Below are 230,686 nucleotides of genomic sequence, written 5' to 3' on the forward strand. Positions count from 1 at the left end.
AACTTCGCTCACGGCGCCTAGCTGGAAACAAAACTGGCTTCCAGCAGGCGCACTTAATTAGCGTGAACAGGCCCTAGTGCGAAGCGCGTGGAATAATGCGGTAACTTTTACCGCCACTGGCCGCAAAGCTAAGGCCGTTGTTGGCACTGGGCTGGGTACGGATGGGATTACCGGTAGCGCCGTCCAACACCTGGTACTGGCGGCCGACCAGCGTCACAGTCTGATCACTATCGGGGGTCAGGGTAGCCTGGGTGAGCTGGCCCTTAGCCCACTGCATAGCCACACCTACATCACCGCGCGCGCGCAACCCGGTAACCGAGCCCGACGGCCAGGCGCTGGGGAGCGCGGGCAGCAGATGCAGGCGCAGATCATGGCTTTGCAGCAGCATTTCGGCGATCCCAGCGGTAGCGCCAAAGTTGCCGTCAATTTGAAAGGGCGGGTGGTTGTCCCACAGATTGGGCAGGGTGCTGCGTTTAAACTGCTCGCCCAGTACCTTGTGGGCGCGTTCGCCGTCGGCCAAACGCGCCCAAAAGTTCACCTTCCAGGCCTGGGACCAGCCGGTGCCGCCATCCCCGCGCGCGTTCAGGCTCACCTTGGCCGCCTCGGCCAGCTTGGGCGTCGCCTCGGGGGTAATCACGCGGCCGGGGTGCAACGCGTACAAATGAGAGACATGGCGATGGTGATTGTCCGGGTCGTCGCGGTCCTCTTTCCACTCCTGCAACTGGCCCCAGCTGCCAATGCGCAGGCCATCGTCCAGCTTGGCCAGCGCCGCTTCCAGCTCGGAGGCAAACGCCGGGTCAGATTTAAGGGTGCGCGCGGCTTCCAAGGTATTGGTGAACAGCTCGGTCACAATTTGCTGGCTCATGGCGGCGGCCACGGTAAAGTCGCCCTGCTCGGGGCTGTAGCTGGGGCTGACCACCAGCTTGCCGTCACGCGGATCGGTCACCAGGGCATCCAGCCAAAACTGCGCGGCCTCTTTCATAATGGGGTAAGCGCGCTGGCGCAAAAAGGCTTCGTCCTGGGTGAACAGATAGTGCTCGTAATAGTGCTGCATCAACCAGGCGGCCGATTCGGGCTGCCAAAACGCCGTGGGCCAGGCGATCACACCGGTAAAGCCGTAAATATTGGTGTTTAAAAACAGCGTCCAGCCGTCGGCGCCCAGCAGCTTTTGCGCCGAGATCCGGCCGGGCTCAACCAAAGATTCCACAAAGTCGTAAAACGGTGTGGTGGTTTCTTCCAGGTTGGTGACCAGCGCGGGCCAGTAGTTCATCTGCAAATTGATGTTGACGTGATAGTCGGCATTCCAGGGTGGGGTATTGGAGTTGTTCCACACCCCCTGCAGGTTGGCCGGTAGCGATCCCGCGCGCGAAGCGCCGATCAGCAGGTAGCGACCGTATTGAAAGTAGAGCGCCTCTAAAGTTCGATCCAGGCTCTTATCGCCTTTGCCGTAGTCGGCCAGCAAATCGGCGGTGGTTTGTGAGTAATCGCTTTGCCCCAATTCCAGAGCTACACGACCAAACAGCGCCTGATGATCAGTTAAGTGACGCTGTTTTAAGGTTTCTATACCGCGTGCCTGGGCCGCTTTTACCCGGGCACTGACCACAGGCTGCGGGTCAGCACCCCGGTAATCGGGGTAAGTGGGGGCATAATTGGTAGCCGCCGAGAAAACCAGCGTCAGAGCATCCGCCCCCTCAACCGCTAACTGGCCCTGTTCCTCGGTAACGCTGGCTGTAACCTCGGCGCCCTCGGCCTGCAATGCCAGCAGACCCTCGTATTTAAGGCCATTGTCGTTAAGTGCTCCGTGCACCCGTAAACGGTTGGCTTCGGCATTATCGCTGCGCGAGCGGTTGGCGGGAATGACAAAACCGGCTTTCACGCTAAGCTGACCGGGTTCGCTGGCACTCCAGTGGCCCACCAATGTCTGGTCGGGGTAGCTGTAAAAGTACTCTCGTTGGTAGTCGATACTATTTTGCGTGTAACTAATCCGTAGGATACCCGTGGCCAAATCCAGCTCGCGCCGATAATCGCTTACCTCGCCTTCAGCGCTTACCTGCAGCTCGATATAGCCAAAATTCTGGTAGTTGCCGTAACCGGGGTTGCCGCGCCCCATCAGCTCGGCAGCGGCCTCGGGGGTCATACTGCCCTTTTCTTGCAGGGTTTTACGAACCTGAGCTAGCGCATCGTGCTGGTTGCCTTCTTCCGGCCAACCGAAGGTATAACCATGGCTGGAGCCGGGGCCGCCCTCCCACAAGGTTTTCTCGTTTAGCTGAATTCGCTCGAGTGCAGGATCGCCGAACACCACCGCCCCCTGGGCGCCATTGCCAATGGGAAATGCCTGTTGCTCCCAGTCAGTGACCGGCTGATCAGCCCACAGAGTAAGAGGGCCAGCGGCAATAGCCGGTAGGGGTAGCGTCAGTAGTAAAGTCAGTCCGGTGCGAAACGAAAAGGTCATAGTGAATGAGGCTCGCCTTGATTTTTTATAGAGATAAATATTTTGGCATATGAAAATACCCTGATTTACCTCCAATTCCAACCAATTCCACTCCCTGGCACCGCTTTTGCGTAGGTCGAGTACACCCTGAATAAAGGAGGTTCGTATGAAAAGCTCTATTCACACTCTGATAGCCGCCGCTATGCTAATGCCAGCCGCTGCCTTTGCCGGCGATTACGAAGTCCCCATGCACAAGGTGACCGAGGACGGCAAGCTTAACGCCATTGGCACCATCAAAGTGGAAGAGACCGAGTATGGCACCGTGTTTACACCTAAGTTGTCGGGTCTGATGCCAGGCGAGCACGGCTTCCATGTCCATCAAAATCCAAGCTGTCAGCCCGCTGATGGCAAGCCCGCCGGGGCAGCTGGCAGTCACTATGATCCGCACGAAGCTGGCAAACACGCCGCGCCCTGGGAAGATGGGCACTTGGGCGACTTACCCACGCTTTCGGTGAATGAAGAAGGCGACGCGACGACTCCGGTACTGGCACCTAAGGTGAAGTTTGAAGACTTGGAGGGGCGCGCCCTGATGATTCACAGTGGCGGGGATAACTACGCCGACGAACCTAAGCCGCTGGGTGGCGGTGGCAGCCGCGTGGCTTGCGGCGTTGTTAAATAGCCCCAATGGCTGCAAAATTTACAGCCCTTTGCACTTTTATCCCAGTTTGCGGGCCTGCTCTGGGGTAAGTGCCGGGCGGTGGTGGTCGATTACCACGCTTGCGGCAATCTTATCCTGAATGGCCTGACGATTGGGGTCCCAGTAAATTTGTAAATATCCCAAAAGCCCGGTGGTAATGCCCGCCGCATAGCCGCCAAAGCGAAAGAAACTGTCCCAGATGGTAAGCGCACTGCCGTCTAGCTTTATCACCCGCGTGCCAAACAACCGCTTGCCTGGGGTACAGCCACCGGCAACGCAGTGAAACAAGGTGAAATAAAACGCCGTCCAGCTCACCCCCAGCCCCATATCCTTGCCCAAAGCCAATAACCAGCCCAACGGCGAAAAATTCGGCGCCGCATTTGCGGGCTCCTGAGCGTCCGGGCGATCGCTCATCTGCGCGCCGTAGTGAGCACTTAAATACTCGCTCAGGCTATTACGCTCTGGCTCGGCAAGGGGTGTCAGCAGGGCAAAACGGCGGTATATCTCGCCCGCACTCGCGCGGGAAATACCCATATCGGGCAGAGCAACCGCCAGGTAGAAAAGCTCATTTTCCCAGCAATCAAGATCTGTGCAATCGGACAGGCGGATGTCTTGCGAAGCGCCGAATAAAAACGCGTTTACCCCCAAGGCCTGCCCGGCAGACACCTCGTTGCTAAGGTCTACCCCGTAAAATACCACGTCGGTGGTCAATTGGCGGACGCGCTCGCCGTATTTGAGCCAGACCACTGCACCCAGTAAGGTCGCCAAAAGCAGCGCAATACCCGCAAGCATTAACACCAGTTTTCCCAGTACACGCATCCGCGCCCTGCCGCTTTGCGGTATAACGGCCAAGTTAATCGAGCGGCGGTTGCGCCACCCCAACACCAGCAACACCAACGCCAGAAATAGAAAGCCTGCTGGTATTACGCTAAGGGCGAGAATAAAGGCCAAATCTACCGCGATGGCTGCCAAGCGTTTCCAGGGGGACGCCAGAGTCAAACCGATAAGCGCGGTATTAATATTAAGCGCGTGGGGAGTAATAAACTCCTGGGTGTCGTCGGGCGGGGCGGATTGGGTCATGACATTTTATTGTTATGGGTATAAAAAAGGCGGGTTACCCCGCCTGATTGTGTTACTGGATTTCGGCGTTGTGATAAACGCGCTGTACATCGTCTACGTCGTTGAGCATATCCAGCAGTTTCTCCAGGGTCTCGGCGTCGTCGCCGGAAACCTCGGTAATGGTTTGGGGTACAAACTGAATTTCGTCCACATCAAAGTCGATGCCGTCGAAGGCGCTGGTTAAGGCGCCGCGCACCTGGGCGTATTCGGTGGTAGGGGCAAACACCGTGACCTTGCCATCTTCGCACTCGATGTCGTTCACATCGGCATCGGCTTCCATCAGCGCTTCCAGCACGGCTTCTTCATCGCTGCCGTCAAAGACAAAAATGGCGCAGTGATCGAACATATGGCTGACGCTGCCTTCCACACCCAGCTTGCTTTTGGTCTTGTTAAAGCAGGTGCGCACATCGCCAATGGTGCGGTTGGGGTTATCAGTTAAGCACTCCACAATCACCATGGCGTTGCCGGGGCCAAAACCCTCGTAGCGCGCGGGGCTGTAGTCTTCGCCGGCACCGCCCTGAGCTTTGTCCAGCGCCTTTTCGATCACGTGGCTGGGCACCTGGTCTTTTTTGGCGCGGTCAATCAGGCTGCGCAGTGACAGGTTACCGGACGGGTCGGTACCGCCCTGCTTGGCGCAAACGTAAATTTCGCGGCCGTATTTGCTGTAAACCTTGGTTTTGGCGGCGGCGGTTTTCGCCATGGATTCTTTACGGTTTTGGAAAGCTCTGCCCATTCTGCCCTGCTCTTACTCTGTTCTGGTTTTAGATGGAGCAGGATTTTACCTGTATTGCGGGTCTTGTGGAACCAGCGGCCGCACCTCGCGCTCAGGTTTGGCGTATTCCAGCCGCTCCAGGGGACACCCCAAGTGGTAGTGGTCCAGCCCCGATACCGCCACGGCGTCCAAAGCGTGAATGGCCACATGACCGTCCTCCGCCACCGCCGTTTCGGGTGCGATCACAGTTTGAATTTCCCCGATCACCAGCTCGGTGTCGTTACACAGGGTTTGTACCTCCACCAGCTGCAGCGCCACTTTTAATAAGCTCTCGCCCACAAAGGGCGCTTTAATGCCGGGCAGGGTTTCGGCCGTTAAGCCGACGGCGGCAAATTCCGAGGTCTCGCGCGGGTAGCGAGCCGAACTTTGATGGGCCTGGCGGTAGATATCGCCACTTACCTGGTTGAGGGTAAAGTGACCGGTAGCGAGCATATTCTCCAGCGAATGGCGCTCGACACTCTGCGGGCGAAAAATCATACCCATCAGCGGCGGGTTGGCCCCCAAGTGGAAAACGGAGCTAACAATCGCCAGGTTGGGGTGGCCGCTGAGGTCCTGAGTCCCGACTAAATTGGCGCTTTTGTATCCCGACAGGGAGTTAAGGGCACCTCTATTAATCCAGAATTGTCTCTGCGCGAGTCCAAAACGTTCACTCCGCACGGCGCTTTTCGCCGCTAATGGCCGTAGCCCTTAGCAAGAAGAGCAACACAGCGGATGGGCGTTTTGGCCGCGCCCTTCGGGGCTTTCAGGGCTTCCCGATCTCTGTGTTGGCTTTACTCGGCGGGCAACCAGCCCGACGTCGCAAAGCCGCCTTGATCTCGGGAAGCCCTGAAAGCCAGAGGCAACTCTGGATTAATAGAGGTGCCCTTAATAAAGTGGGCCCGATAACGCTGGGACATGGCGTTAATGGCGTCGCGATCAAATTGCATGTATTCCTCCTAAATCGTACAGAGGAATACGCCGCCAAGGCTAAAAAGGTAAAATTTCGCTGGGAAAACCCGACTTGCGCCACAACGCCGCCGAATCCATCGCCAGCGCGACGGTCACATGCACCATCACCCCGCCCCAGATAGAGCGCGAGGCCAGCGCTAAAATACCCAAAAACAGACCGAACAAAATCGCCCCGGTCGCTTCCAACCACAGCTTGGGAAAGTGAATCATCAAATAGGGCATGCACATTACCCAGATGGCATTGGCCCCCAAGGCGGGGCGCAGGGCGTTCAGCATAAAACCGCGAAAGAAGAACTCTAAAAAAATAAACTGGCCAATGTACAACCCCCACCAGCCCAGCAAATCAAACCAACTGCGCGAAGCCTGTTGGTAAAACGGATAGTGATTCACAAAATCGTCGCCCAGGCTGACCAGGTAGACAAAAAACAAAATGGGAGTGGTCAGCAGCACATAGCCGCGCCAGTGCCGGGGGGTGTCGTTCCAGCGCCAGCCCATATCTCGCACCCGCTCTTTTAGCACCTTGCGAATCAGCAGCGCGGGAATGAGCACATAGCCCAATAAGTGAATAAAACTCCACCAGGCGTAGGCAATTAAATGCCCGTAGCCTGAACTTTGTACCGGCGCCAGATAGCGCTCGCTGTTGCCGCTCCATTCGCCCGCCCAGCGCAGCAGGTCCCACAAGGTACGCGAGTATTTGCCATAGTGAACCAGCAGCAAACACACGCACACACAAGCCAGCACCGCCATGATTCGGCGCAAGGAAGCTTCGCGCGAGAGCGAATGCGAGGGCGGCTCACGATCCAGGCTATCCAATAAGGTAAGAATCTTTTTGGGGTGCAGGGCGTTAATCACCGGTATTCCTAAAGGGTAAATGCGCTTGGGCGCCTTGTTGATAGGCCGCTACCATAGCAGCTTCTTGCTCTAAAAAATCCACTATCGCCTCGTCGAAGCGTTCATCGGCCAGCCAGTGGTTAGAGTAAGTCAGCACCGGCTCGAACCCACGCGCCAGTTTATGCTCGCCCTGGGCGCCGCCGTCAAAACGTTGTAGCCCCTCGGCAATGGCATAGTCAATGCCCTGGTAATAGCAGGTTTCAAAGTGCAGAAAATCAAATTCTGCCAACGAGCCCCAGTAACGACCATATAAAGTGCGACTATCCCGCAGCAGCAGCGAGGCGGCCACCGGCTGGCTCTCAAGGTAGGCGATAACCATCACGCACTGTTCACTCAAGTGCTGGCCCAGCAAGGCAAAGAACTCTTCATTTAAATAACCGGTATGGCCGCTGCGCTTTAAATAGGTGCGCGCGTACATCTGGTAAAAAAAGGCCCAATCATCCGCGCTAATGCCCGCACCGCTCACCGTGCGAAAGCTAAACCCCTGCTCGCGCACCCGGCGCCGCTCTTTTAATACATTTTTGCGCTTGCGCGAGCTAAACGAGGCGACAAAGTCGTCAAAGCTCTGGTAGTCGCGATTAAACCAGTGAAACTGACAGGCGGTGCGTTGCCCCAAACCCTGCTCGCGCAGTTGCTCGCTTATTTCGCGACTGGGAAACAGGCAGTGCCAGCCGGATAAGTCGCGGCTTTCGCATTCGTTTTTGATGGCCTCCAGCGCATAGGCGTGAACCTCTAGATCATCGCTACCTAAAAAGCGGGGGCCGTAGCAGGGGGTAAAAGGCACGGCACTGATCAGCTTGGGGTAATACTCCAACCCATAGCGCTGGTAGGCATCCGCCCAGGCCCAGTCAAAAACATACTCGCCGTAGGAATGGGCTTTGATAAACGAGGGAATGATCAGCGCAGGTGAGCCGTTTTCTTCCACCAACAAATGGAAGGGCTGCCAGCCGGTGTCGGCAGTGGTGGCCCCCGAGTGCTCCAGCGCCGCAAACCACTGATGGCGATTAAATGGATTGTCACCGACGAGCAGTGAATTCCAGTCGATGTCGGAGCATTGGTCGATAGAGGTAAGAAAACGGTGGGTCAGTTTGGCCATAGGGCTATGATACACCGTAACTAAGTTTCTGTTCTTGGTTGCCTGCACGTTCAATTATGAGTCTGAAGCCGTGGATTCACTTGGGGTTTTCGCCCGTTTACAACTGAGCCGAGCGGAGGCCTATTTTAGGGGGTAAGCAAACAGGATGTTTGCGCAAGTATCGCCAGGCCAGGGAAGGCCTGTCGATACGGCCCGCTAAAATAGGCCGGAGTGAGGGGACCCCGCCGGGGCCAGTTGTTGGGCGAGGTTTTTGGTTACTTTTTGCCGAAAAAAGTAACTCGCCACGCCCGGCGACGCGGGCAAATTAAAAGAGAAATGACAATTTCTGCAATACATATCTTTTCTAACGGCCCTTGCCGTGACACCCCAACGGCGTACCCGCATCAAAGGCAGCCAGCAGCTCTTCGGCGTTGTCAGTCTGGCGGGCATTGTCGATCAAGATAGTCTCGGTGGAATCCTCGCGGGCGCGCAGTATCCCGATTTGGGTAAACATGGCGTCCGTATCGTTCACCCGGGTTTGTAAATGTTCGGCGAAGACTTGTTCGCCGTCGTGCCAGAGGGTGACATGGCCTTTTTGCGGGTCGCTGGAGAAATGGATGTGCATGGCGACATCGTGCCACACGCCAGCACTGGCGCCTTGGGGCGTGCTCCAGTGGGCGCTGTCGGCGCTGGAGGTTTGAAAACTGAGCGCCTCGCCGTGGATATTAAAACGTATTTGCTGCTGCCAGGAGTCGCTGGATTCCCAGTACCCCAGCTCGTGCTTGGCCTGTGACAGTGGCTGGGGTAGATAAAAGCTCCAGCCAAAGTAAACCTCGGCGCCCTCGCGGGTATCGCTCGGTTTAAAGTTCAGCTCGCTGCGGTTAAGCGCCTCGTTGCCGTGCCAAAGAAACTCCGGGTCACCATCGAGTTGAATCTGCCCGGCATAGTCCCCTTGGTACACACATCGCGACTGCACGCTAATCCCCTGGGGATTGGCCAGATAGTGCCACTGGGATAAATTACCGGTTTCAAAATCGCCGCGCCAGATTGACTCCGCTGTGGCGGGCAGACCGCTAAGACCAAGCAGTAAAGCGAGTAAAGGCTTCATAAGACTCCCAAATCAGTTTGGCTTTTTATTGTTGACGTTAACAGCCATATGGTAGCGCTATCATACCTCGGTGTATAACAAAAATGAGACAGGAGCGAACCCAGGGCGCAAAAAAACTGTCACAATGCCCGCGTAGGCTGGCCGGCCTTGGCGCCATTTCGCTTTTATAGGGGGTTGCAGTACAATCGGTCGGCTCAGTGATAGATGAACGATAAAAAAACAGAAAGTCGTCTAAAGACGATTGATGATGTACCCGCGCCAGCCGGGATAAACAAAGACCATTTATGCAAAATCTGACAACGCAAGAACCCGGCAACTCGGGCGCCGATCGCCTGAGCGCTTTTGGCCGCCGTTTTAGCCAGGGCCTGTCACGGGTGCCCACCCGACGCTGGCGGCAGCTGGCACTGCTGATTATTGTGGTGTGGTTGGCGCACACCTTGGCGCAGCTGTTTTGGGCACTGACGCCGGCACCCGAGATTCCCGCCGCGCGCATTTCCGCCAATGCCCTAAGCACCGGCGGCACGCAAACCAATACCCGTGAAGTGGATGTGGATTCACTTAAAGATCTAACCGTATTCGGCGCCAGTAGCGGCGAGGTTGAGCCTCTGCCCGAGCCCGAAGCCGAACCGCTGGAGCCGCAAATTGAAGATCAGGCGGTAGACACCAAGCTGTCACTGGTGCTGCAGGGGGTGATTAACTCCAGCGATACCAAGGCGGCGCGCGCGATTATCGCCGACTCGAAAAGCCAGGCCATTTACGGCCCGGGCGACGAGCTCGAGAATATGAACAACGTCAAAGTCGCCAAGGTACTCAACCTGCGGGTGATTTTGGACAACAAAGGCCAGTACGAATCCCTCTGGCTGTACAAAGACGACCCCAATGCGCCGCGCATCGCTAAGCAGTACTCGACCCCGGTGGACACCCCCAGCCGCAGCTGGGAGGGCGACCCGCAAGAGCTTTCCGAGGGCAGCGACGCCGACGCCCAGGACGATCAACAGGACGCTGACCAGGGCCCGCGCGAGCGCGACGAGCCCCGCGCCGAAGTAGCGCCCGAACAGGCCGTGGAGCAGGCGCGGCGCAATTTATCTGACGTGGTGGCGTTTAATATCCACCGCGAGAACGGCAAAATCAAAGGCTACCAGGTGCGCCCGGGGCGCAACGCCGCCGCCTTTGAAGCCGTGGGCTTACAAAGCGGCGATGTTGTCACCGCCGTTAACGGTACCGCGCTGGATAATCCCGGCCGGATCATGGAAATCTATCGCAATATGAGTCAAGCCACCTCCGCCAGCCTCGAAGTCGAGCGCGATGGCGAAGTCGTGATTATTGACGTCGAGCTGTAGTCAAGAGAGGTCTTTAGTGAGAGCGTGTTACCAACGAATTCGAGCCACCCTTCTGGTGCTTGCCCTGGCGCTGCCGATGATGGCAACGGCCAACGAGCAGACCTGGGTGGTCAACTTTAAAGACTCGGATATTCAGGAAGTCATTAAATTCATCGCCGAAGCCACCGGTAAAACCATTGTTATTGACCCCAAGGTGCGCGGCCAGGTTAAGGTGATTTCGGAAAAACCGGTCAATAGCCAAGAGCTCTACGGCCTGTTTTTATCCATTCTGGATGTGCACGGCTTTACCGCCGTAGAAAACGGCGAGGTGGTACGCATTGTCCCCAACCGCGATGCCCGCTCGCTGCCCATTCCCAGCCTGGAGGGCGGCCAGGCGGACAACGACGGCTATATGACCCAGGTCATTCAGCTCGAGAACATCAGTGCCGCCAAGTTGTTGCCGGTGCTCCGCCCGCTGGTGCCTCAGCACGGTCATATTTCTGCCTACGACCCCAGCAACGCGATTATCGTCACCGACACCCGCGGCAACATTAACCGCTTGCTGGATGTGGTTAAACAAATCGATAAATCGGCGGTCATCAGCACCGAGCTGGTGGAGCTGCGCTACGCCCAGGCCGACGCCATTGTGAAGGTGATTCAACAGCTGGAAAAACCCGATGCCCAGCGCGGCAACGGCAGCCCCCCGGTTACTGTAGTGGCCGATACCCGCATTAACGGCGTACTGATTAACGGCGACGATATGCAGCGCGAGCGCATTAAAATGCTGATTCGCCGCCTGGATCGGCCGCAGATCACCAACTCCAATGTCCGGGTCATTTACCTTAAGTACGCCAAGGCCGATCAGGTGGCCGAGGTACTCAACGGCGTACTGCAGAATATGCAGAAAATCGAGCAGGCCGAAAGCGGTGGCAATAACACCAGCTCGCGCAATCAAATTAAAGCCAGCGTACAGGCCGACGAAGACACCAACGCTATTTTAATCACTGCCGATGGCGATACCCTGCAATCGCTGATGGTGCTGATTGAGAGCCTGGATATTCGCCGCGCTCAAGTCCTGGTTGAGGCGATTATTGTAGAACTCACCGATACCGATGCCGCCGAACTGGGCGTCGAGTGGATGTACCGCGATCAGGATATCGGCTTTGGCAGCTCTACTAACGGTGCCGATGGCACCCTGGGTAGCCTGGCGCAAGGCGCCTTTGAGGACGGAGACAGTGGTTTACTGAGTCTGGCGACGGGTTTATCCGGTATTGCCGGGCAAGTATTTGGCATCGGCCGCCTGGGTGAAACCACCGATATGCTGGCGGTGCTTAAGCTGTTAAAAGCCAATGGTGCCACCAACATTCTCTCCACACCCAGCTTGCTGACCACCGACAACCACGAGGCCGAGATTTCTGTGGGCCAAAACGTGCCCTTCGTAACCGGCTCCTACACGGGCACAGGCACCGGCGCCAGCAACCCCACCAACCCTTTCCAGACGGTTGAGCGTAAAGACGTGGGTATTCTGCTGACCGTTACGCCCCACGTGAACGACGGCGACACGGTCGTCATGGACATCGCCCAGGAAATTTCCAGCGTGGACGATACCGCCGCCACTAACTCAGGCTTAGTAACCAACCAGCGCAAGATTAACACTCAGGTAATGGCCGCCTCGGGTGAGATCATCGTGCTGGGCGGTCTGATTCAGGACGATGTGCGTACCCAAGAGCGCAAAGTACCTCTGCTGGGTGATCTGCCGGTGATCGGTAACCTGTTTAAAAGCCAGAGCAGCAACACCACCAAAACCAACCTGATGGTATTCATCCGCGCCAGCGTGGTACCGGATGATGAAATGCTGATTGGCGCCACCGCCGAGAAATATCGCCATGTACGCGAAAAGCTGCTGGATCAGCGCAATAACGCGACGCTGATCACCAACAAAGACGACGTACCCATGCTGCCCGAATGGGAAGAACAGTTGCGCCGGGTGCAGAGCCGTTACAACTACGGCAATGATGACGAGGCGGCCAACGACGCCGAACAATCTCAGCCAGAACCCGTAAAGGCCGGAGACTAAGCGGTGAATAGCGAAATCTCGGAACCGGCTCAACTGCCCGAAGAGTTCGACGAAACCCTGGGCGCCGAGGAAGAAGAGCACCTGGCCGCCAGCGCTGGCGAAAGCCCGCGCCTGCCGTTTAGCTACGCCTCGGACCACGGCGTCATGCTGGACCCCGAGCGCGACAACACCGTGCTGCACAAACCCGGTTTACGCCTGGAAGTGCTGGCCGAGCTGTCGCGCTACTTTGACGGTGAAATGATGTTGGAAGAGCTGGATGCCGACACCTTCCAGCGCCAGCTGACCCGCGAATACCAAAGCAGCGACGGCGCCGCTCAACGCGCCGCCGAAGATTTGGGCAACGAGTTTGATCTGTCTTCCATGGCGGACGATCTGGCCGATCGCACCGACCTTTTAGCCGGGGATGACGACGCCCCGGTCATTCGTTTGATTAACGCCATTTTGTCCCAGGCGGTGCGCGAGCAGGCCTCGGATATTCACCTGGAGCCCTTTGAGGATCGGGTATCGGTGCGTTTTCGTACCGATGGCGTGCTCAGCGAAATGCTCTCGCCCAAACCCGAGCTGGCGCCCGTGCTGGTGTCACGCTTAAAAGTGATGGCGCGGTTGGATATCGCCGAAAAACGCCTGCCCCAGGATGGCCGGATTACCGTGCGCCTGGCCGGACACGCGGTGGATATTCGCGTCTCCACCATTCCCTCGGCCCACGGCGAGCGTATTGTGCTGCGCCTATTGGATCAGGCCGCCGGCCAGCTGCGCTTAAACGAGCTGCAAATGCCCACTCAGGTGGAAGAGCGCTTTGGCAAAGCCCTGCTGCGCCCCCACGGCATTATTCTGGTCACCGGCCCCACCGGCTCGGGTAAAACCACCACCCTTTATGCAGGCTTAAGCCACATCAATGTGCCCAGCCGCAATATTCTGACCATTGAAGACCCCATCGAATACCTGCTGCCGGGCATTGGCCAGACCCAGGTCAACGCCAAGGTGGACATGACCTTTGCCCGCGGCCTGCGCGCCATTTTGCGCCAGGACCCGGACGTGGTGATGGTAGGTGAGATTCGCGACTCGGAAACCGCCGACATTGCCATTCAGGCCAGTTTGACCGGCCACTTGGTATTGTCCACCCTGCACACCAACACCGCCATTGGCGCCATTATGCGCTTGAAGGATATGGGCGTAGAGCCCTTCCTGCTAGCCTCCAGTGTGGAGGTAGTCATGGCCCAGCGCCTGGTGCGCAAGCTGTGCAACGAGTGTAAAGAGGTGTACGAGCCCACCGAGTCCGAGCGCGAAATGCTGAAAACTCCCCCTGGGCAGACCATTTTCCGCGCAAAAGGCTGCAACAAGTGCAACCAGATGGGCTATCGCGGCCGTAAAGGTATTTACGAGCTGATCGAAATCAACGAAGCCATGCGCCACCTGATTCACGAAGAGGCGGGCGAGCAGGAGTTAATTGCCGAGGCGCGCAAACACTCCGAGTCCATTAGCGACGACGGCCGCCACCAAGTGGTTACCGGGGTAACCAGCCTGGAAGAAGTTCTGCGGGTCACCACAGCGAGCTAACCTATGGGCGCCTACAGTTACCGAGCACTCAACGAATCCGGCAAAACCGTCAAGGGCATCCTTGAGGGGGACTCCGAGCGCCAGGTACGCGCCCAGTTGCGCGCCAAAAAACTTAAGCCATTAGAGGTCGCCGACGCCGGCAACGCCAAGGTTCGCAACACCAGCAAAAGCGGCAGTGGCTTTTCCCTGTTTAGCCCCACCCCCAAACTCAAGGGGCGGGATTTAAGCCTGGTGACTCGCCAGCTGGCCTCGTTGCTAAGCTCGGGCCTGCCCTTGGACGAAGCCCTGCAGGCCACCGCCAAACAGGCGCAAAAGCCCGCGGCAAAGCAGGTGATGCTGCAAATTCGCACCAAGGTGCTGGAGGGGTTTTCGCTGGCCCAGGCACTGGGTGAACACCCCGGCTCGTTCGACGATATGTATCGCGCCATGGTGAAAGCGGGGGAAAGCTCGGGGTATCTAGGGCCAGTGCTGGAGCGCTTATCCGAGCACACGCTTAACTCGCAGCAGCTAAAATCGCGCCTTAAAACCGCCATGATCTATCCCATTGTGCTTTTGGTGATGAGCCTGGCGGTGATTATCGGCTTAATGGCTTTTGTGGTGCCCGACTTGGTCAACCTGTTCGCCCACTCCCAGCGCGAGCTGCCGGGGTTAACCCGCGCCCTGATCGCCACCAGCGACTTTATTGTCGGCTATGGTATCTGGGTACTGGCCGCCGCGGTGGGGGCCGCTTACGGCTTAAAGCAGATGTTAAAAAATCCCGCGCGGCAAAGGCGCTGGCACCAAATTCAATTAAAGCTGCCGGTCATTGGCAATGTGGTAAACCAATCTAACTCGGCGCGCTTTGCCTCGACCCTTAGCCTGTTAATGTCCAGTGGTGTACCCCTGCTGCAAGCGCTAAAAATTGCCGGCCAGGTAATGACCAACCGGGTACTACAAGAAGCCTGCGAAGACATTGCCGCCCAAGTGCACGAGGGTACCGCCCTGCACCGCGCCATGGAAAAAGCCAATTGCTTTCCGCCGCTATTGGTACAAATGGTGGCCAGCGGTGAAACCAACGGCACCCTGCCAGTGCAACTGGAACACGCCGCCAAAGACCAGCAGCGTGAACTGGAAATGGTGCTGTCGGTCTCACTGGGGTTAATGGAGCCGGCCACCATTGTCTTAATGGGCGGCGCGGTGCTGGTGATTGTACTGGCGATTCTGCAGCCGATTTTTGAAATGAATCAGATGGTAGGTTAGGGCCCGCAGGCCCCAAGTCGGAGGTCTGACGCCAGATGCCGGACGCTTTGCATCAGACCTCAGACATCCGACGTCAGACTTGAATTAAAATTTGCCAAGCGTAAAAACGGGCAAAAACACAACGGAGTAACAACCATGCAATACACGTCTCGCCAAACCGGCTTTAGTTTGATTGAAATTATGGTGGTGGTGGTCATTATTGGCCTGCTGGCCAGTATCGTGGCTCCCATGGTGCTGGACCGCGCCGATGAGGCGCGCATTAACAAGGTGCAGGCGGATTTTAAAAACATCCAAACCGCCCTGAACCTGTACCGCATCGATAACTATGTTTACCCCTCCAGCGAGCAGGGGCTAGAGGCGCTGGTGACTAAACCCACCATCAGCCCGGTGCCGCGCAACTATCGCCAGAGCGGCTATTTGGACCAATTGCCCATGGATCCCTGGGGCAGCCCTTATCTGTACATCAGCCCCGGCGAAAGCCGCGAGTATGACATCTACACCCAGGGCGCCGACGGTGTTGCCGGTGGTAGCGGCCAGGCGGCCGATATCAGTGTCTGGGATCAGGACTTGCCGCAGGACTAAATGATTTGTCGCCCGCGCCAGAGGGGTTTTACCCTAATCGAAATTATGATCGTGGTCATGATCATAGGCCTGAGCGCGGGTATGGCGACCATCGCCTTTGCCCCGGACGATACCAGCCGGCTGGAAAAAGCCGCCGATAAATTTATGCTGCAGGCGGAGTTTGTCGCCGAGCAAACCACTTTAACCGGCGAGGTGATCGGCCTGTTTATGCGCCCCAGCCAAAGCCGGGAGGGGGATCAGTGGTGCTACCGTTGGCGCCGCTTTCGCAACAGCAGCTGGCAGCCGGTATCGGACTTTTTAGAAGACGCCTGCTTTGCCCCCGGCATGGCCCTGGAGATGATCGTCGAGGGCGAGACCTACGAGTACGACGAGCGCGAAACCACCCCCCAACCGGTGCTTATCTACTACCCCAGCGGCGAGGCCACCCGCCTGGAGCTGGCGCTGTTCACCCGCTTTGATGACGACGAAGTACAGCGCATTACCGTGGATATGATGGGCGATGTGGTGTGGGAAAACCGCGAGCAGGAACTGGCCGAGCGGGAGAACGACTGGTGAGGCGCGCGCGCGGGTTTACCCTGATTGAAGTGATGGTAGCGCTGGCGATTGTCGCCACCGCGCTGCCCGCGCTGATGATGCTGATTACCAGCCAGCTGCAGGGCGCGGGTTTTAACCGCGAAAAAACCCAGGCCTACTGGATTGCCGAAAACCAGCTCACGCGCATCAAAATGCGCAAACAGCTGGTGGACCAATACAATATTCCCGATACCGAAAGCGGCAATGTCGAGCGCGGCGGCATTCGCTGGTACTGGGAGCTGGAATCCGAGGACACCGAAGTCGAGGGCTTTTTGCGCCTGGATATCCGCGTTGCCCCGGATGCCGATAAAGACAACACGCTGGCGACGCTGTCGGGTTTTATCAATGAGTAGCGCCGCGCACCCACAGCCCCAAGCCGGATTTACCCTGATTGAGGTGGTCATCGCCCTGGCGATTACCGCCGTGATTATGACCTTTACCTACCAGTCGTTCAGCACCGCCTCGCGCAGCGCCGAGGCCAGCGCCCAGACCCTGGCGCGCATTAACGAGCTGGACCGCACCTGGCAGATTCTGAATCAGGACTTGCGCCATATTCTGCAACCGGTAGACGCCAGCAACGACCCCAATGTGCCCGGCGGCCTGCGCCGGCCGTTTCGCGGCGCCAGCCTGTACGGCGATACCAGCGGCGATAAACTGGTGCTGCGCTTTACCCGCGGCGGCTGGCTCAACCCCATGAACCGCCCGCGCAGCGATATGCAGCAGGTTATTTACCGCATTGAAGACGGCACCCTGTGGCGCGACTACCGCCCCGAGCGCAACCTGGTGATCGAAGACTGGCTGTACGCCACCGACCTGATTCGCCAGCCCATGCTAGAGGCCATCGCCGATATCGACGTACGCTTTTTATCTCAGCAAAAGGCGCAGCAGCAGGGCACTGGTGTGCTCAGCGGTGAAGACTACGCCCGCGACTGGGTGCAAACCTGGCCCGACAGCTCGGGCGTGGGGGTCGATACCAGCCTGCCGGTGGCAGTGGTGATTCGCATAGAGCTGGAAGACGGCCTGGTCAGCGAGAGGTTGTATGATCTTGCGCAATAGCCAGTCCTTACACCTGCCCCGACGTCAGCGCGGCACCGTGCTGATTATGGCCATTTTAGTGGTCACTCTGGTGGCAGGTTTTGCCATTAAAGCCTCGCGGGATTACCAACTCAGCATGGCCCGTGCCGAAGCCCGCTGGCACGGCGCCCAGGCACGCGCTTACCTTTCCGGCGCCGAGAGTCTGGCCATTTACTTTCTGGAGCTGGACGACAACCCCGATGTCGACAGCAAGCTCGAACCCTGGGCCATGGAGCTGCCCCCGTTTCCCATTGAGGGCGGGGTTATTCTCGCCGAAATAGAAGATGCCAGCGCCAAGATCAACCTGAACGATTTGTCTGGTAACCTCGATATGGAAGACGGTAATCCATCCGATCCCGACCGATTTAGCTCGGCGCAAAAGCACTTTTTGCGCCTGCTGCAAAGCTTTGAAGAGATTTACCCGCTCTCGCAGGAAGACGCCATTGCCCTGTTGGAAGCGATAAAAGACTGGACCGACAGCGACGATGAAATCACCGGCTTTACCGGCGCCGAGACCGATTACTATCAAAGCCAGGACCCGGCCTACCGCGCCGCCAATGCGCCCTTTACCAGCAAAGATGAGCTGCGCCTGGTACGCGGCTTCACCCCCGAGCTGATGCAACTGATCAAGCCCTATATCACGGTCTACGAAACCGGCGGTAGCGGCGCAGGCCTTAATGTGAATACCATTAACCCGTTTTTACTGCGCACCTTTAACAATAGCGAAGTGCTGCAGCCGCTCTCACCCCAGGTGATGGGCCAGGTGGTTTCGGAAAACGGCGAGTATGCCACCATGCAGGAGTTTACCGAGAACACCGGCTGGGGCAGCGCGGTCTCCGGCGAGCTGGACACCGAGTATGCGCGGGTCACCACCGACCACTTTTTGGTCACCACCCGGGTGCAGCTGGGTGAACAAAGACGCAGTATGCAGAGTGTTTTATCCCGTGCCGACGGCGATTTTAAGGTAGAAAGTCGCCGCGACGTGTACGATTACATCCTTAACCTGGAACGCGCTGGCATGCAGGCCGGCCAAGCGGAAGCAATAAATAACAATGAGTGAATCTCTCACCCTATACATAAGCCACTATGGCAGCGACCTGACCTGGCTGGTGCGGCGCCCGGATTTGCCCGAAGAACTGGGCCGCGGCGATGTTGAAGCCCTGGCCCAGGCCCTGGGCGATGGCAACCACCGGGCCCGTTTAATTGTGGGCGGCTCGCAGGTGGTAGCGCGCAGCCTCAGTTATCAGGAAAAAGAAAAACGCCATCTGCGCAAGCTGATGCCCTTTCAGCTGGAAGAAGAGGTGATTGGCGATATCGACCAATTCCACTTCGCCCTGGGCAAGGCCGAAGGCGGTACCGTGCATCTGCTGTATACCGAGCGCGCGCGCCTGAGCGAGTTGTTTGCGCAACTGGCGGACATTAACGTCGAGATTACCCAAGCCCATCCGGCGGGCCTGCTACCGGAAATCCCCCAGCCCGACAGCGCCGACGACGAACCCGTCGACAGCTGGGCGATTCACTGGCAAGACGGCCAAGTAAGTGTTCACTATGGCGACAGTGCCGGCTTTACCGTAGACGCCAGTAACCTGCCGGCCGCCCTAGAGCTGCTGCTACAGGCGCAAAACCGAGTCGATAACCTGCCCCGACTGAGCCTGAGCGCACCGGATGAAAACCAGCTGGAAGCGCTGGAGCAATCGCTACCCGCCAGCCTGGAAGGTGCGGGTGGCGATACCCGCATCGCTTCGCTGTGGGACTTTACTCCCGCCGCCGATTGCATTGACCTATGCCAGGGCGAGTTCTCGCAGCGGTTGCCCATTGAGCGCTGGTGGAAAGCCTGGCGCACCGTGGCCATGGTGGGTGCGGCGGCGGTGGTTATCTATATCGCCACCTTGCTGCTGTCACTGAACCAGCTGCAAAACCAAAACCTGGACATACGCAAAGACATTGAACAGGTATTTCGCACTGTGGTGCCCAATGGCCCGGCCAATGACCCCGAGCGCCGCCTGCGCATTAAGGCACGCGACCTCGAGCCCCAGGGCGAAAGCACTCAGGTCATTCCGCTGCTGGGTGATGTTCTGCCCAAGGTGCAGGCCCAAGGCGAGATTACCCTTAAGGGCGTTTACTACACCGCCGACAGCGACGAGCTGAGCCTAAACCTGCAGGCCGGTACCTTTAACGCCATTGAATCGCTGCGCGGCGCGATTGAGTCCGCCGGCTTAAGCGCCGAGCTGCTCTCATCCAGCGCCCAGGGCGATAACTTATCGGCGCGGATGAAAGTCAAACGGGAGCTGCCATGAACAAATTATTCGACGCTCTGAGTAAATACAATCGCCGCGAGCAAACCATTTTGCTGGTGGGCGTTCTGGCGGTGGTGCTTTATATTTTGTGGATGGGCGTGCTCTCGCCACTGAAGGAAAAACGCGAGCAGCAGCTGGTGACTAACGCCTCGACCGCCGCCGCGCTTGAGCGCGTCAAGGTACTGGCGGCGCGCATTAACAACGCCGAGTCCGCCGCCAACCAGCAAAGCGCGGCCTCTAGCGGCAATATCAGCCAGCTGATCGACTCCACCCTGCAGGCCAATGGGCTGCGTATGAGCGGTTTTCAGCCCGGCACCCGTGGCGAGGTACGCGTGCGGCTGGATAACGTCAACTACGCCGCCATTACCCAGTGGCTGTACGACCTGGAATACAAGCATGATGTCAGTATTAAAGATTTATCCATGGCATCTACCACCACACCGGGACAGGTCACAGCCAATGTGCGCCTGAGCAAAAACTGATGCGAGCACTAGTGTTTGCCACCATTTTACTGGCCGGTGTTTGCCAGGCGCAGCAGGCGCCTATTCGCGCCGCCGAGGGTCTGTTTGATGCCCAGGCACTGAACCTGGGGCTGGAAATGGCAACCGGCGCCGAAACCTTTACCGTGTTTGCCGCAGGCGGTAACACCTACCAGTACAACCACGGCGCCGTGCCTTTTGCTTTTAAGGGCAAGTTGTATGTGCAGTGGCAGAGCTCGCCTCACGACGAAGACGCCCCCACCACCCAGGTACGCTACGCCATGAGCATAGACGGCAAGCGCTGGAGCGATGCCATAGTGCTGGCCCAGCCGCGCGCCGACGCCACGGTAACCAACGGCGGCTGGTGGGCCTATGGCGATACCCTGGTGGCTTACATTAACGTCTGGCCCCATGACCTAGAGCCGCGCGGCGGCCATGTGGAGTATCGCACCAGTAAAGACGGCATTCACTGGAGCGCTCCTAAGCCGGTACTGGATGATCAGGGCGAGCCCTTGCAAGGCATTCTGGAGCAGGACATCCGCGCCTTAGAAGACGGCCGATTGATTTCGGCCGCACACATGCAGCCGGGCTTAAAAGCCAAGCCAGTCTTTACCGATGATGCCACCGGCCTCGGCGGTTGGCAGACGGGCGATATGACCAACCTGCCCACAAACTCAGACGTAAGCCGCGAAATAGAGCCCAGCTGGTTCACCCGCGATGGCGAAGTGGTGATGACCTTTCGCGATCAGCAGTCCAGCTTTCGAATTTTTGCCGCGCTCAGTAAAGATCGCGGGGAAACCTGGAGCAGACCCGCTAAAACCAATATTCCCGACTCGCGCGCCAAACAGAGCGCAGGCAATTTGCCGGGCGGCGGTGCGTTTATTATTAACAACCCCAGCAACAGCAAAGCGCGCTTCCCGCTGGTCATAAGCACCAGCGCCGATGGCGTGGTATTTGATCGCGCCTACATTCTGCGCGCCGAAGGCGATAAACTGCCCGCGCAAAAATACCCGGGGCGCTATAAACGCGTGGGCTACAGCTACCCCAAATCAATGGTGCACAACGGTTATGTGTACACCGCTTACGGCACGGGCAAAGAAGATATCGACATTACCCGGGTACCGGTCGCCTCACTGCAATACGAATAACGGTTAAGAGTTTATGATTCGCTGGATTTTATTTGGACTTGTTTGCACCCTGGTATTTGCCGTTACGCAAATTCCCGCCACTTGGGGCGCGCACTTTATGACTCAGGGAACGGGTCTGGGACTGTCGGGTATTTCGGGCAGTTTGTGGCGCGGCAAAGCGGGCATGGCCTCGGTGCGTATTGACGGGCGCGACTACTCGCTGGGCGAACTCACCTGGCATTTGCAGCCCATGAGTTTGCTCACCCTCAAACCCTGCGCCGATTTAACCACCAGCCTGGAGCGCCAACAGGTAACAGGCACCGCTTGTGCCAGCACCAGTGGCGCGCTGCAGTTAAGCGATACCAACATCAGCATTCCCGCCAGCTTAATTCAGGACTTGCCCGAACCCACCAAGCTGAACGGGCAGGTGTCGGCGCACATCGACACGCTAAAGCTTGAAGGACAAACCCTGAACGCGCTTAAGGGCAACTTAAGCTGGACCGGCGCACGCCTGCACAACGGCCAAAGCTGGCTGGACTTGGGGGCCTTTGCCGGCGATCTGTCAGCCACCGATGAGGGTCACATCCGCGCCGATATATTCTCGCTGGAAGGGCCGGTGGACTTAAGCGGTAATGTAGTCATGCCCTTAAGCGGCGGCGTCATCATCGACACCACCTTCAAATTTACCGACGACTTCGCCCGCGAAGTTCAGGCGGATCAATGGCTGCCCATGCTGGCCGAACCACTGGATGATGGTCGCAGCCGTTTGCGGATGAGCTTGTAGGCCAAATCAGCTCTCTGGGTCCGCCTACAAAACTTTACCGTTTCCATTTAGCTTGGCCGCGGCCTGTCACCGGGGCGCTGCTCTTGCTGTGCTAAAGTGATTTCCCTTGGTTTAACTCATCCGGTATCACAGGTTTACTTTATGTTGCGTAAATTATCCATTTACCTTTTTACTTTGCTCATTGGAACGCTGTCAGGAGGTTCAGTTATGGCTCAGGGTGCATCCGAGCTGCCTAGGCCCAAGGTTATTATCTTTGACGTTAATGAAACTTTGCTGGATTTGGAGTCTATGCGCGCCTCGGTGGGTAAAGCGTTAAACGGTCAGCAAGCGCTGCTGCCGCTTTGGTTTTCCACCATGTTGCACAACTCGTTGGTCACCACCGTAACCGGCGAATACCACGACTTTGGCAAAATTGGGGTCGCCTCCTTGCTGATGGTAGCCCAGAATAACGACATTGAGCTGAGCGAAGAGCAGGCTAAAGAAGCGATTGTAACCCCCTTGCTCAGTTTGCCCGCGCATCCCGATGTGAAACAGGGGCTGACCCAGATAAGTGAGCAGGGTTTTAAAATTGTCAGCTTGACGAACTCGTCCAATAAAGGCGTGAAAACCCAGTTCGAAAACGCCGGGTTAATGGAGTATTTTGATGCCCGCTATAGCATTGAAGACATTCAAATTTACAAGCCAGATTTACGCGCTTACGACTGGGCATTGCAGCAATTGAATGTAAAACCCGAAGAGGCGCTAATGGTGGCTGCCCATGGTTGGGATGTCGCCGGTGCAAAAGCCGCTGGTTTGCAAACCGCTTTTATCGCTCGCCCCGGTAAAGCACTGTATCCATTGGCAGAAAAGCCCGATTATATTGTCGACTCTGTGACCGAATTGGCGGCTATTTTAAGCGCCAAATAATAATACTGGGCGGCCTCGGCATTGGGGCTGCCTATCGATTCTCTTCGCCATTAACCTCCCTTCACGTTTGCCGATTTTTGTTTTTAACTTTTTATAGACTTGATAGCGCTACTTATCGCTTGGCAAATACACCGCTTTATATAGTCGCAGTTCTGCACATTTTTATCGCCCATACTACAGCCGCGAAGTAGAGGGCAGTATAGAAAGTAAAGGATTGGATACATAGGCTGGGTTATTTGTCCTTATAGCTCAGCCACCACCGGTTTTGCGGCCAGGGCTCACCCAGGGTCATAATCTCGCCCACAATCGGGGTGGTTAAAGTAACGCTTTGTTTATCCGCTTCATCGGCCACTGTGTCTAACGGGTCATACCAAGCGTGAAAGGCCAGATTAAACGTGCCATTGTGAATGGGCATCATTACCTTCCCTTGCAAATCAATGTGTGCCTGAACGCTCTCTGCAGGCCTCATATGAACGCCCGGCCACTGCTCATCGTAAGCACCTGTTTCTATCATGGTTAAATCGAAAGGCCCTAAACGCTCACCAATGGTTTTAAAGCCGGAAAAATAACCCGAATCACCACTGAAATATAAACTGGCCGAGCGGGTTTTGATTATCCACGACCCCCACAGGCTTTCGTTTGAGTCCCCCAGACCACGGCCGGAAAAGTGCTGCGTAGGCGCAAAGGTAACCTCGGTGACTGGCGTGCTAAAAGTGTCCCACCAGTCGAAGGTTTGAATTTTATCCTCGCTCACACCCCAATCACGCAAGCTTTTATCAACCCCTAAGGGCACCGCAAAAACATCCACTTTGGGCGCAAGTACCGCAATAGCTTTCTTATCCAGGTGGTCATAGTGGTTATGAGAAATCAATACCCGATCAATCGCAGGCAGCTCGTTAATAGAAATGGGGGTAGGCTGGAAGCGTTTGGGGCCCAAAAAGCTAAACGGCGATGCTCGCTCGGAAAACACGGGATCAATTAACCAGTAGCTTCCGTGGATTTTAAGCAAGATAGAAGAGTGCCCCAGCTTCACAAGGTGTACTTGATCGTCGCTAAGCGCATCGAGTTGGGAACGGCTAAGGGTTTGCAAAGGCAATTCAGAATCCGGTTCCGCATCGGGGCGCTCCTCGGTCATAAACCGCCAAAAGATCTTCACGGTGCTCCATAAAGAACTAGGCGAAGCCGGTGTTTGATTAACGTACTTACCGTCTTGCCGAGGGGCCGCTGTCGTCGTATTCACTTGTTCTGCCACCGCGCAGCCTCCCAGAAACCACAAAATTAGAAAAGCAAAAATAGGTTGATACCGCTGCATAAAAAGCTCGATGTAAACGCGTTAGTTTATCGGGGACGATCCAGGCAAGTAAACCATTCCCCGCTCACCTGGGGCGCAAACAGTGCACAGGCGAAGTTTCGTGCCCAATAATAAGGACTTTGGGGCGCGCCAACTACCCGCCCATGTATGAATTGCCTTTAAAGTCAATCGCTTAGAAAACACAATAACATTTGGTATAGGCGTTGCTATATAAACTTGAGAAGTATCCGGGACGACCCGGAGCGGTCCGCCGTTTCTTTGTCTGGACGACCAGGCGACGTTTTGAATATGACAACTTATTCAGGAGGTTGCCCCCAGTGTCAGACAAAGCACCATCCACCCACACAGCGTTTACCACGTTGCCCTGTGTTGATATCGCCGGACTTTTTTCCAGCGATGTCGCCGTGCGCTACAAAGTAGCGCAGCAATTAGGTCAGGCCGCACGCGATGTTGGCTTTTTATACATTACTGGCCACGGCGTTTCCCCCGTTCTACGTCAGCGTTTGGTAGAGCGAGCGCAAGAGTATTTTGCCCGCCCGCTGGACGATAAAATGCGTTTTTATATCGGTCAGTCGGAAAACCACAGTGGCTATGTTCCCGAAGGTGAAGAAAAACTGGGCGACGGCGCAGTCGACTGCAAAGAAGCTTACGACGTTAATTACGACTACCGCTCCGATCTCGGTCGCCGCCCCATGTTGGGCCCAACGCAATGGCCCGATGCGCCGGGCTTTCAAGAAGATGTGCATGCCTATTATCAAGCTGCACTCAATGTGGCCAATGCGTTATTTCGCGGTTTTGCACTCGCGCTCGAGCTGAAAGAAGACGCGTTAACCCGTCACGTAAATCACCCGCCTAGTCAACTGCGGATGATTCACTACCCCTATAATTCTAGCGCGCCATCCGATCGACCCGGCATTGGCGCCCACACCGATTACGAATGCTTTACGATTTTGCTACCCACCGCTCCCGGCTTAGAAGTGCTAAACGGCGCAGGTGAATGGATTGATGTACCGCTTAAAGAAGACGCTTTTGTGATTAACATTGGCGACATGCTCGAGGTGTTAAGCAATGGCCAATTTGTCGCGACATCGCACCGGGTGCGTAAAGTAAAAGAAGAGCGTTACTCATTCCCTCTGTTTTGCGCTTGCGATTACGACACCGAGATTGCCCCGCTTGCATCGCTTACTCACAACAAACCCGAGCGTGAGTACATCAGTCTTAAATGCGGCGATCACCTGTACGCTCAAACCATTCAGACGTTTACCTATTTAAAGGAAAGGTTGGCGCGCGGTGAAATCAGTATGCCCGAAAATTCACAGGCTACGGATAGCTTTGGCTATCACGGACGTTAGGAGGGCATATGCATTTACTGGATATTCTGGCAACGCATCCTAAGCCAGCGGACAAAGGTGTACCCGATTGGATGCTGGGTTATTTTAAACGCCGCAGCATTAGTTTTGCCAATGGTGATACCGACACTCAAACCCATGTGTGCTGGCTACAGAGTCGTAACTTCACTATAGATTTGCGCTTGCCCATCGAATCAGAACAAGTGCCTGAAAAAAGGTGGGCCGACTACAGTGCCGCTGAGCTACGAACCTTAGGCAACTATGAGGGCTGGGTAGCCGATAGTGTCTGGAATGGCGAAACCCTAGCATGGAAAAACGAGGTGGCTTTGCAGCTGCACGGCCGCTGGCAAGAGCCCGCCTATTTACACCGCGTGGGAAATTGCATGATGGAGTTTTGCCCCAGTGACGCCTATGCAGAAGACTGGCGGCTACAACCCAGTAAACCCGGACCGCTTGTGGGCTTGCGGCTTACTCGCGAGATTAATAAAACCACAGGACAACAAATCCGTCGCGATGGTGGATTAATAACCTGCGGTGACTATGCCGCTTTGGTTTTGGGTCGGCCGAGCAGTATTGCCAGCAGCGACACAAATGCTTTGCGTGAAATGGCCGAGCAATCAGTCGGCGACCAGAACCGTTTAAGCGCGCTGTTTGAGTTTGAAACCTCGGTGGCAAAAGGCTCTTTGGCGGATGGCTATACCATTCAATTAAGCACTCGGCCCGACAGACAGGGTAAAACTTTAATCTCACTCGATGGATTTCGCCTAGCAGATGACCCCGATTCTTTAACGCAAACCTGTACTTCAGAGAACGGGGAAGTTATCGAGCGCCACTATCGGATTGATACGATTGAAACCGAAATACCCTATGCCCAACACACGTCCACTACGGCCCAGGCCAGGCAGTGGTTTAACGCAGAAAGTGAAACCTTGTGCCGCTACACCCAACCTTGTTACTAATACCGAGAGGTAAATTTAATGTCGACTATTTATACCCGAATCAAAAAAAGCGCCTCACGCATAGTCAGCACGCTTTGTGTCGCTACTTGTGTATTAGGCGTTAACCAGGCTTATGCCCAGGAAAGGGACTCCTTTAAAATCGCCTGGTCAATTTACGCTGGCTGGATGCCCTGGGCCTATGCCGACGATAAAGGCATTATCGACAAGTGGGCCGATAAGTACGGCATTGAAATTGAAGTGGTGCAAATGAACGATTACATCGAATCCATCAACCAGTTTACCGCTGGCGAATTCGATGGCTGCACCATGACCAACATGGACGCGCTGACCATTCCCGCCGCTTACGGCGTTGATACCACCGGATTAATCCTGGGCGACTACTCTAACGGTAACGATGGCTTAGTCCTTAAAAACGCCGACAGTATCGAAGACATTAAAGGCCGCAACGTCAATTTAGTGGAACTGTCGGTATCCCATTATTTTCTCGCCCGTGCCCTGGATATGAACGGCATGTCTGAGCGTGATGTAACCGTGGTGAACACCTCGGATGCCGATGCGGTATCCACCTTTATGACCAACGATGTTACCGCAGCCGCAGTTTGGAACCCGCAGCTGGGTATTATTTTGGAACGCGCCGAAGACGCCACCGAAGTGTTTACCTCAGCAGAAATCCCCGGTGAAATCATCGATATGATGGCGGTAAAAACCGAGGTTCTGGAAGCGAACCCAGCGTTTGGTAAGGCCTTGGTCGGTGCCTGGTTTGAAACTCTCTCACTAATGCAGGGTGATTCAGAAAAAGCAAAAGAGGCCCGCACCTACATGGCCACGCAAGCCGGTACCGACTTGGCGGGCTACGACGCCCAGCTTGACGATACCATGCTGTTCTATACCCCAGACTCCGCCTACGAGTTTGTCAGCAACAAGGATTTGATAGGGTTTATGGACAAGGTTCGTCAGTTTTCTTTCGACAAAGGCCTGCTAGGCGAAGCCAGCCCCAGTCCAGACGTGGTGGGTATGGAATTCGACGATGGCACCGTGTTGGGCGATAAAAGCAACATTAAGCTTCGCTTTGACGGCAGCTACGTCAAAATGGCAGCAGAGGGCGAGCTGTAAAACTTAAAATGCAAAAAAGGCCCCGCCTAGGCGGGGCAAACGCTATGGTTAATCAATAGCCTTCTGGATCATTTTCTGTTCCAGCTGGGCAAAAGCAGCTTCCAATCGATCGCATGTCATGTCATAGCCGTAGAGGTTTATTTCACTATGACTAATCCGGTCGTTCACAATATAGGGCATGCCCGGGCAATACGCTTGTGCCAGGGCAACGGCCTGAGAAAAATCCGTTTTCTCCACTTCAAAATCAAACGCTTCATCGGCCAACATTGGGTCTGATGAGAGACTAAGCCAGGTATTTTCGTCGACAATATTGTAAGTTTCGGGGTTATCTATTAAAAACTGGCGGGCTTTTTGATCATCTGCAAGGCCAATTAAGTAGTCCGCTCGCGAACTCTGATATAGACGAGTGAAAAAATCTCGCAAGCCGCCTTTTAGGCTATCACCAGTGCTAGCGATATGATTTCTAAGTTGATTCTGGATATCCTTATCGGTTAACAGATAAGGTTTAAGATCCTGAGGAACCTGATCGATCTTGTGTGCCAACTCTTCCTTAGAGTATCCCTCAAAGGCGCTCGCGGGCAAATATTCGGAAAGCTGATCACTGCTGACACCACCAGAGGCCTGCATAACAATATCCACTGTACCTGCTTCGCTTGCCTGTATACCGAGGTTGCTATCGCCCAGCGTGTCCATACTATTATCGATAAAATCTTGCGCCAGCGATAAGGTTACGTTTGCCTGATATAAGCCCATTTGATAATGAAAGAAAACACCTTTCGATTTAGTACCAGCGGGATGCAGGCTGGTACTGAAATCGCCAAGGGTATGATTCATGCCTTCCGGTTCTAAACGGAACTTTAAGTGAACTTCATTTGTACTGAAAGTTGACATAGTGACGACTATATCTTCTTGATCAATGCGCATAAACAGGCGATCGGTCAACACCTCTAACTTTCCCGAGGCAATATCGGCAAACATTCGGTCAGGAACGCTAAGCTCGACACGTCCTCTCAGATAGGTTTTTAAAATAATCGGTTGAGAATAGCCGGGCAAGTCAACATTGTAGGTTTCTCTGGAGTTTATGGGACTCTCTAGTAACGCAAAAAACTGTTGATGATGACTATTAAAAATTATATTTTTTACCTTATCCCACTCAGAATCACTTAGATGTTCCCACTGTTCTCCACGGGGCATATCGGACCAACCGTAATTTTGATAAATGTTATCTCGCAAATAGTATGAAAAGTAAAATCTTTCATTTATGTCCAATAGTTTAAACTCGTCCAATAATTCTATGCTCGTAATAATTCGTATCTTATTATTGCCGCTGTACATACCCTCTTTAAATTCATTCATAAGACTTTCAACAGCGGAATCGCTGAGCGTGGTGATTTCAGGGTATTTCTCTCCAGCAAGACTGCTGTGGGTATAGAAGCTCGCGCATAGCAGGACGATAATGCTCAGCAAGCTCGACAAGAAACCTTGAGGTGTGGAAGTAACATGATGTTGGGAATTAAAAATCCGCTTTACTCGAGCCAGTAAATGCTTGGGCTGGTTATTAAAAGCCATGGCTATTTCTCCTTGTAATGACAGTTCCGAAAATTGTTGCAGTGATCTTGCGTAAAGCATGGGGTCACCGCAGCAGGCGACAGCGGCATCGTCGCAGGCGTTTTCTCGCTCAGCGTCAAGCTGCTTGCAAATCCATAGAAAGGGCAGGTTAAAAAAATACAGCGATTTACAGAATTGTTGAATTAATCCAATCAGAAAATCGTGGCGACGAATATGAGCCATTTCGTGCAAAAGAATGGCCTCAATTTGCTCCTCGGGCAGTCGTGTAAGCATGCCAACCGGTAAAAGAATAACGGGCTTTAAGTGTCCGATAACACAGGGAGTGGCTAGATAATGGCTAATTTTAAGTATGACCCGTTGGTTTAGCTTGAGTCGCTCGGCGAGGGTGTTGACCCTTTTTTGCCAAAGGTCGGGGGCGCGATAGCTTAGGTGGTTTTTATGGTGAAAACACTGATAAACATTGACACTGTAGCGAAGTAAAAACACACAGCTACCTACCAGCCACAGCGCTACAACCCAGTTTAAATGCTGGTTTAACGCACTTACCACTGATGGGGTCTCGGGGGCGGCGGTCACTACAGCGCCCCACGGCATTATCCCAATAACACGAGGCGCCTCTTGCGGGCTGGCTCCAGCGTAATAGATAAATGTCGCGATGCTAGACGCCAGGCATACCACCAGCGCCAGTAGTGAAGCGATATAGCGTTTATTCGCCGCCTGGGGGCGGATGAACTTTAACGCAACGGCCAACGCGATCGCGGCGGCGGCGCATTGCCATAAAGAGTGCAGAAGGGTCCAACCCAATGCGTACAGCAGTGGCTCGCCCAGCCATTGGCTGAGAATATTCATTGCTTATCCTCCAGGTCGTCCAGAAACGCCCGAATGTCGTCTATCTCGCGGCGGGAGACCTTTTTATTACCCAGCAGCGACATCACCAAATTCGACGCGGACCCCCCAAAAGTGGACTGCACGACATTGTCCAACAAACTCGATTTTGCGTCAGACTCTTCGATAAGGGGCCGGTAAACGTGGCTGCGACCCACTCGCTCACGCTCCAGCAGGCCTTTTTGATGCATCAGCTGCATTAGCTTTAGCGTGCCGGTATAGCTCACTTGTTTGTGCTGATTAAGCCTATCGTTAACCGTCTGCGCAGTCGCTTCCTTCTCAGCCCACAATATGCTGAGAATTTCCCATTCGGACTGAGTGGGTCGCTTCATGATTTCTCCCGTAAATACGAACATCTTCGTATTTAATTTACGAAACAGTTCGTAATAACGCAAATACGCATTTGGAATAAAAAGAAAGGGCTTTTAGAAGTATTATCCAAAAAAGGGGGGGGATTAGCGCCGGTCGGTCGGCTCGGCCACCAATATTAGTGATGCGGGTTGCTGAGTATCTGGAAAAAACGGTTCTAACAAGTGGTATAGCGCTAAATCACTGCGCGTTAGAAGCGCTATCCAGCTTTCGAGGGTGCGAAAGTACCAGGGCGGAGCGTCGCAGAAGTCACGACTAAATCCTTTCCAGGAACCCTCTCGCCAACCATCTCGGTATGGCGTATCGCCACAGGCATTACGTGGATGAAGGGTTTGAATCACAAGGTGACCGCCGTCGTTTAATATTCGTGGAATAGCCGCTAGCAACACTTCGACCGATTCTTTTCCCAACAGCGAGAAATTACATACCGCCACATCAAATCTTTGGTCGCTTAAGCACTGGCTTATATCCTCATAGCGCGCGGTATAAAATTCACCATCGCCACTTTGGCGGGCCTGATCAATCAGCGCCTCGGTCGCGTCCACTCCCACCAAACGTGAGGCATGGCCTGCTAGCGCCCGAACCAACCAGCCCTCGCCACAACCGATATCCAATACCGACTGGGGCTTTAATGCTAAAACCGCGTCAATAATGGCCCTGTTGGTGACCTCAGCTCGGCTGGCAATGGTTTTATTTCGAACAGCGTCCGTCCAGGCAGTCGCATTTGTACCCCAGCTTTGCAGAATGTGTCTTTCAAATTTGTCAGCGATAACTAAACCTTCTTAAGCTTGCAAAGCGATTAAGGTCAAATCCCACAGCACCAGAATCTAAATGTTATGTATTTTATTGGCGTAATAAAAGCCGACAACCACGAAAGCGATGATCAGACCGGCCACTGGTGCAATTAGCGAAGCGGGTGATGTATCACCTGCGCTAAGACTGGCGCCAATACCAAGCCCCGCTAAAAACGTAGCAACCGGGAATAAAAAAATCACCAGCATTAACTCTAATTTCGTATCGCGTTTTTTAGTCACTGCAAACCTTTTCGAATTTTGGCCTAGGGAGCATTGTATTATAAAGTCGGCATATAGAAACCTATTATCAGGCCTTTCGATGCACCTCTTGCATTAACAACTCCAGCAGGCTGAATAGGAGGTATTGTTAATATCTGCACCCTAAACAGATTGGAGCACGAGAGATTTGGCGATACCCGAGTTTTTATTCTATCGACTTGGCGTTCGCTAATTCCATGACCATGCTTTTCAGTATACCAAGCCCGGTAAAGTAGTTATCGCCCTCTGTCATTTTTAACGGGAGCCAACAATAAATAAAATATCCAGGCAAACCAGGAGATAAAAATCACTGCCAGAATCCAGGCCAATCGCTCATCCCGCGATGCCCGATCGGATGAGGCGATCATAGAAATGGGAATAATCCACAAGATCAGGCTAATAACTACTGTGGTTATTAGGATCGTATATTCCATTGCTTAAATTTCCTTTTGTTTATTATTTTCCAGCCGTCCAATTACCGAAGTATTTCAGATATTTTGTGACGGCCAGGCAGAGTGTTTATCCGCCCATTTCATGGCCGTCCATTGCCACACCGGCAAAAGGAATACCAGCCCCGCCAGGTAATTGCCCGAGACGGCGCTTGCAACGACGATAACAAAGCTAACCATAAGCAGGACAATCAGTTGCTGGATGGCGGCGTCTCGGGAACGAATACCGGTTAAGCCAATGTAAGCCCACCAGGGCATGTCGTTCAATTTTTTCATAAAGCTCCTTTACATCCGTGCAGGTCTACTACCCCACTGATCACCGTAATAGATAGGCTATATCCTTTAATCTTAACGCTCTTTCGCGGTAACGAAGTAACGGAGACTGACAAACGCCGTTCCCCTACACCTTGTTCCGTGTTCCATCATACCAAAACGCTAAGCACCAATACGACCGCAAGGCCCACCAGCCCGAGGATGGTTTCCAGCATCGTCCAGGACGCCAGCGTCTGCTTCTCTGTCAGCCCCATATACTGCTTCACCAGCCAAAAGCCGGAGTCGTTTACGTGGGATAAGACTGTTGCCCCACAGGCAATGGCGATCACCACACAGGCCACCACCGGCTCGGAGTAGCCGCCGGCATCGACTAATGGGGCAATTAAACCGGCAGCGGTTACCATAGAAACGGTTGCCGAGCCTTGGGAAACCCGCACCACTGCAGCCACCAAAAAGGCAAAGAGCACCACCGGCAGGTTAGAGCCACTCATGGCCTCTACCAGCGCGTCGCCAACACCGGCGGTAATCAGTACCTTTCCAAACACGCCACCGGCACCCGTCAGCAGAATAATCATACCCACCGGCTCCATCGAGCGGGTCGCCACGCGCTGAATTTCATCGCGGCTGAATCCAAGCCTTGTACCCAAAAAATAAAACGCCAGCAGGGCAGCGGTCAGCAGTGCGGTAAAGGGGTGGCCCACAAACGCCATGACATTCACCAGAGTATGACCTTCGCCCAACCAGACTTTAGAGACCGTGTTCAGCAATATCATGGCGAGCGGCACCAAAATAATACTCAGCACCAACGCAAACCCCGGCTGAGGCCGGTCGGATTGCGCCTGTGACTCTAGGTGCGCCTGGGCAAAGTCAGGCAAGGGGGCGTGAATACGCCCACCGATAAAACGCCCGAACACAATACCGCCCACAATCGCAGCGGGTATGCCCGCCGTAAGACCAATGAGTATCACCCACCCCAAGTCCGCGCCAATCAGCGAGGCCACCGCCACCGGGCCGGGTGTAGGCGGTATAAACGAGTGCGCCACCGCAATACCCGCCACCAGTGGTAAGCCGTACAGCAACACCGACTTGCCGGTACGCTTGGCCAGACTGTATACCAACGGGATAAACAGAATCAGCGCCACCTCAAAAAACACCGGAATGGCGACAATCAGCCCCAGTGTCATCAAGGCCCAGGGCGCCCGCTCCGTGCCCGCCTTGCGGGTTAAGGTATTGGCAATCTGTTGCGCCCCGCCGGAGACCTGTAAAATCTCCCCAATCATGGTCCCAAGGCCAATCACAATGGCAATATAGCCAAGCGTACTGCCCATACCCGCCTGAATGGTACTAGCCACCTCGGGTAAGGGCACACCACCGGCAATCGCTACCACCATGCTCACCAGCAGTAGGGCAACGAACGCCTGCAGGCGCAGCACCATAATTAAAAACAGCAGTAGGCCAATGCTGGCGACGGTCAGAAAGAGTAAATAGGTGACGGACATGGTTATTGTTATCTCCGATTTTTATTGAGCTTTTAAGTCATATTTTTATGATTTTTTATACACTTTAGCCGCGCGAACTTTGCGGCAATGTTAGGGGCGTAGAATACGCCTGAAAAAGCGTTTCCAAAAGCATATTATGCGCGGCTATTGAACGACCGCCTTAAATGATTCAATTCAGGTGATGCCAGAACCGTTCATGATTTCGTTGCCAAGCTCAAGATCCGAGACGTACATATCTGTCGAGATTAGCTGCTTATCGATCACATACTGCAGCAATTTCAACAAGTTTATATTTGCACTCAGCGAATTTTTCGTAGCTCGGTAAGTGATGTAAGTCCACCGATTTTGGTTTACACCGGAGACATCCTTCCAGTTTCTATTCACCCAAACTTCCCAATCCATACCACCCACCGAAATTTCACCGGTTTTCTTGCCAGCAGGATCGAAATGTCCCGGCGTGGAATAAGTCCAGACCATTACCTCGGCGGCTATCGACGACGGGTTTGGCGCATCGTTATTAATCGGCTCTTTCGTTATCCACATTGAGGCTGCGAGATTATGAACACCATTGGTAGTCGTTTCAGTATCGAAAGCTAGCTTCAGTGTTCGTAAAGATGAGATTCTTGCAGGAAACCTACTATCGGTATTAGGGAACCTCTGATTAAGTCCTCAGCGGCCTCTGCGCGAGTCCAAAACGTTCACTCCTTCGCCGGAAAATGCTCCTGCCTTTCCAGCATTCGGGCAATCCATTGCCCTTGGCGCGCTTCGCAGGTAATGGCCATAGCCCTTGGCAAGAAGTGCAAGCCTTCCGCGTCCTGCTCACGGCCCTTACCTACATCCGTGTAGGCAACACAGTGGAGGGACGTTTTGGCCGCGCCCTTCGGGGCTTGCAGAGCTTTCCGACCTCTGCGTTGGCTCACCTCACCGGGCCGTCAGCACGCCATCGGCTCGCCGCCTTGATCTCGAAAAGCTCTGTAAGCCAGAGGCTGCTGAGGACTTAATCAGAGGTTCCTTACCCAAGGAGAAGCCCCACGCTTAATTTGAGGGTAAGCATAAATGACGCGCTTATCCTGCGGCCAACTCCATGACCACCCGTACTCAACCACTCCATCAACTGTTTTTGATTCCAGGCATTGGACTGAGGCACCGCTCTCGTCGGCGTGTTTGTTCCAGACGTTGTTGTACAACACCCCCGGCCTCACCTCTATAGACTGATAGTCTTCGCACCCCAAGACAGTGGTTTGCGGCTTAATCCATGGCGCTGGCGCTTCGCTTTCGCTGCGGCACGAAACCAGCGCTACCAATGCGATAAGCATCAAGGCTTTCATGTATTTGATTTCCCTGGCTTCGCTGCAAAGCCGGTTAACTGGTTGCCACCGCAATACATTATCCGGCGAAGGCTATAGCGAATTGATGCGTCTTGTTATGTGATTTTCTTTTTCGCCCAAAACAGCCCGATAAGAATACCAACCACTAACCCAATGGCGGACAACAAAGGTAAAATTAAAGCAATTAAACCAGTCGATACGCCCGCAATGACTCCTGCAGTGGTGCCCGATAACAACCCAAAGCAAACGCCAAAAGCAATATACTTGGTCGGTTTTTGTTCTTTACCACTCTCGTAGGTCTCACTCATTCAAGGCTCGTTATTCTATACGCTGTCTTTACGCAGCGAAGGGAAGAAAAGGCCATCCGGTGGAGGCCCTTCAGAGCCGGAACGAACTGAAATGACTGGTTATATTTCCTTTGCACCGACGGAGGCCACATAGTCATGCCACTCGGTAAGAATGCGACTACGGGTATCGAAATCGCTGGCATGCTGCAACGCCCGAAATGTCTCCACGTATTTCTCTCGAACCATCGTGAAGAGTTCACCATCGAATTGTGTTGCAATCCATTTCCTTTCCTGGTTCGTCGGCTCTTCGAGCAATTCCTTAATCTCATAGATGTAGTCTGGCCCCACCCAGTTGGATGAGTGCCACATGTCCTGCCTCGGCATTGGGCGCGAAAACAAATACGGAAGCATATAGATGTTGCTTAACATAGCATCCAGCAGATAACTCCGCGCTTTTCCCACAGAGCCTACGCGGTAGCAGGCCAGTGCGGCATACAGAAGGAATGCAGGCTCGCCAATGTCATCGGCAAACTCCTGCTCAAACCACTCTATAAAATCTGCGGCTTTCTCTGGAGCACCACTCAGCACAAAGTAGACGCACACCCGGTAACGTTTTCCTGAGCCGTCTGAAATCGCGCCAAACTTCTCCTTTTCTTTAAAAAGCTCTCTTCGCGCCCGGTTCGCACGGTCTCGATACTTTTTCTGCTCATCGGTTAGCAAAATTCTACCTCAAGAAAAATAGAGCCCGCATTCAGCGGCTTGTCCGCTGAAATGCTTTGTTAGCAGCCGCGTCTTCTAAACGCTCGGCGAGCCATACTTTTATGATCGACTGCCGAGTGACGCCTAAGCGACTCGCCTCACGGTCGAGCGACTCAATCATCCAAGTAGGAAAGTCTACGTTGACACGCTTCTGCACTTGATTCGGTCGCTTTGCGGTCTTTAAATCAAGGTGTTCTAGCAGGTCTTCTTCGTTATCGTCGAACCTTTTATCTATCTCTTCAGCTTTCATACAGTGCTACCTCTGATTTTCGCGCCCTTCTAACCGAGATGATGCGGATGGCGCCCTCTCGGTAGGTAATTATTGCCGACCACAACTTCGTTCCAATGTAGCCAATAACCAACGTCCGGGGCTCATCGATCGTTTTGGCGTCAATTTCTACAACACCTGAGTCCTGCCAAAGCTCCTGAACATCATCAAAGTCGATGCCGTGCTTCTCTAGATTCGCTTGGCTCTTAGTAGAGTCGTATTCAAATTGGCTCATGGTATATAAATTATACCTTTTCGGGAGGTTTTGCAATTTTGGGAAGGGACTGGAGCGCTGCTAACGCCATTAAGTGAATATTGCATAGCGACGTCTAATTAGGTGCGGCAATGCAATACACAATACTGGGGTGAGAACTAGAAAATAGTGGTTATGAATCACATCGACTAGCTGCAACAAAGGCAAAATATTGACGATTACACCATTTTCTGCCAACTGCGGTATTATTTTAATCACTACCAAAGCAATAGGTAACACCGCTAAAGCTAGCAGTGAGTGGACGACAAATGAGACGCCAACCACTGAAGATAAGTAAAATAGCTTATTCGGAACTCTACGATAAAAACAATAACCTATTGGATAGAGTAAGCTCCCTGCAAATATCACGGCCAATAGCCATTCAAGTATCTCCATAGATCAAATCCTTTATGAAAAGGTAAAGAACGTGACAGGAGATGCTCGATACCAAGAAGGAAACGCCACCCGCTAAACCAAGGTAACCAACTAACTTCGGAGATACACCGTCGTTTCCTGGAGTGGATATTTCCATAAGGTAGCCCAGGACCATGACACTAATGGCCCCGTAGATGAAATATCTCAGATATAAAAGTACTTTCCTAGTCATTTTACTTAACGCCGTGCTTAGGGGCCGTAGTGAAGCGCAGCGGAACGGAGGTCCCAGCGCAGCGACTAGAGCACCTTGTTAGTGGTTAACCTCTTACAATCAGAAGCCTTCTTTTTATTAAGTTCACTATATCCACATGAGTATTTAACGAGAAAGTTTTTCTCTTCGTTACCCATAAAGCCAACTTTTGCATCTACCATATATAAGGTGGGTTCCTCGCACAATGGGCAAAAATAAGTGACAGACATACCAGATAAATGCATATGAATATCTTGCAACCGGTGATAAAACTCTGTTGCTTGAGTTAATTCAGCTTCCTTTTTTGAGATTAACTCTCTGTTGGTTTCTTTGTCTTCATTCAGGCGACCAAGCTCCTCATTGAGGTGGGTTACTCTCTTAGACAGAGCTTCATTCAGTGGATCAAAGCCTTCATTTTCGAGCCGATCTTTAAGAATGGATACCCGCTCTTTTAGGAGCTCAATTGTTGCATCCTTTTGGCTTATCAATATTCGATAGACGCCAAATAGCGCTAATAGAAATACAACGACCGAAACAATCTGTGTATAAAATATTACCGTGTTATCCATATCGGCCCTTAGACCACTAACGCTGCCATAATTTGCAGTTTTGGAGTGGAGACTTTTGTGCTATTTTTAAGCACAAAAGGCGCAACGGAAAAACTGTCAAATTGATGGCCTTTTTAGCTTTCATTATTCTTTGGTGGATATTTCTTTTCATTCCAGAACGATATATTCTTTTTAGCCCTAAAATCCGTTTCCATTTCGACCATCTTCGAATGAAGTTCTTTGCTGACTAAGCCTTTTTCAGCCATTTGACCAAACGCCTCAATAAGCCCGTCATATGCATTCATCATGTAACTTCTTTTTTGGGTAGTTGCCACTAGAGTGAAGTAAGCTATGTCAAAAATGTGCTTAATCTTGTCATTCTCAGCAAATAAGGCTCTGTACTCTTCCGTGACATCTTCCCATTCAGAGTCAGTATCAGCGGCTCTATCAAAATCCGCAGGGGTAATTTTCCCCGTGTTTTTTCCAAAGAGCTCAATATCACATTTGGCGTATACCTTTGCTACAAGTTCAGAGCAGAATGAAGTCTGATCATTACTTTCAAACATGAATTTGTAGTTATACGCTTGTTTTACGAAAAATATGGCGGCCAACTGAAGTTCTTGTGATTTTAAGTCATCTACTCGCTTATTTCGTATAACCCTCCAGCCGTCTTCGATTTCACCTAACAGATGATCATAACGCTCAAAATCTACTCCACTAGAAGTTGTTGCATGAACAAATGCTCCATCACCTACTGAAATTAGTACGTGGCTGGAAGATGCCTTGGGGTAAATAGCTTTCTGTAGGGCAGATAGCCATTTAGAGTGTTTCTCCGTCCCCTTAACAAGAAATACGTCACCAGCATTCATAAAAACTCCGACTCAGATAAGAAGCTAACGCCTAAAACAGCGGTTTATCCGCTGATTTTACTTGTTAAATTCTTGCTGACAGTTCTCGACATTCTCATCGAAATCAATCAGAGCATTAGAATAGTTTTCGGATCGCTTTCGATGTTCATCGAAATACATTGGGGAATCTACAAAGGGAAATGATTCACCTCTATCAAGCCGAAAGTTGTAGGTTTCAATAGAACTCTCAAAGAAATCTCGCCATCGATCATATCCCTCTATATCGCAGTGCTTGGTATAAGTCTCCATAAGTAGGCTTTGATAGACGAGAACCTCTGATATTGAGCTTATATCCAAAGCTGCATGCTCGCGGGCATCCCAATAAGCATTGTATGGGTATGTACAAAATACACCCAATACAAAAAAGAGCGCGTATCCTACAATTCTCTTCATGACTCTCCCTGGCATTTAACGCCGCAATAAAGGGCGCGCGTAAGCGCGTCCAGCCGCAGGCGTCTTTAATTGCCTTGTTAAAACTTTAGAACACAATTTCTAGTGCCTTCCATTCGCGCATATTTCGCTGTGGCGGTGAAACATCATTGCATACCAGTCTAATTCGATACTTTTCAGTTTTTAGTAAGTCCACTGCCTCATCGAGCGTTTCAACCCAAATCTTATTTGTAGAACTCTGGAGCGTCTCGCCAGTGAGCTGCATCTTTTCGTTGCTGTGGAGCTCATAACCTTTGTCAGTTTTATAGGATACGAAATCTAATCCCTTTACTTTTCCGGACTTTCCTTTAGCGATAATTTCTTTGACGGTTGGCACGACACCTCCTGAGTTTTAACGCCGTTATAACCGGCGCAGCTTTGCTGCGTCCGGCGCCATAGGCGCGAAGTTGATAACCTTGTTATATGCTTTCACTGCGCCTCTTTGAGTACCTTAACTATAAATGCCACAGCGTCTTCGTTATAAATACTTGGAATAGCCTTTGGCAAAACACCCGATTCATTATAAGTGTCTTCCTGACGTTTGTTCCTGAAGTTGTAGACGGAATAATCTGGGTTATTCTTCATGTCATTATCAGCTATTGCATCCCATACCTGACCCTGCTTTGCTAAAGGATATGCTTTTTGGACTTCTGCTACTAATTCAAGAGCAGACAGAGGGTATGCTTTAGTTAGATTTTCTTTGACTCGTTTTACAACTTCTACTCTATCCACTGGCACGACATCACCAACCAACTTCAATGTCGCAGCTCCATTCTTCTCTACAAACTGACCTTCTTTGACGAATTTTAATTTACTGGCTAGATCATCATCTAATACAAGAACGCGAGAATCATCTTTCTCTATCAGAGCGCGCTCTGTGTCCAATATGGCTGCATTCTGCGGCCCAGCCCTACCTATCTTTGACATTAAGTCGAGCCATTGCTGATTGTTTTGCTCTACTCGCTTGTTGATTATATTTTCAAGCTCGGCAGCTTGGATTTTCTGAGTCCTTCCTCCGTATCGATAATAAATTTCGCCATTTTTTATTATCTGATCTTTACCCTCGTCTTTCTTGGCTATTACTGGCTTAACGGACGCTTCATATATTTTAAATACCCCAATACTAACTCCGCCTATCTCAAATAATGACTGTTCCCAGCGAATATCTGCCGAAAAAATCTCTAAAAGGTAGCCTGTGATCTTTTCTGGATCTATTTTTTCAAATTGCTCGATTGATTTTTCCGAAAGCCCGGTTCTAGTCCTAGGCGTGTCTTTTATGCCATGTATCAAGTATCCACCACGGTTATTTGAAAATGCGGCGAAGTCCCTGAAATAATCAGCTAGGCCGGCAAGGCTAAATTGTTCTTTGAACTCTAATTCCTGCCCTTCCCGGTGGAAGAGGGTTGTTCCTTTGAGCCGGACTAACTCTTCAATTTCCTTTTGGTCGATCATTATTCTCTCTATGCTTGGTGCATATAACGCCAATGTAAGCGGCAACAAGGCCGACTATAATTTTCTTCAGTTGGCCTTGTTGGCCGTTTAACATTCTTGTTATATTCTGGATTTACAGACCTAAACTTCAGTATCGTTATATATACTCTCAAATACTGACCAGGAATTATACATTAATTGAGTGTGTCTGCTTTTGTCAGAACCATTTTTTGAAACATTTATCGCATGGTTAATAGCTTCGCTAAGTTTATCTTTCGCGTAAGCATTTGCATCCAAATTTGCAGCAAGAAATTTTAATCTTGTAATTTTATCTTTTGCATCACTCATTGAAACTGATCGACAAACACCTTCGATGAGATGTTCAATTTCTTCAATTTTATTATTCATGCAATACCTTTTTGATGAAGAATATAACGCCAGCAATAAACGGCGCCCTGAAAAGGGCGTCCGGTGAAGGCCGCAGGCCGTAACGAATTTAATTGCCTTGTTAGCACTTCACTCGGCTCGTCTCTGCTTCAGAATCTTATTGATCTCATTCACCGCGTTTCGCTCTTCTATCTGAAATGGATTTGGCTCAAAGGTGGCCCGGATAGACTGAAAGCCAATTAGAAAAGAGCCTGCTCCCAGTAGGATAGAAACGAGGTTCGTTTTCCCTTCCCATGCACCCCAAGCTGCGGCTGCCAACAAAAGTATCAGTGCAACTGCATAGAAAGGCTTCAAGCGTTTGACCTTACGACCCTGTTCGATCTTAATGTTCTCTTGCCTGAAAGGGCGCTCCCGCAACAATTCTTCATTGGAGCAGTGGATCAGTAACTTATGCTCATTGTGGGAATTGTCAGTGACATTGAAGTCTCCCTTTACATTGATGCCACCATTGTTGTTGAAATCTCTCAAACTGAATCCCCTTGCTTCAGGCCTTTCTCTTTTTCGGTGCTAACGCCGTGGTTTGGGGCTGACATGGAGCGCCAGCGGAATGGCAGTCCCAGCCGAAGGCGACAACACCACCTTGTTAAGTGATGAAACTTTCATTAGCTGCCAAAACCCTTTAAATATATAAGACCAGCCATAAATAGATTCATTACTCCGATAATTCGTATGAAAATTGGCCTGGCTTTCGTGTCGGATTCAGAAAATCTAGTAAATTGAAGTTTCGCTGTGATTCTCATTAACACCGCAATCATTCTTCCCGCATGGGACGGAAACACCAAACAGTAGAGTCCGAATGGACCTGTAGCAAGCAAAAATATCGATTCACTTGTCATTTCCTTTACTCACTTAACGCCCGCCATAAGCGGCCGAGTGAAACGAGGTCCGGCGCACAAAGTGCGCGAACTTAATGGCTTGGTTATGTGTCTTTATCACGAGCGGCCTCCAGAAGCTGACTGTAGTGGTTGGTTTCATTCTCCAACTCTGCTTCGAGCCGAACACGAAGACGACGTATATCTGCTAACGCTTGGTGGTGCAAAGTGACGTTATTTCCGCCTCCCGCCAATTCGCCAAGCTTGCGTTGCTCTTCCTCTTGACTTTTCAGAGTACGAAGCATGTCAAGGTTGCTATGCAAGCGCTTCATCTCGCTATCAGTGAAAGATAGTACCGTAGGAAACCGCTGTAAAAGCTCGATCTTTTGAGCAGTAACTAGTGCAAGCTTTCCTATAACAGCATTTTGATATTCGATTTCAACTAGTACGTCGGTACGCCTCTCCGCTTTCTGAAGAATCCTTACCCTTCTTTCCGCCTGCACTACTCGCCAGTTCGCCAATGCAGCCAATATAGCTGCAAAAGCGGCAATTAACTCCGCCGCATACTTTTGTAGAAATTCAATCACTGATTAACCACCGAGCACACATAACGCCGGCGTAACGGGCCGATTTGTGGAGCGGCAGCGGAACAAAGCGGTCCCGTTGACGCACTGGTTAACCGGGTTCAACTAAAGACCCCGGCATCTGCTTCCTCCTCCCAAATACGATATCCCTCCAACTCGTCTTCTTCTATAGGAAGGCGCCCTACGTATTTAAGCGTTGATATATCCAGGCTTTCTATTGCAATTGGTAGGTGACCAATCACCCAAGAATCTTTTTTGAACTTGCTTAACTTAGGCTCAAAAAACGTTTTCTTATAGATGCGAATATGAGCGATGCCATCAGAAACCTTGAGAATCCTCATCGACTCCCAGCGGAACCTCGTCGCTTTGTATGTGTAGATTTCTCCTTCCAAAAGCATCTCTATCCCAATCGGTTAACAGCTAATTCAAAAGACAAAGTAAAATTCCCCGCGGCAATATAACTCCCTTAGAAATGGGGTAACAAGGTGGCCGCAACGTTTTGATTTTAATAAAGATAAAGGCGATTTTTGACATTTCCTTGTCCGGGGAAAGAAAGACTGATTCTGTATATTCCTGACTTTATGCCATATCACTATTCAGAACAAGCCTTATCTAAGTTGCTGATTTTTTGGACATTATCTTCGATGATTATGTCGCTTGGCGTGCCGATCCACTTCAGTCCCTATGAAAACGGCTTTGACAATGCCTGTACAGGCTTCTAGCCTGTACATAAACACAGCTTTTGGGGGTTTTTTATGGATGAGCCCACTGATGTACCCGTTTATGTGCCGGCAAAACCTGTGCGCTTTGTCGACCAGCTTCGCGCCTTTATTCGCTTTCGGCAACTTTCATATCAAACTGAAAAAACCTACATCCATTGGATACTCAACTATATCCGCTTTCACCGTCGCGCTCATCCGCTGGATATGAACGAATCTCATGTGGAGGAATGGCTGACCCACTTAGCCAACAGCCGCCACAATTCCGTCGGTACTCAAAAAGTTGCGCTCAATGCTGTGGTATTTTTGTATCGGCAGTTCTTGCGCCGGCCACTGAAGAATCTTGATTTCCAAAACGCCAAAGTCAACCAGAGAATACCCACCGTGTTATCCACTGCTGAGGCAAAGCAGCTGATCGGGGCGTCCAGCCAGCCCTACCGATTGATGTTTGCACTAATGTACGGTTCGGGGCTTCGCCAGGCGGAGTGTTTGTCGCTACGTCTACTGGACATCGATATCGACAATCAAATTCTCACGGTTCGCCACGGAAAAGGGCGCAAAGATCGCACAACCGTGCTTCCAGAGAGCCTGATCCATGACATTCGCCAACAAGCCAAGCTGGTTGCGACCGTTCATGAGCGGGATTTAGATTCGGGGCTGGGCGAGGTATTTTTACCAGACGCCCTCGCAAGAAAGTACCCCAGCGCCGCGTCGCAAACCAAGTGGCAGTATCTGTTCCCGTCTTCAAAGCCCGGGGCCTGCCCACGTACGGGGGTTGTTCGACGACATCATTTACACGCCACCGCCGTTACCAAACACCTCAGAAAGTGTTTGCGAACCACCGGTATTGCCAAACACGTGACCTGCCATACTTTTCGCCACTCTTTCGCGACACGACTGTTGGAACAAGGCTACGATTTACGCACTATTCAAAGCCTGCTGGGCCATACCGACCTTAAAACCACCGAAATTTACACGCACGTGGTGAAAAGCGGAAAGCTGGGCGTGATCAGCCCCTTCGATGCCGTGCGGGAAGACTTCGCTTGCTATGCTTAGGCCATCTTTATAAAAACACCCAACTAACGGCAAAGCCGGCAGTAATATTATGTTCGGTTTCTACCAGGGGGCTGTCGGTAAAATCGGCGCCCTGAATGTTGGAGTAGCGGGCGTAAAAGGCGTACCAGTAATCGGAGAAGCGGCGGCTTAATGAGAACTGACCATTAAAGCCGTTGTAGCCGCTGCTGGCGTTAAATTCGGGGCGTTCGACGGTTACGTATTCCGGGTCTACCGAATAGTAGTAGTCGTGGTATTTGCCGCTGGCGAATACCGGGCCGGCGCGCAGGGTAGACTTCCAACCGCCTTTAAAGCTGCGCCGGTAGATTAAAGACGGCGCACTGACCAGGCCAACATAGTCGGGCGAGCCGTCGCCCAGGGCGATTACCGCGCGTACTGGTAGGGTGACCGAAAGGCCAGTGGAAAAATCGTCGCCGGTTAAGTTCCAGTTAACCGCGGGGCCCAACTCCAGGGTGGAGGTAAGCTCGGGCATGCCCTGGCGCAGGGGGTTTTTGTCGCTGTCGGGGGTCACCGATACCGCACCGCTGGCGGTAAACTCGAAGGCGTTGGTGCGTAAAAAGTCGCCGCGCACGCCATCGCGGTCGGTGCGGATGACCGGGCCGCGATACACCACATAGGGAATGGGCGCTATATAATCGCGATAGGTTTTTGAACCTTTGTAATCGGGCGAGTAAATGCCGCCCACGCCAATGCCCAGCTCCCAGCGTTTTTCCGCTTCGGTCGTTTCTGCCAGGCACGGCTTAATCGCCAGCAGTGCCAGCGCGATAATCCAATACGATTTCATTAGTGCAGGGTACCCGTGCCAAACAGTTCGCGAACATCCTCGGCGTTAAATCGGTATAGCTGATTACAGAACTGGCAATCGATTTCGATGGTGCCTTTTTCTGCTAACAGTTGTTCTACCTCTTCGCGCCCTAACGATTCCAGTGCGGCGGCGCTGCGCTCGCGCGAGCAGCTGCAGTGAAAGTGCAACTGGGTGGGGCTGAATAAGCGCACCGGCATTTCGTTAAACAAGCGGTGCAGTAAATCCGGATGGCTCAGGCCAAGCTGCTCGGCGGGGGTGACGGTTTCGGCCAGCGCGATAGCGGTTTGCCAGTTGTCGCGATTGACCTCGGCGCTGGGGGCAACTTGCAGCGGTAATGCCTGCAGCAGCAACCCGGCGCAGTGTTGTTCGTCGGCGGCGATCCAAAAGCGGGTTTCCAGTTGTTCCGACTGTTTAAAGTAGTGCTCTAAGCAGCCCGCCAGGGTGTCGGCATCCAGGGGCACAATGCCCTGATAGCGCTCGCCAATTTTGGGCTCAAGGGTAATCACCAGCACGCCTTTTTCCAACAGTTGCGCCAGGCTGGGAATGTCCTCAGGTAGGGGCTGGCCGGGGCGTGGACGAATAATACCGCGCACTTGGTTGTCGTGACTGCACTCGGCCATAATCAGTGAAATAGCGCCTTCGCCGCGCGCCTGCAGGCTGATTAAACCATCGAATTTTAAGCTGCTGGACAGCAGGGCTACCGCCGCTAAAAATTCGCCCAGCAAATGCTGTACGGCGGGCGGGTAGTCGTTGCTGTCCAACACCTGGCGATAGCTCTCACCCAGGGTAACTATTTCGCCGCGAATATCACATTCATCAAATATAAAGCGGTGCAGTAAATCGGTTGAGGTGGTCATTCAGGAACAGTGCTCTTTAACGTATTTTTCCATTTCGGCCTGGTGCGCTTTGCGCTCGCGTTCGGAGACGTCCATCATATTGCCGTCTTCGTCGAGAAACTGCACCGGGCCCGTGATGTCTCGTAAATAGCGTTTTGCCTCGCGGCAATGGGCTTCAATTTGCGCCTGGCGCTGCTGCTTTTCAGCGTCGCTGGCATTGTCTTTCGGGGGCGGCCGGTCGGGAAAAACCTGGCGCATTGCCCTGGTAGTGTCGCTACTGGTGTCTATATTAACGGCTTTAAGTTCCTGTTTTTCTACCTCGGGCGCCTCGTCATGGTTGGGCTTGCGGTCACTGTAGTGAACCTTGCCGTCGCTGTCGGTCCAGCGGTATAGCTCGGCCTGTAGCGGCGCGCACAAACCCAGTATTACCAAGGCGATACATCCTTTTCCCATTAGTCCTTTCATGGTCACTCCTTTTGGTAGTGGTTAGTCCTGTTCGTCCATCGTTCGCTTAAAACGGTGTATTTGCCGTCGCTGCTTTTTGTTGGGGCGGTGTTCGCTGGCAATAAACGCCCCCAGGCCCGCTTTGCGCTGTGCAGCCCGCTCTTCGCGCAGCTTGATGCTGGCCTCGGTCTCGGCGTAAAGCCGCTGCGCCTCGGGGGCGCCACGGCGCTTATCCGACAGTGCCAGTACTTCTACGGTTTTGTCGTCCCAACCCTGGCGAATAGTGAGCATAACCCCGCAGCTTATTTCGCGGCTGGCTTTTATACGCTGGCCATCGGCAGTAATTTTACCGCCTTCGATGGCCTGCTTGGCCAGGCTGCGGGTTTTGAAAAATCGCGCCGCCCACAGCCATTTGTCGATGCGCACTTTATCCATGAGCGGTGGCCTTTGCCGGGGGCATGATTTCGCTAAAGTGCTCAATGGCGGGGTACTGATCTATGCGACGCTGTATCTGGCTGTCGGGCTGGTGAATGGCCAGCAGGTGGGCAATGCCGTAATCGCGGGCCGAATCCAACACCCGCAGGGTATCGTCCACAAACAGGGTGCGCGCCGGGTCAAAGGGCTCGCGCGCCGCCAGTTGCTGCCAGAAGGCTTGCGCCTCTTTGGGCTGCTGAAATTCGTGGGACGAGATAATCAAATCCAGGTGCTGATCAATGCGGGTTAGTTCAAACTTTAGCGACATGCTCTGCGGGTGGGCGTTAGTCACCAGCATTGCCTGCTTGCCGTGTTCGCGCAGGCGCCGCAAGAAAAGCTCAACATGAGGGCGAATCTGAATTTTGTGCTGTATTTCCTGCTTGAGCGCAACGATATCCAGATCCAGCGCCTCGGACCAGAACTCCAGGCAGTACCACTGCAGGCTGCCCTCGTGGGAGGCAATTTGCGCCGCTAACTGGTCGCGCACCTCGTCAAAGGGGCGGCCGTGAATTTCGGCGTAGCGCGCGGGCAGGTGCTGGGACCAAAAGTAGTTGTCAAAGTGCAGATCCAACAAGGTACCGTCCATGTCCAACATTACGGTGTCTATGGCCTGCCAATCGATCATGTATTACCTCGTCATTGCGTTTAGCGCGTAATTTTATCATTGTCCCCCAGGCCAGAGACAATCTCAATGTTACTGCAGCCGTAAGAGCATATTGCTACCATAGAGAAAATGACGAGCCGAGTTAATCATCCATGCCTGTAAAACCCGACGTTACCCAGCGCACCACCGTGGCCCAAAGTCGCCTGTTTCGCGCTGAAGAGCTTCATCTGACTTTCTCCAACGGCGAAGAGCGCGTCTACGAAAAGCTGTGCAGCGGCGGTCCCGGCGCCGTCCTTATGGTGCCTATGGTGGACGACCACACGGTGTTAATGGTGCGCGAGTACGCCGGAGGGCTGGAGGACTATCATTTATCATTGCCCAAAGGCGCGATGGACCGGGGCGAGACACCCGAGCAAGCCGCCAACCGCGAACTAAAAGAAGAGGTGGGCTATGGCGCCGATAATATCCATTGGCTGAAAAAGATTCACCTGTCGCCTTCGTATATGGAGCACAAGATAAACGTGCTGATTATGCGTGACCTCTACGCCCAAAAATTGCCCGGCGACGAGCCCGAGCCGCTAGAGGTGGTGCCCTGCAATATCGATGACCTTATGGACTTGGTCATGCGCGACGACGTAATAGAGGGGCGCACCATTGCCGCTTTGTTTATGGCCAAAGCCTGGCTGGAACAGCAGCGATAATGGACATATAACACACTTTGGAAATTGCGCGGCAAGCAAAACACCAATTGATATAACAGCCCCCGCAAAAGCGTGCTAATCTCAATTTTCTAACGGCAGCCTCAACTATTGATGTTGGCCAGACGTGACCAAAAGGACCATTGTTATGTCACACGCTCGCGCACGCACAACCCCAAGCTTTGGGGTGTCTATTAACATTAACCACACGGGTGATTTGCGCCAGAAGTTGATCTCGGAAATTACCGGCCTCGAGCGCCAGGTACACGAGCTGAAACTGGCCGGCCAGGGGGTGGACTTTTCGCTGATGGCCTCTTACAAAGAGTTAATAAGCAGCCGCAAAAAACTACTGAAGCAGCTGCCAAACTCCTGGTGCTGGTAAGCCTACCATTGCATAAAGGGTAAAACGGTAAGCGGCTGGCCCGTTTGAACCGACTCGCCCGCCGGCAAATGCACTAGGCAATTGGCCCAAGCCACCGATGACAGTGCCCCCGAACTCTGCTGCGGATAGATCGTCACTTCGGTATCGGTAAAACGCCCGCGCGCGTATTCATCGCGCCTGCCGCCACCGGCGCGCTCAAAGCCGGCCGGCACTTGCCAGCGCACTAGCTCAGTGGCCGCCTGCCCCGACAGAACTTGCAAAACCGGACGCACCAATAACTGAAAGGTCACCCACGCCGAGACCGGATTACCGGGCAGCCCCAAAAACATTGCCTCACCCACGCGCCCCGACGCCAGGGGTTTACCCGGCTTCATGGCCACCTTCCAGAAGCTCAACTCGCCCAGGGACTCAATCGCTGCCTTAACATGGTCTTCATCACCGACCGACACGCCGCCGCAGGTCAGTACCACATCCGCCTGCTCGGCCGCCAGCGTTAAAGCTTGCCGGGTGGCCTCGGGGGTATCATTTACCTGCTGCGTTAGTACCACCTGGGCGTCCAACTCATTCAACAGCCCCGCAATCATGGGGCGATTGGAGTTGTAGATTTGCCCGGGCCCCAAAGCCTGGCCAGGCTCGACCAGTTCATCCCCGGTAGACAGAACGGCTACTCGCAAGCGGGGCCGCACCGATACCTGAACGCAACCCACCGACGCCAAGAGCCCCATATCCTGCGGGCGCAGGCGGTGCCCGGCGGGTAAAACTCGCTGACCCCGAGGGATATCCTGCCCCTGAGGGCGAATATTATCTCCGCGTGAGGCGTCTTCAAGCAGCCGGATGGTATCACCATCGCGCTCGGTATTTTCCTGAATAATCACCACATCCGCACCGGCGGGTATTTCGGCGCCGGTAAGAATACGCGCGGCCGTGCCGGGCTGCAGCGGTTGGGCCACGCCGCCCGCAGCGATGGCTTGGCTGACACGCAACTCATTGCCCGCTTGCGCGTCCGCCGAGGCGAGGGCATAGCCATCCATCGCGCTGTTGGCGGCGGGGGGCACGTCCATTGAAGCGTGTACATCGACGGCAAGAATGCGGCCCAAAGCCTGATCCAAGGGCACCTCGAGCGTGTCGGTTACACGTCTGCGGTACGCCGCCTCTACCAGGTTCGCGCGCGCTTGGTCGAGGCTTAAAGGCGCATTCATACCAACTGGCCCACAAAATTACAGGGTTTATGCCGGGCATCCAGCTGCGATTCGATAATCCCCCAGCCGGTTTTACAGGCGCCGGTAGAGCCCGGCAGGCAAAACATTAAAGTTCGGTTGGCGAGCCCGGCCGTGGCGCGAGACTGAATGGTGGAGGTGCCAATCTCGTCAAAAGAGACCTGACGAAACAGCTCGCCAAACCCGTCCACGGTTTTATCAAACAGAGGCGTCACCGCCTCGACGGTGGAATCGCGCCCGGCAAAGCCGGTGCCACCGGTGATCAGAATCACCTGAATTTCGGGTTCGGCAATCCAGCGGGAGATGACCGCGCGAATCTGGTAAATGTCATCGGGCACCAGCTCGCGTGCGGCCAGGGTATGGCCCGCTCCGCCCAATAGCTGCACAAGGGCCTCGCCCGAGGTGTCGGTCTCGCGGGTGCGGGTATCGGAAACGGTTAACACCGAGATATCAAGGGGAACAAATGTATCGCTGGCAGACATGGCAAACTCTGTTTTTGGGCAATGAAAAAGAAGATGATGATAACGCGGATACCGTCGCGAGTGGGCCATACGTGAAATTAGGTGACAAAGGAGCACAGCCAAAATGACCAGATCAAGACGGGAAAACGCAGAAATAGTGGGGCTATTTCAAGTTTTTCCAACGCAGAGCTGGGCGTTTTAGCGCAGCGAACTTCTCGGACAGGACACTAGTTTTGCGGATAGCCCACTACTCAGCCGCCGGTGGTATTCATAAAGCGGACAATTTGCGGCTCGTCGGCGTCTAAATCAAAGGTGTGTTCTTTGGGTTTAAGAGCCATGGCATCGATTATGGCGCGCTCTAAAATGGCGTCATCGCCCGGGTTATCGCGCAGCACCGCGCGCAAATCGGCGCTGTGCTCCTGCCCCAAACACAGCAACAGGCGTCCGGTGGCGGTCATACGTACACGGTTGCAACTGGCGCAAAAGTTCTGGCTGTGAGGCGAGATAAAGCCAATGCGCGACTCATAGCCCGGGCTTATCCAATACCGCGCGGGACCACCGGAGTTAGCACTGCTGGGTAAGAGCGCAAAACGCTCGCCGATCATTTCGCGCAGCTCGTCGCTGGAAATAAACTCCGCCGCCCGGCCGTGGCTGTCGATCTTGCCCAGGGGCATCTCTTCAATAAAACTGATGTCTAAGCCTTCGTTTAGGGCGTAGTCCACCAGGGCGACGACTTCGCTGGCATTGCGATTTTTAAGCGCCACGCAATTAATTTTAATGCGTTTAAAGCCCGCACGTTGAGCGGCGCGAATGCCCGCCAAAACCTTCTCAACTTTGCCAAAGCGGGTAAGTGCACGAAATTTTTCCTCGTCCAAAGTATCCAGACTGACATTAATACGGTCGAGACCGGCGGTTTTTAAGTCATCGGCAAATTGCTCCAGGCGCGTGCCGTTGGTGGTCATGCACAGCTCTTGCAAACCCGGCAATTGGCTCATTCGCGCCACTAAATCCACAATGCCCTGACGCACCAGTGGCTCGCCTCCGGTGAGGCGCAGTTTAGTCACGCCCAGGCGAGTGAAGGCGCCGGCCAAGCGCAGCATTTCTTCGTGGCTAAGCACTTCGTGGCGGGGCAGAAAGGTCATGTCTTCGGCCATACAGTACACGCAGCGCAGATCACAGCGGTCGGTAACCGACATGCGCAAGTAACTGACTGTGCGACCAAACTGATCTACCAGAGCGTGCGGAGAAGCCATAACACCTTTCTACCTAGTTTTGCGGTTTGGGAACATCAAATATCCCACGTTTGAAGGCAAGTGCGCTGCAAGTTACAAACCACCATTTGTGATTGTATACCATCAGGCCTTTACTCGCCCTGACGAGAGGGCAACCCGCCCAACTTGGTGCAAGCCAAAAACAATACGCTCAAATAAAGCCTAAAACGCACCAATTTGGACACACCCCAAGACGCCCACTTAAAACCATATCGGTGCACCTGGTGGTGCATAACGCCTCATTCCGGGGCGATTAAAAAATGTCCTTGCCTTGTCAAGGACCGCAAAATAAATCGATAACCCCTTGTTTTCTTTAAGCTAAATAACTTTATCAAAAAAATTCCGGCGTCTGGCACTCTCTTTGCTCAGACCATGGGTAAGTCAACTCAGCGAACGAGCGCTGAATTCAGAATCCAAATGAGATTGCACCATGCACAACCACAGCACACAAAAAGCCGCTTCGATCATTAGCCTGACGAACAAGGCCCCGAATAATCAGGGCAAGGTCTGGCTGGTAGGTGCGGGCCCCGGTGATGCCGACTTGCTGACGGTAAAAGCCGTGCGCGCAATTGAACGCGCGGACGTTATTTTCTTTGACCAGTTGGTTAGCAGCGAAATTCGCGAGCTATTCCCCAAGCACACCCCGGCCATTTATGTGGGCAAGGTGAAAAACTGCCACAGCGTCGCCCAAGGTGATTTAAACCAAATGTTGGTGGAACACGCACAGCGCGGCCTGAACGTGTGCCGTATTAAAGGCGGTGACCCGTTTGTATTCGGCCGCGGCGGTGAAGAGTTGTTAGAACTGCGCCAGGCCGGCTGTGAGGCCGAAGTGATTCCCGGCATTACCGCTGCATCTGGCTGCTCTACCTCGGCGGATATTCCGCTGACCCATCGCGGTGTCTCCCAGGGTTGCACCCTGGTCACCGGCCACGGCGAGAAAGAGCTGAACCTCAACTGGCAGGCCCTGGCGGGGCTAAACCACACCCTGGTGTTTTATATGGGCGTCACCCGCGCCGGTTTAATTGCCGAGCAGTTAACCCGCGCGGGCCTTAGCAGCGACACACCGGCGGCGATTATCGAAAACGGCTGCCGCGACAATCAGCGCGTTATTACCACACCGCTAGGTGAGCTAAGCGATGCTGTTACCGAACACGCCGTGAAGTCTCCGGCCCTGATTATGGTGGGCGAGGTCGTGAACCTGGCTCAGCAACTTAAATCCATCGAATCACAATTAAAAGACGCAGGGCACCATCAGAGCCTAAGCGCCTAAACCGTATTAGCAGAGGAAGAAAGCCATGAGTAAACAACGCGTAATCGTCGTCGGTAATGGCATGGTCGGTCACAAGTTTATCGACAGTGTGATCAACAGTGACAATGCCGAAAACTACGAAATTCTGACCTTCTCGGAAGAGCCGCGCCTGGCCTACGACCGGGTAAAGCTGTCCAGCTATTTTTCCGGCTCGACCGTCGATGACTTAATGCTGACCAGCGAAGAGCACTACCAAAGTGCCGGTGTGATTTACACCCTGAACGACAAGGTCGTGGACATTGATCACGACAATAAAACCGTGAAGCTCGCCTCGGGCAAAGTAGAGCGCTACGACAAGCTGGTGCTGGCCACAGGCTCGTATCCGTTTGTACCCCCCATTCCCGGCAAAGATCAGCCCCACTGCCTGGTCTACCGCACCATTGAAGATTTGGAAGACATCACCGCGTCTGCCCAAGAAAGCAAAGTAGGGGTTGTGGTCGGCGGTGGTCTGCTGGGCCTGGAAGCGGCCAATGCGTTAAAAAACCTAGGCTTGGAAACTCACGTGGTGGAATTTGCCCCGCGTCTGATGGCCGTACAGCTGGACGAGGGCGGCGGTAACCTGCTGCGCCGCAAAGTTGAAGCGCTGGATGTGAATGTTCACACCGAAAAGAACACCAAAAACATCACCGCCGGCGAGAAACATCGCTACCGTATGGAATTTGCCGACGGCAGTTATTTAGAAACCGACATGATTTTGTTCTCGGCCGGTATTCGCCCCCAGGACGAACTGGCGCGCAACTGCGGCATAGATGTGGGCGAGCGCGGCGGTATTGTCATCGATAACTATTGCCGCACCTCGGTCGAAGACATTTACGCCATCGGCGAATGTGCCCTGTGGGACAGCAAAATTTTTGGCCTGGTAGCACCCGGCTACCAAATGGCCAAAGTGGCGCTGTCGCATATCGATGGCGGCAAAGAAGAATTTACCGGCGCCGATATGAGCACCAAGCTGAAACTGCTGGGTGTGGATGTTGCCAGTGTGGGCGATGCCCATGCGCGCACTCCCGGCGCGCAAACCTACACCTACGAAGACGGCGTCAACGAAGTCTACAAACGCTTAATTGTTAGCGAAGATCGCAAAAAATTATTGGGCGCGGTGCTGGTGGGCGATGTAGAAGCCTATGGCACCTTGCAGCAAATGTGCGTTAACAGCATGGATTTACCCGAAGCACCCGAGCAGTTAATTCTGCCCGCCTCGGACGGCAGTGCCGGCGCCGCCATGGGTGTGGACGCCCTGCCCGATACCGCGCAGTTGTGCTCCTGCCTGGATGTCACCAAAGGCGATATCGTCGATGCGGTACAGGGCGGTTGCTGCACCATGGGCGACATTAAAGAAAAAACCGAAGCCTCAACCGGCTGCGGTGGCTGCGCCGCGCTGGTAAAAAGCGTGATGGACAACGAGCTGAAGAACCTGGGTGTGGAAGTGAACAACCACCTCTGCGAGCACTTTAACTACTCGCGCGCCGAGCTGGCCGATATTGTCCGCGTTAAAAAAATCGAGTCATTCGATGAACTGTTAGACAGCCACGGTAATGGCGGCCTGGGTTGTGAAATTTGTAAACCGACTGTGGGTTCTATTCTGGCGTCTTTCTGGAACGACTATGTGTTGGAAGACAAGCACATGGGCTTGCAGGACACCAACGACATTTACCTGGGCAATATGCAAAAAGACGGCACCTACTCTATTGTGCCTCGGGTTGCCGGCGGCGAGATCACCCCCGATAAATTAATCGTTTTGGGTGAGGTTGCTAAAGAGTACGACCTGTACACCAAAATTACCGGTGGCCAGCGCATCGACTTGTTCGGCGCGCAACTGCACGAGCTGCCCGAGATCTGGAAAAAACTGGTAGACGCCGGCTTTGAAACGGGCCACGCCTACGGTAAATCGGTGCGCACGGTTAAATCCTGTGTGGGCAGCACCTGGTGCCGTTACGGCGTGCAGGACAGTGTGGGCATGGCAATCGCCGTGGAGAACCGCTACAAGGGCCTGCGCTCGCCTCACAAACTGAAGTTTGCCGTATCCGGTTGTACCCGCGAATGTGCCGAGGCGCAGTCCAAAGATATTGGCGTGATCGCCACCGAGAACGGTTGGAACCTGTATGTGTGTGGTAACGGCGGTATGCGTCCGCGCCACGCCGATCTGTTTGCCACCGATCTGGACGACGAAACTCTGGTGAAATACATCGACCGGGTACTGATGTTCTACATCCGCACCGCCGATCGTTTGCAGCGCACCTCGGTATGGCTGGAAAACCTGGAAGGCGGTTTGGATTATCTGCGCGAAGTGGTGATCGATGACAAACTGAATATTGCCCAAGAGCTGGAAGACGAAATGACCAGCAACATCGGCAAATACCAGTGCGAGTGGAAAACCACTATCGAGAACCCCGAGAAACTCAAGCGCTTCCGTCATTTCGTTAACAGCGACGAAACCGACAGCAACCTGGCCTATGTGGTCGAGCGCGAACAGCGCCGCCCCGCCAACGAACAAGAGCGCGAGAACCAAATTCCCGCCGTCGAAGTAACGGCTTAAGGAGCAACAGATAATGAGTGCAAATGCAGTAAGTGACGAACAACAAACCCAGTGGATAGAAGTCTGTGACAAAAACGCGCTGGATTCCGATACCGGTGTCTGCGCCCTGATTAACGGCAAACAGATCGCAGTTTTTTACGTCGGCAAGTTGGATGAAGTTTTTGCCATCGACAACTACGACCCCATTGGCAAAGCCAACGTATTGTCGCGCGGCATCATCGGCACCCAGGGCGAGCACATTTGCGTCGCCTCACCGCTGTACAAAGAACATTACGATTTAAGGACCGGTGAGTGCCTGGAGAACTCCGACATCAGGGTCACCGCCTACGCGGTAAAAATTGAAAACGGCAAAGTCCTGATTGCTGTTTAACGCTTCCGGTGAGCCCCTCTAGGCTGATAATGGCAGTATCGCGGCACAGGGATGCGCCGCCACCGGTTCTACTACGGGGCACGGTAGAGGGGAAACGGAGAACGGGTCTGAACGCTGAACAAAATGGTAACAACTTAGAGAGGCGGGTTGCCGAGCAAACAATACGACAACTCGCTTAAACGCTTTCTTCCCCCGATAGCTTCATGATATCGGATTTAAGGGTAGCCTCCCCGGCTACCCATTTTTTTATCTGTTAATCACCCCCGGCGCCGCCATCGCCGCCGGTATGATCGTGGGAGTCCAAGATATCGTAAGCGCTGGGATTGCCACTACCGCCCGAGCGGTGCGCCGCCAGGGCGAAAGCTGCCCAGACCATCAGCGCAATAAAAAACAACACCCCGCACAGGGGCATAAATAAGTTGTAAAAGCCGCTTGGGGAACGAACGTCGGTAAACACCCAACTGACGATTAAGCCGATCACAATCACAGCCAGCGATTTCATACTCCATCTCCATTCAATCTTATCCCCTATTTTGAATTCAGGTACCCCCGTTGTACACCGCCACTCGTCCCCGTAAACATGGCATCCATCCGATTTTGTGGTGAAGCGTCACTGAAACTGCCGCAATCAGCTGCTAATATGGCCATACAAAAACTACTCAGCAAAACGCAAGGATTAAGGACTATGCATCACAACATTTGGAAAAAACTGGGGTTTATACTGCTAGCACTGGTACTTGTACCCGCCTCCTGGGCCGCGCCACGCATTGCAGTGGTTGATTTTGAGAATAAAAGCCAGCACGGCGGCTGGGAGTTGGGCCGGGGTGCGGCCGATATGCTGACGACGTCGCTGGTGAAAGGCACCGAATTCGACATATACGAGCGCGATCAGTTAAACGCCGTATTGGACGAGCAAGACCTGGGGCAATCCGGACGCATGGACGTCAGCACAGCGGCGCAAATCGGCAAGCTTATTGGCGTTGAATACATCGTAACCGGCGCCGTAACCGAATACGGCGACAGCCGATCCGGCGGTGGCGGTGGTGGCGTCCATGTGGGCAAAAAAGGCTACTACGCCACCGTAGATATTCGCCTGGTGGACGTTAATACCGCCCGCATTGTGTTCGCCGATAGCGGAAGTGGTGACAAGGCTTCCATGAATGTGCGGGTGTTCGGCTTTGGCGGCGGTGAAGGCTGGAATGAAAAACACGCCACCGAGGCCATGCGCGGCGCCATCGAGGAACTGACCCGCAAGCTGGCCAACGCCGACTTGGAAGGCGGTGGCATAGGAGGCGCAGCGAACGCCCAGCCGGTGCTCCTGGCCGACGTCGCTGGCAACGATATTATTCTCAACGCCGGTAGCGGTGCGGGCCTTGTCAGTGGCGATACCCTTACTGTTAAGCGCAAAGGCCGCGAAATCAAAGACCCGGCCACCGGGGCGGTACTCAAAGTCACTTACGATACCCTGGGCACCATTGAGCTGACCAATGTCGAAGCCGCCTATGCCGAGGCTAAAGTGGTCAGTGGCAGCGGCTTTAAAGTGGGCGATATGGCCGAGTAAACCCCACTAGTCACACACGCTAAAAGGGTCGCAAAGCGGCCCTTTTTTATGCCCATGATATAATCGACGCCTTTTACACAAGGCTTAAACGATGATCAAAGGCGTTATTTTCGACCACGATGGCACCCTGGTAGATTCCGAACGCAAACACTACGGCCTCTGGGTGGATATTCTCAAGCCCTATGGGATCGACTTTTCCGAGCGCGAGTACAAACAGCATTTAGCCGGCGTGCCGACTCACTTTAACGCCGAGTATCTGGTCGACCACTACCCCATCCCCTTGAGCGCGGATGAATTATTCGCCAAGCGCGAAATAGCCACCCGCGAAAGCTTGGGTAAAGAAGCCTGTCCGCTGATTCCCGGTGCTCGCGAGTGCGTGGAATGGGTCGTGTCGCAGAACCTGCAAACCGCGATAGCCACAGGTGCTGCGTTTGCCGAAGTAAAACCCACCCTCGAACAGCACGGTTTTGAGCGCTACTTCTCCATCGTTGCCTGTCGCGACAATGTCGTGAACGCCAAACCCGCACCGGATGTATACCAACACGCGCTGGATAAAATGGGGCTAATCGCTTCCGACTGCGTCGCCATTGAAGACAGCCCCACCGGGTTGCAGTCGGCCCTCGCCTGCGGCTTGCGCTGTTTAGTGGTTGAAAACGAATACTCCCAAGGGCATGACTTTAGTGGCGCTACCGCGATATTTCAGCACATGGATGACGCCCGTCAGTGGCTGGAAAAAAATATTTTGTAAAACCTCACCCAGCCTTGCAAAGACTGCACTTATTTCGTTAAAAAATCCGTCAAACAGACGGCTTTATCCGCCCCACACACCTATTATTAAACCGGCCCACTCTTTGCTACTACCTTAGTGAACACCACTGAATTTCAGGAGGTAGATATGAGTAATTCGGTAAAAGGTAAACGCGTAGCAATTTTAGCGACCGACGGTTTCGAAGAGTCAGAGCTTTCCTCGCCGCGCGAGGCGCTCAAATCCGCCGGTGTCGAAACCGACATTGTGTCTTTAAAAAGCGGCGAGATTACCGCTTGGGCTAAAACCAATTGGGGTAAAGACTACCCAGTGGATAAAGTACTGGATGACGTATCGAGCGACGACTATGACATGCTGATACTTCCAGGCGGTTTATTTAACCCGGACACCCTGCGCGGAGATAAATCGGCGTTGGAGTTTACCCGCAGCTTCTTTAAGCAACACAAACCTGTCGCGGCGATTTGCCACGGCCCCTGGGTATTGATTAGTGCGGGTGTTGTCGATGGTCGTGATCTGACCTCTTACCCCACCGTGAAAGATGATGTGGTCAATGCCGGTGGCAACTGGCACGACAAATCGGTGGTAGTGGACAAAGGCTTGGTTACCAGTCGTAGTCCTGAGGACTTGGAAGACTTTAACGCGAAGGTGTTAGAAGAGCTTGCGGAAGGTAAACACGACCGTCAGGTCGCTTAATGACAAGCGCCGCCCTATTAACCCGGCAACTATGATTGTCGGGTTAATGGCGGACGGCGCACTCAAAAATGATTAACGTTTAAGGAATTAACTCATGGATATTATTCGGCTCATTCTTTCCATTCTACTGCCGCCGGTGGGCGTTTTTTTGCAGGTGGGTTTTGGTTTACACTTTTGGCTGAACATACTGCTGACGATTTGCGGCTATCTTCCCGGAATTATCCATGCCGTGTGGATTATCGCCCGACGCTAGTTCTCACGTGGCACACGTTATCTAGGCTACAAAAAAACCCGCTTTGCAGCGGGTTTTTAACGTGAGGGCAACTATTTTTTACGTAAGCCCTTACCCGTTGCCGCCCAGTACAAACCGCCGTAAATATGCTCTAGGAACATTTTATCTTCGTAGGTAGAAGGCATATGCCCCAGGCCGGTGTAAAAGGCGCGGCCACCATCGTATTCGTGGTACCAGGCAATGGGATGAAAACCCATGCCTTTACCCGCCACCTGGCCCCAGTCGGCGACCGGGTCGTAGGTGTCTTCGTCCACCGCGAGAATATAATTTAAACTATCAATACGCTCGGCACCAAACTCGTAGTATTCATCGGTCCATAAAAAGCGATCGGGCATGCGCTCAAGTCCGGGAAACTTGCGGTTCAGTACTTCTACCTCGGCGGTTTGAATGGCCGGGTGAATGTGGAAGGTGCGCCCCACCATCTTGGTGTACCAGTCCCAATCGTATTCGGTGTCGGACGCCGAGTGGATACCCACAAAACCTTTGCCCGATTGAATAAACCGCTCCATCGCGGCCTGCTGGTCGTCATTCAGAATATCGGCGGTGGTGTTTAAAAACACGATAGCGTCATAGGCTTTTAACTTGTCGTCGGCAAACACGTTAGACATTTCGTGCCAGTCCAGCTTGAAATGATGGCGCTCGGCCATTTCCTGCATAGCATCCACACCGGCGTTAATCGACTTGTGGTGCCAACCACCGGTTTTGGTAAACAGCAGTACGCTAAACTGTTCGGCAAGGGCGGGTAAAGCAGCGGTGAGTAGGGCGGCGGTTAGGGCCAACCGCGCGGTAAACGATCGCATGGTATTTCTCCGTTATTGTAAGTTATAGCAATGGGTACAGCAGGGGTCTTAACGATAAACTGCGCTCACTAAGGTGACAACCTTGTTAGCAATTATTAACGCTGATCGAGTCCCAGGCTGTCCCAGAGTGCATCCACCCGGTCTTTAACCGCCTGATCCATCACAATAGGTTCACCCCATTCGCGGTCCGTCTCGCCCGGCCATTTATTGGTGGCATCCATCCCCATTTTGGAGCCCAACCCGGACACCGGGGAGGCAAAGTCCAAATAATCGATGGGCGTGTTCTCCACCAAAGTAGTGTCGCGGGCCGGGTCCATTCGGGTGGTGATGGCCCAGATCACATCTTTCCAGTCGCGGGCGTTAACATCGTCGTCGGTAACGATCACAAACTTGGTGTACATAAATTGGCGCAGAAAAGACCAGACGCCCATCATCACCCGCTTGGCGTGACCTGGGTACTGCTTTTTCATGGTCACTACCGCCATCCGGTAGGAGCAGCCTTCCGGCGGTAAATAAAAGTCCACAATTTCCGGAAACTGTTTTTGCAGTAGGGGAATAAATACTTCGTTCAAAGCCAACCCCAGCACGGCGGGTTCATCCGGTGGGCGGCCGGTGTAGGTGCTGTGATAAATCGGATCGCGCCGGTGAGTAATACGCGTAACGGTAAAAACCGGAAACGAGTCAACTTCATTGTAGTAACCGGTATGGTCGCCGTAGGGACCCTCGGGCGCCATGTCGTCCGGAGCAATATGGCCCTCTAGAATAAATTCGGCCGAAGCAGGTACTTGCAGCTCATTGTCGCCCGCTTTAACCACCTCGGTTTTATCGCCGCGCAAAAGCCCGGCAAAGGCGTACTCGCTTAGAGTGTCGGGAACCGGTGTCACCGCCCCTAATATTGTCGCCGGATCGGCGCCCAGGGCCACCGCCACAGGAAAAGGCTCGCCGGGATGCGCCTGCTGCCATTCGCGAAAATCCAAAGCGCCACCACGGTGGCTTAACCAGCGCATAATTAAACGGTTCTTACCGATTTTCTGCATTCGGTAAATACCCAAATTTTGGCGCTCTTTATGGGGCCCACGGGTGACCACCAATGGCCAGGTAACCAGGGGTGCAGCATCACCGGGCCAACAGGTCTGAATCGGAATCTTATCTAAATCCACCTGATCGCCTTCGTGTACAACCTCCTGACAAGGGGCTTTTTTAAGTACCTTGGGCGCCATGTTCAGCACTTGCTTGAAAATGGGCATTTTATTCCAGGCGTCTTTTAAGCCTTTGGGGGGCTCGGGTTCTTTTAAAAACGCCAGTAATTTGCCAATTTCGCGCAGCTCGTGAACCGAGTCTTCGCCCATCCCCAGGGCGACTCGCTCGGGTGTGCCAAACAGATTACCCAGCACCGGAATGTCATAGCCTTTGGGGTTTTCAAATAATATTGCAGGCCCACCGGCGCGCAGAGTGCGATCGCAGATTTCGGTCATTTCCAGATAGGGATCGACTTCGGCGCTGACGCGTACCAATTCGCCGCGCGCCTCAAGCTGGGAAATAAAATCGCGAAGGTCTGTGTATTTCATGGAGTGTCCGGGTTACGGGTTACGGGTTACGGGTTACGGGTTACGGGTTACGGGTTACGGGTTAACGAAAAGTATAACGAAAAACGGGGAACTCTTTACGTTCCCCGTTCACGGTCAACCGTTCACCGATTGATTACTTTCTCTTCATCGAGAGGAAGAACTCATCATTGGTTTTAAAGTCTTTCAGCTTATCCACCAAGAATTCGGTAGCGGCAACGTCTTCCATATCGTTGAGCAGACGACGCAAAATCCATACACGCTGCAACTCGTCTTCTTTCATCAGCAGGTCTTCGCGACGGGTACCTGAGCGACGCACATTAATGGCGGGATAGGTGCGTTTCTCGGCGATTTTACGGTCCAGATGCAGTTCGAGGTTACCCGTGCCTTTAAATTCTTCGTAAATAACTTCGTCCATTTTCGAGCCGGTATCCACCAGGGCGGTGGCGATAATAGACAGGCTACCGCCTTCTTCAATATTACGCGCGGCACCGAAGAAGCGCTTGGGACGCTCCAGGGCGTGGGCATCCACACCACCGGTCAGCACTTTACCGGACGACGGAATAACCGTGTTGTAGGCGCGCGCCAGACGGGTAATAGAGTCCAGCAGAATAATGACGTCTTTTTTGTGCTCAACCAAACGCTTGGCGCGCTCGATCACCATATCGGCCACTTGCACGTGACGGGCCGGCGGCTCGTCAAAGGTAGAGGCAACCACTTCGCCGCGCACCGAGCGCTGCATTTCGGTCACTTCCTCGGGGCGCTCGTCAATCAGCAGGACAATCAGGTGACACTCGGGGTTGTTGCGCGTAATGGCCTGCGCGATGTTCTGCATCATGATGGTTTTACCCGCCTTGGGCGGGGCGACAATCAAACCGCGCTGACCTTTACCAATGGGGCTAATCAAATCGATGATTCGACCGGTTAAGTCTTCGGTAGAACCGTTACCGGCTTCAAGCTTGAGGCGACTGTCGGGGAAGAGCGGGGTGAGGTTTTCAAACAGAATTTTATTGCGGGAGCTTTCGGGCTTGTCAAAGTTAATCTCGTTAACCTTGAGCAGGGCAAAGTAGCGCTCGCCCTCTTTAGGGGGGCGAATCTTCCCCGCAATGGTGTCGCCGGTACGCAGGTTGAAGCGACGGATTTGACTGGGCGACACGTAAATGTCGTCCGGCCCCGCCAGGTATGAACTGTCAGCCGATCGCAAGAAGCCGAAGCCGTCTTGCAGAATTTCCAGCACGCCATCGCCGTAAATATCTTCACCACTTTTGGCGTGACGCTTAAGGATATTAAAGATGATGTCTTGCTTGCGCGAACGGGCGAGGTTTTCCTGACCCATTTCGCGGGCGATATCAATCAGTTCTTCAATGGGTTTCTTTTTTAAATCGGTAAGGTTCATACAGTTGGACTTGGTTAATTGAAAAGTTTATGCAGGAAGCTAATGCCTGAATGGTTTGTCTGTTAAACCGGTCGAAAGCGTTAACAGGTTAGTAAAATGATTGGGCGGCCTTAGGGGCGCCAATTGGGTTTGCGCGTATCTTCTTGTTTTGTGACGCAAACTGCAATTACGTTTTTGTTACAAACTCGCGCTGAATTGGATTACCCACGGAACTGTCTTCCAGAGCCATCTTCCTAAAGGGGTAGGTGTCCTAAAGGTGTGGAAAGTTTCAGGGAATCTGTTTGCCGGCCCAAATCTGGCGGGTGTGTGACGCTGATACTGGGCTGAGCTTTACGAGAGCTGTAACAGGTGCTTGGAGTATAGCGATAAAAATCTGAAAGTGCAAAACTTCACGCAGACGGCGTAATGCCGCCTGCGCAAGAGGACCAAATTACAGCGACGAATCGATAAACTCGACCAGCTGAGCACGGCTTAAGGCGCCAACCTTAGTCGCTTCGGCGTTGCCGCCTTTAAAGATGATCAGCGTGGGAATACCACGAATGCCGAACTTGGCCGGGGTTTCTTTGTTGGCATCTACGTCCATTTTGGCAATTTTCAGCTTGCCAGCGTACTGATCGGCCAACTCATCCAAAACCGGGGCAATCATTTTACAGGGGCCGCACCAGGCCGCCCAGTAATCTACCAGAACAGGCAGATCGGACTGCAATACTTCCGCATCAAATGAATCATCGGTAACGTGAACAATGGCGTCGTTACTCATAGTGAAATCGTCTCCAGGTCCGCAATAGGGTGTATGTAAGTGTGCTTGTTCGGGTATATGGGGGCACACGCGCTTAATACAAGCGTGGTGTCCCGCCCGGGCCGTTGCAGCGCAAACGTCTCTGACGGGGCATTGGCAGCATAATAAGGACTGGACGCAAAGCGATCAAGCGGCCGGGAACTATAAGCGCTATTGCCATCGACTATGTTCGGGGCAGATTTGCCTCACTCAGCCCGTGTCCCAGCTTATCCAAGGCTTCGCTCAGAGTGGGCAGGGTAATGGGCTTGCACAGAAAGTGATCCATTCCCGCGGCAAAAACCGCCTCGCGGTGCTCTTCCAGCGCGTGGGCCGTTAACGCCACAATGGCGGTGGCGGGCAGCTTTTGCTCGCGCTCGTACTGACGAATCGCCCGAGTGGCTTCAAAGCCGTCCATTTCGGGCATTTCGCAATCCATTAAAATCAGATCATAGAGGGTTTGAGCCTCGCGCACGGCCTGCAGGGCCTGCACCCCGTCCTCAGCAATATCCGGGGTAATGCCCAGCTTCCCCAGCAAGCCCTTAATCACCATACGGTTAACATTATTGTCCTCGGCCACCAGGACTTTTAAGTGTGTCAGCCCGGCTTTAGGGCCGGCCTGCTCAGTCGGTGCGGCGGCCTCGTATAGTGCGGATTCCAGCCCCGCTGCCGTGCACAGGGCCGACAGCAGCTGGCTGGGCAGCAGGGGTTTACGCAACACCTTGGCAATACCCAGCCGAGCCTGGGTATCCACGTCCACCGGCGCATCGGAGCCGGTTAAAAGCACCACCGGCAGTTTTGCTGCGCTTGAATGTTCGCGCATCTGCGCTATCCACTCCAGCCCCGACATAACCGGCAACTGCTGACACACTAAGGCCATATCGAACGATTGCTCGCCGATAAGCTCCAGCGCTTTGCTTGAGCCGGGTACGCAGGTGACCTCCAGCTGCCACTGGGCACAGATTTTCTCAATGGCTCGCGCCATGGCCGTGGCAGGTTCAAGCAATAGCAGATGCTGCCCAGCCAACTCGCCAGGCACCACTTGCACCAAAGGTTCCAGCGCCGGTTTAACATGGGCGGTAAACCAAAATTGCGAACCCTCACCCTTGCGGCTACGCACGCCGATATCACCGTCCATTAATTCAGACAAACTTTTACAAATGGCCAGCCCTAAACCCGTACCGCCGTAATTGCGGGTGGTGGCGCTATCGGCCTGGTTAAACGCATCGAAAAGATGTTCCTGCACCTCAGAGCGAATGCCTATGCCAGTGTCGGTTACCTCAAAGTGAAGCTTGGGTTGGCGCTGGGTGGACTTTTCGGCCATACACAACCGCAGGGAAATACAGCCGTGCTGGGTAAACTTAAAGGCATTGCCCATCAGGTTAATAATAATTTGCCGCAGCCGGGTGGGATCGCCCTGAATGCGCCGGGGCACATCGGCGGCAATATAGCAGTAGAGTTCAATACGTTTTTTATTGGCGCCGGGGCCAAACAACTGCACTGTATCTTCGGCCAGCGCGTGCAGGTCAAACTCGACCATCTCGAGCTGCATTTTGCCCGCTTCAATTTTGGAGTAGTCGAGAATGTCGTTGATGATTTCCAGCAAGGTTTCGCCCGAGCGGTGAATCACATCCAAATAGTGCTGCTGGTTGTCGTCCAGGGGCGTGTCGCGCAGCATTTCCAGCATGCCGATCACGCCATTCATGGGGGTTCGGATCTCGTGACTCATGGTCGCTAAAAACTGGCTTTTAGCGCGGCTGTCGTTCTCCGCCGCCAGTTTTTGGCGCCGGGTTTCCAAGCGCTGTTCTTTCTCGGCGATTAGCTCCAACTCCATCGTGCGACGCTTTTCCAGGTCGTCCAGTAAAGTCTCACGCATGTGATTAATCGCATCGGTCACATTGTCCAGCTCATCCAGACGGGCGTCGGTTTTTTCGCGCTTAAGTCTGAGAGGCGTAGCCAGGTTATCCAGATTTAACTGCCGGGCATAGTGGGCGATGGTGTTCATATGCCGGGTTAGCAGGGTGTAAACCAGCCACAAGATTAGAATGGAGACGATCAGGGTTTTAGTACCCTGAATAAGCGCAATAAACAGCGCCCGCTCCCACAAGCGGTCGTAAATACCCGATAGGTTCGCGGTTATGGTCAAGGTGCCCAGGCTTTGCGGCTGGGTGGTTTCATCCTGGTAAATCAAATCGTAAGTTCTGACCAAAAAGCGCGAAGGGTTTTGCGCGACTCGCTGCTCGGTCATATCGGCCTCGGCAGCGGTAATCACCTGGTGCTCGTTATTCCAGTCCAGCCAGTCGACTTTGACCTTAACCACATCGGCGACATCCAGCACACTGTTTACCTGGATTTGCAGCTGCTCTTGATCAAACCCCCAAACACTTTTGGTAATACTGGCAAGGGTACTGGCACGCACCTGATCCAGACGTTTTTCCAATGCCGAGATATCGTCGTTAAAACTGGTGTAAAGCTGCAGCACTATCGCAATCAGGGTGATCAGCGAGCTGCACAGAATAATCAAACCGAGCAGGCGAGCGGCAATGGGGTTGTTGCGGGTATAGCGGGATATGGCCAGCATCGAGTGAAAATAGCGCCTGTCAGTGTCGAAGCCTTAAGTGTAGCAGTGTCGCGCAGGTTTGCTATCTCTCAAGCCGGCAATTGACTTTGCCGGGTTAAAACGCGGTGCACGGACACGCCGGCGCTACGCCGGTCGCGAGCCGTTGTAATACCAGAAAGTCCGCGTACTTGCGCCCGTATTTCAAAGGCGACAATAAAGGTTCCCTAAAGTCGATCAGGATGATCGACTTTATTGCAAGGTTAATAATACCGACCCAAAACCTCGTTTAAAAACCTCAGCCCCAACTCAGTGGTGCCGATGCGCTCGGTTAAGGGTTTGAGCAAACCCTGGGTCTGCAGTGCCTGCCACTGGGGCTGTAAGGTTTTTAGTGCCCGCCCGGTATACCGCGGGTAGAGGGCCGGATCGCAGCCTTCGACCAGGCGCAGAGCATTGAGCAAAAACTCCAGCGGCCGCGCTTCGGGCTCTATCGGTTCACGCCCGGCAATAAAAGGGTTGGCAAAACGCCCCGGGCCTCGCTGAGCTTGCAGGTAATGCTCGGGCTGGCGGGTTTTCCACTGCCGCACAATGGTGTCGCTATCCGGCAGGGTGATTTTGCCGTGGGCGCCCGCGCCAATGCCCAGATAGTCGCCAAACTGCCAGTAGTTAATGTTGTGGCGCGCACGCGGGCCGCGTGCATAGGCGGAGACTTCGTAGCGTTTATACCCGGCCGCTTCCAGTTTTTCGTGCCCCTCGTCCTGAATATCCGCCAGGGTGTCCTCTTCGGGCAGGGTGGGAGGCTGGCTGTAGAACACGGTGTTAGGTTCAATGGTCAGCTGATACCAGCTGATGTGTTCGGGGGCAAAGTCGATGGCGGTGGCCAGATCGGCCATGCCTGCAGCGCGGCTTTGCCCCGGCAGGCCGTGCATTAAGTCCAGATTTAGGTTGTCGAAACCAGCGGCGCGGGCAGTGGCCACGGCTTTGTGCGCCGCCGCGCCGTCGTGAATGCGCCCCAGCGCTTGCAACTGGGCATCGGCGAAGCTCTGAATCCCGATAGAAAGCCGGTTGACTCCGGCGGCGCGAAAACCCGAGAACTTGTCTTGCTCAAAGGTGCCGGGGTTGGCCTCCAGGGTAATTTCGATATCCGGCGCAAAGCCGATGGTGGCCTCGGCGTGATCCAGAATCTGCCCAATCGCCTGGGCGGAAAACAAACTGGGGGTACCGCCGCCAAAAAATATCGTGCTGATTTTACGCCCCTGGGCCAGCTCGGCATCGGCGTCTAAATCGCTCGCCAGAGCGGCGACATAGTCGGATTCGGGCAGAGTTTGATCTGCCTGGTGAGAGTTAAAATCGCAATAGGGACATTTGCGCACACACCAGGGAATGTGGATATACAGAGATAGGGGCGGAAGCGTTAGCACAGTCATACCGGATTAGAATGGCCCGGCATTATGGCACGGCGGACGGGATACGGGGAACGGTCGACGCGCAACTATCCCCGCGCCCGCAGTCAATTAAGGTCGGTGATGCTTTTCCCATGCGGCAAAGGCGTCGAGAATTTTCTGGGGTTTGTCGGTATACCAGGCGTAGCCGTCGCGGCGTTCCTGGGAAATTTCCATCACATCGTAATGCACTGAACCATCGCGATCGCCCACCACCGGTTTGTTGGTGCCAATTTCGCAAAAGCGACCCCACAGCGGCCCGGCGCCTTCTTGTTCAATGAATACGTTGTGGCCGTCGTTATCTTTCTCCCACGAGTAACCGTAAAAACGGTTGGCTTTAAACCAGTCGTGGGCGGCGACTATGGCCTGCTTAAGGGGCTCGCCAGGGTTTTCCAAGCTCATTAATAACTTTACCAGCTCTGCGCTCTCGGCGGTGGCCAATGCCACCGGCTCAAACTTGCGAGCGTTAATAGGCTCGAGGGTTTCATGGTGATGCTGAGCGCCCCAGATGGTCCGCTTGCCGTCGACAATCACCTGGGTATCCAGCACCGCCTGCACCCCTTGGGCAAAGCTGTCCTGGGCACGCTGGGCCAGGGTATCCGAGACAAACTGCAAGGGCTCGCGCTGGTGGGCCGCGGCATCAATTACCTCCAGCAGTTTGCCCATGGCCTCGTCATTGTAGGTAATGTAATCGTGATAGCCGCCGGTTAAGGGAAAGTTCTGCGGCCAGCCGCCGCCGGGGTACTGGGCGAGGATAATAAAATCCACCGCTCGCTCCACGCTCTGGGCAAAACGCGGCTCGCCGGTGGCTTGGTAAAGCCGCGCCAGATACCAAATTTGGGTGGTGGTGGCGCCGTTATCAAAGGTGGGAATATAGTGCTCTTCCACCCCCAGCATCTGGCCGCTCTGGCGCGGCTTAACACTCATATCCGTGCGCTTGGACCAGCCGCCCGAGGGGGTTTGATAGCTGAGAATAATATCGCCGATGCGAAGCGCCTCGGGGGTGCGAAAAAACTCGTCGGGCGCATCCGGGTCAAAGCCGAACCGGTTAGTGTGCGGAGCCGGAAGGGGCTCTTGCAGGCCCGCCTGACGCAACTCTTGAGCAAACGCGGCTTGATCCTGCTGGGCCAAAGATTGGGACAGGGCGCGGTAGTCGGACAGCGCATCCGCCAGTGACCAGGGGGCGAGGATACACAAACTGGCAAACCACACAGGGGCAAAGCGAGAAAACATAGAAACTCCGGGGGTGATCTTATTGTCCCCCCAGTATAATATGGCCTGACCAATTCTCAATAGTGGTCAGGCTAATGTTTGTTAAGTTATTGGGGCTACTCGCCCTCGCCCATGGGAGTAACGCCGACTGTCTGGAGGCAGAGGCTCTCAAAATTCTGGATTACCAATACGAGCAGGCTCTGCGCAAGCCGGACTTGGACTGGATTCGCGAGCGTGTCGCCGAACAGTTTGTCTGGGTTCACAACCATGCGGTACTGGACGAAACCCGCGAGATGCTGCTTGAACGCCTGGGCGATGATTACCAATCCCCTAAATCCCGCGAGCAGACCGACGTAACAGTTATTCGCGAGGGCGACACAGCGGTGATTTACGGGTTATCCACGGTGGACAAGTTTAGCGACGGCCCGCGCCATGCCAATCGCTATCACTATATGCGCACCTGGGTGAACACCGAAAACGGCTGCCGCCTGATTGCCGCCCAGACCATGAAGGTGTGGAGTACCGAGAGCGAACTGTAGGTTGATCCCACTTTGGCCCCTTTTACAATAGGATGACTTGTGGCCTTCACAGCTCAGCGCTATGCCACTTCGGTAGTTCCTGCCTGTGTTAGGCTACTTATTTGCCATAAAAATAAAAGGACAAGGTCAGGATGAACCGCAAATCCCGCTTTCCATTAATGGTCACTGCAGTCGCGCTCGCGGTGGGCGCCGTGGCTTGGTATGTCACCCCCAGCCAGCCCGACCCTTCGCCTGAGGGGACTGCTCGCGGTAGTAAGACAAGTCTCGCGCCCGGCCCGGCGAGCGCCCCCTCGTTGGCGTCAGTACCGGTTTCGTCCCCCGATATAGAACCCCGCTTACCACCGCCCACGCTAAAGGATGAGACAGAATTCGCAAACCAACAGGGTCCCCAGCTGTATAACGAGCGAGGTCTGGACTCGCAGCAACGCGCCATTTATAGCGACTATCCGCTGGAAGCATTACAACAGATGTCAGCTAACAACGACGCCTACGCCACCTTGGCGCTAGCCAACAAGCTTGCGATGCGAGCACCTTTTACCGAAGCCGAACTGCAAGAAATGGATCACAGCCAGGTACACCGCGCTTTTATTAAGCAGGAGCATCAGACTCTGAGCCTCAAAAAGTTTGCCGCTGCGCAGGGCTCTGTTGAGGCCATCAATGAAATTTTTTACCAGATGTACGGCCAGCATTACGCGTTCGGTGAAAGTACCGAGAGCGATAACCCCGAATTATTGCGCGAGCTATACGGTTTGGAAGATCCGGCCATGCCTATCGAATGGGAGCTTCACATGAACGCAGCCGCTTGGGCAGTGGTGCATGGCCGCCGGGGCGATCCGATACGCTCGCTTATCAACTTAGAAATCCTGGATAAACGCTTTGCACTCAATCGGAATAACTGGTCTGAGGTGCTTAACCGCGCGGAGGCGATTTATGCTGCACTTGCCGCGCAGCGCAAAGCACTGGGTTTGGCGCCCTTTAATAATAAGGTCGTGGAAGAGTATGGGGGAGAATACACGGTGCGACAAAATGACTATTACGCTTGGTTGTTGTCCCAAGACACGCTGCCAAGCTCTTTAGACTATTTCAGTGACTCTGTCTCTCACCGTTAGAAAAAAGGGCGCCACATAGGGGCGCCCCAAGCAACAACTTAAAAGCTCACCTGCAAGCTCAGCCAGTAATTGCGACCGGCGTCTTTGATGTTGTAGTCGTCGGTAAAGATCACTTCGCTGACCGCACCGCGACCGGTTTCCAGGGTATAGATACCGTCACCGTCTAAGTCGATAAACTCGGTACTGTAGGAAGTAAAGTCTTCATCCAGCAGGTTATTCACACGACCGTAGAGCGTGATGTTGTCGGTAATTTCCCAGTTCAGACCCAGGTGGTACAGGTCGTAGTTTTGGTAGTAACGGGGCTTATCCAACACACTGTCCCAACTGCGGTAGCGATCCGAACGCAGCTCGGCCTGCAAGGTCATGGTGACGTTGGAGAGGATGCTCCAGTTAAGCGAGGCGTTGGCCATGTGCTCGGCGGTATTGGTCAGTGGCTGACCTTCCTGAGGCCCGCTTTTCTGCTCACTGTCGGTCCAGGTGTAGTTGGCATTGAGCGACCAGGCATCGCTGATTAAGTAGCGTCCCGCCACTTCCACACCCTGAATATCCACTTTATCGATATTGATTTTCTGGCTGTAGGTGTCGTAACCCAAAGCGTCATATTCACCCAGGTTCACACAGGGACGGGCGCCACCGGTGGTTTCACAGCTGTAGACGGTATCGCCACGGGCGATCTTGTCCTCAAACTGGGTATTAAAGTAGGTCACGTTAAAGTTGTGGCCATTCATGCTGGTCCAGTAAAGGGCCACTTCACTGTTCACGCTGGTTTCCGGCTCAAGCTCGGGGTTGCCGGCAAAGGGCGAGGTCCCCTGACCGCCAAAGCCGGTAATGCCGTCGTACAAATCGGTGGTTTGCGGAGTTTTATAACCGGTAGATACACCGCCTTTTAAGGTCCAGCTGTCACTGATGGTGTACACACCGTATAAGCGCGGCGACACTTGGCTGCCAAATACATCGTGCTCATCAAATCGCACCCCACCGGTCAGCGTAAAGGACGTCACCGGGGTCCAATTGTCTTCCACAAACAGCGAATACATTTTTTGCTCTTGCACCGCCCCCGGGTTGTTGCTTTCCATCCCAAAGACGCCGTCTTCCAACTCGCCGTCAATCACCTGGCCGCCGATGACCAAATTATGGCTGCCCATGGCTTGCAGGGGGATATCCAGGCGCGCATCCAAGGTGTACTGGCTGCTGTCCAGCGGGCGATCCGGGCGGGGTAAAAAGGTCTCTTCGGCCAGATTGCGACGATCTTCTTCGCTCATACCGGCGTATTCGCCCACCCCGTCGTACATCTCTTGCAGATGCTGGCGCTCGGCCACGGTCAGCGGCAGGGTGCGGCCGTCATTGTGAGTATCAACGTACGACAGGGATACCGAGCTGGTGCCAAAGCCCCAGCTGCCGTCGTGGCTTAACGACCACCACTCGCGGTTAAACTCCTGGTCGGCGGCATAGCCCGCGCGGGGGTTTACCTGTCCGCCGCGTGCCTGCCACAGAGCCTCAATATTATCCTTGGTGCCCAGCGGATAGGACAGCTCGCCGGTATCCGGGTTGGTAAAAGGGGTGTTGTCATACACCTGTTCGGAGTAGTCGTAGTCAAAGCGAACCGTGTTGTTCTGGTTGGGGGTGTAGGTCAGGCTCATGCCGTATTCCTGGGTTTCGCTGTCTACGGTGCGGCCGCCGCTGCCAAAGCCCAAGCTGCGCACATGCACGGTGCCATTGGGGTCTACCGCCGGCTCAAACTGCGGCGATGAGGCCTCGGATTCGTAGTAACTGCCGCGCACACCCAGAGCCAGAGTATTGGCGATCAGCGGGCCGGTGGCCGAGAAATCCACCTGACCGTCGTTGCCGAAATCCGAATCCTCTTGAATAGTGCCCGACAGGTTCAGGTTACCGTGCCAGCGGTCGGTGACCTTTTTGGTGATGATGTTAATCACACCACCCATGGCGTCGGCGCCGTACAGGGTAGAGGCTGGGCCGCGAATGACCTCGATGCGCTCAATGGCCTCGGCCGGGGGCATATGCCCAAAAGCGTTACCGCCAAAGTTGTTGGGGTAGATATCGCCGTGGTTGTTCTGACGCTTACCGTCAATCAGGTACAGGGTGTATTCACCGGTTAAACCACGCATGCTGACGCTGCCCTGGCCGGTTTTATCGCGGCTGGTGCCAATATCAATACCTTCTTGGTATTTCAGCATATCCAGCAGGTTGACGTGGGGGCGGGTCATGATTTCGGCTTGATCAATTACCGAGATACTGGCCGGAGCATCGGTGATTTTTTGCTCGTATCCCGACGCGGTAATCACGATTTCTTCGGTGACTCTCGGTTCGGTTTTTGGCTGCGCCTGTGCCGACAAGGATGCAAACAAAACGGTTGCGCTGCAGCTTAGCAAACCCGCTAAGCGATATTGATCAATAGCCACATTCAATCCCCAAAATAAATAATATTAATGATGCGGGTGAGAATTATTCACAAATAGATAGGATTTTCAAGAGGAAATGTAAATTTTTACTTATACTAGAGCCAAAAGCCCCGTCAAACCACAACATCTTGTGGATAACTACAGAAGCTCTTGGATAAATACAGAAACTCTGTGGATAAACGAACCGGTGACTCGGAAAAGGGGAAAAATCGGTAAAGCAAGAAAGGGAAGGGAACAAAAGCATCACCGCGATGCGCCAATCCGCTGGATTAGCGCATCGCGGGCAGGTATTCAGGGCGTATCGTCCACCCGCAAGGTCAGCAGGGCAGCCAGCACCCAACAGCCGCCCCCCAGCATCAATGCGTAAATGCTATGACCTCCGAACAGTGTCGCTACCAACAGCCCCAAAATACTGGCGGCGAGAATTTGCGGAATCACAATAAAAAAATTGAAAATTCCCATATACACGCCCATTTTATGGCCGGGCAATACACAAGAGAGCATGGCGTAGGGCATCGAGATAATGGACGCCCAGGCGAAGCCGACCCCCACCATAGACACCAACAGCCAGGCCGGGTCGCGCACCCACCAGAAGGATAGAAAACCCACCGCGCCCAGCAACAAGTTAACGCAGTGAGTGAGCTTGCGTCCCCATTGGCGAGCCATGACGGGAATTAAAAATGCCGCCAGCATGGCGTAGCCGTTGTAGGAGCCCAGCAGCACCCCGGTCCAGTCGGCGCCGCTGTTGTAAAGCTCGCCACTGGCATCCAGGGCGCCGTAGTGATGGCTGGTCACCGCCGGGGTGATATAAATCCACATCGCAAACAGGGCAAACCAACTAAAAAACTGCACCACCGCCAACTGCGCCATAGCGCGCGGCATATGAAATAAATCGTGGGTGATCTGGTAAATGCCGTTAGCAGTGCCACCGCGTTTTTGCAGCGCCCCGGCGCTCAGCTGCAAAAGCGCAAACCCAATGCTGCAGGCCGCCAATATATACAGCTCGGCCTGGAGCGAGAAGGCTGCGATGGCCGCTGTCGCACCAACGCCTATCGCCAACCAGATCAGACCACTTTTTTGATAAAAACCTACAGGTTTAGCGCTCGCCGTGCGCTCGGTATCGACCTGCCCCTCAGCGGCGTTAAACGCAGCCAACTGCTCGGGCGAGTATTCGCGGGTGCGGATAATCGTCCACCCCACCGCCAGCAATACCGCCAAGCCGCCCAGAGTAAAGGACCAGATCACCGAGTCGGGCACCACCCCGGGTGCGGCGGTATTACTGATACCCGCGAGATTAGTCATCAACCAGGGCAGACACGAGGCCACCACCGACCCCACACCGATAAAAAAAGCCTGCATCACAAAGCCCAGGGTGCGCTGCTTTTGCGGCAGCATATCGCCCACAAACGCGCGGAAGGGCTCCATAGAAATATTAATGGAGGCATCCATAATCCACAGCATACCCGCAGCAATCCAAAGCGTGGGCGAGTGCGGCATAAAAAACAAAGAGGCACTGGTGGCCACCGCCCCCACCAAAAAGTAGGGGCGCCGCCGGCCCAGGCGGTTCCAGGTTTTATCGCTAAAGTAGCCCACAATGGGCTGTACCAATAAGCCCGTTAGAGGAGCCGCGACCCAAAGAATGGGCAGGGCGTCGATCTCGGCCCCCAGGGTTTGGAAAATACGACTGACATTGGCATTTTGCAGAGCAAAGCCGAACTGTATGCCGATAAAGCCAAAGCACATGTTCCAGATTTGCCAAAAGCTAAGTTCGGGCCTTTGCGCTTGCGGGTGTGTCATGGTGCCATCTCGTGATTATTGTGATTATCAAAGCCATAAAAGCCGGGCCATCCCGGCTCGCGTTTTAGCCCTACTGCAGCTCACCCACCGGTGGGTAGTAGTCCCATACTTGGCGGTCGGCAAAGGAGCGCAGTAGCTTAATATATTCGGCGTGCGTCCAGGCGAGCGGGGTGGCCGAGTTGGTACCCTCGCCCAAGTCATATTCGTAGGTGGCGTTACCGCCGACACCGTCCCAGACTTGCTCGGGCAGCATCAGCCCCTCGTTGGCAAAGTATTCCATGCTTGCTACATAGCGTTCGGTCAACGCCTGCATATCCACCTCGCCGCGCGCCTGTGCCAGCGCCAACTCATAGTGGCCGCGCTCGCCGGTTAAGAAAGGCCAGACCCGACCGCGCTGCTCTGGATGGTTTTCACCCCCGGCCTGATAACCCGCGCCGTCGGTGATGCGCTCGCCATAGCCGTCGCCGCCGTAGCGACGCCAGCCCAGATAGGTTTGCTCACCCGCAGGAAATTCGTATTTCACCTGCAGGTAATCGGGCAGCTCCAGGTTGTCGACTTCCGCCAGCGAACCGAGTACCTCGGCGTTATCGGCGGGCAGCACACCATAGCGCACCAACTCCAAAAAGCCCGGGTCGACAATCTCGCTCTCGTTCAACTTGCCCTGACCGTTGCGCGGCGTCAGCTTGCCCTGATCATTGGGGTTCTCGTTTTGACTGACCCGCAAGTAGTATTGGCCATCGCCGGGCAAGACACCGTCGGTGGTAAAGGTGCGGTTCGCCAGTTTGGTTTTATAGTCGGCGGCGCGCTCGCGATAGTGACGGGCGCGCTCCGCATCGTCGGCGTGCTCGGCCAGCTCTGCCGCCGTAATCAAGCCGGCTATAACAGCTGCGGTGGTCGAGGGCGAGTGGCCTTCTTGCTCCTCCCAGCGCTCTTGCTGGGTATAGGGGGGAGTGATGTGGGTGTCATTCCAGCCCAGCTTAACCGCCCCGCCATCGGCCAAAAAGTCCGCCGCCGGGCGCAGCATTTTGCGATACCAGGTAGTGGCATCGGCATCACTCAGTACGCCTTTTTGCCACAGCTGCCAACCCAACATAATGGGCATGGCGGTTTGATCCAGCTGTACCGCGTACCACTCAAGGGTTCCATCAACATGGGTTTTTTGCAAAAACCAACCGGGGCTACCGGTGTAGCCCGGCGTCTTGGCACTGGCCTGAACTTTCTCTAGATAACGGAAAGCCACCAGCGGGGTTTCACTATCGCCCATGGCCAAAAACGCCATGGCCACCTGGTAGAAATCCCGGGGCCAGACGGCTTTGTAGCCGGTGGACGACTCGGTCGCAGCGACCACGTCCCCCCAGGGATTGGAGAGCGACGCAATGAGCGCACCCGCGTGGGTTTTATCCTCTTGCGCTTTCAGTACCATGGCGCTGGTGTACGCAAGCTTACCGTTATCGGTCGCAGCTTTTGTCAGGTCGTTAAGAGGGTCCAGCTGAGTCAGATAATCCTCCCAGCCAATGGCCTCGCCCTCGCCATTGTAGTGGGCCAACACCTGATTATAACCGCGCATCAGTGTGGCCTCGGCGCTAGCGCGCGCCGCTTTGGCATCCGCGCCAAAGCCCAGGGCAAAATCCCAGCTTTGGGGCTCCCCCACAGGCAGCGTCATGCTGTGGCTAAGACTGACATTGCCCCCTTGCGAACCAGTGGTCAGGTAGTGCCAATCCTGTGCGCCGTCGCTCAAATCGGTATCAATATCCGAAGCGCCCACAAATCCTACCCCGGCACGGCTGTGCTTTGGCCCTATCAGTGCCAGGGCGGCGTCCCCCTCCTGGGCGTAGGCAATATTGTCTTCGGCCCAGGCCAGGTCATTGGTACCGGTATTGGCCACGTGAGCATTCGTCACCAGGTGCGCGCTGATACCTTCAACCTGAGCGGTAAAAATCACGCGCTGCATCAAGGTCTGCTGGTCCGGATCGGTAAAGACATGCTTTTCAATGCTATAGCGCCCGGCGGGATCGCGATTGGTGATTTTGTAAGCCAGCGACAGAGGACGCCCGGCGTTATCCGTGTGCAGGTATTCAATACTCTGCTCGGTATCGCGGGATTCGTGATGCACAAAGCCCGGGCCGCTCACCACAAACGCCATATCTTTAATTTGCGCTTCGTGAATCAAGCCAAACATGGTTTCGGTTACCACACCCTGGGCAATCGAAAACCACACCTTACTCACCGCGCCAGTCGCGGCAGCATCGGAATAGGCGCCGCGTTGGTACTGCTCGTAGCTGGTGCCAATACCTGTCTTACCCGAGTAGGCCCAGGTAGGAGCGGCGCCCGGTGCGCCAGGGGCGTGGGATTGAGAGTCGAATGATTCAGATTGAATGGGGGTGTCGTTGCAACCGGCAACCACACCCAGTACAGCCAACAATGTGCAAAGCAGGGGACGCTTAACCATAATTATTATCTCTTATACCAACGAATGCTGACACAATAATAGTCTCTATCAGGTGACTCAATCGAATACATACGTATTCAATCCACTTAATGCATGCATACGTATGCAGTCTATTGCGCCCCATTTACCCGCTGCACTAATCTTTTGGTCATACAGAGTTTAAGCACCCCCGGTGCAAACCCGTAGCACCCCATCACAATAACAAGGCCGGGCAGGTACCTGGCGAGGTAGAAGTTTCATGCAGCAACAACCCTGGTGGCGCGGCGCCATCATCTATCAGGTTTACCCCCGCTCGTTAATGGACAGTAATGGCGATGGCGTAGGCGATATTCCCGGCATTATCAGTAAGCTCGATTACATTAAAAGCCTGGGTGTGGATGCCATTTGGGTATCACCTTTTTTTAAATCGCCGATGAAAGACTTTGGTTACGACATCAGCGACTATCGCGATGTCGATCCCCTGTTTGGCTGTTTAGCGGATATCGACCACTTAATTGCCGAGGCTCACCAGCGCGATATTAAAATTATTATCGATCAGGTATTGAGCCACACCTCCGATCAGCACGAATGGTTTACCACCAGCCGCACCGACCACACCAACCCTAAAGCCGATTGGTATGTATGGGCTGACCCGAAAGAAGACGGCACACCCCCCAACAACTGGTTGTCTATTTTTGGCGGCTGCGCCTGGGAATGGGAACCGCGTCGCGGTCAGTATTATTTGCATAACTTTCTTAAAAGCCAGCCCGACCTAAACTTTCATAACCCCCAGGTTCAGGCACAGATACTCCAAGAGGTAGAGTTCTGGCTTAAGCGCGGCATTGATGGTTTGCGCCTGGATGCCATTAACTTCTGTTTTCACGATCAACAGCTACGCGATAACCCGCCTAAACCCCCGGCCGAACGTCAGGGGCGAGGCTTTAGTGAAGACAACCCCTACGCCTTTCAGCGCCACTGGTACAACAACACCCAACCGGAAAACTTAGACTTTTTGCAACGTCTGCGCGAGCTACTTAACCAGTATCCCGGCACGGTGAGCTTGGGCGAAATCTCATCGGAAGATTCATTGCAAACCATGGCGGACTACACCCACGGCGGCGACAAGCTGCATATGACCTACAGCTTTGAGCTGCTCACCGAGGACTTCTCGCCGCAGTATGTGCGCACCACAGTGGAAACACTAGAAGCGGGTATAGGCGAAGGCTGGCCCTGCTGGGCTATTGGCAACCACGACGTTGCCCGGGTGCTGAGTCGCTGGGGCGGTGAGCAAGCGTGCGATGAACTTGCCAAAATGCTCAATGCCATGGTGTTTTCCCTGCGCGGCAGTGTGTGCTCTTACCAGGGCGAAGAGCTGGGGCTGACCGAGGTCGACCTACCGCTAGAGCAACTGCAAGACCCCTATGGCATTACCTTTTGGCCCATGTTTAAAGGTCGCGATGGTTGCCGTACCCCTATGCCCTGGAGCGATGGGGTAAACGGCGGTTTCTCCAGCGCCGCCAAAACCTGGTTACCAGTGGCATCAGAACACAGGGCCATTAATGTAGCCCATCAAGATAACGACCCCGCGTCTGTTCTCAATGCCTACCGGCACTTTTTACGCTGGCGCAAACAACAGCCCGCCCTGTGTTATGGAAGCATCCAATTTTTCGATCTCAACCGCGAGGTTCTAACTTTTACTCGTAAAGCCGAGCAAGAAATCTTGTGTTGTTTTAACTTCTCGGAAAAACCGCAAACCATTGAACTACCCGAAGGTTTTACCCGGCTGTTGGAGCACTCCGGCTTTGCGGCCGACCTGCAGAGCAAGCAGTTACATTTGCCCGAATACGGCGTCGCCTTTGTAGCAGAGACAGCGTTATGAAAATAATCCGCACGCTCTTGCTTGGCGCCGCTATAACCACCTTTGGCACTGCCCAAGGAGCCGAGGTTGAACGCATAGAACCGCCTTTTTGGTGGGCGGGAATGCAAGCGAATACTTTGCAGCTGATGGTATACGGCGACGATATTGGTAGTACCGACTCTGTGGTTATTGACAGCGCCGGAGTTTCGGTAACCCAGCTTCACACCGCCGATAGCCCCAACTATCTGTTTGTGGATTTAAAGCTCGATGATTCGCTTACCGCTAAGCCGGTCACGCTAAAATTTTACGCCGATCAACAACAAGTGGCCGACGCTCAGTATTCTTTTAAAGCCCGGCACGTTAACTCGGCACAACGCAAGGGTTTTTCGGCGCAAGACGTTATTTATTTAATTACGCCCGATCGCTTCGCCAATGGCGATTTAAATAACGACGAAGTAAAGGGATTACGCGAGGGCATTGACCGACAAGCGCCCGGCGGGCGTCACGGAGGCGATATTGCCGGCGTGATTCAACACCTGGACTATCTTGCCGACATGGGCTTTACCCAGCTATGGTTAAACCCGGTGTTAGAAAATGCCCAAGCCGAGTATTCCTACCACGGCTATTCCACCACCGATTTCTACCGGGTGGATCCACGCATGGGGAGTAATAAGCTCTACGTGTCTCTGTCGGACCAAGCCGCCGATAAAGGCATGGGACTCATTAAAGATATTATTCTCAATCACTGTGGTTCCGGCCACTGGTGGATGGACGATTTACCCTTTACCGACTGGATAAACTACAACGCCTCCTTCTCTCCCACCAGCCACCGACGCGAATCCCTGCGCGACCCACATGCAGCCGAAGTAGACAAACAGGAATTTAACGACGGCTGGTTTGTTCCCACCATGCCGGATTTAAATCAGCGCAACCGGTTTATGGCCCGCTACCTGATTCAAAATTCTATTTGGTGGGTAGAGTACGCGGGGCTTTCGGGCATTCGTGTGGACACCTACTCCTACCCGGACAAAACATTTTTAACCGGGTGGAGCCGAGCGGTAATGGCCGAATACCCTAACCTGAATATCGTGGGTGAGGAGTGGTCGGAAAACTCGGCCATAGTTGCCTACTGGCAAGAGGGCAAGAAAACCTTTGACGGTTATCAGTCTTTTACCCCCAGCATGATGGACTTTCCCTGGCAGCGCGCGCTTTTGAATTCGCTGAACAACGAGGAGTCCTGGGGCGAGGGAATGGTGCAGATGTATCAGGCACTGAGTAACGATTTTCTATACGCCGACCCGTATAACCTGGTGATCTTCCCCGACAATCATGACATGAGCCGGATCTATACATCGCTGAATGAAAACTATGAGCATTGGAAAATGGCGATGATTATGACCCTCACTCTGCGCGGCATACCGCAGATATATTATGGCACCGAAATTTTAATGACCAACCCGGGGACCGATGATCACGGAGTAATTCGCACGGATTTTCCCGGCGGCTGGCCCGGCGATAGGGTTAATGCCTTTAACGCCGAGGGGCTAACCGAACAGCAAGCAAAGGCTCAGGAATTTCTCAAATTCTGGCTTAATTGGCGCAAAACCAGTACCGCTGTTACTCAGGGAAAACTGATGCACTATGCGCCTCGCGACAGTGTGTACGTTTATTTTCGCTACACCGATAGCGACACCGTTATGGTGGTGATTAACCACAGCGATTCCCCGCAAAGCGTAGACCCACAAATTTTCGAGCAGCGATTAGCCGGCTTCACCAAAGCGCACCATGTCGAAAGCGAACAGATAACCACACTGTCGCAAGCGCTGCAAAGCCGAGCGCAATCGGTTTCAGTGTATGAACTGCAATGAATACGTATGTAATTCAGCACTGCATAAGAACTGAATACGTATGCAGTGTGTTGTTTGGTCTAAGGGCCAAGCCTAGTATTAACCATAGGTAATGTTGGCTTAATAAGATAATCACCGGCATCCGATTTAGACAAGACAGAACAATAAATTATTATCCTGGCGAGAGGATCCAATCATGATAAAACGTAAGTTCAATCCCGCTCTGGCACTCGTATCGACTGTGGCTATGGCCGCAGGCTCTATCGATGTGTACGCCCAAGACGAACCCATGCTGGAAGAAGTGGTGGTAACCGGCTTTCGCTCGGTTATCGAGCGCTCGCAAGAGATCAAGCGCGAAAGCACTTCGGTAACCGAAGCCTTAACCGCCGAAGATATCGGTAAACTTCCCGACACCAGTATCGCCGAATCGCTGGCACGTCTGCCCGGTTTGGCCGGCGAGCGCCGCGATGGTCGCACCAGTGGCCTGTCCGTGCGCGGTTTTAACGAAAACTATGTAGGCACTACTCTGAATGGCCGTGAACTTCTCGGCATGGGTGATAACCGGGGTGTGGAATACGATCTGTACCCGGCCGAAATTATCAATCAAGTTGTGGTGTATAAAACCCCCGACGCCAGCCTGATGACTCAGGGCGTGGGCGGTACCGTGGATATGCGCACTATTCGCCCGCTGGATAACGACCGTATTCTGGCGTTTAACGCCAGCTACGAACAAAACGGTATGGAATCGGCCAACCCCGACTTTGATGACAAGGGCCACCGTCTGGCTTTTACCTACTCCGACTCTTTTGCCGATAACACTCTGGGTGTATCCCTGTCGCTGGCCTCTATGGAGTCGCCCAGCCAAGAGCAGTACTTTCGCAACTGGGGCTTTGCCAACGTTACTGGCAACGCCACTGTAGCCGATGGCGTCACCTTGGCAGGCGATGAGGTTATCATCGGCGGCCACGACTCATTCGTACGATCAGGCTTAATGGAACGCGACTCGGTGGCGGGCGTAGTACAGTACGAACCCACCGACCGCCTCAGCATTACCGTCGATGCGCTTTACATCGATTTTCGCGAGGACAAAGTATTCCGTGGCCTGGAAGAGGGTGGCGCCGAGTGGGGCACACCCAACTACACGGTTACCGGCGTTGAAGACGGCCTGGTGACCAGCGGTTACTTTGAGGGCTTCCACTCGGTAATGCGCAACGATGCCGAACGCAAAGACGCCGAGTTGACCACCTTTGGCGTGAACGTGGAATACAATATTAGCGATGACTGGTCGGTGGCTTTTGACGCGTCTACTGGCGATGTGGAAAAAACCATCACCAACATTGAAAGCTACTCGGGCGTGGGTCGCGCTCAGTCACCCACTCAGGGCCCTGCCACCGCACGTGCCTGGACCATGACCGATACCGGCGTTATGTACAGCGCCCACCCCAGTATTAACGCCCCCGATTTATCCGACCCCGATCTGGTTCGCCTGGCCGGACCACAAGCCTGGGGTGGCTCGCTGGCACCGGTAGAAGAGTTCCAGGCTAGTGAAGGTCAACCCATGGGTTACGCCACCGCTCAGGATGGATTTGTTAACTCGCCTGACTTTGATGAAACCCTGGACAGCTTCCGCATGACCGTAAACGGCGAGGTTGACTGGGGTCTGATCAGTGGTCTGGAGATGGGTGTGAACTATTCGGATCGCTCTAAGACTAAGCTGAACACCGGGGCCTACCTAACCGCACCTACCTGGCCCAGCGACGGGCCTGTTCCCGAGGAATATTATGTGGGCAGTGCCAACCTGGACTTTATCGGCCTTGGTAACATAGTCGCTTACGACTCCATCGCGCTGTATCAAAGCGGCTTCTACACTGAAACTGCAGCCGAAGATCTGGAAACAGGCCGAAAGGGCGACACTTACACCGTCGATGAAGAGATCACTACTGTCTACGCCATGGCCGATCTGGCTGCCGATTTCGGCGGTGTAGAGATGACCGGTAATGTGGGTGTGCAATACGTGGATACCGATCAGCAGTCTACCGGTTTTGGCTCTTACACCGGCCCAGATTTGTATGTGTTGGCGACGCCTGTCAGTGGCGGTGCCAGCTTTGGTAAGTGGCTGCCCAGCATGAACCTGAACTTTATGTTGGCCGACGATCACACTGTGCGTTTCGCCGCGTCTAAAACCATTAGCCGCCCTCGCATGGACGATATGCGTCCCAATAACACTGTGAATTTTTCATTCAATGATGCGCAAATCCTGGAACCCTCGGACATCAACAACAGCCCCTGGAGCGGTAGCTCGGGCAACCCCGAACTGCGTCCGCTAGAGGCAAATCAGTATGACCTGTCCTACGAGTGGTACTTTGCCGCCGATGGTATGTTAGGCGCTGCCGTGTTCTACAAAGATTTGGTCAATTGGCATCGCGAAGGGGAAACGGTCGCAGATTTTACCCCCTACTACATTCCCGGGTATCACCAAAGTGCTAACACCGGCGAACCCCCAGTGCTGTTTGAAGGCTTGGTCACCAATCGCGAAGATGGTTTGACGGGTGAGGTTAACGGGATTGAATTGCAAGCAAGTTTGCCTTTCCATTTACTCAGCGAATCCTTAGACGGCTTTGGTCTGCTGGCCAGCGCCACCTTTAACGATGGCGAACTGGACGACGACTCGGAAGTGCCCGGCCTGTCGGACGAAATTTATCAGCTGACGGCATACTACGAGCGCGGCGGTTTTGAGTTCCGTATCAGCGGTCGCAAGCGTTCTGAGTATCTGACCGAAACTCGTGGCACCAGCCTGTCACTGGTAGACACCACCAGCCAGGGTTCAGAGCTGTGGGATGCGCAAATTGGCTACGACTTTAGCGAATCGGGCATCGAGTCACTGTACGGCTTAAGTGTTACGCTACAGGCGCAAAACCTGACCGACGAAGACACGGTGCAGTTTAACGAAGGCGATCCTCGCCAGATTACTCAGTACCAAAGCTTTGGCGCCAACTACTTGTTGGGTGTTAACTACAAGTTCTAGTCTGGTTTAAAGTATGTCGCTATAGCCCTGCTACACTTTCCCTGTGTAGCGGGGCTTTTTTTATCGCGGAGCGGTTAACATGAACACAAGAATAAAAAACATCGTCGTGCTAGGCGGGGGCACCGCAGGTTGGATGAGCGCGGCTTTGCTCAAAAAAGTATTGGGCGGCAGCGTCAATATTACTTTGGTAGAGTCCGACGAAATTGCCACCGTGGGCGTGGGCGAGGCCACTATTCCGCCCATTCAGCACGTCAACCGGGTACTGGGTATCAATGAGGCGGAGTTTCTGCGTGAGACTAACGCCACTATGAAGCTCGCCATTAAATTTGAAAACTGGTATCGCCAGGGTCAGGGCTACTTTCATACCTTTTCATCCCCGGGCCAAAGCAGTGCCTTTTGTCAGTTTCATCACTACTGGTTGCGGGCCAAACGCGCAGGTTTAGGAAAAGATTTATGGGATTACGATTTAAACTATTTGGCGTTAAGCGCGGGAAAGTTTGCCAAGCTTGAAACCCGCGATCCGCGTTTGGAGCTTCCCTACGCCTATCATTTTGATGCGGGGCTCTACGGCGCCTACTTGCGTAAAATCAGTCAAGCATTGGGCGTAAAGCGAATAGAGGGCAAGGTTAATCACACCACCATCAACCAAGACACAGGCGCGGTGGAACAATTGCTACTGGCCTCGGGTGTAGCTGTCAGTGGTGATTTATTTATCGACTGCTCCGGTTTTCGCGCTCTGTTATTGCAACAAAAACTCGGGGTTGGCTTTGACGATTGGAGCCATTGGCTGCCCTGTGACCGAGCCGTGGCTGTGCCCTCAGAGCGCCTGGCACAAACTCGTCCTTACACTCGTGCGATCGCGCATCATTCCGGCTGGCAGTGGCAAATTCCGTTGCAACATCGTCAAGGCAATGGCCTGGTCTACAGCAGCCGCTTTAGCAGCGATGAGCAGGCCACGCAAACCCTGTTGCAGAATCTAGAATGCCAACCTGTAGCCGACCCTAGGGTCATTCACTTTCGCACCGGACGGGCGCGGCAACAATGGCATAAAAATGTGATTGGGGTGGGCCTGGCCAGCGGTTTTTTAGAGCCTTTGGAATCCACCAGTATTCATCTGGTGCAATCGGCCATTGTGCGCTTGCTTAAGTATTTTCCTCACACGGGAATTCAGGCCGATGTTGTTAAACAGTACAACCAAGAGTCGCGTATTGAATATGAACAGGTGCGGGACTTTTTAATTCTGCACTATAAGCTTAATCGCCGTGAAGACAGCGAGTTTTGGCAGCAGATGGCGCGCATAAGTATTCCCGAGAGTTTGCAGCATAAAATCGATGTGTTTGCGGCTCAGGGCGTACTGGTACGCGAGCGCAATGATATTTTTGCCGAATCATCCTGGCTGCAATTGCTGCTGGGGCAAGGAGTAGAACCGCGCGACCACCATCCCCTGGCGGGCGCTATGGATGAAGCCCAACTAGCAAACTTTATGCAGCAGACCGAACAGCTAAAACGCGAACCGATCACGGCCATGCACTTTCACGATGATTTCTTACAGCGCTTTGACCAAGCTTGAATACGTATACATGATGAATCAATAATTGAATACGTATGTAGTGGCTTGAGCGATGACGAACCCGGGCGTAGTCTTAACCTGTGAGCTGCGGAGTGAGTGTATGGGCACACGTCAGGGCCACCGGGTTCTGGGCTCCGCACATGCAAGTTAGGCATGACCTCCTTGTTATTTTATGTCTTGCGCGGCTTTGGCCGCGCTTTTTTTATTCCTCTTCTTTTTCATCTTTGCGCTTTTGCGCCCGCGGATGGGCCTGATCGTAAACCTTGGCTAAATGCTGAAAATCCAAATGGGTATAGATTTGCGTCGTGGAAATATTGGCGTGCCCCAGTAGTTCTTGCACCAAACGCAAATCGGAGCTGGACTCCAACATATGACTGGCAAACGAGTGGCGCAACATATGCGGGTGAACTGGCTGACCAGTCCCCTGCTGCAGGCTAAGTTCATGCAAACGCGCCTGCACCGCGCGCCGACTAATACGTGTACCACGGCTACTGACAAACAGCGCCGTTTCCGTCGCGGCGGTTTGCTGAGCGCGCAGAGGTAAGTAGGCGTTAATCGCCTCTAAGGCGCAGCGGCCCACGGGCAGCTGGCGCTGACGATTGCCCTTGCCGGTCACGCGAACCGTTCCCTCCCGTAAGTCCAGATCGATCAGATCAATACCGATAAGCTCGGCAAGGCGCAACCCCGAGGAGTAAAACAACTCGACCATGGCGCCGTCGCGACGACTGATAAAATCCTCGCCCTGGACCTCAACGTATTGCCCGACCTGATCCACATCCAGCGTTTTAGGCAGCTTACGCCCCGCTTTAGGTGCCTGCAGTCCTTCGGCAGGGTTTGCCCCCAGCCAGCCGCGCCGGACTCCGTAGCGAAAAAAGCTGCGCAGCGCCGACAACCAACGCTGCAGAGATTTACTGCTGGCGCCATTGCGGTGTTGTTCGGCCAATAGCAGCCGCAAGTCCTGCGTGTGGATGGCACTAAGTTGAGTTATATCGCGCGCGTAGGAAAATTTTTGCAGCTTAAGCAGATCGCGCTGGTAGGCCTCGAGGGTGCGCTCGGATACCTGCTTTTCGCTTCGCAGATAGCGGCTAAAAGCGTCCAGTTCGGCGGCGAAAGGCAAGTCGGGGACAGAGGCCATGGCGCCGCCGCGTTTACTCGGGCAGGTAGCGGGGCATCAGGCGGTTAAGCACTTCGGCAATATAGCCTAAAAACAAGGTGCCCATGCTGGAGCGGTAGTATTTGGGATCGCGGTTGCCAATAGCCAGCAAACCAAAGGTGCGCCCGTGTACCAGAGGTACAACTGCGGCCGAACCAATCTCGGAGGCGACATCGCCAAAGATGTAACGGCACTCGGCGTCATTTAAGTGGCCGCAAAACGCCCGATTGTCGCGTATCAACGCGCCAATATGTTCGCGCGCCTGGCTCAGGTTAACCACTTTGGCCTGGGAGCCGCCCAGGGTATCGGCCGAGCCAAACAAAATGGTGCGGGTGTAGTGAATATTAAACTCTTTATCAAAGCTGTGGTGCAACGCGTCGATAATATCGCCCAGGTCATCCCCATCCAGTAACTCCAACACCAGGCGTTTGGTTTTATCAAACAGCCGGTCATTGTCGCGGGCGTTGTCTAGCAGCTGGCTGAGGCGATGGCGCATATCCATATTGCGATCGCGCAGCACCGACACCTGACGCTCCACCAGGGACACGGCGCTGCCACTGTCGTGGGGCAGCTCCAGCTCGGCCAACAGCGCCGGGTGTTCGTTAAAAAAGCCCGGATGGGCTGAGAGATAACGCGCTACATCGGTAGCGCTAAGGGCACTGTCCTGTTCGGTGGTGTCGGTCATATTAGCCTAAAGTCTGACTTGTCCGTGAAATACATTGGTGGCGGGGCCTTTCATCAACACCGGCTCGCCCGGTCCGGCCCATTCTATGCTGAGGCGCCCGCCGGGCAGCGCAACTATAACTCGCTCGTCCAGCAAGCCCTGCAATCGCCCCGCAACCACCGCCGCGCAGGCACCAGTGCCGCAGGCGAGGGTTTCTCCGGCGCCGCGCTCGTAGACCCGCAGGCGTATCTCGCCGGGGTTAACCACCTGCATAAAACCGGCATTAACCCGTGCGCTAAAACGCGGGTGCGATTCGATTTGCGGCCCCAGGGTATGCACATCGGCGGTATCGACATTGTCCACCCGGGTCACGGCGTGGGGATTACCCATGGAGACGGCGCCGATTTGAATCGCGCCGCCTGCCAGTTCAAGATCATATTGGACCGCTTGCGCCGGAGCGTCAAAAGGAATAGCGGCGGGCTCTAATACCGGCACCCCCATATCCACGGTCACTTCATCGTCATCGTGCACACTTAGGGTCATCAGGCCGCTGGCGGTTTCAACTCTTATACGGCTTTTGCCGGTCAGACGACGATCGCGCACAAAGCGGGCAAAACAGCGGGCACCATTGCCGCAGTTTTCGACCTCGCCGCCGTCGGCGTTAAAAATACGATAGCGAAAGTCCACATCCGGATCATTGGGCCCTTCCACCAGCAATACCTGGTCGCAGCCAATACCAAAATGGCGGTCCGAGAGCTTGCGCACTTTTTCCGGGGTCAGCTTGATTTTCTGGCTGATGCCGTCAATGACAACAAAATCGTTGCCCAGGCCGTGCATTTTGGTGAAGCGCAATCGCATAGTTTCATCCGGTTAGTGTGCTTTTAGCCAGCGATTAACCCGGCCTTTCACCGGCGGGGTTAATCATGCGGCACATTTTTGGTGCCGCCATCGGCGTTAGCCGATGCGAGCCTATAAAATCCAGTAGGGTCGCGCAACTAGACCAGCGCGCGACTGTGCCAACGGCCGCTACGCCAGATTTTATGGGCGGTATTCAAAACAGATATGGACAACCTTTTTTGAATATATGGCCGACAGTATCCCACTTGTTGCGAGTTCTGTCAGTGCTCAATCACATGCTCGCCGCGAATCAGATCGACGAAATTTTCGCGCTCGCGAATCACATACACCTGGTCCCCATCCACCAGCAGCTCGCAGGCCCGGGGACGGGTATTGTAGTTAGAGGCCATGGTAAAACCGTAGGCCCCGGCGGACATGACGGCCAAATGGTCCCCCGGCTCCAGTGCCAACTCGCGATCCTTACCCAAAAAGTCGCCGGTCTCGCACACAGGGCCCACCAAATCCCAGCGCTTAGTTGCGCCGCGACGCTCTTTCAGCGGGCGTATATCCTGCCACGCCTGATACAGGGCCGGACGGATATTGTCGTTCATGGCGGCATCGATAATGGCGAAGTTGTGCTCCTCGGTGGGCTTTAAATACAGCACCTTGGTGAGCAACACACCGGCGTTCGCCGCGATAGAGCGACCGGGCTCAAACATCAGCGCCAGCTTGCGCTCACCCAGCTTTTGTTTAATGGCGTCCATGTAGTCGGCCACCGCAGGGGGCTGCTCATCGCGATAGGTCACCCCCAAACCGCCACCCAAATCCAAGTGGCTAATATGAATTCCCTCGTCCGCCAGGCCATCTACCAACACCAGCAGGCGATCCAGGGCATCCAAAAACGGTTCCAGCTCAGTCAGCTGCGAGCCGATGTGACAGTCCACACCCTGAACATCGATGTTGGGCAACTCGGCGGCGCGGCGATACACTTCGGGGGCACGGGTAATATCAATGCCAAACTTGTTCTCTTTTAAGCCCGTGGAAATATAGGGGTGGGTTTTGGCATCCACATCCGGGTTGACCCGCAGCGATACCCGCGCGGTCAGCCCCTGCTCGACGGCCACCTGACTGAGCAGCTCCAGCTCGGGCTCAGATTCAACGTTAAAACAGTGAATCCCCATCTGCAGCGCCTTAGCCATTTCCGCTGCGGTTTTACCCACCCCGGAAAACACAATCCGCTTGGGATCGCCACCGGCGGTCAGTACCCGCTCCATTTCACCGCCCGAGACGATATCGAACCCCGCCCCCAGGCGCGCCAACAGATTGAGCAAGGCAATATTGGAATTGGCCTTTACCGCATAGCAAATCATGCCCGGATGCTGGCCCAGCGCTTGGGCGTAAGCCAGATAGTGTTGGGTAAAAGCGGCGCGGCTGTATACGTAGGCCGGCGTACCATACTGCGCGGCAATATCGCTCAGGCGAACGTCTTCAACGTACAGCTCACCACTGCGCTGGGTAAAAAAGGACATACAAATCTCACTATTCGGCAGAATCCGACTCGCTGGAGGCGGGTTCTTCGGCGGGTAAATACAGCGGGCCAGTCTGGCCGCAACCGGCACACAGGCATAAAAGGATTAAGCTGATTGTCAGGGGTAGTCGGCGCATAACTTGGGCTTCGGCAGTATTTAAACAAAGGGCGCAGTATAGCGCTGTGCGGAGTAAGGAACAATTGCGGGGCTTGACGAGGGCTGCGCGCCAAGGGCACAATTGTAACCGGTTTCATTTGGTTGAGTGAGCGACCTACTGAACCCTCTCCGGTAGGCGTGCCTATGCACATCTACCAGGCTGAACTAAGCCGCATGAGAAATGCGTTTACGCATAGTTTTCGGGTGCCTTTGGGCACCCTTTTTTATGTCTGCCGCTAAATTTTAGTGCTGTGCTAATACTTTCTTTGCACTTCCTTTCTTGCTATAACCCGCCCTTGGTCGTTAGATGTATAGTCGACAATAATCTTAAAAACCGTCGGCAAAGGACACCGTGTGACACAAACCATTATCGAACTGGACAACCTGCGCAAGGACTATCGCAGCGGCGACATCACCGTGGCGGCGCTGCAGGGCGTAAGCCAGAGCATTACCGAGAACGAGTTTATCGCCATCATGGGGCCGTCCGGCTCGGGTAAATCCACCCTAATGAATATTTTAGGCTGCTTGGATCAACCCACCGGCGGGCGCTTTTACCTGGGTGGGCGCGAAGTCAGCGCCATGAGTGACGACGAGTTGGCCGCGGTGCGCAACCGCGATATCGGTTTTGTGTTTCAATCTTTCCACCTGCTGCCGCGTTTAAATATTGTGCGCAATGTCATGCTGCCTTTGCGCTACAGTGATATCGACCCCGCCGAGGCCCGCGCGCGCGCCGAACAAATGCTGGCGCGGGTCAACCTCGAACACCGCCTAGAGCATGTGCCCAACGAATTATCCGGCGGCCAGCGTCAACGCGTGGCCATTGCCCGCGCGCTGGTCAACCGCCCCAAAATTATTTTTGCCGACGAGCCCACGGGAAACCTCGACAGTAAAACGTCAGTGGAAATTATGGAGCTGTTTTCCGAATTACACCGCGCCGGACAGACCATTATTCTGGTCACCCACGAGCCGGAAATTGCCGAATACGCGCAAAAAGTGATTCATATGCGCGATGGAAAAATAGAAAAGGTAGAGCACAATGCGTCTGTGGTTCGCTAGCCTCAGTTTACTCTGGTGCGCGAGCGCCTGCGGCGAGAACCTGTTGCTTAGCGGCGAAGTGGCGGCGCGCAACTCGCAAATTTTTGTCGCCCCCGAAGCGGACAGCTGGATGGTACAAGTGGCCTGGATGGTTGAAGAGGGCACCAAGGTCTCTCCCGGCGACCCGGTGGTGCAATACGACACCGCCAATATCGCCGCCAACTTGGAACAGCTAGAGGCCGAGCTGCGGCGGGTTAAGTCCGAAAGCAAACGCAACACTCTGGTGGAAGATTTGGCGCTGCGCGAAGCCCAACACACCTACGAGGTGGCGCAGCTGAATTTGCAAAAAGCCAAACTGGATGCCGGCATTCCCCGCGAGCTGCTCAGCCAATTGCAATACGAACAATATCAGCTGGCGCTTACCCGTGCCCAGGGCGATGCCATTGAGGCGCAAAAAGCACTAGAAGTAAAACGCCAGGATGTAACCGCAGAAAAGAAACGCAACCAGGTGGAAATTGCCGGAGCACAGAACGAGCTGGAGCGCGTACAAGTGATGCTGGACAACATGACCCAGCACACCCAACAGGCCGGCACCGCCATGTACGTCGATCACCCCTGGACCCGCCAGAAAATTCGTGAAGGCGACAGCGTGCAGCGCGGTTTCAGTGTACTGGAAATCCCCTCTACCGATGATCTGCACGTAAAAGCCTGGCTGAACGAAGTGGACATTGCGCGCCTGCAAGAAGGGCAGACCGTGAATATTACCTTTGATGCCATACCCAGCCTGAGCATGAGCGGCCAGGTCGAACGGATCGGCAACCAGGCCGAACCCAAACAGCACTGGGGCGACTCGGGGTATATCAATGTCAGCATTCGTTTTCACAACGAGCCCAACCAACCTCTGTTACCCGGTATGAGTGTGATGGTAGAAGTCGCGGAGGCATCGCCATGAAACAGTTATTGGCCACCGCTATTGTCGCATTGGGCTTGGTCGCTTGCGGCGGCGAAGAGCAAAATCTGCTGACAGTGCAAACCAGCGAGTTGCCCCTGGCGATTCGCACCACCGGCGAGCTGACCAGTGCCCGCACCGTCGAACTGGGGCCGCCTACGGTTAAATACAGCTGGCAACAAAAATTGTCCTGGCTGATCCCCGAGGGTACCTGGGTTGAGCAGGGCCAGAAGGTAATGGCCTTTGATGCCCAGCAACAATACGCCCGCCTGCGCGATTTACAGAATAATCTGGCCACCGAGCGCCAGCGTTTGCAAAGCCAGGCACTGGACACCGAGCAACAAACCGAGCAGTTAGAGCTGGATTTAGCCGAGGCCAAAATGGAGCTGGACAAAGCCACTTTAAAATCCAGCAATGTGGACGACTTAATGGCGCGCCTGGAGGTGGAAAAATTAAAGCTCGACCGTCAGATTGCGGAAAAGAACCACCAGATGGCTCAGGTGCGCAAAACCAGCCAAATTGCGCAGATGCAAGTGGACAGGGAAATTACCCAGGCCGAAGTTGAACGCCTAAGCGCCGAAGTACAAGAACAACAAAACGCCATAGCGGCCATGGAAGTCAAAGCGCCGCGCGCGGGCATTGTCGTGTATGTGCCCAACAACGACGGCAATAAACCCGCCGAGGGCGATCAGTTCTCGCTGATCCAAAAGGTCGTCGAAATACCCGATCTGGACAGCTTGATTATTGAAACCACCGTAGACGAGCAAATCGCCTACAAGGTAAAAGTGGGTGACCGGGTCGAGATTCGCCTGGACGCTATACCCGAGCGCACCTTTAGCGGCCAGGTAGAGTCGATGGGGCGCATCGTGCGTTTAAAATCCCGCCGCGAACCCAGTAAAGTGTTCGATGCGGTGGTCTCCATTACCAACCCCGACCCCGAGCTGATGCGCCCCGGCATGGCCGCGCGCTTGTCGATTATCGAGCGGGTGGCCGATAACGCGGTTGCCATTCCCCAACAGGCCATTTTATACCGCGACAACAAAGCCTATGTGCGCGTAAAAACCCTAACCGGCGAGCGCGAGCGGGAAATTACCATTGCCGCACGCCAGGGCGGCGAGGCCATTGTGACCGAAGGTCTGGAAGACGGCGACGAGGTGATTTTATGATACGCCGCCTAAGTACGGCTCTTATCCTAACCGTGTTGCTGGGCGCCGCTGGCTGCTCCGATCAAACCACCCAGTCTCACCCCACCATGCGTATTGACGCGCGGGATTTTGAATTTTCGGTACCCGCCAAGGGCGAACTAATCTCTGCCGTAGAAACGCCGGTCAACGCCCCCACCGGCAACCGCGGCCGCCTGACCCTCGCCTGGATGGCTGAGGAAAACAGCCAGGTGAAAGCCGGTGAAGTGGTGGCCCGCTTTGACGGCACCGAGCACAAGCTGGAAAAGCAACGCGCCGAACTGCAACTGGAAAAAAATGAAATCAGCGAAAATATTACCTCGCGCGAGCTAACCCAAAGTAAGTTTTCTATTCACCAGCAGGCGGGCGAGGTGAAGCAGGAAAAAGAAATGGTGGAAAAATTCAGCGTGGACGATCTGACAGTTTATTCCAAAAACGAAATCATCGATCAACTGCTGAGCAAAGATTATCTGAGTGCGCAGCAACTGTATTTGGCCTGGCGCGAGGTCAGTCAGCTCACCCAGGGCGAAGCCCAATTAGAGCTGCTGAGCCTGGAAGGCAAAACCTACCGCGATTCGATTAACCTCAACCGCGAAGCGCTGGAGAACCTAGAGGTCACCGCCCCGGTAGACGGGGTATTCGTACACAGCAAAAACTGGCGCGGCGAAAAAGTCCGCGAGGGCCAAAGCCTGTGGCCCGGCTCTAAGCTGGGCTATATTCCCAGCCTCACCGAATTGCAAGCCAAGCTTTATGTGCTGGAATCCGAGGCCGCCGGACTGGAGCTGGGACAAAGTGCGCAGATTCGCCTGGACGCCTACGCCGATCGCCCCATTAAGGGCGAGGTAGTCGGGCTGGCCAATATCGCCGCCCCCCGCGATACCCGCAGCCCCACCAAGTATTTTGAGGTCACTATTGATCTTGAGGTTTCCGACCCCGCGTTTATGCGCCCGGGGCAAAAGCTGGAGGGGGAAATCCGTGTGGCTCATAAACCCCAGGTGATCAGCGTACCCAACCAGGCAGTGTTTAAAGATAAAAGCGTCAGCTGGGTGTATGTTTCCACTGGCAGCGGATTTACCAAACGCGAGGTCAAAACCGGGTTGCGCAGTCTCACCCAAACCGAGATTACCGAGGGGTTAACAAAGGGTGAGCGAGTGGCTCTGCTAGAGCCCACCGGAGAGGTGCAGTAATGCAGATTAAAACCAGTTTACTCGAAGCGCTGGAACAGCTTTGGTACCACCGCCTGCGTACTTTTTTAACCCTGCTGGGGATGATTTTCGGCGTGGGCGCAGTTATCGCTATGGTGAGTGTGGGTGAGGGCGCCGAGAAAGAAGCCCTGGCACTGATTGAATCCATGGGGCTGCGCAATGTATTGGTAGAGGAAAAAGAAGTCTGGGGCGATCGCCTGGAAGAGGTGCGCAAACACTCGGTGGGGCTATCCCTGCACGATGTCGAGGCCAGCATGGAAACCTTACCTTTTGCCACCGCCTACAGCGCCGCCAAAGAAATTGATACCTATGCGCTCTACAGCCGATACGGCACCGGCGACAGCCAAGTGCTGGGCGTGACCCCCAGTTTATTAGAACTGGCCAGCCTAAAGATTGAGCACGGCCGCTGGCTTAACCCGGACGACGACCGCTATTATCATCAAGTCGCGGTGATTGGCTCGGCGGTCGCCAATCAATTGTTCCCGCGCGGCGACGCCGTGGGCCAGCGGATTAAAGTCAACCACCTGTGGCTTGAAGTAGTGGGCGTACTGCAGGGTAAAAACCTGAGCAAAGACAGTTTTCAGGGCGTGCAGCTGGCGGGCGAAAACAACCGCATTTACATGCCGCTGCAAACCGCCCTTAAACGCTTTGAATTTCGCGATATGGCCTCGGAAATCGACCGCTTCCGCTTGCAACTGGAAGACGGCATTGCGCCTCAGGTCGCCGCCGATACTCTGGCCCACCTGCTGGACAGGCGCCACGGCCAGGAAGACGACTACACCATCGTAGTGCCCGCCGAGCTGCTCAACCAACACGAACAAACCCAGCGGATTTTTAATATTATTATGTCCTGCGTCGCCGGTATTTCCCTGCTGGTGGGCGGTATTGGCATTATGAATATTATGTTAGCCACGGTGCTCGAGCGCACCAACGAGATCGGCCTGCTGCGCGCCGTGGGCGCCACGCAAAAGAACGTGCGCGATCAGTTTATTGTCGAAAGTGTCACCATTGCCGGTATCGGTGGCCTGTTGGGTATTGTGTTGGGCTTTACCCTGGCCGCCATTATTTCCGCCTTTGCCGGATGGCCCGTGGCCTGGTCGCTGAATGCGGTGGTGGTGGCGGTCTTTTTCTGTACCGCGACGGGTTTGGTGTTTGGTATCTACCCGGCCATCAAGGCGTCTAAGCTGGACCCGATTACCGCCCTGCAACACGATTGATTGGACGCTGGACAAGATTGTGCAGATTTTCCCAAGTAATAGGGTAGCCTTTACATTTAGCCGACCTTAACGCTCGCCAAACCGGGCGTTTTACGCTGGTGTTGTTTTTGCTTGGTGTTGTTTTCCCATAGGCTTTAAATGCCTACTGACACGAACAAGCACAAGCGAGAAAGGAATATGGAAAGCAGCGCTGGTATTCTCAGCCGATTGGGTAAACGCGAACTGACCGTGTTGGCGGTGATATTTGCCGTTTTAGCCTGTATTTGGGGTTTTGTAGAGTTGGCGGACGAAGTCGTCGAAGGCAGTACCGCCGATTTTGATCAGCGCATTTTACTTTCCATGCGCGTCGCGGGCGATGTCACGGACCCCATTGGCCCCGGCTGGTTTGAAGAGGTTATGCGCGATTTAACCGCTCTGGGGGGCAATGTGGTTCTCTCCCTGGTGACCCTGGCTGTGATCGGTTATCTGTTGTTGGCCCATTATCGCCGTTTGGCTGTAGTGGTTCTGGTGGCATCACTGGGCGGACTGGGCGTAAACACGGTAATGAAAAACAGCTTTGAGCGCGAACGCCCTAATCTGGTCCCCCACGGCTCCCATGTCTATACCGCAAGCTTTCCCAGCGGCCATTCGATGGTGGCCGCCAGTACCTACCTAACCCTGGCCGTGTTGCTGGCGCGGGCCGAGCGCCGTCGCCGTATTAAAGCCTATTGGCTCAGTGTCGCCCTGACACTGACGGCTCTGGTAGGAATAAGCCGGGTGTATCTGGGCGTACACTGGCCCACCGATGTGTTGGCCGGCTGGACCGCAGGGGCGGGGTGGGCCATGCTTTGCGGTTTATTGGCCCTGTGGCTACAACGCCACGGCCAGGTGGAAAAATCCCCCGAACATCAACCCGAGGATCCAGCGTAAATGCGCAACCTGAATGCCGCCCCCCAGGTACGGGCGCTGTTAATTGTGAACCCTAAAGCGCGCAATGGCGCAGAATCCGACCTGGACGCGGGTATAACCACCCTGCGTGAAGCGGGCTTCAACGTCGAGTTTTTCCAATCGCACAGCCCCGAACAAACCCGGCAGGCGATAGTCGAGCGCCACCGCCAGCTGGATTTGGTGATTATCGGTGGTGGCGACGGCACAATCAGCTCGGCCGCCGGGACACTGCACGAATACCAGCTGCCGTTAGCCGTTCTGCCCCTGGGCACAGCCAATGACCTGGCCCGTTCGCTGGCATTACCGCAAAACCTGGAAGAGGTGTTCGCGATCATTGCCGCCGGGCAGCTCACCCCCATTGACCTGGGCTCGGTCAACGGCCGCTATTTTTTTAATGTCGCCAACATGGGACTCGGGGTTAAAGTGACCGAAGAGTTAACCCCCGAGGTCAAAAAGCACTGGGGGGTTTTCAGTTATTTGAAGGCGTTTTTCGCCGCTCTGATGCGGGTCAAGCAATTTAAGCTGCGCCTTAATATCGACGGCCAGGCTTATAAGCTGCGCTCTATTCAACTGGCCGTGGGCAATGGCCGCTACTACGGCGGCGGCAATGTGGTGGATGAACAAACCCGCATCGATGACGGCCAGTTGTCGCTCTACTGCATTAAACCCCAGTCCCTGTGGGATCTGCTGACTCTGGCGCCATTGCTGCGCGACGGCCGTCAGCGCCAGGCCAAACGGGTGTTTCAAGTGCGGGGGAAACAGATACAATTGAGTACCCGGCCCAAAGGAATGGCCATTCACGCCGACGGTGAACCCATTGCCCACACTCCGGCGGAATTTAGTATTGTTCCCGAGGCATTAGAGGTCATTGTGCCCCGTGACCAAACCTGCGGAGAATTATGATGAGTTTACTAAGATCCGATTTACAGGTGGCCCTGCGCGATCTGCACCTGGCTCTGCAAGAGAGCGTCGACCACTACCGGGACGCGGCAGAATTCGTACACCAACAGAGTGCGGCCGCAGCGTTTACCGCCATTGCCCAGCAGCGCGAACAGCTGGCCGACACCTTCGCCCAGGCCATCCGCGCGGCGGATGATTTGCCCTCGGTACCCGACCCCGAGCTGGAAAGCGGCGAACAGTTTATCAACCACCTAACCAACCTGTTTGCCGCCGATGAAATCGATGGCCTGCGCGAGCAGCGCCTGGAGGCCGAACAGCGCCTGGAAGCGTTACTACACTCACCCGACTGCGCAGCCCTGCGCGAGCAGCAGCCGGCATTGCAGGCTAAATGCGAGGCGGACATCAAGCGTGCCCGCGAGCGTTTGCAGGCGCTGTAAAGCCCTGCGAAACCAGCGCTTTTACCAATGCCAGAGCGTGCCATCCTCCAGACGGTTTACCGGCAGGCAGGCGCGCTTGTAGGGGTACTTGGCCGCCAGCTTTTCATCAATATCCACCCCGTGCCCGGGCGCTTCACCGGGTGTGAAATAGCCGCGATCAAACTCGTAGGCTCGGGTAAATACCGACTCCATTAGCTCGCTGTGGGGCATATGCTCCTGAATACCGAAGTTGGGTACCCAGTAATCGAAATGCAAAGCCGCCCCCATACACACAGGAGACAAATCGGTCGCACCGTGAAAGCCGGTACGCACATGATAAAGCCCCGCCAAATCGGCGATGCGACGCAGGTGGGTAATCCCCCCGCCGTGGACAATGGTGGTGCGGATATAGTCGATTAACTGGTTTTCAATCAGCTCGCGGCAATCGTGAATGCTGTTAAACACCTCGCCCACCGCAATCGGAGTGGTAGTGTGCTGACGGATCAGTTTAAAGCCTTCCTGGTTTTCCGCCGGAACCGCATCTTCCATCCAAAATAGATGATAGGGCTCCAGCTCTTTGCCCAGGCGGGCCGCCTCAATGGGGGTTAAGCGATGGTGAACATCGTGCAAAAGGTGGATATCATCGCCGAATTGCTGGCGAACCTCGCGAAAAAGTTTAGGGGCGAAGTTCAGATATTTCTCTGTCGACCAGACCGACTCGCTGGGCAGATCGGTATCGGCCGGCTCGTAAGCCTTACCCTCTTTGGCCACCCCGTAAGTGCTGGCGACGCCCGGGATACCACACTGGATGCGAATCGCCTCGTAGCCCGCTTCGCGGGCGCGGGCCACAGCCTCGAGGGTAGAGGGGATATCCTTACCATTGGCGTGGGTGTAGGTCATGATTTTGTCGCGACTGCGCCCACCCAGCAGTTGATATAAAGGCATATTGGCCAGCTTGGCCTTAATATCCCACAACGCCATATCCACCCCCGCCAGGGCGGTCATGCCCACCGGGCCCCGGCGCCAGTAGGCGCCACGATAAATAAACTGCCAGATATCTTCTATACGCTGGGGGTCGCGGCCAATAAGCGCGGGCAGAATATAATCTTCCAGATAAGAGACTACGGACTTCTCGCGTCCGTTGAGAGTGGCATCGCCGATGCCGTAAACACCCTCATCGGTGATTATTTTAACAGTAACGAAATTTCTGCCCGGACTACAGACAATCACCTTGGCGGCAACAATTTTCACAGGGGCTCCTTGAAATGTAATGCTAAACAGCAAGCCGATAGCGGCCTTATTGTCTTTAAAACCATAAGACTAACGTTGATCCCCCCAAATCGCAAGATTAACCCGCCGAGATCAACGAGTTACGACCGCTTTGTTTGGCGCGGTATAAGCGTGAATCAGCGGTTTTGATCAGTGCCTGAATACTGTCGCGCTGCGCGGGGGTGGCGGTGGCCAGCCCCATACTCAATGTTACCAGCTGGCCCGCGGGGGAATAGGCGTGGGGAATTTGCGCTTTAAAAATCAGTTGCTGACAACGCTCGGCCACCTTGATGGCGGATTCGTTATCGGTTTCGGGCAGCACCAACATAAACTCTTCCCCGCCGTAGCGGGCAAAAAAGTCGCGCGCCCGGGTAGCGCCTTTACTCAGGATTTTCGCCACCTGCTTCAGGCATTCATCGCCCTGCAAATGGCCATAGCCGTCGTTGTACTGCTTAAAATAATCAATATCGAACATAATAATCGATAGCGGCTGACGATTGCGACGCGCATTGCTCCACTCCAGCTCCAGCACCGAATCCAGCATACGCCGGTTACCCACCCCGGTCAGGCCGTCTTTAAACGACAGTTCTTCCAACTCTTTTTGCAGCTCACTTAGTTTCTCATCGACTTTTTTACGCTCGGTAATATCGAACATAAAGCCCACCAGTGACTCTACCTCGCCCTGCTCGTTGCGAATTACATGCACTACATCGCGCACCCACACATACTGACCATCGCGGGTGAGGGCGCGGTAATCGGCTTCGTGGTCAGTACCTGCCTTGGATTGCGAGACGCAGTAATCCACCGCCCAGTCGCGGTCGTCCGGGTGCATACGTTCGGCCCAGTCGTTAACGCTTTTCCAGCTGTCCTGGGGCCAGCCCAACAACGCCTCGATTTGCGGTCCGATGTAGGTAAAAGCCAGCGTCTTCCAATCGATGCACCAGGGGATCGCCCGGGTAGATTCCAGGAGAGTCTGGTAAAACGCCTCCCCCAAACGGGGGGAATGAGGCGGAAAGTCTAAATCAGCCATAGCGGGTTCCGTTAGGCGCCAATATTAACGTCGCAAACGTGACGTTAAACACAGAATAGACTCCCGCGCCGGGCAAGTAAATATTCACCGCTGCCCGTTCTGCCCGCCGAGCTGAGTCAATCCAACCGCTCGCTGTTGCTGACAAAAGCGATGTGCGAGCCGTCGGGAGACCAGCTGTGAACGTTCAAACTGCCCTGACCACCATAGACATAGCCAATGATCTCGGGGCTTCCACCGGCCGCCGGTATTTGACGCAGATAGACCCGTTTGTAAAAGGGGTGATCAGCGGAGTCAACCGGATCGTCGTAGGATAAAAACACCAGGGTTTTGCCATCAGGCGAGACATGGGGAAACCAGTCGTTATATTCATCGAACGTCAACTGGGTTTGCTCGCTGCCATCGGCCCGCATACGCCACAGCTGCATAACGCCGGTGCGATTAGAGTTAAAGTAGATAAACTGGCCGTCTGGGCTAAATTCAGAGCCGTCATCCAAAGTAGTCGTATTGGTCAACTGAGTCTCGGCACCCGAGGCGATATCCACCGAGTATATGTCGTACTGGCCCCCGCGATCGGCGGTAAAGATTAGCGCCTTATCATCGGGTGAAAAGCCGTGCAGATAAGAATGCCCCACCCCCGGCCGGGTAATTTGCGTGGGCCTCACCGAGCCCTCTAGAGGCAGGGTATAGATGGTCGAACGACCCTGCTCCGATTCGGCGTGGTGGCTTATCCCCAAGGTCTGACCATCCCAGGAAAGCACATGGTCGTTGTTATTGGCGTTGGCAAAGCCGGTCTCAATTCGGCTGATTTTCCCGCTTTCCAGCTGGTAACGATAGAGCAAACCATCGTCGGCGTTATAGATCAACGATTTGCCATCGCGAGACCAGTTGGGCGCCTGAATGGAATGATCGACACTGTGTAATACCCGGCGCTTAAAACTTGTCATATCCAGCACTTCAAGCCGGCTGCCAATGTACTCCTGGTAGGGCACCAGAGTATCGGGGGCGGGCTTTATATAGCGCAGGTTGCGCACGCTCACCTTCGCCCCCTCGGGTCCCTCTGGCGCCCAGAGCGCCAACCCCACATACAACTGCGACGGTAAATCTCTATGGGAAACCGACGTTACAACAAAGGGCTGGCCAAATTGCGCCGCCGACATAATAAAACGATTGCCACGCCGCTCTAGCTGCAACACTTGGGGTGAGTCAATCGGCAAGCGATAGGCGTCTGCGCCCGAGCCATCACCAAACTCCAAACGGGCCTCACCTTTGCTATCTCGCAAAGCTTGCACATAGGATGTCTCAGACTCCAAGGTGGCGCGAGCCTGCCAACCAACGAGCGAGACACTTGTATTTACATGCACTTCGGCGCGCACGATAAAATCACCCTGCAACTGGCGCCAGGCCAAACCGGGCTCGCCACTGCCCGTGCCCGGCTCTTGGCCGTCCACCTGCATTTGATAAACCTGGCTACGCGAGTCATAACTTAGCTCAACCTGCGCCGTCCCCAGTTGGCTGAGTTGTTCAAACTGGCCCAGAGCCTCGGTTGCCTTTGCATAAGTTGCCATAAACATTACCGCTATCAGCCCCCAAAGCCCCCGAGGGATAATGCTTGGTAGGGTAAATGGGGGGTTCATCGCGCCTCCTCAATGATTCGCAAAACGACAGACATTTGCCGCAGAATGCCTCAGTAAAATTAACCCTGCGAGTATAGTTTTGTTAGCACCTGTTAAGCTCGAAGCGTATGATATAAATATCATCTAGGTGGCGCCGCGTTGACTATAATGAGCCGGAAGCCAAGATCAGTACCACGTTAGCGTTAACAGCGTTAGAGCGTCACAGGCGAGCACAATAGCGACGCCACAAAAACACAGCGGAGCACTATGGGAAACTCTCTAAAAGTCCTGTTTGTGGAAGACTCGGAATTGGATACCGAACTGACAGTCGCCGAACTTGAGCGCGGTGGCTTTAGCGCAGAACCACACCAGGTACAGACCTACGATGAAATGAATACGGCCCTGCAAAATCAGCAGTGGGACGTGATTATCTGCGATTATCGTATGCCACAGTTTAGCGCCGAAGAAGCGCTCCAGACTCTGCAAGAAAGTGGCCTTGATTTACCCTTCATTATTACCTCAGGTGCGGTGAGCGCCGCCGATGCCGTCACCTTGCTTAAGCAGGGCGCTCACGACTTTATGGACAAAAGCTCGCTGGCGCGACTGGTTCCCGCGATTGAGCGAGAGATTCGAGAAGCTCAAGTACGACGTAAAAAGCGCGAAGTCGAACAGCGGGTGCGAATTCTTTCACTGGCGGTGGAACAGAGCCCGGTGTCGGTGGTGATCACCGATCCCAAGGGCATCATTATTTACGTTAATCCGCGCTTTGAAGACAGCCTGGGCTATTCCAACGAAGAGGCCACCGGCCGCCACCTGGGCTTTACTTTTAAAGACGATGAATCAGTGAGCTCACTGCAATCTCTGTGGCAAAGCCCCGCCACGGTCAGAGAGTGGCGGGGCGAGTTTGCCAGCACCACGAAATCCGGTCAGTCTATTTGGGAATATATTAATGTCTCGCCTCTTACGGATAACAACGGCGAGCTGAGTCACTATATTGTGGTCAAAGAAGATATTACCGTACGCCGCAGTTACGAAGAACAACTGTTACGCCAGGCGCACTACGACGACTTAACCGGTTTGGCCAACCGAGTGCTGCTAATGGACCGCTTAAGCCTGGCCCTGGAAAATGCCAACCGCCACAACACTAAGGTTGCTCTGCTTGGTATTGACCTAGACAATTTTAAGAATGTAAACGACAGTTTAGGTCACAGCATTGGTGACAACCTGTTAAAAGAAGCCGCCGAGCGCTTGTCTCGCTGCGTTCGTGGCGGCGATACGCTGTCGCGTATGGGCGGCGATGAATTTGTGGTAATCATCCCTGAGCTCAATGACCCGCGTGACGCCCAAAAAGTCGCCGAGAAAATTCTGTATCAATTTTCTACTCCCTTTGTGATTTTTGGTCGCGATTATTTTGTTACCACCAGCGTCGGCATTGCGCTATACCCCGACGACGGCACCAACCCGCACCTTTTATTGCGCAACGCCGATTTGGCGATGTACAAAGCTAAAGACCAGGGGCGCAACCGGTATTACTTTTTTACCGAGGATATTAATACGCGCTTACTGGATCGGCTGGAGCTGGAAGCAAACTTGCGCTATATCATCGTTCGCAATCAACTATACCTTCACTACCAGCCGATTTTTGATTTACAAACCAAGCAGTTGGTAGGGCTAGAAGCTTTAGTGCGTTGGCGCCAGCGCGAAGACCATCTACGCATGCCGGGCGAGTTTATTCCCCTGGCCGAAGAGATCGGCATAATCTGCGATATAGACAGCTGGGTATTGGCTACCGCATGCCGCCAGCTACCCGAGATTACCGGAGCCAATGGCCCGCGTCTGCGCTTGGCGTTAAATATATCACCCAAGCAACTGGAAATGCCTAAGTACGCCGACTTTGTTCAAGAGCAACTCGAAATAAACGGCTTACAACCCGATCAGTTGGAGCTGGAAATTACCGAGCGAGTATTGGTTACAGATATCCCCGCCACCGAGGAAAACTTAAAAAAGCTGTGTGCGCTGGGTGTGCATTTATCCATTGACGATTTTGGCACCGGCTATTCATCGCTGGGCTATCTGCAGAAATACCCTTTTAATACCCTAAAGGTAGACCGGAGCTTTGTGAGAAATATCGCCGCCCATGACAATGCCAAGCGCCTGGTAGAAACCATTGTGACAATGGGGCAGGGCTTGGGAATGGACATTGTGGCAGAGGGAATTGAAACCGAAGCCGAGGAAACCTTCCTGCGTGAGATTGGCTGCGAGCGAGCTCAGGGCTATCGTCTGGGCCGACCCGCCCCGATTAATATGATAAAAGGCTTACTGCAAAAAGCCTACCCCGAGACCGAGTAACTCAAATTGAGTTACTCGTAGTTGCTAGGGCCTGTTCACACTAATTAGATGCAGCCTGTTGCGACTAAAAATTCGCCAATTAAGGCGCGAGGAGAGTGGTTTGGTCACTCCAAATGAACGATGAGCAAAGCTTACCGCATCCTGCTCTCGCGCCTCACCTGCGTCCATGCAGGCGACGAAGAGTGGCGGATTTTTAGCCGCAACCCGAATACTTACATGGACGTAAGGTATTAGAGCAATGCAGGAGCAATTGCCGAGGGCTGGAGCCAGTTTTGTCCCCAGCGTTGTTGCCGATCGCTTATTTGGAGTAACCAAACTGCGCTCACGGCGCCTAGCTGGAAACAAAACTGGCTTCCAGCAGGCGCATTTAATTAGTGTGAACAGGCCCTAGCCCCATCATGGTAAATTCAGAATCACGTCTATCAGGTGCTCTGAGAAGAGTACGCCTTCTGCGCGTAGCGCTGTAATATATCTTGGTAGTACTCGATCGGCACATCTAGATATTTGGCTTCAGCTACGGCTTTTTTCTGCCATTTTAAAGCCTCTTTTTGTTTACCTTCAGCAGCACTAACCGTCGCGGCCACTTCATAGTAAGTTAACTCATCCACATAATCGCTATCGACTTCGTCCAGATAAGAGCGCGCCAAAGCAACATCGCGCCTAGCAGGGTCCTCAGCTGTGGCCAGGTATTTAGCATAGCGTAGCTTGGCAGGTACTAGAGTTTCGGCCGCATCCGCCAACCAGAAAGCCCCTTTGGTTTCATCTTTTGTGAAAGACGCTCCCCCCAGATACTCAATCGCCAGGGCGTATTTAGCTTCTGCACTACCGAGCATTGCCGCTCTGTATAGCCACCCGGCACTTTTAAAGCTGTCCTTTTCACAAAACCGACCTTGCAGGGTATTCAGTCCAAGAAAATAGGCCGCCGCTGGGTGATTGTTCTCCGCCGCGCGCTCGTACCAGGCATTGGCATTCTCATCCAGGCCTTTTATCTGAACCTCGTCACCGTCGCGGTTTTTCATCTGCACGGTAAATGATCTGGTCGCCCCCAGGGTATACCCATAGGTAAATTGCTGAGCGGCATCTCCCGACTCGGCTTCTGCTCTCTGGTTGGCAAGCATTCTCTCCACACCCGATTCTTTTACATAACTATCCTTCAGCTGAAAAACGATACGATTGCGTACACCCGGTGTCGCCACGGCCTCACCCTGAATTGTACGGGGTTCATAGAGCCAGCCGCGCACCGCTTGTATCGCCGGCGTGTCAAAGCGCTTGTTGCTACTGTACAAAATCGTGTGATCGCGGGTAGAGCCATCTTCAGCAATCGTGAAAATCACATCGGCCCAGCCGGACACTCCCCGCCTCAGTAGACTTCGGGGATATTCGGGAGCGACCCGACGAACCACTTTATAGGATTCATTAACAACGCTACCCATACTCAACTCTGGTGAGAGAGCGTCCAGCACATTGTTTTGGGAATACTCGGAAAGAAGTTTTTGCTTGTCGGCATCAGCCTGGAGCTTTAACTCGTCGCTCAATTGGCCGTAAAGCTTAGTCGCTACATTCCCGGCATCGGGGTTTCCATTACTGGCCGCTAAAGCAAACCAGGCATAGCTTTGAGTTAAGCTCTTTTCTACATGCTGGCCGCGATAGTACATCGCCGCTAAATTGTATTGTGCATTGGCATCGCCATAGGCGGATGCCAACTTAAATTCTTTATAGGCTTTGTCCATTTCTCCATTTTTATAATACTTCGCACCCAGACGCATATCGGCGTGAGTAGAGAGCGACATCATAGCCCAAGCTATGACGCTAAAAACCTGTAGTTTCATAATGCGCATTTTATCCTCCATGATTATTCATTCACGTTGAAATGAATATGTTCTATTTGGGCTTGGCCCATTATCGTCGCCATTTCGATATGATCAGGCATAGCGTTAATCTGAATGGACTGGTCAAAACTTCCGGCCGAAATACTCAACGTTCTTCCCGCAGACCAAGTGACATTTACCTGAATAGGTTCACCCCAGTTCAGTATCTCCGAACGCCGATAGAGGGTTTCGGCATCATCCGTTTCGTACTTCAGTACCAACTCGTAACCGCCGTTGCACCCTTCCCCAGAAAAAGCCAACTCAGCCAATCGCGTTTTCCAATATTGGTCTGGGTCGCCATTATAGAGACTTAATCGGGTATAGGATTCAAACTCCGGAATAATTTCAAACTGCACACTGCCCGGTTGCGACATGGCATCTGTCTGCCAAGTGGCAGCGTCTGCCGATAAGGTGAGGTTTGCATCGCTTTTGGGTTCGGGGTGAGCACAGCCCAACATCAGAAGGGACAAGGTTAAGGGCACGATTGTTTTTATAAGCATGGTAAAATCCATTTATTAATTGGTATTAGTGAAACATCCCTGTCAGAAAATCCTTGAACTAAACGCGATTACTCGGCCGCGTCAGCTTCATTATTCTCGTTTTTCGCTTCTTCCAGCATTTGCATCAACTCGGCCTGATGCTCTTGGGCGATACGCATACCCACTTGGCTCCCCTCTTGGAATAACTGCGGCATCACCTCAATGGATTTCTTCCCCACAGGGGTTTCGTAAAATTCGATTAACTTGGCGATTTCTTCATCGCTAAAATACTTTTTGTAAATCACCGCCATGTCGTCTTTCATGGCATCCCAGGTAAAGTATTTTTCGGACCACTGGTTAATCACATCCTCGTAGGGTGCAAGCGACGGATTAGCGCTGACCATCATGTTAACCATTTGACCCGACAATTGATTCATCTGATCTTTACTGCCTACCAGATTCATTAAATCGTAAACCGGCTCGGCCTGGGCGCCGCTGCATAGCGCCAAAGTGGCTACTGCGAGTATTTTTTTCATCCTAGTATCCTTAAATTTGATCCAAGCTATGGTTTATAACATAAACTCGCCAGCTTTTGCTGGTAGCGTTAACGCTGACACAAAGTGCAGTACACCGTGGTGCGCTGGCCCAGTTGGATTTCTTTAAGCGGTTTGTGGCAGACAGTGCAGGGCTCGCCGCCGCGGCCGTAGACCATCAGTTGCTGTTTAAAGTAGCCGGGCTTGCCGTCGCCGCCGACAAAATCGCGCAGGGTGGTGCCCCCTTGGTCAATTGAGCGATTCAGCACAAATTGAATTTTCTCCCACAACAACTGGCAGTTTTTGCGGGTTAGGGTGCCGGCTTTGCGAATGGGCTTTATGCCCGCCATAAACAGCGCCTCGTTGGCGTAGATATTTCCCACCCCCACAACCACTTTACTGTCCATTAAAAACTGCTTAACCGGTTGTTTGCGCTTGCGCGAGCGGGCAAATAAATACTCGGGGTTAAAGGCATCGCTTAACGGCTCGGGCCCCAGGTTAGCCAGCAGCGGATGCTCAAAGGGATCGCCCGGATGCCAGAGGATGCACCCAAAACGGCGCGGGTCGTGGTAGCGCAGCGCCGTATCGGCAAACTCAATATCCACATGATCGTGCAACCGTGGCTCGGCGCCGGGCGGCACAATGCGCAAGCTGCCGGACATACCCAGGTGAATCAGCAGTACCCCGTGAGAAAATGCCAACAGCAAGTATTTACCGCGCCGATCCACTGTCTGTAAGGTTTGGCCGCTCAGCAGTGCCCCCAAATCGTCGGGGACTGGCCAACGCAGGCGGCTCTGGCGCACGTTTACCCCGCGCACTGATTTGTCGGTGATGTGCGGTGCAATACCGCGTTTGGTGGTTTCAACTTCGGGCAGCTCGGGCATGACTGACTCGCAAAAAGCGCTATTGTAGCGTCTGCGCCCAAACGGCGTACAATACGGCCCCACTTCTGGCACGAGCGAGCGACATGTTACTGGGCGTTGATACCGGCGGGACTTTCACCGATTTTGTTTTACTGGACGGGCAACAGCTGCGCGTACACAAACGGCTGTCTACCCCCGATGCGCCCGAGCGCGCAATTCTCGAAGGTATAGAGGCCATGGGCCTTAGCGACACCGCCCGCGCCGGTCACCTGCTGGTGGTACACGGCAGTACGGTGGCGACCAATGCCGCACTCGAGCGCAAAGGTGTACCCACCCTGTATGTCACTAATCGCGGGCTGGCGGATGTACTGAGCATCGGGCGACAAACCCGCGAAGAGCTCTACAACCTGACACCCGTACCGCGCGAAACCCCGGTGCCCGTGCAAAACTGTGTCGAGGTAGACGCACGCCTGGGCGCCGACGGCAGCCGTCTAACCGCCCTGACTGAAGCGGATATCCAGCGCCTGCAACAGGCCATTGCCGAGCGCCGCCCGGAAGCTGTGGCCATTAATCTGCTGTATTCATTTATGGACGACAGCGACGAGAAAGCCCTGCAGGCAGCCTGCCCCGAAAGCGTATTTGTCAGTCGCTCATCGTTTGTATTGCCCGAATACGGCGAGTACGAACGCGGTATGGCCACCTGGCTCAATGCCTATTTAGGCCCCAAGGTTCAGGGGTATTTACATCGCCTAGCTGCGGGCGTTGCCCCCAGCCCGTTAGGCGTTATGCAATCCTCGGGCGGCACCATCGACGCCGCGCAGGCCGCACAACGGGCGGTTAACCTGCTTTTGTCCGGCCCTGCCGGTGGCCTGGCGGCGGCCCAGTACTTGGCACAAACTCTGGGCGATGATCAAAGCCCGGAAAAGCTGCTGACCTTTGATATGGGCGGCACCTCGACCGATGTCGCTCTCATCGACGGCGCGTTAACCCTGACCAACCAAGGCAAGCTAGGGCCTTATCCGGTGGCGGTACCCATGGTGGATATGCACACCATCGGCGCCGGAGGTGGGTCTATCGCACAAGTGGACGATGGGGGGCTGCTACAGGTAGGGCCCGAATCGGCCGGCGCCAGTCCCGGCCCGGCTTGTTATGGCCGCGGTGGCAAACAGGCCACGGTGACCGATGCCAACGCCTTCTTGGGGCGCCTGCACCCCGATTATTTTTTGGGCGGGGAAATGGCGCTGGATACCGATTCGGCCCAACGCGCAGTAAACGATTTGGCGCAAACCCTGAACTTACCCCCGCACGAGGCAGCCTTGGGCATTATCCGTCTGGCCAACGAACATATGGCGGCCGCTCTGCGGGTGATCTCGGTGCAGCGCGGCCACAACCCCGCCGACTTTCGTCTGTGCTGCTTTGGCGGCGCCGGGGGTTTGCATGTTTGCGCCCTGGCCGATGCCCTGGGTATGAGTCGCGCCCTGGTGCCGGTGCACGGCGGAGTCTTGTCGGCTTTGGGTATGTTGGTGGCCAAGCCCGAAAGGCAGTTGTCGCGCTCGCTGCAAATACCCTTAGCCCATTGCAACCCGGAACAACTACGCGAGCAATATTGCCAGCTAAGCGAAGCCGGCAGAGCGCAGCTGCAAGCGGAGGGAATAGCCGCCTGTGACATCAGCGAAAGTCCCAGTCTGGATTTGCGCTATCTGGGACAAAGCTTCACCCTAAACCTTCCCTACACGCATCTTGCCGAGGCTGGCGAGGCCTTCCATCGCGCGCACGAGGCCCGCTACGGCCACCGTCTGAATATCGATATTGAATTGGTCAACCTGCGCTTAAAATGCGAAGCACCTGGCCGCTCGGTAGAATTACCCACCGTTGCGCCGGGCTCCGCGCAACCCCTGCACACCCTGACACTGGCCGAGGTGGGGCAAACGCCTGTTTACCGGCGCACCGACCTCGGCGCCGATACCACCCTTAACGGTCCGGCTTTGATCGTCGAGCAAGTCTCCACCACCTTACTCGAACCCGGCTGGACTCTGAAGGTGGATGCCTTGGGTAACTTACTTTTAAACAAAGGAGCCTCTGATTAAGTCCCCAATGGCCTCTGGCTTACAGAGCTTTTCGAGATCAAGGCGGCGAACTGAAAGCGGGCTGACGGCCCGGTGAGGTGAGCCAACACAGAGATCGGAAAGCTCTGTAAGCCCCGAAGGGCGCGGCCAAAACGTCCATCCGCTGCGTTGCACTTCTTGCCAAGGACTATGGCCATTGCCTGCGAAGCGCGCCTTGCGGAGTGAACGTTTTGACTCGCGCAGAGACCACTGGGGAATTGATCAGAGGCTCCTAAATTTAATGAACGCGACTAATCTGCCCCAACCAGCGAAACATGCTGCTTAACACCGTTTCGCGGACTGGGTGGGGAGAGAGCATTAGGTCGTGCATCCCCCCTTCAATTTCCGCCAGAGTGACCTGATCGCCCAGGCCCGGCCCGTAACGACGCATATGATCGACATCCAAGACCACATCCGCGCTCATCAACTCGTCGGTCCAGGCGCGGGGCAGTTTAAGTGAACGCGCCGAGTGCAGTACCAGCACCGGACACTGGATAGACAAGCCGGCTTTAAGCTCGCGCTGGGCGCGGACGATGGCGCGAAGCCAACCCAAATAGATAGGAAACCCCACCACCGGCTTAAACGTTAGGTTGAAATCCCACTCGCCGCGATAGCCGCAGTAGATACTCTGGCCGTACAGGCTGGGCATACCGTGGTGATAAGAACATTTGGGTAAGACTCGGCCCATAGCGGCCAATACCTTTAGGGCAATTCGGTGCAACCCGCTTAAGGCGAAATCAAAAAAGGGACTGTTGAGTATTAAACCCGACAGCTGCGCGCGGCCCTCTCCCCGGTGGGCGTACAAAGCACTGATAAGTCCGCCGGTAGAGTGAGCGTTAATAATCACCCGCTCGGCGCCGCTGGCCTTAATACGCGCTATCGCCTCGTCGATTTCGGGGAAATACTCGTCAATACTATCGCAGTAATTGGCGCGCACCCCGGTGCGCAGCGAGCGGCCATAGCCATGCAAATCCAGGGCATAAAAACTGAAGCCTTCGTCTATGCAGGCATCGGCTAAGTGCCGCTGAAAAAAGTAATCGGTAAACCCATGTAGGTACAAAATAGCAATTTTAGGTGTCACAGGGTTATGGGCCGCGCGCACCAGCGTTGCATAATATTCTTTTGCCTGAATGGCGACCTCAATCGCCTGGGTTTCAAACCCTTCCAGTTCGCTGTCCGGCTGCCAGGGCAGCTGTCCCTCATCTGTCACATTGCGCTCCTGTGCAAAGGTCAATTAAGTCCATGTGTGGCACATTTGGTGCTAATCTTCTTACTCAGTCTATAACAATCGTTCCACGTAACGGGAATCATGCCATGCAAAGGTTTCAACTTCGCAACGCTCTCGCACTGGGTATATGTGCGATTGTCGCATTTGCAATCTTAGGTTATTTTTTACGAGATGCCGCCATCTCGGTAAAAGAATACGAGCGCACCGTCACGGCCAAAGGCTTGGCCGAGCGCGAAGTACCGGCGGATATCGTCATCTGGCCGGTTAGCTTTACTCTAGCCAGTAACAATCTGGCCGAACTTTACCAGAGCATCGATCAAGGCTCTCAGAGTGTGCGCGAGTATTTACGAGCGCGGGATATCGCCGCCTCGGATATCAGCACCAACTCGCCGGTTATTACCGACAAATCGGCGCAGTCTTACGGCGGACCCGATGCGCCTTTTCGCTATGTCGCGACCGCGGTAGTCACCGTTTACAGTCACGATATAAACACCGTGCGCCGCGCCATGAACGATTTACCCGAACTGGGTAAAAAGGGCATCGTGCTAACCGCGGGCAATTACGACTCACAAACCCAGTATTTGTTTACCGGATTAAACGATATTAAACCCGCGATGATTGAGCAGGCCACAGTCAACGCTCGGGAGGTCGCGCAAAAATTCGCCGCCAACTCCGGCAGTCGCCTGGGTAAAATCAAACGCGCCTCGCAGGGGCAGTTCAGCATTAACCCTCGCGACGCCAATAACCCTCACATAAAAAAAGTACGGGTGGTTTCCACCGTCGAATACTACCTGGCCGATTAAAGCCACCGTATGTACAGTAAGGAAGAATGAGCCATGCAGTTTGACTTAAGTTTGCAGGACGTTTTCACTCATCTATTTCAGCTAGGGATTGCCCTGGTGTTTGCACTGCCCATGGCGGTCAACCGCGAGCAACAGGCCAAGGGGGCAGGGCTGCGAACCTTCCCGTTAGTGGCACTCGCCTCCTGCGCTTACATGTTAGTGGGTATGCAGGTATATGATTCCGGTGAAGCCGAAGCACGAGTCATGTACGGGATTATTACCGGCATTGGCTTTATCGGCGGCGGCGCCATTTTAAAACACGACAACCAAACGGTGGGAACGGCCACAGCGGCCAGTATTTGGAACACCGGCGCCATTGGTATTGCAGTGGCCTATAGCCGCTATGAAATCGCATTGGTACTGGCGATTACCAACTTTTTTATTCTGCAATTTGCCACGCCCTTAAAAAAGAAGGATACCGATCAGCCTTGAACGCGGCTTTTCGCTTCTATCCAGCGAGACATAAATTCCGTGCTGCGGGCTGCATGGTACTGAAACATAGCCCCTAGAAAATTGCGCTGCCGATGCTGGAAAAGGTTATCGCGCAACTGATTCAAATGCTGCAACCACAAGAACGATAATTGTGGGTAGCGATAGCGCGCGTTTAACAGTTGCTTAGTCCCGTCGGACGCGATCTTCCAGACATTCTCATCGCTATACAATTGCGCGGCGGCCGCAGCAAAGTCTTCGGCAGTATCGGCAATTGTGCCGGGCCAGGGACAGTCACCGTGCATGGATTCACTGGCAATACTCGTTGCGACACTGGGGGTTTGCGTCAGCATGGCATCCATTAACTTGCCCTTTATACCCGCACCAAAGCGCAGTGGCGCTAACAGTACCCGCGCCGCACCAATCACCGCAAGGGCGTCAGCCGCCCAGCCTTTTATAAAAAACTTTTCTTTGGGGTTGCTAAGCTGGGTCGCTTTTTTGGGCGGATAAGAGCCGTAAATATGCAACTCGGCCCCGGGCACCTGTTTGCGAAGCTGCGGCCAAATGCTCTGCTTTAGCCAGAGCACGGCATCCCAGTTGGGCGCGTGACGAAAATTGCCTATGGTGACAAAGTGCTCGCGTTCGGCGTAATCGGACAAGGTCCTTTCACACGGCTCTACCATAAACGGCAGGTGATACAAAAGCGATGAAGGCACCGAAAAATACTGTGTCAGCAGAGCAATTTCTTTCTCGGAAATCATTAACGTTAGGTCGCAGCGAAAGATGGCCGCCACTTCACGCAGGATCATATCGCTCTGGCGCATACTGTCAAAAAGCGCACCATCGTCAACCAACACGGGTCCGGCGTTAGGGTCGGTTTTAAGTTCCCTTTTCAGCAGGGTTTCGCGCGCGGCGCGCAAGCTGTGTAAATCTTCCGTGTCCAGCACCCGCATGGCATCGGGACAGGCCTGGGACACGCGCCAGCCAAATTGCTCTTCGGTCACAAAACGGTCAAATATCACCACGGCAGGATTTAACCGGGCGACGAACTCGTTAAAGCTCTCGCAGTTGAGGGCAATTTCGTGAGCCGTCACATTCACCGCCGCCAAATCCATCTGGTGATCGCTAAGCGCCGCGGCGCAGGCGAAGTGAACTTCGTAACCGGCGCTGTTAAGGCTGGCCAAAAGCTGAGCAATACGCGCCCCCGCCGCCGATGAATTGGGCTCGGGCCAGACGTAACCTACAAGTAACGCACGCATTACAAACGCCACGCTAAGCTGATCGCGCCAAAGCTATCTTTACTGGTTTTGTTGCTATCCATTGAATTGCCGGTTTTGTAACTCAAGGCCAGACTAAAATTATCCCAACTGTAAGTAAGACCCACAGTAGCGGCAGCCAGCTGGTGCTCCAGATCATCGGCGGCGTTATCGCGATAGGTATTGCCGTTAAGCAAAATGTGGTTAAAGACATATTCGGCCTCGAAACCGGCGTAGATATACCAACCGCCTTCAACCGCCATAGGGGCACTAATACGCCCATAGTGCAAGGCGGTGGTGGCAAAACTTTGCGAGAGGCCGCGCCCAAACCTTAGGATTGCACCGCCGCCCACGGCACTTTCCAAGTTACCCACACCGGCCTGGGCTAACAGCACTGTGTCCCAGTTATCGGCCAACTCATACCGCCACACGGCAGTGCGCTCCAGGGCAAATAGAAATTTATTGTCTAGCTGGTAATCCCAACCTTGGGGTTGTTCAGAGCCGGTGATTTTATGCACCAGCTCCTGCGAGCGCTCGGCGCCCGAGGCTGGCCCCATGATGCCTAAAGTCGTACGCACTAAATCGGCAAAATCTTCCTCAACAATAGCATGGCTTACGCGGTAAAGTAGTAAACCCGCATAGGGGGAATCTTCCGGGTCGGGCACCGGTTGGGTAATATCGCTGGGGGTTATCATGGCCTGCCCCAGCGAGTGCTCGCTAAACATGGTGGCATCCGCCGAGGGTTTTTGCATCCACGCCAAAGGCTTGGCCAGCAGAGGTGTTTGGTAGGGTGTGTCACCCTCGGTGGATAAATCGTAAAGGGAAATAAACAACCCGTTGGTGTAACCGCCGTCCTTGCCGATAAACAAGTCGTTTTGCCAAACAACCGAGGCCCAATCAAAGGCTTGGGCTTGGGCGGAAGAAAATGAGAGTAGAGCGGTTGTCAGGGGGGCGAGGGCTTTATTCGTCTTGGTCACTGCGCATATACACCTTGTAGTTTTCCCGATAGTCCTCAAGGTTATCACGCAGTAAATCCCGATACTGGTTAGTCAGATAGCGCAGCGAAGGCTCTATCTCTTCGGTGTACTCCTTGCGGTCCACCGAAGCCCCGGCCACGGTAAAGGCATTAAACCGCGCCGCGGCGTGCAACAGTGCCGCACTGACCATGCTGGCATCGGCCTGCTCGCAGGAATCGTTGGCGCGCTGGATAAAAGCATCCACCAAATCCCAAAACTGATCTTCTTTGTCGCTCACAGCAACCTCACTTCATAAATGTCATGCGGCGGATTTTACCACTTTGAAACTGGTAAATCTTAACCACTTCCATCTCTTGGCGGGTGTTTTGAACTTTAAAGGTGGCCCGCTCTAAGGTAATCACCTTATCGTTTAACTCGATGGTATTGAGAATTTCGCTGGTGGGCTGGTGTTTGGCAAACGCACTGGTCGTCGCTTCAATTAGCGCGCCCTTGCCCGATGTCATGGGCGAGTCGGGGTAGTTATACACCTCGATATCATCGTGAAAGAAGCTGGCGTAGTGCTCGGCATCATGACTATTGTAGGCCGCCACCTGTCTCTCAACGGTGGCGCTGTGCTGCGCGAGCGCCAGGGCGCTCAAGGACCAAAGGCTGATGATGGCAATCCACGATTTCATGCTGTTGTCTCCTGTTACTTGTCGCAAAGTGTAGCGCAAGCGAAGAGTACAGCCAAAGGTCAAGGTCCTATTTAGGGAACTGCGGCAGTTACCCTGCGCTTAATCTCCCGCTCAAAGCGCTCGCCGGCGCCGTAGCTTAGGTGATAATAGCGATCGCTGACGGCAATAAGTTTATTATCTATAACCTGATACCGTCGCTGGGATTCGGTCTCGACGTGCAAGCTAATAAAAATAAAAATCCGCCCAGAAGCATCAATTCGGCTGCTGCTGGCCAATGGCACGCCCTGTTCATCAATCCATACTGAATAAACCCCTTCATACGACTTTACATACTTTCGCTGGCGTTTACTCAGCCGACTTTGGGGCAAATTAAAATCCAGCCTTTGTACCTCGCGACCATCCAATTGGTCACTATGGGCGCCGGTAAATTCTCCCTCGGCCATTACCCGGCGCATTTGCTCCGCGGCGCGCACCGCGGCGCGCACCGGCAGCGCAGAAAGCTCGTGCACGCCGTCAATGGCCGGGGTGGGGACATCGGTATTGTCAATTCGGGCCTGCTCTTCGGCGTCTATTTGCGCAAGCAGCTCGGCACTGTGAACAATACTCAGACGCTCGCCACTGTCGGAGACCCGCACCTGCGCTTCGCCTTTGCGGGTAATCTTGTCATCGCCCTTGCCATTGGACTCCACCACCTGAGCGTGCACCTGATACTCGCCTGCCACCGGATGGCTTAAACGCTCTAAAGCTTGCTTTAGGTCATCCAGTGGCGCTGCCAAAGCCTGACCACTAAAGCAAAGAAACAAAATTCCGCTCCACAAACGCATCACGATTTACACAACTCCTTTATACCGATAGCCAGCAGTATCACACTTAGGCTCAAGCTAGCCCAAACACCCCGGTAAAGTACCTGGTCAGCCATTAGGCGCCAAGACGTGTGTGGTACCGTCAAATCGTCAGAACTAAAACTGACTTGGCTTTTCAGTTGCAAAAGCCACTGCTGCAGCACAGACACCCATTCGGACGTTAAGTTTCCCCGATAACCATAGTGAGCCTCCAAAGTTGACAGCGTCACAAGCTTTTCGGGAATAACCAGCACAACTCCCTGCGCCTGAACCGTCACGGTAAAAAAACAAAGTATCAGAATAACCAGCCCTTGCCACTTCATTGTGGTCCCCTTATTTCCTATAGTTCAAACCGACGATTGCGTAACCAGATTGCAGTGCCAAGAGAGACTCCGGCGACTATCCATCCCATATACAAGCCAGGCCGGCTAAGCAATTCAATGGCGGCCGCTAAAATACTACTATCGTCGGGCGTAGCTTCGAGTGATTGCAAACTAAAACCATCAAAGTATTGGATCAATATCTTAAATACATAGCTCTGTCCGAACAGCAGGTTTTCTACAAACCAGGCGACCAATAACACTAACAGTAGAATGCCGAACGGATGTTTTTTGCTCCACGCCGAGAAAAGTAACAATACCGAGAATAGCGGTAGCCCCCAAAGTGCCGCGAACCATAAATACGCGAAGCTAACTTTAGCCACCGCAAGAGCATCCATTGCCGACCACAAGGTGAACGGGTCAAGTGATAAGGAAGATGTTCCCACCACAACGGTCAATGCACTAAAAACCAAGGTGGTGAGCATTGCTCCCAACCAATAACATATCGGCATGATTAACAAAGCGATCAAAAGCTTCACCAGCACAACGGTCGTCTCGGTTACCGGCAGACTTTTAAAAAACAGAACACTACGATCCTGCCGGTCAGTCAATAGTGCTGACAAACTGTAGGTAACCATATTAACGACAGCGACCACGGTAAAAATTAAATAAATGATGTACTGAATATGCACCAACTTATCCAGAATACCGCCCTTAGGAACACTGTTAGGTGCTGAATCGTTATTCCAGGGTAAATCCATCTCCAGATTCAGCTCGAAAGACACAGACGTATCTTGGAACAGCGAATACACAGACATTAGCGAAATGGAAATAATCAGCACTGATAACCAAAGCGGGGCCTTTATCAGTTGACCGGGACTTTCCCAAAACTCACGTTTTACTTGTGTAAGAAAAGTATTCACGCTTGGCTCCCCCCTTGCACTTTGGCCACAAACACTTCGGCGAGGGACGCGCGGGCGACATCCCCTAACGCCTGCAATGCCTGCGGATCGGCATCTTCGTATATGTATTGCTTGCCTCCCAGCGCGCGAATTTCGCCAATGGGCTTTAACGCCTCGGCCTGCGACTGCTGCTCGCCCGCAACGGTGACCTTGCGGTAGCGGGATTCAAAGGTATCGAGATCGCAATCGAACACAACATCACCGTCGACAATAAACATGACATCGGTCAGCAGGTGTTCTATTTCTTCCACCTGGTGAGTGGTAATAATGATGGTTTTGTCATCATCGTAGTAATCGTTCAACAGCGCGTCGTAGAAGGTGCGACGGTAGAGCAAATCAAGCCCTAGGGTGGGCTCATCCAATACCAACAACTTGGCGTCGATGGCCATCACCAGCGCCAGATGCACCTGAGTTACCATGCCTTTGGACAACGTGCGGATACGACTGTTTAACGGTACCTTGGTTTTTGCCAGAAAGTCGCGCGCCCGCTGCTCGTTAAAATTGGGGTGCACTCCGGCCACATAAGCAATTGCCTGCTTTACCGTCATCCAACGGGGCAGGGTGGCGGTATCGGCGATAAAACACACTTGCTCCAGCATCTTGGCGCGCTCGCGTCTGGGGTCAAAGCCCAGCACATCAATATCACCGTCGGCGACACAAAGTCCCAACAGCGACTGTAGCAAGGTAGTTTTACCCGCGCCATTAGGGCCGATTAAACCCACAATGCGGCCAGCGCCAATCTCCAAATCCAGTTTTTCCAGCGCCTGCTTTTTACCGTAGCTTTTGCTGAGCCCTGTGGTTTTTATTACCTGATTCACGGCTGCTCCTTCAGATTTTCAATGGTCTGCAACAATGTCGCTTTATCGATTCCCAGGCGTTTAGCCTGAGCTAAGAGTTCGGGCAGCTGCTGCACAAATTGCTCGCGCTCGCGCTCGAGCAGCCGTGCATCTGCCCCCTCACACACAAACATGCCCAAACCGCGGCGCTTTTCTACCAACTGCTCATCCACCAGCGCCTGATAGGCCTTGGCAACGGTCAAATGATTAATCTGATAATCCGCCGCCACCTGGCGCACCGAGGGCAGCGCTTCGCCAGGGGCTATATCACCGGCTACAATCAGCGCCACCATGCGCTGGTATAGCTGTCGGTAAATGGGTTGATCATCGCGCCACTGCATGCCTACTCCGCTCGCCCTTCGATATAGTGTTATACATGACTATAACACTAAACAAAAATTGGTCAATAGAGTGACGAGCTGCAAAAGACACAGATTGGGGAACAATTCAAGACTGTAATAGGGCGACGATTTGCGCATAATGCGCTGGGGCCTTACATCAAAGGGCCTAAGCCCTCAAAGACCGCTGTGCGGCGAACAAAAATGTCCAACAGAGAAACTTACATGAGCAGTATTTTTCAACGCATTGCCGACGAGCTGAGTATTCGCGAACAACAAGTAGACGCCGCCGTGGCGCTGCTGGATGAAGGCGCTACCGTGCCGTTTATCTCCCGCTACCGTAAAGAGGTCACCGGCGGGCTGGACGACACCCAGATGCGTAACCTGGAAGAGCGGCTGCGCTATTTGCGCGAGATGGAAGACCGCCGTGAGGCTATTCTGAAAAGCATTGCCGAGCAAGACAAGCTGACCCTGGCGCTGGAAAACGACATTCGCGCCGCCGACACCAAAACCCGGCTGGAGGATTTGTACCTACCCTACAAACCCAAGCGCCGCACCAAGGGCCAGATTGCCATTGAAGCGGGCCTGCAGCCACTGGCCGATGCTCTGCTGCAAGACCCCACTCTGGAGCCCGAAGCCGAGGCCGCTAAGTACCTCAATCCCGAGCACAAAATTGACGACGCCAAAGCGGCGCTGGACGGCGCCAAGTATATCCTGATGGAAAAGTTCAGCGAAGATGCCGAGCTGTTGGGCAAGCTTCGCGGCTTTTTGCAGCGTGAAGCATTGATCTCAAGCCGCGCCGCGACGGGTAAAGAAGACGATAAATCCCAGGATGTACAGAAATTCCGCGATTACTTCGAGCACGACGAAGCCCTAAAAAGCACTCCGTCGCACCGCGCCCTGGCCATGTTCCGGGGCCGCAACGAGGGCGTACTCACCATCGCCATTACCCTGGGCGAGCAGGAGCCGGGCGCCACTCACCCCTGCGAGGTGATGGTGGCCGAACACTGGGACCTGCGCGATCAAGGACGGGCCGCCGACAAATGGCTGGGCGAGGTGGTGCGCTGGACCTGGCGGGTGAAGTTGCTCACTCACCTGGAAACCGACCTGCTGGGCGAGCTGCGCGACCGCGCCGAAGAAGACGCCATAAAGGTATTTGCCAGCAACTTAAACGACCTGCTGCTAGCAGCCCCCGCCGGACAAAAGGCCACCATCGGCCTGGACCCGGGCCTGCGCACCGGGGTGAAAGTCGCGGTGGTGGACGCCACCGGTAAGGTCTTGGATCACGGCGCTATTTTCCCCACCGCCCCGCAAAATAAGGTCGCAGAGGCGGAGAAAGTACTTACTAACCTGTGTCGCAAGTACGATGTAGAACTGATCGCCATCGGCAATGGCACCGCCAGCCGCGAGACAGAAAAGTTCGTTAAAGACATGCTGAAAAAGCAGCCCGAGCTGAAAGCCCGCCCGGTGATGGTGAACGAGTCCGGCGCCTCGGTTTACTCGGCCTCGGAGTTTGCCGCTAAAGAGTTTCCGGATTTAGACGTAACCATTCGCGGCGCTATTTCCATCGCCCGCCGCCTGCAAGACCCCCTGGCCGAGCTGGTAAAAATTGACCCTAAATCCATCGGGGTGGGCCAATACCAGCACGATGTCTCGCAAACCCAGCTGGCTCGCTCGCTGGATGCGGTTGTGGAAGACTGTGTAAACGCCGTGGGGGTAGAGGTAAACACGGCCTCGGCCGCACTGCTAGCACGGGTTTCGGGCCTAAACGCGTCCCTTGCCAACAATATCGTCGAATTTAGAGACAAGAACGGTGCTTTTACCAATCGCAACCAGCTCAAAGACGTCACCCGCTTTGGCGCCAAAACCTTTGAGCAGGCGGCGGGCTTTTTGCGGGTAAGCGGCGGCGACAACCCACTGGACGCCTCGGCGGTACACCCCGAAACCTACACGGTGGTAGAGGCCATTGCCGAGAAAAACCAGCGCGATGTGAAAGGCCTGGTGGGCGACTCGGGCTTTTTAGGCAGTCTTAAGGCGCAGGATTACGTGACCGAGCAATTTGGTGTACCCACCATTACCGACATCCTCAAAGAACTGGACAAACCCGGCCGCGACCCCCGCCCGGAGTTTCGTACCGCCGCCTTTAAAGAGGGCGTAGACACTATTAAAGACCTAGAACCGGGAATGATTCTGGAAGGCACCGTCACCAACGTCACCAACTTTGGCGCCTTTGTGGATATCGGTGTTCACCAGGACGGTTTGGTGCATATCTCGGCACTTTCTAACACCTTTGTGAAAGATCCCCGCGAAGTGGTGAAAGCCGGTGATATCGTCAAAGCCAAGGTGATGGAGGTGGATGTGGACCGCAAGCGCATCGGCTTATCGATGCGCCTGGAGGACACCCCCGGGGAAAAGACCGGCGGTGATAACAAGCCGCGCCGTCAACCGGGCAGCAAACAGGGCCAGCGCAAGCAAGGCGGCAACAAACCCCAGCAGGCCTCTGTGGGCAGCATGGGTGCGCTGCTACAACAGGCCATGAAAAAAGGCAAATAAGCCCTTAACTTCTGGCGGCTTCGGCCGTTACAGAAGATACCGGAGCCCCTTCGTTTCTTGCCCGAATACGTCGTAGGGGCTTCCGGTACATCCCTTTACTTGCTTTCGTTTTTAACCCCACAGAGCGGCTGCAGGTAACGGTCGATATCTTCCAGAGTGGGCGCCAAAAAACCTAAGGGTCTTCCCATCGCCGCTACTAGTTTCACGTGGCTTACCCCTTCGTAGGTTTTGCGCTCGGCGCTCACACCGGCCTGTTGCAGCTTCTGCTCCAGCGACACAGCAGATTTAGGCGTCACCGTCTCATCATCCGCGCCGTGCAGAATAAGGGTTGGCGGGTTATCGGCATGAATGTGATTCACTGTAAGGGCGTCTACCTGACGGCTTTTATCGCTGCCAAAAATACGCGTCCACTGGGCTTTCTCGGTGGGTAAGAAATAATCGTGCGGCCCGGCCAGGCTCACATAGCGATCAACCTGCGCTCTGCTAGCTCCCCAGGCATCTAGGTATTGGGCGTCATAACTGACCAGACCCGCCATCATAGCGCCGGCGGAGTGGCCCATTAGCACCAGGGATTTGTCCTCCGCCATCTTCTGCACAGGTTCACTTGCCACCGCCCGGGCGATATCATCCACAAAATCCGAGTAGGTGACTTCGGGGTACAGGCGGTAGTCGGGAATTGCCACCGTGTAACCACGCCGAGCGAGAGCGGCCCCCACAAAGCCATACTGCTCTTTTTTACCGCTATCCCAGCTACCGCCATACACAAACATCACTAAACAGCTGTTGGCCTCTTGGGGGCGGTAAATGTCCATGGTTTGGCGCGGGTTATCACCGTATGCGATATCCGTTTGCGCGCGGTAGTGGGAAGCCCGCCCTAAAGTGTTCAAAACATCGGTGCCACTGCAGCCGCTAAATAAAAAACTTATAATAATCAGAGCAAAACAGGCTCTGCCTCCGCTTGAGGTGTGCATTTAGTTCTCTCAGTTAAAGTTTTGTCGGGTTTACGCACCGCATAGGGAAATCGATCAGTATCCCGCACAGCTTAGCTTTTACAACACCCTATCTCATATAACTCCTATGGGTCACAGCTAGGCTTTTGTGTATACCCCTAACATTAAGGGTACCGAAGCGAATATTTATTGCTAATAATACGATCAGTCTACACAAAACCTGGGGGGAAAAATGAATCATCCACAACTTACCTGGGCACCCCTGTGTCTAATTTTGTTAATCAGCTGCGCCGCAGAAGATGATGGAGACAGTTACAGTGATGGTTACGGGGACGACTATTACTCTAGTGCCGATGACACCAGCAAGGAGTGTGATTATGAAGAGTTAATTACACCCACAGAGAGGCAAGAGGCGAATCAATGCGGTACACAAGTTTCGATGCAATTTGCTGCAGCAGATAATTACTATGAAGCCGCTGTGGTGGCTTGTCAAACAAGCAGTCAAGCTGATGGTGATACCAACTACAATTCATACCTAACAACAACCGAGCTAGCACGAAAAGCAAAAGACCGCCTATGCGGTGGAACCTCGGGCGGAGGACTTACCGATACAACTGAGGCGAAATACTACAGTTTGTGCACTTATTTAGACGGACTTCAGGTATGGGCCACATGTTATGGACCCAAAACCCTCACAGACCAAAGCTGCCCAGCGGACAAGCCCTGGAATTTCTTAGAGCAACACTCCTCCTCAAGCGCTTGTATTAATGCACGAGATAATTATCTTGAGAACTATTAAAGTCCTAATGGTATTTCTGGCCGTGGCTACGGGGGTCGGATTATCCACTTTTCTCAAGCCATTGAAAACGCCGGACGCCCAGCGTCCGGCTAAGCCCAGCACCACCAGCCCATTTTCGCAGCGTATTGAACTCACCAATAAAAATTCGATAGTCGAAAAGCAAAAAAGCCCACTCCCGAAAAAAGAAAGCACTCCCAAAAACCTCAAAGACGCCATTCACTTAGGCATGAACTACGATGAACTTATCGAAGCAGATCCGAGCATTACCGAACAACACCTGCATCAATTATTCACCCGCAACACCCATATTAATTTGCAATGGCTACACGATAATGGATTTCCAGAAAGCACCATTCAGTCTTTATTCAACCTGTGGTCCTCAGGAAACGCTAAAGCATTGCAGAGAAAAGACGTAAAACCTTTAGTAGTTAGTCGCTATAACACTCATCAAAGCAATGGGATATACAAAGCCCAGACACAGTTTAGTCAATTTGATCGGCGGCTGAATGTGTACTTTCCGTTACCCGACAATTACAGTGCCGACTCGGTGATCATTCACTGGCGCCATAGCGATGGTTCTACACTTTCGCACTTTGATAGGCACCCATTACAGTCCGATGGGCAGTATCACAATGCTTGGCTACGGTTGCCGGGCGGCTGGGAAAGCGGTGAATACGACGTTGCCGTCTACGCGGCAGATAGCCAATTAACACCACTGGCGGCAAATCGCTTCGCAATTTCATCTCCGTCGAATTAAAGACGCGAACTATTACCCGGCATTTCTATAAACTGGCCCACCCGTTTACCTGTTTGCGTGTTCACATAGCTTCTGCTGTGGCGCATCACCCTAAACCGCTCGCCCAACTCTGAATAGAGCACCAGCGTTTGTGCGCAAGGTTTTAGATACTGATATTCACAGGCGATCTCATACTCAACGTAAAAACCCTCAGCAGGCGCTTTGGCGGGGTCCAACTGCCAGTTGGCACCTACCAATGTATCGCTCAGACTTTTACCGGAATTGTCGCTAAACGCGGCCTGGCTTTTGGCAAAACGTTCATAGTCCATGCGCTGATTCAACAATTCACTGTGCATGTCGTAGGCTTCGCGATACTCACCAGCATTAAGGTGCTCGATATACTGCAGGGCTGTTGCCTGCGCGTTTTGTCGCTCCTGCGGGCTTGGCTCGTAGGCCCGGACGGAGTGGAAGCACAATAAGCACAGAAGAGTTGCGGTTAATCGCCGTAGCATTCATTACCCCCAGGTAATCACTTTGCGGGCTAATATACGCGACCACTGTCAGGCTGCAAGAGGCCGATAAACGGTCTGTGAATCAGCACGTGACTTGTGCAATAATTAGCCACCCATGGCCCGACTGTAACCACCGCTTTGAAATTACCACACCTGTCTAACACCAACCTCTATTCGCTACAGAACCCGGTGTCGAATCGTGTTCAAGCCAGCGAACCCGTGCAGCAGAGCGAGCGAGCGCGGCCGGTTAATCAGCCCGAATCCGCGAGAAAAGGCGAAAGCAAAGAGTCGTTAGTCCCGCTGGAAGGCGAGCTGCTGGAGGCCGGCTTATTTGATCCGGACACTCTGGATATTGCCGTGCAGCAATTACTGCAGCGCGGCCGGGACGAGGGAGGTGAAGGTTCTGCCGCTGAGCGCGAGCTATACCGCGAGCTAAACATTGTAGAGCGCGGGGCCAGTGCTGAGCCAAGCGCAAACAACCCACCCAACAATCCACCCGACACCCCACCAAACAATCCATCCAACAACGGCCGCTTTGCCTTTACCGATTTGCGCAGCGCTCTAGACTACTGGGAATCGCTAAAACCGGAGCATACCGCCCCAGAGGATTTACCCGCCCCCATTGCCGCTTACCGAGCGGTGGAGTCCGGCCCCACACTTAGGTTAGGGTTGTCAGCCTACGCGTGATGCCCGCAACAATTGTGACCGCTAGGATCAGCCAATAAAGCCCGGGCTGAAACGAATAAACGGTCAGCCGTCGGACTCGACCAGCGCTGGCGCCGACCCCATGGCTTCGTACACATTCACCAGTGCCAGCAAATAATTCAGCTTGCTGGATACCAAATCTTCTTTAGCACCAAACCAGCTTTGCTGCGCCAAGAGTAAATTTAAAAAGTCGGTATCACCCGCCTCGAAGCGCGCGTTGGAAATATCATATAACGTGCGGTTGTTGGCGAACTTATCCCGCGCGATATCCAGCTGCTGCGCGCGTAGGCGCTGAGTTTCCAGCTGATCAATGGTATCGCGATAAGCGTCTGCCAGGGTGTACTGATAGCTGGCGTAGTCGATATCGGCATCCAGCTCGGCCAATCGAATTTGCGCACGAGTCTGGCCGCCGTCAAACAACAGCAGCGATGTCGCTTCACGAATGCTGGCGGCCCATTCACTGCCACCGGCCAGTATGTCGTCAATACCCCAGCTTAAGCTTAAGGTTAAATCCGGCCAGCGGGCGGTTTTAGCCTGGTGAATCAATGCCTGGTTTTCCGCCAGTGCCAGCGTGGCAATCTGTACGTCCGGGCGCTGCTGCAAAAGCTCTGCACTTTGTACCGAAGCTACTTGCGGCAAGGTTAAATCGTCAAAGCTTGTTTTCAGCTCGGGGGTTTGCAAATCCAGGCGGCCTAACATTATGGCCAGTGCGCGGTGGTTGATGGCCAAATCGCTTTGCAAACCCACCAATTTATTGCGTGCGCTTAACACCAGGTTTTTCTGCTGGCGCAGCTCTAACCCAGAGGCGCCACCCGAATCGTAGGTCAGCTGAAATAAATCCAATAATTTTTCACTGGCCTCCAGGTTCTGCTCGGCCACTTCATACAAAGATTGCAAACTCAACGTATCGAAATAGGTGCGGATAAACTGCGCCTGCAACGCAATAAAGCTGGCACGCTCTTCCCACTTGGCCACTTGCAGCTGGGTTTCACGCTGACTGATTCCCGCTGCGCGCTCGCCCCACAAATCAACGGTATAGCTGGCGCTAAAATTCAAACCACTGCCATTACCCGTATGGTCAGTATCGTCGTAGCTGTCGCTGTTGCTTAGCGACGCACTCGCGCGCGGCCAATTGCCCGCGCGCGCCGAGGTTAACATCTCGCGGGCGCGCTCAACCCGCAATTGCGCTATCTGCAAATCCAGGTTGTTGTTCTGCAGTTGCGCCAAATACTGCTGTAACTCTGCGGGCAAAAATTCGTTCCAGGTATTTTGCGTTAGTGACGTGAGTTCGCGCCCGCTTAACGCATCCTGATACGCTACGGCCGCCAGCTCTTCAGGGGTGTGCTGTTGCGGGTTAAACGCACAGGCACTCAGGGCAAGACAGGAAAACCATACTCGCAATTTCATCGGTTACTCCTCAGCCAATGCCGTAATAGGGTTTAAACGCGCAGCTTTACGTGCGGGTATAAAACCAAAAACAAGGCCCACCGCAATAGAGGTGGCGAATGCCAGTGCTGCGGGCAATAACGTAAACGCAATGGCAACATCAAAGAATCGTGCAATTAACGCCCCGGAAAAACCGATAAGAATACCCAGCACACCACCCAGAAAGCACACCACTAAGGCCTCGATATTAAACTGGCGTAAAATGTCTGAGGGCTTGGCGCCGGTGGCAATGCGCAAACCAATCTCTCGCCGTCTTTCGGTTACATTGACCAGCATAATGTTCATCACCCCAATACCGCCAACCAAAAGCGAGATGGCTGCAATTGAGCCCAACAAAAACGTTAAGGTGTTCTGCGCCGCCGTGACCGCCTGCACCAAAGATTCGGTAGAGCGGACCTGAACATCTTCAGCCTGATGGCGTGCAAACAACAATTCTTCCACTTGGGTTTCCAAACGTGACGCCGCTTCGGTGTCGGTTGCTTGCAAGGTAATACTGCTTAAATGAGCACTGCCGAACATTTTCAGCCGCGCGGTGGTAAGGGGTATTAACACCTCATCGTCGCGATCGTCGCCGGACGGGTCGGCACCTTTGGCTTTGAGTAAACCAATAATTTGATAGGGCGCTTTATTCACCAGCACAAAACGACCGATGGGATTTTCTCCGGGCTCGAACAGGTTTTCGGCAATGGTATTGCCCACCACCATAACCGAAGAAAAATTCTGTAAATCCTCATCGGAGAAAAACACCCCTTGAGACAGCTCCCAATCATGTACAGCAAAATAGCCGGGAGTGGTGCCTTTAATCCGACCGGAATAATCTTTATTGCCATAGCGCAGGGTAGAGCGGGTGTTACGTTCGGCCGCCACCGCGCTCACCCCCGGTAATGTTTCTATGGCATCGGCATCTTCCACCACCAAAGTGACAATACTGTCATTACCCCGGCGCATATTGGGGCCACCGGGACGCACCGAAATCAAGTTAGTGCCTATCGCTTCAATACGCTCCAAAACCTCCGCTTTACCGCCCTCGCCAATGGCGATCATTAACACTACACTGGCAACGCCGATAATAATTCCGAGCAGCGTTAACAGAGTGCGGAATAAATTGACCCGTAGCGAGGCCAGCGCAATACGCGCCGATTCAAACAAACTGATACTGGGAAATACGCGTACTTTTTCTGGCGCACTGGGGGGCGCCTGATCGCTCTTAGGTGCAGCGGCCGTGTCGTCAATTAATTTCCCATCCTTAAACGACACTACCCGCTCGGCATGTTCGGCAATGCCGCGATCATGGGTAATCAGAATTACCGTAACACCTTCGCGATTTAGCTCTTGCAACAATGCCAACACTTGCTCGCCGCTCTGGCTGTCCAGAGCGCCGGTAGGCTCGTCCGCCAGAATTACCTCGGCGCCGTTAATCAGCGCGCGGGCAATAGACACACGTTGCTGTTGGCCGCCGGATAATTCGCTGGGCTTATGGTGGGCGCGCTCGCCCATGCCCAGCTTTTGCAATAATTGCTGCGCGCGCTCTGTGCGAGCTTGTCGCTCTTGCCCCTTGTAAATGCCGGGCATGGCGACGTTATCCAACGCGTTAATATTGGCTAATAGTTGATAGCGCTGGAAAACAAAACCAAAGGTATTTAAGCGCAGCGCCGAGAGTTCATCGGCGGTCAGGTTCGCGACGTTAATGCCATCGACCTCGTAGATGCCGGACGATGGCTGATCCAGGCAACCGAGAATATTCATCAGGGTGGATTTACCCGAGCCAGACTGCCCCATAATCGCGACAAACTCGCCGCGTTCGATGGTTAAGGACACATCTTTTAGTGCGTCGACCCGTGTTTCACCTAATTGATAAAAGCGCCCGATACCCGATAGTTTTATCAGCGCCTTAGAAGCCACGGCGACCTCCGGGGGGCCCACCCATAGGTCCACGACGGTTTTCCTCGACCGCACCGGTTTCCGGGTTGCGGATACCGGCCACTACGACATCGCCTTCATTCAGCCCCTCGGCAATTTCCACCTGGGTACGAGTGCGCATGCCCAGCTTTACAGCGACCCGCTCGGTACCACTTGCGGTTTGCTTTAACACCCCCGGGCCACCGGGGCCGCGCCGCAGAGCACCTGCCGGTACGGTTAATACATTTTCGGCCTGATCTTCAATAAAAAACACTTGCGCGGTCATGGAATCCATCAACCGCGAGCCTTTGTTTTCAATATCGATCAGTACCTGATACAACACCACTTCGTTAACAATTTCCGGCGTGGGCAATACTTGGCGTACGGTGGAGTACCAACGTTCTTGCGGCTCGCCCAAAGTAGAAAAGTACACCGGCATGCCGGGATAGATTCGCGTGACATCCGCCTCGGATACTTCGGTGCGCAAGGTGAGTACCGACAAATCGGCAATCTTCATAATCAGCGGCGCGCTTTGATTGGCGTTCAGGGTTTGCCCTTCGCGCACCGCAATAGATACCACAGTACCATCCATAGGCGCGTATATTTTGGCGTAGTTGAGGGTGGCTTTGTCGCCGTCTAAAGATGCGGAATCGGCTTTAATTTGCGCCTGCATAGCGCGAATACTCGCCTTTAAGCCTTTTACTTCGGTTTCACTGGCGGTCAAGGTATCGCGGCTGATGGCGTTTTGGGTAAACAGATTTCGGTTGCGCTCCAGCCTTTCCTCCGCCAAATATTGTTCCGCGTGTAACTTTTCTAATTGAGCCCGTTTGTTTTCTAGACTCGCCTCGGCGCTCATCACCTTGGTCTCAAATACCGTGGCATCAATTTCGGCCAGCAGTTGCTCGCGCGCCACTACATCGCCCACCTCAACCGCCAGGCTTTCCAGCTGCCCGGATACCTGTGCCCCCACTTCTACGTAATCCTTAGGTTCTAGGGTGCCACTGGCGGCTATCACGTTTTCGATAGAGCGGCGCTCAACGGTGTGCCACAGATAATCCGGTTCGGCAGCACTGGCAAATACATAGCGATAGGCGAGCGAGCACAGCAGTATAAGTGCAAGTAAAGCAAGTACGACCAGTGTAAGAGGTTTGCGTGAGGCAAATAGATTCATAGCATTGATATGTCGGCGAAATCGAGAGGCTATTGTAGAGAATGCGCAGCGAGAGGAGGACACTGGGGGCCTTTTTATACACTATTTTACCTGTGCATAATCCAGTTTACAGTGGCTATAAATCGGTTGAGCCGTCCCTGGCGAAGGATAATTCTTACACTCTGAAGTGCGCTATCTGTTGCGATAAGGTCTGGGCAGATTCGTCCAGTTTATTGGCCGTTTGGGTAGACTGGCGCGCGCTCTGGTTGGCGTTTTGCACCATAGTCACTACATTGGCGACGTTTTTATTGATTTCTTCGGCGGCGTAGCTTTGCTCTTCGGCAGCGGTGGCGATTTGCGTGTTCATGTCCACAATGCTGGCAATGGCGGCCGATATCGCGCGAATGGAATCGCCGGTTTCGCCCACCAGGGTGACGGTGCGCTGAGTTTTCTCGCGGCCAACCTCCATCGCCTGGGTGGCTCCCGAAGCGCCGCTTTGCACCGCTTCAATAATCTGCTGAATTTCGGCGGTGGACTCCTGGGTGCGCTGGGCCAAAGCCCGCACCTCATCGGCCACCACGGCAAAGCCCCGGCCCTGCTCACCGGCGCGGGCGGCTTCAATGGCTGCGTTTAACGCCAACAAGTTGGTTTGCTCGGCGATGCCCTGAATCACCCCCAGTACATGGCCAATGCGATCCGTCTCGCCCTCTAACTGCACCATGGCGCCGCTGACCTCTTCCACCTGCGCCGACAGCTCGCTGATGGAGGCAATGGTTTGCTCCATCATGCCCAGGCCCTGCTTGGCGCCGGTATCGGCATCGCCGGCGGCGCTGGCAGCGCCCGAGGCGTTATTGGCCACCTCTTGCACGGTAGAGGACATTTCATTTACCGCCGCGGCCACCTGGTCGGTGGAGTGCTCGGTCTCACCGATACTTCTGGCAATATCACTCGCGGTTTGGTTAATGCTGGCCGAGGCCTCTCCCAATTGTCCCGAGGTCTGTTTTACCGATTGCACAACCTGGCGGATTTCTTCCTGCATTTGTTGCAGGTTGTCTCCCAGCTGACCCAGCTCGTCACTGCGGCGCAGGTGAAATGCGCGAGAGAAATCGCCCCCCGCCATCACCCGAATATGATCCATAACCGACTGCAAGGGTTTAATCAGGCTGCGGCTCAGTAGCAGCCACAGCCCTACCATCACGGCGATCGCCACCACCACGGTGGATAACTGAGCCCAAAAGGACACCTGTGCGCTGGCCCGCTTGACCCCGGCGGCCGCGGCCGCTACTTCGGCAGAGATGCTATCGGCGGCCTCGGCCAGCAAACGACTGGGCTCGCGATCAATACCCGAAACCGCGCGGTCTCCGGCAGCGGAGTTAAACCCCGAGGCAATAAACGCCTGTAAACCGCTTTGATACTGTCCATAGGCCTTTTTATGAGCACGCAAAAATTCGCTTAGCCGCTGTTTGCTGGTGCCGTTATCCAGGCGTTGCAATAGTGCCTGGCCGCGCTGCTGTATCTGCTGGTGGTTGTCCTCAAACCGCCCCCAGTACTTCTCTCGCTGCCCGGTATCGGCGCCGCGCAAAAGAACGTTTTTCCACTCCTGCACCTGCACTTTAAAGTCGAAATTGATATTACTGATGACGCGCTCCTGGGCGACATTGCGCTCAATCAGCTGGTTGTAGCTGGAAAGCTGGCCGTTTAATAAATGAATTGCCACCTCGGCGGCGATCAGCAAACCCGCTAGGCCACAACCCACCACGACCATTAAACGCATTTGCATACTGCGGGTGACCCATTTCATAGCAAAACCTTTCTTTGGGGGCGTAACAAACTACCGTCGCGGAGCCTCGCCCGCGCACGGTTCATTGTTTAGATATTGAGTATAGGAGACTTTACGCGCCGCCGAGTGCTTCTAACTCTTCCTGAGCCTCAAGCCACTGCTCTTCGGTGTCATCGACACTTTCGCGCAAGCTGGCCTGCCTCTGCAAAAGAGTCTGCAGGCGGTCTTTTTCGCTGTCTTCGTAAAGGCTGGTATCGGCCAGAGTCTGCTCAACTTGAGCCAGCTCCGACTCCAGCTTTTCCATTTGCGCTTCCAGCTTTTTAATCCGGTTGGTCAGCGGTTTGAGTTGCTCGCGGCGAGCGGCGGCTTCCTGACGCTGGGCTTTTTTGTCCTGCGCGGGCTCGACAGCCACCGCGACCTCGCTATCGGCAACGTTCAGGCTTTCACTCTGCGAGCGGCGGTTGTGATCGCTCAGCCACTGATGATAGTCGTCCAAGGTGCCGTCAAACTCCCGCACCTGGCCCTCGGCTACCAACAGCCATTCATCCACGGTGTTGCGCAGCAAGTGACGATCGTGAGACACCACAATCACTGCGCCTTCAAAATCCTGCAGCGCCATGGTAAGTGCCTGGCGCATTTCCAAGTCCAAATGGTTAGTGGGTTCGTCCAACAGCAGTACATTGGGCTCGCACCAGGCGATTAACGCCAGCGCCAAGCGGGCCTTCTCGCCGCCGGAGAAATGGTGAATCGGCTCAAAGGCGCGATCACCCTGAAAATCAAATCCGCCCAAAAAATTGCGGATTTTCTGCTCGCTGGCCTCGGGGCTGAGGCGTTGAATATGCAGCGCGGGGGAGGCGGATAGATCCAAGGCCTCCAGCTGGTGCTGAGCAAAATAACCTAAGCGAAAGTGCTCGCCCGTCACCCGCTCGCCGGATAAGGGCTCAAGGGTGCCCGCCAGGGTTTTTATCAAACTGGATTTACCCGCACCATTGGGGCCCAGCAAACCAATGCGCTGGGCCGGGGCGATATTGAGCCCCACTTTGGATAACACCGCACGACCGGGGTAGCCGATGTCCATGTCGCGCAGCACGATTAAAGGATCGGAAACTTTATTCGAGGCGGTAAAGGTGAAGGTAAACGGCGAGTCCACATGAGCCGGAGCAATGGTTTCCATACGCTCTAGCTGCTTAACCCGGCTCTGAGCCTGTTTGGCCTTGGTAGCCTTGGCGCGAAAGCGGCGAATATAGTTTTCTAAATGCGCGACTTTCTCCTGCTGCTTTTCAAAGGCCGCCTGCTGCTGGGCCAAACGTTCGGCGCGTTGGCGCTCGTAGCCGGAGTAATTGCCGGTGTAGCCAATCAGCTTTTCGTTTTCGATGCTGACAATACGCCCTACCACGTTGTCGAGAAAATCCCGGTCGTGAGAGATAATCAGCAAAGTGCCGGCATAGGCCTGCAGCCATTGCTCCAGCCACAGGGTCGCGTCCAAATCCAAGTGGTTGGTGGGCTCGTCCAATAACAGTAAATCCGACGGACACATCAGCGCGCGCGCCAGATTCAAGCGAATGCGCCAGCCGCCGGAAAAATCGCTCACGGCGCGAGTGTGATCGCCGGTGGTAAACCCGAGCCCGCTCAGCAGCTGAGCGGCGCGGGCGCTCGCGGTATAACCGTCCAGGTGCTCCAGCTCGGCGTACAAACTGGCCAGCGCCTCGCCATCATCGGTGCACCCGGCAATGCGCTGTTCCACATCGCGCAGCGCGGTATCGCCATCCAGAACATAGTCGAGCGCGCTGCGGTGGGTGTCGCCCACTTCCTGCGCCATATGCGACAAACGCCAATGCTTGGGGATATCCACCCGGCCACTGTCGCTGCCGAGTTCACCCAGTAGAAGCTTAAACAAAGAGGACTTACCGCTGCCGTTAGAGCCGATCAGGCCCAGCTTCTGGCCCGGAAATATGGTCAGCTCGGCTTCGGTTAAGAGAAACTTGGCGCCGCGCTGCAAACTGATAGAATCGAGTGTAATCATGGGCGCATTCTAAGGAATGCCGCCCGCCTTTCCCACTGGAATTTTTTATGTCCGAATCTCTGTGGCATTTCGCCCTGTGGCTGTACCGCCAACCCGACGTAGAAGACCTTTGCCTGGAATTACAAGATCGCCACGGCGCCGATGTGCCTTTGCTGCTGTGCTACGCCTGGCTGGATAGTCGGGGGCAAGCTCTGGCACCCGCACTGCACGAGCACCTGGAGCGCGAGGCCACGCGCTGGCAGAACGAGATTATTTCTCCCCTCAGGGAGGCGCGGCGGGCAATGAAACGCGAAACCGACATAGAACCCTTGCGCGAGCGGGTAAAGGCCTGCGAGCTGGAGGCCGAAAAAGCCCTGCTCGAGCGCTTCGAGAGCCTGGTGTCACACGCCCAGACACTAGCCGCACCTGACCACAGCTTATGCCACCAGTACCTGAACCAGCTGGGCGTTAACGGCGATAAACAACAGACATCTTTAGCCCTGTTGCAGAAAACAGACGAATTCCGGGTATAAAAAAGCCCCGCTTAAACAGCGGGGCTTGGGGTTAGCATCCATTAGCGATCGAAATCGTCAAACAAACTTCCGGTTTTAGGCGCCGCCGGTGCGTCGGGCACTGGCTCGGGCTTAAGCTTTCCCTCGTCCGTGGGCTCGATCACATGAGTGCCGATATGGCTGGGCAGCGGCGCGGGCGCCAAATCTTCTTTGGGCGGTTGCGGCGCGTCGTTGCGCGCGGGCACCGGTTTTTCTACCTCGGGGTTCTCTGCCGCTTTAGGAGCGGGCGCTTTTTTTACCGGTGTCCGCTTTTTAGCGGCGGGTTTCTTTGTCACCGCCTTTTTAGCGGCAGTAGAGCCCGTCGCCTTTTTCGCCGCTGGCTTTTTCACCGCGCTTTTTGCCGTGGCAGGTTTAGCGGCGGTTTTTGCTGGACCCGCTTTTTTGGCAGGTGCCTTCTTAGGCTTGCTAGCCTTGGCCTTTGATTTTGCTTTCGCGGCAGCCTTTTTCTGTTTGGCGGCTTGTTCACGGCGCGCGCGGGCTTCCAGCTTGGCCAGGGCCTCGGCGTTTTTCTGGTTCCGGCGCGCGGTGTCCAGCGTTTGTTTGTGCAACTTGAGCTCGGCGCGCAAGGCGTTAATATCCGCTTCACTGGCCTGTAAAGCCGCCACGGCTTTGTCCAAGCGCTTTTGCGCCGCTGCGGTTTTCCCCGCCTTGGCGGCGGCCTGCTTGCGGGCGCGCAAGGTGGCCTGTTTCTTTTTCGCCGTGGCCAGCTTTTTACTGGCGGCGGCGACGGATTTTTCCGCGCGGGTTACCTCGGCGTTACGCTCTTTATCGAGCTTGGCCTGGACCGAGACAATCTCTTTTTCCAGCTGTGCCACAGACAATACCGGTTTTTTCTTGGCAGCCATACTAAAACCCTTTATGAGCAAAAAAATGAATCTGAAGGGGAACTTTCTCTGGCTGTCATTGTAGACGTATCCACAAAAAATGTGTACGTCGCGGGATTAATTTACGCGTCACTGTTGAATTTGACCCGCGCGCCCACACAGTTGAAGTTTAACCACTAGCTGTTAGCAGTTCGCATTGTGCGCTGGAGCGCGCACATACTCAGGTTCATGGGTTACTATGGGCGCTCTTGGGGCCATCGGGCTGGCCGACGGACTGTAATACTTCCGTCGCAATCGCGATGGACAAATACATTAAAACAACGGGTAACTATGATGAATAAGCGTTTACTAATGACCGGTATGCTCTGCTCTGCAGCCATTTTAGCGGGCTGTAACCAAGGCGATGCCGAAAAAGAGACCACCAAGGAAGTTCAACTGCAAACTCTCGAGCAGAAAGTGAATTACGCCATTGCCCTCAACATGGCCAACAACTTTAAGCAGCGCGAAGTACCCATTGAAGTAGACGCCTTTACCCAAGCGCTGAAAGACGTTCGCGACGGCACCGACCCACGCCTGAGCGAGGAAGAAATGCAAGAAACCATGCAGACCTTCCAAGAGCAGCAAATGGAGCTGCAACAACAGCGTCAAAAAGAGATTGCCGATAAGAACAAGGCCGATGGCGAGAAGTTCTTATCCGACAACGCCGCGAAAGAAGGCGTAGAGATGACCGAGTCCGGCCTGCAATATAAGGTGCTGGAAGAGGGCGACGGCATTCAGCCCGCCGCCGAAGATACCGTAACCGTTCACTACGAAGGTCGCCTGATTGACGGCACCGTGTTCGACAGCTCTTACGAGCGCGGCAACCCCGCCACCTTTGGCCTGAACCAAGTTATTCCGGGTTGGACCGAAGGTCTGCAGCTGATGGAAACCGGCTCGAAGTACGAGTTGTACATTCCATCTGACCTGGCCTATGGCCCCGGCGGTAACCAGGGTATTCCCCCCAATTCAACACTGGTGTTCCAGGTAGAGTTGCTGGAAGTGGAAAAGGCTGAAGAGCCAGAGGCCGAAGAAGCCGCCGAGTAATTAACGCGCGCTTAATAAAAAGCCCCGCTTGTTTGCGCAAGCGGGGCTTTTTTGTTGTGCCATGCTTACCCCAGTCGCGTCAGACATCCGACCTCAGACGTCTGGCGTTAATAACTCAACGTATAAATAAACCCATTGCCGCTCATAGCCCGGTACAGATCGGGGTTGGTGGTAAAACTAATGTCTAACACCGGTGAGGCACTGGGCTGCCAGGCTTTGCGCTTGGGCAACTGCCAGGTGTAAATGTCACTCTGAGCGTCGATATCCCACAATTGCACAAAACCATCGGGTCTACCGGTCAGCAGATAGCGGCCGTCGCGGGAAAAGCGGGCCGCACTGATGTTTAACCCCCGCTTTACGCGCTCGCGATTAAAAGGCAACTGCCACAAGCTTTGGTTATCGGCGGTGGTAAAAACTTCCACCCGGTCGTATTTAGCCGCCGCCACCGCCCGGGTACCGTCGGCGCTTAGGGCAACCTGTTGCACGGGTTCGCTATACTGACGCTGGTGGCGCGTTTGGCCGCTGTTGCTATCCCAGACCCGCACCTTGCCATCCTCGCTACCGGTGAGCATCACCCCCAGATCATCGCTGAGCGCTACACTATTCACAGCCGAGCCGTGGGCAAATTCACGCAAAATACCACCGCGGCGCAGGTCATAGACTAAAGCGCGACCATCGGCCAGCCCCAGCAAAGCGACATTGCCGTGGCGCCCCAGGGCAACGGACAGGGCCTCAGCGGGCAGGCGCCAATAGGCGGCACTCTCGCCGGATGCGGTATTCCATAACACCTGCGACAACTCGTCCACGGTGACCGCCCAGCCGCCATCGGGCGACAGGGCCGTGCGCAGCAGCAGGCTGGTTTCACCCTGAGTATGGTTCCAGTCAAACAGCCGCTCGCCTTCGGCCACCGACCAGTAGCTCCCGCCATGATAGGCCGATCCCACCACGGCAAAGTCGCCCGTACGCCCTAGGGCGCCGGATTGCACGTTGCGGGCGGCAACTTCCAGCTCGCCGCTGGGGCCAGGCGAGCAGGCGCTCAAGCCCATAATGGCGGCAAAACAAAAGCAAGAAATGAAGTACACGTGTCGCATGAGGCGCCCTAACTCAACTGGGGTTAGGGCAAGTGTAGCACTCGCGCCGAGGCGAGTGCCGGAGTGTTATTCCACTAGGTCTTTGTGGGCGCTGTGCAGCACCGCTATCATTTGATCTTCGGCGGAAAAGCGCGCTTCCAGAGTTTCGCCCAAACGCGACAGGTCATCCTCCAGGCTGCTCAGGTCATCGGTTTCCAGATACTTGTCGTTAAAATCCAGAATATCCTCGGTAGTGGCGTCCACGGCTTTGAAGTGCTCGGCGCCTTCACGCAGGGCTTTTTCGTCGTCGAACTCCCGCCCCTCTTTAATCAACTGGTCGTAGATTTCAAAATGGCCTGCGGACACATAGTCCACCATTATCTGGCATAGCGTGCGCAGCTTTTCGCCGCGAACCTCTGCATCCTGCTCTTTATTGGCCGATAGCGCGCAGTATTTGACCAACATTTGCTGACGCTCGGCCAGCCAGCGATCGATTATTTGACTTACTCCGCCCCAGCGTTCTTTGGCGTCCTGACAGTTGTCCAGCATGGTTATCCCCTGAGCTTTATACCTTTCCCATAGGATCTGTTAACAGGCCCTAAGTGGCTGGCCATAATAACACGGCCCGAGGTTTTATTAACCGCACAATAGCTATCGGTTGCGATGGATTAATGTAACGCGCAAAAAGGCCGATATGCTTGCCGGGGTAGTAGGATCTGGCTATGCTGAGTGCTTAAATATAGGTAACGCACCATGCTAAAAAAATGTTTGTTATTCATTAGCTTACTGGGATTGAGCCTCACCGCTTGGGCTCAGGAAGAGAGCGCCGAGAACCTTGTAGACGGCGCCATTTACATTCCCATGCAACCGCCTTTTGTAGTCAATTACGGCGGCACGGGACGGTTAAAATATCTCAAAACCGAATTGACCCTTAGGGTGAATGACGTCCATACCGCGGCGGCGGTGCGCCATCATATGCCCCTGCTGCGCAATGCGATGGTGATGCTGTTCTCGCGGCAAAGCGAAGAGGCCATTACCACCCAAGAGGGAGTCTCCCAGCTGCGTGAAACGGCCAAACAGGAAATTATCGCCCTGTTGGAGTCCGAACAGGACGAAGCCGATGTGCTTGAGGTCTACTTTAATGACCTGATTGTGCAGAAATAGGTTCGCTGGCTGTCCTCTGAGTACAGCCACAATCACTGTACTGGCGGTAGTAGGCCGCCAGATACTCTTCAAAACTCACCGTATCCGCCGCTTCAACTTCCGTTTGCCGCCTATGGCTCTCGCTCGCCAGCTGAGCGAAGTAACTCTGACGCGCGGCGCTGAGTGGTCGCGTGGCAAAGTACTGGCGGTGTCGCTCCGCCATTTCCAAGGTGTGAGCGTAGTAAGTTTGCTGTTTTTCCTGCAGGGCGTGCAATACCTGCTGCGCCGGGGTGGGGGTTGCACCCGCCCGTTTTTGCTCTTGCGCGGCAAAGGCGCGGCGGTAATCATCGATGCCCCAGGCGCCGTCCAGCATCTCGGCACAGGCCGAGATGCCGCACTGCAGCTGGGCGGCCCACTCGCTGGCCTTTACTTCACCGCTTTCATTTAACAGGGTTAGGTCTGGGTCCAGGCCGCGATAGACGATTCGTTTTTGATTCTCTTGCAGATTGGCGTATTCGCGATCACTGGCCTGGGGGCTGTCCTGCAGCAGGCAAAACAGTAAAAACGCATCCAGATAATGCAGCTGGTCGCTGTTTACGCCCAGCGGGTCAAATGGATTTAAGTCCACACAGCGCACCTCGACATACTCCACCCCGCGCAAGCGCAGCGCCTGCAACGCTGTCTCACCGGAGTTCGCTGTGCGCTTGGGACGAATGGTGCTGTAAAACTCGTTTTCAATCTGCAGCAAACTGGTGTTTAACTGCTGATACTGGCCTTCAACGTCGGTTAAACCGATACGCTGATAGTCTGCGTGGGGCTGAGTGATCGCACCGCAGAGGGTTTTGAGGTAATTGTCTACATTGTTGTAGCAGACGATCAGCGAGTTCTGGGCGTCGCTCTGGTAGCCCAAATCCCCCATTCGCAGTGAAGTGGCGTAGGGCACATGCAGTGTATTGCTGTCAGTACCAAAGGGCACCAGAGCGTGCTCGCGACCGCGTACAAAGCTTTTACACACCGCCGGTGCGGCGCCAAACAGCTGAATCAGCAGCCAGAAGTAGCGGCGAAAGTTGCGGATGAGGGCAAAGTACTTATCGGTTTTAAAGTCCTGCAGCGACTGGGTACTGCCCTCGTGCTGCGCCAGCGCTCGCCAAAACTCGTCCGGCAACGAAAAATTGTAGTGGACCCCGGCAATGGTCTGCATGGCGCGGCCATAGCGGTGCCCCAGGCCCAGGCGGTAGACGGTTTTCATGGTGCCACTGTTGGAGGTGCCGTAGCGCGCCACCGGTATCGAGTTGTCCCCCGCCAGCACGCAAGGCATGCTGCCGGGCCAGAGTAGCTCGTCACTCAACTGGCTATAGGTATAGCGGTGAATTTCATCTAGCTGCGCCAGAACATCGCTAATGCGGGTCGCCGGCTGGGTGATAAATTCCAGCAGCGCTTCGGAATAGTCGGTCGTGATGTGCGGGTGGGTCATCGCCGAACCCAACCCCTGCGGGTGTTGCTCGGCCGACAGACGCCCCTCTGGGGTGACCCGCAGGCTTTCCTTCTCGATGCCGCGCAGAATTCCACGCAGTGTGTGCTTTGCAGCTGGAGCGGCGAGTGCCGCTAACTGCGCGTCCAGTTGTGACAAGGGGCTATCCTCGGTTAGTGAGCGGCCTCGGGGGTCGGCTTGGCATCGGGGGTGTCGGCGACATCGCTATCGAGCGCGAGCGACTGCGTCTGGTTGGCTTTGGGCAGCGGGGGCGGCAGAATCTCGGGATCTATTTGGGGCTGGCCGCGCTCGTTCAGCGGACACTCCACCAGCTTAACCCGCTGGCTGTAATCTTTGGCGTTGGCTTCAAACATTTCATTCACCGCTTCGTCCTTGTGGGGGCTGCGGTACAAACTGGCCAATTCGCGGCCGTCTTGCCAGGTGCGCTGTTTGCTCAGAAACAGCTTGTCCTGGTTTTGGATAATATAAACCTCAGACATAAAAAACCATCGTTGTCTGGTGGAAGGAATTTACCGGTTTAACTGCGCATAATGGGGACTAATCAGTCAGTGTCAAGTCTGGGAATATCCAGAAGAAAGTCCGTAGAGCCAATATCCACCCCTTTTTGGCTCAGCAGAGTGCTTACCTGACCCCGATGATGGGTCTGATGGTTAAACAGATGCAAGACCAGCTCGCCAAAATGGCGCACCGCAGACTCGCCCAGGCGGTTGCGATATGCCAGTGGCATGTTCAAGTCTGTGCTTTGAAGCTCCCGAGCGCTCCAGCTCACAATAGCCTCATCCACCAACCTTCTAACGGCACCCAGCGCGCCAAAGTGCGGGTAGAGCAACTGGTCGAGAGATTGCGGCGCGGGCAATTCAGACAGCGCCTGCAGGCTTGGGTATCCCTCACAATGATTGGCAAAGCGCGCAAGCCAGAGTAAGTCGCCCACCAATATATGATTAAGCGTACCCAACACCGAATCAAAATAGGCGCCGGCGGGTGCTGCCAGACTGGCGTGGTCCAACTGCGCGGCGGCGCGGTACACCTGGTTATTCAAGCGCATGTTGTAGCCGGCCATCAGCTGAATATGGGTTAGCGCATTCATTGTTTACCGCTCTCTGTGCGTCTATTTACTGGGTATATTTACAGTAAAATGGTATGCTTGGGGTTTGCAACCTAAGCGCGTTTACCCGCGTTATAACACACCCAACCGAAACCTTGTCCCATGTCCGTAGCAGAACTCACCGCCAGCCTTAACCAAGCCCAAAGCGAAGCCGTTACCGCCGAGCCGGGTAACCAACTGATTCTGGCGGGAGCGGGCAGTGGTAAAACCCGGGTGCTGGTTCACCGTATTGCCTGGCTGGTGCAAACCCAGGGTGTCTCGCCCTACAGTATTTTAGCGGTTACCTTTACCAACAAAGCCGCCAAAGAAATGCGCGCCCGTCTGGACGAGCTGTTTCGCGAGGCAGGCACCCCCATCAATACCCGCAGTATGTGGGTAGGCACCTTTCACGGCCTGGCGCACCGGCTGTTAAAAGCCCACTGGAAAGACGCCCGCCTGCCGCAGAACTTTCAGATTCTGGACAGTGACGATCAGTTGCGCCTGATCAAGCGCGTTTACCAAAACCTGGAGCTGGACGCCGAGCGCTGGCCCCCGCGTCAGGCCCAGTGGTTTATCAACGGCCAAAAAGACGAAGGGCTGCGCGCCAAACACCTGCAGGAAAGCGCCGACCCCTTTTTGCGTACCATGGCGATGGTGTACCGCGCCTACGAGGCCGACTGCGAACGCGGCGGCCTGGTAGATTTTGCCGAACTGCTGCTGCGGGCCCACGAATTGTGGCTCAATAACCCGGCTATTTTGTCCCACTATCAGGGCCGCTTTCCGTTTATTTTGGTGGACGAGTTCCAGGACACCAACTCGGTTCAGTACGCCTGGCTGCGGGTGCTGGCGGGCGAGGCCTGCTTTGTCACCGCCGTGGGCGACGACGACCAATCTATTTATGGCTGGCGCGGCGCTAAAGTCGAAAATATTCGCCGCTTTGAAGAGGACTACCCTCAGACTCATGTGGTGCGCCTGGAGCAAAACTATCGCTCGACCGGGCATATTCTTAACGCGGCCAATGCGGTTATCGCCAATAACTTTGGCCGCCTGGGTAAAGAGCTGTGGACCGATGGTGAAGACGGCGACCCGATTTCGCTCTACGCCGCCTTTAACGAACAAGACGAAGCGCGCTTTATTGTCGAGCGCATTAACGATTGGGTGGCCAAGGGCAACAGCAAAAGCAGCTGCGCGATCTTGTACCGCTCCAACGCCCAATCGAGGGTTCTGGAAGAAGCCTTACTGCGCGAGAATATGCCCTACCGCATTTATGGCGGTCAGCGCTTCTACGACCGCCTGGAAATTAAAAACGCACTCGCCTATATGCGCTTAGCCGCCAACTGCGACGACGACCCGGCGTTTGAGCGAGTCATTAATACGCCCACGCGGGGAATCGGCGGCAAAACCGTGGATGACGTGCGCGCCTTTGCCCGCGAGCACGGCTGCTCGCTGTGGCAGGCGGCGGGGCAGATGGTGCATAACAAAGTCCTGAGCGCGCGCGCCGCAAACGCAGTTGCCGGCTTTATGCAGTTGATTGAAAACCTGACCGAGAAGAGCGGCGAACTCCCCCTTGACCGGCTCGCCGAGTCGGTACTGGACACCACCGGCTTATACGAATTTCACAAGAACGAAAAAGGCGAGAAAGGCCAGGCGCGGGCGGAAAACCTGGAAGAGTTAATGACCGCCTGCCGCGTGTTCACCCCGGAAGAGGAAGAAGAACCCGCGCTGCAGCAGTTTTTGGACAATGCCGCCCTGGATGCCGGCGACGCCCAGGCCGACGAGTTTGAAGACGCGGTACAGTTAATGACCCTGCACTCGGCCAAGGGCCTGGAATTTCCCGTTGTGTTTATGGCCGGGGTCGAGGAAAACCTCTTCCCCCACAAAATGTCCATCGAAGATCCGGACCGCCTGGAAGAAGAGCGCCGCCTCGCCTATGTGGGAATTACCCGCGCGATGGAGAAGCTCTACATCTGCTACGCCGAAACCCGTCGCCTGTACGGCGGGGAAACCTTTAACGCAGTATCGCGCTTTGTGAAAGAGATCCCCAACGAGCATTTAGAAGAGGTGCGGATTAACAGCACCATTACCCGCCCCGCGCGTCTGCAAACCGGTGGCGGTCGACGCCAGGCGCAAAACCAGACACGCCTGTCTGACACAGGGGCCGATACCGGATTTCAATTGGGCCAGCGGGTTACCCATAAAAAGTTCGGCGAGGGGATTATCGTTCACTTTGAAGGCAGTGGCGCCAGCACCCGGGTACAAATTAACTTTGATGATGAAGGCACCAAGTGGTTGGTGATGCAGTATGCGAAATTAGAGGCGGTTTAATTTTTTGCGTCAGACGTCTGACGCGATTTTACAAACTCATGCTATTCTTTTCCTTTTAACTACAACAATAAAACGCTATGACTCAGTCTCGCTCATTTAACGTAACGCCGCTGGTTATTCTCGCTCTAGTCGCCCTTAGCCTAGTGTTGTTCGCCGCCCTGGTAATGACTAAGGCGGGAGATAAATCCAGCGCACAGTCCGGAGCTGCCGTTAAACAGCAGAGCTACCGTTGGCGAATGGTTACCACCTGGCCCAAAAACTTTCCGGGCTTGGGCACCACCGCCGAAGAGTTTGCCAGTATGGTCAATGAAATGAGTGGCGGTCGCCTGACTATTCAGGTACACGGCGCCGGGGAAATTGTTCCCGCCATGGGCGTGTTTGATGCGGTGTCATCGGGCAGTGTAGAAATGGGCCACGGCGGCGCCTACTACTGGCGCGGTAAATCCCCGGCCACCCAGTTTTTTACCACCGTGCCCTTTGGTATGAACGCCCAGGAGATGAACGGCTGGCTACACCATGGTGGCGGCTTGGAGTTATGGCGCGAAGTCTACGAGCCCTTTAATATTATTCCTTTCGCGGGCGGCAATACCGGTATTCAAATGGCCGGTTGGTTCAATAAGGAAATTAACTCGCTGGATGATTTAAAAGGTTTGAAAATGCGCATTCCCGGTTTGGCCGGTGAAGTGTTTAACCGCGCCGGCGGCACCAGCGTGAACATTCCCGGCGGCGAGCTCTACACCGCTTTGCAAACCGGTGTTATCGATGCGGCCGAGTGGGTGGGGCCAGCCAATGATCTGGCATTTGGGTTTCACGAGGTGGCCCGCTATTACTATTACCCCGGCTGGCACGAACCGGGGTCTACCTTAGAAATTTTAGTGAACAAAACCGCCTTCCAAAATCTACCCGACGATTTACAGGCTATTGTCACCTACGCGGCCCGCGCCGCAAACCAGGATATGCTAGACCAGTACACCGCCACCAATAACGCCGCCCTTAAAGCCTTGGTGGAAGAACACGATGTTCAATTGCGAAAGTTACCCGACGAAGTGCTCGCCGAGCTCAAGCAAATGACTGAGCAGGTGTTTATTGAACAAGCCGAGCAAAACAAAATGTTCGCGCGGGTGTGGGAGTCGTATCGCGACTTTCAAACCAAAGCCGGTGAATGGCATGAGGTATCGGAAGAGACCTATTATCAAGCCAGACGAAGCGCCGCAGATGCTCGAAACTCTGACTAGCGTTTGATTGAACTAAGTAAGCAATCCGCCGCGGGAAAAACTATCGCACACAGTGCTTAATAAAAAACGGAAGGATCAAGCCTCGTTTTGGAAGCGGCTTTTTAGGGAAGTACTTCTTGCCGAGGGCTATGGCCATTACCTGCGAAGCGCGCCAAGGGCAATGGATTGCCCGAATGTCAGAAAAGCAGGAGCATTTTCCGGCGAAGGAGTGAACGTTTTGGACTCGCGCAGAGACCGCTGAGGACTTAATCAGAGGCTCCTTCGATAAAGAACCCGGGAGAGGAAGGGAGATTGGCGGTCCTTCGCCAGTGTTGCTTAGCTATTCAGGGCTTTAAATTCGCGAATTAATTTGTTGAAGCTTTCGGCGTAGGCCTCCAGATCCTTAATCGCTTTGCTTTGTTCAGAGCGAGACATACCAGAGCAGCTAAGATATTCCTCCATGGCTTTTACATAGGCCTTTACTTCGTTATTAGCCTTCACCATTTGCGCAGTTACCGCGTTGGCCGGATCGGGAAAATCGCCGGGTTTAGCAGGTTCGCTACAGGCCATGCTTGCCGCTGGTAACGCCATTGCTGCCAGCAAAGCAAAGTTAAGTAGAGTTTTTTTCATGTATTGCTACCTCTTCGTACTTAGGGCAGATGCCAGTTAAATTTTAAAGCGGCCGACCAGTTCGGACATTTCTTTAGCCATTTTAGCCAGGTTAACGCTGTTGGCTGTAATTCGGCTGGAGCTTTCTGCAGTGCTTTGCGCTACCCCCGAAACACTGTCGATATTCACTTCAATTTGCTGGGTGGCAGCGCTTTGCTGTTCCGAGGCCGCCGCAATCTGGTTAGTGCGGTCGCGAATTTCACCCACATAATTGGTAATTTCTTCCAGCGAGTCGGTGGCTTCGCTGGCACGAGCGACCGAAGCATCGGCCTGGCTGGTGCCGGCAGTCATCATCTCTACGGCTTCGGCCGAACCGGTTTGCAAACGCTCAATCATTTCTTGAATTTCGGTGGTTGAGCTCTGAGTGCGTGAAGCTAGGGTGCGCACCTCATCGGCCACCACCGCAAAACCACGACCCTGTTCACCGGCGCGCGCCGCTTCAATCGCCGCGTTAAGCGCCAACAAATTGGTCTGCTCGGCAATGCCGCGAATCACATCCAGCACGGTGCCGATCGCAACGGTTTCCTGACGCAGGCGATCAATCACCTCAGAGGCGGTTTTAATATCCGCCGACAGGCTTTGAATCTGGCTCATGGTGCTCTGCACAATGCCTTTGCCGCTCATGGCAACCTTATCGGCTTGCAGAGAGTTGTCGGCGGTTTCGGCCACGCGCTGGGTTACATCCGACACCACGCTCGCCATCTCTTTAATCGCAGTAACAATTTGTTGGATGTCGGACTGTTGCGAGGTAATGGAGCGCTCGTTTTCCTGGGACAGATTAGAGAGAATATTCGCGCTTTCATCCACTTCAACAGCCGTCTCGGCTACGCTGGAGATAATGTCCTGCAGCCGTTCGACAAAACGGTTGAAGTTAACCGCCAGTTCACTCATTTCATCCGAGCCCTCGACCGGCAAGCGACGAGTCAGATCACCTTCACCTTCGGAAATATCGCGCAGCGCACGCACCACGTTATTGACCGGTTTAACCACACTGGCCTGCACAAGATAGGCGAGAGCAGCCGCCACAATGCTGATGATAATCACCACCCAAACGGCGTCCATGACCGCCTCGGAAACAACGGTATCCAACTCTGCCAAATCCACATGCATTGAGATGGTGCCCACCTGAGCGCCATCAGACTTAATAGATTCGGTAATAACCAGAGCATTGTCCAACTCGACCACGCCCTCGCCATTGGGGCGCGAGGGTAGATTGGCTGGCATTTTGCCGTCGCCCGCGCGCGAGAACCAGGCAAAAGGCTCACCACCGCTGTAAATGACCGCGCCCTGTACCCGCTCGCTGATCTTTAGGGCTTGCAGTGAAGCGGTAACCGTCATGTCGTCATCAAAGGTGATGGCGCCGACACTGGCCTCGCCCAATACATCCGCCAGGGTACGGGTGTCTTTGATAATGGTGTCTTCGACCGTAGCAATCCCCGAGCGTACGGTTACAAAGGTGGTCACCACTACAGCGGCTATACAGGTCAGGGTGACACTGAGCAGAATTTTCCACTTTAGAGATAGGTTTTTCACAGCGGCCTCGTCATTTATATCTTTTGTTGGGGTTGGGCTTATACCCTGTTATAGGTGATAAAACAGTTCTATGCCAGACACCAACCAAACCCATTGGTTGTAGTATAATGCGCCAAAACACATTTTCCGAGGGCTTACCTGCCCAGTTATTCAAGTAATTTGCTATATCAGAGAGTGAAACTCAGAAAATCGCGTATATCGCTGCCGGTTTTCAGACGGCGGGCGTCCCTTTCATAGTATCTTTCGGCGGGTGACGGGAAACCTTTAAAAGAATCCACAGCGCGCGACAATCCAATCTTTCCCTTAGAAGTAATTCTTATTGCGATTTAGCTGCCAAATGATTGGTGAACGTATCGATTGCGCGATCTATCCGTATCCAGCGATCCTCTTGCTTCTGGGTACGATCAGTAAGTATTTCTATGGCTCCACGCCACTGTGTACGCCTGCTTTCCGGGTGAACCAATCGCAATACTAGAGTACCGGCGTCATATTGCGCTGCCGCACTCAGCGAGGGCGACAAATCCAATTCTCCAACCAGTTCAGATTCGCTGATTGGAGCCCCGATAATAATAACAGCATTAATCCAATGATCGGCCCTAGCTATATCAGCAGTGATAGTGAAACCCTGTTCGGACATCCGTTGCTCAAAACGGGTCTGCATCCGATCCAGAGTTTCTGGGGCCAACTCATAGCTACCATCAGTGAGTATTTCTGCTTTCCCCATCCAAGCCAAATAATCACCGCGACGCAACTCAAACCCAGGCTGACTAATCGAGATAAACGAACTGGTATTAAGCGGTGAATAAGGATCCACAGGTTCAGTGCTACAGCCGACTCCCAGTAAAACCAGCACAGTAAAAACGACTCGTGTCTGAAAACTTAATTGTTTAAACACACCTAGCACCCTTGTTTCTCAACCCAGACAAAAAACTCGCGATTACCATCGCCACCTTTTATGGGGCTACTAAAATAATCTTTTACCCTCAGGGACTGCTGCTGGCAGACCTCGCGAATCGTTTCTTCTACTTGAGAATACTGACTCGCATCGCGGACGATGCCGCCTTTGCCTATGCCCTCGCGACCGACTTCGAATTGGGGCTTTACTAGACTCAACAGCTGGCCGCCGGGTTTGAGTAAACTCGCCAGTGAAGGGAGTATTAGCGTTTGCGAGATAAACGACACATCCATTACCGCCACCGCAAACCCTTCCGGCGCGTAATCGGCGCACAATTGTGAAGGGAGTTCCCGGGCGTTCACCCCCTCGCAACAAACCACCCGCTCGTCATTGCGCAGGGCAGGGAACAATTGATCACGCCCCACATCAACACCAATAACGCGGGCAGCACCGGCTTGTAACAGACAATCGGTAAACCCCCCGGTTGACTGCCCCACATCCAACACAGTCAGATCTTTTACCGACACGCCGGTTTGTTGCAAGGCACCAGCGAGCTTGAGTCCACCGCGGGACACATAGCGATCTTCGTCACCGGGCAGCACTCGCAGGTTTTCGCCCGCATCAATTTTTACACTGACTTTGGCAAGGGTCTGCCAAAGTCCCGCGCGCTCACATTGTACCCGCCCGGCTTTAACCAGCTGTTGGGCGTGAGCACGACTGCGAGCCAGGTCGCGGTTAACCAATTCTGTATCCAAGCGCTGCAAATCTAGCCTCGTTTTACGGTTTCGCTCTGTAAAGCGCGTCAATATGACGATACTCAAAAGGACGGATAATAAAACCACCGTGACTGAATACCTTGAGGCGCAAGACTTCTTCTTCCAGTCGCTCTAACACTCCGGTCACGCGCTCGCCACTGGTTTGCATAAGCTGTACTTCCTTACCCAGATACGCTTGCCACTGCTCCCGCGCAATGGGCTTTAAAGTCGACTGGGAGCTGTCAGGTTCCACGCTTTGCCGCTGTTGTTCTGCGCGGGTTTGAGCGCGCTCTTGGCGCCAGGCCGACAGCTCTTGCTCGGAGGCAGAACTTATATCCAAGCGACCCTGAGATTGATCATTGACAATAATATTTGCTCTCAACCGATAAAGCAGTTGCCCAAGCGATGACAGGTTTAAACTGTCCATAGCAAAGTCCTGACTGGGCTCAACATGCAATGCAAACTGTTTGGGGTTGGCAATAAAAGCGCTGTAGGCCTGTTCGGTATTTGGACCCGCCTGCAACCCCAGACCATACCAAGTCTCTAACCATTGTTCGGTATGCAGCTCGATAAATGCCGTTCGAGACAATTGAGCTTGCTGTTCACAGAATGACAGTAACCGGGGGTAAAAACCCAAATCGTGATAGTGCAAACTGGCTTCCAGCAAGCGCATTTGAGGGACGGCTTGGGCCATATCAGTAAATGACAAGGAGTTGGCGCCCAGGGAAAACTCGGCCGATAATTGCGACTGGTGTAGATTCGGCGCCTCGCTTACAGTCTTAAGCGTAATCAACTCCCCGCCGCCCACCGCGCGGTATTCAATCTGAGTATCAAATACCGGATCCTGGTAACCCATATTGGAATAATCCACCGGGCTCAAACGGTTTCGCTCGCCACACCCCGCTGCCAAAAACGGGCCCATACCGGGAAACCCGAAGGGATGCATCGCGGTGGTATTGGCCGCGGTCACCGGCATCACCATTCCTTCTAAAGACAGAGTGAGGGTTTCGGGAAACCGCTGCTTTTTGAAAGTGGTGGCGAGCTTATGAATGCCGGTCAGGCTGCCAGTATCAAGTGATATTCGCTCGACATTAAGTTCGGCGCCGGCGCCTGGCACACTGGCGTGTAGGCCCTCTACTGACAGAACCCCGGTGTGGGATATATCGACCTTGCGATACTCAAGCCGCCCGCCAAATGGCGCGATGGCCGAGGCGGCCTTGTCTAACTGTTTCTCTACCTGAGCAATGTAATACCAGCGCCCGCCCAGCAGCACAGCGGCGGCGAGCACCAGAAGTATTAACCCTATTTTTTTCATTATTTCCCTCTAATGTTTTTACTGTTAGTTTGTCTGTTTCCTCCTACTCAACAGTAACGCTCTTAGCCAAGTTGCGGGGCTGATCCACGTCGGTTCCTTTAATAATGGCGACATAGTAGGAGAGCAGTTGCAGGGGTAGAGTATAAACCACAGGCGCCATCCAAGGGTGAGTGTGGGGCAGGTTAATCACTCGCATACTCTCGTCCGACTCAAACTGGGCATCTTTATCGGCAAACACATACAAGATACCGCCGCGCGCGCGCACCTCTTCAACATTGGATTTAAGCTTTTCCAGCAACTCGTTATTAGGGGCAATAACCACAATAGGCATATCGTCGTCGATTAACGCCAACGGGCCGTGCTTTAGCTCACCAGCAGCATAGGCTTCGGCGTGAATGTATGAAATCTCTTTAAGCTTTAACGCCCCTTCCATGGCAATGGGGTACTGATCGCCACGGCCCAAAAACAAAGTATGGTGTTTATCGGCAAATTCCTCGGCCAGCTTTTCAATATCCGCCGCCAGGGTTAGAGTTTGCTCGAGCTCGTCGGGCAGGGTCTTTAGCGCACCTACCATTTCCGCCAACAATAATGGGTTAATATTATTATGCTGCCCCAGAGATAACACCAAAATCGCCAGGCCCACCAGCTGAGTAGTAAATGCCTTGGTCGAGGCCACGCCGATTTCCACCCCGGCGCGGGTCATAAAGGCCAGGTCGGACTCGCGCACCAGGGACGAAGCCCCCACATTGCAGATCGCCAGGGTTGCCAAATAACCCAGATGACGAGCCATGCGCAAAGCAGCAAGGGTATCGGCGGTCTCGCCCGACTGAGAGATAGTCACCAGCAAGCTGCCTGGCAGCACCACGGGTTTGCGATAGCGGTATTCCGACGCAATCTCAACCGAGCAAGAAATACCCGCAAGGGACTCCAGCCAATAGCGCGCGACCATGGCCGAGTGATAGCTGGTGCCGCAGGCGACAATCTGCACATGCTTTACCTCGGCAAAAATTTCTGACGCCTGAGTGCCGAAGGCCTGCTCAAGTACATGGTCATCCGCCAGGCGCGACTCCAAGGCGTTGCGCACCGCCTGGGGCTGATCGTAAATTTCTTTGAGCATAAAGTGGCGGTACTCGCCCTTATTACCCGCATCATAGCTGGCCGTGGACTCCTGGGCGGGGCGATCCACCTGATTGCCGCTGGCGTCTTCAATATAAATATCGCTGCGGCTGATTTGCGCAATATCGCCTTCTTCCAGATAGATAAACTGACGCGTAACCGGCAAAAGCGCCAGAGAATCCGAGGCGACAAAGTTTTCACCAATGCCGACCCCAATCACCAGGGGACTACCCGAGCGGGCAACCACCATGGTCTCCGGTTGTTCGGCATCGATAATCACAGTGCCGTAGGCGCCGCGCAGCCGGGGAATAATTGCGCGCACGGCGTTGAGTAAATTATCTTGAGATTGGCGCTCGCGGTGCACCAAGTGGGCAATAACTTCGGTATCAGTGTCCGAGGTAAACTGATACCCCTCGGCTGCAAGCTCTTCTTTTAGCTCGGCGTAGTTTTCGATAATACCATTGTGAACCACCGCGATATTGCCTGAGCTTTCATGTGGATGAGCATTGCGTTCGCTGGGTTCGCCATGAGTCGCCCAACGGGTATGAGCGATGCCCAACCCACCAGGCAAAGGGGCTAGGATTGCGTCGGACAGTGACTGCACCTTTCCCAACCGACGAATACGATTGAGCCGGCCGGGTTCAGAGACGACGGCCAATCCCGCCGAGTCATAACCGCGATACTCTAAGCGACGCAGTCCCTCAATTAATATTTGCGCAACATCTCGCTGGGCGATAGCTCCCACTATTCCACACATAGATTTCTCTCTATTAAAGATTGTTGGCGGGGCGAATCACGCGCACCCCATTAGATTCAATCTCCCGGGCGGCGCTGTCGGGCAAACCTTCGTCGGTTACCAGAATATCCACCTGAGCCCAGGGCAGTTCAACATTGTGTATACGTCGTCCCAGCTTGTCAGATTCGGCCATGACCACCACTTGGCGCGCGGTATCGGCCATGACCCGACTCAAGCTATACAATTCGTTAAAAGTGGTTGTGCCGCGCTCAATATCCAGACCATCGGCGCCAATAAACAGTTGATCAAAATCGTAGGAGCGCAGTATTTGCTCGGCCAGTTGCCCCTGAAAAGCTTCAGACCGGGCATCCCAAGTACCCCCGGTCATCAGCAACGTGGGTTCATTTTCCAGTTCTAACAATTGGTTTGCCACGGCCAGCGCATTGGTCATAACCACCAGCCCACGACGAGCCGAAAGGTGTGGCAGAAGTGCCGCCGTAGTGTGTCCACTGTCGATAATAATGCGGTTGTGGTCGCGAATCAGCTCTGCCGCCAGGCGGGCGATGGTCTGCTTTTGCACACTGCCCGGGGTATCGTCAGGAACCAAATCGCTGGGCAGAGGCACGGCTCCGCCATAGCGACGCAGGAGCAAACCGCTGGTTTCCAGCGCGGTTAAATCTTTGCGAATGGTAACCTCAGAGGTCTGAAAACACTCCGCCAGGGATTCAACGCTGACTTCGCCCTGCTCATGAAGTCGGTCAATGATAGCGCGGCGACGCCACTGGGCATTTCGTTTGGGCATATAGGCTGACACTTTAACTTTCAAAACGAAAGCAATAGTAGCAAAAACGAAACTTAAACACCAAGACGGTTAGCGGGTTAAGCGTTTGGAATGTCTCTGAAATCACCTGAAAAGGGGAGGAAAGAGAAGTCGAGGGGTCGATAATCGGCCCCTCGACTTGGGAGAATCAGTTAGCCTCTTGTGTGCCCTGAATTTCAACGGTCACCTGCTGCGCCTGATGCTCCACCATCAGACGCTCATACAAATCCACCACTTGCGCTTTATCTGTTTCGCCGATGGCCTGCACCAACCGATCTCGGGTATCGAATTGGTCATTGCCGCGATAGAAGTCGTTCAAAAAGCGGGGGTAATCCTCGTAGAAGTTTTCCGGGGCCTGATTCACCTGGGCAATCACGCTATCGCGCAGCGAATCAAATACCTCGGGCTCAATATCAGCCAGCTGAGCGGCATAACCGTCAATAAACGCTTGGTAGCGACCCGCCAAATCCTCTAAAGCGGTATTGGTGGTTTGGGTGTACAGCACCAATCCCCAGTAGTCACCAATGCGGTCAATCGTAGAACCGACGATATAACCCACCTGGTCTTCGGTGCGCAGTTTGGTGTAAAACGCCTGGTTAAAGACCGAGTTGAGCATCAGTAATCGCGCCCCTGTGTTTAGGCTTTGCTCGGGCGAATAGTATGCGTGCAAAAGAGCATTGTCATTGTGCTCGGTGGTCAACTCCGATTCAGTAACATCGTTTGCCTGGGGCGTAACATAACCACTTTTGTAACGATCGCGCTTTTGCCAATTTTCCGGTAGGGCGGCGAGGGTTATGTCGGCAAACTCCTCTACATTTTCTTGGCGATAATTACCAAAAGCGAAAATCCGTACTCGGTTTTTATTCAGCAAGTCATCTTGATAACGGTTTAACTCCTCCAGAGTAATCGCCTGGGCCGCGTCGCGGTACTCGCTATCGGTCCAGCTGGGAATACTCATGAGTCGATCCAATTCCGTAAACAGCTGACGGTTAGGATCGGCCTTTTTGCGGCCATCCAACCAATCCATATAGCCTTTAAAAGCAATTGCAAATTCTTGCTGGGAAATATCCATGCTCTGCCAACGTTGCAGTAAGCGCTGTAATAACAAGCCGTGCTTTTCACTGTACCCTGACAGCGTAAACGCATGGTTACCTCTGGGCCGCTCTATCCCCATACCAATACCGGCCCGTCCGGCTTTGTCCCGCAGCGCCGTGGTTTGCAAGGAAAACACGCGATTGATCAAATCACTCATTACTTGGTTTTTGGCGTTTTGATCGGGAAGGTCAGTGTTAAACATTACTTGCACATAACCCTGCTCGGACTGGTGATGCATGCTGTGAGCTAACCACGCTTCTATTCCTGATTGCTCCACAATAAGTGTGGGCTTTTCAATCGTAGCGGGCACCACGGAAACAATGTCGGAGCTGAAAAGGTCGTTTTCTTCGGGCAACAGAAACTCATAATCAGCCGCTAACCCGCGCCACCTAGATAACTCCTGCGCGGTAACATCGCGCACTGAATACTGCCCTTTATAATAGGGAATATCAGTGTCGACGGACGCATTGGGGTTAATATGCCAAATGCGGGCACGTTCAATAGTCAGTTGTTCGAGAACGTTTTTAATAGCGTCGCGGTCAAAATGATCAAAGGTGTAGTAGGCATCAATTAGATGATTGACCGGTGTGGTAAACATGGCCGAGGAAAAATGTACCGCCTGATTCATGGGTTTAGGCACCTGAATGTCGGCGAACTGCTTTTCCAGCATGGCCTTGTATTCGCGGTAGTAAACTTCATCCACTCCCTGTTGACGAATTAAATCGATATAGCTCATTACCGCTGCGATAATATTGTCCTGCTGGTTTAACCCTGCTTCAGTGAGACTTATATTGACACTTAACATACCATCGGCGCCGTAATAATCCGGTTGGACACTGACGGTAAAGTTATCCACCCAGCCTTTCTCACGCAAAATTTGCGCGGCGGTCCCCGGCTCTTCGGAGCTAATTAAATTAGCCAGATACTGGTTAGGCTTAACCGCCCACTGATCAGAATTGTCCATAATGGGAAATTCCACCAGCAGTTGTCGGGTAGGTTTTTGCGGTTGATAAAAAATGTGCTGGCCCATTTGCGACTGGGTGAGACCAGTTTCTTTTACCTGGGGCCGCTTGACTGATTTATTCTCGATTGAAGCAAAATGCTTTTGCGCCAGCGCCTGTAATTGCTCAACGGGTTGTTTACCAAAGATAACCAAATTCATTAAATCAGCGGAATAATAGCGGTTGTAGAACCCCAGCATACTTTCGTATAGAGGCATACCTGGCTGATCTGTCAGCGTTTCCAAGTTACCCACTGACATCTGATGCGCAGGATGGTCGGGATTTGCAGTGACGCCTCTGAGGCGATTGATAATCCGACCATCTTGGGTGCGTCCCATAGACCACTCGCTATCGACGGCGTGCCGCTCTTTATTACTGTACTGAGGATCAAACGTGGGCGATTTAAAATAGTCGCTGTAGCGGTCCAAAGCTTCGTCCAGAACACTTTGGTTTACCTGAAAGAAATAATTGGTGTGGTCGGTTGAGGTGTAAGCGTTACTGTAGCCCGCATTTTGCTGCACAAATGCCTGAAAACTGTTGGGTTCTGGGTATTTTTCGGTGCCCAGAAAAAGCATATGCTCAAGATAATGGGCTAACCCCGGAATCTCTTTAGGGTTTTGATAGCTTCCTACCCCGACACTTAATGATGCACCGGCGACCTCAATACTGGGATCAGAAATCAATACCACCCGCATCCCGTTATCCAGTGTCAGGGTTTGATAAGCTCGCGGATCATTGGGACTTTGATGAATACCAGTGTCCGTGCTTATACCCGGCTCTGTGGTCGTTGAGGAGCAACCGCTGATTAAAACGGCAAGTGTGGCGACACCGAATACCAATAATTTTGCCAGCTTCATAAATAATCCCTGCTAACTGAAGACGTAAATTAAATAGGCGCCCAAAAGTACGCGGTAGATGACAAATGGCTGCATTCCCACCCGGCGAATAAACCCGAGAAAAATATGGATACAAGCGTAGGCACTCACAGCCGAGATAAGCACAGCCCAGATTAAGCTGGAAGGGGAGGGCGCTTCTACTGAAGGCTCAGTCACTATCTCTAGGCTCTGCAACATAGCAGCGAGAAAAATAACCGGAATACTGAGTAAAAACGAAAAGCGGGCGCTGGCCTCGCGGGTCAGCCCCAGCATTAGCCCCGCCGTCATGGTAATACCCGAGCGCGAGGTGCCCGGTATTAGCGCCAGGGTTTGTGCCAGCGCAATCCCCAGAATTTGCTTCGCGGACATTTCGTATTCACTGCGACAGGTTTTTCCCTGGTTTAATTCGCAACGCCGGCCGTAACGCCAGTCAGCCCAGCCCAATAAAAGCCCAAATATAATCAGGCTATATCCCATGTAGACACCACTGCGCATATGGGTCTCAATAAAACCTTTGGCGAGCAACCCCACCAGGCCCACCGGTATGGTCGCCCATAAAATGGCCCACGCAAGCCGGGCTTCACTGGTCATTTCACGATAAGTCAGGCTTTTTATCCAGGCTCTTATCAGCCCCCAGACTTCCTTGCGAAAGTAAGCCAGTACGGCGAGTAAACTGCCAAAATGCACGGCGATATCAAAAACTAACCCCTGGTCCGGCCAATCGGTAAACACCGGTAACAATAGCAGGTGTGCGCTACTGGATACCGGTAAGAACTCGGTCAGCCCCTGAATAAGGGACAGAATCAGAACTTCAAGCCATTGCACAGAGCGTCTCTATTTCTTTGTGGGTCGCTGCCAACCCACAATATTACGTTGTTTGGCGCGGGCGATTGCTAAATCATCGGTTTGTGTTGCACGGGTAATCGTGCTGCCAGCACCCACCGTGGTGCCCTCGGCTAAAACCACAGGTGCCACTAAAGCGCTGTTGGAGCCAATAAAACTATTGTCGCCAATTTCAGTGCGGAATTTATTGACCCCATCATAATTACAGGTAATCGTTCCAGCGCCCACGTTTACGCCCGAGCCCATGGTACAGTCGCCAATATAGGTTAAGTGGTTCACTTTACTACCCGCGCCAATTACTGACTTTTTAATTTCGACGAAGTTTCCGACTTTGGCCTCTTTTTGCAGTTGAGTACCGGGACGCAAGCGGGCAAAGGGACCTATAACACACTTTTCCGCTACCGTGGCACCGTCTATCAAGCTGTTGGCTTCTACCCGGGTTCCCGCCGCGAGAGTTGAGTTGCGTACAACGCAGTTAGGGCCAATAGTAACGCCGTCTCCCAACTCTACTTCACCTTCTAAGACGACGTTAATATCAATTTCAATATCCCGACCTAAGGTTAATTTGGCCCGACAATCAAAGCGCATCGGATCGGCCAGCATGACACCTTCTGCCAACAGACGCTGAGCATTAAAAGATTGGTAGGCGCGTTCCAGTGCCGCTTGCTGGCGGCGATCGTTGACGCCTTCAACTTCCCAAAGATACTCGGGCTGGGCACTGTTCACCGCAACGCCTTCGGCGCTCGCGCGGGCGATAATATCGGTTAAATAGTATTCTCCCTGGGCATTATCGGACGATAACTCCGGAAGCCATTTTTTGAGTAACCGCGCAGGCACCGCCATAATGCCTGTGTTAATTTCATTTATCTCGCGCTGCTCTGCGGTCGCGTCTTTTTGCTCGACGATAGCGGTGATCTTCTGGTTTGCGTCACGCACAATCCTGCCGTAGCCGGTGGGGTTAGGGAGGTTTACCGTCAACACTGCCAGCGAATCGCCGGCGCTCTGATCCATCAGCGCTTGTAAGGTTTGCGCCTGAATCAGCGGCACATCGCCATATAAGATCAGAACGGTACTGTCATCGTTTAGCTCGGGGATTGCCTGGGCGACGGCGTGGCCGGTACCCAGCTGCTCGATTTGCTCCACCGACGTAATATCCCCGGCTTCAAAGCTACCTAATACGAGCTTTTTACCAAATCCCACCACGACAATTGGACTGCGGTTATCACCGAGGAGTGGACGAGCCGTATCCACCACATGATGGAGCATGGGCTTGCCCGCTATGGTTTGCATAACTTTGGGTTTTACCGAGCGCATGCGGGTGCCTTTACCCGCCGCTAAAATTACGATATCCAGCATGACTCTCTCCTTCGCGAAAGGCGTATGATAACAAGTCACCGCTTAACTGAGGTTGGTTTTCTGTAAGGCATAAAAAAGGGCGGCCTAAGCCACCCTTTTTAAGCACTAATGCGCAACAAGGCATTAACGCGATTTGCGACGAATCGCCTGCAGTGCGCGCAGCTGAGCAGAAGCCTCTGCCAACTGGATAGCCGCTTTGGAGTAGTCAATATCCCCAGCCTGGCTCAGCAGTTTATTCGCTGCTTGCTTCTTAGCTTCCTCGGCCGCGGCTTCGTCCATATCACCAGCGCGCAGAGCGGTGTCTGCGAGAATCGTGACATGGTTGGGCTGAACCTCAAGAAAGCCGCCGGAAACATAGTAAACCTCTTCTTCACCGCCTTGCTTTTTTATCCGGACGGGGCCGGGCTCAAGGCTGGTCAGCAGAGGAGCGTGACCATAGTTAACCCCCAGGTCACCCTGAGAGCCAGTTGCCACAACCATTTCTACCAGACCCGAAAAGATTTCGTTTTCAGCACTGACAATGTCGCAGTTGAGTGTCATCGCCATAATCCCGCCTCTTAAGCTTTTGGGATGAATGCGGCTAGGCCGCACTCAATCACTTCATTTTCTCAGCTTTCTCAATGGCTTCGTCGATGGTGCCTACCATGTAGAAAGCCTGCTCAGGCAGATGGTCGTAGTCGCCGGCCAAAATACCTTGGAAACCACGAATGGTTTCTTTCAGAGAAACGTAAGTACCGGGAGAACCGGTAAATACTTCTGCTACGTGGAAAGGCTGAGACAGGAAACGCTCGATTTTACGGGCGCGGGCAACGGTTTGCTTATCTTCTTCAGACAGCTCATCCATACCCAAAATAGCAATAATGTCTTTTAGCTCTTTGTAGCGCTGCAACACCATCTGTACACCGCGTGCCACGTCATAGTGCTCTTGACCGATAATTAATGGGTCGAGCTGACGAGAGGTTGAATCCAGCGGGTCGATCGCGGGATAAATACCTTTAGAAGCGATATCACGGCTCAGAGTTACGGTTGAATCCAAGTGAGCAAAGGTGGTTGCAGGCGACGGATCGGTCAAGTCATCCGCAGGCACGTAGACCGCTTGGATTGAGGTAATAGAACCGGTTTTGGTCGAGGTAATACGCTCTTGCAATACACCCATCTCTTCGGCCAGAGTTGGCTGATAACCCACCGCCGATGGCATACGACCCAACAGGGCCGATACTTCGGTACCCGCCAGGGTATAGCGGTAGATGTTATCGACGAAGAAAAGTACGTCTTTACCTTCATCACGGAACTTCTCGGCCATCGTCAGGCCGGTCAGTGCAACGCGCAGACGGTTACCCGGTGGCTCATTCATCTGGCCGTACACCATGGCAACTTTGTCCAATACGTTGGACTCTTTCATCTCGTAGTAGAAGTCGTTACCTTCACGAGTACGCTCACCCACACCCGCAAACACAGACAAACCGCTGTGCTCTTTAGCGATGTTGTTGATCAGCTCCATCATGTTTACGGTTTTACCGACACCGGCACCACCGAACAAACCGACTTTACCACCTTTGGCGAATGGACAAACCAAGTCGATGACTTTAATACCGGTTTCCAGCAACTCATTAGATGCAGCCAGGTCAGCGTAAGCGGGAGCTTCGCGGTGGATTTTCATCCGCTCTTGCTCGCCGATAGGGCCAGCTTCATCGATGGGGTTACCCAGTACATCCATAATGCGACCCAGGGTCTCGGTACCTACCGGCACTTTAATCGCATCATTGGTGTTTGCTACATCCAGACCGCGACGCAAACCTTCAGACGAGCCCAGTGCAATAGTGCGTACCACACCGTCGCCCAATTGCTGCTGAACTTCCAAGGTCAGGTTTTTCTCGGTGATGGTCAGTGCGTCATATACCTGAGGCACAGCATCGCGCGGGAATTCCACGTCGATCACGGCGCCGATAATCTGTACGATACGTCCGCTACTCATTTCCGGTTCCTCTTTATTTCAGGCATCGCCTGAAGGTTTAAGCTAAATTCTCATCAAACGGCCGGGCGATTAGGAAATCGCCGCAGCACCGCCCACAATTTCCGACAGCTCTTGGGTAATCGCCGCCTGACGCGCTTTGTTGTAAACAAGCTGCAAACCATCGATAAGCTCACCGGCATTATCCGTGGCGTTTTTCATCGCCATCATACGTGCGGCTTGCTCACAGGCGCCGTTCTCTACCACGGACTGGTACACCTGTGTTTCCACATAGCGCTTAAGCAGCACGTCCAGCAGTGATTCGGCGTCGGGCTCGTAAATATAATCCCAGTGGTGCTGGATGGCTTCATCCTGCTTGGGCTCGAGCGGCAACAGCTGCGATACATAAGGATCATGAGTCATGGTATTTACAAACTCATTCCCCACAAGATAAAGCTTGTCGATGTTCTCATCGGCATAAGCATCCAGCATGACTTTAATCGAGCCAATCAAGTCAGCCAGTGCCGGGGCTTCACCAATATCGCGCGTGCTAGCCAGTACCTTGCCACCAAACTTATTAAAAAATGCCTGAGCTTTTGCACCGATAAGACACAGATCAATCTCTATCCCCTGGTCGGCATAACTCTTCATTTTTTTCAGGGCAGCTTTGAACAGGTTAATGTTCAAGCCGCCGCACAACCCCCGGTCAGTTGACACAATTACAAAGCCTACGCGCTTTACTTCGCGCTGCTCCATAAAGCTGTGTTTGTACTCAGGGTTGGCGTTCGCCAGATGTCCGATCACTTCACGCATGCGCGAGGCGTAGGGTTTGCCTTTTTGCATACGCTCTTGAGCCTTACGCATTTTACTTGCGGCGACCATGTTCATCGCGCTGGTAATTTTTTGCGTGCTCTTAATACTCGAAATCTGTGTGCGTATTTCTTTTGCGCCTGCCATTACTCCGGCCCTCGAGATTTCTTTAGGTGGTGCGCCAAGCGCACCACACCATTACCAGGTTTGGCTGGACTTGAACTTCTCAACCAAGGCTTTGAACTGCTCTTCCAGCTCGCCGTTCCAATTACCGGTTTCGTTGATTTGCTTCATCAACTCACCGTGCTCGGCATCAGCGTAAGACAGCAAGGCAGCTTCGAAGTCCAAGATTTTCTTAACTTCGATATCTTTCAAGTAGCCTTCGTTGGCGCAGTACAAAACCAGACCCATCTGCGCGATGCTCATGGGCGAGTACTGCTTCTGTTTCATCAGCTCGGTGACACGCTCACCGTGTTCCAGCTGGGCTTTAGTCGCCTCATCCAGATCAGAAGCAAACTGCGCAAAGGCGGCCAATTCGCGGTATTGCGCCAGAGCGGTACGAATACCCCCCGAGAGCTTTTTAACAATTTTGGTCTGCGCGGAACCACCCACACGAGATACCGAAATACCGGCATTCATGGCCGGGCGAATGCCCGAGTTGAACATGTCAGCTTCCAGGAAGATCTGACCATCGGTAATAGAAATCACGTTAGTGGGTACGAACGCTGATACGTCGCCACCTTGGGTTTCAATAATCGGCAGTGCGGTCAATGAACCGGTTTTGCCTTTTACTTCACCATTGGTTTGTTTTTCAACGTATTCGGCGTTTACACGAGCGGCGCGCTCAAGCAGGCGAGAGTGCAAATAGAACACATCACCCGGGTAGGCTTCACGGCCCGGAGGACGACGCAGAAGCAGAGAGATCTGGCGATAAGCCCAAGCTTGCTTGGTCAGATCATCATAGATAATCAGGGCATCTTCACCGCGGTCGCGGTAATACTCGCCAATAGTACAGCCGGCAAACGCTGCCAGATACTGCATAGACGCGGGGTCTGATGCGGTCGCGGCAACTACTACGGTGTGATCCATAGCACCGTGCTCTTCCAGCTTGCGAACCACGCTGGCAATAGATGAGGCTTTTTGCCCAATGGCCACGTAAACACACTTAATACCAGAATCTTTCTGATTAATAATGGCGTCTACGGCGATAGCCGATTTACCGATCTGGCGGTCACCAATGATCAGCTCGCGCTGACCGCGACCGATTGGCACCATTGAGTCAACGGCTTTCAAACCAATCTGCACTGGCTCGTCTACCGATTGACGCCAAATCACGCCCGGTGCAACTTTCTCGATTGCATCGGTTTGCTTGGCATCAATGGGGCCTTTACCGTCGATGGCATTACCCAGAGCGTCGACAACACGACCTTCCAGTTCAGGACCTACCGGTACTTCAAGAATGCGGCCAGTACATTTACAGGTTTGACCTTCGGCAATGCCGAAGTAATCACCCAAAATAACCGCACCGACTGAGTCTTGTTCAAGGTTCAACGCCATACCATAGACGCCACCTTCAAACTCAATCATTTCCCCGTACATCACGTCCATCAGGCCGTGAATACGAACAATACCGTCAGATACCGATACGACCGTGCCCTCGTTGCGGGCTTCGGATGACACATCGAGGCTCTCGATGCGCTGTTTAATAATTTCGCTAATCTCGGATGGATTCAGCTGCTGCATGCTTTGTTCCTCAATCCTACGAATTGATTGCTTTGGCGAGTTTCTCTAACCGACCGCGCATGGAGCCGTCGATGACCAAATCACCTGCCTTGATAATCGCGCCAGCAAGCAGTTGTGAATCAACTGCACTGCTGACCTTAACCTTGCGCGCCAGTTTGGCACTGAGGGCATCCGCCAGTTTTTTCTCGCTGGCATCGTCCAGTTCAAAGGCAGTCGTCAGTTCTACATCGACAGCTTGCTCTTCGGCGGTTTTCAGCGCATCAAAAAGGGTGAATACCTCGGGCAACAACGCCAAGCGCTTGTTTTCCGCCAACAGCTCAACAAAGTTTTTCACTTTGCTGTCCAGCTCTTCGCCGCAAACACTTAGCAGGGTGCTCGCCTGCTGTTCGGGAGTCAGGGCAGGGGAGGAGACAATTTCCTTAACCTTGCCGTACTCGCTGACAATCGCCAGGGTTTTCAGTTGTGTTGCCCAACTCGAAAGATCACCATGCTCATGGGCAAAGCCAAAGGCTGCCTTGGCATAGGGTCTTGCGAGGGTAGTCAGTTCAGCCACAATTCACCTCACTTACAAACTGGCTGCCAGTTTGTCGATCATGTTTTGGTGCGCAGACTGGTCTACAGAAGACTCAAGCACTTGTTCGGCGCCAGCGAATGCTAGGGTAGCCACCTGTGAACGCAACTGCTCTTTGGCGCGGTTCACTTCCTGCTCCACTTCGGCCTGGGCTGCCGCAATAATGCGATCGCCTTCTTCACGGGCCTGCTCTTTCGCTTCTTCCACAATCTGAGTTGCGCGCTTGTTAGCGGACTCAAGAATGCTGGCCGCTTCGGTTTTAGCATCGCGCAATTCATGCTTTGCTTTTTCCTGGGCCAATTCCAAGTCTTTACTTGCGCGATCTGCTGCGGCCAGACCATCGGCAATTTTCTTCTGACGTTCCGTCATGGCCGCCGTAATGTGGGGCCATACGTACTTCATGCAAATCAGCACGAAGACAATGAACGTAATGGACTGTCCAATGATGGTTAAATTAAGGTTCACGCCGACACCTCTGTTATGGGAAGTTTCTGTGCGTTAATACAAGCGTTAGCTTACGCCAGGCCAGGTACGGTAACGAACAGAATGTACATAGCGATACCTACACCGATCATTGGAACCGCATCAAGCAGACCAGCAATCAGGAACATTTTGCCTTGCAGCATTGGCGCTAATTCAGGCTGACGGGCAGAACCTTCCAACAGTTTGCCACCCAAGATGGCGAAACCGATAGCGGTACCCAGTGCACCCAAACCAATCAACAGCGCTACAGCAATCAGTGCTAAACCCATGGTAAATCTCCTCGATTTTTAAAGATAAAAAGTTAAGTTAAAAGTTAATGCGTAAACTGGTCTTCATCGTCGTTGTGGAACGCCATTGCCATATACACAATGGTCAGCACCATAAATACGAACGCCTGAAGGGTAATTACAATAATGTGGAACAGCGCCCAACCCAGCTGCAGTACACCGGCAAACAGGCCCAGGATCAGACCGGCACCAAACATGGTGGCGATCAGAATAAAGATCATTTCACCGGCGTACAGGTTACCGAACAACCGCAAACCCAATGAAATGGGGCGAGCCAGCAGGGTCACAGATTCCAGCGCAAAGTTGATCACAATAACCACTGGCGCAAGGATAATACCGGCACCTTTGGTGGGCGGGTGAAAGGGGTGGAAGGTCAGCTCTTTGATAAAACCGATTAACCCCTTTTCGCGAATACTGAACGCAATCATCAAGAAGAATACGGTAAACCCCATACCCAAGGTAATATTGGGATCGGTGGTGGGTACCGCTTTAAAGTAAAAATGCGAGTCTCCCGCAATAATGGCCGCCAACTGGGGAATCCAGTCTACCGGCACCAAGTCCATTAAGTTCATTAAGAAGACCCAGACAAAGATTGTCAGAGCCAGTGGTGCAACAAAGCGACTGCGGTATTGGAAGGCATCTTTAACGGTTTTATCGATAAACTCGATAATCGCTTCGACAAAGTTGAGCGTCCCTGTAGGTACACCGGCGTGAGCTTTAGAGGCCCCCCAGCGGAACAGGATTAAGAATATAGCCCCCAGCGTGATAGACCACAGCATGGAGTCAAGGTGGATGGCATTAAAGCCCATGGCGGACATTTCTTCGGGACAGTGAGCCACGGTCCAACCCGTGGTTTCCTGCACACTTTTGCCATCGCAATAAGTGCCGGCGGGCAATTTACCGTAAGTCCAGTTGGTTAAGTGGTGCTGGATATACTCGGTGGTCGTGGGTGCGTTACCGTCCGCTGCCATCTGCTATCTCTCAACTTGTGTGTAGTAAAGCGTGTGTAAACCAGCTACTGCTGGCGCAGGCTTCGGCCTGTGGCCTTAGCCGTAACAATCATTTGCGCAATTTGTGCAACGACAAAGGCGCATAAAAAAACCGGTAGGCTGATAGGCACATCCCGGGTAAAAACCGCCGCAAACAAGGCGGCGGTCAGTAGTAATTTGGCTGATTCAGCGCGATAGAACCGGTTGACGCTCTGGCGTACAGCCGAGGCGCCACGGATTTGTCCGGCAAACCTGGCAAAGACCATGCTAGGCACCAAACAAACGGAAAATCCCCAAAGTAAAGAAATCCCCCAAACCGGTCGCCAGAAAACAACGGGCGCCGCGATAACCAACAGGATTATCCAGAGCCTCAGCAACCATTTAAATACCGGCAATTCGGCAATAACGGTTGATGTTTTACGGCGTGCCCAGGGCATCGATTCTCTCTGTTACTGCCAATTTTCTTGGCATGGGTCGATTTTCGCCGTTACTGGCTTTACCGCAGCTTACATAACAGCTGCAAAGCCGCCGCATTATAGGGGGTTTGTCATAATCCTTTCAACCACAGGTGCGCTATTTTCGCTCAAGTGGTTACAATTGCGCCCAGTATTTGGGCAAATAACAACAAACCACTCACTTGCAAATCTTTACAACCCACGCAAACCCTGTGGATAACCCAAAATGCGAGGGCAAAGACTACCAGTAGTTGAGCGAAAAGTTAAGCGCCGTGAAACACCAACAGCGCTTAGCGCACTGGCGTCTACTTGATATGGGCGAGAATTCCGTCAAGCTCGTCCAGATTGTTGTAGTTGATCACCAACTTACCCTTGCCCTTGGCGGTGTGCTGAATGCTCACCCCAGCACCCAAGGTGTCTGAAAGCTCATTCTGCAGGCGCTTGATATCAGCCGACACCGGTAACGGTGCCTCTGGGGGGCCATTTTCTTTTTCGTCCTGAATTTTTCGAACCAGCGCCTCTGCCTGACGAACGGTTAGGCCTTTGGCGACGATCTGACGCCCCACCTCGCGCTGCTGCTCGGCGGGCAACGACAGGATTGCGCGCGCATGGCCCATCTCCAGATCGCCGTGCTCGAGTAATTTTTTAACCTCGTCGTCCAGAGCAATCAGACGGAGCAGGTTGGTTACTGTGGTGCGCGACTTACCCACCGCCTGGGCCACTTCCTGCTGAGTGAGCTCGAACTCATCCTGCAAACGCTTGAGGGCCATGGCTTCTTCGATAGGGTTGAGATCTTCGCGCTGAATATTTTCAATCAGCGCCATGGCGATGGCCGCCTCGTCGGGCACCTCGCGAACTACGGCGGGTATTTTTTCCAGTCCAGCTAACTGGGTCGCGCGCCAGCGGCGCTCGCCGGCAATAATTTCAAATCGCTCAGCACTGATGGGGCGAACCACGATGGGCTGCATAACGCCCTGAGCTTTAATGGATTCGGCCAACTCTTCCAGTGCTTCGGGGTGCATATCCCGGCGTGGCTGGTATTTGCCGCGCTGGATAAGTTCGACCGGAATTTGCATTAAACGACCGTCGGCAGGTGTTTCGGCCGCCGCACTTGCGCCGGGTTCCGGGGCCTGAGCGGGTTCTTTGTCTAGTTCGGTATCGGCGCTGGGGATACTGACGCCAGCACCCAAGAGGGCATCCAAACCTTTACCCAAACCTTTGCGTTTTCCTGCCATGGTTTTACCTGTCTCAATACGGCGGGCGCTTAATGCGCCGTTTCGGGTTGAATAGAATCGGCGGCATCGCCTTGTTCGTTGCGGCGCAACAGCTCGCCCGCCAGCGCCAGGTAGGCCATAGCGCCCTTGGACTGACGATCGTAAACGAGTACAGGCTGGCCGTAGCTGGGCGCCTCGGCCAAGCGCACATTGCGGGGAATGCAGGTGCGGTAAACCCGGTCGCCAAAGTGCTCGTGCAGTTGCGCCGACACCTCATTGGTGAGGCTATTGCGCGGATCGTACATGGTGCGCAATATTCCCTCGATTTTAAGCTCGGGGTTCAACACTTCGTGTATTTGGTTGATGGTGCCGATCAGTGCCGACAAGCCCTCCAGCGCGTAGTACTCACACTGCATGGGAATGATCACCCCGTGGCAGGCCGCCAGAGCGTTGAGGGTGAGCATATTCAGCGAAGGAGGGCAATCGATCAAAATATAATCGTACTGCGACGCCACCTGTTTGAGCACAGTATCCAAACGGCGCTCTTTGTTCGCCAGCGATAGCATTTCCACTTCGGCGGCGGTTAAATCGCCATTGGCGGGCAAAACGTGGTATTTACCCTCTTCGGACACCACCAGACAATCGGCAATGGCCGCGCGATCGGTCAGGACATCGTACACCGACTCCTCCACGGCGGATTTATCCACACCGCTACCCATGGTGGCGTTGCCCTGAGGGTCAAGATCGACCAACAGCACGCGTTTTTTGGTGGCCACCAGCGAGGCGGCCAAATTAACACAGGTAGTGGTTTTGCCCACGCCGCCTTTTTGATTGGCAATCGCGTAAATCTTGCTCAAGGGATTATCCTTTTCGTGGTCGTCGCTCAAAAGGGCTCTATTGTGTGGCAGTTGCGGTTGCCGGGCAAGCGCTTCGCGGTTGCAGAAGCAGCAGGTGGCGCTCACCTTCCTCGCCGGGCACGTTTAACTCAAAGCTTTGGTTAAGTGAATAATCCGCACTGATCTGCTCAAGCTCGGCTTCGGGAAACTGCCCTTTCATGGCGTAAAACATGCCCCCGTCCGCCAACAAGTGCCGACACCAGCGAGTCATGTCCGCAAGGCTGGCAAAGGCGCGACTGATAACGCCGTCGAATAGGGCGGGGGGCTGCAAAGTCTCTACCCGGCAGTTCTCTACGGTCACATTGGCAAGGCCCAGCAGGGTTTTTACATGAAACAAAAACCGGGTTTTCTTGCCATTGCTGTCGAGCAAAGTAAAGCTTTTCTCAGGGTAGCAAATGGCCAACACCATGCCCGGCAAACCACCACCGGTGCCCACATCGATCAGGCGATCACCGGCAATATGGGGTACCACCGCCAATGAGTCCAGCAAGTGGCGCCCCAGCATCTGCTGGGTATCGCGCACCGCCGATAGGTTATAAGCCCGATTCCATTTGGCGAACTCAAACAGATAATCCAGCAGCAACTCGGTCTGGCTGTCATTCAAAATAACCCCCAACCCCTGGGCACCTGCCTGCAACTGACGGCGCAAACTGTCCCGTTCAGCCATCAGCTGGCCTCGGCCTGGCGGCGATTAAGTAGGCCGCGCTTTTTCAAATAGATCAACAAAAGCGAGACAGCCGCCGGGGTCACCCCGGGAATACGCTGGGCGCGCGCCAGGGTTTCGGGACGAGCTTCACTCAGTTTTTGCTTCACCTCGTTGGACAGACCGTCCACGGCATTGAAGTCAAAATCTGTGGGAAACAGGGTATTCTCATGGGCGCGCAAACGGTCGATTTCCTCCTGCTGACGGGAGATATACCCCGAGTATTTGGCATCGATTTCAATCTGCTCGGCCACCGCTTCGCTGCCACTGGCCTCGCCCTTCAGCCCCGCGACATCGCGATAGTGCAGTTCGGGCCGCTTAAGCAAATCGAACAGGCTGTACTCGCGATTTAACGCGCTTTTTACTTTGCCTTCCAGCGCCTTGGCCTCGACAGACCCGGCCTGCACCCAAGTATCTTTGAGTCGTGCGCGCTCAAGCTCTACCGCCTCGCGCTTGTCGCAGTAGGACTGCCACTGCGCGTCGCCCACCAAACCCATGTCGCGTGCGGTTTCGGTTAAGCGCTGATCGGCATTGTCCTCGCGCAGCAGCAAACGATATTCGGCGCGGCTGGTAAACATGCGATAGGGCTCGCGAGTGCCCATGGTAATCAGATCATCCACCAGTACGCCCAGGTAGGCCTCGTCGCGACGCGGGCACCAGGCCTCTTGCTCGCGGGCGCGGCGCGCGGCGTTCAAACCGGCGAGCAACCCCTGGGCTCCAGCCTCTTCGTAACCGGTGGTGCCGTTAATTTGCCCCGCAAAATACAGCCCGCCAATCACCTTGGTCTCAAGTGAGTACTTCAAATCCTGAGGATTGAAATAATCGTATTCGATGGCGTAACCGGGGCGGGTGATATGGGCGTTTTCAAAACCTTTAATCGAGCGCACCAAGTCCATCTGTACATCGAAGGGCAGGCTGGTGGAAATGCCGTTGGGGTAGAGCTCGTGGGTGGTTAAGCCCTCGGGCTCGATAAACACCTGGTGGCTGTCTTTATCGGCAAAGCGGTGAATTTTATCTTCAATGGATGGACAGTAACGCGGCCCCACCCCTTCGATAACCCCGGAATACATGGGCGAGCGGTCCAATCCGCCGCGAATGATGTCGTGGGTTTTCTCATTGGTATGGGTAATCCAGCAGCACACTTGCCGCGGCTGCATGTCGCGGTTGCCGCGCACCGACATCACCGGGCGCGGCTCATCGCCCCACTGTTCCTGCAACTCGGAAAAATCCACTGACTTGGCATCGATACGGGGCGGGGTACCGGTTTTCAGGCGATCAACCCGCAGCGGGTATTCGCGTAAGCGCTTAGCCAAAGCCTGAGCGGGAGGGTCACCGGCGCGGCCACCACTGTGGTTTTTCATACCAATATGTATAACGCCGCCCAGGAAGGTTCCGGTAGTTAAAACCACCTGATCGGCGTGAAATTTTAGGCCCATTTGGGTGACTACACCACGCACTTCGTCGTTATCGACGATTAGGTCATCCACGGCCTGCTGGAAAATCCATAAATTGGGTTGGTTTTCCAAGGTGTGACGAATCGCTGCTTTGTACAAGACGCGATCGGCTTGGGCGCGCGTGGCCCGCACCGCCGGGCCTTTGCGGGCATTAAGCACGCGAAACTGGATGCCTCCAGCGTCTGTTGCCAGCGCCATAGCGCCGCCCAAGGCATCAATTTCTTTCACCAAATGGCTTTTGCCGATGCCCCCAATGGCAGGGTTACATGACATTTGCCCCAGCGTTTCTACATTGTGGGACAACAATAGGGTTTTACAGCCCATGCGGGCAGAGGCCAGACAGGCTTCGGTGCCTGCATGGCCACCGCCGACGACAATCACGTCAAATGTTTCAGGATAAATCATAGCCTGCCTCGCGGCGCTTAGAAAAATGGGCGCACATTATAGAGCGGTTAACCGCGTTGTACAAAACATGTTCAATCTTTATTCAGTCTTTAAGTTATTCAAATAATTATTTAATAAGTAAATAAATAAGAGTTTTTATATATAGATTGAACTTATAGTGGTAATAGGTGGACAAGCTTTATGTGGAAAACCAATTTTTTCGTAATAAAAACATAAACTTAACCGAAGTGTAAGTGAGCAGAAAAGTTGCGGTTAAGCTGGCCGAAGGCGGTTATTAAGCTCTGGATGAAAGTGCCGGTTATCCCCAAAATTTATAAACCTGGAGTTATCCCCAATTTCATCAATAAGTTTTTCAGGCGAATCCCACAGAGTTATTACCCTTTTCGCCTGTTTTTTAATCTAAATCCGAGTAAAAACAAGAGTTTATGGGATAAACCTGTGAACAATTGTGGATAGTTTCTCTAAGTTGCCTGTAAAGCGCCTGTCATCTTGTGGATAACCTTTTCCTCAGGATGTGTATAAAGGCTTGAATGGCTAAATAGAAGAGCCAGGAGTCCACCATCCTGCTTTTTATCGACATGGCGAAATAACACCGTCTTGTCGCAATACTTTTGTAAACTCGAGCTAAATTGCCGCTAAGTGTTTACTTTTTGAGCTGTTTTTAACCCTGATTACCGTCTTTGATCGGTGTGCTAGAGCAAACAACGCCTTGTCTCTTTCTTGTTACTTTTGTTTGGGGTCGATACTATTAATTTATGAATGATGTCGAGTTAATGGGCTTGTTGATTGACCGAGTGGCGGGACTGGTGCGCTCTGACGCCCGCCGCGTGGGAGCGAAGTATCAACTGCAGCCTGTGCAGCTGGAGGTGCTGGACTATATAAGGCGAGCCAACCGCTACTCCGATACGGCAACGGCGGTTACCGAGTATTTAGGCTTGACTAAAGGCACGGTTTCGCAAACCCTTAAGGTGTTGTTGAGCCGAGGCTATATAAAGAAACGCGCTGATAGCGATGATAAAAGGGTATCCCGCCTCAAGGTAACACCCGCCGGTTTAAAGGCTTTGCGCGCTTGCAGGCCGTCCCCACTACTGAAAAAAGCAGGCAAACTATTAGAAGGCGATGAGCTTGAGACCACCGTCGATCGGTTAAGTGATTTGTTACAGGTTCTCCAGGAAACCAATAATGATCGTTCTTTTGGCCAGTGCGTGAACTGTGTGCACAATATGGGTAAACGGGGCGATCACTGGTGTGGGCTAACCCGAGAACCACTGAGCGATCCCGAGACGGAGCTTATCTGCCGTGAATTTACCGCGAGAGAGCAATGGCACCCGATTGGAAAGCATTAAACAACCGCGTTTTTTCCGGAAAGTTGAATTTAGATTCCGTCCGCAACGCTAGCGGCGGCGATATCTGCGACAGTTTTACCCTTGCGGCCAACGACGGTCAGCAGTATTTCGTTAAATTTCACCCCAACGCAGAGTTACTAGAGGCTGAATATCGCAACCTGCAATTATTGGTTTCGACTGACATTGCCACACCTGCGCCTATTGCTTGCGTCAACTTAGACGGTGGCGCCGCTCTGGTACTTGAATATCTCGCATTTGGCGATCGCGGGGATGAAGCGCAGCTGGGACAGCAATTGGCGCAGCTGCACCAACAATGCGAGCCCAGTGGTCGCTATGGGCTGGACTACGACAATTTTATTGGCCATACCCTCCAGTGCAATCAATGGTTTGACCAATGGGCTGATTTTTGGTGGGGTAACCGTCTGGAACCGCAACTGGCGATGGCGATGCGTCAGGGCTATAAATCGTCTATAACGAATAAAGCCTTAAAAGATCGGGTGACAACGCTGTTAGGCGAACACCAGCCACCTTCTTCTATTCTGCACGGCGATCTGTGGGGCGGTAATAAAAGCTATCTGGCTGATGGTCGGCCGGTTATTTTTGACCCGGCCTGTTACTACGGCGACCGAGAAACCGATATCGCTTTTACCCGGGTTTTTGGCGGTTTTTCATCGGAATTTTATCAGGCCTATGAAAGCGTATGGCCTTTGCCCGAAGGTTGGCGTGATCGCGAGTCGGTTTATAACCTTTACCATATGCTCAACCACCTCAACCTGTTTGGAGAGAGTTACAGCGGCTCGGTGAATTCGTTGATGGCCCGCCTAGGGTGAAACTTACTGACACCCGAGTGTTCCAAGGCCTGGAATTATCGCCCCTCAAGGAGAGATTATGAGTCAAGCCATTACCCGACCCCAAAGAAATAAACGATTAAGAGTATTTATCCGTCGCCACCTATCCCTGTTTTTACTGGTTTTGGGAATGGTATTTTTTCGCACTGCCATTGCCGATTGGAATTATGTGCCTTCCACCTCCATGGAACCCAGCATATACCCAGGTGACGTGCTGGTGATTAATAAGATGGCCTATGGACCTGCTATTCCCTTTACCCGATCTCGCCTGTTCAGCTATTCCCAACCTCAGCGCGGTGACATTATTACGTTCTTTCCCTCCCACACCGATCAGTGTTTGGTTAAAAGGGTGATTGGGGTACCCGGCGATACCCTGGAATTTCGCGATCAGGCTTTATGGATAAACGGTAAACCTGTTCTGGTTGATACCGCGGATAGGCATTTCCGCGAGCAGCTACCCGGCCACTCTCATCTGTTGAGTACGGACACTTCGTTGGGGAAGGAGCCTCTGCATGGCACCCTGGTGATCCCCCAGGGTAAGTTGTTTGTTATGGGAGATAACCGAAACAATAGCTTTGACTCGCGCTACTGGGGATTGGTAGATCAAAGCCAGGTTGTCGGAAAGGTTGCTGCTGTGGGTCTAAATTTATCAGATAAATTTCTCCAAAGATTTGCTTATACTGATTTGTAAGTAACTGAAAAATAAGGCGTGTCAGGTAAATGTCCGGTAGTTGACGTTCCCCTGTCGCCCCTTTTTGCCAACAATGATCAGCACGGATGTGGACGGAGACAGGAATGAATGTACGTAAATTGAGACTGCAACGAGGCTGGTCACAAGAGCAGCTGGCCGAGATGACCGATCTCAGTATTCGCACCATTCAGCGTATTGAGCGGGGGCAAGTGCCCTCGCTCGAATCGCGCAAAGCCCTGGCCGCCGTGTTCGACATCGACTTAAGTGAATGGCAAATAGAGGACGACACTGTGGTTAGATCCGATCCCCAAAACCAATCCGCCGAAACCCCCACAGACTTAGAGGAGCGCGCCGCGATTGAATATGTGCGCGATCTAAAAGCTTTCTATTCCAATGTCTGCGTCTACCTGGCGGTGATTCCCTTTCTGTTTTTTATCAACCTTACCACTTCGCCGGGCTATATATGGGCCTGGTGGCCGGCGCTTGGCTGGGGCGTAGGTTTGGCGATACACGGTATTAACGCTTTTGAGGTGTTTAACTTGTTTGGCCCTAAGTGGGAACGCAAACAGGTGGAAAAGCGTTTGGGTAGAAAGTTGTAGTTAAGGGGAAAAACTAGCTGGAGCACCTGCGCGCTCTATGTAATTTGTAAACTTATTGTACTTGGCTTCCCGTTTATTCTATTAATATTGGCGTATCCAGTATATTCATCAATATTCCTCTTTTGATTCGCGGGGGAATACCCAACAATAGTGGCACTTTAACGATAAAAGGAGCCTGCGAATGGAGTTGGGAGAAAAGATAAAAAAGTTGCGAATCGAGCAAGGGTGGACGCAACCTCAGTTAGCCGCGACATTGGGAATCGAGCAATCCACCCTGTCAAAGATTGAAAGCGGTAAGCTGATTCTGTCGGCGGAAACCTTCGATACACTGCTGTCGACCTTTACCCTTTCGATCGATCAATTGCTGGATGGGGTGTCGCGGGAGCATATCCGTAGCACTTTGGCGCCTCGCTTGTCGCAAGTAGCCGAATGGGTTTCAAGCCAAAATAGCGACTATTTTAAGACGCAACGAGTGTGGCTATTCGTCTGCGCCGCATTGATTGTGATAGGGGCATCCGGCGTTATCGGCGGCCAGATGGGCTGGCTAGTGGAAGAGAAGCATATGGCTTACACCTACCGATCTTACGGTGTGGTAAAACCCGGCGAACCCATTGATGTTTATTATGTCAATGTCATGTCAAAGTCTGGGCTTGATTTTAATGAAGAGGTCGACCGGTACACCCGAAGATTGGACGAGGATTTTTTGCAAACCTCGGAAAACAAAGGCCGCGTTTTTTTTCCATCGGTGGAGGGAGGAAAAAGAAGGTATCAGCTGGTCGGCAGTACTATCGTGAAAAACACAGGGTATAAAATGTTAATGATGACCGCTTTGTTGTTGCTGGTCGCAGGTGTTGTGGGAGTAATCTACCAGTGGCGTTTAATTGGTATCAAAAGGTCGCTGCTGCAGAGTGACTAGCTTTTTACTTACCGATACAAAACGACGAGAAAATCCGACCCAGTAAATCGTCCGAGGTAAATTCGCCGGTGATTTCCGATAGATGATTTTGCGCTTCGCGCAGGTCTTCGGCGAGCAGTTCGCCGGCGGCGTGGGTATGTAGCTGCTCTGCACCTATTTGCAAACTCTGTTCGGCGGCGAGTAGGGCATCGATATGGCGCTGGCGGGCGGTAAAGGTGCCCTCGGTAGTGCTCTGATAACCAATGCAGTCTTTAAGGTGCTGTTTTAGGTTGTCTAATCCCAGGCCCGATTTGGCGCTGATCTTTACCGCATTGGCTGGTAGCTGGCTATCATCCACCAAATCGATTTTGTTGTAGATCACGCTCACTTTATCGCTGTGCTGTAGTTTCTCGGTAAACTCGGGCCAGACGTTCTCCGGCTGCCAATCGGGGTGGGCGATTGCATCCTGAGCATCAATTAACAGCAAGATTCGGTCAGCCTGGTTGATTTCACCCCAGGCGCGTTCGATGCCGATTTTTTCTACTGCGTCCGAAGCCTCTCGGAGGCCCGCGGTATCGATAATATGCAAAGGCATACCGTCGATATGAATGTGTTCTTTAAGTACATCGCGGGTGGTGCCGGCAATTTCAGTGACAATGGCGCTCTCGCGCTCGACTAGGGCGTTTAACAGGCTGGATTTACCGGCGTTGGGTTTACCCGCAATCACCACTCGCATGCCGTCGCGCACCAGTTGGCCCTGGCGGGCGCGCGCTAGCAGTTGTTCCAGTTCGGCGATAATAGCCGTCAAATCCGCTTCGACTTTGCCGTCGCTGATAAAATCAATTTCCTCTTCGGGAAAGTCGATGGCCGCCTCGACATAAATTCGCAGAGTAATCAGCGATTCCACCAGGGCGTGCACCTGATCCGAGAAAACCCCTTGCAGCGAGCTTAACGCATTGCGCGCGGCTTGCTCGGAGCTGGCTTCAATCAGATCGGCAATGGCCTCGGCCTGAGCCAGATCCAGTTTATCGTTAAGAAAGGCCCGCTCTGAAAACTCGCCGGGTTTGGCCTGTCGGGCCCCCAGTTGTTTGACCGCTTCCAGCAGTAGTCCCAAAACCACCGGTCCGCCGTGACCCTGCAGCTCTAATACATCTTCGCCGGTAAAAGAGTTGGGCCCTTTAAACAGCAGGGCAATGCCCTGGTCCAGCTCTTGTTGCTGGGCGTTGTAAAAAGGCAGGTAGTGCGCTTGGCGTGGGGTTAGGGTTTTGCCGGTTAGGGCGCGGGCAATTGCCTCGGCTTGGGTTCCCGAGACACGGATAATACCCACGCCGCCGCGACCGGGGGCGGTAGCGACGGCGGCAATAGTGTCGGTATTGTTAAGCATTAGCTTTTGGGGTTATCGGCCTTTTCGATTTGCCGGGTAATCACCATTTGCTGCAAGAAGCTTAGGGTGTTGTTGGTTACCCAGTACAGCACTAGGCCCGCCGGGAACCACAGGAACATCACGGTAAACACCACCGGCATAAACTGCATGATTTTGGCTTGCATTGGGTCTGGCGGCTCGGGGTTGAGGCGCATGGTCAGCCACATGGTAAAGCCCATCAGCAGCGGCAGAATAAAGATCGGGTCTTTTACCGACAGATCCGGAATCCACAAAAAGGGCGTGTGGCGCAACTCTACCGATTCCATAAGCACCCAGTAGAGAGCCAGAAATACCGGCATTTGGATCAGCATGGGCAGACAACCACCCAAAGGATTCACCTTCTCGTCGCGGTAGAGCTTCATGGTCTCTTGCGACATTTTCTGGCGGTCATCGCCATAGCGCTCTTTAAGCTCTTTCATTTTGGGGGCAAGCTTGCGCATGCGCGCCATCGAGCGGTAACTGGTCGCGCTGAGTTTGAAAAAGAGCGCTTTAATAAAGACGGTCAACAGAATAATGGCAAGACCCCAATTGCCGATTAATCCGTGAATCCAATCCAACACGCTAAACAGCGGCTTGGCCAGCCACCAGAGCCAGCCGTAATCCACGGTCAGGTCCAGGTAGGGGGCGATTTTTTCCAGCTCGGCGGTGTCTTTGGGCCCGGCGTAAAACTGCGATTTCACCGAACCAGTTTGCCCGGGTGCGACCGTGAGAGGGGGCGAGGTAAAACCCATCAAAAACAGATCGCGGTTACCCAGTTGGCGCAAGAAATAATTGTTGGTTTGTTCCTGATCCGGAATCCAGGCACTGATAAAGTAGTGCTGAACCATGGAGACCCAGCCGCCGGTAATTTGGGTTTTAAAGCTTTCGTCTTCCAAATCCTCAAAGCTGAATTTTTTGTAGCGTTCATCTTCGGTGGTAAGCGCCGCCCCCACAAAGGGCTGCATACCAAAGCCGGTGCCGGCGTAGGGCTCGTGACTGTCGCGTTTAATCTGGCCGTACAGGCTGGCTTGCCAGGGCTGTTCACCGGTGTTTTTCACCAGGTAATCCATCTCTACCCGGTATTCGCCGCGGTAGAAGGTAAAGCGCTTGGTAATAGTGGCACTGTCCTGTTCGTGGGTCAGGTCCACGGTTAGGGTGTCGGCGTTCTCTTGCAGCGTGTATTGAGTCGCTTCACTGGCAAATACCGGGCGCCCGTCGGCGCTGTCGGTGCCATTTTGGCCGATTAAGCCACTTTGTAGGCTGTAGGTTTCGACGCTGTTGTTTTCCACCAGCACAAAGGGCTGATCCGGAGTATCGATTTCGGCATAGTGCTGCGGCAGGGCGACCCGCACGATATCGCCACCGCGAGTATCAATGGTGACGTGCAGACTGTCGGTTTGTACCTGAATAGTCTGGGCGCTGGGGGCGGCGGTGGCTGTCTCAACCTTGGAGGCGTCTTGCGGGACATCGCTGACACTGGCGTTGGCGCTGGGAATGTCGGTATTAGCCGATGCACTGGCGGCGGGAGCCGGATCGGGTTGGGCCGCTATTTGGGCTTGCTGAAAATCATCCCAGCGCATAATCAGCAGTATAACGACGGCGCCCATGGCCGCGAGTAACAGGTTTTTTTGCCAATCCATCTTAGAGTTTGCCATCTGTCAGTTGTTCATCTTTACCGCCGGGAACCGGGTCGATACCACCGGGGTGCCAAGGGTGGCATTTTAAAAGGCGGCGCACGGTAAGATAACCCCCTTTTATAAAGCCGTGAGTGTTTATTGCCTCTTCACTATAGTGTGAGCAGCTGGGGTAAAAGCGGCACTGGTTGCCAATCCAGGGACTGAGTAAGTACCTATATAGATGTATCAGCTTTATCGCTAACCAGCTCATTCGCCTTTCTCTTGATCGCGTTTGCGTGTAATGCGTCGCCACTGCTTATTCAGAGTGTGGGATAACACCGCGTTGTCCAGCTCATCCAAGCCACGACGCGCCAGTACAATAACATCTAATCCTGCCAATTGTTGCTGGTGGTGGCGAAAACTTTCCCGTATCAGGCGTTTAACGCGATTGCGGTTTACCGCTAGACGGATATTTTTCTTGGCAATCACCAATCCCAGACGAGCTGTGTCAGACCCGTTGTTACGGGACAGGATTAAAAGGTGCTGGTGAGAGGCCCGGTAGGGGGCATCGGCGAAAACCGCCTTGAAGTCGTGCGCGTTGAGCAGCCGTTGCTGTTTGCGGAATTCGAGAGAGCTCACGGAGAGGAGGCCTTGAGGATAGGGGTATAAATTTGCCGGCCCCAAAACTAAAGAGCACCGCTTTACACTCTGAATCTTGCGATACAGAAGTCTAAAGCAGTGCCCTCGGGGTCACGCAGATTCGTAAAAGCTTACGCAGTTAAGCTTTTACGACCCTTGGCGCGACGGCGAGCCAATACCGCACGACCATTTTTGCTGGCCATACGAGCGCGGAAGCCGTGTGCACGGGCGCGCTTCAAAACGCTGGGCTGAAATGTTCTTTTCATGGTTAACCTACTGATTACCTGTTCGTTGATCACACAGTGTGCGAAAAAGAGGCGGCGATTCTATAGAAAAAAATCCCCTAAAGCAATCCTAAACCATGAAATAGGGCGGTTTTTTGTGCAGATTAGTTTTGCACTCTTTATGCCCGCTGTATTTACAGTTTTTGTACTGATTTGTTCACAGGTTTTGGGTGTTTTAGTGGTGGCTTGGTGTTGTTTAGTAGGGTTTGTTTATTTTTGTGGATAAAGTTGTGGGTAAGCTTTTTGTAAGCTGGTTAAAACCTCTTGAAAATAAGGGTTTAGCGTCTATTTAAGGTGTTTTGGGGAATAATCGATTTTCGTGTGGATAACTGGTGCTCGAGCGGGTACACTAGCTGGCTTATTTAGCAGTGCCGAGCTAATTGGGGCACTTATTCATTCTTCAAATTAATGGGGGACGCAGGTTTTGCCCGGGGCGGTTTGGAATTATTGTGTTTCTAGTTTGCAGGAAGAGCTGCCATCACAGCAGTTTAATACCTGGATTAGGCCGCTAAAAGTTGGCGATGATGCCGACGCGCAAAACCTGAAGCTGTTGGCGCCCAATCGCTTTGTTTGCGACTGGGTATGCGAAAAGTTTTTGGGGCGTATTGTCGAGCTGGTGAACCAATACGATGCCACAGCCAATGTGAATGTTGAGGTGGGGGTAGGACGTCGTCAGGCGCCCGCACGGTTTAACAGCACCGCCCCTTTTAATTCCGGCAGTGTGGCAAGCCCGCCCCCTCAGGCTCGCCCCGAACCTGCGACCGAAACTCCCCCGCCTGCGCCGGCCGCGCCGCGCGACCCTATTGAGCGCCCCACTCCTCAAGAGCCCGCCGTAGAAGGTGGGCTCAAGCACCAAGACAACCTCAACCGCGGCTTTTCGTTTGCCAGCTTCGTGGAAGGTAAATCCAACCAGTTAGGTTTGGCAGCGGCTCGTCAGGTTGCCGAAAATCCAGGTGGTGCCTACAACCCACTGTTTATTTACGGTGGGGTTGGCTTGGGTAAAACGCACTTGATGCAGGCTGTGGGTAACGAGCTGCTCAAGAAAAACAGCAACGCCAAGGTGATTTACCTGCATTCCGAGCGTTTTGTCGCCGATATGGTTAAGGCGTTGCAACTAAACGCGATTAATGACTTTAAGCGCTATTACCGCTCGGTGGATGCGTTATTAATTGACGATATTCAGTTTTTCGCGGGTAAAGAGCGCTCGCAAGAAGAGTTCTTTCACACTTTTAACTCGTTGCTTGAAGGTGGTCAGCAAATTATTCTTACCTGTGACCGCTACCCTAAAGAGATTAACGGCCTGGAAGAGCGCTTAAAATCGCGCTTCGGTTGGGGGCTGACGGTGGCGGTAGAGCCACCCGAGCTGGAGATGCGAGTTGCCATTTTGAAGAAAAAGGCGCACCAAGTGGCGGTCGACCTGCCCGATGATGCGGCCTTTTTTATTGCCCAGCGTATTCGTTCTAACGTGCGCGAGCTAGAAGGTGCCTTGAAGCGAGTGATAGCGAGTGCTCACTTCACAGGGCGACCAATCGATGTCGAGCTGGTTCGCGAGGCCCTGAAAGACCTTTTGGCGCTGCAAGATAAGCAGGTGAGCGTCGAGAATATTCAGCGAGTCGTGGGTGAATATTACAAGATCAAAATAGCCGATATGTTATCCAAGCGCCGCTCGCGCTCGGTTGCACGGCCCCGGCAGGTTGCCATGGCGCTGGCCAAAGAGCTAACCAACCACAGTTTGCCGGAAATTGGCGAAGCCTTTGGTGGCCGCGACCATACTACTGTCTTACACGCTTGCCGCAAGATTAAAGAATTGGAAGAAGATGACGCGGATATTCGCGAGGATCTGAAAAACCTGATGCGATCACTTACCACCTGATCGCTTAACTGTTACCAAGGACCCAAAAAGAGAATTATTCATGAAATTTGTCGTTTCCCGCGAGGCATTGATTAAACCCCTGCAACTGGTGGCCGGTGTTGTTGAGCGTCGCCAGACTCTACCAGTTTTGTCGAATGTTTTACTGGTTCTTGAGGACAGTAAACTATCGCTGACCGGCACCGACCTTGAGGTTGAGATTGTCGGCCGGGTGGATCTGGACAGCCCTGGAGTAGACGGAGAAGTAACGGTTCCGGCGCGTAAGTTTGTGGATATTGTCCGCTCCTTGCCCGATGACGCCAGCATAGAGCTGCAGGAAGAAGAGGGGCGGGTACTGCTAAAAAGTGGACGCAGTCGTTTTACCTTATCAACACTGCCAGCCAGCGATTTTCCCAATGTGGAAGATGGTCCCAGCGATTTGCAGTTTAGTTGTCAGCAAAAAGAAGTGAAGCGCCTCATTGATCGTACGGCTTTTGCGATGGCGCAGCAAGATGTGCGCTATTACCTGAATGGCATGTTGTGGGAGGTGCGCCAGGATCAGTTGCGAGTGGTGGCCACCGATGGTCACCGTATGGCGATGTGCACACGAACAATGGGCGTTAATACGGCTGATCCAGTGCAGGCTATTTTGCCGCGCAAGGGTGTGCTGGAGTTGGTACGCCTTATGAACGATAGCGATGAGCTCGTCGATATTAGCCTGAGCGCGAATCATATCCGCGTGACATCCTTTGACTATACCTTCACCTCAAAGCTGGTAGACGGCAAGTTCCCCGACTACGAGCGAGTCTTGCCCCGGGGTGGTGATAAAGTGGTTTATGGCTCGCGCAGCGAGTTTAAACAGGCGTTTTCGCGCACGGCGATTTTATCGAATGAAAAGTACCGTGGAGTACGCCTATTACTGGATAGCGGCCAGCTTACGATTGTCGCCAACAACCCCGAACAGGAAGAAGCGGAAGAGCAGTTGACCGTCGATTATGAGGGTAGTTCGCTCGAGGTGGGTTTCAATGTCAGTTATCTAACGGATGTGGCTAACGTAATAGACAGTGATACCATCAAAATGACCCTCTCGGACGCCAATAGCAGTGCACTGCTGGAAGAGCCGGAAGAGGGTGGTGACTCTGTTTATGTTGTTATGCCCATGAGGCTCTAAGCTTTATTTTATGGCGTTATCCCGGCTGTCTGTCAGCAATTTAAGAAATCTTGCTCATGTTGATATACAGCCCTCTCCCGCGGTAAACCTTATTTACGGCGAGAATGGCTCTGGCAAAACCTCTCTGCTGGAGTCTATCAATGTTCTGGCTTTAGGCCGCTCCTTTCGCAGTCATAAAATCAAACCCCTTATCAATGAGTCGGCTCCAGCGCTTACGGTATTTGGTAAGGTATCCCACTCGGGCACAGAAATTCCTCTCGGTGTTCATCGACCTAGAATAGGCGATTCTCAGTTTAAAGCTCTGGGAGCCCCGGTCGAGTCCCTTGCTGAGTTGGCTTCTTATTTACCCTTACAGGTTATTAATGCCGATGCTTTCGGGTTGTTGGTGGGTAGCCCTAAGTTGCGCCGGCAGTATTTAGATTGGTTAGTGTTCCACGTGGAACATGAGTTTTACGCCTTGTGGCGCGCCGCTCAGCGCTGCTTAAAACATCGGAACAGCATTCTGCGTCGTGGTAGAATAGGGGAAGGTGAATTAACCCCCTGGAACCTGGAGTTAGCGTCTTGCACCGAGAAAATAGACTCCTTGAGAAGTGAGTGTTTTGAGCGGCTGTTGTTGGTTCTCGAGCCATTACTGAAGGAGTTTATGGCTGTCGATGGTCTTAAGTTGTCACTTTACCGGGGGTGGGAGAAGGGCCGAGCCTATCAAGAGATTCTGCAGGAAACCCTCCCGCGGGATCTTAAGCAGGGCTTTACCGGCTCAGGTTTTCATCGAGCCGATATAAAAATACGGATTAATGGCCAGAGTGCGGCGGATATTTTATCCCGAGGGCAGCAAAAGTTGCTGGTTTGTGCGCTTAAATTGGCTCAGGGACAGTTGTTCGAGCAACTTACCGGACGCAGATGCGTATATTTGGTGGATGATTTACCAGCGGAGCTAGACGAAAAGCATCGTTATCTGTTGGTAAAGTGGCTGAATATCCTGCGTACACAGGTGTTTATTACTGGGGTAGAGGTTGATCCGCTGATCAGCCCCTGGAGTGACCAGAATCAGGAAGTAAAAGTGTTCCACGTGGAACATGGCGAAATAACAAGTGAAGACTAGCATGGCCCGCATCCCGTATCGCAGGCCGAAATATAGTGGAGAAAACTATGTCAGACGACAAACCCAATTACGACTCGTCCAGTATTAAGGTACTGAAAGGCCTGGATGCAGTTCGTAAGCGCCCAGGGATGTATATCGGCGATACCGATGATGGCACCGGCCTGCATCATATGGTGTTTGAGGTAGTCGATAACTCCATTGATGAGGCGTTGGCGGGCCACTGCTCTGAAATTAGAGTAGTCATTCACCCGGATGAGTCGGTGTCTGTATCGGATAATGGCCGCGGAATCCCCACTGAAATGCACGAAGAAGGTGTTTCGGCGGCCGAAGTGATTATGACTGTACTGCACGCCGGGGGTAAGTTTGACGATAATACCTATAAGGTATCCGGTGGTCTTCACGGGGTAGGGGTGTCTGTGGTGAATGCTCTGTCAGAAGAGTTAAAGCTGACTATTCGCCGTGGCGGCAAGGTACACGAGCAGGTGTATCACGCCGGTGTACCACAAAGCCCGTTAACCGTCGTGGGCGATACCAGCACCAGCGGTACCGAAATCCACTTTAAGCCCTCCGCCGAGACATTTACTAATATCAAGTTTGAATTTGATTTACTGGCAAAGCGCTTGCGGGAGCTGTCCTTCCTGAACTCGGGAGTGCGCATCGTCCTTAAGGATGAGCGCAGCGCCGCAGAAGAAGTCTACGAGTATGAGGGCGGTCTGCGCGCTTTTGTGGAGCACCTTAACAACAACAAAACCCCGATTAATAAGGTCGTACACTTCAGCGATCAGCGCGAGGATGGTATTGCGGTCGAGGTGGCCCTGCAGTGGAATGACTCCTTCCAGGAAAACATCTTCTGCTATACCAATAACATTCCTCAGCGTGATGGCGGTACCCATTTGGCGGGTTTTCGCGCGGCTTTGACTCGCAGCTTAAACACCTATATCGAGCGTGAAGGTCTGGCACAGAAAGCGAAAATCAGCACCACAGGTGACGATGCCCGTGAGGGTTTAACCGCTATTATTTCGGTTAAAGTCCCCGACCCCAAATTCTCGTCACAGACTAAAGACAAGCTGGTCTCCTCTGAGGTAAAAACCGCCGTAGAGCAGGAGATGAGCCATAATTTAAGCGACTTCTTATTGGAAAACCCGCCCGAAGCTAAAGCGATTGTGGGCAAGATGATTGACGCCGCCCGCGCCCGCGAGGCGGCCCGTAAGGCTCGCGAGATGACCCGTCGCAAGGGGGCGTTGGATATTGCCGGTTTGCCGGGCAAGTTAGCCGACTGCCAGGAAAAAGATCCCGCCCACTCCGAACTTTACCTGGTGGAGGGTGATTCAGCCGGTGGTTCGGCCAAGCAGGGGCGCGATCGTAAAACCCAGGCGATTTTGCCGCTTAAAGGTAAAATTTTGAACGTGGAGAAGGCACGTTTCGACAAAATGCTGTCCAGCGCCGAAGTGGGCACGCTTATTACGGCCCTGGGCTGTGGTATTGGTAAATCCGAGTTTGATCCGGAAAAGCTCCGCTATCACAGCATTATTATCATGACCGATGCCGACGTAGATGGCTCGCACATCCGCACCCTGCTACTCACCTTCTTTTTCCGGCAAATGCGCGAGCTTATCGAGCGCGGGCATGTGTTTATTGCTCAGCCTCCCTTGTACAAAATCGCTAAAGGTAAGCAAGAGCAGTATCTTAAAGATGAACCGGCGCGAGTTGCCTTTTTGACTCAGGCTGCCCTAGAGAACGCCAGCCTGCATGTGAACGCCGATGACCCGGGTATTCGCGGTGAGGGCCTGGAATCGCTGGTGAACGAGTATCGCGCTGTTATGGATACCATAGAGCGCTTGTCGCGCCTGTACCCGGCGGATGTTCTGGAGCAAATGATCTATATGCCCGGTATTAAAGAAGAGCAGCTTAAAGATCAAAGCGCCATGCAAGCGTGGTGTGAAGCGCTACAGGATAAGTTCGTGACCAGCCATCGGGCAGGCTCTGATCGCTACGAAATCACCGTGCGCGAAGACAGCGAGCGTCACTTATTCCTGCCTCATATCGAGATTATCGAGCACGGTGTCGCTTCGGAATATCCGTTTACCCACGATTTCTTTGCCTCGGGTGAGTACCGCTCCATCACAGCCTTGGGTGAGAAACTGGATAACCTCTTGGAAGACGGCGCTTATGTTAAGCGCGGAGAGAAAACCTCAGAGATTAGCACCTTTGATGAAGCGCTTGCCTGGTTAATGAAAGAAGCCAGCCGCGGTTATTCCATTCAGCGCTACAAGGGGCTGGGGGAAATGAATCCCGAGCAATTATGGGAAACCACCATGGACCCTCAGGGGCGGCGCATGTTGAAAGTATCCATTCAAGATGCCATTGCTGCTGATCAAATATTCACCACTTTGATGGGCGATCATGTAGAGCCTAGACGAGATTTTATCGAGTCCAATGCGCTGGCCGTGGCTAACCTTGATGTTTAGTTTGTGAGTGCTCACTTGCTACTTATAAGGCAGCCCTTGGGCTGCCTTTTTTATGAAAGTGATTACTCTGTTAACAATATTGAGACGTTCTGGAGTCGCGTTATTGACGCGCTTATTTGTTGTGCGAAAATTTGGCTTCGCTTTGAGTTCGTATTCGCTCTGAAAACACTTCAGCATCTAAAGGGCGATCAAAATAATAGCCCTGGCCAAAATCACACTGCCACAGCTTAAGCATAGATAGCTGCTCGGGCGTTTCTATTCCCTCTGCGACAACATCCAAAGAAAGTTTGTGGCAAAGTCCAATCATGGCTTCTGTGAGTGATTCAGGTATTGTTTGTTGGCCCAGTTGGCGAATAAATGATTGGTCGATTTTAATGATATCGATGGGGAATTTTGTGAGGTAGCTCAGGGAGGAATAACCCGTGCCAAAATCATCTATGGCTATAGTAACCCCTATGGCCTTCAGTTTTGTGAGTACCCACATAATGCGCTCGGACTCTTCGATAAGTAATCGTTCAGTCATCTCTACGGTAACGTTAATTTTACGTGAAGCATTGGTAATTAACTCAAGCCACTTATTCAGGGAGTCATCTTTACAAGAAAAGATCCGCGGTGAGACGTTAACAGACAACTCTAACGGGTAATTAAAACGCTCGGTTAAATTGGCTACAAAGTCGGTCGCTGTTGCCAACACAAATCGATCAATTTCATTGATTCGACCGGTCTCTTCAGCGAGAGCAATAAACTCGTCCGTGGCAATTTGTTTGCCGTTTCGAACCCAGCGAACAAGTGCCTCACACTTACTAATTCGGTTGGTATTAAGATCAATAATAGGTTGGTAGTAAACCGTAAATTCATTGTTGATAATCGCAGCGGCTAGCTTATTACTGAGCTGATGACGCTTCTCGGAAACTATTTGCATGGTGGGAGTAAAAAACTGCCAGCCATTTCTACCCGATCTTTTTACTTCATACATGGCCTGGTCAGCATTCGATACTAACGTTTCACCTCTCTGGCTGTCGTCGGGGAAGATAGATATTCCGACGCTCGCGCCACAGAAGATTTGTTTTCCATCAATAGTGAAAGAGGCAGAAATGGCGTCGATAATTTCTTGAGAGATATAAACCGGAACTTTACTTTGATGCACATCGTGCAAAATAACAATAAACTCATCACCGCTGTAACGCGCCACGGTATCAGAGGCGCGAATGCAGTTTTTTATCCTCTGCCCGACCTCCTTTAATAGTTTATCGCCTATGCTGTGGCCCAAATTATCGTTGACGGGTTTAAAGTTATCTAAATCGATAAAAAGAATGGCCAGTTTAGATTTTTCGCGTTGGGCTCTCTCAATCGCCTTGCTTAAGCGATTGTAAAACAACAGCCGGTTGGGAAGACCTGTAAGCTGATCGTAAATCGCTTGCTGCTGTATTTTATTGGTAAAGCGTTTTCGCTGGGTAATATCCTGTAAAGAGCCCAGTACCGGATACGGCAAGGGATAATCGGTCAAAGGTTTCCCTAGCACTCTCGCCCAGCGTTTTTCTCTTTGCGGCCCGGTGAACGATAGTTCTAAATCAAAGGCATCCCCCAGGGTTGCTTTTTCGATAGCTGTGCTTAGGCGCTTTCCTTGCGAGTCTCCGAATTGCCCGAGAAATTCAGATAGGGACGGTGGGGTATCGGTATCGCCTATATTTAGAATAGATGCGGTTTGTGAATCCCACAAGGTGAGTTTAAGTTCGTTTCTTTGACGGCTTATTTGCCACCCACCGACCAGGGCGAGTTTGCCCACTTCACTGAGAAGAATTTGTTTTTTCGCTAATGCTTGTTGAAACTCATACTCGCGGTTGGATTGGTGATAGCGGTAAAAGACTAATAAAAGTAATAGCCCTGTTAGCACCGCAAATGATGCACGCAACAACCAGACTGTGCCCGAGGTGTTAGCCCAGCCGTTTTTCGGGGCTGCGACGATCTGCCACTGACCCGAACGTACATCAACGAGAGTGGTCACTGCGAGAGGGTCGGCAAAGAGCTGTGGGTCACCGTAAAAGACATTACTGATGGTTTTGTTTTCTTCGAACCAGCGGATCGCAATATTCAAAGGCAGATTCGGGTTGCTTAAACCTGCTGCACGGTAGAGGTCTTGGGTATAAATGGGTGCTGAGACAATTCCCCAGAATTGATCGTCGCGAGTGAATACCGAGGTTCGACCAATCACCGCCTCTTGTCCTTGGATCAACTCGAAAGGACCCGTGAGGTGCATGGCACCGCGCTCGGTTAGTGTTTTTATATCCTCCCATTGACGGGGGTAATCGCGATAATCCGCCTCCAGTACAGTGCGGTTACCTTCTAAGGGGTGGATAAAACGAACGACATTATTGGGCGCTGCGGCCATGTTAACCAGCAGAGGCTGTTGCCGGAACACGCTGCTGACATAAGCGCTGAACTCCCCTTGCTCAATCTCGGGATGGATACCAATATGGGCTGAAAGGCCGCTGATAAGAGATAGGTTGTTATTGATAATCCCGCTTAACTCGGCGCCCAACAGGGTCAGTTGCTGAGTTGTCTGTAGACGTTTGTTTTGCAGATCAGAGGCGCGAAAATAGCGCTCTAACAGCCATTCACTGCAGATCATAGTCGCTAGCAGAACCAGCCCCGTGACGATCGCCCAGCGTAGCGGGGTACCTCGGTATAAAGAGTCGAGTTTCATGGTTAAAGGGCGGTTACACCTCACGTAAATAGGCTATTAGCGAACCCCTGAGTCAGACGTAGGAGTTCTTTTACTATAGCGCTATTTGCGCCATATCTCACAGCGATGTGAGATATGTGGCTTAACCGCGACGAGATCAGACAGTTGAAGCGGGTATCAACCTGTCCCGTTTAGCGGCTCTGATCCAACAACCACTGGTAGAAGTCATCGCTGCGATAGACGCGGCGCCATGCATCGTGCCCCATGTCTTCATGGGTGGTAAAGCGAACGTTAGGATGCCCAAGTTGCTCCAGGCGATTGAGTGCCGGGTAAAAGTATTTGATGGGTATGGTTCTGTCTCTTCCTCCGGCGAACTGCCATACTGGAATCTGATTTTTAGCGATGGGCTCGACAAAAGAAGGGTGGCCCCAGCCTACTACCGGTGCGACGGCGGCAAAAAGTTGTGGGTGTTGGCTCGCCAGCCACCAGCTGCCGAAACCGCCGTAGCTTAAACCGGTAAGGTATAGCCTGTTTTCATCGGTTTTATACTGCTGTTGCACCTGGGTGATAATGTTTAGTAAGTCGCCCTCTATCTTATCCCAGCCTTCGGGAAGTAGCGCGGGAATACCGCTCATATCACCGTGGGCCGCATCTCCGGACATGGGGTGCGGGGTGGCAAAATGCGGTTCGCGCGGCGGGGTGCCGTTCTCCTGGCGCTCGGGAATCTGTGAGCGCGAGCGGTTATCGATATAACTAATACCGCGCTTATCCATGTCGAACATGTGCAATTGGGGGGAAATGATAATAAACGGTAAATCTTTCTTTTGAATCCAGGCTTCGTACAACGGGCCGTGGATCAGTACATAGTCCAGCTCGTCTTTGCCGTTGCCCCGCTCACCATTGCCGTGCAAAAACAAAATAACCGGCCACTTCTGCTCAGACGCGGCGTCGTAGCCACGTGGTAGGTAGAGGAAAAAATCTCGCTCTTTTTGATCGGCGCCGCTGGTATAATTCACCCTTTCCAGCTGAGGCTCGGCTAAGGGCTCGGCTTGTGCGGCAGCGCAGCCGCCGAGGGTGAGAAGCAGAAGACTGATCTTGGTGAAAAAATTCATAAACCGGGTCGTTAGGCTTTGTGTTGAATGGGAAGGGCGGTGGTGCGAATCGGAGATTTAAGCACAAAAGACGATTGCACCCCTGTTACCCCTTCGGTGCGTGTGAGTTTGCCCAGCAGAAACTGCTGAAAAGCATCCATATCTTCGACTATCACTTTTAGCAGATAATCAGCCGACTGGCCGGTTATCAGGTGACACTCCAGAACCTCAGGGTAATCGGCAATGGTTTGTTCAAAATTGGCAAACCGCTCGGGGGTATGAGTGTCCATACTAATTTGGATAAAGGCGGTTAAGTTTAAACCCAGCTTGCGGGCGTTAAGCAGGGCTACATAGCCGTCGATCAGGCCGTCTTCTTCCAGCTGGCGCACCCTGCGCAGACAAGGTGAGGGCGACAGGCTTATAGCCTCGGCCAGTTCCTGGTTCGAAATACGTCCGTCGCGCTGCAGGCGCTCTAAAATCATGCCGTCGTAGCGGTCGAGTTGCGTTGCCACAAAACCATCCTTTTCAAAATTCTAATATTGGTGATGGTAGCGCAACATTATGCTAATTAATGTAAATAAAAAGGGTTTTTCGCAATCTTCTAGCGTCTGGGCGTCGCTATACTGTGTACCTAAGGAGGGCGGTTGCCGATTTACCCAAGCGGCAACCGTCGAGGGCCACAAGCCCGGTGCAGTCACCAAGCGGAGATCCCGGTTTGGATATTCTCGCCACTCCCTCGAATTTACAAGCGTCCAGAGCCCGGCAGGAGAAAGACATGTTAGCCCAACCTGAAAGCAAATATCGCCGTTTTGCCCCCATCGATTTACCCAATCGACAGTGGCCCGCCAAGGTGATTGAACATCCACCGATTTGGATGAGCACGGACCTGCGCGATGGCAATCAGGCGCTGATCGATCCCATGTCAGTGGAAACCAAGCTCACCTTCTTTAAGGCTCTGGTGAATATGGGGTTTAAAGAAATTGAAGTGGGGTTTCCCTCCGCCTCGCAAACCGACTACGACTTTGTTCGCCGGTTAATTGACGAGGGGCATATTCCTGCGGATGTCACGATTGAGGTATTAACCCAGGCGCGCAAAGAGTTGATTGATCGCACCGTCGAGTCTTTGCAGGGGGTTCACCGCGCTATTGTGCATATGTATAACCCTACGGCGCCGGACTTTCGCGAGATTGTCTATCGCACCGATAAAGCCGGGGTAAAAGCCATGGCCGAGCAGGGGACGCGCTGGGTGCAAGAGGCGGTGCAGCGCTTTCCGGACACTGAGTGGGTTTATCAGTACTCGCCCGAGGTGTTTTCCGGCACCGAGCTGGATTTCGCTAAAGAGGTGGTGGATGCCGTGAGTGCTATTTGGCAGCCCACACCGGCCCATAAAATGATTATCAATTTGCCGGCTACCGTGGAAATGGCCACACCCAATGTCTATGCCGATCAAATCGAGTGGATGCATCGCCATATCGATAGACGCGAGAGTATTATTATCAGTGTTCACCCGCACAATGATCGCGGTACCGCCGTGGCCGCCGCCGAGTTGGCGGTAATGGCAGGGGCCGATCGAGTAGAGGGCTGTCTGTTTGGTAACGGTGAGCGCACCGGCAATGTGGATTTGGTGACTCTGGCCTTAAACCTTTACACCCAGGGCATTCATCCGGGGTTGGATTTCAGTCAGATAGATCAAGTGCGTCAATTGGTTGAGCAGTGCAATAAGATACCTGTGCACCCGCGCCATCCCTATGCCGGTGAGTTGGTATTTACCGCTTTTTCCGGCTCGCACCAAGATGCGATCAAAAAAGGCTTTGCTGCGCGCCAGGCGGATGATATGTGGAATGTTCCCTATCTGCCCATCGATCCCATGGATTTGGGCCGCAGCTACGAGTCTGTGGTACGGGTGAACAGTCAGTCGGGCAAAGGGGGCATCGCCTTTTTATTGGCGCAGGAATATGGTTTGGATATTCCCCGCCGTTTGCAGATAGAGTTTAGCCGTATTGTGCAGCGACACACCGAGACCACGGGTAAAGAAGCGAATAGCCAAGTAATTTTTGAGCTGTTTGAGCAAGAGTATTTAGCCGATGGAGGGGCTATTGAATACGCTCACAACGAGCAGCACAGCCGTGATCAAGAAGTCAGTTTGGCGCTTGAGTTAAGTATACATAAGCGTCCTTGCCGGATTATGGGTCAGGGTACCGGTCCGGTGGATGCGGCAGTGGCGGCGTTAAAGGATGTGGTGGGTGATATCGCCGTTGTGGACTATCACGAGCATGCGATTTCCGGCGGAGGCGCGAATGGCGATGCGGTCAGTTATATTGAAATGCGCTTTGGCCAAGGGGAGCCAGTTTTCGGGGTGGGGCGTGACAGCAGTATCGTAGCGGCCGCTCTCAAAGCTCTGGTTAACGGGATTAACCGTTCGGGAGTAAAGCTCGAAAGCGACATATCTAGTATGGGCGCCGGGGGCTAACAATCGCCGAGTGTGCTAATCTGAAGTTGTATTTTGTTCTTAGGGTGGGCGGTTAGCTTATTTTGCAAAAAATCGCGGTTTTAAAAATTAAACTCGGGCGTGGTTTTCTGCTGTTGCTGCTATTGCTAACACTTTTCCTATTGGCTTTGCCGAAAGTGTTGCCCGAGCGCGAATTGGTGTTATTACCCGATAATAACGCCAATCGCTTTCTCTATGACGATCAGGAGATCGGGGGCGGCAATCGTGTAGAGTGGCTTGACCAGAGTAATAATCATTGGCGCTGCACCCGTGATATCGATAAATCGTCTCATTTCTGTGGCTATAATCTGGCGTTAAGCGACGATTTTACCCGTGGGATTGATTTTTCTGCCTATCAAAAAATCCGCTACGAAGTAGACTTTAATACCAGCTCCTCGCAAATAACGCTCTTTTTGCGCAACTATAATCCGGTTTATTCGAATCCCGACGACGGCAATAGCGCTCAGTACATCCATTTCTTTTTAAAGCCACAGGATTTGTCTTCGGTTATAACCATCGATTTCAACGAGTTTCGGTTGGCGGAGTGGTGGTTATCGGGAAGGGGCTTAGCCCGTGAAGATCGCAGCCCGCAATTTAACAATATTACTCTACTGGGAATAAATCTGGGCTCAGATTTAAGCCCGGGTAACCACGACGTTGTCATCAAGCGTATCGCCCTTCGGGGGCCCTGGGTGAGTGCTGAAACCTGGTATCTGGCTCTGTTGCTGGTTTGGTTGGTGGGCGCCATCGGGGTTCTATCGATTAAAATGATTTACCATCATCGTCAGGCTTCTATGGCGCGCCATAAGTACTCTACCCTGCACGAGCGTCACCGAGAGCTGCACGATCGGGCGCAAGAGTTAACCGATTTAAGTCAGCGCGACGCCTTATCTGGGTTGTTTAATCGGCACGGATTATCCTTGGCGTTAGCACCTGTATTAAAGTCGGGTAAAGGCTATGCTGTGGTGGTTCTCGACATTGATCACTTTAAGCGAATCAATGATCGCCGCGGTCACCTCGAAGGTGATCAAATTTTGGTACAGGTGGCTCAATTAACTCAAAACGAGGTGCGTGCCGACGACATAGTCGCCCGCTGGGGTGGGGAAGAGTTTGTAATCGTTCTACCGGGCGCCGGCACCGAAGAGGCCTACAAGCTCGCCGAGCGAATTCGCTACAGCGTATTCAACGCCCGTTTCTTCCAAGATAAAAAGTTGATTGTAAGCGTTAGTTTGGGGATAAGCCATGCTCAGCCAGGCGCGGATAATACATTCGAGCCGGTGTTTAACCGGGCCGACCAGGCGCTTTATAAGGCAAAAGAGTTGGGCCGAAACTGCACTGTGATAGACGGCGAGCCCCAGCGCTAGAAAACCACCAGAGGTACTGTGAAGAGCTGCAAAGGTTTACGCGACTTTGGGAGCCTGGGTTACAATGCGCCCATCGCTTTTCCCTAAATGGCATTATGAGATTGAAAGTCGCTGTTACTTTAACCTGGCAGGCTCTGTTGTGCGTAACGCTTCTGGCGGCCTGTGCCCATGACAATCCGGTTTATCGGCCGATAGCCACCGACGACTTTGCCCAGTCGCTCGAGCGCTGGAATAAGCGCCACCCCGACCGCGAAATAGCCCCTTACAATGCGACCCAAATTTTGGCTATTGCCGACAACCTATTGCTGATGCAGCGCAACAACGGTGGGTGGCCAGCGCACACCAATCCGTTCCGGCGCTTAAGCGGTGACGAAAAACTGCGGTTTTTAAAGGATCAAAACGCGGCCGATGCCAGTTTTGCCGACAATAATGTTTTCGCGCAAATTTATTATCTGTCCCACGTTTATTTGCAAACCGGCGATGTGCAATACCGCAATGCAGCGCGTCGGGCGCTGCAGCTGGTTATGTCCGCACAACTCTACAATGGCGGTTGGAGCTTGCGCGCGCGCGACAGCTTAAAACAGCGCGAGGGTACTCAGGCAATTGATACTCAGGTGACGCTTAACGCGCTGCAGTTCCTGCGTCAGGTGGCGGCGGGGCGTATGCCCTATGGTTATATTCCCTTTACCGTGAGACGGCAGGCCGCTAGCGCTGTGGAAAAGGGGGATGGGTTATTGCTGCGTTTACAGTTGGCCCACAACAGCAGAGCCAGTGGTTGGGCCAGCGCCTACGATCTGGACACCGGCCAGCCGATAGCGGCTGTAAACGAGCTTAACGCCGCGCTCAATGTGCTTTTAACGGTCGATGTGGTGAACTACTTTGCTGGCATTTCCCGCCCCCCCGCGCAGGTTTTACGCGCGGTAAAAGGCGCTCATGACTGGTTGGTGGCCAATAGTGTGCAGCGCTGGGCGGCACGCCAAGCCGACAATGCAGAGATAATACCGGGGCTGGTATCGCCTCACTCCGACCAACATTTACCGGCGCAAACCCTATGGGCGCAGCGCTATAGTGTGAATGGTTCAGAGCCTTTGGGCCCCAGTTATTGTCCGGCGAGTGATACACCTTGGGTTGAGTATGCGCAAGAATTGGGGGACTGGCCTCGGGAATTTATTCAGCAGCGCTATCCCCGCTGGAGCAAGCTTAATTTACCGTCATCCTAAGGGTTAGCAGCTTGCCGCTGCGGTGTTAAAAATGGCTTATGATTCCGACGTCGGTTTTTGCGCCTGCTGGGGGCTGTAAATTCCGTCGTCGCGGGCCAAGGGCAGCGCAGCGATTTGCTCCTCGGTCCAGGTTTTGACCTCTTCGGTAATGGATTTTCGATCGCGCCCCTGGGGCTGGATGGCTTCGCCGATAACCACCGTGATAGTCCCGGGGTACTTTAAATAGTGCTTGTGGGGCCAGCACTCGGCGGCGTTGTGAGCCACGGGCACCACCGGCATTTGCGCGCTGCAGGCAATGTCGGCGCCGCTTTTGTAATAGGTACCGACTGCACCCAGAGGCATGCGCGTGCCCTCGGGGAAAATCAGCACGCTGATACCTTCTTGGAGCCTTTCCACACCTTTGATTTTTACATCTTTAAGCGCTTGCAAGCGGTTGCTGCGATCGATGGCAATGGGCTTGAGCGTCGCCAGACCCCATCCGAAAAAGGGGATTCGCATTAGCTCTTTTTTTAAGATGGTGCTAATGGGCGCCATGTAATACTGCAAAAACATGGTTTCCCAGGTGCTTTGATGTTTCGCCATTACCACCGCGGGCTGAGAGTTACTTTCACTGCTGCGATGGTCGATCACCTTCACCCGAATATTGCAGGTCAGGCGCAGCCAAAACATCACAAAACGGTTCCACAAAGTGATCACTCGCCAGCGATAGCGATAGGGCACAAACGCCCATATCAGCACGGCGAGGCTGCCAAATAAAATGCCACTGGTGTAGTAGCCAATATTGAACAAGGTGGTGCGAACGTAGAGCAAGGGTGGTTTCCTTAGGATTGAATGGCGTCAACCGCGTGGGCGAGATCGGTAAATACCTCAACGCTTTGGCCATTCAGGGTATAGGTGTTGCCGTCGCTCCCTTGTGGCTCGAGCTGTTTCAAGGTAGCTTCGCCCTTGCCGGTTTTGACCAACATAAGGCGGCAACCTTTACTCGCTCCCGCTTGCAAGTCGCGCAGGCTGTCCCCGATAAAAGGCACGGACTCGGCGCTGGTATTAAACTCCGCTTCAATCGCATCGATTAACCCGGGCAGGGGTTTGCGGCATTTGCACTCGTCATCCGGACCGTGGGGGCAGTAGAAAATAGCGCCCAGTTGGCCCCCGGCCGATTCCACCGCGTCGCTGAGCTTGGCGTGCATGGCCTCCAGATCATCCAGATCAAAATACCCCCGCGCCAGGCCCGACTGGTTGGTCGCTACCACCAGGGTGTAGCCCGCCTTGGAAAGGCGGGCGATAGCCTCGATGCTGCCGTCAATAGGCGTCCACTGCTCGGCCGAGCGGATATAGTCGTCACTATCGTGGTTAATCACGCCGTCGCGATCGAGAATCACCAGTTGCATAAAATGCCTCTAGCCCTTGGCTGGCGCCAGTAATGAGATGTCGGCCACCTGCAAAAACAATCCGCGCAGCTTGGCCAGCAGGGCCAGGCGGTTGTTTTTTAGCGCCTCATCGTCGGCCATAACCATCACCTGATCAAAGAAGGTGTCCACCGGTTCGCGCAGGCCCGCGAGGGTAGCCAGAGCATCGGCGTAACGGCGTTCGGCAAACAGCGGTGCGACCCGCTCGGCCTTATCTGCTACCGCTTCGGCCAGTTGCTTCTCGGCCGCTTCCTGCAGCAGGGCATCGTCGACGATCTCGGCCGGGGCGCTGTCTAGTTTACCCAAAATGTTTGAAACCCGTTTATTGGCAGATGCCAAAGCGGCCGCTTCGCTCATCTGGGCGAAGGCATCCACCGCCAGCACCCGGGCGTTGATGTCGAGCGGGTGAGACAGCTCTTTCGCCGCTACCGCCAAGTAAACCTCGGTGGCGATTTTATCTTCCTCGTACCAGGCACGGAAACGCTCCAGCATATAGGCCAGGGCATCATTTACCGTAGCCGCTGGATCTTTAATATTATCGCCGTGCGCGGCCACCGCCTGCTCCAGCAGGGCGCGCAGGTCCAGATTAATGTCTTGTTCGACCATCAGGCGCAGCGCGCCCAAACTCGCGCGGCGCAGCGCAAAGGGGTCCTTTGAGCCGGTGGGCTTTTGGCCAATCCCAAAAATACCGGTAATGGTGTCCAGGCGATCGGCCAAGGCGATCAGGGCACCGGTTTGGGTTTGGGGCAATTTATCGCCGGAAAACTTGGGCAGGTATTGCTCGGTCAGGGCCTGGGCGACTTCGGCATCTTCGCCGTCGTTTTGGGCGTAGTAGTAACCAGCAATGCCCTGCATTTTATCGAACTCCAGCACCATTTCGGTGACTAGATCGGCCTTGGACAGCTCGCCGGCACGCTTGGCCTTGGCGGCGTCGTAATTCAGCTCGCTGGCGATCTTGGCCGCGAGGCTGGCGATGCGTTCGGTTTTATCGAAAATACTGCCCAGCTTGGCCTGAAACACAATGCTTTTCAGGCGTTCGCGCTGGCTTTCCAGGGGGCGCTTTTTATCGGTTTCAAAAAAGAAGGCGGCGTCGGCAAGGCGCGGACGAATCACCCGCTCATTGCCATCGATCACCTGGGCCGGGTCTTTGGATTCGATATTGGCCAGGGTAATAAAGTTGGGTTTGAGCTGGCCGTCGCTATCGACCACATGGAAGTATTTTTGGTGCTCGGCCATCGAGGAAATCAAGGCTTCGGCGGGCACTTGCAAAAAGCGCTCTTCAAACTTGCCGGTAAGCGCTACCGGCCATTCCACCAGCGCGGTCACTTCGTCCAACAGGTCTTCGTCGATGACCGCAGTTCCGTTAATGGCCGAGGCTTCACGATTGACCTGGTCGATGATCAGTGAGCGGCGCTCGGCGCGATCGACCAGCACATAGGCTTGGCGCATGGCTTGAACATAGTCGCCCGCTGAGGCCAGAGAGACCGCTTGGTTGTGGTGAAAACGATGTCCCTGGGATTCGCGACCGGCTTTAACACCCAGAATCTCGGCGTCGACCACATCGGTGCCCAGCAGCATGACCACCCAGTGAACCGGACGGACAAACTCGGTGCGCGAGGCGCCCCAGCGCATACGTTTGGGAATTGGCAACTTAGCCAGCGAGTCACTGATAATGCCGGCCATCAGCTCGGTAGCCTGCTCGCCACCGGCCTTTTGGCGGGCGACCAGCTTATCGGCCTTACCGTCGTTTTCGGTGGTTAGCTGTTCAACGCTTAAGCCGTTTTTCGCGGCAAAGGCCTCGGCGGCCTTGGTGGGCTTGCCGTCGCCGTCAAAAGCGATCTTGGCCGGTGGCCCCCATACAGTCACTTCTTTAACGGGGGTCGCGGTTTCTAAATCGGTCACTAAAAATGCCAACCGGCGCGGGGCGCAGTAGCTCTGAATACCCCGATGCTCCAGGCCGGCCTTGGTCAGGCCTTCGGCCACGCCGTTTTCCAGGGCGGCACTTAACGATTTGAGGGCGACGGGGGGCAGCTCTTCGGTGCCCAGTTCAAACAAAAAATCGGCAGACATGAATTATTGCTCCTCCGCAGCGAGTACTTCCTGGCGCAGAGATTCTTCCGCCAGCGGGAAGCCCAGGGATTTACGGGTGTTAAAGTAGGCCTGCGCCACGGCGCGGGCCAGGGTGCGCACACGCAGAATAAAGCGCTGGCGCTCGGTAACCGAAATAGCGTGGCGGGCATCCAGCAGGTTAAATGCGTGGGAGGCTTTCATGACCATTTCGTAGGCGGGCAGGGGCAGATTGGCCTCCACCAGGCGCTGGCTTTCGCGCTCGCAGACATCAAAGGTGTGAAACAGATAGTCCACATCCGCCTGTTCAAAGTTGTAGTGGGACATCTCCACTTCGTTCTGATGAAAAACATCGCCATAGGTGACTTTGTCGCCCGAGGGGCTGATGGTCCACACCAGATCGTAAATGGAATCCACGCCCTGCAGATACATGGCAATCCGCTCCAGACCGTAGGTGATCTCGCCGGTGACGGGGTAGCACTCCAGCCCGCCTACCTGCTGGAAGTAGGTAAACTGGGTCACCTCCATCCCATTGAGCCAGACCTCCCAGCCCAGTCCCCAGGCGCCCAGGGTGGGGGATTCCCAGTTATCTTCCACAAAGCGGACATCGTGAACATTGGTGTCAATGCCCAGTTCGCGCAGTGAGTCCAGGTACAGCTCCTGAATATTGTCCGGCGAGGGCTTTAATACCACCTGAAACTGATAGTAGTGCTGCAAGCGGTTGGGGTTCTCGCCGTAGCGGCCGTCGGTGGGGCGGCGGCAGGGCTGCACATAGGCGCTGTTCCAGGTCTCGGGGCCGATGGCGCGCAGGAAAGTGGCCGGGTGAAAGGTGCCGGCGCCCACTTCCATATCCAGTGGTTGCAGTACCACGCAGCCCTGGCGGGCCCAGTATTCCTGCAGGGCGAGAATCAGCCCCTGAAACGTGCTTACATCGGCTTTGGGTCTATCGGACACAGGGTTAGGCCTCCGGTGTGTGCAAAATTGGGTCGGTCTCCGGCGGAGCCCGCGCAAATCAAAGGGGCGAATTATAGCGTCACAACCCGCCTATTGGTATGGCAGAGGCGCAAACTGGCGGTCTTTTGCCGGTAAAGTGAGGCGATATGCTTTTCGCTGACACGCAGTTTCCGGTAAGCTTCACCTCTTTTTATAAGGTGGCGGGGGTTTGCTTGAAACAACGTCTCATACTTGTGCTAGTGAAAGGGTTGGGCTGTCTGCCCCTTTGGCTGGCCCGTATGCTGGGCTCCTTTGTTGGCTGGTTGATGTGGATCAGTAACTCGCGCGCCAGGCGTACCACCCAGACGAACCTGCGGTTGTGTTTGCCCGATATGCCCGATGCCGAGCGCAAGGCCTTGGCGCGCGCCAGCGTGATCGAGTCCGGCATAGCTGGGGCGGAGATTCCGGTGGTCTGGCGCCGCAGCGACACTTGGCTGCGCACAAAAGTCCAAGACTACGAAGGGGTAGAGCTGCTGCGTCGATCGCTCGAACAGGGCAAAGGGGTGATGTTACTCACCCCCCATTTGGGCAACTGGGAAGTTTTGCCCTGTATCCTGGCGTTGCACGCGCGGATTACCGTGCTCTACCAGCCATCCGATGATGCCGCCCTGGATGAGTATATCTGCTGCGCCCGCCGCCGCGCCCATGTCGATCTGGCGCCCACCAACCGCCGCGGTGTCACTTCGTTGATTAAGGCGCTGCGTCGGGGCGAAATGGTGGGAATCTTGCCGGATCAGGTGCCTGATCCGGGCAATGGTGCCGCCGAGGCTCCTTTTTTCGGCGAGGCGGCGCAAACCATGACCCTGGTGCACAGCTTGCGCCGCAGTACTGATTGCGAAGTACTAATATGCAGCACGCTGCGTACTCCAGGCGGGTTTAAGGTGGTTATTGCCCCCTGTGATAGTGATATCTACGCCGCTGACCCGGCGCTCGCGGCGGCGGGGGTCAATCGGTCTGTCGAGCAAGAGGTGCGCAAGGCACCCAAGCAGTATCACTGGGAATACAAGCGTTTTAAAGGCCGCTCGATGGGCGAGCCCTACTGAGGTAAATAGCATGTCATTATGGTTAAAGTGGGCACCTGTTTTATTGTTGGTGTTGGGCAGTGGATGTGCTAGCCAATATCGGTTGGTGCAGACTTCCGAGCTTGAGACCGTGCAAGAGTGCGCGATGGCAAGCGATCATAACCATCGGGTATTGCTGTCTCAACAGCAGGAGCTGGCCCGCGGTCTGGATGAGTTGCTGAGCGAGCTTGAGCAAACCCGCGCACAAATCCCTGCTCCTGCACCCACTGAGTCGGCGCTGCAATGTCCCGATGTACCCTACGTAGAGCCCAGCACCGATGACGATCTGGCCGCGCAATTGGTTGATCAGGGGGCGAAACAGGTGGTTGGTTCGGTAGAGCAGGTGCGCTTCGATGACTTAGGCCTGGAGTCTCAGGTGCGCATTGATACGGGTATTAGTAACGCCATTTTACCGGCGAAAAATATCCAACCATTCGAACGCAATGGCGAGGATTGGGTGCGTTTTGTGTTTGTCAGTCGCGAAGGGGATGAGCGTGAAGTTGAGCGCAAGCTGACCCGCGAGGTCAGTTTGGCCGGTAGTGATAAGCAGCGTCCGGTGGTCCGCCTGCGTTTTACCTTGGGACGACTGACACAGTTTGCCGAGTTCACTCTCACTGAGCGTAAATCCGCCAGTGCCGATATCCGCTTGGGTAGACTCGCGTTGCGCGACGTTATGGTGGTGGATGTCAGCAGCGAATTTCTGGCGCCGCTACGCAGCGCCGAGGGCGATGCCCCATGAATCGAGGCAGAATACCTTTTTACCTGATGGTGGCCGGATTGATTGTCGCCGGGCTACTGACCGCTTGGTTGCGTCACAGCGCCACCGAAGTGCCTTTTATGCCCGGCGAGCAAAAGCCGGTATGGTTAATTGAGGCGCGCATCGATTTTAATGCTCTGGGGCAGGAGACCACGGTGCGTTTGGATTTACCCGATGAGCCCCCGGGTTTTCGCCTGATTCGCGAGCAGGCCGCCTCGCCCGGATACGGGTTTGCGGTTTTGGATGATCAGCAAAACCGGCGCGCCGAGTGGACCCGCCGACAGGTGAGCGGGCCCCAGACACTTTATTACAACGCTCAGTATGTACCGGTTAACCCAGTAGAACGATCTAAAGCGTCAGAACCGCCACAGGTTGACGATGTTTTCTGGAGCGAGCCCGAGGCTACCGCCGCGCGCGAGTTGTTGCGCGGCGCAACCGCGCGTTCGACCACCCCGGCCAGCACCGCCCGCGAGTTGATTAAACTACTCAGTCCTAACTCCCCCGATCAAAACGCACAGCTGTTATTGGTCGCCGAACCGCGGCGCTCGGAATTGTTGGTTAAATTGTTAAACCAAGCGGGGGTTGCGGCGCGCTCGGTGATGGGGCTGTATTTGGAAGATGCCCGGCGCCGCCAGACGCTGACTCCTATGGTCGAGCTGTACACCGAGGACGGTTGGCTGTTGATTAACGCCACCACCGCCAAACAGGGCGTGCCCGAAAATCTACTTTTATGGTCGCGGGGGGAAAATGCCCAGCTGGATGTGATTGGCGGTGAAAGCTCGCGCTTGAGCTTCTCGATGATCAAACAAACCGTGCCGGCGATGGCGCTTTCGCAAGTACAGTTCCAGGAAAATATTTTCAGCTTGCTGGGAGTTTACAGCCTACCCATTGAAGAGCAGAGCATGTTCAAGCTGCTATTCCTGTTGCCTTTGGGGGCACTGGTCGTGGTGTTTATGCGGGTAATGGTGGGGTTAAAAACCGCCGGCACCTTTATGCCGATTTTGATTTCCCTGGCGTTTTTGCAGACCTCGTTGATACCCGGGCTAATTAGTTTTGTGTTGATTGTGGGCTTGGGACTCTTGCTGCGCAATTACCTTTCGTATCTCAATTTGTTGTTAGTCGCGCGTATTGCGACCCTAATTGTATTAGTGATTTTCTTGATCTCGATACTCAGTTTGGTGGGTTACCGTTTAGGGTTTAATGCCGGGATTACCGTCACTTTCTTCCCTATGATTATTATCGCCTGGACCATTGAACGCATGAGTATTCTGTGGGAAGAAGAGGGTGCTCACGAAGTGCTGATACAAGGCAGCGGCAGTTTATTGGTGGCGGTAATTTCATACCTGCTGATGAGTTTAGGAATCGTCAATCATTTAAGCTTTAATTTCCCCGAGCTCAACTTAGTGATATTGGCTCTGATTCTAATGATGGGTCAGTACACCGGGTACAAGTTGTCGGAGTTGCGCCGTTTCCGCTCCATGGAGCAGTTCGATAATGATCATTAGCCCATTCAAATTAAAGCGTATGGGAATGCTCGGGATGAACGGTCGCAATCGCGATTTTATTGGCCGTTACAACGACCGGCGTTTGTACCCGTTAGTGGATAATAAGTTAAAAACAAAATTATTGGCGCAAGAGCACGAAGTGGCAACGCCGCAATTAAAGTTTGTGGTGAAAGAGCAACACGAAATCAGCCAGATTGACCAATCCTTGGCCAAACTCAACGGCTTTGCTATTAAGCCTGCCAAAGGTTCTGGCGGCAAAGGCATTTGGGTGATTGTACGCCGCGAAGGCAAAGATTTTATAAAATCATCCGGCGCTAAAATTACCCTGGAAGATATTCGCCGTCATATGAGTAATACCCTGGCGGGGCTTTACTCTTTAGGGGGTGTCAGCGATGAGGTGATTGTCGAAGATTTAATTGAATTTGACGATTGCTTTGACGGTTTTTCCTTCGAAGGGGTACCGGATATTCGTGTGGTGGTGTTTCGCGGTTTTCCGGTCATGGCGATGTTGCGTCTGGCCACTCACGCCTCGGATGGCAAGGCTAACTTGCATCAGGGCGCTGTCGGTGTGGGTTTGGATTTAGCGACCGGCCGCTGCCTTAATGCGGTTCAGTTTGGTAAACCTGTGTACGAGCACCCAGACACTAAACGCTCGCTTAAAGAAATCGATGTTCCCGACTGGCGTGGGCTTTTGTGTTTGGCCTCTCGCTGTCATGATATGACGGGGCTTGGCTATGTGGGCGCCGATATCGTACTCGATGCGAAACGTGGCCCCGAGCTGTTAGAGCTAAACGCTCGTCCCGGTTTGGCCATTCAGGTTGCCAATGGTTTTGGTCTATTGCCCCACTTAAGACACATAGAAAGTCTGGATCACAAGCGCTACCCGAGTGCAGAGGAGCGAGTCGATTATGTAATGCGGGCATTTGCCGCCAAAGAGCTTTTATGACTCTTGGGTAAGAGGTGTCAATTGATTAAAGCGCGCTTGGATTGCCTCGATAAACGCATTTTCAATAATCCCCCAAACAGCGGGCCAAGTGCCGATTTTAGTTTGATCAATAGTGCCGTCAATGGAAATTTCGGTCGCTAACTTATCGGTTTCCAGGTTGGTTAAGGTCGTGCCCAAAAAACCCATTAAAGTCTCCCAAGTTAGCTGTATCGGGTTGTCGTTTTGTTGCACGACATCCTGCTCCCAACTTGCGATATTAACGTCCTCCAAGAGCGGTTTAACATAACCGGTCATTTTTCCCGAATCGGCCTCGAACTCAGAGAATAATTGCAGATCACCGGATTTGAAATCCAAGCCAGCATAGGCCTTGGCGAAATCATTGATTTCTCTAAGCGGGATTCTTCCCGATTGCACCGCTACCTGAAAGTCATCGTGTTGAAAGGGATCAAAAGTGGCGTTGGCGGTGAGGGGTGTATTGGTAAAAGCGATTGCCGCAAGAGTGGCCGAAGCAACCCGGCGACCATTCTGGTCTCGGACGTTGGTTAAATTTTCCAAGTGGGCGTTAATCGCGTTCAATTGAAAATCTACGGCTGGGTCTGCTTCGCTATTGGTAAAACGAATTTTCCCGTCAATAATGTCCAGGCGGTTGAGAGTTGTGGGTAGTATTTGGTCAAACACTGCGAGCCAGTTAGTACCCTCACCTTTTTGCTCAGCTTGGCCAGTGGGTGAGTCAACCAAGTGTAGCTGGGGTTTTAGCAGTGCGACATCCACTAGTATTTCCCGATTTCGCAACGCAAACCAACTGAGGTGGATGTTGAGACTTTCGGTATAAAAAAACGGGTTAGATGGATCAGACTCTTTAAGGTGAATATTGAGCTCCTGTAACTGATAGGAACCCCGAGGTAAGTCTAAACGAATACTGTCGACCCTACCGGTATAATCCCCCATATCGGCCAAAACATAGTGATTGAGATAATACTTGGCGATATGAGGAATAGCGGCATAGAGTGCGAGGAGTAAGGCCGCCAGGCCAATCACAGTAATTAAAAATGGTTTTTTGAGTGACGAGGTTTTCATACCAACAATGATTCAAGAAATAGTTAGTTTCCCGAATCATTATTTATGCCAATGCTTAACGGCGTTAGACGGGCTTTTATGGTCGCTTTAATCGAGTTTTTCCCTCTGGCTATGTAGACTTTGCAAATCCGGTGTAAAAGGGGTGTGGGTTTACCAGTATTTTTGCGCCTGGTGAATAATCCATCCGTGCGGATGACGCCCGTTGGGGTCTCGGTGGGTCCAGTGAATCAGCCCTCCTTTGTCGTTCCAGATATATTCCCCTGCAAATGTTATCTGATCGCCGGTTTTAATACCGTTAATGCGCGGTGCTATATCAATATTGTGTACTATTAAGAGTGTTAAACTGGGTTGAGCTTGGATAATAAAGCGCTGATGGCGCGAACCTTTTAAGTCATCCGGCAAAATTCTGATTACCTTTCCACTGCCCGAAACCTGAATATCAGATTGTTGACTTTTAAATAGGTGTAGAAAATCGCTATCGGTTGTATCGCCCTCTTGGTGGCAGCCCAATAAAAATAAAATCTGTAAAAACAAAGCGATAGGGACAGGATGAATTTTCACTGATCAGTCCAAACTGCCAACTCGCTACCGCCCGGTTCGGTAAATTGAAAACGGCGCCCGCCTGGAAAGGTAAAAATATCCACACTGATAAGACCGCCGCTATCGATAACCTTTTGTCGGGTGGATTCCAAGTGCTTGCTGTAAAGCACGATCAAGCAGGCGCCTGAAGATGTGTGTGAGACTTTATCGGCAAGATAAAAGCCGCCCAGGTTGTAATTTGAGTCAAACGCGGTGTAGGCATCGCCATAGTCGGTAAACTGCCACCCGAATACGGCATGAAAAAAGCGTTTTGTGGCGGCTAGATCGCGCGAGGGGAGTTCTAAATAGGGTGCGAGAATGGAAGGAGTCAAGGGTCTGCCTATAAAGCTAGAAAAAAGCAAGGCGGCCTTGCGGCCGCCGGGCGTTAACGTTTACACCCGCAGTTTGCGGCGCAATACCGTCAGGCCTAAAGCCAAAGAACAGGCCAGAGAACCCAGTAATGCATAAAGGGTGACATTGGAGGCAGTGGAAGGCAGCGCGGTGTAGGCGGGCTCTTCTTCCATCATTTCCTGCTCCATTGGCATTTCATCCACTGAGGCCACCAACGCGAAGCGATCGGTGGGGATGAACAGCTCCAGGGTTGAGCCCCGGGTCAAGGCGTGAATGCTGCGTTGACGACCATCGATATTAATTTGGAAGTCTTCGGGCAGGTTTTTGGTTTGGTAGGTGTCGCCGTAAGAACCATCTTGGTGTTTAAACTGCAAACGCGCCTGATCACCGGCAGAGCGGACATATTTGGCATCCAGCTCCACGTATTCGCGGCCGTTCATTTCCACCACACCCTGACAAGCCTGGGCAATATTGGGGTACTCGTTAAGTACCGAGTCTTTCCATTGGATATCGGAACATTCCTTTGCCATTACCGATGAACTGGCAACCAAAGCAACGCCTAACACACTAGTTTTAACGCACGTAGAAAGCTTCATAACGATTTCCTTTTTCAATGAAGTGTTGCGGGTGAGTTTTCTGTGGCCGTGACGATAAATCGCTCCGGCGCACTTCCAACATGGTAGAACGGGTAGCAGGTGATTAGAGTAATCTGATTGTGCGCTGTGGGCGCGAGAACACTCACATCACTGGGGTCAACAATTTGTAGCTCGGTAACCAGGTATTCTTTTTTGCCGCCTAAGGTCGTAACCGTAATGGCATCTCCCTTTTCAATATCTTTAAGTACTCGGAAAAAGCTATCGCGGTGCCCGGCGATGGCGGTATTACCACCACCGCTAAGAGGCGCTGTTCTATCCAGCCAACCCAGCCCCCGATTGAGGTTAAAGTCTGAGGGGCCGCTAAAAATAGGTGCGCTCAACCCCAGAGTATCGATGCTGAGCACGCCAATGGTGTCGTTTTTGTCGGCGTCGATTTTATGAAACTCTTCAATTCGCGAAGCGCTCCACAGACTGGTGTCGATCTTATCGATGGAGGGGAGTTGGGAATCTTTGTCGAAGGCCGATGTTTCCAGAGTTGCGGCGTGGGCGCGGGCTAAAAAACGTTCGCTGTGTTGTTGCGCCATAGGGCCCTGGCGCAGCATCTGGGTCGCCCATACACTCAGCAAAACAACGCCTACGAGCCATAGGCTTAGCTCGATGCTGCGGTAAAGGGTGGAGCGGCTTAGCAAACGTTCAGTATCCATTGAATCTAAAGACTAGCAACTTAGCAGAATATTTACTCTAGCATAGAGATAACAAAAACGTATGAATCTTATAACCAGATATGGGGTCTGTAGCGCATTTTTTTTGTTTGTCTAAAAAGTGTGTAGAAACAGGCGCCGAATATTACAAAGAGGTAATAAAGCTAGTCGGTTTTAATGCAGTTTTAGATGGCAGGCGGCGGGCTAATTAGCGCTTCCAGAAGGCCGAGCTAAACAGCACCAGCAGAGTGAAAACTTCTAAACGCCCCAGCAGCATGGCAAAACACAGTACCCACTTGGCGGGGCTGTTAATGTCGCCGTAGTGGGCGGCTACCTCACCCATACCGGGCCCTAGATTAGTAATGCAGGCACCCACGGCAGAAAAGGCGGTGCGCAAATCCAACCCTGTGGCGATTAACACCAAAAACATCCCGGCAAAGGCAACCACATACATGGCAAAAAAGCCCCACACAGACTCGATGACTCGGTCGGGTACGGTAATTTTTCCCACCTTCACCGCAATAATGGCGTTGGGGTGGATCAAACGATGAATTTCCCGTACCCCCTGTTTATAGAGCAAGAGCACCCGAATGGCCTTCATCCCGCCGCCTGTCGAGCTGGCACAGCCGCCCACAAAGGCAAAAATAAACAGCATGTAGGGTAAAAAGCTGGGAAAGCTGGAGTAGTTAGAGGCAAAGCCCGCCGTGGTCATGGTGGAGACAAAATTAAAGGTGCCCAGATAAAAGCTGTCGCTGAATGAATAGGCCTGCGAGCCAGCCAGATAGGCCACGGTCACCAACACCCCGATCACAATCCAGGAGAGATAAAACTTAAGCTCGGCATCTTCGATATAGTGACGCAAGGATTTTTCCCGCCAGACAAAAAAGTGCAGGGCAAAGTTAGTGGCGGCGATCAGCATAAACACCGTGCATATCATCATAATCGCCGGGGATTGATAGTGCAGGATGCTGGCATCGTGGGTGGAGAAGCCGCCGTTGGCAATGGTGGAAAAGGCGTGGCAAATGGCCTCGAACCAGTTCATACCGGCGACCTTGTAGGCAACAGCGCAGGCAACCGTAAACACCAGGTAGGTGGTAAACAGCGCCTTGGCGGTCTCGGTAATGCGCGGGGTTAGCTTGTTGTCCTTAACCGGCCCCGGCGCCTCGGCGCGGTACAGCTGCATTCCCCCGATGCCCAGCATGGGCAAAATGGCTACGGCGATGACAATAATCCCGATACCGCCAAACCACTGCAATTGTTGGCGGTAAAACAAAATAGAGGGGGGCAGGGTATCCAGCCCGGTAATTACCGTGGCCCCGGTGGTGGTTAGCCCTGAAATAGACTCAAAAATGGCATCGGTAATCGATAGGTCCAAGCCGTTGGAAAACAGCAGTGGCAGTGAACCGAAAGTGCCCAGCACAAACCAGAAAAGCGCGGTGACCAAAAACCCATCGCGGGTGCGCAGATCGGCGCGGCTTTTATACACCGGCGCCCAGATGGCCAGCCCCGAACCAAAGGTGACCGCAAAGCCCCATAAAAAGGTCATGTAATTGTGGTCGTTAAACCACAAGCTGACGCTGATAGGCACCAGCAGGGTGAGGCTGAACATCATCAAAAGCACGCCCAGCACGCGGGCAATTACCGCAAAATGCATACAGTCTCCGCCCGGTAATGTGTGTCTTTGTGATTCATGGTGCAGGCCCTAGAAGAAGGTAAAACCAACCTGGAACAGCTTCTCGATATCGCGAATGTGTTTTTTGTTGAGCAGGAACACAATCACATGGTCGCCGGTTTCCACCACCACATCGTCGTGGGCGATAATCACCTCGCTGCCTGTCTCACTCTCGCGCACGATGGCGCCGATGTTGGCGCCTTGGGGCAGGTCGATGTCCTCCAGTGCACGGCCCACCACCTTGGACGAGTTTTTATCGCCGTGGGCAATCAGTTCAATCGCCTCGGCGGCGCCGCGCCGAAGTGAGTACACGCTAACCATATCGCCCCGGCGCACATGGGTAAGCAGGCTGCCGATGGTGGTGGTCTGCGGGGAAATGGCGATATCAATATCGCCCCCCTGTACCAAATCCACATAGGCGGGGTTGTTAATCAGTGCCATTACCTTGCGCGCCCCCAGGCGTTTGGCCAGCATGGACGACATAATATTGGCCTCGTCGTCGTTGGTCAGGGCCAAAAACACATCCGTGTCTTCAATGTTCTCATCCGCCAGCAGGTCCTGATCCGAGGCGCTGCCCTGCAGCACAATGGCGCGCTCTAGGTGTTCGGCCAAGTGCTCGGCGCGCCTTTTGTTGTGCTCGATCACCCGCACGCTATAGCGGCCCTCGAGCTTGCGCGCCAGACGCATGCCGATATTGCCGCCGCCGGCGATGATAATCCGCTTGTAGGCGGTCTCCATGCGGCGAAGTTCACTGATAACGGCGCGGATATCGTTTTTACCGGCGAGAAAAAACACTTCGTCGTCCGCCTCAATCACGCTTGCGCCGGTGGGCATAATGGCTTGACCGCGGCGGTAAATAGCCGCCACCCGGGTGTCGACGGCGGGCATATGCTCGCGTAAAAAGCGCAGCTCTTGCCCCACCAGGGGGCCACCGTGGTAGGCCTTTACCGCCACCAGTTGTACTTTGCCCTGGGCAAAATCCAGTACTTGCAGCGCGCCCGGCGTTTCGATGAGCCGGTGAATATAGTCAGAGACCAGCTGTTCGGGGCTGATGAGTACATCGATGGGGATGGATTCATCGGCAAACAGCTTGTTGTTGGTGAGATAGGCGGTGGCGCGCACCCGTGCGATTTTGGTGGGAGTGCGGAATAAACTGTAGGCCACCTGGCAGGCAATCATGTTGGTTTCGTCGTTATTGGTCACCGCCACCAGCATATCGGCGTCTTCAACGCCTGCCTGTACCAGCACATCCGGGTGCGATCCCGCGCCATTGACTACCCCAATATCCAGCCGATCGCGCAGCTCGCGCAGGCGCGAGTCGTCGGTGTCGATAATGGTAATGTCATTGGATTCATCGGCGAGGTTTTCAGCCAGGCTGGCGCCCACTTGTCCTGCCCCCAGAATAATAATCTTCATAACACGGCCGGGTTAGTCCTTAGGTTGGCCCGCTTTTGCGCGGGTCCGCGCACAAACTTTACCGCCTTTGGCGGTCATTTGGCTATTTTTCTGATTTTGGCGTAGTAAAAACCGTCATGCCCCTCGCGTTGTGGTAGCAGTTGGCGCCCCGCTGGTTGCGCGCTGCCCCAGGCCGCGTCAATGGGCAGCTCGACGGCGTTATCGGTGGTTTGCAAAAACCGCTCAACCTGCTCGCTGTTTTCCGCCGGTAGCGCCGAACAGGTGGCGTATAGCAAGATGCCCCCCGGCGCCAACAGCGGCCAAAGAGCCTTTAACATCTGGCCCTGAAGCTCGGTTAAACGCTCGATATCGGCAGCGCTGCGCAATAGCTTAATATCGCTCTGGCGGCGAATGATGCCCGTGGCGGAGCAGGGCGCGTCCAGCAAAATGCGATCAAAAGGAGTGCCGTTCCACCAACTGGCCGGTTCGGTGGCATCGCCTGCGACCACCTTGGCCTGTACGTTTAAACGCGTCAGGTTTTCCTCAACCCGCGCTAGGCGTCGGGCTTCCAAATCCACGGCAACGACCTCCGCAAGCTCGGGTTCGCTCTGCAGTATATGGCCAGTCTTGCCCCCGGGGGCGGCGCAGGCGTCCAGCACTCGCTGGCCGGGGGCCAGCTCGAGCAGTGGGGCGGCAAATTGCGTGGCTTCGTCCTGCACGCTCACCTGTCCGCGGGCAAAACCCGGCAGACCCGTGGGGTCGCAAGGGGTTGTCAGGGTGAGGCCGCAGGGGCTCCATGGGGTGGCGGTAGCCTCAATGTCGGATTCAGCCAGAGACTGCAAATAGGCCTCGCGGGTTTGGGTTCGAGTATTAAGGCGCAGCGTTAGCGGAGGATGGGCGTTATTGGCGGCAATAATGGTTTCTACGTCATCCGGCCACGCGGCGCGGTAGGCATTTAGCAGCCATTGGGGGTGGGCGCAGGTATATTCCTCGCTCTCTTTAAGGGAGTCGGTTAACGTTTGCTTTTCGCGCTGATAGCGGCGCAGGGCACCGTTGATTAATCCGGTTGCCCAGGGCTTTTTAAGGGCTTTGGCGGCGCCGGCGGTTTCGCCAATGGCGGCGTGGTCGGGGATGCGGGTGTAGTCCAGCTGGTATAGGCCAAGCAGCAGCAGCGCCAGAACATCGCTGTCTTTATTGCGCAGGGGCTTTTCCAGTAGCAGCCCTACAATCGCATTGAGGCGTGGGTAGTAGCGCATGCTGCCATAGCACAGCTCGCGCATCAAAGCCTGGTCGGCCGGTGCCACCTTGTCCTGCCACTGGGGCAGGCTACTGGCCAGCGAGCCTTTGTGACGCAGCAACTCGGCCAGGACGCGGGCACAGGCGACGCGGGGCTTTAAACTCACGCCTGGGGACCTGTAAAGCGCTCGCCAACGGTAAACAAATCGCGGTTGCCGCGCAGTAAATCTCCCACTGCCATGACCTTTTTACCCGGTAGTTGTAAGCGGCTGATGGCCAGTGCGCCCTGGCCGCAGGCCACTATCAGGCGCTCGGGTTCGATGGCGACTATCTCTCCTGCCTCGCCCGCAGGGCCATCTACAGGCTCGGCTTGCCACAGCCGTATCGCGGCTTCGGGTGCTTGTGCGCGCCGGGTGAAGGCAACGGGGAAGGGGTTAAAGGCGCGGATTTTCCGATCTATATCGGTGACATTAGTGTGCCAATCAATCTGCGCCTCGGCTTTGCTGATTTTGGCGGCGTAGTTGGCCAGGTTGTCGTCTTGTACCTCGGGATTCGCTTTATTCCCGGCCAGCTGTTGCAAGGCCTCTAACAGTGCTGGGCCGCCCAACCCCATTAGGGTGTCGTGCAGGCTGCCGCCCGTATCCTGGGCGCCGATGGGGCAGCGCGCCTTGACCAGCATATCGCCGGTATCCAGGCCCACATCCATCTGCATAATGGTAACCCCGGATTCCGTGTCGCCCGCCTCAATAGCCCGTTGGATGGGGGCGGCGCCGCGCCAGCGCGGCAGCAGTGAGGCGTGTACATTCACGCAGCCCAGACGCGGAGTGTCTAATACGGCTTTGGGCAACAGCAATCCGTAGGCGACCACCACCATTAAATCGGCTTGATGCGCGGCCAGCGCTTGCTGAGCATCTGAGTCTTTTAGCGACAGCGGCTGAAATACCGGTATTTCAGCCTCTTGCGCCAGAGTTTTAACCGGGCTGGGCTTTAGTTTTTTACCGCGTCCGGCGGGGCGGTCGGGCTGGGTGTAACAGGCCACCACCTGGTGGGGGCTGTCCAGCAACACTTGCAAGTGGTGCGCGGCAAAATCGGGGGTACCGGCGAAAATGATTCGCAGTGGAGCAGTCATTGAGTCGTGTCCGGGCCTGACGGCGCCTGGGCGTTAGGCCTGGGCGCGGTGGAGTTTTTCGAGTTTTTTGCGAATACGCTGACGCTTCATCTGGGACAAATAATCGACAAACAGCTTGCCGTTTAAATGATCCAACTCGTGCTGAATACAGACGGCCAGCAGACCATCGGGCTCCAGGGTAAAGGGTTGGCCATCGCGATCGAGTGCTTCAACCCGAATTTGGGTGGGTCTGTCGACGCTCTCGTAAAAGCCGGGAACGGACAGGCAGCCCTCGTCATAGGGGGCTTCGTCTTCGCCCAGCACTGTGACCTCGGGGTTAATAAACACCCGGGGTTCGTTCTGATCTTCCGACAGGTCCATGACCACTATACGGCGGTGTACGTTCACCTGGGTGGCCGCGAGGCCAATACCCGGGGCGGCGTACATAGTCTCGAACATATTGTCGATCAGTTCGCGAATGCTGTCGTCCACGGTATCCACCGGCTTGGCGACGGTGCGCAGACGGGGGTCGGGAAACTCAAGAATTTCAAGTAAGGCCATAGGCTTTGTGACAAACTTCTAGTAAAAAGGTAACAAGCGCTGCTAACATGATGATCGTACAGGAATTAACCTGGGTGAACTCGCAGCCTCCCGGTCGCACAGAGCGATGGGTTGCGCTATTATAACGGCTAAACCGCTCAGGACCGAACAAAACAGGATCGGTTTCTATGAAAAAAATGATTTTTGCTGTTCTGGCGCTGTCTGCCGCCAGTGTCTTTTCTTGGGCCGATTCTTCGCCCATCAAGTCGGGTTCGCCAGACGAGTATGTGGTGGAAAAGGGGGATACGCTTTGGGATATTTCGGATATGTTTCTGGATGCTCCCTGGCAGTGGCCGGAAATTTGGCACGCTAACCCTGATATTGAAAACCCCCACCTAATTTTCCCCGGCGATGTCGTTCGTTTGGTCTACATTGACGGCGAGCCGCGTCTGACGGTCGATCGCACCGTGAAAATGGCGCCGGGCGATGCCAAGCTTGAGCCCCAGGTGCGTGTGCTGTCCGCTGAAGACGCGATTCCGGCGGTTTCACTGGACAAAATTGCCTCTTACCTGTCTCGCTCGCGTATTGTGACACCCGATGAGGTAGAGGGTGTGCCCTATATTCTGGCGGGCACCAAAAACCGGGTGATCACCGGTAAGGGCGATACGGTTTACGCCCGCGGCGAAGTGCCCGACGGCACCAGCAACTATGACGTCTTCCGTCAGGGTGAGACCTTTATTGACGAAGAGTCCGACGAGTTTCTGGGCATTCACGCTATTGGTATTGGCGGTGTACGGGTCGATGACACCGAAGGGGATGTGATCCGTCTTGAGGTCACCCGCTCCGAGCAAGAGCTGCGTGCTGGCGATATCCTACTGCCCAATGCCGAGCGCGCGGTAGATTCCATCTTTTACCCCAGCGCGCCGGATTTTCCCATCGAAGCCAAAGTACTGGCCGTTGAAGGCGGCGTTACCCAAATCGGTAAAATGGACGTGATGATCATCGATAAAGGGGATCGCGACGGCGTTCAAGTGGGCAATGTGTTTGAAGCCTTCGTTCAGGGCGAGACCATTCTGGATCGCGTCAGCGGCGATCGGGTCACCCTGATGGACGAGCGCGCTGGTTTGGTGATGGTGTTTCGCACCTTCGACAAGCTAAGTTTTGCCCTGGTGATGGAAGCCACCCGCCCCATGGCGGTGGGCGACAAGCTCCGCAACCCCTAGTTATTCCTTATCTAGCCCAGGGAGGGGCGAGTTAAGACGATTATGGATAATCTCACCTCTGCCCTCACGCTCGCCCGCATTGACGGTTTGGGCGCGGTCAAAATCAAACGTCTCTATTTGGCTTTTGGCTCTCTTCCCGCCGTCTTTAAAGCCTCCGCCGATCAGCTCGGCACCTCCCTTGAAGCCCGTCTGGTCAATCAAATTGACACACTACAAGACGACGAGCGGCACCCGATCCACCGGCTGGTAGCGCTGGATAAGCAGTGGCTGGCCGATAACCCCGAGGTTCGCATACTGAGCTTGGGCGATGCTGCTTACCCGCAGTTGCTCGCCGACACCCCGGCACCTCCGCCGGTGCTCTATGTGCGCGGCAATGCCGATGCCTTGGAATTACCCCAGTTGGCGATGGTGGGCAGCCGCAGCCCCACGGCCGGGGGCGATAAGACTGCGTTTGAGTTCGCCCGCTATCTGGCGGCGGGCGGCTTTGCGATTACCAGCGGTCTGGCCCTGGGGGTGGATGCCAGCGCGCATCGCGGCGCCCTGCACGGCGGGGGTGTGACCATCGCGGTGATGGGCACTGGCATTGACCGGGTGTATCCCGCGCGTAACCGAGGCTTGGCCGATCAGATTCTCGCCCAGGGCGGGGCGCTGGTTACCGAATTTGCGCCGGGCATTGCCTCGGATGCGGCAAACTTCCCCCGTCGCAACCGGGTGATTAGCGGCCTTAGCTTGGGAACCATGGTGGTTGAGGCGGCTATTAAGAGCGGCTCGCTGATCACCGCCAAATACGCCCTGGAGCACCAGCGCGAGGTTTTTGCCGTGCCCGGCTCTATTCACAACCCGCTCAGTCGCGGTTGTCACCAGCTGATCAAAAACGGCGCCAAGCTGGTGGAGTCCGCCGAAGATATAGTTTCGGAGCTGGAGGGTGGGCTGGCGTTTAAGCGCGGCCAAGTTCAATCACAACAACCGCGCCAACCCGAACACTGGCTGTTAACCCTGATGGGCTATGACCCGGTGAGCGTGGATCAGCTTTGTGATTTAAGCGGTAAAAGCGCCAGCGAACTGACCGCCACACTGCTCGATTTGGAGTTGGAGGGCAAGATCGCCCAGCGCGGCAGTTACTACACGCGTTTGTGAGCGCCCACTTCTTTTGCCTGAATAAGCTGGGCGTTACTATCGTCGCGGATATGACGGTAAGCGTAAACGCCTAGGTAAACCATAATGGCTAAAATGGCGATAATCGTCGCCAAGCTTAAAAGAATCACAGAATCCAACATGGCAGGACCTCGCTGCAGTTTTGTTGTCTTTCGATCCTATTTTACGCCGCGCGCTTGTTTATATTTTGACCTGAATCAAGTTGTTATCCCTTGTCTCGCAAGAAGACATATTGTAACTTCGCGCTTTTTTCACGCAGGCTAAAACCATGATTCAGGCACTCACCGCTCGCCCAGGGCGAGCAGTCTCCCACCCCCCACTGGCGGGGGCCTAAGATGGCGGGCTGGTTAACGCATATAGGCGTTCAGCGCGCCGCCATGACCATGCGCGCCGGTGGTGTCATCGCTTACCCTACCGAGTCTGTGTGGGGGCTGGGCGCCGACCCAGGCAACGCCGAAGCCGTGTCTCGCCTGCTGGCGCTTAAGCACCGCGCCCCCGAAAAAGGGCTTATTCTGATTGCCGCCAGTGTTGAGCAGGTGGAACCCTGGTTGGCACCCCTCCCAGATGTTCAGCGCGAGACCTTGCTGGCGAGCTGGCCCGGCCCCAACACCTGGCTGGTGCCCAACGGTGGTTTAGCATCCCCCTGGGTAACCGGCAAGCACAGCTCCGTCGCCCTGCGAGTGACCGCCCACCCGGTGGCAGCGGCATTGTGCCGCGCCTTTGGCGGGCCGATAATCAGCACCTCGGCCAACCCCCAGGGGCGTCCGGCCGCGAAAGACGCGATTCAAGTGCGCCGCTATTTTGGCCGTCAGTTAGATGCCATAGCCCCGGGGCGCACGGGGGGCAGGCGTCAGCCCTCGCAAATACGGGATTTGGCTTCAGGCAAAACTCTGCGCCCATAGCTGGTACAATAGCCGCCTTTCACGGAGCCGCCCATGACCACCACACCGGATAAACACGCCGTAAAAGCTTATTTGCTTGAGCTGCAAGATCGCATCTGCGACAGCCTGGCGACGGTCGACGGTGGCCGTTTTGCCGAGGACACTTGGCAGCGCGCCGAAGGTGGTGGCGGTCGCTCGCGGGTACTGGCCGACGGCGCGGTAATCGAAAAGGGCGGGGTGAATTTCTCCCATGTAATGGGCGATGCCATGCCGGCTTCGGCCACCGCCCACCGGCCTGAATTGGCGGGGCGCTCCTTTGAGGCCATGGGTGTCTCCCTGGTGATTCACCCGTCCAACCCCTATGCTCCCACCAGCCACGCCAATGTACGCTTTTTTATTGCTGAAAAAGACGGTGCTGACCCCGTGTGGTGGTTTGGCGGCGGTTACGATCTAACCCCCTATTATGGTTTCGAAGAAGACTGTGTTCACTGGCACAAGACAGCATCTGAGGCTTGTGCGCCTTTCGGAGATGATGTTTACCCGCGCTATAAAAATTGGTGCGATGAGTACTTCTATCTAAAACACCGCAGTGAGGCACGCGGTGTGGGCGGCCTGTTTTTCGACGATTTAAACGAGCTGGGTTTTGACCAGAGCTTTGCCTTTATGCGCGCCGTGGGCGATAGCTATTTGCCGGCCTATCAGCCGATTTTAGAGCGCCGCAAAGACAGCCCCTATACCGAGCGCGAACGCCAATTTCAGCTATACCGCCGCGGCCGCTATGTAGAGTTTAATTTGGTCTACGATCGCGGTACCCTGTTCGGGCTGCAGACCGGCGGCCGCACCGAATCTATTTTAATGTCCCTGCCACCGCTGGTGCGCTGGGAGTATGATTTTCATCCCGAGCCAGATTCCCCAGAGGCGCGCCTCACCCGCGACTTCTTACCGCCTCAGGATTGGTTGGCCCGGCAATAACAATAATGAACTCAGTAAACGTTCGGTAAAAAAACTCTGGTAGTTTTGCCGCTCGTTTCAACTATAGGTACCTCATGACCGATTCTTACGCTGTATTTGGCAATCCCATTGCGCAAAGTAAATCTCCCGCGATTCATCGTCACTTTTGCGATCAGACCGGTGAAGATATGGCCTACACCAAACAACTGGTAGCGGAAGGTGAGTTTAAACAGGCCGCCGATACTTTTTTTAACGGCGGTGGGCGGGGGTTAAATATCACCGCGCCCTTTAAGCTGGATGCTTTTCACTATGCGACCCGCTTGACCCCTCGCGCCGAAAGAGCGGGAGCGGTTAATCTGCTGATTAAAGAGAACGATGGCAGCATAACCGGCGATACCTCAGACGGTATCGGCATGGTCAACGATATGCTTAACATGGGCTGGGAGCTAGAAGGTAAAAAGTTGCTGATACTGGGCGCCGGTGGCGCCGTGCGCGGCGTCCTTGAGCCTTTGCTGGGGCAAAAGCCCAGTAGCGTGACCATTGCCAATCGCACCGTGAGCAAAGCCGAGCAGTTAGTGAAAGACTTTCACGATTTGGGCGAGTTAAATGCCTGTAGCTTCGACGAGCTGAGCGACGGTCACTTTGATGTGGTGATTAACGGCACCTCGGCCGGTTTGCACGGTGAGCGGGTCAACTTACCCGACAACTTGTTGGCGAGTCAGGCGGCCTGCTATGACATGAGCTACGCCGCCGAACCCACCGGCTTTTTGCGCTGGGCCGAAGAGCAGGGCGCGGCAAAGTTGACCGATGGTTTGGGCATGTTGGTCGGCCAAGCGGCGGAATCCTTTTACGCTTGGCGTCATATTCGCCCCGAAGTGGTACCGGTGATTACTGAACTGCGCCGTAAAATGACAGAGAGTAAAAAGAAAGCCAGTTAGTAGCCTCGGCTTGAATCTGGGAGCTTGCGCCGGGGCAATTAGCTGTTGGCGTCAATAGGGTCGTGCTGTGGCGGTGGGTTGCGCCGCCACTGCGGCAAAACCCTCGGTCCTCCACTTCTCTGTTAAGCATCCCCCCTGTCAACTGTACTGTGCCTCGAAAGCGCTAAAGCTTGCAGTGAATTATGGGCTGAAATGTTCCGGGGCGGCGGGTAAAACCACAAATCTAGAAAAGCAGACCGCACCCCAGCCACAGAGGGCTGGGGCTCGGGTGTTTTACTGTTTCGGCGTAAAGCTGCCGCCTTCCTGGCGAGGCGGGTATTCTTTAAAGGTCGCCATAAAGTTTTTCACTAAATTTTGCAGAGGCACGAACGCGTACATGTGCCGCACCATCCAGTCGTCGTGGTAAGACGAGTCCTCGGGTGCCATTTCGAAAGGATCAGCACGCAGGTCGACCAGCAGTGGTGCTTTTAAGACGGTTTGTGCGTGCATCCACGAGCCCAGGCCGTCGTGCTCCTGGATGGAGAAATGTGCCTTCCAGGGACCGTAGCGCACCGCTCCCAGTGTTCCATCATCCACAAAGGCAAAGAACTCGTTGCGTGGCCATTCGTCTGAACCGCCTGTCAGGTTGGGCAGGACATTGTAGCCATCCAAATGCACGTTAAACTTTTTGTTGCCAGCCTGGTGGCCTTTTAACAGTTTCGCCTTAATATCGGAATCACCGGCTGCGGCCATCAACGTGGGCACCCAGTCCTCCAGCGAGATGATCTCGTTGTTAACCTGTCCGCCGGGAATTTGTGCGGGCCAGCGAACCAGCATAGGTACGCGAATACCACCTTCCCAGGTAGAGGCTTTTTCTCCCCGGAAGGGGCTGGTGCCGCCGTCGGGCCAACTGAATTTTTCCGCGCCATTATCGGTGGTGTACAGGACAATGGTGTTGTCGGTAATGCCCAGCTCGTCCAGCTTATCCAGCAGCACGCCGACCTGACCATCGTGCTCTACCATACCGTCGGCGTAAATACCGCGACCGGTTTTACCCTCTGATTCGGGTTTTAGGTGGGTAAAAATATGCATCCGCGAGGTGTTGTGCCACACGAAGAAAGGTTTATCGGCTTTGTGAGCCCGCTCAATAAAATCGAGTGTGGCGGCCAAAAACTCTTCATCAATGGTTTCCATGCGTTTGCTGGTCAAGGGGCCGGTATCTTCCACTTTGCCATCGGCGGTTGATTTGATCACACCGCGGGGGCCGAATTTCTTGCGAAATTCGGGATCTTTGGGGTAATCGGGGTTTTCTGGCTCTTCTTCTGCGTTCAGGTGGTAAAGGTTGCCAAAAAATTCATCGAAACCATGGTTGGTTGGGAGAAACTTATCTAAGTCGCCCAAATGGTTTTTACCAAACTGACCGGTGGTATAGCCCAGGGGTTTGAGCAGCTCGGCCAGGGTGGGGTCTTTTTCTGAAATACCAATGGGGTCGCCCGGCATACCAATTTTTAACAGACCGGTGCGCTTAGGCGATTGACCGGTAATAAAAGCGGCGCGCCCAGCGGTACAGCTTTGCTGACCATAACCATCGGTGAACAGAACACCTTCGTCGGCGATTCGATCGATATGGGGCGTGGTGTAGCCCATCATGCCGTGGTTGTAGGCGCTGGTGTTAAACCAGCCGATATCATCGCCCATAATCACTAAAATATTGGGTTTGTCGGCAGCGGTTACCGACGCTGATAGTAACAAAGCGCTTAAGGCACCTATTACTTTATGAAAGGTCAGTTTTTTCATTGCAACATCCTGTATGTATTGATTAATGAGTGTCTAATAGTAGACGATTTTTATGAAGGTATGGAAACATCAGAAATTTCATTACCCTTCTGCTTAGGGTAGCTGGTTGTCTTTCGCGGCGTCTAGTGGCTATTGTTCATATTGAGCAAAGACTTCCGCGCCAGTCATTTTTTTAGACTCGGCTTGAAGCGAGTAATAGTCTGGCTTTTCGTCTACAAAAGTTTCCTGGGTTAAACTCAGTTCCTGCTGTTGAAATAACCCGGCCGACAGAATGTACTGATCGGCGGGTATTAAATAGTAAAATAAATGCGTGCCACACTGGCGGCAAAATCCGCGCTCGGCCCATTCAGACGAGCGATAGCGGGACGGAGTGTCGCCGCTAAAACTGACGTCTCCTTCGCAGTGCAGGGCGTGCATGGGGCCACTGCCCCAGCGCCGGCACATGCTGCAGTGGCACAGGTCGATGTTATGGATAGATGGCGCATCGATTTCAATTGAACCGCACAGGCAGTGTCCTTTCATAGTCTTGTCCTCTGGGTAATAGAAATGATTATAGGACAATATTTCGCTTGGCTTTATGGCTTACCACTCAAAGCGCAAACCCACCAAAGGCAGTAGGCTGCCGTCCTCTTCGGAAATTTCGCCGGTGCGTTCATTAAAGTCGATGTTGGAGGGATTCTCCGAGCCCAGTAAGTTAATAATATCCACAAAAGCAATCACCTGGGTGCGGCCAATGGCGCGGCGATAATCTACGCGAATATTGAGCGAGCTGTAGCCATCGTAACGCAGTGTGTTGTTGGTAATAGTTTCGCGGCTGTAGCGCAGCGGTTCGCCTTCGCCGAGCACATTGTCGTGAATAATATAGTCGCCATAGGGGCGTCCCGATGCCCACTTCCAGCGACCGGATAATTTCCAGCGCTGGTTGATTTCCCAGGTGCCCCCCAGGCTAACGGAATGAGGCCGATGGTAGTCGGCGTCGTATTCCGGGCCGCTGGGGGAATCCTTTAACACTGCGTCGTTATAGGAATAGGTGGCGCTGGCCGACCAGCCGTTGTCGAATTGGCGGGTAATGGCGGTATCCACGCCGAAAGAGGTGCCTTCGCCGTTGTTGTTAAAGCGCTGATTCACGCCGTCGGCTATCACGACCAAATCGCTCAGCTGTTGATAGTAGGGTTCCACGAAGATATCCCACAGGGGGGCGAATCGGTACTGAAAACCCAAGCTCATTTGGTCGATGGTTTCATAGCCGAGCGCTGCGCCGCTGGTATTGCTCGCCAAGTCTTTTATTTCCGGGCGCTGCAGATAGCGCCCCGCGGTAGCGCTGACACTGGTGTTGGATGTGAGCTGCCACGACGCTGCGACACGAGGCGAGACGCCTTCGGCGTTGGTAAATTCATCGCCTTCGTAACGCAGGCCTATGCGAGCGTCCCAGGTGTTCCAGGAAAACGCCTGTTCCATAAAAGCGGCGTACTGCAGGCCGCGTTTTTGATAATCGGTGTTCACTCCATCGGACGTCAACACGATATATTGTTGCTCGGGGTTGGGGCGAAAATCCGATTGCTCATATTCGTAGCGAATCCATTCGCCGTCGATCTGGCGCTGTAGGTTTAGCTCCAGCTGGTTTAAACGCAAACCTGTATTGAATCGCCCCCAGTTATTGTCGGCGGAGAAGTCGAGCCGCCAGCCAATTTCGGTGTCGTCCTGGCTGGCGGTGATAATGGGAAAGCGACGGGGGATTTGGTCTTGCGCTGTCTCCGGGGGCACATCACTGGGGTAGGCTTCGCCGACTTGGCTGTCCTCGCCAAAGCGGCGGTAGTAGAGGCGATTGGTGAGCTCGGCGCTGTCTCCCAATAATTGCCGATAGCTAATCGCCGCCAGGGTATTATCTGTCGATTGCTGCACCAGCTCGACGTCTTGGTAGTTGCCGGGTTCGTCTTCATCCGAGTTGAGTACATGCTCCAGGGTGCGCTCATACTCTTCCGGGGCGTGAATCAATAAAAACTCCAGTTCGTTGCCGCTGTCAAAGTCGGTATGGGTTTTAAAAATAATATCGGTGACTTCCGGCTCACCGGCATCGTTCATACCCACCAAATCAAACAAGCGGCCAAAATTAAGTTGGCGTGCGGAAAACAACACGCTGGTGTTGTCGGTGACAAAGCTCGGCCCATCGTAGCCTACCTCCAGTCCGGCGATATCCAAGCGCGCGGTGTAAGAGGGGGTGTCGGGGTTACCCCGGGCGACGTCTAACTCCAGCAGTGAGCCGGCCCGTCCACCATAGGCGGAGGACCAGCCCCCCGGTTGAAAGCTGGCCCGGTCAATGACATTGGGCGCAAAAATACTGTAGCGGCCGCCTTCTTCGGCATCGCCGAGCTCGCCAAAGCTATCGCTAAAGTGCACCACAGAATCAAAGGGAATGCCGTCGACTAAAATTTGATTGTCGCGGGGTCCGCTACCGCGCACGGTATAGGTTGAGAACTGACTGTCGGCAAACAGTCCAGGCAGGCCATCAAGGGCGCGCAGCACATCGCTGCCGCTACCGGCTGAGCTGCGCAAGGCCTCGCGGTCTTTTTCACTGGCGCCCACCGAGCTAAGCCAGTTGCTACCAATGCTGTTGCCCAGCACCAGAACTTCTTCCAGGTTAGTTCTAGCGACTGACATAGAAACTTGCACCGGCGTGGTTTTGTCTTCTACCAGGCGCACGCTGGGTAGGCGCACGCGATCATAGCCCTCTGACATTAACTCAACCTGATACAGCCCGGCGTCCAAATTTTCTATCCGGCCGCGTCCGTCAGGCTGCGTTTGTATGCGCCACTGGCGGTTGTCGCGATCGGTCACCACGACTTCCACATTGTCCACCGCGCGTTTGCTGTTGGCGTCGCTTACGTTGACCAGTAAATCGGCCGCCCAGAGGGAGGGGGCAATACAGGCAATTACCAAGGCCGTTAGCGAGTGCGGAAGACGAGTGGGCATAGGACATCCTTAGTCGGGTTTGTGAGCGGCACTGAGCAAACTATACGCTAAAACCTGAAAATAGATGTGTGCAGAGAAAACGCTCTGATAATAAAAGAATGCGCAAGCGAAAACGTTAACCCCTGGGCGGGGTTAACGATCAACCTGTGGGTTTATTCGATGCTTTCCCAGTCCAGACGAATATCCCATTGATGGCGGAATTCGCCTGCCAGCGGCTCGATACTGGTATCGATTTCCCGGTAAACATTTTTCGCGGGGCTTAAGACCGCGTCGCGGCCGAACAAAAAGCTCTGTTCTTTGACGATACGGTAATACGCTTTGTTCAGGTCTAACGCGCGGCGTACCGAGGGCGCAATAATATCGTAAATCGAATTTTGCGCCGCGACTTTTTGCGCGTCCACCTTTCCTTGAGCGTCGAACCAGCGCTCTAGCATTTCGCCATTTTGGCGAAACTCGTCGCCGCCGCCCACTCGTTCCAGATAGGTTAAATACTCGCCTTTGCTTTCGCCCAAATTAGGGGCGTCTTTAAGCGATTGCAGGTTAATATAACCCCAACCCTCGGCGCCGGGCTTTTTGCGCGCAAAAGCAAAGGTATTATCGATCGTGGTGCCGATGGTTTTGTGGCAGCCCATGCAAAAGAAAGTCTCTTGTTGGTTTTGCTCGCGCAGCTCGCCGTTGGCATCTTCAATAAAGCCCCATAGCAACCAGCCCATACCATTGCTGGTGCCGCGATCGCCATGGGTAGACACCTGAGGTAAGTTGCCAAAATGTTTTTCTTTGGCCTCGCGGTAGTAACTGCTTTTTAAGCGCGCTTGGGACATCATAGTGTGCTTGCGCATATAGCGTACTTCTTTCATTCGCCGGGCGTTAACGATTTGCTCGCCCTCCAGACCGACATAGCGCACCGTGTGCAAAAACTCTGTGCCTTTGGGGTACAGCATATGAGTCAGGGGCACAGTAAAGGCGTCGCCGAAATAAGTGTCGCGGCGCTTGATGTGGCTGACCTGCGCCTCCATTTCGCCATTGCCATTAAAGTCGATGCCGGCGGCGCGCTCATCCAAGGCAATAGTGCTGATTGACGGCTGGTCAGTAATGGCCATTTCCACCAGCGCCAAATTGGCGTAGTAGACGTCCCGCGAATACTGGCCATCCACTTCGCTGAATGCCTGGGGTAGACGAATCATTACGTCGTCGGTGGAGCCGTTGGTGGGCCAAAAAGTGCTGGGGACCGGCTTGTAATTAAAAGCGACCCAACGGCTGCCGTCTTTGGCCAGGCCATGTTCGTCAAAGGCAGCAGCGCCGTCGGCCAGGTTGGCAATGTTGGGTGCGCGCCCCTGCCAGGCATCCGATTCCAGCCATTTGGCTAAAGCGGTGTAGTTGTCCTGATTGATGTAGCGACGCATAAAGTCGTCGCTGATATCGGCAATTTCGCTGCTGCGATCTTTAAACAGGTTGGCCCAGCGATTGGTATTGCCGATGTCGGAAAAATCGTAGGCGCCCTGTAGAAAACCGTCGTTCATCATATTGGGACGGTTGCGCTCTTGCAGATAGCTTTGGTGGCAGACATAACAGGGATTATTTTTACCCTCGGTTTTGGTGTAGCACTGCGGTGGGATTACGGCCTCGGGGTTATAGGTCTCACCGTGTTTAATATAATCGGCGGGGTCGTGCTGGGGAGTAAACCCGGTATCGGCCTGCGCACTGCTCACCAATGTATGGGTAGTGGTTTGTTGGTCGCATCCTGTGCTTAACGCGGCTGCGAACAACAGCAAAATAATGGTGCGATACATAACTGTACCTTTGTGATCTTCTTATACGAAAAAAGGAGCCGCGATGCGGCTCCCGTTAAGTGGTCATACCATCGGCTTATTAGTCGTTAACGGTGGGGTCGTACATCCACAGAGTATTGTTCTCTTGGAAGCCGTCCTCGCCGATAACAATGCGGCCGTCTTCTAACACGATCACATTGTCGGGCTGAGACAGGGCGTTCACATCACAGCGTTCGGCGCCGTCCAGGCTAGAGCGGTAGGTCGAGCCCATGACCACAGGTTCTATACGGTTAACATCATAGGCGTCGGCCCCGGTTAACAAAGGCATGCGATAAACGCCGCCGCACTCTTTTACCCGCGGGGTCAGCTGGATATCGCCTTCGTCATCCACCATGCCGTTGTCCATGTCGGCAATGGCAAAGTAAACATAGGCTTGGTTTACCTCTTCGCCGGCAATCAGGTCAGTGCCTTCAACCGCTTCTTCGGCGCGCTTGTGGTTAACGTAAATACCCTCGAACTTGCGCCACTCGGCGGTAGCGCCTTTGGCCCGTGCGGCCTTGCGCGATTCCAAAAAGGCGATGCGATCATCCATGGGCATACCAGCGGTGGTGCTGCCGCCGCCATTGGCAACGCTCGGGTAGTTGGCTTCACCGGCGGCCCAGGCGTCGGCGTCCGCGTCGGTCAGATAGTTACTCTGGCCTTCGACGAAATCGGCGGTGGTAATGTCATCAAAGTCGGCAATCCAGCCGTCAATGGTGGCGTTGTCGCTGTGGGCCAATTCAATCCACTCGATGTCAAAGCCGGTGGTCAATGGCTCAAAGCTGCCGGCATCCTGGGTCAGCTTGGCACCGTACAAGGTACCCGCTGACAAGTCGCCCGCATTGTCGGCGACAAACTTAAACATCACGCCGTTGGTGTCATCCTGCGACAGGTAAACGGTTTTAGAGTCGGGCATCACAATGGAGTTTTCGTGCTCAAAACGCCCTAAGGTGTAATGCTTAACCGGTACCGGCTTGTCGCTGGTGGGTTCTGTGATTTCCACGATGTAGTGGTATCGATAGGTGTTGGGGAAGCTCGCGGCACCGTCGGCATCGCTGGCGGTGGGGTCAATATACATCGCCATCATATCGCGCGCGGTTTGCAGCGATGGATCGTTCCACTCTTGGGTATCGTCGCCCTGATTGCCCCATTCTTCTGAGGTAAGTGGCGTGCCCCAGGGAGATACCGAGCCAAAGCAGTTGGCGATGGTGCCATAGGTGCCAAAATCCAGCATCTGCACATCGTTGCTGTCCACAGACCAGTAACCGGTGCTGGCGTCTTTGTTCAGTTTAATGCGGCTCATACCGCCGGGAATCGATTCCCAGTTGGTAAACAAGTAGCCTTGATTGTCGCCGGTGGGAACAAAGCCGTTAAAGTCGGGAGTGTCGCTGGAAACGACTTGAGTGCTGCCATCAGTGGCCATCACGCTGCCGAGACCCTCGGGCAGGGCGCCGCCAAAGTTATCCATGGTTTGCCCCAGCACTTGATACTCGCCGTAGGCGACCTGCACCGTTTCGCGCTCTTGCTGAGTTTGTGGCACGCCCACTGACACCAGATTTTTCGGCAGTTGGTTAACGTTGACCCCCGCGAGAACACCCACGGTACCGGTGTTAAAAATCTTGCCGTCGTTGTCGGCGGTGGTGTTAGCGTCGCTGGGGTGCTGTACGTTAAAGAACAGATCGCCGCCGTCGGTTACATAGGCGCCGGTCACTTCGGCGCCGGCGGGCACGGTGGCCAGACGGGTCAGACCGGGGGTCATCAGGCTGGCGCTGCCATCACTGCCGCCTTCGCCATTGCCATCGGTTCCATCTTCGCCGTCTTCCCCGGCGGGGCCTTCAGGACCTTGTGGGCCAGCGGGGCCCTGGGCGCCGTCGTTACCGTCGTCGCCATCGCAGGCGGCGAGCATCATGGCGCTGATCATGGCCAGCATCAGGCGGCCTTTGCTATTCAGGGTAAACGTCATTGTTATCTCCTCGTTTTTTAATGGTGGCTAAACACGGGAGCCAACATTAGTGAGCCGAGGTGACGCTTATTGAACTGTTCGGTTAAGTTTCCGTGAAGTTTTTAAGACAATTAAGCCACAGCAAATACTGTGGCTTATTACATGAAGTGATAATGGGGTGGGATTAGCTGGCCAGGGCGTCTTCGTCATCCAGCGCCGGTTTGTCGTGGCGATTGCCTTTTACCGAACCCTTGCGGTGGGCCAGTGCCGCTTCCATTTTTTTGGCGGCCTGAGCAATAGCGGTGTACATGTCGTGGTCGGCTGCCTGAACCGCCACCGGAGCACCCAGGTATTGGGTCGTGGCTTCGATGCTCTGGCTAGAGCGCTCGACGGTGAGGGTAATGTTAATAGAGTCCAGCTGGGGGAAGTGCTTGGCAACCTTGCCGAATTTCGCTTCTACATTCTCTTTGATAGCGTCTGTAACTGTAACGTGATGACCGGATACATTGATTTGCATAGACTTGCTTCCTTTTACCGCTTACCTCTGAAGTTAGGGGCGGCGCTTTTGCGAGCGCCACAGTTTAAACATGAGCCCGAAGCGGAAAAATATCAAGGCTAAAAACGCTAAAATTTGACAAATCTGTAATATTTGGAGGAATTGCTATGTGGGTACAACGTGAAATTCAGCTGGCCCCCAAACCCCGGGGTTTCCATTTGGTCACTGGTGAGATCGAGCGTCAGCTGCCCGAATTAAGTGAATTTAATGTGGGGCTGATTCAGGTGTTTATCCAGCACACCTCGGCCAGTCTGAGTATCAATGAGAACGCTGACCCTACCGTGCGTGGCGATTTAGAGCGCCACTTTAACCACTTTGTGCCCGAGCGCGCGCCCTACTACGAGCATGATTATGAGGGCGATGATGACATGCCCGCGCATATCAAAAGCAGCATTTTGGGGGTGAGCCTGATGCTGCCGATTACCGAGGGGCGCTTAAATCTGGGAACCTGGCAGGGGATTTACCTGTGTGAGCACCGCAATCGCGGTGGCGCACGGAGATTGGTGATTACCCTGCAGGGGGAGGGTTGGTAGCGTTATCATTCGTCATTGACAGAAACGCCTATTTATTTAGGTTAAATGGAGACATAGGGAAATGATTGCGGTAACATTATCTGATTGATAAGAATAGTTAAGCTGGAAATCAGAACAATCCAACAGGTAAAGGACTATGAATACCTTTGATGACAACCGCAATCTGACCCATCAGGTTACCTACGAGTTGGGGCGCGCCATTGTGCAGGGCAAATACGCGGCGGGTGATAGTTTTCCCACGGAGGCGCAAATGTGCCGCCACTACCAGATCAGTCGCAGTGTGATTCGCGAGGCGGTCAAAATGCTTACCGCCAAAAAGCTGATCTCATCGCGGCCACGTCAGGGGATTCGGGTTTTGCCCCCCTCGGCCTGGAATGTGTTTGACCCGGATGTGCTGCAGTGGAGCCTGAGCAGCCGCCCCTCGGTGCAGTTGCTACGAGAATTTACCGAGTTGCGAATGGCCCTTGAGCCAGATGCCGCGGCTCTGGCGGCAGGGCGCGCCGACCAAGCATCGGTGGCGGAGATCCATCGGGCTTTGCAACAGTTAGACGCTGCCGCGCGCGGTGATGACGATTCGGTTGAGGCCGCCATTGCCTTCCACACCGCGGTTTTACGGGCCAGCGATAATCGATTTTTTATCCAGTTGTGTCATTTTATCCATACCGCTATCGGCGCCGATACCGCTACCAATCAGGTGATTTTGGCCAGCGCTTTGAGTGATTACCAAATGGTGGCCCAGGCCATTGCCAGCGCCGATGAGTCGGCCGCGCGCCGGGCCATGCAGCGCTTGCTGAGCGGGCTCGCCCCACGGGCGGGCGCCGCCCCCGTGGCGCAAGCGTCTTAAAGGCAGGATGAACGTGGGTTTTGCCCTGGTTAGTGGGGCCGCCTTTTTAGCTTGATAGGGGCATAGGCAATAAGAGTGTCCGCTGGCCACGATCATTTTCATCTGACGCAGCATTCCTAGACAGAAGGCGATATACTCTGCAGCGAGTCGGAAATATAACCGAGGTCGGTGTTTAGAGGTGAACCATGTCCCCAACCCCTGAGCGTACGCTCTACCCCAGCCTAAAAGGCCAGACGGTATTTATTACCGGAGGCGCTACCGGTATCGGAGCGTGCATGGTCGAGGCTTTTTTGTATCAGGGATGTCGCGTTGGTTTTGTCGATATAGCCGCCACGGATGGTAAGCAGTTATGCCGCGAGATGGAGATTAAGTATCCCGGCGCGGTTATTTTTATTCCCTGCGATGTAACCGATGTGCCGGCGCTGCGCGACGCGATCCAGACCGTCGAGACCGAGCTGGGCACGATAGCGGTGCTGATTAACAACGTCGCCAATGACAAGCGGTGCGACCCGCGATCCCTGTCGGACGAAAGCTGGCACAGCTCGCTGGCAGTTAATCTGGACGCGGCCTTCTTTACCACCCGCGCCATAGCGCCGGGTATGACCAAGCGCGGCGGCGGCTCCATTATCAATTTCAGCTCGATTAATGCCGTGCTAGGCCCCGCGCAAATGCCCAGCTATGTCACCGCCAAGGCGGGCCTCTTGGGCCTGACCCGAGCACTGGCGTCGGATTTCGCCTCGGACAATATCCGTGTCAATGCCATTATTCCCGGCTGGGTCGCCACCGATAAGCAGTTAGAAAAGTGGTTAAGCCCCGAAAAAGAGGCCGAGTGGATGGACAGTGTGCGTTTAAAACGCCGCCTGATGCCCGCCGATGTGGCCAATATGGCACTTTTTCTGGCATCGAGTGATGCCTCTATGATTACCGGACAACAATTTGTGGTCGATGGCGGGCGCCTGTAGTGGGCACTCGGATCAATCCATAATAATAAAACCCGCGTTTAGCGGAATAATTCTAAAAAACGATAATACTCTGGGAGTTGCGTATGTCTTTATCAACGGTCGATATAACGGCCTTTGCCCTCTATTGTGTGGCCCTGGTGGCCATTGCCTGGTGGGTGTCACGGGAAAAAGCCGGTCACGACAAAAATTCAGAAGATTACTTTTTAGCCGGTAAATCTCTGCCTTGGTGGGCGATTGGGGCTTCGTTGATTGCCGCCAATATATCGGCTGAGCAGATTATCGGTATGTCCGGTTCGGGCTTTGCCATCGGCTTGGGTATCGCCTCGTACGAGTGGATGGCAGCCATTACCCTGCTGATTATCGGTAAGTACTTTTTGCCGATCTTCCTCAAAAAGGGCATTTACACCATGCCCCAGTTTTTGGAAGAGCGCTACGATCACCGGGTGCGGATTATCATGGCGGTGTTTTGGCTGGCGCTGTATGTGCTGGTTAACCTGACTTCTGTGCTCTGGCTAGGTGCGTTGGCGATTAACGCCATCACCGGGTTGGATTTGGTCTATGGCTTGGTGTTCTTGGCCGCCTTCTCGGTGGGCTACTCGATTTACGGCGGCCTAAAAGCCGTTGCGTTAACGGACATCATCCAGGTGGTGCTGCTTATCTTCGGCGGCTTGTTGGTGTCCTATCTGGCGCTGGATAAAATTGCCGATGGCCAGGGCGCCTGGACGGGCTTTAGCATGATGTTGGCCGAGATGCCCGAAAAGTTCGACATGATTCTCGACCCCTCCAACGAGCACTACATCAGCCTGCCGGGTATCTCGGTGCTGGTGGGTGGTCTGTGGATTATGAATTTGTCCTACTGGGGTTTTAACCAATACATCACCCAGCGCACTCTGGCGGCCAAAAGTCTGGCCGAGGCGCAAAAAGGTATCGCTTTTGCCGCTTACTTAAAGCTGCTGATGCCTGTGATTGTGGTGCTGCCCGGCATAGCCGCGGCCATGTTGACCCCGGATTTGGCCAAGCCCGATCAGGCCTACCCCGAAATGATGAAGCTGGTGCCCCAGGGCCTGCTGGGTATTACCTTTGCCGCGCTGGTGGCGGCGATCGCCTCGTCGCTGGGCTCCATGGTCAACTCCATTTCCACGATTTTTACCGTGGATATCTACAAGCGCGTGATCAACCCCGAAGTCAGCGAGCACAAGATGGTCTGGCTGGGCCGGGTGGTCGCGGTGCTCTCGATGATTGTGGCCGTTATCATCGCCCGTCCGCTGCTGGGTAACTTTCCCCAGGCGTTTCAGTATATTCAGGAGTTCACCGGCTTCTTTACCCCGGGCATTGTCAGCATCTTTTTGCTGGGCTTTTTCTGGAAAAAGGCCACCGCCTTGTCGGCGCTGGCATCGGCCTTTGCGTCGGTTATTTTGTCGGCACTGTTTTGGCTATTTCTGCCCGAGTTTCCGTTTATGGATCGCGTGGGCGTGGTGTTTTTACTGTGTGTCGCCATCTCGGTGGCACTTACTCTGGCGGCGGGTAGTAAAGAGCAGGAAAAGGCTATTCAGCTGGGCGATATCGATTTTTCCACCAGTGGCAGTTACACCCTGCTGAGTATTGGGGTACTGGTGATTACCGCGGCGCTCTATATTACCTGGTGGTAAAGTGGAGCTAGTCGCCGAAATCGAGCTTGGCTGCGAGTTGGGCGAGGGTGTGCTGTGGGATGACCTAGAGCAGCGCATCTGGTGGACCGACATTTTGGGGCAGTGTCTATACAGTGCCGCCATAGACGGCACTGAGCTTAGGCGCTGGCCCGTCCCCGAGGCCATTACTGCCTTTGGCTTTACCCACACGCCGGGCCAGCTTATCTGCAGCTTCGCCAGTGGCATCGGCTATTTTCGGCCCACTACCGGCAAGTACCAGTGGTTGGTGCGCCCGTCTTTGAGTGGCGCCGCGCGTTTTAACGACGGCCGGGTCGACCCCTGGGGTAATTTCTGGGCGGGCACCCTGTCCCCCGGGCAATCCCGCGCTAAGCTGTATCGTTACGACGGCGAGCTGATTGAGGCGCGCACCGGCCTGGAGATTGCCAATGGCCTGTGCTGGAGCCCCGACGGCAGCCAGCTCTACCACGCCGATTCGCCGCGCCGGGAAATAAGAGTGTTTCGCCCAAGCGATGGTGAATTGGGGGCCGGGCGAGTGTTCTGTCGCACGCCTGAGGGTATCTACCCCGACGGCGCCTGCACCGATGCGGATGGCAATCTTTGGAGTGCCCAGTGGGGCGGTTCGCGGGTCGTTTGCTACAGCCCGGCGGGCGATGTGATTCACACCTTGATGCTACCGGTATCGCAACCTTCCTGTGTGGCCTGGGGCGGGCCCGAGCTGCAACACCTGCTAGTCACCAGCGCCTGGGAGCACATGAGCCCCGAGCAGCGCCGCCGCGAACCCCGCGCGGGTAATCTCTTTGTTTATCACACTTCTTTTCGCGGCCGCCCGTGCGACCGCTGGGTGGAAAACTAGGTGTAATAAAAGGTAAACCCCGCTATGATCATAGAAAAATACGCCAACCGGGAAGGTGGAATCGAAACGCAGGAGAGCATAATAGAGGATCAGCGGCACCTTTTATGACCATCGACCTGTTTCAACGATTGTCCTACAAGCTAGCGCGCACCAGCTTTGTGGTGGTGGTGCTGTTGGGCATAGCGGTAGCCAGTTTGCAGGTCTATCTGGATTTTCGCACTCAGTACCGGGATATTCGCGCTAACGTTGAAGAGATCAGCCGGGTCAGTCGCACCGCCGCCCAGCGCGCGGTGTTTTTACTGGATGAGCGACTCGCCGAGCAGGTGGTCGAGGGGCTATCCGAGTACCGTTTTCTCAGTTATATCGCTATTTTGAACGATGAGGGGCGGGTCATGGCCGAGCATCGGCGCCCCCTCGTCGCCAGCAATACCCAGTGGTTGACTCATCTGTTGGTGGGCGACACTGAAATGTTTGCTTTTCCTCTGTCGACCTCTGCAGCTCTCCCCCCGGGTAGTTTGCGTCTGGAGTTGAACAAAGACGCCGCACTCAGTAATTTTTATCAGCGCGCCTGGCGAGTTCTGCTGACCGGTACCGCGCGCAATATCGGCCTGGCGTTTGTGCTGGTACTTATCTATCACTTTTTGCTCACCCGTCCGCTGGTCACTCTGGCCTCGCGTTTTGCCGCGCTCGATCACGCTCAGGTGCCGGTTAATAATATTCCCCACCTGCGCAAACACGAACAAGACGAGCTGGGTTATATCGTCAACTCGGCTAATCGCCTGCTTGCCCACTTTAATCATCAGCACACCGAGTTGCAGCATCAACAGCAGCAACTAAGCTTGATTCTCGATGCCAGCCCCAATCAGGTTTTTGCGGTGAACGACAGCGGGCATCTGCTGTTTTATAACCAGGCGTTTAAAAACTATTTTGAGCGTGTGGATGGCAATAACTACTTTGAGCTGCTGCGCCAGGCCGGAGTGAAAGAGGCGGGGCAAATTCGCGCCCTGGTGCAACGGGTGTGTCGCAAACAGGCGCCGGTGTTTAATCGCCAGCAGCATTTGAGCGGCGTGCATAACGAAAACCATGTGATGCAAATGTCGCTGGTGCCGTTTATTGCCGAACACAGCACCCATGTAATTGTGGTGCTCAACAATATTACCGAATTGGTCGAGGCCGAAGAGCGGGTCGAGTATCTC

The 230,686-nt window shown here is 53.9% G+C and carries 219 protein-coding genes and 1 pseudogene (1 of these 220 cut by a window edge); 83 read left to right on the forward strand and 137 right to left on the reverse strand.

Translation table 11 applies throughout. The features are described from left to right. Positions 1 to 73: 73 nt before the first annotated feature. Positions 74 to 2,452: a glycosyl hydrolase family 95 catalytic domain-containing protein gene (locus M6D89_RS13580; RefSeq protein WP_253968626.1), complete on the reverse strand. Its 2,379-nt coding sequence runs from the start codon at positions 2,450 to 2,452 to the stop codon at positions 74 to 76. Positions 2,453 to 2,597: 145 nt separating this feature from the next. Here M6D89_RS13580 and sodC point away from each other — a divergent pair, with 145 nt between their 5' ends. Then, positions 2,598 to 3,110: a superoxide dismutase [Cu-Zn] SodC gene (gene sodC, locus M6D89_RS13585; protein WP_253968627.1), complete on the forward strand. Its 513-nt coding sequence runs from the start codon at positions 2,598 to 2,600 to the stop codon at positions 3,108 to 3,110. Positions 3,111 to 3,146: 36 nt separating this feature from the next. On the opposite strand, the gene M6D89_RS13590 is transcribed toward sodC, so the two are convergent. The 7 genes from M6D89_RS13590 to M6D89_RS13620 form a co-directional block, all read right to left on the reverse strand. Continuing rightward, complete coding sequence (locus M6D89_RS13590; RefSeq protein ID WP_253968628.1) at positions 3,147 to 4,208, reverse strand: RDD family protein; 1,062 nt, start codon at positions 4,206 to 4,208, stop codon at positions 3,147 to 3,149. 52 nt (positions 4,209 to 4,260) lie between these two features. After that, on the reverse strand, positions 4,261 to 4,980 hold the full coding sequence (locus M6D89_RS13595; protein WP_253968629.1) for a YebC/PmpR family DNA-binding transcriptional regulator: 720 nt from the start codon (positions 4,978 to 4,980) through the stop codon (positions 4,261 to 4,263). Between the two features lie 45 nt (positions 4,981 to 5,025). Next, positions 5,026 to 5,676: a flavin reductase family protein gene (locus M6D89_RS13600; RefSeq protein ID WP_253968630.1), complete on the reverse strand. Its 651-nt coding sequence runs from the start codon at positions 5,674 to 5,676 to the stop codon at positions 5,026 to 5,028. A 113-nt stretch (positions 5,677 to 5,789) separates the two neighbouring features. Continuing rightward, the gene (locus M6D89_RS13605; protein ID WP_253968631.1) at positions 5,790 to 5,945 is read right to left on the reverse strand and encodes a hypothetical protein; all 156 of its coding nucleotides are present in this window, start codon (positions 5,943 to 5,945) and stop codon (positions 5,790 to 5,792) included. 40 nt (positions 5,946 to 5,985) lie between these two features. Beyond that, positions 5,986 to 6,819 (reverse strand): CPBP family intramembrane glutamic endopeptidase, encoded by an 834-nt coding sequence (locus tag M6D89_RS13610; RefSeq protein WP_253968632.1) that lies wholly within the window; start codon positions 6,817 to 6,819, stop codon positions 5,986 to 5,988. Continuing rightward, the gene (locus M6D89_RS13615; RefSeq protein WP_418930362.1) at positions 6,812 to 7,945 is read right to left on the reverse strand and encodes a GNAT family N-acetyltransferase; all 1,134 of its coding nucleotides are present in this window, start codon (positions 7,943 to 7,945) and stop codon (positions 6,812 to 6,814) included. Before M6D89_RS13615 ends, M6D89_RS13610 begins: the two co-directional genes overlap by 8 nt. Before the next feature lie 352 nt (positions 7,946 to 8,297). After that, positions 8,298 to 9,041, reverse strand: coding sequence for a polysaccharide lyase family 20 protein (locus M6D89_RS13620; protein WP_253968634.1), 744 nt, complete (start codon positions 9,039 to 9,041; stop codon positions 8,298 to 8,300). 284 nt (positions 9,042 to 9,325) lie between these two features. On the opposite strand from M6D89_RS13620, the gene gspC reads away from it, so the two are divergent. From gspC to M6D89_RS13690, 14 genes are all read left to right on the forward strand, one after another. Continuing rightward, positions 9,326 to 10,381, forward strand: a complete 1,056-nt coding sequence (gspC, locus tag M6D89_RS13625; protein WP_253968635.1) for a type II secretion system protein GspC — start codon at positions 9,326 to 9,328, stop codon at positions 10,379 to 10,381. Positions 10,382 to 10,397: 16 nt separating this feature from the next. Continuing rightward, complete coding sequence (gene gspD, locus M6D89_RS13630) at positions 10,398 to 12,437, forward strand: type II secretion system secretin GspD (protein WP_253968636.1); 2,040 nt, start codon at positions 10,398 to 10,400, stop codon at positions 12,435 to 12,437. A 3-nt stretch (positions 12,438 to 12,440) separates the two neighbouring features. Next, positions 12,441 to 13,994, forward strand: coding sequence for a type II secretion system ATPase GspE (gspE, locus tag M6D89_RS13635; protein ID WP_418930360.1), 1,554 nt, complete (start codon positions 12,441 to 12,443; stop codon positions 13,992 to 13,994). A 3-nt stretch (positions 13,995 to 13,997) separates the two neighbouring features. Continuing rightward, positions 13,998 to 15,233 carry a type II secretion system inner membrane protein GspF gene (gspF, locus tag M6D89_RS13640; protein ID WP_253968637.1) on the forward strand — a complete coding sequence of 412 codons (1,236 nt, stop codon included), beginning with the start codon at positions 13,998 to 14,000 and terminating at the stop codon, positions 15,231 to 15,233. A gap of 135 nt (positions 15,234 to 15,368) precedes the next feature. Next, positions 15,369 to 15,815, forward strand: a complete 447-nt coding sequence (gene gspG / locus M6D89_RS13645) for a type II secretion system major pseudopilin GspG (RefSeq protein ID WP_253968638.1) — start codon at positions 15,369 to 15,371, stop codon at positions 15,813 to 15,815. After that, positions 15,816 to 16,370, forward strand: a complete 555-nt coding sequence (locus M6D89_RS13650; protein ID WP_256504630.1) for a prepilin-type N-terminal cleavage/methylation domain-containing protein — start codon at positions 15,816 to 15,818, stop codon at positions 16,368 to 16,370. It begins immediately after the preceding gene. Further along, complete coding sequence (gene gspI / locus M6D89_RS13655) at positions 16,367 to 16,741, forward strand: type II secretion system minor pseudopilin GspI (RefSeq protein WP_253968640.1); 375 nt, start codon at positions 16,367 to 16,369, stop codon at positions 16,739 to 16,741. The genes M6D89_RS13650 and gspI overlap by 4 nt, the downstream gene beginning before the upstream one ends. After that, positions 16,734 to 17,444: a type II secretion system minor pseudopilin GspJ gene (gspJ, locus tag M6D89_RS13660; protein WP_253968641.1), complete on the forward strand. Its 711-nt coding sequence runs from the start codon at positions 16,734 to 16,736 to the stop codon at positions 17,442 to 17,444. The genes gspI and gspJ overlap by 8 nt, the downstream gene beginning before the upstream one ends. Continuing rightward, entirely contained in the window at positions 17,428 to 18,522 is a 1,095-nt protein-coding gene (gene gspK / locus M6D89_RS13665; RefSeq protein ID WP_253968642.1) for a type II secretion system minor pseudopilin GspK, read from the forward strand. Before gspJ ends, gspK begins: the two co-directional genes overlap by 17 nt. Then, positions 18,515 to 19,759 carry a type II secretion system protein GspL gene (gene gspL / locus M6D89_RS13670; protein ID WP_253968643.1) on the forward strand — a complete coding sequence of 415 codons (1,245 nt, stop codon included), beginning with the start codon at positions 18,515 to 18,517 and terminating at the stop codon, positions 19,757 to 19,759. The genes gspK and gspL overlap by 8 nt, the downstream gene beginning before the upstream one ends. Beyond that, positions 19,756 to 20,241 (forward strand): type II secretion system protein GspM, encoded by a 486-nt coding sequence (gene gspM, locus M6D89_RS13675; protein ID WP_253968644.1) that lies wholly within the window; start codon positions 19,756 to 19,758, stop codon positions 20,239 to 20,241. Before gspL ends, gspM begins: the two co-directional genes overlap by 4 nt. Beyond that, positions 20,241 to 21,386, forward strand: coding sequence for a sialidase family protein (locus M6D89_RS13680; RefSeq protein ID WP_253968645.1), 1,146 nt, complete (start codon positions 20,241 to 20,243; stop codon positions 21,384 to 21,386). Before gspM ends, M6D89_RS13680 begins: the two co-directional genes overlap by 1 nt. A 13-nt stretch (positions 21,387 to 21,399) precedes the next feature. After that, on the forward strand, positions 21,400 to 22,149 hold the full coding sequence (locus M6D89_RS13685; RefSeq protein WP_253968646.1) for a type II secretion system protein N: 750 nt from the start codon (positions 21,400 to 21,402) through the stop codon (positions 22,147 to 22,149). A gap of 207 nt (positions 22,150 to 22,356) precedes the next feature. Next, on the forward strand, positions 22,357 to 23,055 hold the full coding sequence (locus tag M6D89_RS13690) for a haloacid dehalogenase type II (RefSeq protein ID WP_253968647.1): 699 nt from the start codon (positions 22,357 to 22,359) through the stop codon (positions 23,053 to 23,055). A 232-nt stretch (positions 23,056 to 23,287) separates the two neighbouring features. On the opposite strand, the gene M6D89_RS13695 is transcribed toward M6D89_RS13690, so the two are convergent. Beyond that, positions 23,288 to 24,211: an MBL fold metallo-hydrolase gene (locus tag M6D89_RS13695; protein ID WP_253968648.1), complete on the reverse strand. Its 924-nt coding sequence runs from the start codon at positions 24,209 to 24,211 to the stop codon at positions 23,288 to 23,290. A gap of 473 nt (positions 24,212 to 24,684) precedes the next feature. On the opposite strand from M6D89_RS13695, the gene M6D89_RS13700 reads away from it, so the two are divergent. The 3 genes from M6D89_RS13700 to M6D89_RS13710 are packed head-to-tail and all read left to right on the forward strand — an operon-like array spanning position 24,685 to position 27,788. Continuing rightward, the gene (locus M6D89_RS13700) at positions 24,685 to 25,719 is read left to right on the forward strand and encodes an isopenicillin N synthase family dioxygenase (protein WP_253968649.1); all 1,035 of its coding nucleotides are present in this window, start codon (positions 24,685 to 24,687) and stop codon (positions 25,717 to 25,719) included. Positions 25,720 to 25,727: 8 nt separating this feature from the next. Further along, positions 25,728 to 26,675, forward strand: a complete 948-nt coding sequence (locus M6D89_RS13705) for a hypothetical protein (protein ID WP_253968650.1) — start codon at positions 25,728 to 25,730, stop codon at positions 26,673 to 26,675. Positions 26,676 to 26,693: 18 nt separating this feature from the next. Then, positions 26,694 to 27,788, forward strand: coding sequence for a putative urea ABC transporter substrate-binding protein (locus tag M6D89_RS13710; protein ID WP_253968651.1), 1,095 nt, complete (start codon positions 26,694 to 26,696; stop codon positions 27,786 to 27,788). Between the two features lie 48 nt (positions 27,789 to 27,836). Here M6D89_RS13710 and M6D89_RS13715 read toward each other — a convergent pair whose 3' ends face one another. The 22 genes and pseudogenes from M6D89_RS13715 to M6D89_RS13815 all read right to left on the reverse strand — a co-directional run bounded on the left by M6D89_RS13715 (position 27,837) and on the right by M6D89_RS13815 (position 42,955). After that, a complete protein-coding gene (locus M6D89_RS13715) occupies positions 27,837 to 30,206 on the reverse strand; it encodes a M56 family metallopeptidase (RefSeq protein WP_253968652.1) in 2,370 nt (789 codons plus the stop codon). Continuing rightward, positions 30,203 to 30,574: a BlaI/MecI/CopY family transcriptional regulator gene (locus M6D89_RS13720; RefSeq protein ID WP_253968653.1), complete on the reverse strand. Its 372-nt coding sequence runs from the start codon at positions 30,572 to 30,574 to the stop codon at positions 30,203 to 30,205. Before M6D89_RS13720 ends, M6D89_RS13715 begins: the two co-directional genes overlap by 4 nt. 123 nt (positions 30,575 to 30,697) lie before the next feature. Then, a complete protein-coding gene (locus M6D89_RS13725; RefSeq protein ID WP_336297559.1) occupies positions 30,698 to 31,381 on the reverse strand; it encodes a class I SAM-dependent methyltransferase in 684 nt (227 codons plus the stop codon). A gap of 57 nt (positions 31,382 to 31,438) precedes the next feature. Further along, positions 31,439 to 31,645 carry a SoxR reducing system RseC family protein gene (locus M6D89_RS13730; RefSeq protein WP_253968654.1) on the reverse strand — a complete coding sequence of 69 codons (207 nt, stop codon included), beginning with the start codon at positions 31,643 to 31,645 and terminating at the stop codon, positions 31,439 to 31,441. A 254-nt stretch (positions 31,646 to 31,899) separates the two neighbouring features. Further along, on the reverse strand, positions 31,900 to 32,097 hold the full coding sequence (locus M6D89_RS17500) for a PLDc N-terminal domain-containing protein (RefSeq protein WP_418930361.1): 198 nt from the start codon (positions 32,095 to 32,097) through the stop codon (positions 31,900 to 31,902). A gap of 54 nt (positions 32,098 to 32,151) precedes the next feature. Further along, positions 32,152 to 32,388 (reverse strand): hypothetical protein, encoded by a 237-nt coding sequence (locus tag M6D89_RS13735; RefSeq protein ID WP_253968655.1) that lies wholly within the window; start codon positions 32,386 to 32,388, stop codon positions 32,152 to 32,154. A 146-nt stretch (positions 32,389 to 32,534) separates the two neighbouring features. Continuing rightward, positions 32,535 to 33,884, reverse strand: coding sequence for a GntP family permease (locus M6D89_RS13740; RefSeq protein ID WP_253968656.1), 1,350 nt, complete (start codon positions 33,882 to 33,884; stop codon positions 32,535 to 32,537). Positions 33,885 to 34,058: 174 nt separating this feature from the next. Continuing rightward, positions 34,059 to 34,520 (reverse strand): annotated as a pseudogene (locus M6D89_RS13745) (GH12 family glycosyl hydrolase domain-containing protein); the annotation flags it as partial. A gap of 787 nt (positions 34,521 to 35,307) precedes the next feature. Next, the gene (locus M6D89_RS13750) at positions 35,308 to 35,520 is read right to left on the reverse strand and encodes a hypothetical protein (protein WP_253968657.1); all 213 of its coding nucleotides are present in this window, start codon (positions 35,518 to 35,520) and stop codon (positions 35,308 to 35,310) included. Positions 35,521 to 35,619: 99 nt separating this feature from the next. Further along, positions 35,620 to 36,219: a hypothetical protein gene (locus M6D89_RS13755; RefSeq protein ID WP_253968658.1), complete on the reverse strand. Its 600-nt coding sequence runs from the start codon at positions 36,217 to 36,219 to the stop codon at positions 35,620 to 35,622. Between the two features lie 31 nt (positions 36,220 to 36,250). Further along, the gene (gene brnA, locus M6D89_RS13760; protein ID WP_253968659.1) at positions 36,251 to 36,508 is read right to left on the reverse strand and encodes a type II toxin-antitoxin system BrnA family antitoxin; all 258 of its coding nucleotides are present in this window, start codon (positions 36,506 to 36,508) and stop codon (positions 36,251 to 36,253) included. Next, positions 36,498 to 36,761 carry a BrnT family toxin gene (locus M6D89_RS13765; RefSeq protein WP_253968660.1) on the reverse strand — a complete coding sequence of 88 codons (264 nt, stop codon included), beginning with the start codon at positions 36,759 to 36,761 and terminating at the stop codon, positions 36,498 to 36,500. The genes brnA and M6D89_RS13765 overlap by 11 nt, the downstream gene beginning before the upstream one ends. Before the next feature lie 69 nt (positions 36,762 to 36,830). Next, a complete protein-coding gene (locus tag M6D89_RS13770) occupies positions 36,831 to 37,175 on the reverse strand; it encodes a hypothetical protein (protein WP_253968661.1) in 345 nt (114 codons plus the stop codon). Between the two features lie 276 nt (positions 37,176 to 37,451). Next, the gene (locus M6D89_RS13775; protein WP_253968662.1) at positions 37,452 to 37,973 is read right to left on the reverse strand and encodes a hypothetical protein; all 522 of its coding nucleotides are present in this window, start codon (positions 37,971 to 37,973) and stop codon (positions 37,452 to 37,454) included. 113 nt (positions 37,974 to 38,086) lie between these two features. Next, positions 38,087 to 38,821 (reverse strand): YiiX/YebB-like N1pC/P60 family cysteine hydrolase, encoded by a 735-nt coding sequence (locus M6D89_RS13780; protein ID WP_253968663.1) that lies wholly within the window; start codon positions 38,819 to 38,821, stop codon positions 38,087 to 38,089. 57 nt (positions 38,822 to 38,878) lie between these two features. Further along, positions 38,879 to 39,253 (reverse strand): hypothetical protein, encoded by a 375-nt coding sequence (locus tag M6D89_RS13785; RefSeq protein ID WP_253968664.1) that lies wholly within the window; start codon positions 39,251 to 39,253, stop codon positions 38,879 to 38,881. An 85-nt stretch (positions 39,254 to 39,338) separates the two neighbouring features. Then, a complete protein-coding gene (locus M6D89_RS13790; RefSeq protein ID WP_253968665.1) occupies positions 39,339 to 39,626 on the reverse strand; it encodes a hypothetical protein in 288 nt (95 codons plus the stop codon). A 92-nt stretch (positions 39,627 to 39,718) separates the two neighbouring features. Continuing rightward, a complete protein-coding gene (locus M6D89_RS13795) occupies positions 39,719 to 40,741 on the reverse strand; it encodes an ATP-binding protein (RefSeq protein ID WP_253968666.1) in 1,023 nt (340 codons plus the stop codon). A gap of 120 nt (positions 40,742 to 40,861) precedes the next feature. Continuing rightward, on the reverse strand, positions 40,862 to 41,128 hold the full coding sequence (locus tag M6D89_RS13800) for a hypothetical protein (RefSeq protein WP_253968667.1): 267 nt from the start codon (positions 41,126 to 41,128) through the stop codon (positions 40,862 to 40,864). A gap of 108 nt (positions 41,129 to 41,236) precedes the next feature. Beyond that, complete coding sequence (locus M6D89_RS13805; protein WP_253968668.1) at positions 41,237 to 41,635, reverse strand: hypothetical protein; 399 nt, start codon at positions 41,633 to 41,635, stop codon at positions 41,237 to 41,239. Positions 41,636 to 42,086: 451 nt separating this feature from the next. Continuing rightward, positions 42,087 to 42,566 (reverse strand): hypothetical protein, encoded by a 480-nt coding sequence (locus tag M6D89_RS13810; protein ID WP_253968669.1) that lies wholly within the window; start codon positions 42,564 to 42,566, stop codon positions 42,087 to 42,089. 98 nt (positions 42,567 to 42,664) lie between these two features. Further along, entirely contained in the window at positions 42,665 to 42,955 is a 291-nt protein-coding gene (locus M6D89_RS13815) for a hypothetical protein (RefSeq protein ID WP_253968670.1), read from the reverse strand. Between the two features lie 363 nt (positions 42,956 to 43,318). Here M6D89_RS13815 and M6D89_RS13820 point away from each other — a divergent pair, with 363 nt between their 5' ends. Then, positions 43,319 to 44,338 (forward strand): integron integrase, encoded by a 1,020-nt coding sequence (locus M6D89_RS13820; protein WP_253968671.1) that lies wholly within the window; start codon positions 43,319 to 43,321, stop codon positions 44,336 to 44,338. Between the two features lie 7 nt (positions 44,339 to 44,345). Here M6D89_RS13820 and M6D89_RS13825 read toward each other — a convergent pair whose 3' ends face one another. Genes M6D89_RS13825 through yrfG form a run of 5 tightly spaced genes read right to left on the reverse strand, consistent with a single transcriptional unit; the run spans position 44,346 to position 47,540 of the window. Further along, a complete protein-coding gene (locus tag M6D89_RS13825; protein ID WP_253968672.1) occupies positions 44,346 to 45,140 on the reverse strand; it encodes a MipA/OmpV family protein in 795 nt (264 codons plus the stop codon). Beyond that, positions 45,140 to 46,018, reverse strand: a complete 879-nt coding sequence (gene hslO / locus M6D89_RS13830) for an Hsp33 family molecular chaperone HslO (RefSeq protein ID WP_253968673.1) — start codon at positions 46,016 to 46,018, stop codon at positions 45,140 to 45,142. The genes M6D89_RS13825 and hslO overlap by 1 nt, the downstream gene beginning before the upstream one ends. Beyond that, positions 46,019 to 46,462: a DUF4124 domain-containing protein gene (locus tag M6D89_RS13835; RefSeq protein WP_253968674.1), complete on the reverse strand. Its 444-nt coding sequence runs from the start codon at positions 46,460 to 46,462 to the stop codon at positions 46,019 to 46,021. It abuts the gene before it with no gap. A gap of 21 nt (positions 46,463 to 46,483) precedes the next feature. Beyond that, entirely contained in the window at positions 46,484 to 46,876 is a 393-nt protein-coding gene (locus M6D89_RS13840) for an RNA-binding S4 domain-containing protein (RefSeq protein ID WP_253968675.1), read from the reverse strand. Further along, entirely contained in the window at positions 46,869 to 47,540 is a 672-nt protein-coding gene (gene yrfG, locus M6D89_RS13845; protein ID WP_253968676.1) for a GMP/IMP nucleotidase, read from the reverse strand. The genes M6D89_RS13840 and yrfG overlap by 8 nt, the downstream gene beginning before the upstream one ends. Positions 47,541 to 47,671: 131 nt before the next feature. On the opposite strand from yrfG, the gene nudE reads away from it, so the two are divergent. Continuing rightward, a complete protein-coding gene (gene nudE, locus M6D89_RS13850; protein WP_253968677.1) occupies positions 47,672 to 48,220 on the forward strand; it encodes an ADP compounds hydrolase NudE in 549 nt (182 codons plus the stop codon). Between the two features lie 145 nt (positions 48,221 to 48,365). Then, positions 48,366 to 48,599, forward strand: a complete 234-nt coding sequence (locus M6D89_RS13855; protein ID WP_253968678.1) for a hypothetical protein — start codon at positions 48,366 to 48,368, stop codon at positions 48,597 to 48,599. 2 nt (positions 48,600 to 48,601) lie between these two features. On the opposite strand, the gene M6D89_RS13860 is transcribed toward M6D89_RS13855, so the two are convergent. The 3 genes from M6D89_RS13860 to moaA all read right to left on the reverse strand — a co-directional run bounded on the left by M6D89_RS13860 (position 48,602) and on the right by moaA (position 51,530). After that, a complete protein-coding gene (locus M6D89_RS13860) occupies positions 48,602 to 49,798 on the reverse strand; it encodes a molybdopterin molybdotransferase MoeA (protein ID WP_253968679.1) in 1,197 nt (398 codons plus the stop codon). After that, positions 49,795 to 50,298 carry a molybdenum cofactor biosynthesis protein B gene (gene moaB / locus M6D89_RS13865; RefSeq protein WP_253968680.1) on the reverse strand — a complete coding sequence of 168 codons (504 nt, stop codon included), beginning with the start codon at positions 50,296 to 50,298 and terminating at the stop codon, positions 49,795 to 49,797. The genes M6D89_RS13860 and moaB overlap by 4 nt, the downstream gene beginning before the upstream one ends. 230 nt (positions 50,299 to 50,528) lie before the next feature. After that, entirely contained in the window at positions 50,529 to 51,530 is a 1,002-nt protein-coding gene (gene moaA, locus M6D89_RS13870) for a GTP 3',8-cyclase MoaA (RefSeq protein ID WP_253968681.1), read from the reverse strand. A gap of 448 nt (positions 51,531 to 51,978) precedes the next feature. Between moaA and cobA the strand changes: the two genes are divergently transcribed. Genes cobA through nirD form a run of 3 tightly spaced genes read left to right on the forward strand, consistent with a single transcriptional unit; the run spans position 51,979 to position 55,760 of the window. Continuing rightward, a complete protein-coding gene (gene cobA, locus M6D89_RS13875) occupies positions 51,979 to 52,818 on the forward strand; it encodes a uroporphyrinogen-III C-methyltransferase (protein WP_253968682.1) in 840 nt (279 codons plus the stop codon). 25 nt (positions 52,819 to 52,843) lie between these two features. Then, positions 52,844 to 55,390, forward strand: coding sequence for a nitrite reductase large subunit NirB (gene nirB / locus M6D89_RS13880; RefSeq protein ID WP_253968683.1), 2,547 nt, complete (start codon positions 52,844 to 52,846; stop codon positions 55,388 to 55,390). A 13-nt stretch (positions 55,391 to 55,403) separates the two neighbouring features. Continuing rightward, on the forward strand, positions 55,404 to 55,760 hold the full coding sequence (gene nirD, locus M6D89_RS13885) for a nitrite reductase small subunit NirD (RefSeq protein ID WP_253968684.1): 357 nt from the start codon (positions 55,404 to 55,406) through the stop codon (positions 55,758 to 55,760). 253 nt (positions 55,761 to 56,013) lie between these two features. Here the strand turns inward: nirD and M6D89_RS13890 are convergent, their stop codons facing one another. After that, the gene (locus M6D89_RS13890; protein ID WP_253968685.1) at positions 56,014 to 56,262 is read right to left on the reverse strand and encodes a hypothetical protein; all 249 of its coding nucleotides are present in this window, start codon (positions 56,260 to 56,262) and stop codon (positions 56,014 to 56,016) included. A 183-nt stretch (positions 56,263 to 56,445) separates the two neighbouring features. Between M6D89_RS13890 and M6D89_RS13895 the strand changes: the two genes are divergently transcribed. The 4 genes from M6D89_RS13895 to M6D89_RS13910 all read left to right on the forward strand — a co-directional run bounded on the left by M6D89_RS13895 (position 56,446) and on the right by M6D89_RS13910 (position 59,033). Then, the gene (locus M6D89_RS13895) at positions 56,446 to 57,321 is read left to right on the forward strand and encodes a CsgG/HfaB family protein (protein ID WP_253968686.1); all 876 of its coding nucleotides are present in this window, start codon (positions 56,446 to 56,448) and stop codon (positions 57,319 to 57,321) included. Positions 57,322 to 57,412: 91 nt separating this feature from the next. Beyond that, the gene (locus tag M6D89_RS13900) at positions 57,413 to 58,069 is read left to right on the forward strand and encodes an HAD family hydrolase (protein ID WP_253968687.1); all 657 of its coding nucleotides are present in this window, start codon (positions 57,413 to 57,415) and stop codon (positions 58,067 to 58,069) included. A gap of 147 nt (positions 58,070 to 58,216) precedes the next feature. Continuing rightward, positions 58,217 to 58,780: a type 1 glutamine amidotransferase domain-containing protein gene (locus tag M6D89_RS13905; RefSeq protein WP_253968688.1), complete on the forward strand. Its 564-nt coding sequence runs from the start codon at positions 58,217 to 58,219 to the stop codon at positions 58,778 to 58,780. A 94-nt stretch (positions 58,781 to 58,874) separates the two neighbouring features. Next, complete coding sequence (locus tag M6D89_RS13910; RefSeq protein WP_253968689.1) at positions 58,875 to 59,033, forward strand: YqaE/Pmp3 family membrane protein; 159 nt, start codon at positions 58,875 to 58,877, stop codon at positions 59,031 to 59,033. A 71-nt stretch (positions 59,034 to 59,104) separates the two neighbouring features. Here the strand turns inward: M6D89_RS13910 and M6D89_RS13915 are convergent, their stop codons facing one another. The 7 genes from M6D89_RS13915 to pelA all read right to left on the reverse strand — a co-directional run bounded on the left by M6D89_RS13915 (position 59,105) and on the right by pelA (position 68,840). After that, positions 59,105 to 59,872, reverse strand: coding sequence for a ThuA domain-containing protein (locus M6D89_RS13915; RefSeq protein ID WP_253968690.1), 768 nt, complete (start codon positions 59,870 to 59,872; stop codon positions 59,105 to 59,107). Positions 59,873 to 59,967: 95 nt separating this feature from the next. Next, on the reverse strand, positions 59,968 to 61,440 hold the full coding sequence (ubiD, locus tag M6D89_RS13920) for a 4-hydroxy-3-polyprenylbenzoate decarboxylase (RefSeq protein WP_253968691.1): 1,473 nt from the start codon (positions 61,438 to 61,440) through the stop codon (positions 59,968 to 59,970). A 133-nt stretch (positions 61,441 to 61,573) separates the two neighbouring features. Next, complete coding sequence (gene rho / locus M6D89_RS13925; protein WP_253968692.1) at positions 61,574 to 62,833, reverse strand: transcription termination factor Rho; 1,260 nt, start codon at positions 62,831 to 62,833, stop codon at positions 61,574 to 61,576. 430 nt (positions 62,834 to 63,263) lie between these two features. Beyond that, a complete protein-coding gene (gene trxA / locus M6D89_RS13930) occupies positions 63,264 to 63,593 on the reverse strand; it encodes a thioredoxin TrxA (protein ID WP_253968693.1) in 330 nt (109 codons plus the stop codon). A gap of 202 nt (positions 63,594 to 63,795) precedes the next feature. Next, entirely contained in the window at positions 63,796 to 66,189 is a 2,394-nt protein-coding gene (locus M6D89_RS13935; protein ID WP_253968694.1) for a response regulator, read from the reverse strand. Between the two features lie 239 nt (positions 66,190 to 66,428). Beyond that, the gene (gene hemW / locus M6D89_RS13940) at positions 66,429 to 67,592 is read right to left on the reverse strand and encodes a radical SAM family heme chaperone HemW (protein ID WP_253968695.1); all 1,164 of its coding nucleotides are present in this window, start codon (positions 67,590 to 67,592) and stop codon (positions 66,429 to 66,431) included. An 87-nt stretch (positions 67,593 to 67,679) separates the two neighbouring features. Further along, positions 67,680 to 68,840, reverse strand: a complete 1,161-nt coding sequence (gene pelA / locus M6D89_RS13945) for a pectate lyase (protein ID WP_253968696.1) — start codon at positions 68,838 to 68,840, stop codon at positions 67,680 to 67,682. A gap of 74 nt (positions 68,841 to 68,914) precedes the next feature. On the opposite strand from pelA, the gene M6D89_RS13950 reads away from it, so the two are divergent. Both M6D89_RS13950 and M6D89_RS13955 read left to right on the forward strand, forming a co-directional pair. After that, a complete protein-coding gene (locus M6D89_RS13950; RefSeq protein ID WP_253968697.1) occupies positions 68,915 to 69,358 on the forward strand; it encodes a nuclear transport factor 2 family protein in 444 nt (147 codons plus the stop codon). A gap of 131 nt (positions 69,359 to 69,489) precedes the next feature. Next, complete coding sequence (locus M6D89_RS13955; RefSeq protein ID WP_253968698.1) at positions 69,490 to 70,467, forward strand: hypothetical protein; 978 nt, start codon at positions 69,490 to 69,492, stop codon at positions 70,465 to 70,467. Positions 70,468 to 70,505: 38 nt separating this feature from the next. Here the strand turns inward: M6D89_RS13955 and M6D89_RS13960 are convergent, their stop codons facing one another. The 3 genes from M6D89_RS13960 to M6D89_RS13970 form a co-directional block, all read right to left on the reverse strand. Next, complete coding sequence (locus M6D89_RS13960) at positions 70,506 to 72,887, reverse strand: TonB-dependent receptor domain-containing protein (protein ID WP_253968699.1); 2,382 nt, start codon at positions 72,885 to 72,887, stop codon at positions 70,506 to 70,508. Between the two features lie 291 nt (positions 72,888 to 73,178). After that, positions 73,179 to 74,684 carry an MFS transporter gene (locus M6D89_RS13965; RefSeq protein WP_253968700.1) on the reverse strand — a complete coding sequence of 502 codons (1,506 nt, stop codon included), beginning with the start codon at positions 74,682 to 74,684 and terminating at the stop codon, positions 73,179 to 73,181. A gap of 70 nt (positions 74,685 to 74,754) precedes the next feature. Then, entirely contained in the window at positions 74,755 to 77,133 is a 2,379-nt protein-coding gene (locus M6D89_RS13970; RefSeq protein WP_253968701.1) for a glycoside hydrolase family 15 protein, read from the reverse strand. A 238-nt stretch (positions 77,134 to 77,371) separates the two neighbouring features. On the opposite strand from M6D89_RS13970, the gene M6D89_RS13975 reads away from it, so the two are divergent. The 4 genes from M6D89_RS13975 (at position 77,372) to M6D89_RS13990 (ending at position 85,412) form a co-directional block, all read left to right on the forward strand. After that, positions 77,372 to 78,991 (forward strand): alpha-glucosidase family protein, encoded by a 1,620-nt coding sequence (locus M6D89_RS13975; RefSeq protein WP_253968702.1) that lies wholly within the window; start codon positions 77,372 to 77,374, stop codon positions 78,989 to 78,991. Then, complete coding sequence (locus M6D89_RS13980) at positions 78,988 to 80,838, forward strand: glycoside hydrolase family 13 protein (RefSeq protein ID WP_253968703.1); 1,851 nt, start codon at positions 78,988 to 78,990, stop codon at positions 80,836 to 80,838. The genes M6D89_RS13975 and M6D89_RS13980 overlap by 4 nt, the downstream gene beginning before the upstream one ends. A 175-nt stretch (positions 80,839 to 81,013) precedes the next feature. Further along, positions 81,014 to 83,842 carry a TonB-dependent receptor gene (locus tag M6D89_RS13985; RefSeq protein ID WP_253968704.1) on the forward strand — a complete coding sequence of 943 codons (2,829 nt, stop codon included), beginning with the start codon at positions 81,014 to 81,016 and terminating at the stop codon, positions 83,840 to 83,842. A gap of 79 nt (positions 83,843 to 83,921) precedes the next feature. Then, positions 83,922 to 85,412: a tryptophan halogenase family protein gene (locus M6D89_RS13990; RefSeq protein WP_253968705.1), complete on the forward strand. Its 1,491-nt coding sequence runs from the start codon at positions 83,922 to 83,924 to the stop codon at positions 85,410 to 85,412. 202 nt (positions 85,413 to 85,614) lie between these two features. Here M6D89_RS13990 and xerC read toward each other — a convergent pair whose 3' ends face one another. The 5 genes from xerC to lptM all read right to left on the reverse strand — a co-directional run bounded on the left by xerC (position 85,615) and on the right by lptM (position 89,731). Beyond that, on the reverse strand, positions 85,615 to 86,547 hold the full coding sequence (xerC, locus tag M6D89_RS13995) for a tyrosine recombinase XerC (protein WP_253968706.1): 933 nt from the start codon (positions 86,545 to 86,547) through the stop codon (positions 85,615 to 85,617). Between the two features lie 13 nt (positions 86,548 to 86,560). Next, positions 86,561 to 87,250, reverse strand: coding sequence for a DUF484 family protein (locus M6D89_RS14000; protein WP_253968707.1), 690 nt, complete (start codon positions 87,248 to 87,250; stop codon positions 86,561 to 86,563). Positions 87,251 to 87,256: 6 nt separating this feature from the next. Then, on the reverse strand, positions 87,257 to 88,087 hold the full coding sequence (gene dapF / locus M6D89_RS14005; RefSeq protein WP_253968708.1) for a diaminopimelate epimerase: 831 nt from the start codon (positions 88,085 to 88,087) through the stop codon (positions 87,257 to 87,259). 260 nt (positions 88,088 to 88,347) lie between these two features. Then, on the reverse strand, positions 88,348 to 89,595 hold the full coding sequence (gene lysA, locus M6D89_RS14010; RefSeq protein WP_253968709.1) for a diaminopimelate decarboxylase: 1,248 nt from the start codon (positions 89,593 to 89,595) through the stop codon (positions 88,348 to 88,350). A 10-nt stretch (positions 89,596 to 89,605) separates the two neighbouring features. After that, positions 89,606 to 89,731, reverse strand: coding sequence for an LPS translocon maturation chaperone LptM (gene lptM, locus M6D89_RS14015; RefSeq protein ID WP_253968710.1), 126 nt, complete (start codon positions 89,729 to 89,731; stop codon positions 89,606 to 89,608). A gap of 374 nt (positions 89,732 to 90,105) precedes the next feature. Here lptM and M6D89_RS14020 point away from each other — a divergent pair, with 374 nt between their 5' ends. From M6D89_RS14020 to M6D89_RS14055, 8 genes are all read left to right on the forward strand, one after another. Next, a complete protein-coding gene (locus tag M6D89_RS14020; RefSeq protein ID WP_336297557.1) occupies positions 90,106 to 90,807 on the forward strand; it encodes an ABC transporter ATP-binding protein in 702 nt (233 codons plus the stop codon). Further along, positions 90,788 to 91,738: an HlyD family secretion protein gene (locus M6D89_RS14025; RefSeq protein WP_253968711.1), complete on the forward strand. Its 951-nt coding sequence runs from the start codon at positions 90,788 to 90,790 to the stop codon at positions 91,736 to 91,738. Before M6D89_RS14020 ends, M6D89_RS14025 begins: the two co-directional genes overlap by 20 nt. Beyond that, positions 91,735 to 92,901 (forward strand): efflux RND transporter periplasmic adaptor subunit, encoded by a 1,167-nt coding sequence (locus tag M6D89_RS14030; RefSeq protein WP_253968712.1) that lies wholly within the window; start codon positions 91,735 to 91,737, stop codon positions 92,899 to 92,901. Before M6D89_RS14025 ends, M6D89_RS14030 begins: the two co-directional genes overlap by 4 nt. Further along, positions 92,898 to 94,103 (forward strand): efflux RND transporter periplasmic adaptor subunit, encoded by a 1,206-nt coding sequence (locus M6D89_RS14035; protein WP_253968713.1) that lies wholly within the window; start codon positions 92,898 to 92,900, stop codon positions 94,101 to 94,103. The genes M6D89_RS14030 and M6D89_RS14035 overlap by 4 nt, the downstream gene beginning before the upstream one ends. Next, complete coding sequence (locus tag M6D89_RS14040) at positions 94,103 to 95,338, forward strand: ABC transporter permease (protein WP_253968714.1); 1,236 nt, start codon at positions 94,103 to 94,105, stop codon at positions 95,336 to 95,338. The genes M6D89_RS14035 and M6D89_RS14040 overlap by 1 nt, the downstream gene beginning before the upstream one ends. A 177-nt stretch (positions 95,339 to 95,515) precedes the next feature. Further along, positions 95,516 to 96,247, forward strand: coding sequence for a phosphatase PAP2 family protein (locus tag M6D89_RS14045; protein WP_253968715.1), 732 nt, complete (start codon positions 95,516 to 95,518; stop codon positions 96,245 to 96,247). Continuing rightward, a complete protein-coding gene (locus M6D89_RS14050; RefSeq protein WP_253968716.1) occupies positions 96,248 to 97,168 on the forward strand; it encodes a lipid kinase in 921 nt (306 codons plus the stop codon). After that, complete coding sequence (locus M6D89_RS14055) at positions 97,165 to 97,602, forward strand: hypothetical protein (protein WP_253968717.1); 438 nt, start codon at positions 97,165 to 97,167, stop codon at positions 97,600 to 97,602. Before M6D89_RS14050 ends, M6D89_RS14055 begins: the two co-directional genes overlap by 4 nt. Before the next feature lie 21 nt (positions 97,603 to 97,623). On the opposite strand, the gene manD is transcribed toward M6D89_RS14055, so the two are convergent. The 3 genes from manD to M6D89_RS14070 form a co-directional block, all read right to left on the reverse strand. After that, complete coding sequence (gene manD, locus M6D89_RS14060) at positions 97,624 to 98,832, reverse strand: D-mannonate dehydratase ManD (protein ID WP_253968718.1); 1,209 nt, start codon at positions 98,830 to 98,832, stop codon at positions 97,624 to 97,626. 97 nt (positions 98,833 to 98,929) lie between these two features. After that, entirely contained in the window at positions 98,930 to 99,880 is a 951-nt protein-coding gene (locus M6D89_RS14065; RefSeq protein ID WP_253968719.1) for a sensor domain-containing diguanylate cyclase, read from the reverse strand. Between the two features lie 116 nt (positions 99,881 to 99,996). Beyond that, positions 99,997 to 101,514, reverse strand: a complete 1,518-nt coding sequence (locus M6D89_RS14070) for a TolB family protein (RefSeq protein WP_253968720.1) — start codon at positions 101,512 to 101,514, stop codon at positions 99,997 to 99,999. A 246-nt stretch (positions 101,515 to 101,760) separates the two neighbouring features. On the opposite strand from M6D89_RS14070, the gene M6D89_RS14075 reads away from it, so the two are divergent. Further along, on the forward strand, positions 101,761 to 103,842 hold the full coding sequence (locus M6D89_RS14075) for a putative bifunctional diguanylate cyclase/phosphodiesterase (protein WP_253968721.1): 2,082 nt from the start codon (positions 101,761 to 101,763) through the stop codon (positions 103,840 to 103,842). A 422-nt stretch (positions 103,843 to 104,264) separates the two neighbouring features. Here M6D89_RS14075 and M6D89_RS14080 read toward each other — a convergent pair whose 3' ends face one another. The 4 genes from M6D89_RS14080 to mutM form a co-directional block, all read right to left on the reverse strand. Beyond that, positions 104,265 to 105,680, reverse strand: coding sequence for a TonB family protein (locus M6D89_RS14080; RefSeq protein WP_253968722.1), 1,416 nt, complete (start codon positions 105,678 to 105,680; stop codon positions 104,265 to 104,267). 14 nt (positions 105,681 to 105,694) lie between these two features. Beyond that, the gene (locus M6D89_RS14085) at positions 105,695 to 106,210 is read right to left on the reverse strand and encodes a hypothetical protein (RefSeq protein ID WP_253968723.1); all 516 of its coding nucleotides are present in this window, start codon (positions 106,208 to 106,210) and stop codon (positions 105,695 to 105,697) included. 68 nt (positions 106,211 to 106,278) lie between these two features. Next, positions 106,279 to 106,725, reverse strand: a complete 447-nt coding sequence (locus M6D89_RS14090; RefSeq protein WP_253968724.1) for a DUF2059 domain-containing protein — start codon at positions 106,723 to 106,725, stop codon at positions 106,279 to 106,281. Positions 106,726 to 106,793: 68 nt separating this feature from the next. Continuing rightward, positions 106,794 to 107,606, reverse strand: a complete 813-nt coding sequence (gene mutM / locus M6D89_RS14095; protein ID WP_253968725.1) for a bifunctional DNA-formamidopyrimidine glycosylase/DNA-(apurinic or apyrimidinic site) lyase — start codon at positions 107,604 to 107,606, stop codon at positions 106,794 to 106,796. A gap of 83 nt (positions 107,607 to 107,689) precedes the next feature. Between mutM and M6D89_RS14100 the strand changes: the two genes are divergently transcribed. Then, positions 107,690 to 109,672, forward strand: coding sequence for a hydantoinase/oxoprolinase family protein (locus M6D89_RS14100; protein ID WP_253968726.1), 1,983 nt, complete (start codon positions 107,690 to 107,692; stop codon positions 109,670 to 109,672). A 256-nt stretch (positions 109,673 to 109,928) separates the two neighbouring features. On the opposite strand, the gene M6D89_RS14105 is transcribed toward M6D89_RS14100, so the two are convergent. Beyond that, positions 109,929 to 110,900 carry an alpha/beta hydrolase gene (locus M6D89_RS14105; RefSeq protein ID WP_253968727.1) on the reverse strand — a complete coding sequence of 324 codons (972 nt, stop codon included), beginning with the start codon at positions 110,898 to 110,900 and terminating at the stop codon, positions 109,929 to 109,931. Positions 110,901 to 111,004: 104 nt separating this feature from the next. Here M6D89_RS14105 and M6D89_RS14110 point away from each other — a divergent pair, with 104 nt between their 5' ends. After that, complete coding sequence (locus tag M6D89_RS14110) at positions 111,005 to 111,721, forward strand: SIMPL domain-containing protein (protein WP_253968728.1); 717 nt, start codon at positions 111,005 to 111,007, stop codon at positions 111,719 to 111,721. A gap of 33 nt (positions 111,722 to 111,754) precedes the next feature. Then, positions 111,755 to 112,192: an MgtC/SapB family protein gene (locus tag M6D89_RS14115; protein ID WP_253968729.1), complete on the forward strand. Its 438-nt coding sequence runs from the start codon at positions 111,755 to 111,757 to the stop codon at positions 112,190 to 112,192. Here the strand turns inward: M6D89_RS14115 and M6D89_RS14120 are convergent. The 9 genes from M6D89_RS14120 to M6D89_RS14160 all read right to left on the reverse strand — a co-directional run bounded on the left by M6D89_RS14120 (position 112,183) and on the right by M6D89_RS14160 (position 118,397). Further along, positions 112,183 to 113,448 carry a glycosyltransferase gene (locus tag M6D89_RS14120; RefSeq protein ID WP_253968730.1) on the reverse strand — a complete coding sequence of 422 codons (1,266 nt, stop codon included), beginning with the start codon at positions 113,446 to 113,448 and terminating at the stop codon, positions 112,183 to 112,185. The genes M6D89_RS14115 and M6D89_RS14120 overlap by 10 nt on opposite strands. Continuing rightward, on the reverse strand, positions 113,448 to 114,422 hold the full coding sequence (locus M6D89_RS14125) for a lipid A deacylase LpxR family protein (RefSeq protein ID WP_253968731.1): 975 nt from the start codon (positions 114,420 to 114,422) through the stop codon (positions 113,448 to 113,450). Before M6D89_RS14125 ends, M6D89_RS14120 begins: the two co-directional genes overlap by 1 nt. Beyond that, positions 114,406 to 114,699, reverse strand: a complete 294-nt coding sequence (locus M6D89_RS14130; RefSeq protein ID WP_253968732.1) for a DUF3144 domain-containing protein — start codon at positions 114,697 to 114,699, stop codon at positions 114,406 to 114,408. Before M6D89_RS14130 ends, M6D89_RS14125 begins: the two co-directional genes overlap by 17 nt. 7 nt (positions 114,700 to 114,706) lie before the next feature. Continuing rightward, on the reverse strand, positions 114,707 to 115,096 hold the full coding sequence (locus M6D89_RS14135) for a nuclear transport factor 2 family protein (protein ID WP_253968733.1): 390 nt from the start codon (positions 115,094 to 115,096) through the stop codon (positions 114,707 to 114,709). Positions 115,097 to 115,167: 71 nt separating this feature from the next. Beyond that, on the reverse strand, positions 115,168 to 115,923 hold the full coding sequence (locus M6D89_RS14140) for a hypothetical protein (RefSeq protein ID WP_253968734.1): 756 nt from the start codon (positions 115,921 to 115,923) through the stop codon (positions 115,168 to 115,170). Next, complete coding sequence (locus tag M6D89_RS14145; protein ID WP_253968735.1) at positions 115,920 to 116,261, reverse strand: hypothetical protein; 342 nt, start codon at positions 116,259 to 116,261, stop codon at positions 115,920 to 115,922. Before M6D89_RS14145 ends, M6D89_RS14140 begins: the two co-directional genes overlap by 4 nt. Before the next feature lie 17 nt (positions 116,262 to 116,278). After that, positions 116,279 to 117,181, reverse strand: coding sequence for a hypothetical protein (locus tag M6D89_RS14150; RefSeq protein ID WP_253968736.1), 903 nt, complete (start codon positions 117,179 to 117,181; stop codon positions 116,279 to 116,281). After that, the gene (locus tag M6D89_RS14155) at positions 117,178 to 118,038 is read right to left on the reverse strand and encodes an ABC transporter ATP-binding protein (protein ID WP_253968737.1); all 861 of its coding nucleotides are present in this window, start codon (positions 118,036 to 118,038) and stop codon (positions 117,178 to 117,180) included. Before M6D89_RS14155 ends, M6D89_RS14150 begins: the two co-directional genes overlap by 4 nt. Beyond that, on the reverse strand, positions 118,035 to 118,397 hold the full coding sequence (locus M6D89_RS14160; protein WP_253968738.1) for a GntR family transcriptional regulator: 363 nt from the start codon (positions 118,395 to 118,397) through the stop codon (positions 118,035 to 118,037). The genes M6D89_RS14155 and M6D89_RS14160 overlap by 4 nt, the downstream gene beginning before the upstream one ends. 222 nt (positions 118,398 to 118,619) lie before the next feature. Here M6D89_RS14160 and M6D89_RS14165 point away from each other — a divergent pair, with 222 nt between their 5' ends. After that, a complete protein-coding gene (locus M6D89_RS14165; protein WP_253968739.1) occupies positions 118,620 to 120,947 on the forward strand; it encodes a Tex family protein in 2,328 nt (775 codons plus the stop codon). 95 nt (positions 120,948 to 121,042) lie between these two features. Here the strand turns inward: M6D89_RS14165 and M6D89_RS14170 are convergent, their stop codons facing one another. Beyond that, complete coding sequence (locus M6D89_RS14170; protein WP_253968740.1) at positions 121,043 to 121,918, reverse strand: alpha/beta hydrolase; 876 nt, start codon at positions 121,916 to 121,918, stop codon at positions 121,043 to 121,045. Positions 121,919 to 122,129: 211 nt separating this feature from the next. Here M6D89_RS14170 and M6D89_RS14175 point away from each other — a divergent pair, with 211 nt between their 5' ends. After that, the gene (locus M6D89_RS14175) at positions 122,130 to 122,696 is read left to right on the forward strand and encodes a hypothetical protein (protein ID WP_253968741.1); all 567 of its coding nucleotides are present in this window, start codon (positions 122,130 to 122,132) and stop codon (positions 122,694 to 122,696) included. After that, positions 122,683 to 123,453: a hypothetical protein gene (locus tag M6D89_RS14180; protein WP_253968742.1), complete on the forward strand. Its 771-nt coding sequence runs from the start codon at positions 122,683 to 122,685 to the stop codon at positions 123,451 to 123,453. Before M6D89_RS14175 ends, M6D89_RS14180 begins: the two co-directional genes overlap by 14 nt. Here the strand turns inward: M6D89_RS14180 and M6D89_RS14185 are convergent. Continuing rightward, positions 123,450 to 123,944, reverse strand: a complete 495-nt coding sequence (locus M6D89_RS14185; RefSeq protein ID WP_253968743.1) for a DUF4019 domain-containing protein — start codon at positions 123,942 to 123,944, stop codon at positions 123,450 to 123,452. The two genes, M6D89_RS14180 and M6D89_RS14185, sit on opposite strands and share 4 nt — an antisense overlap. A 138-nt stretch (positions 123,945 to 124,082) precedes the next feature. Between M6D89_RS14185 and M6D89_RS14190 the strand changes: the two genes are divergently transcribed. Beyond that, positions 124,083 to 124,631: a hypothetical protein gene (locus tag M6D89_RS14190; RefSeq protein ID WP_253968744.1), complete on the forward strand. Its 549-nt coding sequence runs from the start codon at positions 124,083 to 124,085 to the stop codon at positions 124,629 to 124,631. Between the two features lie 63 nt (positions 124,632 to 124,694). Here the strand turns inward: M6D89_RS14190 and M6D89_RS14195 are convergent, their stop codons facing one another. The 5 genes from M6D89_RS14195 to M6D89_RS14215 all read right to left on the reverse strand — a co-directional run bounded on the left by M6D89_RS14195 (position 124,695) and on the right by M6D89_RS14215 (position 132,947). Next, positions 124,695 to 126,056, reverse strand: coding sequence for an efflux transporter outer membrane subunit (locus M6D89_RS14195; RefSeq protein WP_253968745.1), 1,362 nt, complete (start codon positions 126,054 to 126,056; stop codon positions 124,695 to 124,697). A gap of 3 nt (positions 126,057 to 126,059) precedes the next feature. After that, a complete protein-coding gene (locus M6D89_RS14200) occupies positions 126,060 to 127,997 on the reverse strand; it encodes a MacB family efflux pump subunit (RefSeq protein WP_253968746.1) in 1,938 nt (645 codons plus the stop codon). Further along, a complete protein-coding gene (locus tag M6D89_RS14205) occupies positions 127,987 to 129,165 on the reverse strand; it encodes an efflux RND transporter periplasmic adaptor subunit (protein ID WP_253968747.1) in 1,179 nt (392 codons plus the stop codon). Before M6D89_RS14205 ends, M6D89_RS14200 begins: the two co-directional genes overlap by 11 nt. A gap of 154 nt (positions 129,166 to 129,319) precedes the next feature. After that, entirely contained in the window at positions 129,320 to 130,945 is a 1,626-nt protein-coding gene (locus M6D89_RS14210) for a methyl-accepting chemotaxis protein (RefSeq protein ID WP_253968748.1), read from the reverse strand. A 91-nt stretch (positions 130,946 to 131,036) separates the two neighbouring features. Beyond that, the gene (locus M6D89_RS14215) at positions 131,037 to 132,947 is read right to left on the reverse strand and encodes an ATP-binding cassette domain-containing protein (protein WP_253968749.1); all 1,911 of its coding nucleotides are present in this window, start codon (positions 132,945 to 132,947) and stop codon (positions 131,037 to 131,039) included. 47 nt (positions 132,948 to 132,994) lie between these two features. Between M6D89_RS14215 and M6D89_RS14220 the strand changes: the two genes are divergently transcribed. Next, positions 132,995 to 133,459, forward strand: coding sequence for a TIGR02444 family protein (locus tag M6D89_RS14220; protein ID WP_253968750.1), 465 nt, complete (start codon positions 132,995 to 132,997; stop codon positions 133,457 to 133,459). Positions 133,460 to 133,500: 41 nt separating this feature from the next. On the opposite strand, the gene M6D89_RS14225 is transcribed toward M6D89_RS14220, so the two are convergent. Next, the gene (locus M6D89_RS14225; protein WP_253968751.1) at positions 133,501 to 134,343 is read right to left on the reverse strand and encodes a hypothetical protein; all 843 of its coding nucleotides are present in this window, start codon (positions 134,341 to 134,343) and stop codon (positions 133,501 to 133,503) included. Positions 134,344 to 134,652: 309 nt separating this feature from the next. Here M6D89_RS14225 and M6D89_RS14230 point away from each other — a divergent pair, with 309 nt between their 5' ends. Beyond that, entirely contained in the window at positions 134,653 to 135,405 is a 753-nt protein-coding gene (locus M6D89_RS14230; RefSeq protein WP_253968752.1) for a BamJ family beta-barrel-assembly machinery protein, read from the forward strand. Between the two features lie 107 nt (positions 135,406 to 135,512). Here M6D89_RS14230 and M6D89_RS14235 read toward each other — a convergent pair whose 3' ends face one another. Next, positions 135,513 to 136,496 (reverse strand): WD40 repeat domain-containing protein, encoded by a 984-nt coding sequence (locus M6D89_RS14235; RefSeq protein ID WP_253968753.1) that lies wholly within the window; start codon positions 136,494 to 136,496, stop codon positions 135,513 to 135,515. A gap of 66 nt (positions 136,497 to 136,562) precedes the next feature. Then, positions 136,563 to 137,024, reverse strand: coding sequence for a sigma D regulator (rsd, locus tag M6D89_RS14240; RefSeq protein ID WP_253968754.1), 462 nt, complete (start codon positions 137,022 to 137,024; stop codon positions 136,563 to 136,565). A gap of 204 nt (positions 137,025 to 137,228) precedes the next feature. Here rsd and M6D89_RS14245 point away from each other — a divergent pair, with 204 nt between their 5' ends. Beyond that, positions 137,229 to 137,639, forward strand: a complete 411-nt coding sequence (locus M6D89_RS14245) for a flagellar basal body-associated FliL family protein (protein WP_253968755.1) — start codon at positions 137,229 to 137,231, stop codon at positions 137,637 to 137,639. Here the strand turns inward: M6D89_RS14245 and gshA are convergent. From gshA to M6D89_RS14260, 3 genes are all read right to left on the reverse strand, one after another. Next, positions 137,614 to 139,248, reverse strand: a complete 1,635-nt coding sequence (gene gshA / locus M6D89_RS14250) for a glutamate--cysteine ligase (RefSeq protein ID WP_253968756.1) — start codon at positions 139,246 to 139,248, stop codon at positions 137,614 to 137,616. The genes M6D89_RS14245 and gshA overlap by 26 nt on opposite strands. Positions 139,249 to 139,262: 14 nt before the next feature. Beyond that, positions 139,263 to 139,589, reverse strand: coding sequence for a hypothetical protein (locus M6D89_RS14255; RefSeq protein WP_253968757.1), 327 nt, complete (start codon positions 139,587 to 139,589; stop codon positions 139,263 to 139,265). A 62-nt stretch (positions 139,590 to 139,651) separates the two neighbouring features. After that, positions 139,652 to 140,197, reverse strand: coding sequence for a DinB family protein (locus tag M6D89_RS14260; RefSeq protein WP_253968758.1), 546 nt, complete (start codon positions 140,195 to 140,197; stop codon positions 139,652 to 139,654). Between the two features lie 120 nt (positions 140,198 to 140,317). Here M6D89_RS14260 and uvrD point away from each other — a divergent pair, with 120 nt between their 5' ends. After that, positions 140,318 to 142,519 carry a DNA helicase II gene (uvrD, locus tag M6D89_RS14265; protein ID WP_253968759.1) on the forward strand — a complete coding sequence of 734 codons (2,202 nt, stop codon included), beginning with the start codon at positions 140,318 to 140,320 and terminating at the stop codon, positions 142,517 to 142,519. Positions 142,520 to 142,596: 77 nt separating this feature from the next. Continuing rightward, positions 142,597 to 143,754 carry a TRAP transporter substrate-binding protein gene (locus tag M6D89_RS14270; RefSeq protein ID WP_253968760.1) on the forward strand — a complete coding sequence of 386 codons (1,158 nt, stop codon included), beginning with the start codon at positions 142,597 to 142,599 and terminating at the stop codon, positions 143,752 to 143,754. A gap of 315 nt (positions 143,755 to 144,069) precedes the next feature. Here the strand turns inward: M6D89_RS14270 and M6D89_RS14275 are convergent, their stop codons facing one another. The 19 genes from M6D89_RS14275 to M6D89_RS14365 form a co-directional block, all read right to left on the reverse strand. Beyond that, entirely contained in the window at positions 144,070 to 144,363 is a 294-nt protein-coding gene (locus M6D89_RS14275; protein WP_253968761.1) for a hypothetical protein, read from the reverse strand. A 36-nt stretch (positions 144,364 to 144,399) separates the two neighbouring features. Then, complete coding sequence (locus tag M6D89_RS14280; protein ID WP_253968762.1) at positions 144,400 to 145,935, reverse strand: methyl-accepting chemotaxis protein; 1,536 nt, start codon at positions 145,933 to 145,935, stop codon at positions 144,400 to 144,402. 316 nt (positions 145,936 to 146,251) lie between these two features. Next, positions 146,252 to 146,830, reverse strand: a complete 579-nt coding sequence (locus tag M6D89_RS14285; RefSeq protein ID WP_253968763.1) for a hypothetical protein — start codon at positions 146,828 to 146,830, stop codon at positions 146,252 to 146,254. Positions 146,831 to 146,832: 2 nt separating this feature from the next. Then, on the reverse strand, positions 146,833 to 147,594 hold the full coding sequence (locus M6D89_RS14290) for a TlyA family RNA methyltransferase (protein ID WP_253968764.1): 762 nt from the start codon (positions 147,592 to 147,594) through the stop codon (positions 146,833 to 146,835). A gap of 13 nt (positions 147,595 to 147,607) precedes the next feature. Then, positions 147,608 to 148,900: a hypothetical protein gene (locus M6D89_RS14295; protein ID WP_253968765.1), complete on the reverse strand. Its 1,293-nt coding sequence runs from the start codon at positions 148,898 to 148,900 to the stop codon at positions 147,608 to 147,610. Positions 148,901 to 148,943: 43 nt separating this feature from the next. Further along, positions 148,944 to 150,773, reverse strand: a complete 1,830-nt coding sequence (gene glmS, locus M6D89_RS14300; protein WP_253968766.1) for a glutamine--fructose-6-phosphate transaminase (isomerizing) — start codon at positions 150,771 to 150,773, stop codon at positions 148,944 to 148,946. Positions 150,774 to 150,786: 13 nt separating this feature from the next. Beyond that, the gene (locus M6D89_RS14305; RefSeq protein ID WP_253968767.1) at positions 150,787 to 151,554 is read right to left on the reverse strand and encodes a DeoR/GlpR family DNA-binding transcription regulator; all 768 of its coding nucleotides are present in this window, start codon (positions 151,552 to 151,554) and stop codon (positions 150,787 to 150,789) included. A gap of 166 nt (positions 151,555 to 151,720) precedes the next feature. Next, a complete protein-coding gene (locus tag M6D89_RS14310) occupies positions 151,721 to 154,525 on the reverse strand; it encodes an insulinase family protein (protein ID WP_253968768.1) in 2,805 nt (934 codons plus the stop codon). 12 nt (positions 154,526 to 154,537) lie between these two features. Continuing rightward, positions 154,538 to 155,368: an undecaprenyl-diphosphate phosphatase gene (locus M6D89_RS14315; protein ID WP_253968769.1), complete on the reverse strand. Its 831-nt coding sequence runs from the start codon at positions 155,366 to 155,368 to the stop codon at positions 154,538 to 154,540. A 9-nt stretch (positions 155,369 to 155,377) separates the two neighbouring features. Then, positions 155,378 to 156,742: a bifunctional UDP-N-acetylglucosamine diphosphorylase/glucosamine-1-phosphate N-acetyltransferase GlmU gene (gene glmU, locus M6D89_RS14320; RefSeq protein WP_253968770.1), complete on the reverse strand. Its 1,365-nt coding sequence runs from the start codon at positions 156,740 to 156,742 to the stop codon at positions 155,378 to 155,380. A 123-nt stretch (positions 156,743 to 156,865) separates the two neighbouring features. Further along, positions 156,866 to 157,288: a F0F1 ATP synthase subunit epsilon gene (locus M6D89_RS14325; RefSeq protein WP_253968771.1), complete on the reverse strand. Its 423-nt coding sequence runs from the start codon at positions 157,286 to 157,288 to the stop codon at positions 156,866 to 156,868. A gap of 49 nt (positions 157,289 to 157,337) precedes the next feature. After that, positions 157,338 to 158,717 (reverse strand): F0F1 ATP synthase subunit beta, encoded by a 1,380-nt coding sequence (gene atpD, locus M6D89_RS14330; protein ID WP_253968772.1) that lies wholly within the window; start codon positions 158,715 to 158,717, stop codon positions 157,338 to 157,340. A gap of 69 nt (positions 158,718 to 158,786) precedes the next feature. Continuing rightward, positions 158,787 to 159,650, reverse strand: coding sequence for a F0F1 ATP synthase subunit gamma (gene atpG / locus M6D89_RS14335; RefSeq protein WP_253968773.1), 864 nt, complete (start codon positions 159,648 to 159,650; stop codon positions 158,787 to 158,789). A 51-nt stretch (positions 159,651 to 159,701) separates the two neighbouring features. Then, positions 159,702 to 161,246: a F0F1 ATP synthase subunit alpha gene (atpA, locus tag M6D89_RS14340; protein ID WP_253968774.1), complete on the reverse strand. Its 1,545-nt coding sequence runs from the start codon at positions 161,244 to 161,246 to the stop codon at positions 159,702 to 159,704. A gap of 16 nt (positions 161,247 to 161,262) precedes the next feature. Beyond that, on the reverse strand, positions 161,263 to 161,799 hold the full coding sequence (locus M6D89_RS14345) for a F0F1 ATP synthase subunit delta (protein WP_253968775.1): 537 nt from the start codon (positions 161,797 to 161,799) through the stop codon (positions 161,263 to 161,265). 12 nt (positions 161,800 to 161,811) lie between these two features. After that, a complete protein-coding gene (locus M6D89_RS14350; protein ID WP_253968776.1) occupies positions 161,812 to 162,282 on the reverse strand; it encodes a F0F1 ATP synthase subunit B in 471 nt (156 codons plus the stop codon). A gap of 50 nt (positions 162,283 to 162,332) precedes the next feature. After that, complete coding sequence (gene atpE / locus M6D89_RS14355) at positions 162,333 to 162,569, reverse strand: F0F1 ATP synthase subunit C (protein ID WP_020208604.1); 237 nt, start codon at positions 162,567 to 162,569, stop codon at positions 162,333 to 162,335. Between the two features lie 44 nt (positions 162,570 to 162,613). Further along, positions 162,614 to 163,558: a F0F1 ATP synthase subunit A gene (gene atpB, locus M6D89_RS14360; RefSeq protein ID WP_253968777.1), complete on the reverse strand. Its 945-nt coding sequence runs from the start codon at positions 163,556 to 163,558 to the stop codon at positions 162,614 to 162,616. Positions 163,559 to 163,602: 44 nt separating this feature from the next. Beyond that, a complete protein-coding gene (locus M6D89_RS14365) occupies positions 163,603 to 163,953 on the reverse strand; it encodes an ATP synthase subunit I (RefSeq protein ID WP_253968882.1) in 351 nt (116 codons plus the stop codon). On the opposite strand from M6D89_RS14365, the gene M6D89_RS14370 reads away from it, so the two are divergent. Beyond that, positions 163,841 to 164,251, forward strand: a complete 411-nt coding sequence (locus tag M6D89_RS14370) for a hypothetical protein (RefSeq protein WP_253968885.1) — start codon at positions 163,841 to 163,843, stop codon at positions 164,249 to 164,251. The genes M6D89_RS14365 and M6D89_RS14370 overlap by 113 nt on opposite strands. Before the next feature lie 85 nt (positions 164,252 to 164,336). Here the strand turns inward: M6D89_RS14370 and M6D89_RS14375 are convergent, their stop codons facing one another. From M6D89_RS14375 to mnmG, 4 genes are read right to left on the reverse strand one after another with little or no spacing between them, the layout of a single operon-like run. Continuing rightward, positions 164,337 to 165,266 (reverse strand): ParB/RepB/Spo0J family partition protein, encoded by a 930-nt coding sequence (locus tag M6D89_RS14375; protein WP_253968778.1) that lies wholly within the window; start codon positions 165,264 to 165,266, stop codon positions 164,337 to 164,339. A 29-nt stretch (positions 165,267 to 165,295) separates the two neighbouring features. Next, on the reverse strand, positions 165,296 to 166,102 hold the full coding sequence (locus tag M6D89_RS14380; RefSeq protein WP_253968779.1) for a ParA family protein: 807 nt from the start codon (positions 166,100 to 166,102) through the stop codon (positions 165,296 to 165,298). A gap of 37 nt (positions 166,103 to 166,139) precedes the next feature. Beyond that, positions 166,140 to 166,808, reverse strand: a complete 669-nt coding sequence (gene rsmG, locus M6D89_RS14385) for a 16S rRNA (guanine(527)-N(7))-methyltransferase RsmG (protein WP_253968780.1) — start codon at positions 166,806 to 166,808, stop codon at positions 166,140 to 166,142. Beyond that, entirely contained in the window at positions 166,808 to 168,703 is a 1,896-nt protein-coding gene (gene mnmG / locus M6D89_RS14390) for a tRNA uridine-5-carboxymethylaminomethyl(34) synthesis enzyme MnmG (RefSeq protein ID WP_253968781.1), read from the reverse strand. The genes rsmG and mnmG overlap by 1 nt, the downstream gene beginning before the upstream one ends. A gap of 755 nt (positions 168,704 to 169,458) precedes the next feature. Between mnmG and M6D89_RS14395 the strand changes: the two genes are divergently transcribed. The 5 genes from M6D89_RS14395 (at position 169,459) to M6D89_RS14415 (ending at position 173,103) form a co-directional block, all read left to right on the forward strand. Then, a complete protein-coding gene (locus M6D89_RS14395) occupies positions 169,459 to 170,049 on the forward strand; it encodes a MarR family winged helix-turn-helix transcriptional regulator (RefSeq protein ID WP_253968782.1) in 591 nt (196 codons plus the stop codon). Next, a complete protein-coding gene (locus tag M6D89_RS14400) occupies positions 170,025 to 170,879 on the forward strand; it encodes a fructosamine kinase family protein (protein WP_253968783.1) in 855 nt (284 codons plus the stop codon). The genes M6D89_RS14395 and M6D89_RS14400 overlap by 25 nt, the downstream gene beginning before the upstream one ends. A gap of 58 nt (positions 170,880 to 170,937) precedes the next feature. Then, positions 170,938 to 171,588, forward strand: a complete 651-nt coding sequence (lepB, locus tag M6D89_RS14405) for a signal peptidase I (RefSeq protein ID WP_253968784.1) — start codon at positions 170,938 to 170,940, stop codon at positions 171,586 to 171,588. A 104-nt stretch (positions 171,589 to 171,692) separates the two neighbouring features. Continuing rightward, on the forward strand, positions 171,693 to 172,187 hold the full coding sequence (locus tag M6D89_RS14410; protein WP_253968785.1) for a 2TM domain-containing protein: 495 nt from the start codon (positions 171,693 to 171,695) through the stop codon (positions 172,185 to 172,187). 181 nt (positions 172,188 to 172,368) lie between these two features. Then, positions 172,369 to 173,103 carry a helix-turn-helix domain-containing protein gene (locus tag M6D89_RS14415; RefSeq protein ID WP_253968786.1) on the forward strand — a complete coding sequence of 245 codons (735 nt, stop codon included), beginning with the start codon at positions 172,369 to 172,371 and terminating at the stop codon, positions 173,101 to 173,103. Positions 173,104 to 173,107: 4 nt separating this feature from the next. Here M6D89_RS14415 and mnmE read toward each other — a convergent pair whose 3' ends face one another. The 5 genes from mnmE to rpmH form a co-directional block, all read right to left on the reverse strand. Beyond that, positions 173,108 to 174,466 carry a tRNA uridine-5-carboxymethylaminomethyl(34) synthesis GTPase MnmE gene (mnmE, locus tag M6D89_RS14420; protein ID WP_253968787.1) on the reverse strand — a complete coding sequence of 453 codons (1,359 nt, stop codon included), beginning with the start codon at positions 174,464 to 174,466 and terminating at the stop codon, positions 173,108 to 173,110. Continuing rightward, a complete protein-coding gene (yidC, locus tag M6D89_RS14425; protein ID WP_253968883.1) occupies positions 174,466 to 176,124 on the reverse strand; it encodes a membrane protein insertase YidC in 1,659 nt (552 codons plus the stop codon). Before yidC ends, mnmE begins: the two co-directional genes overlap by 1 nt. A gap of 1 nt (position 176,125) precedes the next feature. Then, positions 176,126 to 176,371, reverse strand: a complete 246-nt coding sequence (yidD, locus tag M6D89_RS14430; protein WP_253968788.1) for a membrane protein insertion efficiency factor YidD — start codon at positions 176,369 to 176,371, stop codon at positions 176,126 to 176,128. Further along, positions 176,368 to 176,739, reverse strand: a complete 372-nt coding sequence (rnpA, locus tag M6D89_RS14435) for a ribonuclease P protein component (RefSeq protein WP_253968789.1) — start codon at positions 176,737 to 176,739, stop codon at positions 176,368 to 176,370. Before rnpA ends, yidD begins: the two co-directional genes overlap by 4 nt. 131 nt (positions 176,740 to 176,870) lie before the next feature. Further along, positions 176,871 to 177,005: a 50S ribosomal protein L34 gene (rpmH, locus tag M6D89_RS14440; RefSeq protein WP_253968790.1), complete on the reverse strand. Its 135-nt coding sequence runs from the start codon at positions 177,003 to 177,005 to the stop codon at positions 176,871 to 176,873. Between the two features lie 442 nt (positions 177,006 to 177,447). Between rpmH and dnaA the strand changes: the two genes are divergently transcribed. The 4 genes from dnaA to gyrB are packed head-to-tail and all read left to right on the forward strand — an operon-like array spanning position 177,448 to position 183,613. Continuing rightward, positions 177,448 to 178,896 carry a chromosomal replication initiator protein DnaA gene (dnaA, locus tag M6D89_RS14445; RefSeq protein WP_253968791.1) on the forward strand — a complete coding sequence of 483 codons (1,449 nt, stop codon included), beginning with the start codon at positions 177,448 to 177,450 and terminating at the stop codon, positions 178,894 to 178,896. 40 nt (positions 178,897 to 178,936) lie between these two features. Beyond that, positions 178,937 to 180,043: a DNA polymerase III subunit beta gene (gene dnaN, locus M6D89_RS14450; RefSeq protein WP_253968792.1), complete on the forward strand. Its 1,107-nt coding sequence runs from the start codon at positions 178,937 to 178,939 to the stop codon at positions 180,041 to 180,043. Between the two features lie 10 nt (positions 180,044 to 180,053). Beyond that, on the forward strand, positions 180,054 to 181,145 hold the full coding sequence (recF, locus tag M6D89_RS14455; protein ID WP_253968793.1) for a DNA replication/repair protein RecF: 1,092 nt from the start codon (positions 180,054 to 180,056) through the stop codon (positions 181,143 to 181,145). A 47-nt stretch (positions 181,146 to 181,192) separates the two neighbouring features. After that, positions 181,193 to 183,613, forward strand: a complete 2,421-nt coding sequence (gyrB, locus tag M6D89_RS14460) for a DNA topoisomerase (ATP-hydrolyzing) subunit B (protein WP_253968794.1) — start codon at positions 181,193 to 181,195, stop codon at positions 183,611 to 183,613. A 112-nt stretch (positions 183,614 to 183,725) separates the two neighbouring features. Here gyrB and M6D89_RS14465 read toward each other — a convergent pair whose 3' ends face one another. From M6D89_RS14465 to M6D89_RS14475, 3 genes are all read right to left on the reverse strand, one after another. Continuing rightward, positions 183,726 to 186,317 carry a bifunctional diguanylate cyclase/phosphodiesterase gene (locus M6D89_RS14465; RefSeq protein WP_253968795.1) on the reverse strand — a complete coding sequence of 864 codons (2,592 nt, stop codon included), beginning with the start codon at positions 186,315 to 186,317 and terminating at the stop codon, positions 183,726 to 183,728. Between the two features lie 170 nt (positions 186,318 to 186,487). Next, positions 186,488 to 187,408, reverse strand: coding sequence for a carboxylesterase family protein (locus M6D89_RS14470; RefSeq protein ID WP_253968796.1), 921 nt, complete (start codon positions 187,406 to 187,408; stop codon positions 186,488 to 186,490). 11 nt (positions 187,409 to 187,419) lie between these two features. Then, on the reverse strand, positions 187,420 to 187,899 hold the full coding sequence (locus tag M6D89_RS14475; RefSeq protein WP_336297558.1) for an Lrp/AsnC family transcriptional regulator: 480 nt from the start codon (positions 187,897 to 187,899) through the stop codon (positions 187,420 to 187,422). A gap of 263 nt (positions 187,900 to 188,162) precedes the next feature. On the opposite strand from M6D89_RS14475, the gene leuA reads away from it, so the two are divergent. The 3 genes from leuA (at position 188,163) to M6D89_RS14490 (ending at position 192,459) form a co-directional block, all read left to right on the forward strand. Next, on the forward strand, positions 188,163 to 189,857 hold the full coding sequence (leuA, locus tag M6D89_RS14480; protein WP_253968797.1) for a 2-isopropylmalate synthase: 1,695 nt from the start codon (positions 188,163 to 188,165) through the stop codon (positions 189,855 to 189,857). Between the two features lie 62 nt (positions 189,858 to 189,919). Continuing rightward, positions 189,920 to 191,239, forward strand: a complete 1,320-nt coding sequence (locus M6D89_RS14485; protein WP_253968798.1) for a GGDEF domain-containing protein — start codon at positions 189,920 to 189,922, stop codon at positions 191,237 to 191,239. Between the two features lie 95 nt (positions 191,240 to 191,334). Beyond that, entirely contained in the window at positions 191,335 to 192,459 is a 1,125-nt protein-coding gene (locus M6D89_RS14490; protein ID WP_253968799.1) for a pectate lyase, read from the forward strand. A gap of 36 nt (positions 192,460 to 192,495) precedes the next feature. On the opposite strand, the gene M6D89_RS14495 is transcribed toward M6D89_RS14490, so the two are convergent. Genes M6D89_RS14495 through glyQ form a run of 4 tightly spaced genes read right to left on the reverse strand, consistent with a single transcriptional unit; the run spans position 192,496 to position 196,886 of the window. After that, entirely contained in the window at positions 192,496 to 193,269 is a 774-nt protein-coding gene (locus M6D89_RS14495; RefSeq protein ID WP_253968800.1) for a lysophospholipid acyltransferase family protein, read from the reverse strand. Positions 193,270 to 193,280: 11 nt separating this feature from the next. After that, entirely contained in the window at positions 193,281 to 193,847 is a 567-nt protein-coding gene (gene gmhB, locus M6D89_RS14500) for a D-glycero-beta-D-manno-heptose 1,7-bisphosphate 7-phosphatase (RefSeq protein ID WP_253968801.1), read from the reverse strand. A gap of 9 nt (positions 193,848 to 193,856) precedes the next feature. After that, the gene (gene glyS / locus M6D89_RS14505; protein WP_253968802.1) at positions 193,857 to 195,935 is read right to left on the reverse strand and encodes a glycine--tRNA ligase subunit beta; all 2,079 of its coding nucleotides are present in this window, start codon (positions 195,933 to 195,935) and stop codon (positions 193,857 to 193,859) included. A 3-nt stretch (positions 195,936 to 195,938) separates the two neighbouring features. Then, the gene (gene glyQ, locus M6D89_RS14510; RefSeq protein WP_253968803.1) at positions 195,939 to 196,886 is read right to left on the reverse strand and encodes a glycine--tRNA ligase subunit alpha; all 948 of its coding nucleotides are present in this window, start codon (positions 196,884 to 196,886) and stop codon (positions 195,939 to 195,941) included. A gap of 212 nt (positions 196,887 to 197,098) precedes the next feature. On the opposite strand from glyQ, the gene M6D89_RS14515 reads away from it, so the two are divergent. The 4 genes from M6D89_RS14515 to M6D89_RS14530 are packed head-to-tail and all read left to right on the forward strand — an operon-like array spanning position 197,099 to position 201,194. Beyond that, positions 197,099 to 197,968, forward strand: a complete 870-nt coding sequence (locus M6D89_RS14515) for a lysophospholipid acyltransferase family protein (RefSeq protein WP_253968804.1) — start codon at positions 197,099 to 197,101, stop codon at positions 197,966 to 197,968. Between the two features lie 10 nt (positions 197,969 to 197,978). Continuing rightward, positions 197,979 to 198,725 (forward strand): ATP-dependent zinc protease family protein, encoded by a 747-nt coding sequence (locus M6D89_RS14520; RefSeq protein WP_253968805.1) that lies wholly within the window; start codon positions 197,979 to 197,981, stop codon positions 198,723 to 198,725. Beyond that, positions 198,722 to 200,248 (forward strand): inactive transglutaminase family protein, encoded by a 1,527-nt coding sequence (locus M6D89_RS14525; RefSeq protein ID WP_253968806.1) that lies wholly within the window; start codon positions 198,722 to 198,724, stop codon positions 200,246 to 200,248. Before M6D89_RS14520 ends, M6D89_RS14525 begins: the two co-directional genes overlap by 4 nt. Further along, a complete protein-coding gene (locus M6D89_RS14530; RefSeq protein ID WP_253968807.1) occupies positions 200,238 to 201,194 on the forward strand; it encodes an alpha-L-glutamate ligase-like protein in 957 nt (318 codons plus the stop codon). The genes M6D89_RS14525 and M6D89_RS14530 overlap by 11 nt, the downstream gene beginning before the upstream one ends. On the opposite strand, the gene M6D89_RS14535 is transcribed toward M6D89_RS14530, so the two are convergent. The 10 genes from M6D89_RS14535 to def all read right to left on the reverse strand — a co-directional run bounded on the left by M6D89_RS14535 (position 201,189) and on the right by def (position 210,470). Next, positions 201,189 to 202,271: a DUF748 domain-containing protein gene (locus M6D89_RS14535; protein ID WP_253968808.1), complete on the reverse strand. Its 1,083-nt coding sequence runs from the start codon at positions 202,269 to 202,271 to the stop codon at positions 201,189 to 201,191. The two genes, M6D89_RS14530 and M6D89_RS14535, sit on opposite strands and share 6 nt — an antisense overlap. 150 nt (positions 202,272 to 202,421) lie before the next feature. Next, complete coding sequence (locus M6D89_RS14540; RefSeq protein WP_253968809.1) at positions 202,422 to 202,832, reverse strand: DUF3465 domain-containing protein; 411 nt, start codon at positions 202,830 to 202,832, stop codon at positions 202,422 to 202,424. Further along, entirely contained in the window at positions 202,829 to 203,182 is a 354-nt protein-coding gene (locus tag M6D89_RS14545; RefSeq protein ID WP_253968810.1) for a VOC family protein, read from the reverse strand. The genes M6D89_RS14540 and M6D89_RS14545 overlap by 4 nt, the downstream gene beginning before the upstream one ends. A gap of 60 nt (positions 203,183 to 203,242) precedes the next feature. Beyond that, positions 203,243 to 203,797, reverse strand: coding sequence for a hypothetical protein (locus M6D89_RS14550; RefSeq protein WP_253968811.1), 555 nt, complete (start codon positions 203,795 to 203,797; stop codon positions 203,243 to 203,245). 14 nt (positions 203,798 to 203,811) lie between these two features. Then, positions 203,812 to 204,501, reverse strand: coding sequence for a class D sortase (locus tag M6D89_RS14555; RefSeq protein WP_253968812.1), 690 nt, complete (start codon positions 204,499 to 204,501; stop codon positions 203,812 to 203,814). Positions 204,502 to 204,706: 205 nt separating this feature from the next. Then, positions 204,707 to 206,152 carry a TrkH family potassium uptake protein gene (locus M6D89_RS14560; RefSeq protein ID WP_253968813.1) on the reverse strand — a complete coding sequence of 482 codons (1,446 nt, stop codon included), beginning with the start codon at positions 206,150 to 206,152 and terminating at the stop codon, positions 204,707 to 204,709. Between the two features lie 48 nt (positions 206,153 to 206,200). Continuing rightward, complete coding sequence (gene trkA / locus M6D89_RS14565) at positions 206,201 to 207,586, reverse strand: Trk system potassium transporter TrkA (RefSeq protein ID WP_253968814.1); 1,386 nt, start codon at positions 207,584 to 207,586, stop codon at positions 206,201 to 206,203. A gap of 74 nt (positions 207,587 to 207,660) precedes the next feature. Then, positions 207,661 to 208,968 carry a 16S rRNA (cytosine(967)-C(5))-methyltransferase RsmB gene (rsmB, locus tag M6D89_RS14570; RefSeq protein ID WP_253968815.1) on the reverse strand — a complete coding sequence of 436 codons (1,308 nt, stop codon included), beginning with the start codon at positions 208,966 to 208,968 and terminating at the stop codon, positions 207,661 to 207,663. Then, positions 208,965 to 209,930 carry a methionyl-tRNA formyltransferase gene (gene fmt / locus M6D89_RS14575; protein ID WP_253968816.1) on the reverse strand — a complete coding sequence of 322 codons (966 nt, stop codon included), beginning with the start codon at positions 209,928 to 209,930 and terminating at the stop codon, positions 208,965 to 208,967. The genes rsmB and fmt overlap by 4 nt, the downstream gene beginning before the upstream one ends. A gap of 33 nt (positions 209,931 to 209,963) precedes the next feature. Continuing rightward, positions 209,964 to 210,470: a peptide deformylase gene (gene def, locus M6D89_RS14580; RefSeq protein ID WP_253968817.1), complete on the reverse strand. Its 507-nt coding sequence runs from the start codon at positions 210,468 to 210,470 to the stop codon at positions 209,964 to 209,966. A 167-nt stretch (positions 210,471 to 210,637) separates the two neighbouring features. Here def and M6D89_RS14585 point away from each other — a divergent pair, with 167 nt between their 5' ends. Beyond that, positions 210,638 to 211,672, forward strand: a complete 1,035-nt coding sequence (locus M6D89_RS14585; RefSeq protein WP_253968818.1) for a LysM peptidoglycan-binding domain-containing protein — start codon at positions 210,638 to 210,640, stop codon at positions 211,670 to 211,672. Positions 211,673 to 211,714: 42 nt separating this feature from the next. Continuing rightward, a complete protein-coding gene (gene dprA / locus M6D89_RS14590; protein WP_253968819.1) occupies positions 211,715 to 212,809 on the forward strand; it encodes a DNA-processing protein DprA in 1,095 nt (364 codons plus the stop codon). Here the strand turns inward: dprA and M6D89_RS14595 are convergent. Continuing rightward, positions 212,794 to 212,949, reverse strand: coding sequence for a DUF3149 domain-containing protein (locus M6D89_RS14595; RefSeq protein ID WP_253968820.1), 156 nt, complete (start codon positions 212,947 to 212,949; stop codon positions 212,794 to 212,796). The two genes, dprA and M6D89_RS14595, sit on opposite strands and share 16 nt — an antisense overlap. 213 nt (positions 212,950 to 213,162) lie before the next feature. Between M6D89_RS14595 and tsaC the strand changes: the two genes are divergently transcribed. From tsaC to aroE, 3 genes are all read left to right on the forward strand, one after another. Continuing rightward, positions 213,163 to 213,729, forward strand: a complete 567-nt coding sequence (tsaC, locus tag M6D89_RS14600; RefSeq protein WP_253968821.1) for an L-threonylcarbamoyladenylate synthase type 1 TsaC — start codon at positions 213,163 to 213,165, stop codon at positions 213,727 to 213,729. Between the two features lie 33 nt (positions 213,730 to 213,762). Beyond that, the gene (gene hemF / locus M6D89_RS14605) at positions 213,763 to 214,680 is read left to right on the forward strand and encodes an oxygen-dependent coproporphyrinogen oxidase (RefSeq protein ID WP_253968822.1); all 918 of its coding nucleotides are present in this window, start codon (positions 213,763 to 213,765) and stop codon (positions 214,678 to 214,680) included. A gap of 74 nt (positions 214,681 to 214,754) precedes the next feature. Further along, positions 214,755 to 215,597 (forward strand): shikimate dehydrogenase, encoded by an 843-nt coding sequence (gene aroE, locus M6D89_RS14610; RefSeq protein ID WP_253968823.1) that lies wholly within the window; start codon positions 214,755 to 214,757, stop codon positions 215,595 to 215,597. Between the two features lie 273 nt (positions 215,598 to 215,870). On the opposite strand, the gene M6D89_RS14615 is transcribed toward aroE, so the two are convergent. The 6 genes from M6D89_RS14615 to hpf form a co-directional block, all read right to left on the reverse strand. Continuing rightward, positions 215,871 to 217,373: an arylsulfatase gene (locus M6D89_RS14615; RefSeq protein ID WP_253968824.1), complete on the reverse strand. Its 1,503-nt coding sequence runs from the start codon at positions 217,371 to 217,373 to the stop codon at positions 215,871 to 215,873. A 129-nt stretch (positions 217,374 to 217,502) separates the two neighbouring features. Then, the gene (locus tag M6D89_RS14620; protein WP_253968825.1) at positions 217,503 to 217,895 is read right to left on the reverse strand and encodes a GFA family protein; all 393 of its coding nucleotides are present in this window, start codon (positions 217,893 to 217,895) and stop codon (positions 217,503 to 217,505) included. A 60-nt stretch (positions 217,896 to 217,955) separates the two neighbouring features. Beyond that, on the reverse strand, positions 217,956 to 220,343 hold the full coding sequence (locus M6D89_RS14625) for a TonB-dependent receptor (protein WP_253968826.1): 2,388 nt from the start codon (positions 220,341 to 220,343) through the stop codon (positions 217,956 to 217,958). A gap of 152 nt (positions 220,344 to 220,495) precedes the next feature. Continuing rightward, on the reverse strand, positions 220,496 to 222,133 hold the full coding sequence (locus tag M6D89_RS14630; protein ID WP_253968827.1) for a hypothetical protein: 1,638 nt from the start codon (positions 222,131 to 222,133) through the stop codon (positions 220,496 to 220,498). A gap of 79 nt (positions 222,134 to 222,212) precedes the next feature. After that, the gene (locus tag M6D89_RS14635; protein WP_253968828.1) at positions 222,213 to 224,114 is read right to left on the reverse strand and encodes an alkaline phosphatase PhoX; all 1,902 of its coding nucleotides are present in this window, start codon (positions 224,112 to 224,114) and stop codon (positions 222,213 to 222,215) included. A gap of 163 nt (positions 224,115 to 224,277) precedes the next feature. Continuing rightward, positions 224,278 to 224,610, reverse strand: coding sequence for a ribosome hibernation-promoting factor, HPF/YfiA family (hpf, locus tag M6D89_RS14640; RefSeq protein ID WP_253968829.1), 333 nt, complete (start codon positions 224,608 to 224,610; stop codon positions 224,278 to 224,280). 146 nt (positions 224,611 to 224,756) lie between these two features. Between hpf and M6D89_RS14645 the strand changes: the two genes are divergently transcribed. From M6D89_RS14645 to M6D89_RS14670, 6 genes are all read left to right on the forward strand, one after another. After that, complete coding sequence (locus tag M6D89_RS14645) at positions 224,757 to 225,182, forward strand: secondary thiamine-phosphate synthase enzyme YjbQ (RefSeq protein WP_253968830.1); 426 nt, start codon at positions 224,757 to 224,759, stop codon at positions 225,180 to 225,182. 136 nt (positions 225,183 to 225,318) lie between these two features. Then, complete coding sequence (locus M6D89_RS14650) at positions 225,319 to 226,026, forward strand: FadR/GntR family transcriptional regulator (protein WP_253968831.1); 708 nt, start codon at positions 225,319 to 225,321, stop codon at positions 226,024 to 226,026. A 185-nt stretch (positions 226,027 to 226,211) separates the two neighbouring features. Further along, complete coding sequence (locus M6D89_RS14655) at positions 226,212 to 226,988, forward strand: SDR family NAD(P)-dependent oxidoreductase (protein ID WP_253968832.1); 777 nt, start codon at positions 226,212 to 226,214, stop codon at positions 226,986 to 226,988. Positions 226,989 to 227,071: 83 nt separating this feature from the next. Beyond that, positions 227,072 to 228,637, forward strand: coding sequence for a sodium/sugar symporter (locus tag M6D89_RS14660; protein ID WP_253968833.1), 1,566 nt, complete (start codon positions 227,072 to 227,074; stop codon positions 228,635 to 228,637). 1 nt (position 228,638) lies between these two features. Then, complete coding sequence (locus M6D89_RS14665) at positions 228,639 to 229,490, forward strand: SMP-30/gluconolactonase/LRE family protein (RefSeq protein ID WP_253968834.1); 852 nt, start codon at positions 228,639 to 228,641, stop codon at positions 229,488 to 229,490. Positions 229,491 to 229,594: 104 nt separating this feature from the next. Further along, positions 229,595 to 230,686, forward strand: partial view of a putative bifunctional diguanylate cyclase/phosphodiesterase gene (locus M6D89_RS14670; RefSeq protein ID WP_253968835.1) — the start only. Its footprint extends 1,314 nt past the window's final position; 1,092 of the gene's 2,406 nt are visible here — the first part of the coding sequence; its start codon is at positions 229,595 to 229,597; the stop codon falls past the right edge of the window.

Source organism: Gilvimarinus xylanilyticus (assembly GCF_024195295.1).
GTDB lineage: Bacteria > Pseudomonadota > Gammaproteobacteria > Pseudomonadales > Cellvibrionaceae > Gilvimarinus > Gilvimarinus xylanilyticus.

Bases quoted from the DNA above. Each gene is read 5' to 3' on its own strand.
- M6D89_RS13580 (WP_253968626.1), bottom strand. From the start codon at position 2,452: ATGACCTTTTCGTTTCGCACCGGACTGACTTTACTACTGACGCTACCC.
- sodC (WP_253968627.1), top strand. From the start codon at position 2,598: ATGAAAAGCTCTATTCACACTCTGATAGCCGCCGCTATGCTAATGCCA.
- M6D89_RS13590 (WP_253968628.1), bottom strand. From the start codon at position 4,208: ATGACCCAATCCGCCCCGCCCGACGACACCCAGGAGTTTATTACTCCC.
- M6D89_RS13595 (WP_253968629.1), bottom strand. From the start codon at position 4,980: ATGGGCAGAGCTTTCCAAAACCGTAAAGAATCCATGGCGAAAACCGCC.
- M6D89_RS13605 (WP_253968631.1), bottom strand. From the start codon at position 5,945: ATGCAATTTGATCGCGACGCCATTAACGCCATGTCCCAGCGTTATCGG.
- M6D89_RS13620 (WP_253968634.1), bottom strand. From the start codon at position 9,041: ATGAAGCCTTTACTCGCTTTACTGCTTGGTCTTAGCGGTCTGCCCGCC.
- gspC (WP_253968635.1), top strand. From the start codon at position 9,326: ATGCAAAATCTGACAACGCAAGAACCCGGCAACTCGGGCGCCGATCGC.
- gspF (WP_253968637.1), top strand. From the start codon at position 13,998: ATGGGCGCCTACAGTTACCGAGCACTCAACGAATCCGGCAAAACCGTC.
- gspG (WP_253968638.1), top strand. From the start codon at position 15,369: ATGCAATACACGTCTCGCCAAACCGGCTTTAGTTTGATTGAAATTATG.
- M6D89_RS13650 (WP_256504630.1), top strand. From the start codon at position 15,816: ATGATTTGTCGCCCGCGCCAGAGGGGTTTTACCCTAATCGAAATTATG.
- gspJ (WP_253968641.1), top strand. From the start codon at position 16,734: ATGAGTAGCGCCGCGCACCCACAGCCCCAAGCCGGATTTACCCTGATT.
- gspK (WP_253968642.1), top strand. From the start codon at position 17,428: ATGATCTTGCGCAATAGCCAGTCCTTACACCTGCCCCGACGTCAGCGC.
- gspL (WP_253968643.1), top strand. From the start codon at position 18,515: ATGAGTGAATCTCTCACCCTATACATAAGCCACTATGGCAGCGACCTG.
- gspM (WP_253968644.1), top strand. From the start codon at position 19,756: ATGAACAAATTATTCGACGCTCTGAGTAAATACAATCGCCGCGAGCAA.
- M6D89_RS13680 (WP_253968645.1), top strand. From the start codon at position 20,241: ATGCGAGCACTAGTGTTTGCCACCATTTTACTGGCCGGTGTTTGCCAG.
- M6D89_RS13685 (WP_253968646.1), top strand. From the start codon at position 21,400: ATGATTCGCTGGATTTTATTTGGACTTGTTTGCACCCTGGTATTTGCC.
- M6D89_RS13690 (WP_253968647.1), top strand. From the start codon at position 22,357: ATGGCTCAGGGTGCATCCGAGCTGCCTAGGCCCAAGGTTATTATCTTT.
- M6D89_RS13705 (WP_253968650.1), top strand. From the start codon at position 25,728: ATGCATTTACTGGATATTCTGGCAACGCATCCTAAGCCAGCGGACAAA.
- M6D89_RS13710 (WP_253968651.1), top strand. From the start codon at position 26,694: ATGTCGACTATTTATACCCGAATCAAAAAAAGCGCCTCACGCATAGTC.
- M6D89_RS13715 (WP_253968652.1), bottom strand. From the start codon at position 30,206: ATGAATATTCTCAGCCAATGGCTGGGCGAGCCACTGCTGTACGCATTG.
- M6D89_RS13720 (WP_253968653.1), bottom strand. From the start codon at position 30,574: ATGAAGCGACCCACTCAGTCCGAATGGGAAATTCTCAGCATATTGTGG.
- M6D89_RS17500 (WP_418930361.1), bottom strand. From the start codon at position 32,097: ATGGAATATACGATCCTAATAACCACAGTAGTTATTAGCCTGATCTTG.
- M6D89_RS13735 (WP_253968655.1), bottom strand. From the start codon at position 32,388: ATGAAAAAATTGAACGACATGCCCTGGTGGGCTTACATTGGCTTAACC.
- M6D89_RS13740 (WP_253968656.1), bottom strand. From the start codon at position 33,884: ATGTCCGTCACCTATTTACTCTTTCTGACCGTCGCCAGCATTGGCCTA.
- M6D89_RS13750 (WP_253968657.1), bottom strand. From the start codon at position 35,520: ATGAGTGAGACCTACGAGAGTGGTAAAGAACAAAAACCGACCAAGTAT.
- brnA (WP_253968659.1), bottom strand. From the start codon at position 36,508: ATGAAAGCTGAAGAGATAGATAAAAGGTTCGACGATAACGAAGAAGAC.
- M6D89_RS13765 (WP_253968660.1), bottom strand. From the start codon at position 36,761: ATGAGCCAATTTGAATACGACTCTACTAAGAGCCAAGCGAATCTAGAG.
- M6D89_RS13770 (WP_253968661.1), bottom strand. From the start codon at position 37,175: ATGGAGATACTTGAATGGCTATTGGCCGTGATATTTGCAGGGAGCTTA.
- M6D89_RS13775 (WP_253968662.1), bottom strand. From the start codon at position 37,973: ATGGATAACACGGTAATATTTTATACACAGATTGTTTCGGTCGTTGTA.
- M6D89_RS13780 (WP_253968663.1), bottom strand. From the start codon at position 38,821: ATGAATGCTGGTGACGTATTTCTTGTTAAGGGGACGGAGAAACACTCT.
- M6D89_RS13785 (WP_253968664.1), bottom strand. From the start codon at position 39,253: ATGAAGAGAATTGTAGGATACGCGCTCTTTTTTGTATTGGGTGTATTT.
- M6D89_RS13795 (WP_253968666.1), bottom strand. From the start codon at position 40,741: ATGATCGACCAAAAGGAAATTGAAGAGTTAGTCCGGCTCAAAGGAACA.
- M6D89_RS13800 (WP_253968667.1), bottom strand. From the start codon at position 41,128: ATGAATAATAAAATTGAAGAAATTGAACATCTCATCGAAGGTGTTTGT.
- M6D89_RS13820 (WP_253968671.1), top strand. From the start codon at position 43,319: ATGGATGAGCCCACTGATGTACCCGTTTATGTGCCGGCAAAACCTGTG.
- M6D89_RS13825 (WP_253968672.1), bottom strand. From the start codon at position 45,140: ATGAAATCGTATTGGATTATCGCGCTGGCACTGCTGGCGATTAAGCCG.
- hslO (WP_253968673.1), bottom strand. From the start codon at position 46,018: ATGACCACCTCAACCGATTTACTGCACCGCTTTATATTTGATGAATGT.
- M6D89_RS13835 (WP_253968674.1), bottom strand. From the start codon at position 46,462: ATGAAAGGACTAATGGGAAAAGGATGTATCGCCTTGGTAATACTGGGT.
- M6D89_RS13840 (WP_253968675.1), bottom strand. From the start codon at position 46,876: ATGGATAAAGTGCGCATCGACAAATGGCTGTGGGCGGCGCGATTTTTC.
- yrfG (WP_253968676.1), bottom strand. From the start codon at position 47,540: ATGATCGATTGGCAGGCCATAGACACCGTAATGTTGGACATGGACGGT.
- nudE (WP_253968677.1), top strand. From the start codon at position 47,672: ATGCCTGTAAAACCCGACGTTACCCAGCGCACCACCGTGGCCCAAAGT.
- M6D89_RS13855 (WP_253968678.1), top strand. From the start codon at position 48,366: ATGTCACACGCTCGCGCACGCACAACCCCAAGCTTTGGGGTGTCTATT.
- M6D89_RS13860 (WP_253968679.1), bottom strand. From the start codon at position 49,798: ATGAATGCGCCTTTAAGCCTCGACCAAGCGCGCGCGAACCTGGTAGAG.
- moaB (WP_253968680.1), bottom strand. From the start codon at position 50,298: ATGTCTGCCAGCGATACATTTGTTCCCCTTGATATCTCGGTGTTAACC.
- moaA (WP_253968681.1), bottom strand. From the start codon at position 51,530: ATGGCTTCTCCGCACGCTCTGGTAGATCAGTTTGGTCGCACAGTCAGT.
- cobA (WP_253968682.1), top strand. From the start codon at position 51,979: ATGCACAACCACAGCACACAAAAAGCCGCTTCGATCATTAGCCTGACG.
- nirB (WP_253968683.1), top strand. From the start codon at position 52,844: ATGAGTAAACAACGCGTAATCGTCGTCGGTAATGGCATGGTCGGTCAC.
- nirD (WP_253968684.1), top strand. From the start codon at position 55,404: ATGAGTGCAAATGCAGTAAGTGACGAACAACAAACCCAGTGGATAGAA.
- M6D89_RS13890 (WP_253968685.1), bottom strand. From the start codon at position 56,262: ATGAAATCGCTGGCTGTGATTGTGATCGGCTTAATCGTCAGTTGGGTG.
- M6D89_RS13895 (WP_253968686.1), top strand. From the start codon at position 56,446: ATGCATCACAACATTTGGAAAAAACTGGGGTTTATACTGCTAGCACTG.
- M6D89_RS13900 (WP_253968687.1), top strand. From the start codon at position 57,413: ATGATCAAAGGCGTTATTTTCGACCACGATGGCACCCTGGTAGATTCC.
- M6D89_RS13905 (WP_253968688.1), top strand. From the start codon at position 58,217: ATGAGTAATTCGGTAAAAGGTAAACGCGTAGCAATTTTAGCGACCGAC.
- M6D89_RS13910 (WP_253968689.1), top strand. From the start codon at position 58,875: ATGGATATTATTCGGCTCATTCTTTCCATTCTACTGCCGCCGGTGGGC.
- M6D89_RS13915 (WP_253968690.1), bottom strand. From the start codon at position 59,872: ATGCGATCGTTTACCGCGCGGTTGGCCCTAACCGCCGCCCTACTCACC.
- ubiD (WP_253968691.1), bottom strand. From the start codon at position 61,440: ATGAAATACACAGACCTTCGCGATTTTATTTCCCAGCTTGAGGCGCGC.
- rho (WP_253968692.1), bottom strand. From the start codon at position 62,833: ATGAACCTTACCGATTTAAAAAAGAAACCCATTGAAGAACTGATTGAT.
- trxA (WP_253968693.1), bottom strand. From the start codon at position 63,593: ATGAGTAACGACGCCATTGTTCACGTTACCGATGATTCATTTGATGCG.
- M6D89_RS13935 (WP_253968694.1), bottom strand. From the start codon at position 66,189: ATGCTGGCCATATCCCGCTATACCCGCAACAACCCCATTGCCGCTCGC.
- hemW (WP_253968695.1), bottom strand. From the start codon at position 67,592: ATGACTGTGCTAACGCTTCCGCCCCTATCTCTGTATATCCACATTCCC.
- pelA (WP_253968696.1), bottom strand. From the start codon at position 68,840: ATGTTTTCTCGCTTTGCCCCTGTGTGGTTTGCCAGTTTGTGTATCCTC.
- M6D89_RS13950 (WP_253968697.1), top strand. From the start codon at position 68,915: ATGTTTGTTAAGTTATTGGGGCTACTCGCCCTCGCCCATGGGAGTAAC.
- M6D89_RS13955 (WP_253968698.1), top strand. From the start codon at position 69,490: ATGAACCGCAAATCCCGCTTTCCATTAATGGTCACTGCAGTCGCGCTC.
- M6D89_RS13965 (WP_253968700.1), bottom strand. From the start codon at position 74,684: ATGACACACCCGCAAGCGCAAAGGCCCGAACTTAGCTTTTGGCAAATC.
- M6D89_RS13970 (WP_253968701.1), bottom strand. From the start codon at position 77,133: ATGGTTAAGCGTCCCCTGCTTTGCACATTGTTGGCTGTACTGGGTGTG.
- M6D89_RS13975 (WP_253968702.1), top strand. From the start codon at position 77,372: ATGCAGCAACAACCCTGGTGGCGCGGCGCCATCATCTATCAGGTTTAC.
- M6D89_RS13980 (WP_253968703.1), top strand. From the start codon at position 78,988: ATGAAAATAATCCGCACGCTCTTGCTTGGCGCCGCTATAACCACCTTT.
- M6D89_RS13985 (WP_253968704.1), top strand. From the start codon at position 81,014: ATGATAAAACGTAAGTTCAATCCCGCTCTGGCACTCGTATCGACTGTG.
- M6D89_RS13990 (WP_253968705.1), top strand. From the start codon at position 83,922: ATGAACACAAGAATAAAAAACATCGTCGTGCTAGGCGGGGGCACCGCA.
- xerC (WP_253968706.1), bottom strand. From the start codon at position 86,547: ATGGCCTCTGTCCCCGACTTGCCTTTCGCCGCCGAACTGGACGCTTTT.
- M6D89_RS14000 (WP_253968707.1), bottom strand. From the start codon at position 87,250: ATGACCGACACCACCGAACAGGACAGTGCCCTTAGCGCTACCGATGTA.
- dapF (WP_253968708.1), bottom strand. From the start codon at position 88,087: ATGCGATTGCGCTTCACCAAAATGCACGGCCTGGGCAACGATTTTGTT.
- lysA (WP_253968709.1), bottom strand. From the start codon at position 89,595: ATGTCCTTTTTTACCCAGCGCAGTGGTGAGCTGTACGTTGAAGACGTT.
- lptM (WP_253968710.1), bottom strand. From the start codon at position 89,731: ATGCGCCGACTACCCCTGACAATCAGCTTAATCCTTTTATGCCTGTGT.
- M6D89_RS14025 (WP_253968711.1), top strand. From the start codon at position 90,788: ATGCGTCTGTGGTTCGCTAGCCTCAGTTTACTCTGGTGCGCGAGCGCC.
- M6D89_RS14030 (WP_253968712.1), top strand. From the start codon at position 91,735: ATGAAACAGTTATTGGCCACCGCTATTGTCGCATTGGGCTTGGTCGCT.
- M6D89_RS14035 (WP_253968713.1), top strand. From the start codon at position 92,898: ATGATACGCCGCCTAAGTACGGCTCTTATCCTAACCGTGTTGCTGGGC.
- M6D89_RS14040 (WP_253968714.1), top strand. From the start codon at position 94,103: ATGCAGATTAAAACCAGTTTACTCGAAGCGCTGGAACAGCTTTGGTAC.
- M6D89_RS14045 (WP_253968715.1), top strand. From the start codon at position 95,516: ATGGAAAGCAGCGCTGGTATTCTCAGCCGATTGGGTAAACGCGAACTG.
- M6D89_RS14050 (WP_253968716.1), top strand. From the start codon at position 96,248: ATGCGCAACCTGAATGCCGCCCCCCAGGTACGGGCGCTGTTAATTGTG.
- M6D89_RS14055 (WP_253968717.1), top strand. From the start codon at position 97,165: ATGATGAGTTTACTAAGATCCGATTTACAGGTGGCCCTGCGCGATCTG.
- M6D89_RS14065 (WP_253968719.1), bottom strand. From the start codon at position 99,880: ATGGCTGATTTAGACTTTCCGCCTCATTCCCCCCGTTTGGGGGAGGCG.
- M6D89_RS14070 (WP_253968720.1), bottom strand. From the start codon at position 101,514: ATGAACCCCCCATTTACCCTACCAAGCATTATCCCTCGGGGGCTTTGG.
- M6D89_RS14075 (WP_253968721.1), top strand. From the start codon at position 101,761: ATGGGAAACTCTCTAAAAGTCCTGTTTGTGGAAGACTCGGAATTGGAT.
- M6D89_RS14080 (WP_253968722.1), bottom strand. From the start codon at position 105,680: ATGCGCATTATGAAACTACAGGTTTTTAGCGTCATAGCTTGGGCTATG.
- M6D89_RS14085 (WP_253968723.1), bottom strand. From the start codon at position 106,210: ATGCTTATAAAAACAATCGTGCCCTTAACCTTGTCCCTTCTGATGTTG.
- M6D89_RS14090 (WP_253968724.1), bottom strand. From the start codon at position 106,725: ATGAAAAAAATACTCGCAGTAGCCACTTTGGCGCTATGCAGCGGCGCC.
- mutM (WP_253968725.1), bottom strand. From the start codon at position 107,606: ATGCCCGAGCTGCCCGAAGTTGAAACCACCAAACGCGGTATTGCACCG.
- M6D89_RS14100 (WP_253968726.1), top strand. From the start codon at position 107,690: ATGTTACTGGGCGTTGATACCGGCGGGACTTTCACCGATTTTGTTTTA.
- M6D89_RS14110 (WP_253968728.1), top strand. From the start codon at position 111,005: ATGCAAAGGTTTCAACTTCGCAACGCTCTCGCACTGGGTATATGTGCG.
- M6D89_RS14115 (WP_253968729.1), top strand. From the start codon at position 111,755: ATGCAGTTTGACTTAAGTTTGCAGGACGTTTTCACTCATCTATTTCAG.
- M6D89_RS14120 (WP_253968730.1), bottom strand. From the start codon at position 113,448: ATGCGTGCGTTACTTGTAGGTTACGTCTGGCCCGAGCCCAATTCATCG.
- M6D89_RS14135 (WP_253968733.1), bottom strand. From the start codon at position 115,096: ATGAAATCGTGGATTGCCATCATCAGCCTTTGGTCCTTGAGCGCCCTG.
- M6D89_RS14145 (WP_253968735.1), bottom strand. From the start codon at position 116,261: ATGAAGTGGCAAGGGCTGGTTATTCTGATACTTTGTTTTTTTACCGTG.
- M6D89_RS14160 (WP_253968738.1), bottom strand. From the start codon at position 118,397: ATGCAGTGGCGCGATGATCAACCCATTTACCGACAGCTATACCAGCGC.
- M6D89_RS14165 (WP_253968739.1), top strand. From the start codon at position 118,620: ATGAGCAGTATTTTTCAACGCATTGCCGACGAGCTGAGTATTCGCGAA.
- M6D89_RS14170 (WP_253968740.1), bottom strand. From the start codon at position 121,918: ATGCACACCTCAAGCGGAGGCAGAGCCTGTTTTGCTCTGATTATTATA.
- M6D89_RS14175 (WP_253968741.1), top strand. From the start codon at position 122,130: ATGAATCATCCACAACTTACCTGGGCACCCCTGTGTCTAATTTTGTTA.
- M6D89_RS14185 (WP_253968743.1), bottom strand. From the start codon at position 123,944: ATGCTACGGCGATTAACCGCAACTCTTCTGTGCTTATTGTGCTTCCAC.
- M6D89_RS14195 (WP_253968745.1), bottom strand. From the start codon at position 126,056: ATGAAATTGCGAGTATGGTTTTCCTGTCTTGCCCTGAGTGCCTGTGCG.
- M6D89_RS14205 (WP_253968747.1), bottom strand. From the start codon at position 129,165: ATGAATCTATTTGCCTCACGCAAACCTCTTACACTGGTCGTACTTGCT.
- M6D89_RS14210 (WP_253968748.1), bottom strand. From the start codon at position 130,945: ATGAAATGGGTCACCCGCAGTATGCAAATGCGTTTAATGGTCGTGGTG.
- M6D89_RS14215 (WP_253968749.1), bottom strand. From the start codon at position 132,947: ATGATTACACTCGATTCTATCAGTTTGCAGCGCGGCGCCAAGTTTCTC.
- M6D89_RS14220 (WP_253968750.1), top strand. From the start codon at position 132,995: ATGTCCGAATCTCTGTGGCATTTCGCCCTGTGGCTGTACCGCCAACCC.
- M6D89_RS14225 (WP_253968751.1), bottom strand. From the start codon at position 134,343: ATGGCTGCCAAGAAAAAACCGGTATTGTCTGTGGCACAGCTGGAAAAA.
- M6D89_RS14230 (WP_253968752.1), top strand. From the start codon at position 134,653: ATGATGAATAAGCGTTTACTAATGACCGGTATGCTCTGCTCTGCAGCC.
- M6D89_RS14235 (WP_253968753.1), bottom strand. From the start codon at position 136,496: ATGCGACACGTGTACTTCATTTCTTGCTTTTGTTTTGCCGCCATTATG.
- rsd (WP_253968754.1), bottom strand. From the start codon at position 137,024: ATGCTGGACAACTGTCAGGACGCCAAAGAACGCTGGGGCGGAGTAAGT.
- M6D89_RS14245 (WP_253968755.1), top strand. From the start codon at position 137,229: ATGCTAAAAAAATGTTTGTTATTCATTAGCTTACTGGGATTGAGCCTC.
- M6D89_RS14255 (WP_253968757.1), bottom strand. From the start codon at position 139,589: ATGTCTGAGGTTTATATTATCCAAAACCAGGACAAGCTGTTTCTGAGC.
- M6D89_RS14260 (WP_253968758.1), bottom strand. From the start codon at position 140,197: ATGAATGCGCTAACCCATATTCAGCTGATGGCCGGCTACAACATGCGC.
- uvrD (WP_253968759.1), top strand. From the start codon at position 140,318: ATGTCCGTAGCAGAACTCACCGCCAGCCTTAACCAAGCCCAAAGCGAA.
- M6D89_RS14270 (WP_253968760.1), top strand. From the start codon at position 142,597: ATGACTCAGTCTCGCTCATTTAACGTAACGCCGCTGGTTATTCTCGCT.
- M6D89_RS14275 (WP_253968761.1), bottom strand. From the start codon at position 144,363: ATGAAAAAAACTCTACTTAACTTTGCTTTGCTGGCAGCAATGGCGTTA.
- M6D89_RS14295 (WP_253968765.1), bottom strand. From the start codon at position 148,900: ATGAAAAAAATAGGGTTAATACTTCTGGTGCTCGCCGCCGCTGTGCTG.
- glmS (WP_253968766.1), bottom strand. From the start codon at position 150,773: ATGTGTGGAATAGTGGGAGCTATCGCCCAGCGAGATGTTGCGCAAATA.
- M6D89_RS14305 (WP_253968767.1), bottom strand. From the start codon at position 151,554: ATGCCCAAACGAAATGCCCAGTGGCGTCGCCGCGCTATCATTGACCGA.
- M6D89_RS14310 (WP_253968768.1), bottom strand. From the start codon at position 154,525: ATGAAGCTGGCAAAATTATTGGTATTCGGTGTCGCCACACTTGCCGTT.
- glmU (WP_253968770.1), bottom strand. From the start codon at position 156,742: ATGCTGGATATCGTAATTTTAGCGGCGGGTAAAGGCACCCGCATGCGC.
- M6D89_RS14325 (WP_253968771.1), bottom strand. From the start codon at position 157,288: ATGGCGATGACACTCAACTGCGACATTGTCAGTGCTGAAAACGAAATC.
- atpD (WP_253968772.1), bottom strand. From the start codon at position 158,717: ATGAGTAGCGGACGTATCGTACAGATTATCGGCGCCGTGATCGACGTG.
- atpG (WP_253968773.1), bottom strand. From the start codon at position 159,650: ATGGCAGGCGCAAAAGAAATACGCACACAGATTTCGAGTATTAAGAGC.
- atpA (WP_253968774.1), bottom strand. From the start codon at position 161,246: ATGCAGCAGCTGAATCCATCCGAGATTAGCGAAATTATTAAACAGCGC.
- atpE (WP_020208604.1), bottom strand. From the start codon at position 162,569: ATGGGTTTAGCACTGATTGCTGTAGCGCTGTTGATTGGTTTGGGTGCA.
- atpB (WP_253968777.1), bottom strand. From the start codon at position 163,558: ATGGCAGCGGACGGTAACGCACCCACGACCACCGAGTATATCCAGCAC.
- M6D89_RS14370 (WP_253968885.1), top strand. From the start codon at position 163,841: ATGCTAGGCACCAAACAAACGGAAAATCCCCAAAGTAAAGAAATCCCC.
- M6D89_RS14375 (WP_253968778.1), bottom strand. From the start codon at position 165,266: ATGGCAGGAAAACGCAAAGGTTTGGGTAAAGGTTTGGATGCCCTCTTG.
- rsmG (WP_253968780.1), bottom strand. From the start codon at position 166,808: ATGGCTGAACGGGACAGTTTGCGCCGTCAGTTGCAGGCAGGTGCCCAG.
- mnmG (WP_253968781.1), bottom strand. From the start codon at position 168,703: ATGATTTATCCTGAAACATTTGACGTGATTGTCGTCGGCGGTGGCCAT.
- M6D89_RS14395 (WP_253968782.1), top strand. From the start codon at position 169,459: ATGAATGATGTCGAGTTAATGGGCTTGTTGATTGACCGAGTGGCGGGA.
- M6D89_RS14400 (WP_253968783.1), top strand. From the start codon at position 170,025: ATGGCACCCGATTGGAAAGCATTAAACAACCGCGTTTTTTCCGGAAAG.
- lepB (WP_253968784.1), top strand. From the start codon at position 170,938: ATGAGTCAAGCCATTACCCGACCCCAAAGAAATAAACGATTAAGAGTA.
- M6D89_RS14410 (WP_253968785.1), top strand. From the start codon at position 171,693: ATGAATGTACGTAAATTGAGACTGCAACGAGGCTGGTCACAAGAGCAG.
- M6D89_RS14415 (WP_253968786.1), top strand. From the start codon at position 172,369: ATGGAGTTGGGAGAAAAGATAAAAAAGTTGCGAATCGAGCAAGGGTGG.
- mnmE (WP_253968787.1), bottom strand. From the start codon at position 174,466: ATGCTTAACAATACCGACACTATTGCCGCCGTCGCTACCGCCCCCGGT.
- yidC (WP_253968883.1), bottom strand. From the start codon at position 176,124: ATGGATTGGCAAAAAAACCTGTTACTCGCGGCCATGGGCGCCGTCGTT.
- yidD (WP_253968788.1), bottom strand. From the start codon at position 176,371: ATGAGCTGGTTAGCGATAAAGCTGATACATCTATATAGGTACTTACTC.
- rpmH (WP_253968790.1), bottom strand. From the start codon at position 177,005: ATGAAAAGAACATTTCAGCCCAGCGTTTTGAAGCGCGCCCGTGCACAC.
- dnaN (WP_253968792.1), top strand. From the start codon at position 178,937: ATGAAATTTGTCGTTTCCCGCGAGGCATTGATTAAACCCCTGCAACTG.
- recF (WP_253968793.1), top strand. From the start codon at position 180,054: ATGGCGTTATCCCGGCTGTCTGTCAGCAATTTAAGAAATCTTGCTCAT.
- gyrB (WP_253968794.1), top strand. From the start codon at position 181,193: ATGTCAGACGACAAACCCAATTACGACTCGTCCAGTATTAAGGTACTG.
- M6D89_RS14465 (WP_253968795.1), bottom strand. From the start codon at position 186,317: ATGAAACTCGACTCTTTATACCGAGGTACCCCGCTACGCTGGGCGATC.
- M6D89_RS14470 (WP_253968796.1), bottom strand. From the start codon at position 187,408: ATGAATTTTTTCACCAAGATCAGTCTTCTGCTTCTCACCCTCGGCGGC.
- leuA (WP_253968797.1), top strand. From the start codon at position 188,163: ATGTTAGCCCAACCTGAAAGCAAATATCGCCGTTTTGCCCCCATCGAT.
- M6D89_RS14490 (WP_253968799.1), top strand. From the start codon at position 191,335: ATGAGATTGAAAGTCGCTGTTACTTTAACCTGGCAGGCTCTGTTGTGC.
- gmhB (WP_253968801.1), bottom strand. From the start codon at position 193,847: ATGCAACTGGTGATTCTCGATCGCGACGGCGTGATTAACCACGATAGT.
- glyS (WP_253968802.1), bottom strand. From the start codon at position 195,935: ATGTCTGCCGATTTTTTGTTTGAACTGGGCACCGAAGAGCTGCCCCCC.
- M6D89_RS14520 (WP_253968805.1), top strand. From the start codon at position 197,979: ATGTCATTATGGTTAAAGTGGGCACCTGTTTTATTGTTGGTGTTGGGC.
- M6D89_RS14525 (WP_253968806.1), top strand. From the start codon at position 198,722: ATGAATCGAGGCAGAATACCTTTTTACCTGATGGTGGCCGGATTGATT.
- M6D89_RS14530 (WP_253968807.1), top strand. From the start codon at position 200,238: ATGATCATTAGCCCATTCAAATTAAAGCGTATGGGAATGCTCGGGATG.
- M6D89_RS14535 (WP_253968808.1), bottom strand. From the start codon at position 202,271: ATGAAAACCTCGTCACTCAAAAAACCATTTTTAATTACTGTGATTGGC.
- M6D89_RS14550 (WP_253968811.1), bottom strand. From the start codon at position 203,797: ATGAAGCTTTCTACGTGCGTTAAAACTAGTGTGTTAGGCGTTGCTTTG.
- M6D89_RS14555 (WP_253968812.1), bottom strand. From the start codon at position 204,501: ATGGATACTGAACGTTTGCTAAGCCGCTCCACCCTTTACCGCAGCATC.
- M6D89_RS14560 (WP_253968813.1), bottom strand. From the start codon at position 206,152: ATGCATTTTGCGGTAATTGCCCGCGTGCTGGGCGTGCTTTTGATGATG.
- trkA (WP_253968814.1), bottom strand. From the start codon at position 207,586: ATGAAGATTATTATTCTGGGGGCAGGACAAGTGGGCGCCAGCCTGGCT.
- fmt (WP_253968816.1), bottom strand. From the start codon at position 209,930: ATGACTGCTCCACTGCGAATCATTTTCGCCGGTACCCCCGATTTTGCC.
- def (WP_253968817.1), bottom strand. From the start codon at position 210,470: ATGGCCTTACTTGAAATTCTTGAGTTTCCCGACCCCCGTCTGCGCACC.
- M6D89_RS14585 (WP_253968818.1), top strand. From the start codon at position 210,638: ATGAAAAAAATGATTTTTGCTGTTCTGGCGCTGTCTGCCGCCAGTGTC.
- dprA (WP_253968819.1), top strand. From the start codon at position 211,715: ATGGATAATCTCACCTCTGCCCTCACGCTCGCCCGCATTGACGGTTTG.
- M6D89_RS14595 (WP_253968820.1), bottom strand. From the start codon at position 212,949: ATGTTGGATTCTGTGATTCTTTTAAGCTTGGCGACGATTATCGCCATT.
- tsaC (WP_253968821.1), top strand. From the start codon at position 213,163: ATGGCGGGCTGGTTAACGCATATAGGCGTTCAGCGCGCCGCCATGACC.
- hemF (WP_253968822.1), top strand. From the start codon at position 213,763: ATGACCACCACACCGGATAAACACGCCGTAAAAGCTTATTTGCTTGAG.
- aroE (WP_253968823.1), top strand. From the start codon at position 214,755: ATGACCGATTCTTACGCTGTATTTGGCAATCCCATTGCGCAAAGTAAA.
- M6D89_RS14615 (WP_253968824.1), bottom strand. From the start codon at position 217,373: ATGAAAAAACTGACCTTTCATAAAGTAATAGGTGCCTTAAGCGCTTTG.
- M6D89_RS14620 (WP_253968825.1), bottom strand. From the start codon at position 217,895: ATGAAAGGACACTGCCTGTGCGGTTCAATTGAAATCGATGCGCCATCT.
- M6D89_RS14625 (WP_253968826.1), bottom strand. From the start codon at position 220,343: ATGCCCACTCGTCTTCCGCACTCGCTAACGGCCTTGGTAATTGCCTGT.
- M6D89_RS14630 (WP_253968827.1), bottom strand. From the start codon at position 222,133: ATGTATCGCACCATTATTTTGCTGTTGTTCGCAGCCGCGTTAAGCACA.
- M6D89_RS14635 (WP_253968828.1), bottom strand. From the start codon at position 224,114: ATGACGTTTACCCTGAATAGCAAAGGCCGCCTGATGCTGGCCATGATC.
- hpf (WP_253968829.1), bottom strand. From the start codon at position 224,610: ATGCAAATCAATGTATCCGGTCATCACGTTACAGTTACAGACGCTATC.
- M6D89_RS14645 (WP_253968830.1), top strand. From the start codon at position 224,757: ATGTGGGTACAACGTGAAATTCAGCTGGCCCCCAAACCCCGGGGTTTC.
- M6D89_RS14650 (WP_253968831.1), top strand. From the start codon at position 225,319: ATGAATACCTTTGATGACAACCGCAATCTGACCCATCAGGTTACCTAC.
- M6D89_RS14655 (WP_253968832.1), top strand. From the start codon at position 226,212: ATGTCCCCAACCCCTGAGCGTACGCTCTACCCCAGCCTAAAAGGCCAG.
- M6D89_RS14660 (WP_253968833.1), top strand. From the start codon at position 227,072: ATGTCTTTATCAACGGTCGATATAACGGCCTTTGCCCTCTATTGTGTG.